Annotated in this window: 194 protein-coding genes and 4 pseudogenes (2 of these 198 only partly in view); 105 read left to right on the top strand and 93 right to left on the bottom strand. The window is 67.0% G+C overall.

Annotated features, from left to right (window positions below; translation table 11 throughout):
- The 6 genes from glnP to FPJ27_RS09515 all read left to right on the top strand — a co-directional run.
- Positions 1-419: the 3' portion of a glutamine ABC transporter permease GlnP gene (glnP, locus tag FPJ27_RS09490; RefSeq protein WP_204422711.1), read on the top strand. 238 nt of this gene lie to the left of the window's left edge; only the last 419 of its 657 coding nucleotides appear in the window; the start codon falls outside the window, past its left edge; the stop codon is at positions 417-419.
- Positions 416-1,144, top strand: coding sequence for a glutamine ABC transporter ATP-binding protein GlnQ (gene glnQ, locus FPJ27_RS09495; RefSeq protein ID WP_047903568.1), 729 nt, complete (start codon positions 416-418; stop codon positions 1,142-1,144). Before glnP ends, glnQ begins: the two co-directional genes overlap by 4 nt.
- Before the next feature lie 20 nt (positions 1,145-1,164).
- Positions 1,165-2,214 (top strand): C45 family peptidase, encoded by a 1,050-nt coding sequence (locus FPJ27_RS09500; protein WP_204422712.1) that lies wholly within the window; start codon positions 1,165-1,167, stop codon positions 2,212-2,214.
- Positions 2,215-2,229: 15 nt separating this feature from the next.
- Positions 2,230-3,564: an aspartate aminotransferase family protein gene (locus FPJ27_RS09505; protein WP_204422713.1), complete on the top strand. Its 1,335-nt coding sequence runs from the start codon at positions 2,230-2,232 to the stop codon at positions 3,562-3,564.
- Between the two features lie 35 nt (positions 3,565-3,599).
- The gene (locus FPJ27_RS09510; RefSeq protein ID WP_204422714.1) at positions 3,600-4,154 is read left to right on the top strand and encodes a carboxymuconolactone decarboxylase family protein; all 555 of its coding nucleotides are present in this window, start codon (positions 3,600-3,602) and stop codon (positions 4,152-4,154) included.
- A gap of 151 nt (positions 4,155-4,305) precedes the next feature.
- Complete coding sequence (locus FPJ27_RS09515; protein ID WP_204422715.1) at positions 4,306-5,097, top strand: extensin; 792 nt, start codon at positions 4,306-4,308, stop codon at positions 5,095-5,097.
- 84 nt (positions 5,098-5,181) lie between these two features.
- On the opposite strand, the gene FPJ27_RS09520 is transcribed toward FPJ27_RS09515, so the two are convergent.
- Positions 5,182-6,372 (bottom strand): M20 aminoacylase family protein, encoded by a 1,191-nt coding sequence (locus FPJ27_RS09520; protein ID WP_204422716.1) that lies wholly within the window; start codon positions 6,370-6,372, stop codon positions 5,182-5,184.
- Positions 6,373-6,398: 26 nt separating this feature from the next.
- The gene (locus tag FPJ27_RS09525; RefSeq protein ID WP_204422717.1) at positions 6,399-7,835 is read right to left on the bottom strand and encodes a YfcC family protein; all 1,437 of its coding nucleotides are present in this window, start codon (positions 7,833-7,835) and stop codon (positions 6,399-6,401) included.
- 169 nt (positions 7,836-8,004) lie between these two features.
- Between FPJ27_RS09525 and FPJ27_RS09530 the strand changes: the two genes are divergently transcribed.
- A complete protein-coding gene (locus tag FPJ27_RS09530) occupies positions 8,005-8,919 on the top strand; it encodes a LysR family transcriptional regulator (RefSeq protein WP_072436528.1) in 915 nt (304 codons plus the stop codon).
- A 128-nt stretch (positions 8,920-9,047) separates the two neighbouring features.
- On the opposite strand, the gene ahpF is transcribed toward FPJ27_RS09530, so the two are convergent.
- From ahpF to FPJ27_RS09550, 4 genes are all read right to left on the bottom strand, one after another.
- Positions 9,048-10,646, bottom strand: coding sequence for an alkyl hydroperoxide reductase subunit F (ahpF, locus tag FPJ27_RS09535; RefSeq protein ID WP_204422718.1), 1,599 nt, complete (start codon positions 10,644-10,646; stop codon positions 9,048-9,050).
- 119 nt (positions 10,647-10,765) lie between these two features.
- Positions 10,766-11,329 (bottom strand): alkyl hydroperoxide reductase subunit C, encoded by a 564-nt coding sequence (ahpC, locus tag FPJ27_RS09540; RefSeq protein WP_034179823.1) that lies wholly within the window; start codon positions 11,327-11,329, stop codon positions 10,766-10,768.
- A gap of 300 nt (positions 11,330-11,629) precedes the next feature.
- Positions 11,630-11,839, bottom strand: a complete 210-nt coding sequence (locus tag FPJ27_RS09545) for a ribbon-helix-helix protein, CopG family (protein WP_204422719.1) — start codon at positions 11,837-11,839, stop codon at positions 11,630-11,632.
- Positions 11,840-11,967: 128 nt separating this feature from the next.
- Positions 11,968-12,864 (bottom strand): LysR substrate-binding domain-containing protein, encoded by an 897-nt coding sequence (locus FPJ27_RS09550; protein ID WP_072436531.1) that lies wholly within the window; start codon positions 12,862-12,864, stop codon positions 11,968-11,970.
- Between the two features lie 178 nt (positions 12,865-13,042).
- On the opposite strand from FPJ27_RS09550, the gene FPJ27_RS09555 reads away from it, so the two are divergent.
- From FPJ27_RS09555 to FPJ27_RS09565, 3 genes are read left to right on the top strand one after another with little or no spacing between them, the layout of a single operon-like run.
- A complete protein-coding gene (locus FPJ27_RS09555) occupies positions 13,043-14,209 on the top strand; it encodes a branched-chain amino acid ABC transporter substrate-binding protein (protein ID WP_204422720.1) in 1,167 nt (388 codons plus the stop codon).
- Between the two features lie 21 nt (positions 14,210-14,230).
- A complete protein-coding gene (locus tag FPJ27_RS09560; RefSeq protein WP_072436533.1) occupies positions 14,231-14,755 on the top strand; it encodes an L-2-amino-thiazoline-4-carboxylic acid hydrolase in 525 nt (174 codons plus the stop codon).
- A complete protein-coding gene (locus FPJ27_RS09565) occupies positions 14,748-15,998 on the top strand; it encodes a Zn-dependent hydrolase (protein WP_204422721.1) in 1,251 nt (416 codons plus the stop codon). The genes FPJ27_RS09560 and FPJ27_RS09565 overlap by 8 nt, the downstream gene beginning before the upstream one ends.
- A gap of 81 nt (positions 15,999-16,079) precedes the next feature.
- Here the strand turns inward: FPJ27_RS09565 and FPJ27_RS09570 are convergent, their stop codons facing one another.
- The 12 genes from FPJ27_RS09570 to FPJ27_RS09625 form a co-directional block, all read right to left on the bottom strand.
- Positions 16,080-16,559 (bottom strand): GNAT family N-acetyltransferase, encoded by a 480-nt coding sequence (locus FPJ27_RS09570; RefSeq protein ID WP_072436535.1) that lies wholly within the window; start codon positions 16,557-16,559, stop codon positions 16,080-16,082.
- Positions 16,560-16,580: 21 nt separating this feature from the next.
- Positions 16,581-17,417 (bottom strand): cytochrome c, encoded by an 837-nt coding sequence (locus FPJ27_RS09575; protein ID WP_204422722.1) that lies wholly within the window; start codon positions 17,415-17,417, stop codon positions 16,581-16,583.
- Positions 17,418-17,691: 274 nt separating this feature from the next.
- A complete protein-coding gene (locus FPJ27_RS09580) occupies positions 17,692-18,975 on the bottom strand; it encodes a hypothetical protein (protein ID WP_204422723.1) in 1,284 nt (427 codons plus the stop codon).
- Positions 18,972-20,795 (bottom strand): glutamine--fructose-6-phosphate transaminase (isomerizing), encoded by a 1,824-nt coding sequence (glmS, locus tag FPJ27_RS09585; protein ID WP_204422724.1) that lies wholly within the window; start codon positions 20,793-20,795, stop codon positions 18,972-18,974. The genes FPJ27_RS09580 and glmS overlap by 4 nt, the downstream gene beginning before the upstream one ends.
- A 118-nt stretch (positions 20,796-20,913) precedes the next feature.
- Positions 20,914-21,402, bottom strand: a complete 489-nt coding sequence (locus FPJ27_RS09590) for a Biofilm PGA synthesis auxiliary protein PgaD (RefSeq protein WP_175958863.1) — start codon at positions 21,400-21,402, stop codon at positions 20,914-20,916.
- Positions 21,380-22,651 carry a poly-beta-1,6-N-acetyl-D-glucosamine synthase gene (gene pgaC, locus FPJ27_RS09595; protein WP_204422725.1) on the bottom strand — a complete coding sequence of 424 codons (1,272 nt, stop codon included), beginning with the start codon at positions 22,649-22,651 and terminating at the stop codon, positions 21,380-21,382. The genes FPJ27_RS09590 and pgaC overlap by 23 nt, the downstream gene beginning before the upstream one ends.
- Positions 22,648-24,738: a poly-beta-1,6-N-acetyl-D-glucosamine N-deacetylase PgaB gene (gene pgaB, locus FPJ27_RS09600; RefSeq protein WP_204422726.1), complete on the bottom strand. Its 2,091-nt coding sequence runs from the start codon at positions 24,736-24,738 to the stop codon at positions 22,648-22,650. The genes pgaC and pgaB overlap by 4 nt, the downstream gene beginning before the upstream one ends.
- A gap of 15 nt (positions 24,739-24,753) precedes the next feature.
- On the bottom strand, positions 24,754-27,081 hold the full coding sequence (pgaA, locus tag FPJ27_RS09605; protein WP_204422727.1) for a poly-beta-1,6 N-acetyl-D-glucosamine export porin PgaA: 2,328 nt from the start codon (positions 27,079-27,081) through the stop codon (positions 24,754-24,756).
- Positions 27,082-27,184: 103 nt separating this feature from the next.
- Entirely contained in the window at positions 27,185-27,967 is a 783-nt protein-coding gene (locus FPJ27_RS09610; protein WP_072436543.1) for a hypothetical protein, read from the bottom strand.
- Positions 27,968-28,030: 63 nt separating this feature from the next.
- Positions 28,031-28,441 carry a hypothetical protein gene (locus FPJ27_RS09615; RefSeq protein ID WP_072436544.1) on the bottom strand — a complete coding sequence of 137 codons (411 nt, stop codon included), beginning with the start codon at positions 28,439-28,441 and terminating at the stop codon, positions 28,031-28,033.
- A gap of 500 nt (positions 28,442-28,941) precedes the next feature.
- Positions 28,942-29,145, bottom strand: coding sequence for a hypothetical protein (locus FPJ27_RS09620; protein WP_143155682.1), 204 nt, complete (start codon positions 29,143-29,145; stop codon positions 28,942-28,944).
- A gap of 16 nt (positions 29,146-29,161) precedes the next feature.
- Positions 29,162-30,157, bottom strand: a complete 996-nt coding sequence (locus tag FPJ27_RS09625) for a LysR substrate-binding domain-containing protein (protein WP_072436545.1) — start codon at positions 30,155-30,157, stop codon at positions 29,162-29,164.
- 613 nt (positions 30,158-30,770) lie between these two features.
- Between FPJ27_RS09625 and FPJ27_RS09630 the strand changes: the two genes are divergently transcribed.
- From FPJ27_RS09630 to FPJ27_RS09660, 7 genes and pseudogenes are all read left to right on the top strand, one after another.
- Positions 30,771-32,186 (top strand): circularly permuted type 2 ATP-grasp protein, encoded by a 1,416-nt coding sequence (locus FPJ27_RS09630; RefSeq protein ID WP_072436546.1) that lies wholly within the window; start codon positions 30,771-30,773, stop codon positions 32,184-32,186.
- A 64-nt stretch (positions 32,187-32,250) separates the two neighbouring features.
- Positions 32,251-33,192, top strand: a complete 942-nt coding sequence (locus tag FPJ27_RS09635) for an alpha-E domain-containing protein (protein WP_204422728.1) — start codon at positions 32,251-32,253, stop codon at positions 33,190-33,192.
- Between the two features lie 8 nt (positions 33,193-33,200).
- Positions 33,201-34,190 carry a transglutaminase family protein gene (locus FPJ27_RS09640; protein ID WP_204422729.1) on the top strand — a complete coding sequence of 330 codons (990 nt, stop codon included), beginning with the start codon at positions 33,201-33,203 and terminating at the stop codon, positions 34,188-34,190.
- 93 nt (positions 34,191-34,283) lie between these two features.
- Positions 34,284-37,715, top strand: coding sequence for a transglutaminase family protein (locus tag FPJ27_RS09645; protein ID WP_204422730.1), 3,432 nt, complete (start codon positions 34,284-34,286; stop codon positions 37,713-37,715).
- Positions 37,716-37,929: 214 nt separating this feature from the next.
- Positions 37,930-40,536, top strand: a complete 2,607-nt coding sequence (locus FPJ27_RS09650; protein WP_204423140.1) for a circularly permuted type 2 ATP-grasp protein — start codon at positions 37,930-37,932, stop codon at positions 40,534-40,536.
- A complete protein-coding gene (locus tag FPJ27_RS09655) occupies positions 40,530-41,582 on the top strand; it encodes a transglutaminase family protein (protein ID WP_204422731.1) in 1,053 nt (350 codons plus the stop codon). The genes FPJ27_RS09650 and FPJ27_RS09655 overlap by 7 nt, the downstream gene beginning before the upstream one ends.
- 184 nt (positions 41,583-41,766) lie before the next feature.
- Positions 41,767-42,038 (top strand): annotated as a pseudogene (locus tag FPJ27_RS09660) (hypothetical protein).
- A gap of 64 nt (positions 42,039-42,102) precedes the next feature.
- Here the strand turns inward: FPJ27_RS09660 and pip are convergent.
- Entirely contained in the window at positions 42,103-43,035 is a 933-nt protein-coding gene (pip, locus tag FPJ27_RS09665) for a prolyl aminopeptidase (RefSeq protein ID WP_204422732.1), read from the bottom strand.
- 332 nt (positions 43,036-43,367) lie between these two features.
- On the opposite strand from pip, the gene FPJ27_RS09670 reads away from it, so the two are divergent.
- Positions 43,368-44,519, top strand: coding sequence for an acyltransferase (locus tag FPJ27_RS09670; RefSeq protein WP_204422733.1), 1,152 nt, complete (start codon positions 43,368-43,370; stop codon positions 44,517-44,519).
- A gap of 46 nt (positions 44,520-44,565) precedes the next feature.
- On the opposite strand, the gene FPJ27_RS09675 is transcribed toward FPJ27_RS09670, so the two are convergent.
- The 7 genes from FPJ27_RS09675 to FPJ27_RS09705 all read right to left on the bottom strand — a co-directional run bounded on the left by FPJ27_RS09675 (position 44,566) and on the right by FPJ27_RS09705 (position 49,983).
- Positions 44,566-45,375 (bottom strand): multidrug ABC transporter ATPase, encoded by an 810-nt coding sequence (locus tag FPJ27_RS09675; protein ID WP_204423143.1) that lies wholly within the window; start codon positions 45,373-45,375, stop codon positions 44,566-44,568.
- Between the two features lie 292 nt (positions 45,376-45,667).
- On the bottom strand, positions 45,668-46,111 hold the full coding sequence (gene aroQ / locus FPJ27_RS09680) for a type II 3-dehydroquinate dehydratase (RefSeq protein ID WP_072436556.1): 444 nt from the start codon (positions 46,109-46,111) through the stop codon (positions 45,668-45,670).
- 19 nt (positions 46,112-46,130) lie between these two features.
- Positions 46,131-46,964 (bottom strand): shikimate dehydrogenase, encoded by an 834-nt coding sequence (gene aroE, locus FPJ27_RS09685; RefSeq protein WP_204423146.1) that lies wholly within the window; start codon positions 46,962-46,964, stop codon positions 46,131-46,133.
- On the bottom strand, positions 46,964-48,184 hold the full coding sequence (locus FPJ27_RS09690) for a CoA transferase (RefSeq protein ID WP_072436557.1): 1,221 nt from the start codon (positions 48,182-48,184) through the stop codon (positions 46,964-46,966). The genes aroE and FPJ27_RS09690 overlap by 1 nt, the downstream gene beginning before the upstream one ends.
- Positions 48,184-48,642: a MaoC family dehydratase gene (locus FPJ27_RS09695; RefSeq protein ID WP_072436558.1), complete on the bottom strand. Its 459-nt coding sequence runs from the start codon at positions 48,640-48,642 to the stop codon at positions 48,184-48,186. The genes FPJ27_RS09690 and FPJ27_RS09695 overlap by 1 nt, the downstream gene beginning before the upstream one ends.
- Position 48,643: 1 nt before the next feature.
- Entirely contained in the window at positions 48,644-49,036 is a 393-nt protein-coding gene (locus tag FPJ27_RS09700; protein WP_204422734.1) for a VOC family protein, read from the bottom strand.
- Positions 49,033-49,983: a 2-dehydropantoate 2-reductase gene (locus tag FPJ27_RS09705; protein WP_204423148.1), complete on the bottom strand. Its 951-nt coding sequence runs from the start codon at positions 49,981-49,983 to the stop codon at positions 49,033-49,035. The genes FPJ27_RS09700 and FPJ27_RS09705 overlap by 4 nt, the downstream gene beginning before the upstream one ends.
- 95 nt (positions 49,984-50,078) lie before the next feature.
- On the opposite strand from FPJ27_RS09705, the gene FPJ27_RS09710 reads away from it, so the two are divergent.
- Positions 50,079-50,984 carry a LysR family transcriptional regulator gene (locus tag FPJ27_RS09710; protein ID WP_204422735.1) on the top strand — a complete coding sequence of 302 codons (906 nt, stop codon included), beginning with the start codon at positions 50,079-50,081 and terminating at the stop codon, positions 50,982-50,984.
- Between the two features lie 165 nt (positions 50,985-51,149).
- Here FPJ27_RS09710 and FPJ27_RS09715 read toward each other — a convergent pair whose 3' ends face one another.
- The 7 genes from FPJ27_RS09715 to FPJ27_RS09745 are packed head-to-tail and all read right to left on the bottom strand — an operon-like array spanning position 51,150 to position 58,365.
- Positions 51,150-52,214 (bottom strand): 2-aminoethylphosphonate aminotransferase, encoded by a 1,065-nt coding sequence (locus FPJ27_RS09715; protein ID WP_204422736.1) that lies wholly within the window; start codon positions 52,212-52,214, stop codon positions 51,150-51,152.
- Positions 52,214-53,395, bottom strand: a complete 1,182-nt coding sequence (gene aepY, locus FPJ27_RS09720; RefSeq protein WP_204422737.1) for a phosphonopyruvate decarboxylase — start codon at positions 53,393-53,395, stop codon at positions 52,214-52,216. Before aepY ends, FPJ27_RS09715 begins: the two co-directional genes overlap by 1 nt.
- A complete protein-coding gene (gene aepX / locus FPJ27_RS09725; protein ID WP_034179793.1) occupies positions 53,392-55,080 on the bottom strand; it encodes a phosphoenolpyruvate mutase in 1,689 nt (562 codons plus the stop codon). The genes aepY and aepX overlap by 4 nt, the downstream gene beginning before the upstream one ends.
- Complete coding sequence (locus FPJ27_RS09730; protein WP_204422738.1) at positions 55,077-55,844, bottom strand: phosphocholine cytidylyltransferase family protein; 768 nt, start codon at positions 55,842-55,844, stop codon at positions 55,077-55,079. The genes aepX and FPJ27_RS09730 overlap by 4 nt, the downstream gene beginning before the upstream one ends.
- Before the next feature lie 36 nt (positions 55,845-55,880).
- Complete coding sequence (locus FPJ27_RS09735) at positions 55,881-56,882, bottom strand: TIGR00374 family protein (protein WP_072436565.1); 1,002 nt, start codon at positions 56,880-56,882, stop codon at positions 55,881-55,883.
- Complete coding sequence (locus FPJ27_RS09740) at positions 56,879-57,688, bottom strand: 2OG-Fe(II) oxygenase (RefSeq protein ID WP_034179790.1); 810 nt, start codon at positions 57,686-57,688, stop codon at positions 56,879-56,881. Before FPJ27_RS09740 ends, FPJ27_RS09735 begins: the two co-directional genes overlap by 4 nt.
- Positions 57,685-58,365: a CDP-alcohol phosphatidyltransferase family protein gene (locus FPJ27_RS09745; protein ID WP_072436566.1), complete on the bottom strand. Its 681-nt coding sequence runs from the start codon at positions 58,363-58,365 to the stop codon at positions 57,685-57,687. Before FPJ27_RS09745 ends, FPJ27_RS09740 begins: the two co-directional genes overlap by 4 nt.
- Before the next feature lie 669 nt (positions 58,366-59,034).
- Between FPJ27_RS09745 and FPJ27_RS09750 the strand changes: the two genes are divergently transcribed.
- Together FPJ27_RS09750 and FPJ27_RS09755 are read left to right on the top strand one after the other, a co-directional pair.
- Complete coding sequence (locus FPJ27_RS09750) at positions 59,035-60,549, top strand: acetyl-CoA hydrolase/transferase family protein (protein ID WP_072436567.1); 1,515 nt, start codon at positions 59,035-59,037, stop codon at positions 60,547-60,549.
- Between the two features lie 118 nt (positions 60,550-60,667).
- Positions 60,668-61,093: a helix-turn-helix domain-containing protein gene (locus FPJ27_RS09755; protein WP_072436568.1), complete on the top strand. Its 426-nt coding sequence runs from the start codon at positions 60,668-60,670 to the stop codon at positions 61,091-61,093.
- A gap of 55 nt (positions 61,094-61,148) precedes the next feature.
- Here the strand turns inward: FPJ27_RS09755 and FPJ27_RS09760 are convergent, their stop codons facing one another.
- Together FPJ27_RS09760 and FPJ27_RS09765 are read right to left on the bottom strand one after the other, a co-directional pair.
- Positions 61,149-62,030, bottom strand: a complete 882-nt coding sequence (locus tag FPJ27_RS09760) for a helix-hairpin-helix domain-containing protein (RefSeq protein WP_072436569.1) — start codon at positions 62,028-62,030, stop codon at positions 61,149-61,151.
- Positions 62,031-62,204: 174 nt separating this feature from the next.
- Positions 62,205-63,740: a sigma-70 family RNA polymerase sigma factor gene (locus FPJ27_RS09765; protein WP_204422739.1), complete on the bottom strand. Its 1,536-nt coding sequence runs from the start codon at positions 63,738-63,740 to the stop codon at positions 62,205-62,207.
- A 296-nt stretch (positions 63,741-64,036) separates the two neighbouring features.
- Here FPJ27_RS09765 and FPJ27_RS09770 point away from each other — a divergent pair, with 296 nt between their 5' ends.
- Both FPJ27_RS09770 and FPJ27_RS09775 read left to right on the top strand, forming a co-directional pair.
- On the top strand, positions 64,037-64,459 hold the full coding sequence (locus FPJ27_RS09770; RefSeq protein WP_072436571.1) for a hypothetical protein: 423 nt from the start codon (positions 64,037-64,039) through the stop codon (positions 64,457-64,459).
- Positions 64,460-64,492: 33 nt separating this feature from the next.
- Positions 64,493-65,419 carry an SH3 domain-containing protein gene (locus FPJ27_RS09775; protein ID WP_204422740.1) on the top strand — a complete coding sequence of 309 codons (927 nt, stop codon included), beginning with the start codon at positions 64,493-64,495 and terminating at the stop codon, positions 65,417-65,419.
- Positions 65,420-65,576: 157 nt separating this feature from the next.
- Here FPJ27_RS09775 and ilvD read toward each other — a convergent pair whose 3' ends face one another.
- The 5 genes from ilvD to FPJ27_RS09800 form a co-directional block, all read right to left on the bottom strand.
- The gene (gene ilvD, locus FPJ27_RS09780; protein ID WP_204422741.1) at positions 65,577-67,436 is read right to left on the bottom strand and encodes a dihydroxy-acid dehydratase; all 1,860 of its coding nucleotides are present in this window, start codon (positions 67,434-67,436) and stop codon (positions 65,577-65,579) included.
- A 288-nt stretch (positions 67,437-67,724) separates the two neighbouring features.
- Positions 67,725-68,747: an Ldh family oxidoreductase gene (locus FPJ27_RS09785; RefSeq protein ID WP_204422742.1), complete on the bottom strand. Its 1,023-nt coding sequence runs from the start codon at positions 68,745-68,747 to the stop codon at positions 67,725-67,727.
- Positions 68,740-70,332 (bottom strand): aldehyde dehydrogenase (NADP(+)), encoded by a 1,593-nt coding sequence (locus tag FPJ27_RS09790; RefSeq protein ID WP_204422743.1) that lies wholly within the window; start codon positions 70,330-70,332, stop codon positions 68,740-68,742. Before FPJ27_RS09790 ends, FPJ27_RS09785 begins: the two co-directional genes overlap by 8 nt.
- Positions 70,333-70,408: 76 nt before the next feature.
- Complete coding sequence (locus FPJ27_RS09795) at positions 70,409-72,034, bottom strand: APC family permease (RefSeq protein WP_204422744.1); 1,626 nt, start codon at positions 72,032-72,034, stop codon at positions 70,409-70,411.
- Positions 72,035-72,266: 232 nt separating this feature from the next.
- A complete protein-coding gene (locus FPJ27_RS09800) occupies positions 72,267-73,187 on the bottom strand; it encodes a dihydrodipicolinate synthase family protein (RefSeq protein WP_011547925.1) in 921 nt (306 codons plus the stop codon).
- A 251-nt stretch (positions 73,188-73,438) separates the two neighbouring features.
- Here FPJ27_RS09800 and FPJ27_RS09805 point away from each other — a divergent pair, with 251 nt between their 5' ends.
- The 7 genes from FPJ27_RS09805 to FPJ27_RS09835 all read left to right on the top strand — a co-directional run bounded on the left by FPJ27_RS09805 (position 73,439) and on the right by FPJ27_RS09835 (position 78,546).
- Complete coding sequence (locus FPJ27_RS09805) at positions 73,439-74,371, top strand: 4-hydroxyproline epimerase (RefSeq protein ID WP_175959208.1); 933 nt, start codon at positions 73,439-73,441, stop codon at positions 74,369-74,371.
- Positions 74,368-75,495 (top strand): FAD-dependent oxidoreductase, encoded by a 1,128-nt coding sequence (locus FPJ27_RS09810; RefSeq protein WP_204422745.1) that lies wholly within the window; start codon positions 74,368-74,370, stop codon positions 75,493-75,495. The genes FPJ27_RS09805 and FPJ27_RS09810 overlap by 4 nt, the downstream gene beginning before the upstream one ends.
- Positions 75,492-75,725, top strand: coding sequence for a 2Fe-2S iron-sulfur cluster-binding protein (locus tag FPJ27_RS09815; RefSeq protein WP_204422746.1), 234 nt, complete (start codon positions 75,492-75,494; stop codon positions 75,723-75,725). Before FPJ27_RS09810 ends, FPJ27_RS09815 begins: the two co-directional genes overlap by 4 nt.
- Positions 75,722-76,990, top strand: coding sequence for an FAD/NAD(P)-binding oxidoreductase (locus tag FPJ27_RS09820; protein WP_204422747.1), 1,269 nt, complete (start codon positions 75,722-75,724; stop codon positions 76,988-76,990). Before FPJ27_RS09815 ends, FPJ27_RS09820 begins: the two co-directional genes overlap by 4 nt.
- Positions 76,991-77,347: 357 nt before the next feature.
- Positions 77,348-77,698, top strand: coding sequence for a metalloregulator ArsR/SmtB family transcription factor (locus FPJ27_RS09825; protein ID WP_072436580.1), 351 nt, complete (start codon positions 77,348-77,350; stop codon positions 77,696-77,698).
- Positions 77,688-78,122, top strand: coding sequence for a YeeE/YedE family protein (locus FPJ27_RS09830; RefSeq protein ID WP_204422748.1), 435 nt, complete (start codon positions 77,688-77,690; stop codon positions 78,120-78,122). Before FPJ27_RS09825 ends, FPJ27_RS09830 begins: the two co-directional genes overlap by 11 nt.
- A gap of 1 nt (position 78,123) precedes the next feature.
- Positions 78,124-78,546, top strand: coding sequence for a DUF6691 family protein (locus tag FPJ27_RS09835; protein WP_204422749.1), 423 nt, complete (start codon positions 78,124-78,126; stop codon positions 78,544-78,546).
- A gap of 160 nt (positions 78,547-78,706) precedes the next feature.
- On the opposite strand, the gene FPJ27_RS09840 is transcribed toward FPJ27_RS09835, so the two are convergent.
- A complete protein-coding gene (locus FPJ27_RS09840; protein WP_204422750.1) occupies positions 78,707-79,057 on the bottom strand; it encodes a hypothetical protein in 351 nt (116 codons plus the stop codon).
- A gap of 194 nt (positions 79,058-79,251) precedes the next feature.
- Here FPJ27_RS09840 and FPJ27_RS09845 point away from each other — a divergent pair, with 194 nt between their 5' ends.
- The gene (locus FPJ27_RS09845; protein WP_072436584.1) at positions 79,252-80,745 is read left to right on the top strand and encodes a PLP-dependent aminotransferase family protein; all 1,494 of its coding nucleotides are present in this window, start codon (positions 79,252-79,254) and stop codon (positions 80,743-80,745) included.
- A gap of 60 nt (positions 80,746-80,805) precedes the next feature.
- On the opposite strand, the gene FPJ27_RS09850 is transcribed toward FPJ27_RS09845, so the two are convergent.
- The 3 genes from FPJ27_RS09850 to FPJ27_RS09860 form a co-directional block, all read right to left on the bottom strand.
- The gene (locus FPJ27_RS09850; RefSeq protein WP_034179770.1) at positions 80,806-81,081 is read right to left on the bottom strand and encodes a hypothetical protein; all 276 of its coding nucleotides are present in this window, start codon (positions 81,079-81,081) and stop codon (positions 80,806-80,808) included.
- A gap of 97 nt (positions 81,082-81,178) precedes the next feature.
- Positions 81,179-82,579 (bottom strand): cytochrome c peroxidase, encoded by a 1,401-nt coding sequence (locus tag FPJ27_RS09855; protein ID WP_072436585.1) that lies wholly within the window; start codon positions 82,577-82,579, stop codon positions 81,179-81,181.
- Complete coding sequence (locus tag FPJ27_RS09860) at positions 82,576-84,039, bottom strand: metallophosphoesterase (protein WP_204422751.1); 1,464 nt, start codon at positions 84,037-84,039, stop codon at positions 82,576-82,578. Before FPJ27_RS09860 ends, FPJ27_RS09855 begins: the two co-directional genes overlap by 4 nt.
- A gap of 178 nt (positions 84,040-84,217) precedes the next feature.
- Between FPJ27_RS09860 and FPJ27_RS09865 the strand changes: the two genes are divergently transcribed.
- Positions 84,218-85,066 (top strand): class I SAM-dependent methyltransferase, encoded by an 849-nt coding sequence (locus FPJ27_RS09865; protein WP_204422752.1) that lies wholly within the window; start codon positions 84,218-84,220, stop codon positions 85,064-85,066.
- Between the two features lie 105 nt (positions 85,067-85,171).
- Here FPJ27_RS09865 and FPJ27_RS09870 read toward each other — a convergent pair whose 3' ends face one another.
- The 5 genes from FPJ27_RS09870 to FPJ27_RS09890 all read right to left on the bottom strand — a co-directional run bounded on the left by FPJ27_RS09870 (position 85,172) and on the right by FPJ27_RS09890 (position 92,889).
- A complete protein-coding gene (locus tag FPJ27_RS09870) occupies positions 85,172-85,483 on the bottom strand; it encodes a hypothetical protein (RefSeq protein ID WP_175958916.1) in 312 nt (103 codons plus the stop codon).
- A 61-nt stretch (positions 85,484-85,544) separates the two neighbouring features.
- Entirely contained in the window at positions 85,545-87,566 is a 2,022-nt protein-coding gene (locus FPJ27_RS09875; RefSeq protein ID WP_204422753.1) for a BCCT family transporter, read from the bottom strand.
- Positions 87,567-87,871: 305 nt separating this feature from the next.
- Positions 87,872-89,059, bottom strand: coding sequence for a porin (locus tag FPJ27_RS09880; protein WP_204422754.1), 1,188 nt, complete (start codon positions 89,057-89,059; stop codon positions 87,872-87,874).
- A 110-nt stretch (positions 89,060-89,169) separates the two neighbouring features.
- Positions 89,170-91,590, bottom strand: a complete 2,421-nt coding sequence (locus FPJ27_RS09885) for a glycoside hydrolase family 31 protein (protein ID WP_204422755.1) — start codon at positions 91,588-91,590, stop codon at positions 89,170-89,172.
- A gap of 27 nt (positions 91,591-91,617) precedes the next feature.
- The gene (locus tag FPJ27_RS09890) at positions 91,618-92,889 is read right to left on the bottom strand and encodes an MFS transporter (RefSeq protein ID WP_072436590.1); all 1,272 of its coding nucleotides are present in this window, start codon (positions 92,887-92,889) and stop codon (positions 91,618-91,620) included.
- 467 nt (positions 92,890-93,356) lie between these two features.
- On the opposite strand from FPJ27_RS09890, the gene FPJ27_RS09895 reads away from it, so the two are divergent.
- The 8 genes from FPJ27_RS09895 (at position 93,357) to FPJ27_RS09930 (ending at position 102,695) form a co-directional block, all read left to right on the top strand.
- A complete protein-coding gene (locus tag FPJ27_RS09895) occupies positions 93,357-94,301 on the top strand; it encodes a MurR/RpiR family transcriptional regulator (RefSeq protein WP_072436591.1) in 945 nt (314 codons plus the stop codon).
- A complete protein-coding gene (locus FPJ27_RS09900; RefSeq protein ID WP_204422756.1) occupies positions 94,298-95,296 on the top strand; it encodes an isoaspartyl peptidase/L-asparaginase in 999 nt (332 codons plus the stop codon). The genes FPJ27_RS09895 and FPJ27_RS09900 overlap by 4 nt, the downstream gene beginning before the upstream one ends.
- Before the next feature lie 25 nt (positions 95,297-95,321).
- Positions 95,322-97,208: a dipeptide ABC transporter ATP-binding protein gene (locus FPJ27_RS09905; protein WP_204422757.1), complete on the top strand. Its 1,887-nt coding sequence runs from the start codon at positions 95,322-95,324 to the stop codon at positions 97,206-97,208.
- A 129-nt stretch (positions 97,209-97,337) separates the two neighbouring features.
- A complete protein-coding gene (gsiB, locus tag FPJ27_RS09910) occupies positions 97,338-98,900 on the top strand; it encodes a glutathione ABC transporter substrate-binding protein GsiB (protein WP_204422758.1) in 1,563 nt (520 codons plus the stop codon).
- 67 nt (positions 98,901-98,967) lie between these two features.
- Positions 98,968-99,888, top strand: a complete 921-nt coding sequence (gene gsiC / locus FPJ27_RS09915; RefSeq protein WP_072436595.1) for a glutathione ABC transporter permease GsiC — start codon at positions 98,968-98,970, stop codon at positions 99,886-99,888.
- A 7-nt stretch (positions 99,889-99,895) separates the two neighbouring features.
- Positions 99,896-100,789, top strand: a complete 894-nt coding sequence (gene gsiD, locus FPJ27_RS09920; protein WP_072436596.1) for a glutathione ABC transporter permease GsiD — start codon at positions 99,896-99,898, stop codon at positions 100,787-100,789.
- Entirely contained in the window at positions 100,789-101,871 is a 1,083-nt protein-coding gene (locus FPJ27_RS09925) for a P1 family peptidase (RefSeq protein ID WP_204422759.1), read from the top strand. Before gsiD ends, FPJ27_RS09925 begins: the two co-directional genes overlap by 1 nt.
- Positions 101,868-102,695 (top strand): M55 family metallopeptidase, encoded by an 828-nt coding sequence (locus FPJ27_RS09930; protein WP_072436598.1) that lies wholly within the window; start codon positions 101,868-101,870, stop codon positions 102,693-102,695. The genes FPJ27_RS09925 and FPJ27_RS09930 overlap by 4 nt, the downstream gene beginning before the upstream one ends.
- A gap of 35 nt (positions 102,696-102,730) precedes the next feature.
- Here the strand turns inward: FPJ27_RS09930 and FPJ27_RS09935 are convergent, their stop codons facing one another.
- Complete coding sequence (locus tag FPJ27_RS09935) at positions 102,731-103,510, bottom strand: alpha/beta hydrolase (protein ID WP_204422760.1); 780 nt, start codon at positions 103,508-103,510, stop codon at positions 102,731-102,733.
- 142 nt (positions 103,511-103,652) lie between these two features.
- On the opposite strand from FPJ27_RS09935, the gene FPJ27_RS09940 reads away from it, so the two are divergent.
- Positions 103,653-104,432, top strand: coding sequence for a helix-turn-helix transcriptional regulator (locus FPJ27_RS09940; RefSeq protein WP_204422761.1), 780 nt, complete (start codon positions 103,653-103,655; stop codon positions 104,430-104,432).
- Positions 104,433-104,900: 468 nt separating this feature from the next.
- Here the strand turns inward: FPJ27_RS09940 and pcaG are convergent, their stop codons facing one another.
- From pcaG to FPJ27_RS09955, 3 genes are all read right to left on the bottom strand, one after another.
- Entirely contained in the window at positions 104,901-105,494 is a 594-nt protein-coding gene (gene pcaG / locus FPJ27_RS09945) for a protocatechuate 3,4-dioxygenase subunit alpha (RefSeq protein WP_204422762.1), read from the bottom strand.
- 3 nt (positions 105,495-105,497) lie between these two features.
- Positions 105,498-106,205, bottom strand: a complete 708-nt coding sequence (pcaH, locus tag FPJ27_RS09950) for a protocatechuate 3,4-dioxygenase subunit beta (RefSeq protein WP_072436602.1) — start codon at positions 106,203-106,205, stop codon at positions 105,498-105,500.
- 277 nt (positions 106,206-106,482) lie between these two features.
- A complete protein-coding gene (locus tag FPJ27_RS09955) occupies positions 106,483-107,046 on the bottom strand; it encodes a YiiX/YebB-like N1pC/P60 family cysteine hydrolase (RefSeq protein ID WP_204422763.1) in 564 nt (187 codons plus the stop codon).
- 120 nt (positions 107,047-107,166) lie between these two features.
- On the opposite strand from FPJ27_RS09955, the gene FPJ27_RS09960 reads away from it, so the two are divergent.
- The 4 genes from FPJ27_RS09960 (at position 107,167) to FPJ27_RS09975 (ending at position 109,825) form a co-directional block, all read left to right on the top strand.
- Positions 107,167-107,904, top strand: coding sequence for a helix-turn-helix transcriptional regulator (locus tag FPJ27_RS09960; protein WP_204422764.1), 738 nt, complete (start codon positions 107,167-107,169; stop codon positions 107,902-107,904).
- Positions 107,905-107,981: 77 nt separating this feature from the next.
- Positions 107,982-108,968 carry a pca operon transcription factor PcaQ gene (gene pcaQ, locus FPJ27_RS09965; RefSeq protein ID WP_072436605.1) on the top strand — a complete coding sequence of 329 codons (987 nt, stop codon included), beginning with the start codon at positions 107,982-107,984 and terminating at the stop codon, positions 108,966-108,968.
- 127 nt (positions 108,969-109,095) lie between these two features.
- Positions 109,096-109,455, top strand: a complete 360-nt coding sequence (locus tag FPJ27_RS09970; RefSeq protein WP_006751193.1) for a type II toxin-antitoxin system RelE/ParE family toxin — start codon at positions 109,096-109,098, stop codon at positions 109,453-109,455.
- A 73-nt stretch (positions 109,456-109,528) separates the two neighbouring features.
- Complete coding sequence (locus tag FPJ27_RS09975; RefSeq protein WP_072436606.1) at positions 109,529-109,825, top strand: XRE family transcriptional regulator; 297 nt, start codon at positions 109,529-109,531, stop codon at positions 109,823-109,825.
- Between the two features lie 141 nt (positions 109,826-109,966).
- Here the strand turns inward: FPJ27_RS09975 and FPJ27_RS09980 are convergent, their stop codons facing one another.
- The 3 genes from FPJ27_RS09980 to FPJ27_RS09990 form a co-directional block, all read right to left on the bottom strand.
- Positions 109,967-111,241: an amino acid permease gene (locus FPJ27_RS09980; RefSeq protein WP_072436607.1), complete on the bottom strand. Its 1,275-nt coding sequence runs from the start codon at positions 111,239-111,241 to the stop codon at positions 109,967-109,969.
- 133 nt (positions 111,242-111,374) lie between these two features.
- Complete coding sequence (locus FPJ27_RS09985; protein WP_204422765.1) at positions 111,375-115,829, bottom strand: DEAD/DEAH box helicase; 4,455 nt, start codon at positions 115,827-115,829, stop codon at positions 111,375-111,377.
- Between the two features lie 219 nt (positions 115,830-116,048).
- Positions 116,049-116,573 carry a metal-dependent hydrolase gene (locus FPJ27_RS09990; RefSeq protein ID WP_072436609.1) on the bottom strand — a complete coding sequence of 175 codons (525 nt, stop codon included), beginning with the start codon at positions 116,571-116,573 and terminating at the stop codon, positions 116,049-116,051.
- 396 nt (positions 116,574-116,969) lie between these two features.
- Here FPJ27_RS09990 and ggt point away from each other — a divergent pair, with 396 nt between their 5' ends.
- Entirely contained in the window at positions 116,970-118,691 is a 1,722-nt protein-coding gene (ggt, locus tag FPJ27_RS09995) for a gamma-glutamyltransferase (protein WP_204422766.1), read from the top strand.
- A 326-nt stretch (positions 118,692-119,017) separates the two neighbouring features.
- A complete protein-coding gene (gene ppk2 / locus FPJ27_RS10000) occupies positions 119,018-119,968 on the top strand; it encodes a polyphosphate kinase 2 (protein WP_072436611.1) in 951 nt (316 codons plus the stop codon).
- A 55-nt stretch (positions 119,969-120,023) separates the two neighbouring features.
- On the opposite strand, the gene FPJ27_RS10005 is transcribed toward ppk2, so the two are convergent.
- Both FPJ27_RS10005 and FPJ27_RS10010 read right to left on the bottom strand, forming a co-directional pair.
- Positions 120,024-120,314 carry an H-NS histone family protein gene (locus tag FPJ27_RS10005; RefSeq protein WP_204422767.1) on the bottom strand — a complete coding sequence of 97 codons (291 nt, stop codon included), beginning with the start codon at positions 120,312-120,314 and terminating at the stop codon, positions 120,024-120,026.
- A gap of 266 nt (positions 120,315-120,580) precedes the next feature.
- A complete protein-coding gene (locus FPJ27_RS10010; protein ID WP_204422768.1) occupies positions 120,581-121,168 on the bottom strand; it encodes a YigZ family protein in 588 nt (195 codons plus the stop codon).
- Positions 121,169-121,667: 499 nt separating this feature from the next.
- Between FPJ27_RS10010 and FPJ27_RS10015 the strand changes: the two genes are divergently transcribed.
- The 18 genes from FPJ27_RS10015 to FPJ27_RS10100 are packed head-to-tail and all read left to right on the top strand — an operon-like array spanning position 121,668 to position 138,569.
- Complete coding sequence (locus tag FPJ27_RS10015) at positions 121,668-122,366, top strand: beta-ketoacyl synthase chain length factor (RefSeq protein WP_175958943.1); 699 nt, start codon at positions 121,668-121,670, stop codon at positions 122,364-122,366.
- A complete protein-coding gene (locus tag FPJ27_RS10020) occupies positions 122,350-123,144 on the top strand; it encodes a lysophospholipid acyltransferase family protein (protein ID WP_204422769.1) in 795 nt (264 codons plus the stop codon). Before FPJ27_RS10015 ends, FPJ27_RS10020 begins: the two co-directional genes overlap by 17 nt.
- Positions 123,119-123,418, top strand: coding sequence for a phosphopantetheine-binding protein (locus FPJ27_RS10025; RefSeq protein WP_034179729.1), 300 nt, complete (start codon positions 123,119-123,121; stop codon positions 123,416-123,418). Before FPJ27_RS10020 ends, FPJ27_RS10025 begins: the two co-directional genes overlap by 26 nt.
- A gap of 3 nt (positions 123,419-123,421) precedes the next feature.
- On the top strand, positions 123,422-123,673 hold the full coding sequence (locus FPJ27_RS10030) for an acyl carrier protein (protein ID WP_034179728.1): 252 nt from the start codon (positions 123,422-123,424) through the stop codon (positions 123,671-123,673).
- A 14-nt stretch (positions 123,674-123,687) separates the two neighbouring features.
- Positions 123,688-124,305: a hypothetical protein gene (locus tag FPJ27_RS10035; protein ID WP_239483273.1), complete on the top strand. Its 618-nt coding sequence runs from the start codon at positions 123,688-123,690 to the stop codon at positions 124,303-124,305.
- Entirely contained in the window at positions 124,302-125,993 is a 1,692-nt protein-coding gene (locus FPJ27_RS10040) for an AMP-binding protein (protein WP_204422771.1), read from the top strand. The genes FPJ27_RS10035 and FPJ27_RS10040 overlap by 4 nt, the downstream gene beginning before the upstream one ends.
- Complete coding sequence (locus tag FPJ27_RS10045; RefSeq protein ID WP_204422772.1) at positions 125,990-127,699, top strand: glycosyltransferase family 2 protein; 1,710 nt, start codon at positions 125,990-125,992, stop codon at positions 127,697-127,699. Before FPJ27_RS10040 ends, FPJ27_RS10045 begins: the two co-directional genes overlap by 4 nt.
- Positions 127,674-129,293 carry an aromatic amino acid ammonia-lyase gene (locus FPJ27_RS10050; protein ID WP_204422773.1) on the top strand — a complete coding sequence of 540 codons (1,620 nt, stop codon included), beginning with the start codon at positions 127,674-127,676 and terminating at the stop codon, positions 129,291-129,293. Before FPJ27_RS10045 ends, FPJ27_RS10050 begins: the two co-directional genes overlap by 26 nt.
- Entirely contained in the window at positions 129,290-129,712 is a 423-nt protein-coding gene (locus FPJ27_RS10055; RefSeq protein ID WP_072436619.1) for a thioesterase family protein, read from the top strand. The genes FPJ27_RS10050 and FPJ27_RS10055 overlap by 4 nt, the downstream gene beginning before the upstream one ends.
- A complete protein-coding gene (locus FPJ27_RS10060) occupies positions 129,709-130,383 on the top strand; it encodes an outer membrane lipoprotein carrier protein LolA (protein WP_072436620.1) in 675 nt (224 codons plus the stop codon). The genes FPJ27_RS10055 and FPJ27_RS10060 overlap by 4 nt, the downstream gene beginning before the upstream one ends.
- Positions 130,383-132,788 carry an MMPL family transporter gene (locus FPJ27_RS10065; protein WP_204422774.1) on the top strand — a complete coding sequence of 802 codons (2,406 nt, stop codon included), beginning with the start codon at positions 130,383-130,385 and terminating at the stop codon, positions 132,786-132,788. Before FPJ27_RS10060 ends, FPJ27_RS10065 begins: the two co-directional genes overlap by 1 nt.
- A complete protein-coding gene (locus FPJ27_RS10070; protein ID WP_204422775.1) occupies positions 132,785-133,972 on the top strand; it encodes a beta-ketoacyl-[acyl-carrier-protein] synthase family protein in 1,188 nt (395 codons plus the stop codon). Before FPJ27_RS10065 ends, FPJ27_RS10070 begins: the two co-directional genes overlap by 4 nt.
- 1 nt (position 133,973) lies before the next feature.
- On the top strand, positions 133,974-134,477 hold the full coding sequence (locus tag FPJ27_RS10075) for a hotdog family protein (protein WP_204422776.1): 504 nt from the start codon (positions 133,974-133,976) through the stop codon (positions 134,475-134,477).
- Positions 134,474-135,199 (top strand): 3-ketoacyl-ACP reductase FabG2, encoded by a 726-nt coding sequence (locus FPJ27_RS10080; RefSeq protein ID WP_175958954.1) that lies wholly within the window; start codon positions 134,474-134,476, stop codon positions 135,197-135,199. The genes FPJ27_RS10075 and FPJ27_RS10080 overlap by 4 nt, the downstream gene beginning before the upstream one ends.
- Complete coding sequence (locus tag FPJ27_RS10085; protein WP_204422777.1) at positions 135,199-136,428, top strand: beta-ketoacyl-ACP synthase; 1,230 nt, start codon at positions 135,199-135,201, stop codon at positions 136,426-136,428. Before FPJ27_RS10080 ends, FPJ27_RS10085 begins: the two co-directional genes overlap by 1 nt.
- Positions 136,425-137,663, top strand: coding sequence for a beta-ketoacyl-[acyl-carrier-protein] synthase family protein (locus tag FPJ27_RS10090; RefSeq protein ID WP_204422778.1), 1,239 nt, complete (start codon positions 136,425-136,427; stop codon positions 137,661-137,663). Before FPJ27_RS10085 ends, FPJ27_RS10090 begins: the two co-directional genes overlap by 4 nt.
- A 32-nt stretch (positions 137,664-137,695) precedes the next feature.
- Entirely contained in the window at positions 137,696-138,121 is a 426-nt protein-coding gene (locus tag FPJ27_RS10095; RefSeq protein ID WP_204422779.1) for a signal peptidase, read from the top strand.
- A gap of 13 nt (positions 138,122-138,134) precedes the next feature.
- Positions 138,135-138,569, top strand: a complete 435-nt coding sequence (locus tag FPJ27_RS10100; protein WP_204422780.1) for an excinuclease ABC subunit A — start codon at positions 138,135-138,137, stop codon at positions 138,567-138,569.
- A 48-nt stretch (positions 138,570-138,617) separates the two neighbouring features.
- Here the strand turns inward: FPJ27_RS10100 and FPJ27_RS10105 are convergent, their stop codons facing one another.
- Complete coding sequence (locus FPJ27_RS10105) at positions 138,618-139,337, bottom strand: class I SAM-dependent methyltransferase (RefSeq protein WP_072436629.1); 720 nt, start codon at positions 139,335-139,337, stop codon at positions 138,618-138,620.
- 104 nt (positions 139,338-139,441) lie between these two features.
- On the opposite strand from FPJ27_RS10105, the gene FPJ27_RS10110 reads away from it, so the two are divergent.
- A complete protein-coding gene (locus FPJ27_RS10110; protein WP_204422781.1) occupies positions 139,442-140,701 on the top strand; it encodes an NAD(P)/FAD-dependent oxidoreductase in 1,260 nt (419 codons plus the stop codon).
- A gap of 87 nt (positions 140,702-140,788) precedes the next feature.
- Here FPJ27_RS10110 and FPJ27_RS10115 read toward each other — a convergent pair whose 3' ends face one another.
- A complete protein-coding gene (locus FPJ27_RS10115) occupies positions 140,789-142,990 on the bottom strand; it encodes a glycoside hydrolase family 3 C-terminal domain-containing protein (protein WP_204422782.1) in 2,202 nt (733 codons plus the stop codon).
- Positions 142,991-143,714: 724 nt separating this feature from the next.
- On the opposite strand from FPJ27_RS10115, the gene FPJ27_RS10120 reads away from it, so the two are divergent.
- The 7 genes and pseudogenes from FPJ27_RS10120 to FPJ27_RS36410 form a co-directional block, all read left to right on the top strand.
- Positions 143,715-146,144 carry a right-handed parallel beta-helix repeat-containing protein gene (locus tag FPJ27_RS10120; protein WP_204422783.1) on the top strand — a complete coding sequence of 810 codons (2,430 nt, stop codon included), beginning with the start codon at positions 143,715-143,717 and terminating at the stop codon, positions 146,142-146,144.
- Positions 146,145-146,357: 213 nt separating this feature from the next.
- Positions 146,358-146,576: pseudogene (locus FPJ27_RS10125) on the top strand (sugar transporter); the annotation flags it as partial.
- Positions 146,577-147,005: 429 nt separating this feature from the next.
- On the top strand, positions 147,006-148,793 hold the full coding sequence (locus FPJ27_RS10130) for an alpha/beta hydrolase (protein ID WP_204422784.1): 1,788 nt from the start codon (positions 147,006-147,008) through the stop codon (positions 148,791-148,793).
- A 329-nt stretch (positions 148,794-149,122) separates the two neighbouring features.
- Positions 149,123-150,313 (top strand): glycosyltransferase family 4 protein, encoded by a 1,191-nt coding sequence (locus FPJ27_RS10135; RefSeq protein ID WP_204422785.1) that lies wholly within the window; start codon positions 149,123-149,125, stop codon positions 150,311-150,313.
- Positions 150,314-150,351: 38 nt separating this feature from the next.
- Positions 150,352-151,605, top strand: a complete 1,254-nt coding sequence (locus tag FPJ27_RS10140; RefSeq protein ID WP_204423150.1) for an oligosaccharide flippase family protein — start codon at positions 150,352-150,354, stop codon at positions 151,603-151,605.
- Positions 151,605-151,901: a transposase gene (locus FPJ27_RS10145; protein WP_239483275.1), complete on the top strand. Its 297-nt coding sequence runs from the start codon at positions 151,605-151,607 to the stop codon at positions 151,899-151,901. The genes FPJ27_RS10140 and FPJ27_RS10145 overlap by 1 nt, the downstream gene beginning before the upstream one ends.
- Positions 151,834-152,055 (top strand): annotated as a pseudogene (locus FPJ27_RS36410) (transposase); the annotation flags it as partial. The gene FPJ27_RS10145 and the pseudogene FPJ27_RS36410, both read left to right, overlap by 68 nt.
- On the opposite strand, the gene FPJ27_RS10150 reads toward FPJ27_RS36410, so the two are convergent.
- Positions 152,045-153,226 carry a polysaccharide biosynthesis/export family protein gene (locus FPJ27_RS10150; RefSeq protein ID WP_204422786.1) on the bottom strand — a complete coding sequence of 394 codons (1,182 nt, stop codon included), beginning with the start codon at positions 153,224-153,226 and terminating at the stop codon, positions 152,045-152,047. The pseudogene FPJ27_RS36410 and the gene FPJ27_RS10150 sit on opposite strands and share 11 nt — an antisense overlap.
- A gap of 1,364 nt (positions 153,227-154,590) precedes the next feature.
- Between FPJ27_RS10150 and FPJ27_RS10155 the strand changes: the two genes are divergently transcribed.
- The 4 genes from FPJ27_RS10155 (at position 154,591) to FPJ27_RS10170 (ending at position 161,315) form a co-directional block, all read left to right on the top strand.
- Positions 154,591-156,906, top strand: a complete 2,316-nt coding sequence (locus tag FPJ27_RS10155) for a GNVR domain-containing protein (RefSeq protein WP_204422787.1) — start codon at positions 154,591-154,593, stop codon at positions 156,904-156,906.
- Between the two features lie 128 nt (positions 156,907-157,034).
- Complete coding sequence (locus FPJ27_RS10160) at positions 157,035-158,486, top strand: DUF6418 domain-containing protein (RefSeq protein ID WP_239483276.1); 1,452 nt, start codon at positions 157,035-157,037, stop codon at positions 158,484-158,486.
- A 281-nt stretch (positions 158,487-158,767) separates the two neighbouring features.
- The gene (locus FPJ27_RS10165) at positions 158,768-159,913 is read left to right on the top strand and encodes an acyltransferase (protein ID WP_204422788.1); all 1,146 of its coding nucleotides are present in this window, start codon (positions 158,768-158,770) and stop codon (positions 159,911-159,913) included.
- 118 nt (positions 159,914-160,031) lie between these two features.
- Positions 160,032-161,315: a right-handed parallel beta-helix repeat-containing protein gene (locus FPJ27_RS10170; RefSeq protein ID WP_204422789.1), complete on the top strand. Its 1,284-nt coding sequence runs from the start codon at positions 160,032-160,034 to the stop codon at positions 161,313-161,315.
- A gap of 45 nt (positions 161,316-161,360) precedes the next feature.
- Here FPJ27_RS10170 and FPJ27_RS10175 read toward each other — a convergent pair whose 3' ends face one another.
- A complete protein-coding gene (locus tag FPJ27_RS10175) occupies positions 161,361-162,941 on the bottom strand; it encodes a mannose-1-phosphate guanylyltransferase/mannose-6-phosphate isomerase (RefSeq protein ID WP_072436641.1) in 1,581 nt (526 codons plus the stop codon).
- Entirely contained in the window at positions 162,938-163,600 is a 663-nt protein-coding gene (locus FPJ27_RS10180) for a drug:proton antiporter (RefSeq protein WP_204422790.1), read from the bottom strand. Before FPJ27_RS10180 ends, FPJ27_RS10175 begins: the two co-directional genes overlap by 4 nt.
- A gap of 216 nt (positions 163,601-163,816) precedes the next feature.
- Between FPJ27_RS10180 and FPJ27_RS10185 the strand changes: the two genes are divergently transcribed.
- Together FPJ27_RS10185 and FPJ27_RS10190 are read left to right on the top strand one after the other, a co-directional pair.
- Positions 163,817-165,040, top strand: a complete 1,224-nt coding sequence (locus FPJ27_RS10185; protein ID WP_239483302.1) for a glycosyltransferase family 4 protein — start codon at positions 163,817-163,819, stop codon at positions 165,038-165,040.
- A 690-nt stretch (positions 165,041-165,730) separates the two neighbouring features.
- On the top strand, positions 165,731-167,122 hold the full coding sequence (locus FPJ27_RS10190; protein ID WP_034179702.1) for a sigma-54 dependent transcriptional regulator: 1,392 nt from the start codon (positions 165,731-165,733) through the stop codon (positions 167,120-167,122).
- 47 nt (positions 167,123-167,169) lie between these two features.
- Here the strand turns inward: FPJ27_RS10190 and FPJ27_RS10195 are convergent, their stop codons facing one another.
- The 7 genes from FPJ27_RS10195 to FPJ27_RS10225 form a co-directional block, all read right to left on the bottom strand.
- A complete protein-coding gene (locus FPJ27_RS10195; RefSeq protein WP_204422791.1) occupies positions 167,170-169,653 on the bottom strand; it encodes a glycoside hydrolase family 2 protein in 2,484 nt (827 codons plus the stop codon).
- Positions 169,650-170,714, bottom strand: a complete 1,065-nt coding sequence (locus FPJ27_RS10200) for a DUF1839 family protein (protein ID WP_204422792.1) — start codon at positions 170,712-170,714, stop codon at positions 169,650-169,652. The genes FPJ27_RS10195 and FPJ27_RS10200 overlap by 4 nt, the downstream gene beginning before the upstream one ends.
- Complete coding sequence (locus tag FPJ27_RS10205) at positions 170,711-171,685, bottom strand: amino acid--[acyl-carrier-protein] ligase (protein WP_204422793.1); 975 nt, start codon at positions 171,683-171,685, stop codon at positions 170,711-170,713. Before FPJ27_RS10205 ends, FPJ27_RS10200 begins: the two co-directional genes overlap by 4 nt.
- A complete protein-coding gene (locus FPJ27_RS10210) occupies positions 171,682-172,878 on the bottom strand; it encodes an acyl-CoA dehydrogenase family protein (RefSeq protein WP_204422794.1) in 1,197 nt (398 codons plus the stop codon). Before FPJ27_RS10210 ends, FPJ27_RS10205 begins: the two co-directional genes overlap by 4 nt.
- Positions 172,875-173,126, bottom strand: a complete 252-nt coding sequence (locus FPJ27_RS10215; protein WP_204422795.1) for an acyl carrier protein — start codon at positions 173,124-173,126, stop codon at positions 172,875-172,877. The genes FPJ27_RS10210 and FPJ27_RS10215 overlap by 4 nt, the downstream gene beginning before the upstream one ends.
- Positions 173,127-173,293: 167 nt before the next feature.
- Positions 173,294-174,076: a Crp/Fnr family transcriptional regulator gene (locus FPJ27_RS10220; protein WP_177318338.1), complete on the bottom strand. Its 783-nt coding sequence runs from the start codon at positions 174,074-174,076 to the stop codon at positions 173,294-173,296.
- 400 nt (positions 174,077-174,476) lie between these two features.
- Positions 174,477-175,433 (bottom strand): IS5 family transposase, encoded by a 957-nt coding sequence (locus FPJ27_RS10225; protein ID WP_204421564.1) that lies wholly within the window; start codon positions 175,431-175,433, stop codon positions 174,477-174,479.
- 704 nt (positions 175,434-176,137) lie between these two features.
- Here FPJ27_RS10225 and FPJ27_RS10230 point away from each other — a divergent pair.
- The 5 genes from FPJ27_RS10230 to polX all read left to right on the top strand — a co-directional run bounded on the left by FPJ27_RS10230 (position 176,138) and on the right by polX (position 182,281).
- On the top strand, positions 176,138-176,920 hold the full coding sequence (locus tag FPJ27_RS10230) for a Crp/Fnr family transcriptional regulator (RefSeq protein ID WP_204422796.1): 783 nt from the start codon (positions 176,138-176,140) through the stop codon (positions 176,918-176,920).
- A gap of 32 nt (positions 176,921-176,952) precedes the next feature.
- Positions 176,953-178,329: an undecaprenyl-phosphate glucose phosphotransferase gene (locus FPJ27_RS10235; RefSeq protein WP_204422797.1), complete on the top strand. Its 1,377-nt coding sequence runs from the start codon at positions 176,953-176,955 to the stop codon at positions 178,327-178,329.
- Positions 178,330-178,614: 285 nt separating this feature from the next.
- On the top strand, positions 178,615-179,655 hold the full coding sequence (locus tag FPJ27_RS10240) for a glycosyltransferase family 1 protein (protein ID WP_239483303.1): 1,041 nt from the start codon (positions 178,615-178,617) through the stop codon (positions 179,653-179,655).
- Positions 179,656-179,960: 305 nt separating this feature from the next.
- Positions 179,961-180,353 carry a TraR/DksA C4-type zinc finger protein gene (locus tag FPJ27_RS10245; protein WP_034179693.1) on the top strand — a complete coding sequence of 131 codons (393 nt, stop codon included), beginning with the start codon at positions 179,961-179,963 and terminating at the stop codon, positions 180,351-180,353.
- A 161-nt stretch (positions 180,354-180,514) separates the two neighbouring features.
- On the top strand, positions 180,515-182,281 hold the full coding sequence (gene polX / locus FPJ27_RS10250) for a DNA polymerase/3'-5' exonuclease PolX (RefSeq protein ID WP_204422799.1): 1,767 nt from the start codon (positions 180,515-180,517) through the stop codon (positions 182,279-182,281).
- A 39-nt stretch (positions 182,282-182,320) separates the two neighbouring features.
- Here polX and ald read toward each other — a convergent pair whose 3' ends face one another.
- Positions 182,321-183,436 (bottom strand): alanine dehydrogenase, encoded by a 1,116-nt coding sequence (gene ald, locus FPJ27_RS10255; RefSeq protein WP_204422800.1) that lies wholly within the window; start codon positions 183,434-183,436, stop codon positions 182,321-182,323.
- 322 nt (positions 183,437-183,758) lie between these two features.
- Here ald and FPJ27_RS10260 point away from each other — a divergent pair, with 322 nt between their 5' ends.
- Entirely contained in the window at positions 183,759-184,175 is a 417-nt protein-coding gene (locus tag FPJ27_RS10260) for a DUF3995 domain-containing protein (protein WP_204422801.1), read from the top strand.
- Between the two features lie 12 nt (positions 184,176-184,187).
- Here FPJ27_RS10260 and FPJ27_RS10265 read toward each other — a convergent pair whose 3' ends face one another.
- Positions 184,188-184,406: an RNA 2'-phosphotransferase gene (locus tag FPJ27_RS10265; protein WP_204422802.1), complete on the bottom strand. Its 219-nt coding sequence runs from the start codon at positions 184,404-184,406 to the stop codon at positions 184,188-184,190.
- A 595-nt stretch (positions 184,407-185,001) separates the two neighbouring features.
- Here FPJ27_RS10265 and FPJ27_RS10270 point away from each other — a divergent pair.
- The 4 genes from FPJ27_RS10270 to FPJ27_RS10285 all read left to right on the top strand — a co-directional run bounded on the left by FPJ27_RS10270 (position 185,002) and on the right by FPJ27_RS10285 (position 190,867).
- Positions 185,002-185,742: a gluconate 2-dehydrogenase subunit 3 family protein gene (locus FPJ27_RS10270; RefSeq protein ID WP_204422803.1), complete on the top strand. Its 741-nt coding sequence runs from the start codon at positions 185,002-185,004 to the stop codon at positions 185,740-185,742.
- Positions 185,742-187,520, top strand: a complete 1,779-nt coding sequence (locus FPJ27_RS10275; protein WP_072436655.1) for a GMC family oxidoreductase — start codon at positions 185,742-185,744, stop codon at positions 187,518-187,520. Before FPJ27_RS10270 ends, FPJ27_RS10275 begins: the two co-directional genes overlap by 1 nt.
- Positions 187,517-188,941, top strand: coding sequence for a cytochrome c (locus FPJ27_RS10280; protein ID WP_204422804.1), 1,425 nt, complete (start codon positions 187,517-187,519; stop codon positions 188,939-188,941). Before FPJ27_RS10275 ends, FPJ27_RS10280 begins: the two co-directional genes overlap by 4 nt.
- Before the next feature lie 207 nt (positions 188,942-189,148).
- On the top strand, positions 189,149-190,867 hold the full coding sequence (locus FPJ27_RS10285) for a cation:proton antiporter (RefSeq protein WP_034179686.1): 1,719 nt from the start codon (positions 189,149-189,151) through the stop codon (positions 190,865-190,867).
- 69 nt (positions 190,868-190,936) lie between these two features.
- On the opposite strand, the gene FPJ27_RS10290 is transcribed toward FPJ27_RS10285, so the two are convergent.
- The 4 genes from FPJ27_RS10290 to FPJ27_RS10305 form a co-directional block, all read right to left on the bottom strand.
- Positions 190,937-191,701, bottom strand: coding sequence for an SDR family oxidoreductase (locus FPJ27_RS10290; RefSeq protein WP_204422805.1), 765 nt, complete (start codon positions 191,699-191,701; stop codon positions 190,937-190,939).
- Positions 191,702-191,720: 19 nt separating this feature from the next.
- Positions 191,721-192,716 (bottom strand): arabinose ABC transporter substrate-binding protein, encoded by a 996-nt coding sequence (locus tag FPJ27_RS10295; protein ID WP_204422806.1) that lies wholly within the window; start codon positions 192,714-192,716, stop codon positions 191,721-191,723.
- Positions 192,717-192,896: 180 nt separating this feature from the next.
- Positions 192,897-194,792, bottom strand: a complete 1,896-nt coding sequence (locus FPJ27_RS10300) for a penicillin-binding protein 2 (protein ID WP_204422807.1) — start codon at positions 194,790-194,792, stop codon at positions 192,897-192,899.
- A gap of 422 nt (positions 194,793-195,214) precedes the next feature.
- Entirely contained in the window at positions 195,215-195,559 is a 345-nt protein-coding gene (locus tag FPJ27_RS10305; protein WP_072436660.1) for a DUF3564 family protein, read from the bottom strand.
- Positions 195,560-196,209: 650 nt separating this feature from the next.
- Between FPJ27_RS10305 and FPJ27_RS10310 the strand changes: the two genes are divergently transcribed.
- Positions 196,210-197,424 carry an SDR family oxidoreductase gene (locus FPJ27_RS10310; protein WP_072436661.1) on the top strand — a complete coding sequence of 405 codons (1,215 nt, stop codon included), beginning with the start codon at positions 196,210-196,212 and terminating at the stop codon, positions 197,422-197,424.
- A gap of 55 nt (positions 197,425-197,479) precedes the next feature.
- On the opposite strand, the gene hpaR is transcribed toward FPJ27_RS10310, so the two are convergent.
- Positions 197,480-197,920 (bottom strand): homoprotocatechuate degradation operon regulator HpaR, encoded by a 441-nt coding sequence (gene hpaR / locus FPJ27_RS10315; RefSeq protein WP_034179682.1) that lies wholly within the window; start codon positions 197,918-197,920, stop codon positions 197,480-197,482.
- A 152-nt stretch (positions 197,921-198,072) separates the two neighbouring features.
- Between hpaR and FPJ27_RS10320 the strand changes: the two genes are divergently transcribed.
- From FPJ27_RS10320 to hpaI, 7 genes are read left to right on the top strand one after another with little or no spacing between them, the layout of a single operon-like run.
- Positions 198,073-198,762, top strand: coding sequence for a fumarylacetoacetate hydrolase family protein (locus tag FPJ27_RS10320; RefSeq protein WP_204422808.1), 690 nt, complete (start codon positions 198,073-198,075; stop codon positions 198,760-198,762).
- Positions 198,759-199,523, top strand: coding sequence for a fumarylacetoacetate hydrolase family protein (locus tag FPJ27_RS10325; protein ID WP_204422809.1), 765 nt, complete (start codon positions 198,759-198,761; stop codon positions 199,521-199,523). The genes FPJ27_RS10320 and FPJ27_RS10325 overlap by 4 nt, the downstream gene beginning before the upstream one ends.
- 22 nt (positions 199,524-199,545) lie before the next feature.
- Positions 199,546-201,009, top strand: a complete 1,464-nt coding sequence (hpaE, locus tag FPJ27_RS10330; RefSeq protein WP_204422810.1) for a 5-carboxymethyl-2-hydroxymuconate semialdehyde dehydrogenase — start codon at positions 199,546-199,548, stop codon at positions 201,007-201,009.
- Between the two features lie 50 nt (positions 201,010-201,059).
- Complete coding sequence (gene hpaD / locus FPJ27_RS10335) at positions 201,060-201,908, top strand: 3,4-dihydroxyphenylacetate 2,3-dioxygenase (RefSeq protein ID WP_204422811.1); 849 nt, start codon at positions 201,060-201,062, stop codon at positions 201,906-201,908.
- Between the two features lie 41 nt (positions 201,909-201,949).
- On the top strand, positions 201,950-202,342 hold the full coding sequence (locus tag FPJ27_RS10340; protein ID WP_204422812.1) for a 5-carboxymethyl-2-hydroxymuconate Delta-isomerase: 393 nt from the start codon (positions 201,950-201,952) through the stop codon (positions 202,340-202,342).
- A gap of 19 nt (positions 202,343-202,361) precedes the next feature.
- Complete coding sequence (gene hpaH, locus FPJ27_RS10345) at positions 202,362-203,165, top strand: 2-oxo-hept-4-ene-1,7-dioate hydratase (protein WP_204422813.1); 804 nt, start codon at positions 202,362-202,364, stop codon at positions 203,163-203,165.
- A 7-nt stretch (positions 203,166-203,172) separates the two neighbouring features.
- On the top strand, positions 203,173-203,979 hold the full coding sequence (gene hpaI, locus FPJ27_RS10350) for a 4-hydroxy-2-oxoheptanedioate aldolase (protein WP_204422814.1): 807 nt from the start codon (positions 203,173-203,175) through the stop codon (positions 203,977-203,979).
- A gap of 246 nt (positions 203,980-204,225) precedes the next feature.
- Here the strand turns inward: hpaI and FPJ27_RS10355 are convergent, their stop codons facing one another.
- Positions 204,226-205,035, bottom strand: coding sequence for a helix-turn-helix transcriptional regulator (locus tag FPJ27_RS10355; RefSeq protein WP_204422815.1), 810 nt, complete (start codon positions 205,033-205,035; stop codon positions 204,226-204,228).
- A gap of 95 nt (positions 205,036-205,130) precedes the next feature.
- On the opposite strand from FPJ27_RS10355, the gene FPJ27_RS10360 reads away from it, so the two are divergent.
- Positions 205,131-205,382: a hypothetical protein gene (locus FPJ27_RS10360; RefSeq protein ID WP_034179673.1), complete on the top strand. Its 252-nt coding sequence runs from the start codon at positions 205,131-205,133 to the stop codon at positions 205,380-205,382.
- A gap of 47 nt (positions 205,383-205,429) precedes the next feature.
- Positions 205,430-206,392, top strand: coding sequence for a zinc-binding alcohol dehydrogenase family protein (locus FPJ27_RS10365; protein WP_204422816.1), 963 nt, complete (start codon positions 205,430-205,432; stop codon positions 206,390-206,392).
- A 118-nt stretch (positions 206,393-206,510) separates the two neighbouring features.
- On the opposite strand, the gene FPJ27_RS10370 is transcribed toward FPJ27_RS10365, so the two are convergent.
- From FPJ27_RS10370 to FPJ27_RS10390, 5 genes and pseudogenes are all read right to left on the bottom strand, one after another.
- Positions 206,511-207,602: a porin gene (locus FPJ27_RS10370; protein WP_204422817.1), complete on the bottom strand. Its 1,092-nt coding sequence runs from the start codon at positions 207,600-207,602 to the stop codon at positions 206,511-206,513.
- A 71-nt stretch (positions 207,603-207,673) separates the two neighbouring features.
- A complete protein-coding gene (locus FPJ27_RS10375; protein WP_072436672.1) occupies positions 207,674-208,741 on the bottom strand; it encodes an ABC transporter ATP-binding protein in 1,068 nt (355 codons plus the stop codon).
- On the bottom strand, positions 208,734-210,506 hold the full coding sequence (locus FPJ27_RS10380) for an iron ABC transporter permease (protein ID WP_204422818.1): 1,773 nt from the start codon (positions 210,504-210,506) through the stop codon (positions 208,734-208,736). The genes FPJ27_RS10375 and FPJ27_RS10380 overlap by 8 nt, the downstream gene beginning before the upstream one ends.
- A gap of 100 nt (positions 210,507-210,606) precedes the next feature.
- Complete coding sequence (locus tag FPJ27_RS10385; RefSeq protein WP_072436674.1) at positions 210,607-211,707, bottom strand: ABC transporter substrate-binding protein; 1,101 nt, start codon at positions 211,705-211,707, stop codon at positions 210,607-210,609.
- A 218-nt stretch (positions 211,708-211,925) separates the two neighbouring features.
- Positions 211,926-212,114 (bottom strand): annotated as a pseudogene (locus tag FPJ27_RS10390) (PLP-dependent aminotransferase family protein); the annotation flags it as partial.
- A 104-nt stretch (positions 212,115-212,218) separates the two neighbouring features.
- Here FPJ27_RS10390 and FPJ27_RS10395 point away from each other — a divergent pair.
- The 3 genes from FPJ27_RS10395 to FPJ27_RS10405 all read left to right on the top strand — a co-directional run bounded on the left by FPJ27_RS10395 (position 212,219) and on the right by FPJ27_RS10405 (position 215,074).
- Positions 212,219-212,890 (top strand): response regulator, encoded by a 672-nt coding sequence (locus tag FPJ27_RS10395; protein WP_047903423.1) that lies wholly within the window; start codon positions 212,219-212,221, stop codon positions 212,888-212,890.
- A gap of 79 nt (positions 212,891-212,969) precedes the next feature.
- Positions 212,970-214,388 (top strand): sensor histidine kinase, encoded by a 1,419-nt coding sequence (locus FPJ27_RS10400; RefSeq protein ID WP_204422819.1) that lies wholly within the window; start codon positions 212,970-212,972, stop codon positions 214,386-214,388.
- A gap of 176 nt (positions 214,389-214,564) precedes the next feature.
- The gene (locus FPJ27_RS10405; protein WP_072436677.1) at positions 214,565-215,074 is read left to right on the top strand and encodes a hypothetical protein; all 510 of its coding nucleotides are present in this window, start codon (positions 214,565-214,567) and stop codon (positions 215,072-215,074) included.
- A gap of 389 nt (positions 215,075-215,463) precedes the next feature.
- On the opposite strand, the gene FPJ27_RS10410 is transcribed toward FPJ27_RS10405, so the two are convergent.
- The 8 genes from FPJ27_RS10410 to FPJ27_RS10445 form a co-directional block, all read right to left on the bottom strand.
- Positions 215,464-216,330: an MOSC N-terminal beta barrel domain-containing protein gene (locus tag FPJ27_RS10410; RefSeq protein WP_204422820.1), complete on the bottom strand. Its 867-nt coding sequence runs from the start codon at positions 216,328-216,330 to the stop codon at positions 215,464-215,466.
- A 93-nt stretch (positions 216,331-216,423) separates the two neighbouring features.
- Positions 216,424-217,377: an ABC transporter substrate-binding protein gene (locus FPJ27_RS10415; protein WP_204422821.1), complete on the bottom strand. Its 954-nt coding sequence runs from the start codon at positions 217,375-217,377 to the stop codon at positions 216,424-216,426.
- A gap of 37 nt (positions 217,378-217,414) precedes the next feature.
- Positions 217,415-218,596 carry a cytochrome c gene (locus FPJ27_RS10420; RefSeq protein WP_204422822.1) on the bottom strand — a complete coding sequence of 394 codons (1,182 nt, stop codon included), beginning with the start codon at positions 218,594-218,596 and terminating at the stop codon, positions 217,415-217,417.
- 50 nt (positions 218,597-218,646) lie between these two features.
- Positions 218,647-219,474, bottom strand: coding sequence for an ABC transporter ATP-binding protein (locus tag FPJ27_RS10425; protein ID WP_204422823.1), 828 nt, complete (start codon positions 219,472-219,474; stop codon positions 218,647-218,649).
- Complete coding sequence (locus tag FPJ27_RS10430; RefSeq protein ID WP_072436915.1) at positions 219,468-220,565, bottom strand: ABC transporter permease subunit; 1,098 nt, start codon at positions 220,563-220,565, stop codon at positions 219,468-219,470. The genes FPJ27_RS10425 and FPJ27_RS10430 overlap by 7 nt, the downstream gene beginning before the upstream one ends.
- A gap of 4 nt (positions 220,566-220,569) precedes the next feature.
- Positions 220,570-221,604: an ABC transporter substrate-binding protein gene (locus tag FPJ27_RS10435; protein ID WP_204422824.1), complete on the bottom strand. Its 1,035-nt coding sequence runs from the start codon at positions 221,602-221,604 to the stop codon at positions 220,570-220,572.
- 33 nt (positions 221,605-221,637) lie between these two features.
- Complete coding sequence (locus FPJ27_RS10440; RefSeq protein ID WP_072436683.1) at positions 221,638-222,477, bottom strand: class II aldolase/adducin family protein; 840 nt, start codon at positions 222,475-222,477, stop codon at positions 221,638-221,640.
- Between the two features lie 20 nt (positions 222,478-222,497).
- Entirely contained in the window at positions 222,498-223,583 is a 1,086-nt protein-coding gene (locus FPJ27_RS10445; protein WP_204422825.1) for an LLM class flavin-dependent oxidoreductase, read from the bottom strand.
- A gap of 322 nt (positions 223,584-223,905) precedes the next feature.
- Here FPJ27_RS10445 and FPJ27_RS10450 point away from each other — a divergent pair, with 322 nt between their 5' ends.
- A complete protein-coding gene (locus tag FPJ27_RS10450; RefSeq protein WP_204422826.1) occupies positions 223,906-225,243 on the top strand; it encodes an acyl-CoA dehydrogenase family protein in 1,338 nt (445 codons plus the stop codon).
- A 61-nt stretch (positions 225,244-225,304) separates the two neighbouring features.
- On the opposite strand, the gene FPJ27_RS10455 is transcribed toward FPJ27_RS10450, so the two are convergent.
- On the bottom strand, positions 225,305-226,279 hold the full coding sequence (locus FPJ27_RS10455) for a LysR family transcriptional regulator (protein ID WP_177318340.1): 975 nt from the start codon (positions 226,277-226,279) through the stop codon (positions 225,305-225,307).
- A gap of 17 nt (positions 226,280-226,296) precedes the next feature.
- On the opposite strand from FPJ27_RS10455, the gene FPJ27_RS10460 reads away from it, so the two are divergent.
- Complete coding sequence (locus FPJ27_RS10460; RefSeq protein ID WP_204422827.1) at positions 226,297-226,863, top strand: cysteine dioxygenase; 567 nt, start codon at positions 226,297-226,299, stop codon at positions 226,861-226,863.
- 104 nt (positions 226,864-226,967) lie between these two features.
- Positions 226,968-228,593 (top strand): rhodanese-related sulfurtransferase, encoded by a 1,626-nt coding sequence (locus FPJ27_RS10465; RefSeq protein WP_204422828.1) that lies wholly within the window; start codon positions 226,968-226,970, stop codon positions 228,591-228,593.
- A gap of 22 nt (positions 228,594-228,615) precedes the next feature.
- Here FPJ27_RS10465 and FPJ27_RS10470 read toward each other — a convergent pair whose 3' ends face one another.
- Positions 228,616-229,113 carry the 3' portion of a glycerophosphodiester phosphodiesterase gene (locus tag FPJ27_RS10470; protein ID WP_204422829.1) on the bottom strand. The gene runs 648 nt beyond the window's last position, so 498 of the gene's 1,146 nt are visible here — the last part of the coding sequence; its start codon lies beyond the right edge, outside the window; its stop codon occupies positions 228,616-228,618.

Below are 229,113 nucleotides of genomic sequence, written 5' to 3' on the forward strand. Positions count from 1 at the left end.
TGCTCGCGCACATCCGCATCGACGGCCTGACGGCCGCGATCATCGCGATCACGGTGAATTCCGGCGCGTATCTCGCGGAAGTGGTGCGCGGCGCGCTGCTGTCGATCCCGAAGGGGCTGACGGAAGCGGGGCTCGCGATGGGCTTGTCGATGCCGCGCGTGCTGCTGAAGGTGGTCGGGCCGCTGGCGTTCCGGCGGCTGATCCCGCCGCTCGGCAACCAGTGCATCGTGAGCTTGAAGGACACGTCGCTGTTCATCGTGATCGGCGTCGGCGAACTGACGCGCAAGGGTCAGGAAATCATCGCGGGCAATTTCCAGGCGGTCGAGATCTGGAGCGCCGTCGCTGTCATCTACCTGCTGCTGACCGGCGCGATGACGCTGACGCTGCGGCTCGTCGAAAGGAGGATGAGAATTCTATGAGCATGATCGAATTCCAGAACGTGTCGAAGAGCTTCGGCCACGTGCCGGTGCTGAAGCATATCGACCTGAAGATCGACGCGGGCGAGGTGGTCGTCGTGATCGGCCCGTCGGGGTCGGGCAAATCGACGATGTTGCGCTGTATCAACGCGCTCGAGAAAATCACCGGCGGTGAACTGCTCGTCGACGGCCAGAGCGTGCGCGGCAACGCGACGACGATCCGCAACATCCGGCTCGAAGCCGGCATGGTGTTCCAGCAGTTCAACCTGTTCCCGCAAATGACCGCGCTCGAGAACGTGATGTTCGGGCCGATCCAGGTGCGCGGCGCATCGCGTGCCGAAGCGCGCGACCAGGCGATGGCGCTGCTCGACAAGGTCGGCCTCGAATCGCGCGCGAATCATTACCCGTCCGAGCTGTCGGGCGGCCAGCAGCAGCGCGTCGCGATCGCGCGCGCGCTCGCGATCCGGCCGCGGCTGATGCTGTTCGACGAGCCGACGTCGGCGCTCGATCCGGAATTGCGCCACGAAGTGCTGAAAGTGATGCAGGATCTTGCAACCGAAGGGATGACGATGATCGTCGTCACGCACGAGATCGGCTTCGCGAAGCGGGTCGGCACGCGCCTGCTGTTCATGGATCAGGGCGGGATTGCCGAGGACGGCCATCCGGTCGACCTGATCGACCGGCCGCCGACGCCGCGCCTGAAGGAGTTCCTGAAACACGTGTCCTGAACGAAACCGATACATTCGACATGCCGCTTTCCCTTTCCCCCGTCATCGCCGGCACGCCGTTCGATATCGGCGTGCGCCTCGGCGAACTCGCCCGTCCCGTGTTAGATGCGTACATGCAGCAGAGCAGCGCATGGCAGGCCGTGCGCCGCTGGCGCGGCCATCCGTTCGTCGGCGCGCTGCGGCAGGCCGCGCTGGCCGCATACCCCGATCTCGTCGCGGAACTGGACGGGATCGCGGCGGGCATCGGCTGGCCGGCCGAGGACATCTTCCTGTGGAACTGCCGCGGCGAGCTGATCCACAACGCGCCGGACGGCTGCACGACGCTCGCCGGGCGCGACGCGGACGGCACGCGCTGGATCGCGCACAACGAGGACGGCGATCCGTTCCTGCGCGAGCGCTGCCTGCTCGTCGACGTGCAGCCTGCAGGCAAGCCGGGCTTCATCAGTTTCTACTACCCCGGTTCGCTGCCGGGCCATACGTTTGCCGCGAACCGTGCGGGCATCGCGCAGGCGATCAACAACCTGCGGATTCGCACGCCGGCACCGGGCGTGCCGCGGATGATCCTCGCGCGTGCCGTGCTCGACGCGACGTCGCTCGACGCGGCGGCCGACGTGCTGCGCCTGCATGCCCGCGCGAGCGGTTTTCATCACACGCTCGGCGCGACCGGCGATGCGCGGCTGCTGAGCATCGAAGCGAGCGCCGCGCGTTGTTCGGTGATCGACGTGACGACGCTTGCCGGCCATGCGAACCATCTCGTGCATCCCGGTTGCGAAGCAGAAGCGCAGATCGTCACGCAATCGTCGGCCGACCGCCAGCGTCGCGTCGATGCGCTGACGCCCGGCATCGACGCGATCGACGAAGCCGCGCTGCTGCGCGTGCTCGGCGATCGCGCGCCGGAAGGACTGCCGATCTACCGCGACGACCCGGCCGACCCCGACGACGAGAACACGCTCGCGACCGCGGTGTTCGCGATCGGCGCGGCGGCGATCGATTTCACCATTCACCAGCACGGCACGCAGCGCTTCGCGACGCGCATCGTGCCGTCCGGGCGCGCGCACGGCGCGTCCTGATTCATGAGGCAACGCATGACGACCGTTTTTCATCGCGCCCCGCGCGCGACCTTGCCCGTCGCCGTCGCAGGCGACGGCATCGAGATCATCGACTCGACCGGCAAACGCTATATCGACGCATGCGGCGGCGCGGCCGTCTCGTGTCTCGGCCACAGCAACCAGCGCGTGATCGACGCGATCAAGCGCCAGGCGCAGCAACTGCCGTACGCGCATACGTCGTTCTTCACGACCGACGTGGCCGAGGAACTGGCCGACCGGCTCGTCGACGCCGCACCGGCCGGCCTCGAACACGTGTATTTCGTATCGGGCGGCTCCGAGGCGATCGAGGCCGCGCTGAAGCTCGCGCGCCAGTATTTCGTCGAGAAGGGCGAGCCGCAGCGCCGCCATTTCATCGCACGGCGCCAGAGCTATCACGGCAACACGCTCGGCGCGCTCGCGATCGGCGGCAACGCGTGGCGACGCGAGCCGTTCCTGCCGCTGCTGATCGAAGCGCATCACGTGAGCCCGTGTTATGCGTATCGCGACCAGCAGGCGGGAGAAACCGACGAAGCGTATGCGCAGCGCCTGGCGGACGAGCTCGAGCAGAAGATCGTCGAACTCGGCGCGGAAAACGTCGCGGCATTCGTCGCGGAAACGGTGGTGGGCGCAACGGCCGGCGCGGTGCCGCCGGTGCGCACGTACCTGAAGAAGATTCGCGCGGTGTGCGACAAGTACGGTGTACTGTTGATTCTCGACGAGATCATGTCGGGGATGGGGCGCACGGGCTACCTGTACGCATGCGATGAAGACGGCGTCGCGCCCGATCTGCTGACGATCGCGAAAGGGCTCGGCGCGGGCTACCAGCCGATCGGCGCAACGCTCGTCAGCGACCGCATCTACCGGACGATCGTCGACGGGTCGGGTTTCTTCCAGCACGGCCACACGTACCTCGGCCACGCGACCGCATGCGCGGCCGCGCTCGAAGTGCAGCGCGTGATCGCCGAAGAGAAGCTGCTCGACAACGTGAAGGCGCGCGGCGAGCAGTTGCGCGCATCTTTGCGCAAGCATTACGGCGCACATCCGAATATCGGCGACGTGCGCGGCCGCGGGCTGTTCGTCGGCGTCGAGCTCGTGCGCGACCGCGACAGCAAGGCGACGTTCGATCCCGCGCTGAAGCTGCACGCGGTAGTCAAGCGCGAAGCGATGCAGCGCGGCTTGATGGTGTATCCGATGGGCGGGACGATCGACGGCGTCCACGGCGATCACATCTTGATCGCGCCGCCGTTCATCTGCACCGCGCAGCAGATCGATACGATCGTCGAGCGGCTGTCGGGCGCGATTGCCGCGGCGCTTGCTGCGGCCGGCGCGTGACGGCATCGATGCACTGAACCCTTACCGGAATCACCATGACAGACAGACTGCCACCCTTCGACCCTGCGTCGGCCACCGACGCACAGAAAGCCGTGCTGGCCGACATTCTCAGCGGCCCGCGCGGCAACCTGAACGGGCCGTTTCTCGGCTGGATCGCGAGCCCCGAGCTGGCCCAGCACGCGCAGAAGCTCGGCGCGTTCTGCCGCTATCGCACGGGCCTGCCGCTGCGGCTGTCGGAACTCGCGATTCTCGTGACGGCCGCGCGCTGGCGCTCGCAGGCCGAGTGGCACATCCACTATCCGATCGCGCTCGACGCGGGTGTACCGGCCGCGACGGCCGATGCGATCCGGCGCGGCGTCGAACCTGCATTCGAGTCGGACGACGACGCGCTGATCCATGCGTTCGCGAGCGAGCTGTACGATACGCGGCGCGTCAGCGACGCGACGTTCGCGCGTGCGGAAGCGCGCTTCGGCCACGAAACCGTCGTGAATCTCGTTGCGCTGCTCGGCTACTACGCGCTCGTCGCGATGACGCTGAACACGTTCGGCATGCGTGCGGACGGGCAAACCGATTTGCCGTTTCCGGAGTAATGGCCGCGCATTGATCGTGCCGGAACAGCGGATCCGAAACGTCTGACGATCGCGCCGCCGGCATCAATGCAACCAAATGTATTCATGCGGGATCAACGGCCGAGGGCCGCGTATCATGACTTGTTCACGTCGATATGATCGGTGAGCAAGCATGACGAGTACCCGCAAGACCTTGATGATTGCCGGAGGGCTCCTGGTAGCCGCTGCCGGCACTGGATACGTGATGCTCCTGCGTGCGGACCACCGTGCGATCGAAGACGCCGGCATCGGCGATTCGGCCGCGCCGGTTGCCGCGGCGCCCGCGAACAACGATCACGCGGTGCAGGGCGCCATCGCGCCGCCGGCACCAGCGCCGGCTGCCGCAACGGCGGCCCACGCCGGTCCGGCGCAGAAACAGGCGGCTGTTCCGCCGCCGCCATCCGCACCAGTGACCGCGCCGGCGCCTGCACCGGCAGCACCCGCGCGCGTCAGCGCCGCGCCTGCATCTGTCCCCGCCGTTCCGGTTGTCAGCGAGAAAGCGCAGCCGGTGACGAAACCGAGCGCGCCGCCGCCGAAGGTCAACGTCGTGACGGTCGATGCGCAGGATTCGACCCCGCCGGCCGCGCAACCGGCTCAGCCGGCCGCGCCGGCGCAGGTCACGCAACGCGCACCGCGCAAGCGCGACGGCCTCGAACGCCACGCGGCCGCAGCGCCTGCCGCAACGAAATCCGCAACCAAATCCGAAACGCCGGAGACGGCCGCACTTGTCAGGGAATCGGCGAAGCTCGACCCGTCGTTGCCGCCACCACCGGTGTCGTCAATGTCGGCGAGTTCCGGTTCGACTCGGCAGGGCGGTTCGTCGTCGGGCGCGAACCCGGTGGCCGCCGCGATGACCGAGCAACTGGTCAGGCAGTCGAGCAGTCTCAATTCGCCGACCGGCAACCCGACCGCCAACGCGAAGTGATGTCGGCGGCGGTGTGGAAAGGGGGCGGGACGGTGGGACGGCGGGCCGTCGCGCGAGCGGTCCCGCGCGGCTGCCATGGATCGTTCATGCGACGGGTAGATATCGTTCCACCAGTCTGGCCCAGAAAGCGGAACCGACGACCAGGTTTTCGTCATTGAAGTCGTAGGTCGCGCTATGCAGCGTGTTCCCGCCGTCGGTCGGTCCGTTGCCGATCCGCAGGAATGCGCCGGGGCAGGCCTGTAACATGTAGGCAAAGTCCTCGCTGCCCATCAACGGAGCCATCTGTTCCGTCACGCGCGCCTCGCCAACCAGCTCTTTTGCGACTTCGATCGCAAGCTCGGTTTCGGCTTCGGCGTTCGTCACTACCGGGTAGCCTTCCACATAATCGACGACGGCACGGAGGCCGTAACTGTCGGCCTGCGCGTGCACGAGCGCGGTGATTCTTTCCTTCAGCATCCGGCGGACATCCGCGTCGAACGACCGGACGCTGATGCTCAACTCGACTTCGCCCGGAATCACGTTCGGGGCCGATCCTCCGGCGATCTTGCCGATCGTCACGACCGCGGACTGCGTCGGATCGACGTTGCGCGAAACGACGGTCTGCAATGCCATCACGATACTGCCAGCCGCGACGATCGGATCGTTGGCCAGGTGAGGGCGGGCAGCGTGCCCGCCCTTGCCGATGACCTTCACGAAGACGCGGTCGCCCGCGGCCATGAAATGCCCCTTGCGGAACATGAACGTGCCCGCCGGCGCGCCCGGATGGTTGTGCATGGCGAACACCGCGTCGCAGGGAAAGCGCGTGAAGAGCCCTTGCTCGACCATGCGCTTGGCCCCGCTGTCGAATCCGCGTTCCTCGGCCGGCTGGAAGATCAGATGCACGGTGCCGTCGAATCGTCCGCGTTGTGCGAGGTGTCGGGCCGCGCCGAGCAACATCGCGGTATGGCCGTCATGGCCGCATGCGTGCATTCGTCCCGGGTGGCGGCTCTTGTGACCGAACGCATTGCGTTCGTCGATCGGTAGCGCGTCCATGTCGGCGCGGATCCCGATACGACGTTCGCTCGAACCCCGCCGCAGCGTGCCGACCACGCCGGTGCCGGCAATCCCTGTCGCGACCGAATAGCCATATTCCTTCAAGCGACTTGCGACGATTTCTGCTGTCTGCACTTCCTCGAATGCCAGTTCGGGGCAGCAATGCAGCGTATAGCGCAGCCTGCGCATGTCGTCGGCAAGCGGCTGCAGATCGTGGATGGAACTGAGGTCGGGTAATAGCATGTGCGGTCCAGGAAAAATGCGGCTGACTAGAAGGGGCCCCAATGCATCGCGACGCCGGTCGCGATGGCGACGATGCAGATGGCGAACCAGGCAATCAGCAGCGGCATGACGAAACGTACCCACTTGAAGTACGGGATGCCGGACGTTGCGAGGACAGCCATCAGGACACCGGAAGTCGGGTTGAAGCAGTTGATGAAGCCTTCGCCGAGCAGCACCGCCTGCACCGTGACCTGTCGGGTCAGGTGCAACGTGTCGCCAAGCGGCGCGAAGATCGGGACGAGCACCGCCGATTCGCCGGACCCGGACGAGATGCCGACATGTATCAGCGCGGCGCTCAGGAACATGCAGATCGCGGCCAGTGTGGAATCGAGGGGTGCGAGCATGCCGGCGAGCGTGTTGACGATCGGGTCCATGATTCTGCCGTCGCCGAGCACGATCGAGATGGCCCGCGCCATGCCGACCACGAGCGCGCCCTTGACGAGCCCGCCGCAGCCGTGGAGGAACGTGTCCGCGATCGAGCCCGGGCGCATGCCGCTCACGATCCCGGCGGCGATCGCCATGACGAGAAACATCGCGATCATTTCGATCTCTGCCCAGTTGCGCGTGGACGAACCGTAGACGAAAACTGCCAGGCAGACGAGCACGATGCCGACGACGGCGAGTTGCCGGGCGTCGAATCGTCGCGTGGACAGGGGCGACGGGGCACCGGCCGCCCGGATCGCCGGGTCGGGAACCGTCGCGTCGTTCATTCGACAGGCACGGATGCGTGCGACGAGGAAAATGACGGTGGCCGCCAGAAACGCGACATAGATGCACACCCGGAACGTCATGCCGGAAAACATCGGCAGGCCGGCCAGGCGCTGCGACAATCCGGTCGTTACCGGGTTGAGGATGCCCGTGTTGAAGCCGGCATACGTGCCGAGATAGATCATGCCGGCGCCGGTTTCTTTCGGCAATTGCATCGACTCCGCGAGCAGGAGTCCGAGCGGGACGAACGCGACGACCGAATTCGTCACCACGCCGAGTGTGCCGAGCAGCGAGAAAATGCAGCAAACGACGACGACGGCGACGTACGATCGTGTGCGCTCCCCCGGTGCGACCAGCGCGAGTGCGCTGCGGACGGCGCCCGTCGATTCGAGTACGGCCAGTGCGCCGCCGGTGAACAGGATGAGGAAGATGATGGGCGCGGAAGTCGTCATCCCCTTGGCCAGCGCGACGAACATCTCGCCCGGCATCACGCCGTGCCGGGCAACCGGTTTCAGGCTGTTCGGAACGACGAAGCTGATACCGTTGCTGACCGTTCGCGCAAACTCGCCTGACGGCACGACCCAGGTCGCGATGGCGGCCGCCACCAGCATGACGAACAGCAGCACATAGGGGCTGATCGGCTTCTTGCCCTCGCGCGCGCGGGTGGGCTGGCGCGGTTGCCGCGTGCCGTCGATCGGCCGGCTGGCGTCGTTCATGTTGCTCCTCCGTTGATGTGCTCGAGTGGTAAGCCACCCTGTTTTCGGTCCGGCGCGGCTGTCTGCTTGCCCGGGCCGGCTCCGGGGCGGAGTATCGGCGAAATTCCGTCTGGAAAGTTGCTTCCATCGCTGCGAAAATGTTGCATTGAAGGCAACACTGGAGCCAGCATTGGATACGGTCGAACGGAGTCTTTCGGAGCGCACGCTGCAATATCTGGTCGCGATCGCAACGTACGGCGGAATGCGTCAGGCAGCGCTCGGTCTGGATGTGAACGTGTCGACGATCAGTCGGCAGGTTGCCCTTGCCGAGCGCGAGCTCAGGCTGTCGCTGGTGACCCGTCGCGGGCGAAAAATGGAGTTGACGGAAGCGGGGCAGATGGCGGTCGATTATTTCCGCGACTGCGAACGCAGCGCCCGCCGGTTTCGTGCGCAGCTCGACGAATATCGCGGCCTCAAACGGGGGCAGGTCACGATCGCCGCCGGCGAAGGGGCGGTTGCGAGCCTGGTCTCGATGGTCCTCAAGCCTTTCCTGGAAAAATATCCGGGTATCACCGTGGCGTTGCGCACCGGTTCGCTTCCGCAGCTCTTGTCGATGACCCGGGAGGATCAGGTCGATATCTGCGTATCGATCGGTGCCACGACGGATCCGACATTGAACGCGCGCCTGTTCCAGAGCGAGCCCATCTGCGCGATCTTCTCGGTAGATCATCCGATGGCGTCGCGCAAATCGGTGAAGATGGAAGCGCTCGCCAACGAGCGCCTGGTCTTCATGCCCGCCGAGTTCGGGCTGCAGGCCCATGTCGATGCGATCCTCGCCGATATCGGGCGCACGTATGTGCCTGCATTCCGCTGCGACCGGTTTTCGACGGCAGTCGCGATTGCGGCGCAGAATCTCGCCGTTGCGTTCATGACACGCGGGGCGGCCCAGGAGAGGATCGCGGCGGGCCAGGTCGCCGCGGTGCCGCTCGATCATCCGATCGCGCGCTCGTTCGATCGCTATGTGGTCACGCGTGCGGGGCGGCGACTCGGTCCGGCCGCGAACTATCTGCGGCGGGAAATCGTGAGGTTGATGTCGACCGTGTAGCGACGAAAGGGGGCTTTGACCTGCGTTCCACCGCCACTCGACGAAGATGCAAAAAAAGGACCCCGCATGCCGACCAAGGCATGCGGGGCCAAGAGAGACAAACCGTTGCGACGATGCGCTGACGTGCGTTACGCGGCGACCGCTTCTTCGGCCTGCGGCTGAGCGGCTGCCGCAGGCGTCACGTCCTGCCGGATCAGGTGGTCGAACGCGCCGAGCGATGCTTTCGCGCCTTCGCCGACCGCGATCACGATCTGCTTGAACGGCACCGTCGTCACGTCGCCGGCCGCGAACACGCCCGGCACCGACGTCGCGCCGCGCGCATCGACGACGATCTCGCCGTGCTTCGACAGTTCGACCGTGCCCTTCAGCCATTCGGTGTTCGGCACGAGACCGATCTGCACGAACACGCCTTCGAGATCGATGCGCTGCGTTTCGCCCGAGCGCAGATCCTTGTAGACGAGCCCGTTCAGCTTGCTGCCGTCGCCGGTCAGCTCGGTCGTCTGCGCCTGCGTGACGATCGTCACGTTCGGCAGGCTGCGCAGCTTGCGCTGCAGCACTTCGTCCGCGCGCAGTTGCGCGCCGTATTCGATCAGCGTGACTTCCTTCACGATGCCGGCGAGGTCGATCGCGGCCTCGACGCCCGAGTTGCCGCCGCCGACCACCGCGACGCGCTTGCCCTTGAACAGCGGGCCGTCGCAGTGCGGGCAGTACGCGACACCGCGATTGCGGTATTCGCGCTCGCCCGGCACGTTGATTTCGCGCCAGCGCGCGCCGGTGGCGAGCACGATCGTCTTCGCCTTCAGCACCGCGCCGTTCGCGAGGCGGATCTGGTGCACGTCGCCGGGGATCAGCGCGTCGGCGCGCTGCACGTCCATGATGTCGACGTCGTATTGCTTCACGTGCTGCTCGAGCGCGGTCGCGAATTTCGGCCCTTCGGTTTCCTGCACCGACACGAAGTTCTCGATCGCCATCGTGTCGAGCACCTGGCCGCCGAAACGCTCGGCGACGACGCCCGTCTCGATGCCCTTGCGCGCCGAGTAGATGGCCGCGGCCGCGCCTGCCGGGCCGCCGCCGACGATCAGCGTATCGAACACCGGCTTGTTCTCGAGCGACTTCGCGGCACGCTCGCTCGCACCCGTATCGAGTTTCGCGAGGATTTCCTTCACGCTGCTGCGGCCCTGACCGAAAGAGGCGCCGTTCAGGAACATCGTCGGTACGGCCATGATCTGGCGCGACTCGACTTCATTCTGGAACAGCGCGCCGTCGATCGCGACGTGGCGGATGCGCGGGTTGATCAGCGACATCACGTTCAGCGCCTGCACGACTTCCGGGCAGTTCTGGCACGACAGCGAGAAATACGTCTCGAACGCGTAGTCGCCGTCGAGCGCGCGGATCTGTTCGATCACGTCGTCGTCGAGCTTGATCGGGTGGCCGCCGGTCTGCAGCAGCGCAAGCACGAGCGACGTGAATTCATGGCCCATCGGGATGCCGGCGAAGCGGATGCCGGCCGGCTTGCCGGGCTCGCCGATCGAGAACGACGGCTTGCGCTCGGCGTCGTCGCGGCGTTCGGTCACGGTCACGCGATCCGTCAGCGACGCAATCTCGTTCAGCAGCGCCAGCAGTTCCTGCGATTTCGCGCTGTCATCGAGCGAGGCGACGAGTTCGATCGGGCGCGTGATCTTTTCGAGGTACGCTTTCAGTTGGTTCTTGAGATTGGCGTCGAGCATGGCGTTTCGGATTCCGTATTAATGATTATGGTCGGGCACGTCGTGCCGGAGGAGGGCGCGGGCCGCGCGATGCGGCGGCCCGCCGTCGCGCGCCTCGTGCGAGGCGCGCGGCGCGATCGTCAGATCTTGCCGATCAGGTCGAGCGACGGGGTCAGCGTTTCCGCACCCGGCGTCCACTTGGCGGGGCACACTTCACCCGGGTGCGCCGCGATGTATTGCGCGGCCTGCACCTTGCGCAGCAGCTCGCCCGCGTCGCGGCCGATGCCGTTGTCGTGGATCTCGCACAGCTTGATCTCGCCTTCCGGGTTGATCACGAACGTGCCGCGCAGCGCCATCCCTTCTTCCTCGATCAGCACGTCGAAGTTGCGCGACAGCGTGAGCGTCGGGTCGCCGATCATCGGGTACTTGATCTTGCCGATCGTGTCCGACGTGTCGTGCCATGCCTTGTGCGTGAAGTGCGTGTCGGTCGACACGCCGTAGATTTCGACACCCAGTTTCTGGAATTCCGCGTAGCGGTCGGCGAGGTCGCCCAGCTCGGTCGGGCAGACGAACGTGAAGTCGGCCGGGTAGAACACGACGACGGACCACTTGCCCTTGAAGTTCTCTTCGGAGACGGGCACGAACTCGCCGTTGTGGTATGCGGTTGCCTTGAACGGCTTGATTTGGGTGTTGATGATCGGCATGTGGTGGTTTCCTTTGCGTCAGTGGTGAGTGGAGTGTTGCCAGTATCCGGGTTCACCCTGACTTTGTGAAATTGCTTGTTTCAATCCGGGGCATCGGGAATTTCTATCTGCTTCCGGCCCTTGATTGGGTGGGGTGGGCGCGGGTCGGGTGCCCGCTCGGTGAGAACGTGGGGGAATGTGTCCTTCGGGTTGAATCGGCATGTTTGCCGCGGCGGTGCGGGCGGGAAGGCATCAAACGACGCATGCGATGGCGGATCGAGTCCGGGCCCGCAGATCGCCGATCGGACAGTCGGCGCCTCTTTACCACTCGGCGCGCAAGCTCTCTTGACTGGCGACCGGACGGCCTTTCCATAGACCGAACACGTCGTCGACAGACGTCCTCGCGTGTTGCGCGATATAGGCATCGATTGCGTCGCGAATGATCTCGGCTTGGGAACTGCCTTTGATCGCCGCGATGGTGGTCAACGCGGCATGCTGGTCATCCGACAGATCGACCGGAATTCTGCTCATTGCAACCTCCGTTACGTGGCTCGCGCATCATGACTATCCGGTCGGGCAAGCGCAAGGTTGCGGCATAGCCGATGCGCGTGCAGCCTCCCTGATCAGTCGACCGACGGCGCAGCGGCGGCCGGGCCCGCTCAAATCCCCGCCATCTTCCTCAACCACTCCGCCAGCCGCCGTGCCCCGTCCGGCATGTCCGCGTCCTCACGCGTGCACAGGTAGTAGTCGCGCCCGTCGTCGAGCGCGTGATCGAACAGCTTCACGAGTTCGCCGTTCGCCAGTTCGCGCTCGACCAGCGGCGCGCGCAGCAGCGCGGCGCCGAGATCCGCCCGCGCGGCGCTCAGCGTCAATTGGCCATCTTCGAACATCGGCCCCACCGCATGCGACACATGCCGCACGCCGGCGCCCTGCAGCCAGTTGACCCACGTGCTGCGGTCCTCGTCGTGCACGAGCGGCGCATGCGCGAGATCGGCCGGCGTGCGGAACGGCCCGTGGCGCTTCAGGAACGACGGGCTGCACATCGGCACCATCGCGCCCGGCAGCAGCCGCTCGCAGCGGTAGCCGGGCCAGTCGCCGGTGCCGAAGCGGATCGACAGGTCCGACGCATCGCTTCGGTAATTGCGGTGATGCGCGTACAGCACGGTCACGTCGACATCCGTGTTGTCGGCCAGGAACGAATGCAAGCGCGGAATGAACCAGCCGATGCCGAGCAGCGGAATCAGGCTGACGGTGATCTGCCGCAGCGACGAGCGGTCGCGCACGAAGCGCGTCGCGCTGCGCAGCACCGAGAACGCGGCGCTGATCGAGCGGTAGTAGTCGCGCCCTTCGTCGGTGAGTGCGAGCAGCCGGCCCTCGCGCACCGTCAGCGGCGTCTGGATGAACGCTTCGAGCAATTGCAGTTGATGGCTGACCGCCGACGGCGTGATGTCGAGTTCGCCCGCCGCCGCGGTGACCGACCCGAGGCGCGCAAACGCTTCGAACGCACGCACCGCGCGCAACGGCGGATCGTGCGGCAATTGTTCGATATTTTTCATGTATCGAATTTTATCGAAAAATCAGGGTAAGCGACAACAATAAAATGTCTTGTATTTACAATGTGTTGAGTTAATGTGTCGAGAACGGCATAAGCATCCAACAATTGGGTATTTGGGGTTTGGGTGCTGAATATTTAATATTTTTCATGTTTTGACCCGAGTCACCGATCCCCCGCACATGAAAATCGCCTTCCTTCACGCCAGCCTCGTTTTCTCGGTGGCCGCCCTGGTCGCTTCCGTTCCCGCGTTCGCGCAGTCCGCGCCGCAGACGGTCCTGATCGGTCTCGCCGCGCCGCTCACCGGCCCGTCCGCACGTATCGGCAAGGACTTGCAGAACGGCGCGCAACTCGCGATCGACGACGCGAATGCCAAGCATCCGACCATCGGCGGCAAGCCGGTGGTCTACAAGCTCGTCGCGGCCGACGACCAGTCCGATCCGCGCACGGCCGTCGCGGTCGCGCAGCAGCTCGTCGACCAGCACGTGATCGGCGTCGTCGGTCACTGGAACACCGGCTGCAGCGTGCCGGCGTCGCGCGTCTACCGCGACGCGGGCATTCCGCAGATCGCGCCGGCTTCCACCGGCCATCAATACACGCAGCAGGGCTACGCGACGGCCTTCCGCATCATGGGTCACGACGATGCGGGCGGCAACTTCACCGGCGCGTATGCGGTGAAAACGCTGAAGGCGAAGCGCATCGCGGTGATCGACGATCGCACGTCGTTCGGCGCGGGGCTGGCCGACCAGTTCATCAAGGGCGTGCAGGCAAACGGCGGCGCGATCGTCGATCGCCAGTACGTGAACGACAAGACGACCGACTTCAGCGGCGTGCTGACCGCGATCAAGGGCAAGCGCGCGGATCTCGTGTTCTTCGGCGGCCTCGATGCGCAGGCCGCGCCGATCGCGCGCCGGATGCGCCAGCTCGGCGTGAACGCGCCGCTGCTCGGCGCGGGCGGCTTCGTGAGCCAGACCTTCCTGTCGCTCGCGGGCAAGGACGGCGACGGCGTGACCGCGCTCGAACCGGGCCTGCCGCTCGACCGGATGCCGGGCGGCAACGCGTTCGACACGCAGTACCAGGCGCGCTTCCGCGCACCGATCGAACTGCATGCACCGTTCGCGTACGACGCGGCGGCCACGCTGATCGCGGCCGCGCAGAAGGCCGGCACGACGCAGCCGGCGAAGCTGGTCGCGGCGGTCCGCGCGATCGACCGGCCCGGCGTGACGGGCCGGATCGCGTTCGACGGCGAAGGCAACCTGAAGGACCCGGCCTTCACGATCTACCAGGTGCGTGGCGGCAAGTGGAGCGTCGTGGACGTGCTCGGCGGCTCGCGTACCGCAACGAAATAAACGACGCAAGGAGACGACCCCATGACCGACCCGACCCAGGCATCCGCCGCCGCACCCGAGGACACGCGCCTCGGAATCCTCGCGCGGCGCCGCATCGAAGCGGAAATCATCAAGCCGATCTACGAGATCATGAAGCGCGAGTTCGGCGCCGAGCGCGCGCAGGCCGTGATCGCGGAAGCCGTGCGCGGCGCGGCCGTCGACGCGGGCCGCACGTTCGCCGCGCAGGAGCCTGGCGGCACGAGCGTGAAGTCGTTCATCGCGCTGCAGGTGCTGTGGGAGAAGGACGATGCGCTCGATGTCGAGGTGCGGCGCGCGGACGACGCGCACTACGACTACGACGTGCATCGCTGCAGCTACGCGGAGATGTATCACGCGATGGGGCTCGGCGAAATCGGCCACCTGCTGAGCTGCGCGCGTGACAGCTATTTCATCCAGGGCTATGCGCCGAACATCGCGCTGACGCGCACGAGCACGATCATGCAGGGCGGCAAGCGCTGCGATTTCCGCTACGCACTGCAGAGCGCGCCGGAGAACGGCGATGCGTGACGACAACGTGAATGCGCCGCGCGTCGACAGCGATCGCCTGTGGGCGTCGCTCGAGCGGATGGCGCAGATCGGCGCGACGCCGAAGGGCGGCGTCTGCCGTCTCGCGCTGACCGATCTCGATCGCGAGTCGCGCGACCTGTTCGTGCAGTGGGCGCGCGACGCCGGCTGCACGGTGCGCGTGGACCGGATGGGCAATGTATTTGCGCGCCGCGCGGGCCGCAATCCCGATGCCGCGCCGGTGCTGACGGGCTCGCATGCCGATTCGCAGCCGACGGGCGGCCGCTACGACGGCATTTACGGCGTGCTCGGCGGGCTCGAGGTCGTGCGCGCGCTGAACGACGCGGGCATCGAAACCGAGCGCCCGATCGACATCGTGATCTGGACCAACGAGGAAGGTTCGCGCTTCGCGCCGGCGATGATCTCGGCCGGCGTGTTCGCGGGCGTCTATACGCTCGACTACGGGCTGTCGCGCACCGACAGCGCGGGCAGGACGATCGGCGAGGAACTGGAGCGGATCGGCTACGCGGGCGCCGAGCCCGTCGGCGGCTATCCGGTGCACGCCGCGTACGAGCTGCATATCGAACAGGGCGCGATTCTCGAACGGGCCGGCAAGTCGATCGGCGTCGTGACGGCCGGGCAGGGGCAGCGCTGGTACGAGGTGACGCTCACCGGTGTCGATGCGCACGCGGGCACGACGCCGATGGAATTCCGTCGCGATGCGCTGGTCGGCGCCGCGCGGATGATCTCGTTCATCGACGTGCTCGGCCGCCGTTACGCGCCGTACGCGCGCGCGACGGTCGGGATGATCGAAGCGCGGCCGAATTCGCGCAACACGGTGCCGGGCGGCTGCTTCTTCACGGTCGAGTTTCGGCACCCCGACGATGCGGTGCTCGACGAGCTGGACGCGGCGCTGCGCGCGGAACTCGCCCGCGTGGCGGACGAGACCGGCCTCGGCGCGCAGATCGAGCAGATCTTCAAGTACCCGCCGATCCCGTTCGCGCCGCGCTGCATCGACGCGGTGCGCGACGCAGCGGTAGCGCTCGGGCTGTCGCACATGGATATCGTGTCCGGTGCGGGGCATGACGCGTGCTACGTCGCGCGCGTCGCGCCGACCGGGATGATCTTCGTGCCGTGCGTGGACGGGCTGAGCCACAACGAGGCCGAAGCGATTACGCCCGAATGGGCGGCGGCGGGTGCCGACGTGTTGTTGCGCGCGGTGCTGCGGAGCGCGCAGGAAGCGTGAGCCTGACGAAGGCGGTTCGGCGGGCGGGTGTTCGCCGGGCCGCGCCGATTCTCGCCTGATGATGGAAGCGCGCGGTCCGCTTCAGGCAGGCGGCGAGTGCCGATCGATGTATCGCCGCATTACATGGAACGCGGTATCGGTGCGCCCCGGCATCGTCACCGGCGCACCGTCGGCCGCAAAGCCGAGCTTCTCGTAGAACCGGTACGCCGTTTCGCGTGCCGTACACCACACGAGTGCGGCACCACGTTCGTCCGCGTGCCGCACACAGACCTGTACCAGCACGCGCCCGAAACCCATGCCGCGAACGGCAGGGTGGACAGCCATCCCGCGAAGTCGCCACGCTGGCCGCGCATGATCGTCGTCGCGCGGTTCCTCGCAAAGCGACGCGACGGCGACGACGCCCGTGCGGTCGAGTACGCCGACGTGCAGTGTCGTCGGCGCATGATCGCCGGGCAGTTCGCACGCGTTCAGATCGCCGTTCAGCAGGACCATTGCCCTGAGCGGATGCGTCTGCGCGGCCCCGATCGATGCGATGGTGAACAGCGTGTCGCCTGACGTCATCAACGTTCCTTTGGTTGCCTGTTACTTGCCCGCCTTGCGCCGCGCCATATACGCGAGATACGCGACGATCTGGTCGAGTTCCCGATCGCTCAACTGATCGGGCGGAAACGCCGGCATGCTCCGGCCCGGCCAGTCGCGCACCGACGCCGGGTTGCGGATGTAGCGGCGCAGCGCGGCGGGCTGGAAGTAGTCGACCGGATTCATCGGTGCGTTCAGGTCGGGGCCGGCATGGCTGCTGCCCGCACCGTCGACGCGGTGGCACGCGAGGCATTGCGTGACGAACAGGTGTTGGCCCGCGCGGGCCGGATCGCTTGCTGGCAACGCAGGATCGACGGCGAGCGACGGCCAGCGCGCAACCGGCGACGATTCGATCGTGACGCGCACGATCTGGTAAGGCCACTGCTCGCCGCGCACCGACGACGCGTCCGGCCCGAGCCACACGAGATAGAACGGCCCCGCGCTGACCTGCTTGCCGGGCAGCTTCGGCCACGGATGGGCCGAATCCTCGATCGCGAGCCATGCGACGGCGCCGGCCGGCGCGCGGCGGCGCACGAGATCGAGCGGCAGTTGCGCGGCGAAGCCGTCGGCCGCGCGCGTTTCGAGCACGCCGTCGGCCGGCAGCGGCGTGTCGCCGAGCAGCGCGGCGAACGGCACGGCGCGGAACGTCATCGGCCGGCCGTACGCGATGTCGCGCGGCACATGGATCTCCGTCGCATCGGGGCGCGCGAGCAGCGTCTGCCGCGTCAGGGCGCGGGCCGTGCCGTCGGTGTCGAGTTCGAGCGTGGACTGGGCCCACGCGCGTTGTCCGATCAGGCAAACCGTCAGCAGCACAAGCGAAAACCACTGGCGCTTCAGCATTCGTTCTCCGGGAAGGGGCGTTCCGGCGGCGGCAGGACGCGCAAGCCGCGGCCGATGGAAGGAATCGGGCGACAGTCTATCCGGTACGCGCGGCGCTGGCGACTTCGGCGCGGGAAAGGTTGGGCGGCCACGGTCGGGCAGGCCCGCGACAGCGTGTCCGGCTACCAGGCGGCCTGGCGTTGTCGCAGCGCGGTTCGGGCAGGGGGAAACGAAGGGCAGGGTGGCGGACATGCGCACTGCCCGCGTTCACGACATTGCCGTTACCGGACCGCCGTCAATGATTCGCGCACGGCACCTCGTTCTTCGACAACGGCGTGTCCCGCTGCGGTTCGAAATCGGTTTCGCGCGCGCCCGACGGCGTCAGCGACACGAAATGCATCGCCGCGCCTTGCGCCGGGAAACCGGCAATGCCCGTCGTGCCCCACGGAATCGGCGAGCGCTGCGCGCCGCTCACCGAAATGTCCGCCGGCGCAAGTGCCAGCGTCAGCAGCCGCCCGTCGCGGGTCGGCACGTACGCACGCGTGCCGGAGACACCGATGCCGGATTCGCGCACCGACGCCGGCAGGCAGTCGAGCGTCGCCGTGCGGCGGCCGTTCGGGTCGATCAGCATCGCGACGCCGCGATCGTCCGCCGTCGTCGTGACGACGATGAAGCGGTCGATCGCCGGCACGTAGGCCGACGAGTACACGTAGTACCGGATCGCACCGTTCAGCGCCCCGAGCTTGTCGAGCTTCGCCGTGACCGGATCGAACATTGCGTATTCGAGCGTCGCGTCCGTGCTGCCTTCGATGAATTTCTGCCAGACGAGCAGCGCGTTGCGCGGCGAACCGGCGACCACGGGCCACCACTCGCGGCGGTGCGGCGCGACCGCGACATGGTTCAATACGCGCCCGGCCGCGTCGTAGGTTTTCAGGTAGACGCCGTTGCCGGTGCCGAGGTTGTCGACGCCGCCGCCATCGATCCAGTCGGCGGAATAGAACACGACGAAGCGATCGCCGACCGTCGCGACATGCCCCGAGTGGCCGCCCGACTCGACGTCGTTCGGGTAGGGCTTGATCGGCTTCAGGTCGCGGCGGTAGATGCCGTAGCGCTGGCTGACTTCCTGCGGCGCGTTCCAGCCGTCCTCGAACGTGACGAAGATGTCGCCGCGCGCGTTCTGCGCGATCGACACGGGCTCCTGCGCCTCGGGGCGGCTGATGAACGGTCGGACGTGCAGCAGGTGCGGCTTGCCGGGCAGCCACTCGCCGACGTATACGTCGTGCGGCCAGTTGCCGTTGCGCATCGCGCCGCGCGGCACGATGCCCGAACTGCTGAAGAACACCCAGCGTTTGCCGTTGCCCGCATCGGCCACGCCGATGCCGTGCATGAAGCGCCGCGAGTCGCCGGTCTCCTGCGGCGCTGCCGGGCCCTGCACGGTGACCGTATGCACGACGGGCGCGGCGGCCAGAGCCGACGGCAGTGTCGCGACGACGCAGCACGCGCCGCAGAGCGCAGCCGCGACGCGGCGAGCCGCGCTCGGCCGCGTGCCCGCCTGCGCCGCGCGCGTTCGCCCCGTCATTCGACGGTCACCGATTTCGCGAGATTGCGCGGCTTGTCGACGTCGGCGCCGCGCGCGCAGCCGACGTGATACGCGAGCAGCTGCAGCGGGATCACGTTGACGATCGGCGACAGCAGGTCGCCCGAATCGCGCACGCGGATCAGGTGCGTATCGCGATCCGCGTCGATCGCGAGCTGGTTGCCGGCGAGCACGTAGAGCCGCCCGCCGCGCGCGCGCACCTCGGCCATGTTGGACTTCAGCTTCTGGAACAGGCGGTCGTCCGGCGCGATCGTGACGACCGGCATCGCGCTCGTGACGAGCGCGAGCGGGCCGTGCTTCAGTTCGCCGGCCGGATAGCCTTCCGCGTGGATGTATGACACCTCCTTGAGCTTCAGCGCGCCTTCCATCGCGATCGGAAAATGGATGCCGCGCCCGAGGAACAGCGCGTTCTCGGTGCGCGCGAACTTCGCGGCCCAGCCCATGATCTGCGTTTCCAGCGCGAGCGCGTGGCCGATGCGCTCGGGCAGCGCGTGCAACTGCTTCAGGTGCATCGCGACCTGCGCGTCGTCGAGCCGGCCGCGCAATTGCGCGAGCGTCAGCGTCAGCACGAACAGCGCGACGAGCTGCGTCGTGAACGCCTTGGTCGACGCGACGCCCAGCTCGATGCCGGCCCGCGTCAGGAACCGCAGCGGCGCGTTGCGCGCGATCGTGCTGGTCGCCACGTTGCAGATCGCCATCGACAGATCCTGGCCCATCCCGCGCGCACGCTCGATCGCGCCGATCGTGTCGGCTGTCTCGCCCGACTGCGAAATGCCGACGACGAGCGTGCGCGGATCGGCCACGGTGTCGCGGTAGCGGAATTCGCTGGCGATCTCGACCTGCGCGGGCACGCCCGCGATGCTTTCGAGCCAGTACTTCGCGGTCAGGCCCGCATAGTAGCTGGTGCCGCAGCCGAGCAGCAGCACGCTCCGAACGCGCGACAGCAGCGCGCGCGTGCTTGCGCTCTCGTCGAACAGCGCCGGCGAGATCGTGTCGATGCCGTCGAGCGTGCTGGCGATCGCCTTCGGCTGCTCGAAGATCTCCTTCTGCATGAAGTGCTGGTACGGGCCGAGCGCGGCGTCGCCGTCGCGCGCCTTCACCTGGCACAGCGGGCGCTGCGCTTCGTGCCCGCCCGAGTCGACCACGGCGATGCGCTCCGGCGTGATCAGCGCGACGTCGCCGTCTTCCAGGTAGACGAAGCGGTCGGTCAGGTCGCCGAGCGCCGCGCAGTCCGACGCGAGGTAGTTCTGTTCGGCGCCGATGCCGATCACGAGCGGCGAGCCGGCGCGCGCGGCGACGAGGCGCTGCGGCTCGCGCGCGCTCAGCACCGCGATCGCGTACGCGCCGTGCAGCCGCTTGACGGCGCGCATGACGGCGTCGAACAGGTCGTCGCGATAGAGGCTGTGGATCAGGTGTGCGATCACCTCGGTGTCGGTTTCGCCGCGAAACGCGTAGCCGCGCTGCCGCAACTCGGCGCGCAGCGCGTCGTGGTTCTCGATGATGCCGTTGTGCACGACCGCGATCGTGTCGCCCGACATGATCGGATGCGCGTTCATTTCCGACGGCGCGCCGTGCGTCGCCCAGCGCGTATGCGCGATGCAGGTCTGCGCTTCGAGACCGAGCGTCAGCACGCGATCCTGCAGGTCCGTCACGCGCCGCAGCGTGCGTTCGCTGAGCAGGCGTCCGTTGCCTTGCACGGCGATGCCGCACGAATCGTAGCCGCGATACTCGAGCCGGCTCAGCGCATTGACCAGTTGCGGCACCTGATTGCCGATGCCGCTTGCTCCGACGATTCCGCACATGATTCACCTCGTCCACAAGAAGTTGCCGGCCTGCCGGCGATGCACGGCAGCGCGGCGTCAGGAGCGGCGCCGCGCTGCACGGATGCCGTCCCGTGCGTGGCGGCGCGTCTCCGCTGACCTACTCGCGGGGCGGCGGCCCCGCATGGGCTACCCATTCGATGCCGGAAATCGACCCGTTCGCGTCGTGCGACGCGACGAGAATGCGCGTCGTGCGTCGCGCGCCGCGCCGGCGGGCGCCGGCCAGCGCGGTCGGCGGCACCGCGCGCACCTTCGCGCTGGCCGAGCGCCGCAGCATCTTCGACACGCGCAGCCGGTACGCGAGCGGATGCACGACGCGCCCCGCGATCAGCCACGTGACGGTCGTGCCCGCGATGATCGCGATGCAGGTCGCGTAGAACACGATCTGTTCGATCGGCATCTCGGCCTCGTTGAACGGCAGCAGGTAGCGGTACGTGTAGATGCAGATCGATGCCCACACGGCGCCCACCAGCGCGGGTCGCACGAGGCGGAACCAGCCGACCAGCACGAGCCCGGTGATGCGGCCGCGCTCGGCGATCATTTCGCGCGGCGTGCGCAGGGAAAGGTCAATAATCGGTGCGTTCTTCATGTTGAATGCCTCGGTCGGGGCTGACCCATACGGCCCGCTTGCCGCGGCCCCGCAATAGGACGGCGGGCAGGGCGACGACGGTGGTGATCATGCTGATCAGCCAGAAGGCCACGGGATACCAGACGGTGTCCAGGAAATACATCAGGAGTTTTTCGTCGTAACGACGGTCGATCATGCTGCCGATGATCAGCTGCAGGATGCAGGTGGCGACCAGCAGCATCCCGTGCCAGTGCGGCACGACCGATACGTGCCAGTCCAGCGGCAACGGATGGAAGACATCGACGAGCGCGAGCAGCAGGATGAACGACATCGAGTAGGCCCACGCGATGCCGATCAGGTATTCGACGAACAGCGGCCACATCATCATCTGCGTCGGCCGTGCGAGCGTGCCCGCATACTTCATCAGCACCTGGATGCCGCCTTTCGCCCAGCGCAGCCGCTGCCGGTACAGCCCCTTCACCGTTTCGGGCATCAGGATCCAGCTCAGCGCGTGCGGTTCGTATACAACGCGCCAGTCGCGGCACTGCAGCTTCCAGCTGATGTCGATGTCCTCGGTCAGCATGTCCGAGCTCCAGTAGCCGACGTCGGCGAGCGCGGTCTTGCGGAACATCGTGATGACGCCCGACACCGTGAAGATGCGGCCGTACACCTGCTGCGTGCGCTTGATCAGCCCGACGATCGACGAGAATTCGCCGACCTGCATGCGGCCGAGCAGCGACGTGCGCGTGCGGATGCGCGGGTTGCCGGTCACGGCGCCGACGCCGGGGTCGGTCAGGAAGTGCTCGAGCATCCAGCCGATCGCGTCGTGCGCGAGCAGCGAATCGCCGTCGATGCACAGCAGGTATTCCGCGTTCGATACGGCCGCGGCGGTCGTGAGCCCGACCGCCTTGCCTTCGTTGCGCGCGTGATGGATCACGAGCAGCCGCGGAATCTCCACGGCAAGTTCGTTGAGGATCTCGCCGGTGCGATCCTTGCTGCCGTCGTTGACCGCGATGATGTCGTAGTTCGGGTACTGCATCGCGTTCAGGTGGCCGATCACGGCGCGCGCGTTCGCGGCTTCGTTGAAGCAGGGCACGACGATCGAGATCTTCGGGATGCCGCTCGACGCGATCGTCCGCGTCGACAGCACGCGCCCCTCTTCGAGCAGGAAGTAGTGCACGACGCCGCCGATCATCCACAGATACGACATGAAGAACGGGTAGTAGAAGACGAAATCCTGCAGGTGCTGGATGATGCCGTGGGTCGTCATGGTGTCTTCGTTCCTTGCGGACGCTGCATCTGCATCAGCGCGTTGATCGACGTCGGATCGAGACGCGACTTCAGCGACATCACGTCGCGCATCGTGTCGAGATCCGGCTGGTTGTTCAGGAACTTGTCCGGGTAGTAGCCGAAGTTCACCGCGCCCTTGCTGCGCAGCCGCCGCATCTGCGCGATCAGCGCGCTGCCGGAAATGTCCTTGCGCTCGCGCCAGTCGTACGACTGCAGTTCGAACACGGTGCGCGCGAGGCCGCGCTGTTTCGCGCGGACGGCGCCGACGAGCTGGTCCATCCAGCGCTGGGGGTCCGGTGCCTGTTCCATGTACGGCATCGCCATCAGCGCGACGAAGTCGTAGGTGGCGAGGAAATCGTCGTAGTTCTGCGCGTACCATGCTTCGGACTCGGGCTTCAGCACCGGCAGCGCGAAGATGTTGCGCGCGGTCAGCACGTCGCCCGCGTTCTGGTTCGCGAGCACGATCTGCTCGAGCTGGCGCGTCAGCTCGATCAGGTAGCGCGTCTTCTGCCGCGTCCAGCGGCTCATCAGGTCCGGCGTCGCGCGGATCTTGCCGATGTCGGCCGGCAGCCCCCACTGCGAATACGTGCTCAGCGCGTGCCGGCCCGCATCCTCGTAATCGTCGAGCACGGCGTCGTCGCTGAACAGGATGCCGTTGAACGACGCGTACTTGCCGAGATCCTCGTAGATCTGCTCGATCATCAGCCGCGCTTGCGGATCGAACGGGCTCAGCCGGTACACGCGCGAGCCGTTTTCGCGCGTAGGCGCGCCGCCGTACGCGCTGACGGCCTCGAGCCCGCGATGCTTGTCGGGCGGCGGGCGGAACGCCAGCACCGGCATCCATGCGTACACCTGCACGTTGGCGCGCGTGTTGAGCTGCCACGCGGCGCGCGAGAACAGGTCGCCACGCATCGGCAGGTGCCGGTTCGGGAAGTACAGCGATTCCGCGACGCCCGTGCCCTTCGGATCGGCGAACGCCTGCAGGTACACCGATTTCGGCTGCATCCGGTAGATGCGCTCGATGAGCTTGCCGAGATTCGTTTCCTGCCGCCCCGGATCCGGATCGTAGACCTGGTCGAGATCGACCTGCACGACGCGCTCGGGGATATCGACGTCGCCGCGGTTGGTCGCCGGCTCGCGCATCGACCGCTCGAACCCGCCGATGTCGACGTCGTACATCATCAGGATCCGCCGCAGCCGGTCGAGCGGCACGTCCGGCGTATTCGGGCCGGCGTCGAGGCTGAACTGGATGTCCATGCCGAGCGACGTCGAAATCTTGCGCACGGGCTGGTTTTCCGCGCCGTATGGCCAGACCATCGAGCGTGCGACGATGCCGGTGCGTTCGCGAATCTGCCGCACGCATGTCTGAAGGTCGTCATGCACGCGGGCTTCGAACTCCGCATCGGTTTCATAGCGCTTCTCGTTCTGGAGGTACAGGTGCGACGTGGTGGCCGGCAACTCGTTGCCCTGCGGATTCGCGACCGCGCCGTGATGGAGGTTGTGCGTGTGGCACGCGAGCTCGACGAGATTCGACTTGCCGACCTTCTGCACCTCGTCCCACGACATGAAGTAGTCGCGCGGCATCTGGATCCGGTCGCTGATGCGGATCGGCGTATCCGGCGGCGCGTCGATCCACGCGGTGACGATGCCCATCACGGCCGGATACTTGAAGCGCTCGAGCAGCGGCAGGACTTTCGTGTAGTGGCTGCGGTAGCCGTCGTCGAACGTGAGCAGCACCGCGCGCGGCGGCAGCGGCTTGCCGCCGTGCCGCGACGCCTCGATCTGCTTGACCGTGACGGTGTGATAGTTGTTGGTCTGCAGCCACGAGAAGATGGCGGTGAGCGTACCGGTATCGACCGCGTACGGATCGACCATCGTCGACGTGGCGAACGTCGACAGCAGGTTGTCGCGCACGTCGTGCAGGCAGATCACGCGGAACGTCTTGCCGTCGACGGGATCGGACGGCGGCAGCAGGTCGATCATCCGCGCATTCGTCACGCCCGGGAACAACGAACAGGCTGCAAACGTGCCGAGGCATCCGCACATGAAGAACCGTCTGGATTGCATCGTTCGAGCTCCTTTCTAAAACGGCAGGTTGAGCGACAGGAAGCCGGTTTCGGAACGCTCGCGCTGGCCGTCGTATGCGTGGCTGCTGACCTCGACGCCGTAGGTCAGCGTGATGTCGTGCTTGAACGTCCACGTGTGCGCGAGGCGGGCGCTCCACAGCGGACTGGTGCCGAAGCCGCGCTCGTTGTACACGCCGCCGGACGCCGACAGACGCTGCTGCAACGACATGTCGCCCTTCTTCCACAGCGTCAGCTGATGCATGACGGTCGCCGCGGCCGCGTAGTCGCGGCCCGGGCTGAAGTAGGGCGCGTCCCGCCGCGTGTTGCTGTCGGTGCCGAGATTCAGCGATACGTTGACGAGCTGGTTCGCGGACGTGTACACGCGCTGCGTACCCGTCGCTGAAATCTCCTGGTGCAGGTTCGAATCGCTGTAGCGGCTCACGCCGTAGCTCAGCTGGACTTCGCGGCGGTCGTTCTGGCGATACACGACCTCGATGTTCGCCGAGCGGCCCCAGATGTGCGCGAGATACGCCTTCCACGGCAGCGAGTTGTCGTTGGAATCGAGCGCGCCGCTGACCGTCCAGTAATCGTTGAGGTTGTACGTGATGGAGCCGCGGCCGCCCGTGCGCCCGTCGCTGCCGAACGAGCGCGTGACTTCGCCCAGGATCGTGAGCGGCCCGTGCCGGTAGTCGCCGCCGACACCCGTGCGCGTGCGGCTGACGCTGCCGGCGTCGGTTTGCGCATGGCCGAAGAACGTGTGGGAAAACACGCGCCAGTTGTCGCCGAACGGTTGCGAATACACATAGCTGTCCGACGAGAAGCTGTTGTCGGCCAGTGCGCTGTTGCCGTGCTCGAAGCTCAGGTCGGTCGTGAACAAGGGGCTGCGGTACGCGTTGTAGTCGCGCTTGAACGCGCGCACGGAGCCGCTGTCCGGGAACGTGTTGCCGAAGGTCTGGTCGACGCTCTTCGCGGTCGCGTAATCGTCGGCCGTCAGCGATGCGCGGCCGAGCCCAGCGAGCATTTCCACGTTGTCCGGGTGGTCGGTCAGCGACGCGCGATACATCGCGATCGCCTGGCGCGGATGCGACTGGCCCGATACGGCGTCGGCGTGCGCGGCGCGGACCTCGGCATTGAACGGCACTTCCTTCTCGAGCTTTTCCAGCGCGGCGATCCCTTCTTCAACCCGGCCCGTGTAGATCAGGTATTGCGCCTGCAGCCGGTAGTAGCGCAGGTAGTCGTCGTTTTCCGGCCCCCAGGTCCGCACCTGGTTGGCCGGCGGCAGCGATTTGCCCATGTCGTCGAGCACCCGGCTCGCGTCCGCCGCGCGTGCCTGGTCGACGTACGACCAGAACAGTCCCTCGCGCAATTCGATCGGACGCGTGCGCGCGCCGTACAGGAAGCCGCGCGTCGCACGGTCCGTCGGCGATGCGGTCGCCTGCGACAGCGCGCGCTGGTACACGGCGTTGGCCTTGCCCGGTTCGCTCAGGTACAGGTACGCGTCGCCGACGGCCGCCAGCGCGTCGATCGAGATTTCCGCATCCGGCGGAATCGTCTCGAACGTCGCGACGGCCGTCTTCATTTCGCCGCGCGCGGCGTAGGCGATCGTCCGGTCGCCGGCGAGCGCCGTCCTGACCTGCGAATACTCGGGCGTGGCCGGCATCCGCTTGTCGAGGTCGTCCGCGGCGCGCAATGCGCTGTCGAGCCCGTCGAAGCGGTCGGCGCTCGTCATCGAGCGCGACTTGTCGCGTCCGCCGCGCACCTGCTGGCGAATCGACAGTTCCTCGAGCTGCGCGAGATCGACGGCGGAGAAGACGTCGGGGCGGGCTTTCGCTTCCTCCAGCGCCATGACCGCGCCGCCGCTCGACGCGAGCCCGAACACGTCGTTGCGGACGGTGGCCGGATCGGCGGTGCGGAGGTCGGGCATCTGCGCGTTCGGGGTTTCCGCGTCGGGGATCTGGGGGCCTGGCGGTTGGGTACCCGATGGTTGGGCACCCGGCGGCTGCGCATTCGGCATCGGCGCGCCGGGTGTCTGCGGTGTCGGCGTCTGGGCAGTGGGCGTCTGGGCATTCGGCATCTGGGCACTCGCGGCCTGCGCGATCGGGGTCGGCGCATTCGGCGGTGGCGCGTCCGGCGCGAGCGCGCCCGGTGTCGGCGCGCCCGGCGGCTTCGGATCCGGCGCACCGCTGGTCCCGGCGATTTCGCCGACGCTGCCCGGTTCCGTGTCGCCTTCGGCGGAGAAGCAGGGGCCGGACGCGACGAGCAGCAACACGAGCGGCGCATGCAGGAGGATCCGCCGGCTGGACGGGGCGACGGTGGTGCATTGTTGTTTACGATTGTTGGCCACGGTATGTCCTCACTTCGAAACGATCACATCGGTTGCCCCCGACGATGCACGCCGCCGCTCGCCGTGCGGCCGGGCAGCGAGGGCCCGGCCATGCGGAACCGGCTCACAGACGGTTGCGGATCGCCTGCCCGAGCAGCGAGCGCGATTCGCTGTTGGTCGGGTCGATCGCGAGCGCCCGGCTCGCGTTTTGTTCCACACAGTTCCATTCGTCGATCTGCGCGCACCAGCGCGCCTTTGCCAGCGCGCGGGCGCCTTCCAGTTCCGCGTGCGTGACGCTTGCCGGCTGCATCCGTGCCGTGTCGGTGCTGTACGACTGCGGTTTCGGCGCGAAGTCCATGCGCTTTCTCGTGCCCGCCAGCGTCTCGGTTCGCGGTGCGCGATGCGCATCGCCGAGCCGTGCGTTGGCGCGGTCGTGGGCCGGCGCGGCATGCGTATTCGCCGCGAGTTTCACGGGCGGCGCGTGCGACGGTTGGCGGTGTTTCGCGGCGGTGCGGGACGCTGCCCGCGGCGCGGCTTCCGGTTCGGCCGCGAGCTTGACGGGCGGCGCTGCAGCAGCGGACGGCGCCGGTGGCGCGGGCGGAGTGGCCGGTGCGATCGTCGGCGCCGGCCCGGGGGCGGCCGATGTTCCGGACACGCCTGACGCACCGGTTGCGCGGGACGTCGCGGCCACGATCGCGTTGCGGTATTTCCCGACGGCGGTTGCGATCACGCCGGAGAGGTCGTGCGTCACGCTCGCATGGCCGAGCGCCGTGTCCCGCTCGGCATACGCGAAGATGCCGAAGATCGTGGCAAACGCGACGAAGCTGAGTGCGGCGTTCTTGCCGGGACCCCAGGATGGTTTCGACTGGCGGGCCGGCGGGTCGTCCGGTCGTTCTGCGCGAGCCATTCAATGCTCCTAGATTCGATACGCTGCGGTGAATGACATTGTCGGAGCGGGTTCAGGCGGCGTTCACCATCGCAATTGCGTGGTGAGTACGCCCGTTTCGACGATCGCGAACTGCGTGGCGCCCTGATAGGTCCCTTCGACCCGGTAGCTCGCCTCGGGCACGCTGAACAGGCAGCGCGATCCCGATGCGTTGAATTCGACGAGCACGCGGCCGTGTCGCCTCAGGCGCACCTGTACGTTGGCAAGCGGTTGCCCGGTCCGGGCTGACGCGAACGACACGCCGAGGTTGTACGGACGGCCGTCGGGGGGGAGCGGCGCCGTACCGTCGATTTGTGCATCGCCGCAGATATACGAAATCACATAGCGGCCTGAGCCGGAACCGGACGCGGGTGTCTGGGCCGTGGCATTCAGGCAGAGCGCGGATACGACGACGCTCAGGAAAGGGCGAGCATGTTGTCGAAACGAGGAAGACATTGCAACCTCCCGTCCGGAATCAATGGCAGCGCATTCATTCCGAGTCTCCGAGTCAAATTTGCCAGCGTTCTTTTTGCGACATGCTATTGATACACGATGGATTTTGAATCAACAACCGCGTGTGGCTTGAATGGAACGGCGCTGAAAGATATTATCTAAACAGGATTTCGACAGATTTGTATGACCTGCTTGCCACTGAAGAAAGTCGATATTGCCAGATATGAATATTGCTTTCGGTACGGATGATCGAGCACACATTGAATCAAGTCGGAGGTATCGAAATTCGTACCGAAAAATAACGACTGATAAAAGAAAGTTTTGCGCCTGTGTTCGAGGCGAATCAGTGAATTTCAGACACAGGTTACGCGATTTTAAATGGGGCGAGACGTCTTTTTTGATATTCGTTTCGTTACATGCAAATAGAAACTTTTTATTTGTTCTGTAACAGGGTATTTCTGATATTAAAATAAGAGGAGATATTCGGGATCGGTGCGATGGGCTTAAAAAATACTATTTTGAATCGCAAACGTTTGCATTTTCTTTGATATCGATTCCGGGCCTGAAAAAATGATTTCGCGAGTTGCGGCGGGATTGCCGATTGCTGCAGGAAAGGAGGCGCGTTCGATATGAAGCGGCGCGACCCACAGGCACGCGGACACCGCATTGCCCGGGATCGCACCCGCGCTCGCGCCGTTGACGCGCACGGCGCGGACGCGAATGTCAGCGGCTGCCGCCCGCGCTTCGCCGCGCGATGCGCATCGCCGGCGCGGCCGCTTGCTCGGCACCGCTCGCGCCTTCGGCCGCCGTGCGCGGCCGGTTCATGATGTAGGTCCACAGCTGCTCGGCCGCGAGCCCGCGCTTGCGCGCGGATCGATACAGGCGGATTTCGAGTTCGGTGATCCAGTCCCCGGAGCCCGCGCACACGAGCGTGCCCTCCGCGAGTTCCTTCTCGACGCAGCTTTCGGGCAGCCAGCCGATCCCGTGCCCGGCCACGACCATGCCCTTCAATGCCTCGGACATATGCGTCTCGAAGCACCGGTGCAGCACATACGGCTCGGTCGCATTCAGCAGCAGCATCTCGACGATGTTCCCGAGAAACGCACCCGACGAATACGCGAGCAGCGGCAGCGGGGCATCGGGCGTGCCCGGCAGCTGGAACACGGGCTTGCCGCGCGCGTCGGGCGTCGACACCGGCAGGATCCGCTCGACGCCGAGGCTGACGAACGGGAAGTGGTTCGGGTCGAGCACGATCGGCAACTGCGGATGGTGATAGCCGAGCAGCAGGTCGCATTCGCCTTCGACGAGCTGCTGCACGCCTTCCGGCACGTTCACCGCATTCACGCGCGCGGTCACGTGGCCGACCTCGCCGTTGAGCTGCTTGAGCCATTCGGGAAACAGCGTGAAGACCAGCGTATGCGCGACGGCAAAACGCACGACCTGGTCGCTGGCCGCGAACTGGTCGTAGCCGTTCACGAGATTGCGCGCCGCATACATGCTGCGCAGGATGTCCGCGGCGAGCCCGCGGAACATCTGTCCGGCCGGCGTCAGCGTGATCGGGTTGATGCTCCGGTCGACCAGCTTCGCGTCCATCCAGGTTTCGAGTGCGGCGATTCGTCTGCTGAATGCAGACTGCGTCAGGTGCCGGTTACGCGCGGCACGGGAAAAGCTCTTGGTATCCGCAAGGCTCAGGAAATCTTCCAGCCACTTTGCTTCCATTTCGATCTTCGCTTTTTATAGTCGGGCGCCGGGAGGGCGGCGGCGGCGCCGCTTCGCTGCAACAATTTTCTAGCGTACCGCGCCTCGCGCCGGTCGTCCCGATGTTTTTTTTCGATGGGTGTCAGTCGAAATATGCATGGGCGTTGTCGGCGGGATTACGGCTGCATAGCGTTGAGGTGCCGGACCCGGCTAACCGGTTAGTTCATCGCGTCGAACTGCCGGTGCGGCCGCAGACGGTACTTCCCCGGGGCCGGCCGCGCGGTGCGCGTGCCGGCCCGCCTTCCCGCCCCTCGGTTCAGGCGGCCGGCGATCCGGCGGCCGGCGCTTCGGCGCTCCGGGTGGCCGTCTTTTTGTGCAGTGCAGATTGCACATTCGTGACACGCGGGAGAACTATGTTCAGCAGACGCGGCGCAGCATCGGCCGTGCGCGATCGCGGCGCATCGATGCCGCCATCGGCGTCGCGCGCTGCACCGTAATGGTGCAGCAGGCCGCGCGGGCATGCCCGGCTCGGCGCAAAAGGGGGGATATCGCAAGGCACGGTCCTTGCAGAGTAGTCATTACGCCGGTCCGGCATGCGCAATGCCGGGGAAAACGATCGATGGAGAAAAGATCGATGAAGCCATTCGATGAAATGCTGCAATCCGGCGACATGGTAAGGGCGCCTTACGCGCGCCTGAAGCAATGGCTCGACACGCAGAATCCCGCGAGCCTCGCCCAGAAAGCCCACGACGCGGAGGGCGTGTTCCGCAGGACGGGCATCACGTTCGCCGTCTACGGCGACGCGGAGGCCGCCGAGCGGCTGATTCCGTTCGATATCGTCCCGCGCATCATCTCGGGTTCGGAATGGAGCCGGCTGTCGCTCGGCATCGAGCAGCGCGTGATGGCGCTCAACGCATTCCTCGACGACATCTACCACCGCCAGGAGATCGTGCGCGCGGGCATCGTGCCGAAGCACCTGATCGCGCACAACGAAGCGTTCATTCCGGAGATGATCGACTTCCGGCCGCCCGGCAACGTTTACACGCACATCATCGGCGTCGACATCGTGCGCACCGGCGAGAACGAGTTCTATGTGCTCGAGGACAACGCGCGCACGCCGTCCGGCGTGTCGTACATGCTGGAAAACCGCGAGACGATGATGCAGCTCTTCCCGGAGCTTTTCCAGCAGGTGAAGGTGCGCCCGGTCGAGACCTATCCGCAGATGCTGCGCCAGTCGCTCGCGGCCGTGTGCCCGCCGGGCGGCAACGCCGACAACCCGACCATCGCCGTGCTGACGCCCGGCATCCACAATTCCGCGTACTACGAACATTCGTTCCTCGCCGACCAGATGGGCGTGCACCTCGTCGAGGGCAGTGACCTGCAGGTGATCGACGGCCGCGTCGCGATGCGCACGACCGAAGGCTTCCAGCCGATCGACGTGCTGTACCGGCGCGTCGACGACGCGTTCCTCGATCCGCTCACGTTCCGCCCCGATTCGGTGCTCGGCGTCGCGGGGATCATGGACGTGTACCGCGCGGGCAACATCACGATCGCGAACGCGCCCGGCACCGGCATCGCCGACGACAAGGCGATCTACTCGTACATGCCGGAGATCGTCGAGTTCTACACGGGCCGCAAGGCGCTGCTGGAGAACGTGCCGACCTGGCGCTGCGGCGATGCGGACAGCCTGAAATACGTGCTCGAGCATCTGGACGAACTGGTCGTGAAGGAAGTGCACGGCTCGGGCGGCTACGGGATGCTCGTCGGGCCGTGCGCGTCGAAGGCCGAGATCGAGGCGTTTTCCGCGAAGCTGCGCGCGCGGCCCGCGAACTACATCGCGCAACCGACGCTGGCGTTGTCCACGACGCCGATCCTGACCGAAGCCGGCCTCGCGCCGCGCCACGTCGACCTGCGGCCGTTCGTGCTGGTGTCGGACCGGATCCGCATCACGCCGGGCGGGCTCACGCGCGTCGCGCTGAAGGAGGGCTCGCTCGTCGTCAACTCGAGCCAGGGCGGCGGCACCAAGGACACCTGGGTGCTGGCCGACTGAGCCGGACACGACCGCGCGCGCCGGAGCCGGCGCGCCAACCGAACGAAGACGGAGTGGACACGAGATGCTTCTGGGACGTACTGCAAGCGGTCTCTACTGGATGTACCGCTATATCGAGCGCGCGGAGAACATCGCGCGCATCGTCGATGCCGGGCTGCGGATGGCGCTCACGCGCACGTCCGACGCGCCGGCCGAATGGTCGTCGGTGCTCGTCAGCTCGGGCGCCGACAACGGCTACCGGCAGAAATACGATGCGTATGCGGCCGATACCGTGACCGACTACCTGCTGCGCGACCGCGACAACCCGTCGAGCGTGCTGTCGTGCATCGAGGCCGCGCGCTCGAACGCGCGGATGGTGCGCACGGCGCTCACGCGCGAGGCGTGGGAGAGCGTGAACGGCGCGTGGCTCGCGCTGCGCCGCGCATTCGAGCGGCCGGTGCCGGAAAGCGAGCTGCCGGCGGTGCTCGACGCGGTGAAGCGCGAAACCGCGCTGATCCTCGGCAGCTTCTACAGCACGATGCTGCGCAACGAGATCTTCGATTTCGCGCAGATCGGCGCGTTCGTCGAGCGCGCGGACAACACCGCGCGGATCATCGACGTGAAGTACCACCTGCTGCTGCCGTCGGTGTCGCATGTGGGCACGATCCTCGACAACTACCAGTGGGAAACGATCCTGCGCTGCGTGGCCGCGCACCGTTCGTACCGCTGGGTGTACGACGTGCAGTACAAGCCGATGAACATCGCCGACTACCTGATCCTGAACGGCCGCATGCCGCGTTCGCTGCGTTATTGCTACGGGCGCGTCGTGTCGAGCCTGAACCTGCTCGCGAAGGATTACGGCGTGACACATCCGTGTCACGACACGGCCGCGAAGATCCTGCAGATGCTGTCCGATACCTCGGTCGAGCGGATCTTCAAGAGCGGCCTGCACGAGTTCCTGACCGACTTCATCGGCCGCAACAACAGCCTCGGGCTCGAAATCGCCCAGGCCTACAACTTCGACTGAGGCTTGCCATGCGACTCGCCATCCGACACATTTCGCGTTATCAGTTCGACGATCAAGCCACCCATGCGCTGCAACGGCTGAGGCTGCGCCCGCAGTCCGGGCCCGGGCAGACGGTGCGCGCGTGGCAGGTCACAATCGACGGCGTCGAGCCGACGCTGTCGTACGCCGACGGGCTCGGCAACCGGATCGACCTCGTGCGTCACGACCGCGGCGCGAAGGCCGAGATCGTCGTCGTCGCGGCAGGCGTCGTCGAGACGCAGGACCGCGCGGGCATTCTCGGCAATCCAGAAGGTTATGCGCCGCCGTGGATCTTCGAGCGCGAGACCGCGCTCACGAAGGCGGGCGACACCGTGCGCGCGCTCGCGCAGGCGCTGCCGATCGAGCCGTACGGCCTCGACGCATTGCACTGGCTGATGACGGAAGTGCACGGCCGCATCGCGTACGCGCCGAACCTGGCCGCCGACGCGCCCGTCGATGCGGAAACCGCGCTGCAAAGCGGCGAGGGCACGAGCCGCGACCATGCGCACGCGTTCATCGCGGCCGCGCGCGCGCTGAAGATTCCCGCCCGCTATATCTCGGGCTACGTGCTCGCCGACAGCGCGATGCAGCGCATCGCCGACGCGAAGCAGAACGCGGGCGACGACGAAGACGAGGAAGCGCTCGCGTTGCAGAGCGGCGAGGGCATGCAGCAGGCGCTCGGCGCGTCGCATGCCGCGCAGTCGCAGTCGCAATCGCAGGGCCAGTCGCAGGCGGCGCTCGGCGCGCAGCCGCAAGCCGCCGCGCTGATGCAGCAGCCGGCCGGCCATGCATGGGCCGAGGCCTATGTCGAAGGGCTCGGCTGGGTCGGGTTCGATCCGTTCATGAACCGCTGCCCGGACGAGCGCTACGTGCGCATCGCGGTCGGCCTCGACTATCGCGACGCGCAGCCGGTGACGGGGCTCGGCGCGACGGCCGTCGGCGTCGAGATCAGCGTCGTGCAGACGCCCGAACTCGTCTGACCGGACGCGCGCTTTCGCCGCATCCGCCATGCCGGGCCGCCGCGTCGACAGCGACGCGGCGCGCGCGGCCGATCCAACCCGAATCGAGCTCCCATGTCCATCCACGTCGCGCTGCATCACACCACCCGCTACCGTTACGACCGGCTCGTCAACCTCGGCCCGCAGGTCGTGCGGCTGCGGCCCGCGCCGCACTGCCGGACGCCGATCCTCGCGTATTCGATGACGGTCGAGCCCGCGCAGCACTTCATCAACTGGCAGCAGGACCCGTTCTCGAACTATCTCGCGCGGCTCGTGTTTCCTGAGCGCACCGAGTCCTTCGAGATCACGATCGATCTCGTCGCCGAGATGTCGGTGTACAACCCGTTCGACTTCTTCCTGGAAGCGAGCGCGGAGCAATATCCGTTCAACTATGACGACGCGCTGAAGACCGAGCTCGCGCCGTATCTCGCATGCGATCCGCAAACGAGTGCGTCGCCGCTGTTCCGCGCGTATGTCGACGGCGTCGACCGCACGCCGGCCGGCACCGTGAACTTCCTCGTCGCGCTGAACCAGCAGCTTCAGCACGACATCGGCTACCTCGTGCGGATGGAGCCGGGCGTACAGACGCCCGAACAGACGCTGAAACTCGCATCCGGCTCGTGCCGCGACAGCGCGTGGCTGCTCGTGCAGCTTTGCCGGCATCTCGGCATCGCCGCGCGCTTCGTGTCGGGCTACCTGATCCAGCTCACGCCCGACGTGAAATCGCTCGACGGCCCGAGCGGCACGTCGGTCGACTTCACCGACCTGCACGCGTGGTGCGAGGTCTACCTGCCCGGTGCCGGCTGGATCGGCTTCGATCCGACGTCGGGCCTGCTTGCCGGCGAAGGGCATATCCCGCTCGCGTGCACGCCGCAGCCGACCAGCGCGGCGCCGGTCGAAGGGCTGATCGACGAATGCGAGGTGTCGTTCGAGCACGAGATGGCCGTGACGCGCGTGTACGAATCGCCGCGCGTGACGAAGCCGTATACGGAGTCGCAGTGGGATGCCGTGCGCACGCTCGGCACGCAGGTCGACGGCGCGCTGGCGGCCGGCGACGTGCGGCTCACGCAGGGCGGCGAGCCGACCTTCGTGTCGATCGACGATCGCGACGGCGCCGAATGGAACACCGATGCGCTCGGCCCGACCAAGCGCGGCTACGCGACCGAGCTCGTGCAGCGGCTGCGCGCCGAATACGGCGACGGCGGCTTCCTGCATTTCGGGCAGGGCAAGTGGTATCCGGGCGAGCAACTGCCGCGCTGGGCGCTGTCGATCTTCTGGCGCGCGGACGGCCAGCCGGTATGGCACGATCCGTCGCTGTTCGCCGACGAGCGCGAGCCGTCCGCGTATACGACCGACGACGCGAAGCGCTTCATCGACGCGCTGGCCGCGCGGCTGAACCTGACCGACGAATTCATCCGCCCCGGCTACGAGGACGTCTGGTATTACCTGTGGCGCGAACGCCGGCTGCCCGTCAACGTCGATCCGTTCGACTCGCGCCTCGACGACGAGCTCGAACGCGCGCGGCTGCGCAAGGTGTTCGAGCAGCAGCTCGACAGCGTGGTCGGCTACGTGCTGCCGGTCAAGCGTACGGACGACGAGCGGGGCCGCCATCGGCCGGGCCTCGACGGGCCGCGCTGGCAGACGGGCCCGTGGTTCTTCCGCGACGAGCGGATGTACCTCGTGCCCGGCGATTCGCCGATGGGCTATCGGCTGCCGCTCGATTCGCTGCCGTGGGCCGCCCGCGCCGACCATCCGTACCTGGTCGAGCGCGATCCGTTCGCGCCGCGCGCCGCGCTGCCGGAAGCCGCCGCCATCCGCGCGCGCTACGCGGGCCCGGCCGACGCGCCGCGCTACCTGTCCGGCGTGCATCGTGAAGCGTCCGCGCAGACCGTGATGCAATGGCGCGGCGACGACACGGCCAGCGGGCGGCATGCCGCGCATGCGCACGACCCGCAGCGCCGGCCCGAGCGCTTCGAATCGGCCGCGTGGATCACGCGCACCGCGCTGTGCGTCGAAGTGCGCAAAGGCATCCTGTACCTGTTCATGCCGCCGCTCGCCGCGCTCGAGGATTATCTCGAACTGCTCGGCGCGATCGAGCTGACCGCGCATGCGCTCGGCGTGAAGCTCGTGCTCGAAGGTTATCCGCCGCCGCGCGACGCACGGCTGAAGCTGCTGCAGGTGACGCCCGATCCCGGCGTGATCGAGGTGAACATCCATCCGGCCGCGAGCTTCGACGAGCTCGTCGATCACACCGAATTCCTGTACGACGCCGCATGGCAGTCGCGGCTCAGCAGCGAGAAGTTCATGGTCGACGGCCGTCACGTCGGCACGGGCGGCGGCAACCACTTCGTGCTCGGCGGTGCGACGCCGGCCGACAGCCCGTTCCTGCGCCGCCCGGACCTGCTTGCGAGCCTGATCTCGTACTGGCACAACCATCCGTCGCTGTCGTACCTGTTCTCCGGGCTTTTCATCGGGCCGACGAGCCAGGCGCCGCGCGTCGACGAGGCCCGCAACGACCAGCTCTACGAACTGGACATCGCGTTCGCCGAGATCCAGCGCAACAAGCTGCTTTACGGGCAGGACATGCCGCCGTGGCTCGTCGACCGCGTGCTGCGCAACCTGCTGATCGACGTCACGGGCAACACGCACCGCAGCGAGTTCTGCATCGACAAGCTGTATTCGCCCGATTCGTCGACCGGCCGCCTCGGCCTGCTCGAACTGCGTGCGTTCGAGATGCCGCCGCATGCGCGGATGAGCATCGTGCAGCAATTGCTGCTGCGCGCGCTGGTCGCGCGCTTCTGGGCCGCGCCGTACACGACGCCGCTTACGCGCTGGGGCACCGCGCTGCACGATCGCTTCATGCTGCCCGCATTCCTTCAGATGGATTTCGACGACGTGCTGGCCGAACTGCGCGACGCCGGTTTCGCGTTCGATCCGGCGTGGTTCGCGCCGCACTTCGAATTCCGCTTCCCGCTGTTCGGCCGGATCGCGGTGAACGGGATGCAGCTGTCGCTGCGCGGCGCGCTGGAGCCGTGGCACGTGATGGGCGAGGAGGGCGCGCCCGGCGGCACGGTGCGCTACGTCGATTCGTCGGTCGAACGGCTCGAAGTGCGCGTGACGGGGCTGAACGACAACCGGCACGTCGTGACGGTCAACGGCCGCGCGCTGCCGCTGCAGCCGACCGGCACCGTCGGCGAATACGTCGCGGGCGTGCGCTACAAGGCGTGGTCGCCGCCGTCGGCGCTGCACCCGACCATCGGCGTGCACGCGCCGCTCACGTTCGACATCGTCGATACGTGGCTGCAGCGCTCGCTCGGCGGCTGTCGTTATCACGTCGCGCATCCGGGCGGGCGCAACTACGCGACGTTCCCCGTCAATGCGTACGAGGCCGAGAGCCGCCGGCTCGCGCGCTTCGTCGAGATGGGGCACACGCCGGGGCGGATGAGTGTGTCGGCTGCAGCGCCGAGCCGCGAATTCCCGTTCACGCTCGACCTGCGGCGGCCGTGACCGGCCGATGACGGGGCGGACGACGATGCGCGGTTCGCGATTTTCCGGCGCGCCGGCCGATCGCGGCCGCGCCGGAATGCTAGGATGCGGGCAGATTGCGGCCGCGCGCCGCGGCCCGCCGCCCGTGCGGCGGCGTGCATGCGCGGCCGCGCCCTGACGACGAAACGACACCGTGCAGCCCATTCACTCCGACCATCTCGCCGACCCCGACGCGATGCCCACGCTATTCGATACCGGCGCGCAGCCGGACGCCGCCGAACTGGCCGCCGCGCTCGCGGCGCCGGCGGCCGCCGGCCGTTACGACGAACTGCGCGGCAGCGCGGCCGGCCTGAACGCGCCTGCGCTCGCGCCCGCATGGCGCAGTTTCTTCACATCGATCGGCAGCGACGGCGTGGCCGACCTCGATCGCCGTGCCGACGCGCTGCACCGGCGCATGCGCGAGAACGGCCTGTTCTACCAGCTGCACGAGCAGCGCGCCGGCGACGGCGCGGCCGGCCCGTGGTCGCTCGACCTGCTGCCGCTGATCGTCACGCCCGAGGACTGGGTCGCGATCGAGCGCGGCGTGCTGCAGCGCGTGCGGCTGCTCAACGCGACGATGGCCGACCTGTACGGGCCGCAGACGATCCTGCAGCGCGGGCTGCTGCCGCCCGCGCTCGTGACCGGCCATCCGGGCTACCTGCGCGCGATGCGCGGTGCGCGCGTGCCGGGCGATACATGGCTGCACGTCGTCGCGTTCGATCTTGCACGCGGCCCGGACGGGCAGTGGCGGATCGTCGCGCAGCACACGCAGGGCGCGGCCGGGCTCGGCTATCTGCTCGAAAACCGGCTGATCGTGTCGCGGCTCTTTCCGCGCGGGTTTCGCGGGCTGCGCGTGCAGCGGCTCGCGTCCGCGTACCGCGCGCTGCTGCAGAGCATGCAGGCGCTCAGCCCGGCCGCCAGGAATTCGCGGATCGTGCTGCTGACGCCGGGGCCGCACAGCGCGACGTATTTCGAGCATGCGTATCTCGCGCGCTACCTCGGCCTCACGCTCGTCGAGGGCGGCGACCTGACCGCGCGCGACAACCGCGTATTCCTGAAGACGCTGCGCGGGCTCGAACCCGTGCACGGCATCCTGCGGCGCGTCGACGACGCGTGGCTCGATCCGCTCGAACTGCGGCCCGATTCGATGCTCGGCGTGCCGGGGCTGCTGCAGGCCGTGCGCGCGGGCAACGTGCTGCTCGCGAACGCGCCGGGCTCGGGTTTCCTCGAATCGCCGGCCATGCTCGGCTTCATGCCGCGACTCGCGGAAGGCCTGCTCGGCGAAACGCTGACGCTGCCGGCCGTGCATTCGTGGTGGTGCGGCGAGGCGGCCGCGTGCGACGACGCGCTGCCGCAGCTCGCGCGCTGCATCGTGAGGGCGTCGTATCCGGCCGACGTGCAGGCGGGCGGCCCGTTCGACCCGGTGATCGGCGCGCGGCTCACGCAGGCGCAGCTTGCCGACTGGCGCGCGCGGATACTCGCGCGGCCCGAACACTACACGGTGCAGGCCGACCTGCCGCTGTCGCAGGCGCCGACCTGGCCGGGGCACGGCACGCCCGACGGCAACGGCGGCGCGCGCATCGTGCCGAAGCCGCTGCTGCTGCGCGTGTTCGCGCTCGCCGACGGCGCGCAGCGCTGGCGGCTCCTGCCGGGCGGGCTGTCGCGGGTCGGCACGCGCGACACGCTGTTCAACGCGCCGATGCCGCACGGCGGCAGCACCGTCGATACGTGGGTGATGACCGAGGGCATCGTCGATTCGACGACGCTGCTGCAAACGCATCTCGGCCCGGACGACCTCGTCGAGCGGCCGCGCGCGATCGCGAGCCGCGCGGCCGAGAACCTGTTCTGGCTCGGCCGCTACACCGAGCGCGCGACCAACCTGATGCGCCTCGCGCGCGCCGCGCTCGAACGGCTGCGCGGCGAGGACGACGTCGACAGCCCCGCGCACCTGGAACTGCTTGACACGCTGTGCCGCGACACGGGCCTGATCGCGGCCGACGCGCCGAACGCCGTCGATGCGCCGCGTGCGTTCCTGCACGCGCTCGCGACGTCGCTGACGCGCGGCGCGGATCGCACCTCGGGAATCGCATCATGCCTGTTCGGGATGCGCGGCGCCGCCGCCGCGATTCGCGAACGGCTGTCGAGCGATCAGTGGCGGTTGATCGACGACGCGACGCAACTGTTCGCGGACAGTGCCGACCATCCGGAAGCCGACGAGCAGATCGGCAACGAGGCACTGCAGCTGCTGGAGCGCCTCGGCCTGCTGCTCGGCGCGATCACGGGCGCGCAGACCGACCACATGACGCGCGACGACGGCTGGCGGCTGCTGTCGATCGGCCGGCAGATCGACCGGCTGGACTTTCTGTGCAGCGTGCTGAAGTTCGCGTTCGACGAAGGCGCCGTGTACCGGCAGGACGGCTTCGAGCTCGTGCTGGAGCTGTTCGACAGCACGATCACGTTCCGCTCGCGGTTCCAGCGCGGCTTCGACGTCGCGCCGCTGCTGTCGCTCGTCGTGCTCGATACCGACAACCCGCGCTCGCTCGGCTGGGTCGTGCAGGCGCTGCGCGGCCGGCTGGCGAAGGTCGAGCGCAGCGAAGGCTATGCGCTGTCCGAGCTGGCCGAGACGATTCCGGACGTGCCCGCATGGTCGCTGCACGAGCTGTGCGAAACCGCCGACGGCGGCCGGCACGACAAGCTGCTCGGCATGCTCGACGCGACGGCGAAGGCGGTCTGGGAGCTGTCGAACCGGATCGGCGAGCGTTATTTCAGCCACGTGCGCGAGGCGGGCAGGACGCTATGGTGACGACGAAAGGCACGACGAAAACGCCGCCGGGTTCCGTAAACGGACGACAGGCAGCGGCGCCGGCCGCGCCTGCTGCACCGGCCGCACCGGCCGCCGTTGCACCCGGCCGGTTGCTGCGCGTCACGCACGATACCGAATACCGGTACGCGGCGCGCGTCGAATCGGCGCAGCACCAGGCGCGCCTGCAACCGCTCGCGACGCCGCGCCAGCAGGTGCTGTCGTTCTCGCTCGACATCAACCCCGCGCCGGAATCGATCTGCACGGAGATCGACGCATTCGGCAACGCGCGCGCATCGTTCGCGCTGAACCAGCCGCACGACGCGCTGCTCGTGCGCAGCCGCAGCACGGTGCGCGTGACGCCGCCCGTGTGGTCGCTCGGTGCGCGCGGCGAGCCGCCGCCCGCGATCGCTCGTCCCGACGGAAAACACGCGACTGCATGGGAAGCCGTGCGCGACCGCTTGCGGTTCCGCGCGGGGCAGCCTTACGACGCGGCGAGCGAATTCGTGTTTGCTTCGCCGCACGTCGCGTGCGACGCCGAACTCGCCGCGTATGCGGCCGCGAGCTTCACGCCGCAGCGGCCGCTCGTGCAGGCCGCATGGGACCTGATGCGGCGCGTGCACGCCGACTTTGCGTACACGCCGAACAGCACCGACATCACGACGTCGGCACTCGATGCGCTGCGATTGCGCAAGGGGGTCTGCCAGGACTTCGCGCACGTGATGATCGGCGCACTGCGCTCGCTCGGGCTGGCCGCGCGTTACGTGAGCGGCTATCTGCTCACGCAGCCGCCGCCCGGGCAGCCGCGGCTGATCGGCGCCGACGCGTCGCATGCGTGGGTCGAGGTGTACGACCCGGCGTGGCCCGAGGACAACGGCTGGCTGCAGCTCGATCCGACCAACGACCGCGCGCCGGGCGACGACTACGTGATGCTGTCGATCGGCCGCGACTATGCGGACGTGACGCCGCTGCGCGGCGTGATTCGCGGCGGCGGCGCGGATCAGGAGCTGAAGGTCGGCGTGACGGTCGAGCCGCTCGACGCGCCGTGATGTCGCGCGATGCCGCCCGCCCGGGCGATTCGCCGTTTAAGTCTTCGTTAATTCTGCACGCCTAGCATGATCCTGCCGGCGAACGGATCGAGCCTCGGTCCGGCACCGGCGGTACGCGCGGGTGCGTCGACGTCACGGCGCCGCGCCGTCGCGCCTCGCCATTCCCCAGCAACGGCGGCAGATCATGATCAAGAACTTCGACTACACGCTCGGCAGCGAGACGATTGCGCTCTGCGCGAGCTTCGGCGCGGGGCCGGCGTTGCGCCGCGTGCTCGTGAGCCGCGCGGATTCGATGGAGACGCTGGTGGTGCTCGACGCGCGGGGCCTGTCGGGCCTGTTGAAGGTGGCGACCGAAGAACCGGAAGGGCTGCTCGACGACGCGATCCGCAAGGTCGGCGACGAACAGCTCGTCGAGCGGCGATCAGCGGCAGGACCATCGTCGAAACCATACTTTGATCGGGCGGCGCGGCGCGTGCCGGCAGGCATGGCCGCACGCGCCGCGTTGCGTGTGTCGTGTTGATTAATCGGCGAACCGGTCCGTTGCCGCGAGCAGCGCCTGCAGGATCCCCGGCTCGTTGTACGCGTGCCCGGCGCCGGGCACGATCTCGAACGTCGCGTCCGGCCACGCCTTCGACAGGTCCCATGCGGTGCGTGCGGGCGTCGCGATGTCGTAGCGGCCTTGTACGATCACGCCCGGGATGCCGGCGAGGCGATGCGCGTCGCGCAGCAACTGGCCTTCTTCGACGAAGCCCTTGTTGACGAAGTAGTGGTTTTCGATCCGCGCGAACGCGAGCGCGTAGTGGCCGTCCGCGAAGTGCGCGGCGAGCGCGGGATCGGGCAGCAGCGTGATCGTGCGGCCTTCCCAGCTGCTCCATGCGCGCGCGGCTTCGAGTTTCGCGGCTTCGTCGCCGCCGGTCAGCCGGCGATGGTAGGCGGCCATCAGGTCGCCGCGCTCGGTTTCCGGAATCGGTGCAAGGAACGCTTCCCACAGGTCGGGGAACAGCCACGACGCGCCTTCCTGGTAGTACCACAGCAATTCCGCGCGACGCATCGTGAAGATGCCGCGCACGATCAGCGCGCTCACGCGTTCGGGATGCGTTTCCGCGTACGCGAGCGACAGCGCGCTGCCCCACGAGCCGCCGAATACGAGCCATTGCTCGGCGCCGACCATCTCGCGCAGGCGTTCGATGTCGGCGACCAGATGCCACGTCGTGTTGTTCTCGAGGCTCGCATGCGGCGTCGAGCGCCCGCAGCCGCGCTGGTCGAACAGCAGGATGTCGTAGCGCTCCGGGTCGAACAGGCGGCGATGGTCAGGGCTGCAGCCCGCGCCGGGGCCGCCGTGCAGGAACACGGCGGGCTTGCCGGCTGGGTTGCCGCAGCGCTCCCAGTAGATGCGATGGCCGTCGCCGGTGTCGAGGTGGCCGTGGGCGTAGGGTTCGATCGGTGGGTACACAGGCAGGCTCCGGGTGAGGGTCGACAGGAGGCGGACGAGGCGCGGGCCGGTGTGCGGGCGGGGCACGGCACGGTGGATATTGCGGCGCCGCAAAAAACTCGTTGCGTGGGCATCGGACCGGCCGCCGCCGGACAAGGCTTGTCATTATGCCCATTCGCCGCCGCGGACGTCGGCTCGCCGGGGTGCGCGCCGTCGCCGGTGTCCGCCCCGGGATTTTTGAAGCAATTTCATTCCGATATTTTTCATACAAAATCCCGGCGGCATATCGGTGCCGCCGAATCGGGGCACCGGCCTATCTCCTGCTCCTTTACCGTGCCAACGGGAACCAGCCGATGAACCATCGCGTCACGCAGTTGACCGGGTTGCGCGCCGTCGCGGTGACGATGGTTGTCGTCGGCCATGCCGAGCACATGCTGCCGGGCGGCTACACGGGCTGGTACGTGCCGTTGCGGCTGATCGCCGACGGCCGGCTCGGCGTGCTGATCTTCTTCGTCCTCAGCGGCTTCCTGATCACCAACGTGCTGCGCGCCGAGTTCGCGCGCACGGGCGGCATCGCGCTGACGTCGTTCTACGTGCGCCGCGCGCTGCGGATCTGGCCGGCCTGCTATGTCTATCTCGCGGCGGTCGCGATCGTGGCCTTCGCCGGCTGGTTCGACGTCGATCGCCGGCAGTGGCTGTATGCCGCGCTGCACCTGTGGAATTACTCGGCGTGGTTCGGGCTGACCGGCGACAACGCGCTGCATCCGGACGGCGCGTGGTATCTCGGCCATTTCTGGTCGCTCGCACTCGAGGAGCAGTTCTACTGGTTCTGGCCGCTGCTGTTCGTGTACGGCGCCCGCCGCGGCGGCACGCGCTGGCTGGCCGCGCTGATCCTGATCGTGCCGCTGGTGCGCACCGTCACGTATTTCGCTGCACCGGCGCTGCGCGGGCAACTCGCGATGATGCTCCACACGGGCGTCGATTCGATCCTGATCGGCTGCTATGCGGCGCTCAACCGCGAACGGCTCGAAGCGTGGATCCGCACGTGGCGCGGCGAGACTCGGATCGTGACGGCGATTGTCTTCATCGTGCTGCTCGGCATGCCGCTCGCCGAACATCGGCTCGGCGGCTTCTGGAACGCGACGTACGGCGTGACGCTCGAAGCCGCGCTGATCGCGATCGTGATCGTCGTGCTGAATTTCCGCAGCGAGTTCTGGTGCGCGCGCTGGCTGCGCGCGAGGCCGGTCGTGTTCGTCGGCACGATCTCGTTCAGCCTTTATCTGTGGCAGCAGCCGTTCGCGAACCCGGCCCTGCCGGTCGCGCATGCGTTTCCGCTTGGCATCGTGTGGGCGCTGCTGGCCGCGACGGCCAGTCATTTTCTCGTCGAAAGGCCGTTCCTGTGGCTGAAGGATCGGTATACGGCGCGCGAGGCGCGGCGCGTGCGCGACGACGCGTTGCTCGGGCCGGTGGCGACGGACACGATCGGGCCGAAGGTGGTGGAGTAGGTCGACGGCGAGCAAGCGTGCAGGGCAGTGCGACTCGGCCGCCGCGTCACTTCATCGCCGAAGGCGGATACCAGAAGGTTCGGAACATGTCGATGCCATACGACTTGCCGTCGTAACGCACGACCGTGCGCGCCGTTCGCTTGCCCGTGTCCGAATATTCGCCGTCCTTGCGCTGCGTCTTCGTGATGCGGGCCGTGATCGACAAGTCCGCGAAGCCGTGGCTTGACGTTTTCTCGACGGCGATCGTCATGCGTGCGTCCTCGCTGCGCGCATCGCCGACGCCGGCGCCGCAGGCCGTGCCTTCGCTGCTGACCCAGCCGTAGAGGTTGGTGCCGAACACCGGGCGGATGCGGGTGCCTTCACGTACCCACAGCGTCAGTTCCTCGCTCGCGCTGGCATCGGGGCAACTCGCCCCGCGCGCGCTGCTCGTGAACACGACACCGAACGCGCGCACGTCGGGCGATAGCCGGTAGGGCGCGGTGTCGATGCGATAGCTGTTCTCGTCGATCTCCGTTGCCGCATCTTCCTGGACCACTGCCCGCTCGGCCGCCACGACCTTGCCGCCCTCGACCAGCGCGACGACCTGCAGCTTGGCGCTGTCGTCCGGGTTCTTGCTTTTCGGAAGCGAATCGAACGCGACGGCCGCGATCGTCGTGCCCGGCGCGTTCGGCATGGCCTTGCACGCCGACGCGACGACGAGCCGGTTCGTGTCGCGCGTGGCGATGCGTGCGCTGGCGATGCCGGCCCAGCGGGCGATGGCCGTGACGGTATCGTCGCCGCAAGGCTGGCTGTCGATGGCGTGAGCGGTGGGAGCGGCGGCGAGCGCCAGCAAAGGAACGAAGCGACGGATTTTCATGGTCTCGATGGGAAAACGGGTTCTTCGCAGATTTCCTGGGAGCGCGGGGTGGGGAGTCGGTTTTCGGCCAACTCCGGTCATCCGCCTGAAATCAACCGTAGACAATCGAACGGCCGCTCCGAAAGCGACCGTTCGAGCCTACCGCCGCCGTATTTATACCTCTGAGTCGAGAAAGGCAGGCCGATTCGTGGCAGGCCAGGACGCAGTCAAACAAAAGAGCGCTGGAGAAAGCCGCACCAACGCCATTTCATGCTGATCCCGACTCTGGTTCGGAGCCAGATTGCCGATTGCTTCACTTGTGTTTGCTCTGAGCAACTGCGGCTCGCAAGGCGAGCAGATAGCTCTCGACCCCAAAGCCGCAGATTTGCCCATCGACGATCTCGGCGAATACCGAGTGATGTCGGAACGGTTCCCGGGCGTGAATGTTGGACATGTGTAATTCCACAACCGGGCAGACGAGAATAGCCAGCGCATCGCGTATGCCGTAGCTGTAGTGTGTCCACGCCCCGGCGTTGATCAGCACGGCGTCACAGCGCTCCTCGAAGGCTCGGTGAATGCGCTCGCACATTGCCCCTTCACTGTTCGTCTGGAATGATTCCACCTGCACGCCAAGCTCGGCGCCGAGAGCCTGCAGCCGGGCATCGATTTCGGCCAGAGTGATCGTTCCGTACTGCACCGGGTCGCGCTTGCCAAACATATTGTGGTTGATACCGTGAAGCATCAGGACCTTTTTCATTCGCCACTCCGTTGCACGTTCAATCCAGCGGCACCGTGAGCCGGTCGATCACGGCACGGGTCTGGGGCCGCACGCCTCGCCACCAGTCGAATGCTTCCGCCGCCTGCTCCACCAGCATGCCGACACCGTCCGCGACACCCAGCACGCCCGCATTGCGCGCGAGTCTCAGGAAGGGCGTCAATCGCTTGCCATAGGCGAGTTCGTAAGCCGCGCCTGAAGGACTGAAAACGCTCGGTGGGACAGGAGGCAGATCGCCGGTAAGGCTGGCCGACGTCGCGTTGACCACCAGGTCGAACTGTCCCATCGCCTCGAGGTCGCCGTAACCGCAAGCGGCCAGCGGACCGCTCGTGGCGACTTGTTCGACCAGCGCCCGAACCTTGGCAATGTCCCGGTTGGCGACGACCAGTTCAGCCGGTCGCGCGGCAAGGAATGGCAGCAATGCACCGCGCACCGCCCCACCGGCGCCGAGGATCAGCACGCGCCTGCCGGCCATCGGCAGGTTCAGGTTGACCTCGATGTCGCGCACCAGTCCAACACCGTCAAAATTCTCGGCGACGATCCGGCCGTCGCTGAAGCTCAGCGCATTGGCGGCACCGGCCAGTGCCGCGCGTTCGCTGCGTTCGTCGGCCATCGCGAACGCATTCAGCTTGAACGGCGCGGTCACGTTCATGCCTTTGCCGCCCGCTGCGATGAACGCGCGCACGGTCGCGGCGAACGCGTCCTGCGGCTCCAACGGTCCTTCAATTGCCGTATAAGACATGTCCTGCCGTGTCTCCTGCGCGAAGAGACCGTGGATCAGCGGGGATTTCGTATGGCCGATCGGGTTGCCGATCACCGCGTACTGGTCAGTCATCATGGCCTCGCTTTTGAATACAGCACACCTTCAGTCTGCATCGCGTCGATCTCGGCAGCGCCGAAACCCAGCGATTGCGCCACTTCGACGTTGTGCTGACCGAGATCGGGAGCGACCTCGCGGATCGTCGTGTCGCAGTCGGAGAAACGGAACGGCAGGTTCGGCAGGCGCAACTTGCCGTAGCGCGGGTGCTCCTGCTCGACCACCATGCCGCGCGCCACGATCTGCGGATCGACGAGCACTTCGTCGATGCGCTGCACCTTCGCACAAGGCACATCGATGCCATCCAACAGCTCGAGCACCTGCGCGACCGGTCGGCTTGCCACCCAGGGCTTCACGACGGACAGAATGTCCAACCGGTTCGCGTTGCGTCCCGCGAGGGTGTGATAGCGCGTGTCAGTGCCGAAACCGGCCGGTCCTTCATGCGACTCGATCAGGGCGGCGAAGCGCTTCCACGCGTCGTCCACCTGGGCCGCGATTACGAGGTCGCCGTCGGCGGCACGAAACACGCCATAGAGTGTCGACGTGGGCATGTCGTGACCGGTCTGCTCGGGCACGGTGCCTTGCATCGTGTAGCACTGCACGGCGTACTCGTGCATCGACACCAGCGTGTCGTACAGCGCCATGTCGATGTGCTGGCCGCGGCCGCTCTTTACGCGACCGAGCAGCGCGGCATTGATCGCCGCCACCGCGTGAATACCGGTGTACATGTCGCCGAGCGAAATGCGCATCAGCGGGGGCGGCTCGCCGGGAGTGCCGATCATCTGCATGATGCCGCTCTTCGCTTCGGCAATCAGACCGAAACCGGCGCGATGCGCGTCAGGTCCCGTATGGCCGTAGGCCGAAATTGAGCAGTAGACCAGTTTCGGATTGCGCGCGGACAGTTCGTCATAACCAAGCCCGAGTTTGTTCAGCGCACCCGGCCGATAGTTCTCGATGAACACATCCGCCGAATCGCACAGCCGCTGCATGAACTCCTTCCCACGCGGGTCGCGCATGTTGACGCTGACACCACGCTTGCCCATGTTGAGCTGCAGAAAATAGCCGCTCTGTTCGTCGTCGAGCACCGTGGCGTGCTGACGACCCGCATCGCCGCTACCGGGACGCTCGACCTTGATGACTTCGGCGCCGAGCGCCGCGAGACAACGCCCGACATACGGACCGGCCAGAAAATGGCTGTAGTCGACGACGCGAATACCTTCGAGAGGACGTGCTTGCATCAGAATGCTCCCGGTCGGCGCGGCACCATCAGACGATGCTCGCCATGCTGGACGACGTGGCCGTCCTGATTGATCAGCTCCGACGGCAGCACGACGATGCCCCAGTCGGGACGGCTCTTGCTCGCACGCATCGTGCCGACGCGGAACCTGACGTGCAGCACGTCGTTGACCTTGATGGGCAAGTTGAAGTCCCACGTCCAGCCGAGCGACATACCCGGCAGGAAGCGATAGTCGCTCTGGGTCTTGAGCCCATCGGCGATAGACAGGCCAAACAGACCGTGTGCAACGATCGAACCGAAGTGGCTCGCGTTCGCGTATTCCTCGTCCACATGAACCGGTGTGTGATCGCCTGTCAGGTCTGCATAGGCCAGAATGCGTTCCTTCGTTACCGTGTAGTTCGGGCTCACGCACTCGTCGCCCTCGCGGGCATCGTCCCAATATTTGTCGACGATCGTCATCTCAAACCTCCGAGCGTGGATTGATGTCCAGTGCCCGCGCCACGCACGATGCGGGCTTTGCCTGGATCAGTTCGACGGCGAGGCCGTCCGGGAGGCGCAACCAGTTGCGTCCCTGCGGCATTTCGCTGACGTCATACTTTTGCGCGGCAGCCAGCGCGGCCTCCAGGTCTTCACACATCACGCCCAGGTGCCCGAGGCGACCTTCAGGCGCGTCATGCTGGGGGTTATGGATGAACTGCAAACCGCCGAGCGTCCAGTACTGTCGCGGTTCATCGACGGTGCCGTCGACCTCGCGCATCGTCATGCCGAGAACGTCTTCGAAAAAGCGGATGTGCCAGTGGATGTCCTTCACCCAGATGGCGACATGCTCCAGATAAGCCTTGCTGCCGTTCATGCGGTTGTCTCCCTGTGTTGTCGGTCGGCCATGGCGCGCTCGATGCCCTTGATGCACGCGACCAGTGTCGCGTTGACGGGCGTCGGCACGCCGTGCCGTTGTCCCCAGCGCACGATCGCGCCGTTGATAAAGTCGATTTCGGTGATGGAGCCTTTTTCGAGGCTTTGCAGCATCGAGGTCTTGAAGGCTGACGAAAGTCCTTCGCCTGCCAGGTTCCACGGGCGTTCAGGATCGGTTGTCGAGAGCGTTACACCAGCGGCGTGGGCGACCGCGATCGCTTCGGCGACCGCCGCGAGCGCGGCCGCTTTCAGAAGCGGTTCGTCGTAAAGCTGGCCGTAGGTCAGGCCCGTGGTGCCCGTCAGCGCGCCGGTTGCGACATTGACCAGCAGCTTGTCCCACATCGTGCCGACGATGTTGTCGCTGACGGTGGTGGCCAGTCCGGCGGCATTGAAGGTTTCAGCGATCGCCGTCACGCGGGAGGTTATCCGGCCATCGAGTTCGCCGATATAGGTCGTCTTGCCAGCGACGCCTGACTCGATGTGCCCGGGATTGCGCATCACGCCGCCGACGTACGTCTTGCCGGCCAGTACGCGCTCGCGCCCGACGATGTCGGCGAGCACATCTTCGTGCCCAAGGCCATTCTGCAGCGACAGGACCAGCGTGTCGGGTCCGATCAGGTCCAGCGCGCCGCGCATCGCTGCGTCGGTATGAAATGACTTGACCAGCACGACCACCAGATCGGCGGCGCCGGCTTCGTCGGCACGCGTCGTCGCGTTTACCTTCACACGACGCGAGCCATTCGCGTCGTCCACGCACAGACCATCGCGCCGCATGGCCTCCACATGTGCCACCGAGCGGTTCAGCAACCAGACTTCGTTACCGCTTTCGGTCAGCGCCGCGCCGATGGCACAGCCCAGAGCACCCGCACCTAAAATCGCAATCTTCACTGCCGTCTCCTTGATCTGGAGACCAAGATACGATTCGGCAATCATGTCCGCAATGCAATGGATACAATGACGTCATTGCACCAGGCAATATTGCTATGAACCCGGCAGAACTCCCCGATCTGAAGCTGCTGCAGCTCTTCGATCTTCTCTACGATGTCCGCAGCGTCACGCGCGTCGCGGAGCAGCTCGGACAGAGTCAGCCGACGGTCAGCATCTGGCTCGGGCGTTTGCGGGAGCATCTGCAAGACCCGCTGTTCATACGTACGCCTGGCGGCATGGCGCCGACGCCGCAAGCCGATGCGCTGATCGGTCCGTGCCGGGAGATTCTCGAATCACTGCGGCGCTTCGCTGCGTGGGAGATCGCATTCGATCCCACCACCGCAAAGCGGCGGTTCCGCATCTGCATGACCGACGCGAGCCACATCACGCTTCTTCCGCGCATGCTGGCGCACGTGCGCGCGCAGGCGCCGGGGATCCGTCTCGAAGTGGCCGGAATCGACGGCAATACCGAGCGCGCGCTGGAATCGGGTGAGGCAGACCTTGCGATCGGTCACGTGCCCTGGCTCGGCGGCGGCATTTACCAGCAGCAGTTGTACACCCAGGACTGGGTATGTCTGATGAATAAGCATCATCCGCGCGGGCACGGAAAGCTCGGGCTCAAGCAGTACCGCGCGGAAGGCCACGTCGCCATCTCGGCAGGGACCGGGGCGCAACTGCTGGAGCAGGCGCTTGTGCGCGAACACGTTGAGCGGGACGTCGTACTCGAGCTACCGGGTTTTCTCGGGCTCGGGGCCATCATCAAGAGCACCGACCTGATTGCCACGCTGCCGCGGCATATCGGCGAGACGCTGGCGAAGGTGAATGACCTGTCGGTGCATCCGTGTCCGATACCGGTGGCGGGATTTGCGGTGCGGCAGCACTGGCACGCCCGCTATCACCACGAAGCGGGAAATCGCTGGCTGCGCGATCTGGTCGCTCAGCTTTTCAGCAGTCTGCGCTGACGTTTCACGCGACGTCGACCATCGGATCGTCAGTTCTATCCCCGGGAACAGCCGTTCAGTTGACGCAGCATCGAATGGCCGCGGAGGGTGGCTCAGCGACATCCACGGAAATCCGCGAACAAAAAAAGGCCCTCACGGGCCTCTCGTCGACGAAGCGGCAGCCGCTTACCGCGTCAACTCGGTAAAACCATCCAGCAACCGGTCGACATCGGCCGCTTCGATCGCGCCCATCGTCGAGATGCGGAACAGCTCCTTCGACAGCCCGCCTTGCCCCGCATAAATCACGAAGCCGCGAGCCTTCAGGCCGTCGTGCAGCGTCTCGTACGTGACGCCCTGCGGCAGCCGGTACGCGCGCAACACGACCGACGACGCACCTTCCGGCAGCACCAGCGGCATCCCGCGCGCGGCGAGGCCGGCCTGTGCCCGGTCGGCGAGCGCCTTGTAACGCGCATGGCGCGCGCGCCAGCCGCCGGCTTCGTCGAACTCGCGCAGCGCCTCGACGAGCGCGTAATACGCGTGCACGGACGGCGTGAACGGCGTGTTGCGCTGGTCCTGCAGCTTCGCGAGACGGCCGAGGTCGAGGTAGTACGTGCGGCTCGCCGCCTTCGCGAGCGCGCTGCGGCGCACGATCACGAACGCCGCGCCCGGCACGCCGTGCAGGCACTTGTTCGCGGTCGCGGCAACCGCGTCGATGTCGCCGCCGGCGAAGTCGATCGCTTCCGCGCCGAAGCTGCTGACGCCGTCGACGAGCAGCCTCACGCCGCGCGAACGGCAGACTTCGGCGATCGCGCCGAGGTCGTTCAGGCGGCCCGTCGTCGTTTCGTGATGGATCACCGCGACGTGCGAGTAGCCGCCCGCGTCGAGGCGCGCGGCGATCTGCGCGAGATCGGGCGCCTGCATCCATTCATGCTTCAGCACGTCGTGCGCGATCCCATACTGCGTCGCGATCTGCGCGATCCGCTCGCCGTACACGCCGTTCTCGATCACGAGCAGCTTGCCGTCCTGCGGCACGAGCGCCGCGATCATGCTCTCGACGGCGGCGGTGCCCGAGCCCGTCATCAGCACGGCCGCCCATTCGGCCGGATCGAGTTCGTAGGCGGCGACGAGGCGCGCGCGCGCTTCGTCCTGCAGATCGAAGAATTCGCTTTCGCGGTGGCACAGGTCGGGTTGCAGCAGGCTGCGGCGCACGCGATCGGTCAGCGTTACCGGGCCGGGGTTCAGCAGCAGCATCAAAGGGCTCCTTCAGCGTGGGCTTCGGTCTGCGCGGCGCCGATGTGCCGCATCAGACGGGTCTTGACCTCGACCGGCGTGACGGTCGGGCGGGGCAGGCCGTCGGGCACGCCGGTGCGGATCGCAACGCGCACGAACTGTGCTCCGTCGCCCGGCGCAGCCAGCGTCGCATCGAGCACGTCGAGCGTGTCGCCTTCGACCGCCGACGCATAGCCGCATGCGGCCGCGACGCCCGCGAACGATACATGCCGCGACACGGTCGCCTGGCCGCCCGTCGATTCGTGCGCGCCGTTGTCGAGCAGCACGTGCGTGAGGTTGGACGGGCCGTAGGTGCCGAGCGTCGCGAACACGCCCATCCTCATCAGCGCGGCGCCGTCGCCGTCGACGGCCACCACGCGCAGGTCGGGGCGCGCGAGCGCGAGGCCGAGCGCGAGCGGCGTCACGCAGCCCATCGAGCCGACCATGTACAGCTGGTTCGGGCGATCGTCGATCGCGTAGAGTTCGCGGCCGCAGAAACCGGTCGACGCGAGCACGACGGTCGAATCGACCGGCGTGTGCGCGATCACGCGCTGCAGCGCGTCGTGACGGGTCGGCCATGCATCGGCCGACGCGGCGCGCGATGACGACTGCGCGGCGACATTCGCGCGCGGCTTCGCCGCCGGGTTCGCCTTCAGTTCATACGGCGCGACGCTGCCTTTCTGCATCACGAGCGCGTACGGGCGGCCGGTCGCGTCCATGTGCGCGATCGCGCGGTCGAGCGCCGGGCCGACCTGTTCGGGGTCGGTCGGGAACGTCTCCCACGGGATCTCCATCGTGTCGAGCATCGCGGGCGTGATCGGGCCCATCAGCGCGTGCTGCGGCTCGTCGGCGACGCCCGGCTGGCCGCGCCACGTGACGATCAGCAGTTGCGGCAGGCGGAACGTCCAGGTCAGCGACGTCAGCGGGCTCACCGCGTTGCCGAGCCCCGAGTTCTGCATCATCGAGATTCCGCGCTTGCCGCCGAGCGTCGCGCCCGCGATCAGCGCGACCGCGTCGCCTTCGTTCGCGGCCGACACGTAGTGCAGCGTCGGGTCCTGCAGCACGTAGTTGATGAACGGCGTCAGGTACGAGCAGGGCACGCCCGCGTACCAGTCGAAGCCGCGTTCGCGCGCGGCCTCGACGAACTGGGCCGCTTCGATCATTGCGCGCCCCCGTTGCCGGCGCCCGGTTCGGACAGCGGCGTCTGGCCGTGCGCGAAGTCGCCCGCGCGGCGGAAGTCTTCGAGATCGTTGACGCCGCGCCAGTGGCCGTGCACGTACTGCACCTCGATCTTCTCGCCGGCGGCGATCAGTTCGTTGAGCAGCATCGGGATGTCGAGCGTGTCGAAATCGTCGCGCGCCTGCAGCGTCGCGAGCATCGCCTTCAGGCGATCGACGCCGGCGCCGCGCACGTTCAGCAGGCCGATCCAGCGGCCGTGCGGCGTGCCTGCGGCGACGTCGCTCGATACACGTTGCAGATACGTCTTCTGGCCGAACAGGCCGCGATCGTCCGCAGCCGAGCAGAGCGCGAAGTCGCGCACGCTCTGGTTGGTCGGCTCCGTCAGCGACGAATCGACGACGACGCTGAATTCGGCCTCGCTCTCCGCGAGGTCGCGCAGGATGTAGCTGCGGAACAGCAGGTCGCCGTACGAGATCACGGTGTCGCCCGTCAGGCGTTCCGCCGCGCATGCGAGCGACGCGAGTTCGCCCGTCTGCGCATGGCGCTCGTTGACGACGAGCTTGATGCCCGACGTGTCGATCGCGTCGGCGCGATAGCCGCCGACCACGGTGATGTCGTTCACGCCTTGCTTCTTGAAGCCGTCGACGAGCCAGCGCAGCAGCGGCTTGCCGGCGACCGGCAGCATGACCTTGGGTTTGTCTTCGGTGACGGCTTCGAGCCCCTTGCCGCGGCTCGCGGCGAGCACGACCGCCGCATTCGACGCGCGCGACGACGACGACAGGTAGATGCGCTCGGCCGCCGAATATTCGTCGGCGTCCTGCAGGCGGAAGATCTCGTTGACCGACGCGACGCGATCCTCGACGTTGATCAGCGTTTCGTTCTCATGGATCTCGCGCGCGACGGCCTGCATCGCGGAAGCCGATGCGCGGATCAGGTGGTTCGCCCAGATCACGGTGCTGATGCCGGCCTGGCGGAACACGTCGGTCGGCGTGCTGTAGTACTTGGTCGGCACGATCACGAGCGGCGCCTTGCCGCTCCATTCGCGTGCGAACTGCAGGATCTCGTCCGGGCGCGACAGCTTGCTGTGGATCAGGATCGCGTCGGCGCCGGCTTCCGCATACGCGTTCGCGCGGCGCAGTGCCTCGTCCATCCCCCAGCCCGCGATCAGCGCCTCGACGCGCGCGACGATCGAGAAGTCCGGATCGGTCTGCGAATCCTTGCCGGCCTTGATCTTGCCGCAGAACTCATCGATCTCGGCGAGCGGCTGGCGCTCGCCGTCGATGAAGCTGTTCGTTTTCGGGAACTGCTTGTCCTCGATGCAGACGCCGGCGATGCCGCGCTGTTCGAGCTTTCTCACGAGGCGGCGCACGTTGTTGAAGTTGCCGTAGCCGGTATCGCCGTCGAGCAGGATCGGCAGGTCGCTCGCGTCGGCCATGAATTCGAGCACGTCGACGACCTGCGTCCAGCTGGCCTCGTTGTTGTCGCGCACGCCGAACTGCGCGGAGATCGCGAGGCCCGATGCCCAGATCCCCTTGAAGCCGGCCTCGCGGACGATCCGCGCGGACAGGCCGTTGTGCGCTTCCATCAGGAATTCGAGGTCGCTGCTGACGAGCATGCGGCGCAGGCGCGCGCTGCGCGATTCGGTGAAGTTGGGTTCGCGTGCGTTCATCGTGCGGCTCCTGCGGTGGTGCGTTGAATCAGGGGAAGGATTTCTTGGGTGGCGCGTGCGACGTCGTTCGGGAAGTCGATCTCGATCCACGGCGAGCCGGTGACGTCGGCGACGTCGAACGAATGGCCGCCTTCGAGCAGCAGGTCGCGCACGGCTTCCTCGTGCGGCATGTTCGAGCGGCCGCTGTCGACGTAACCCGCGACGATCGTCGCGAGGCGGCGCGCGGTGCCTTCGGTGAAGCGGAAGAAGCCGACCGATTCGCCGATCGTGTCGTAGTCGAGGTCGACCGCGAGCTGCTTGCGCAGCTCGACCGGCACGCCGTTCTTCACGCACAGCTTGACGGGTTCGTCGCCGGCCTCGAAGTCGCGATCGATCAGCAGGCGATCGACCGCCTTGTCGGGATCGGCCACCAGCGCGTGCAGGATGTTCTCGTCATACAGCACGTCGGCGTCCATCAGCAGCACGTCGCCGCCGCGCGTCATCGCATCGGCGACGGTATGCACGGTCAGCACGCTGCCGAGGTCGTAGCGCTCGTTCAGCACGATCTCGGCCTGGCGGCCGAGGCGCTTCAATTCCTGCTCGACCTTCCCGGCCTGGAAGCCGAGCCCGAGCACGATCTCGTCGATGCCCGCGGCATCGAGCACGCGCAGATGGCGCTCGAGCAGCGAAACGTCGTCGAAGCGCAGCAGGCACTTCGGGAACTGCGCCTCGGGCGGTTGTTGCAGGCGCAAGCCGAGGCCTGCCGCAAGAATGATGGCTCGCATGGGTTCTCCAACCAAAAAGCCGGCGGATCTGAACGATCAGTCGGCGAGCGGCTGCGGCGCACGGCGCCGCTGCCAGTTTCTTTCACTGAAATGCAGATAGAGCAGGCCGGGTAGGCCGAGCGCGAGTTCGCGCGCGCGCTTCGCGAGCGACAGCGCGAGCGCCGCGTCGGGCGGCAGTCCGACCAGCGGCGCGAGCAGCAGGTAACCGCCTTCCTGCGCGCCGAGCGAGCCCGGGATCGCGAAGGCCGCGCCGCGGATCGCCTGGCCGACGCTTTCGAGCAGCAGCGCGTCGAGCCAGCTCACCGGGTGCCCGAGGAAGTGCAGCGCGAGCCACACTTCCGCGGTGCCGGCGATCCAGCCGACGAGGCTCAATGCGAAGGTTTTCGCGACCCTCGCACGATCGCGGTACAGCGCACCGACCGCGTCGTCGATCGCGTCGGCGCGGGTCGCGAGCGACGACCAGTCGCGCGGGCCCAGCAGCTTCGACGCGAGGCGCAGGCCGCGGCCGAACAGCCCGCGCCGCTGCGCCACGTAGAACAGCGCGGCGAGCGCGCCGAGCACGCCGGTGGCGATCAGCGCGGGCGTGCGCAGGTGCGCGACCGACTCGTGCGTCGCATACAGGCTGAACGCGGCGATGCCGATCAGCGCGAACGCCATCTGCGCGAGCGCCTGCATCGTCGTGCCGACGGTGACGGCGGCCGCCGCGTCGGCCATCCGCGTGCCGCGCTGCGCGAGGTGGCGCACCATCAGCACGGGGCCGCCGATCTGCCCGGCGGGCAGCAGGCTGTTGACCGATTCGCCGACCCAGCGCGCGCGCAGCGCGTTGCCGAGCTCGGCGCCCGGCTGGCCGCGGCGGAACATCACGGAGATCGCGATCGCGTCGATCACGAGCGGCACGACGTGGAACGCCGCGACGAGCGCGAGGCCCCAGCCGGCCGCGAGGAACGTCGACGCGACCGCGCCGACGCCCTGCCATGCAAGGAGTGCGACGAAGAGTGCGGTCCCGAGGGACAGCAGGATCAGGCCGGCGCGTGTCATGACCCGGCCGTGCGCCGCGTGGCCAGTTGCTTGAACACCTGGCGGAAACCGAAATACGCGATCGCGTCCTTCATGTTCGAGATGAAGCGCTTCCACGGCCGCATGCCGGGGTTCGTCACGTATTCGAAAGTCAGCGACACGCGCATCTCGTTCTGGCCGAGCGGCGTGATGCGGTGGCGCAGCTTGTCGCCGTCGAACAGCACGATGCCGCCGTCGGCGATCTGCACGGAGCCCGGTTCGTCGGGCACGTCCGGGTTGCGCGTGTGCAGTTCGTAGTCGAGCCGGCACGACGATTCGTCGATCACGCCGATCAGCAGCGTGTAGCGGCGGCCGTCGTAATACGACGTGTCGTAGTGCCAGCCGATGTGGTCGCCGGGCTTCGTGTAGTAATACAGCGCGTATGCGTGCGGATCGTCGTCCGGCGACAGCATCAGCTTGTCGCCCGTGAGCTTCTCGAGGAAGCCGATCAGCGCCTTCGAACGATATAGCTCGGCGATGTACGGCGCCTGCTCGTCGATCGTGTGGCGGCTCACGCTGCCGCCCTGCTTGTGGCCGGGCAGGTAATTGCGGTTCAGGCCGGCCTGCATCGCGCGGGCGGCGGCCGCGAGCTTCGCGTGCGCGTCGGCCGGCAGGAAGGCGTCGAGGTACAGGAACGAACCCTGGCGCGTGTAGTCGCCGCGCAGGCGGTCGAGGTCGAGACGGCCGACGCAGTCGGCCACGGTGCGATCGGGGTCGGACGCGGCCGCGCGCGCAGGCGCGGGGCGTGCCGGGCTCAGCACGGAGTCGTCGCGCGTGCTCGGAGTCATTTGGAAGCCTGGATTTCGGTTGAATTCTGCGGGAGGTTGCCGCGCCGGACGATGCGCCACCAGTCGATCACGACCCATGCGGCAAACAGCGGGGCGCCGATCGACGCCGCGAGCAGGAACGGCTCGACGCCGTCGACGAGCGTCACGATCGGCAGCAGGTACAGCACGTCTTCGGTTTCGAAGCCGCCGGCGAATGCCTGTTTGGTGCCGGCCTTGCCGGCGATCGATTCGATCCGCATGCGCAGGAAGAAGATCAGCGCGACGGCCGCGCCGGCCACCGCGCCGAGCAGCACCGGCGGCGCGGCCATCTGGCCGCCCTGGGCGACGATGCCGAGGCCCATGCTGACGAACAGCGCGATCGTCACGAGCGCATCGGCCGCGAGGTCGTAAAAGTGACCGATCTTGCTGGACTTGCCGCTGATGCGCGCGAGCTCGCCGTCGGTGTGGTCGACGAAGTTCGACAGCACGATCAGGAACGCGCCTGCGTTGCTCCAGCCGAAGCCGCCGTGCGCGAGGCACCAGGCGCCGGCGAGGCCGATCAGCAGACGAAGGGTGGTGAGGTGATTCGGGGTGACCGGCGTATCGACAAGCGGTCGGACGAGCGAGCGCGCGAGCCGCGCATCCCAGGTGCGTGGCAGGGGGGGCTCGGATCGTGTGGCGGTTTTTCTTTGGTCCATCGGCGAAATATATACGGAATTGTAATTTGTTGCTTTTTATTCGATCAATGTCCTGACATACGCGAGTGTTACCGCGTCTTGCGGGGCGCGGTCGGTCGAAAACCGGGCGTGCGAAAGGGGTGTGCAAACGGCGCGCAAACACGGCGGCCGGGCCCGTATTCCAGTGTGGTTCGCATCGCGCGGCTGTCAAGGACGGACGGGCCTCGAAGGCCGTTGCGGCGGCGCTTTTCGCGCATGCCGGCGGACGGCGCGCGGAGCGTGCGACCTTGACATGCGTCAGGCTCGGAAAAGGTGCATCGGGCGACAATTGGCCGCGCCGCCGCATACGTATCGACAATTGCCGATCGACGGGCGGCAAATTGCAATGGAAATCCGCCGATTGATTCGCAAAGGTTGGGCGATCGGCGACCGGTCATTCGTCCCGATGCTTTCGTGCACCTTTCGCGTGCATCCGGTTCATTGGGGGCGCCTGTCACAGAACGGTCGTTCGATACCCGGCAAATCCGGCAAGGATCTTTTGCATCCGGCGGACATTTCGCGGCGGTCGCCTCTGCGATACTCCGACCGTGCCTGTGGTGCCGGCCGCTCCTTGCGGCCCCAAGGGCTTCATGTCGCTCAGGAGACACCCCCCGCGACGTCAACGACAGACCAAAGCGTCAGAAACCAGCCATGTCTTCATCACGCATCCTCGCTCCCGCCCTGCGTTCGCTCGTCCGCACCGCCGACGAAGCCGCCGCGCTGATCCGTCCCGGCATGACCGTCGCCATGAGCGGCTTCACCGGGTCGGGCTATCCGAAGGCCGTGCCGGCCGCGCTTGCCGCCCACATCGACGCGGCGCACGCGCGCGGCGAGGACTTCCGGATCAATGTGCTGACGGGCGCATCCACCGCGCCGGAACTCGACGGCGCGCTCGCCCGCACCAACGGCATCTCGATGCGGCTGCCGTACCAGTCCGACCCGACGCTGCGCGACAAGATCAACAGCGGCGAAGTCGACTACCAGGACGTCCACCTGAGTCACGTCGCGCAATACGCATGGTTCGGGCTGTACGGCGATCTCGACGTCGCGATCGTCGAAGTCGCGGGCATCCGCGAGGATGGGCTGCTGATTCCGTCCGCATCGATCGGCAACAACAAGACGTGGCTCGAACGCGCGAAGCACGTGATCCTCGAGGTCAACTCGCGCCAGCCGCTCGGCCTCGACGGGATGCACGACATCTATTACGGCACTGCGCTGCCGCCGCATCGCAAGCCGATTCCGCTGACGAAGAGCGACGACCGGATCGGCGAGCCGTACCTGCGCTGCCCGGCCGACAAGATCGTCGCGATCGTCGAGACCGACGCGCCCGATCGCAGCAACGCGTTCTCCGCGCCGGACGAGACGTCGAAGCAGATCGCGCTGCAGCTGATCGACTTCCTGCGCCACGAAGTCAAGCGCGGCCGCCTGCCGGAGAACCTGCTGCCGCTGCAGTCGGGCGTCGGCAACATCACGAACGCGGTGCTCGCGGAACTCAGCTCGGCCGGCTTCTCGAACCTGACCGCGTACACCGAAGTGATTCAGGACGCCATGCTCGACCTGCTCGACGACGGCACGCTGGGCTTCGCGTCGGCTACCGCGCTGTCGCTGAGCCCGGCCGCCGTGCAGCGCTTCGCAGACGAGATCGCGACGTTCCGCGAGAAGATCGTGCTGCGCCCGCAGGAGATCAGCAACCATCCGGAACTCGTGCGCCGCCTCGGCTGCATCGCGATGAACGGGATGATCGAGGCCGACATCTACGGCAACGTGAACTCGACGCACGTGATGGGCACGAAGATCCAGAACGGCATCGGCGGCTCGGGCGACTTCGCGCGCAACGGCTACCTGTCGTGCTTCATGTCGGCGAGTACCGCGAAGGGCGGCGCGATCTCGCGGATCGTGCCGATGGCGAGCCACGTCGACCATACCGAGCACGACGTCGCGGTGGTCGTCACCGAGCAGGGCCTCGCGGACCTGCGCGGCCTGTCGCCGAAGCAGCGCGCGCGCAAGATCATCGCGACCTGCGCCCACCCCGATTACCGGCCGATGCTCGAGGACTACTTCGAGCGTGCGTCGCGCGAAAGCTTCGGCAAGCACACGCCGCACCTGCTCGCCGAAGCGCTGTCGTGGCACGAGCGCTACGTGCGGACCGGGACGATGAAGGCCTGACGCGGCGCGAAGCCGAGCGCCGCGACGAGCGCCTCGATGCGGATTTCAAGGCGGTCCGCGCTTGTCTTTACGGAGTCGGACGACTATCTTGCAGCTTCAAGTTCACTTGAGGTCAGGCATGAGCCGTCTGGACATTGCGGACGTCGCGCGGCGCACGGGGTTGCCCGCGTCGACGCTGCGCTACTACGAGGAAAAGGGGCTGATCGTCCCGACCGGCCGGCACGGGCTGCGGCGGCAATACGACGAGTCGGTGCTGGAGCGCCTGGCGCTGATCGCGCTCGGCCGCGAGGCCGGTTTTTCGCTCGACGACATCCTCGCGATGGTTGGCGCGGACGGCCGGCCCGCGATCGATCGCGCGAAGCTCGACGGCAAGGCCGACGAACTCGATCGCACGATTCGCCGTCTCGGCGCCGTGCGCGATGCGTTGCGGCATGCGGCCGTGTGTCCGGCGCAGAACCATCTCGAATGCCCGTCGTTCCGGAAGCTGCTGCGCATCGCCGCGCATCGTCATCCGGCGCGCCGCACGAAGGCGGAACGCGCGTAAGCGGTCGGCCTGCGCGATGCGGCATTCGACGTCAGCGAAGCTGCCGACGCATGACTCATCCCGCGTAATACACGCGGCACTCCATCTCGCGCCCGCGCACGATGCGCTTGCCGACGAGCGAGCCGAACGTTTCGGTGAAGACGGTGCGCTGGTGTTCGCGCTGCACGGCATCGTAGAAGTAGAGCGAAACCCAGTCCATCGTGTGGCCGGATTCCGGCGTGCGCGCGGCGGCGTGCTGGCACAGCGCCGTGAAATGCCAACCGCCTTTCGTCATGTGCATCACGGGCGGCGGCACATAGTCGTCCGCGTTCAGGCGTCGGTGCACGAGCATCGGCAACACGCCGGCGGCGGCTTTGTGGCGGTACTGGCGATCGATGTAGAGCAGCAGCTCGACGGGCGGCTCCGTGCCGGGGCCGGCGTCCTGGACGTGCCCCTGCCAGCGCCGGCGGCGGCTCAGCACGTCGTCGAGCGCGGTGCGGATGCCGACCGCGCGCCGTGGGCCGACGCCCGCGATCGTTTCGAGCTGGCCGTTGCGGGCCGCGCGTTCGAGCTCCTCTAGCGTGTCGATGTGCAGCGCGTCGTGAATGCGCAGCGCGAGCGCGTGGCCGATGCCCGGCACGGCCTCGAATGCGGATATCCGCTCGGTATCGCCGCGCAGCCGGTCGAGCTGGCGCCAGTGTCCCGTCACCAGCAGTTCGGCGATCGCCTGCGCGACGCCCGTGCCGATGTCGGGCAGCGCGCCCAGCGCGTCGACGCCACCGGCTTCGAACAAGGTGCGGATGTCGCGGTCGAGCGCATCGATCGTAGCGGCCGACGCGCGGTACGCAGCGACCCGGTACGGGTTCGCGCCCTGATCGGCGAGCCACTGCGCGGCCTCGCGCAGGCATGCCGCGATGTGCCGGTTTTCCTCGTACGTTTGGCTGGCGGTCGACTGCATGGCGAGGGACCCGGGGAAGCGCAAACGGAATGGACGCGGCGAGCGATGCGCCGGTCGGCTCTTGACCATTGTCGCGACGCGCGACGAACAACACTTGACGCACGTCAATGGCAAACGTAGCACAGGCGCGAAGCGCACGGTCGTGCCGCATGTGGGCACGACCGTGCGTCGCGCTTACGCGTCGAGAAACGACTGCGCGTTCTCGGCCTCGGCGGCCGTGCGCAGCGCGGCGAGCGCACGTTTCTCGATCTGCCGCACGCGTTCGCGCGACATGCCGGCGTCCTGCGCGATCGCGTCGTACGTATCGGGCTCGGTGCCGCCGAGGCCGAACCGCCGGCGCAGCACGTCGGCCTCGGCCGGCGTGACCGACCGCAGCAGCGCCGTCACGCATTCGCGCATGCGCGTGTCGGCCAGTTGCTCGAACGGGCTGGCCGACGCCTGGTCCTCGATCAGGTCCACGAGGCCGGTGTCCGCGTCGGGCAGCGGCGTGTCGAGCGAGACGGGCTCGGCGGGCAGCGCGAGCACCGCGCGCACCTTGTCCTCGTCGAACCCGGTTTCGGCCGCGAGCTCGGCAGGCGTTGCCTGGCGGCCCGTGCGCTGGCGAAAGCGCAGCGCATGCCGTCGTACACGCTGGTACTGGTCGCCGACGTGCACCGGCACGCGGATCGTACGCGAGCGATCCGCGACCGCGCGCGCGATCGCCTGACGGATCCACCAGGTCGCATACGTCGAGAACTTGAACCCGCGCCGGTATTCGAATTTCTCGATCGCGCGCATCAGGCCGAGGCAGCCGTCCTGCACGAGATCGGACAGGTCAATGCCGCGGTTCATATATTTGCGCGCGATCGACAGCACGAGCCGCAGGTTCGCCTCGAGCATCGCGCGGGTCGCGTCGTGCACTTTCTGCTGGCCGTCGGTCAGCGCCGCCGCGAGGGCACGCCGGGCGACCGCGTCGAAGCGGGCGGCTTCGCCCGCTGCGGCGTCGTGCGGGGCTGACGCGAGCGCGCGCACGACGCGGCTTGCGTCGTCGACGGCCGGCGCGACCCACGCGATCGTGCCGAGCAGCGCGGCCACGCGGTTGCGCGCGTCGCGGTATTCGGCCGAACGGCAGCCATGCGCAAGCAATGCGCCGCGCAGCGCCGACACGGCTTCCTGCAGCGCGTCGTAGCTGGCGGGCATGGGCGTGTCGCCGTCGTCGTCATCGGGCGATCCGGCCGCGCCGGCGGCACCCGATGCACGGTGACGCGCAAGCAGTGCGTCGACCGCCGCCGGACAGCCGGCGAGCGCGTGCAGCACCTGGTGGCGGCCCGTCTCGATTTCGCGGGCGAGCACGATTTCGCCTTCGCGCGTCAGCAGCGGTACCGCCTGCATGCGCCGCATGTAGAGCGCGAGCGGATCGGTCGATGCGCTCGTGCCGCGTGCGAGGTCGCCGAGCACGGCCCGGCCTTCGTCGAGCGTGTCGCGATCGACTTCGACAGGCGCCGTGCCGGCGAACGGCGCAGGCGCGGCCGGTTCGTCGAGCACGGCGATGCCGATGTCGGCGAGCGCGGCGCGCACGACGTCCAGCGCGTCGGGGCTGTCGCTTTCGGGCGGCAGCGCGTCGACGAGGTCGGCGTGCGTCAGATAACCCTGTTCGCCGGCGAGCGCCAGCAACTGGATGATCGGATCGAGCGGCGTGTCCGCCCGGGGAGTGGGGCGTGGCGTAGTCATGTCGATGGCGGCGTGAGCCGTGCTCCTGTCGGGGCGGGCCGAAGTCCGCCGGTTCTCGGCTGCCGGATGTCCGCGAACGCCCGTCCGCGCCGGTCAGCCTGACATCGTTCAAGTTGAGGGCATTTGCGCCAACTTCAACGCGGGCGCGGCAGACGGGCAGCATGCGGCATGCCCGCACGACCGGCCGGCGCAGGAAACAAAAAGTAACCGATCATACCCGCGGAAATCTGCAGGGGACGTAAGCTAGAGTCAGGCGCGCGCCCGGCGGCGGCGCGCGGATTATGCCGGAGCACGAGATGAACCCGATTCCCGCCGCGAGGCCCGCCGTCATCGCGCTGGCCGCGCTGACGCTCGGCGGCTGCTACTACACGAGCCCGTACGGGTATGCGCCTTATTACGCGCCGGCGCCCGCCACGGTAACACAGCGCGAGATCCCGGTTGCACCTGCCGCGCCCGGCGCGGCCCTTTCGCCGGCCCCCGACACGCCGGCCGACGTCGTTGCGCCGGTGCCGGTGTATGTCGCGCCGGCCTATGTGCCGCCGCCGTATCCGTACTACTACCCCGCGTACTATCCGGGCTGGTACGGGCCGCCCGTCACGATCGGCTTCTGGGGCCGTTGGGGCGGCGGATACTGGGGCGGGCGCGGCGGGTACTGGCATCGTCCGTGGGGCGGCGGGCATTGGGGCGGCGGCCACTGGGGCGGCGGCCATCGGCACTGACGGGCGCGCGGCGGGGCCGCGCGGGAGAGCATCATGAGCAACACGATTGTCCGAAGTCTGTGCGTCGTCCTGCTTGGCCTCGCGGCCGCGCCGGGCGTCGCCGATGCGCAGAGCAGCGCCTACACGAACTCGCCGGCCGAGCTGTACGCCGGGCCGGCGCCCGATTATCCGGTGGTCGCGCAGATCCCGCCCGACACGGCGCTGGACGTATTCGGCTGCCTGAGCGACTACTCGTGGTGCGACGTCGCGCTGCCGGGCGTGCGCGGCTGGATCGATGCGCAGTTGCTCGAGTATCCGTACCAGGGCAACTACGTGCCGTTGCTCGAATACGGCGCGATCATCGGGGTCCCGGTGACCGGATTCGCGATCGGCGCGTACTGGGATCGTTACTATCGGCACCGCCCGTGGTACCACGACCGCGATCGCTGGGCGCATCGCGCGGAACCGCGGCTCGGCCCCGGCGGATTCCCGCCGGGGCAGGGCCGTCCGCGGCCGGGTGGGCCGATACAGGCCGAGCCGGGCGGCCCGCCGCCGGGGCCGCATGATGCGCGGCCGTCGGCCACGCGCGGCGGCTGGAATGGAGCGAACCGCATGCCGGCGCCGGCGGCACCTGCACCTGCGCCGATGCAGGCCGCGCCGGGCGGCCCGGCGCCGGGGCTGCATGATGCGCAGCCGTCGGCCACGCGCGGCGGCTGGAACGGAGCGAACCGCACGCCGGCGCCGGCGGCACCTGCGCCTGCGCCGATGCAGGCCGCGCCGGGCAATGCCCGGCCGGCGGGCCCGCCGCCGGCCGTATTGCGCCCGCCTCCCGCGCCGGGCGGTGAAGCCCGTCCGATGCCGCCCGTGCATCAGGGAGGCGGCGGCGGTGGCGGTGGTTACGCGCGGCCGCAAGGCGGCGGAAACGGCGGCGGTAACCGCGGTGGTGGCGGAGGCGGCGGTACCGACGAATACCGTCATTGACCGCACCGGCCCCGCGATTTCTCCGTGCGCAGGACGAAAAAAAGCCGCTCCGGAGAGCGGCTTCTGGATCAGGCGAGCGGGCGCCGGGCGGTTGTGTGGCGCCGCAGCCCGAGCGGACTGTCCGTCGCCGGTTACCCGTCGTCGGTAGGCCGCCCCGTCAGTCGTCGAGCAGCGACACGTCGCGCACCGCGCCCTTGTCGGCCGACATGACCAGCTTCGCGTACGCCTTCAGCGCCGCGGACACCTTGCGCGGACGCGGCTGCGCCGGCTTCCAGCCCTTCGCGTTCTGCTCTTCGCGGCGGCGCGCCAGTTCCTCGTCCGACACCAGTACGTCGATCGTGCGGTTCGGGATGTCGATGCGGATCCTGTCGCCGTCGCGCACGAGGCCGATCGCGCCGCCCGCTGCCGCTTCCGGCGAGCAGTGACCGATCGACAGGCCCGACGTGCCGCCCGAGAAGCGGCCGTCCGTCAGCAGCGCGCATGCCTTGCCGAGCCCCTTCGACTTGATGTAGCTGGTCGGGTAGAGCATTTCCTGCATGCCGGGGCCGCCCTTCGGGCCTTCGTAGCGCACGATCACCACGTCGCCCGCCTTGACCTTGTCGTTCAGGATGTTCTCGACCGCTTCGTCCTGCGATTCGGTGACGTGAGCCGAGCCTTCGAACACGAGGATGCTTTCGTCGACGCCGGCCGTCTTCACCACGCAGCCGTCGAGCGCGATGTTGCCCGTCAGCACGGCGAGGCCGCCTTCCTTCGAGAACGCATGCTCGTACGAGCGGATGCAGCCTTCGGCGCGGTCGAGGTCGAGGCTCGGCCAGCGCGTGTCCTGGCTGAAAGCGACCTGCGTCGGGATGCCGGCCGGACCGGCCAGGTAGAACGTGCGGACCGCGTCGTCCTGCGTGCGCACGATGTCCCACTGGTCCAGCGCATCCTTCAGCGTCGGTGCGTGGATGGTCGGCACGTCGGTGTGCAGCTTGCCGGCGCGCTCGAGCTCGCCGAGGATCGCCATGATGCCGCCCGCGCGGTGCACGTCCTCGATGTGGTACTTGTTCGTGTTCGGCGCGACCTTGCACAGCTGCGGCACGGTGCGCGACAGGCGGTCGATGTCCTTCATCGTGAAGTCGATGCCGGCTTCCTGCGCGATCGCCAGCAGGTGCAGGATCGTGTTGGTCGAGCCGCCCATCGCGATGTCGAGCGTCATCGCGTTCTCGAACGCCTTGAAGCCGACCGAGCGCGGCAGCACGCGTTCGTCGTCCTGCTCGTAGTGCTGGCGCGTCAGTTCGACGATGCGGCGGCCGGCGCGCTTGAACAGCTGCTCGCGATCGGCGTGCGTGGCGACCACCGTGCCGTTGCCGGGCAGCGACAGGCCGAGCGCTTCGGTCAGGCAGTTCATCGAGTTCGCGGTGAACATGCCCGAGCACGAGCCGCAGGTCGGGCAGGCCGAGCGTTCGACTTCGGCGACGTCGGCGTCCGAATACGACTGGTCGGCCGCGATCACCATCGCGTCGACGAGGTCGAGCTTCTTCAGTTCGACGGTCTTGGTGATCGGGTTCGCGAGGCGCGTCTTGCCGGCTTCCATCGGGCCGCCCGACACGAAGATCACCGGAATGTTGAGGCGCATCGCGGCCATCAGCATCCCCGGCGTGATCTTGTCGCAGTTCGAGATGCACACCATCGCGTCCGCGCAGTGCGCGTTCACCATGTATTCGACCGAGTCGGCGATGATGTCGCGGCTCGGCAGCGAATAGAGCATGCCGTCGTGGCCCATCGCGATGCCGTCGTCGACCGCGATCGTGTTGAATTCCTTCGCGACGCCGCCGGCAGCCTCGATCTCGCGCGCGACGAGCTGGCCGAGATCCTTCAGGTGCACGTGCCCGGGCACGAACTGGGTGAACGAATTGACCACCGCGATGATCGGCTTCGAGAAATCGTCGTCTTTCATGCCGGTGGCGCGCCACAGCGAGCGCGCACCTGCCATGTTGCGGCCGGCGGTGGAGGTTTTGGAACGGTAAGTGGGCATTGTGGTTGCTGAAGAAATATCGCGGAAAAGGGTGGAGGCACGGGAATAAAGGCCTCTCTCGCGCCCGTGCGAACAACCTCTTGAGCTGCGCCCTGGGCAAACCGGGCGATTATCCCACAGCCGCCGGGGGCGTGGCGCCCGCGGGCCGGCGGCCGGCGCGTCCGGCGGGCGCAGCGCGGCGCGGAACGCGCGGGCGGTTGCGGGACGCCCGCGCGGCGGGTCCGGGAGGCGGCCGGATCGCACATTTATCGACGACGCATGTGCACCGCCTCCGCACGCCGGCGTCAGTCAGTCGAGCAGCGTCAGGATCTCGTCGTAAAGCGCCTGCGGAATCCGCACGCCGTTCGCGATGCTGCGCGCGCGGGCGTCGAAGCGCCGTTGCGACGGCAGCCGCGCGCCCTGCGCGACGATCGACCCGAACATCCGCTCGCCGCGCGCGAGCCCCGCGTCGAGATCGTCGCCGAGGAACACCTTCGGATCGAACGCGATCACGAGCTCGCCGTGGCACGGCGTCGCGCCGACGCCTTCGTCGAAGTCCATCGATTCCCGGCTCGTCATGTCGCCGATCAGCGCGCCGCCGAGCAATTCGACCATCGCTGCGAGCGCCGAGCCCTTGTGGCCGCCGAACGTGCGCATCGCACCCTGCAGCGCGGCCTTCGGATCGGTGGTCGGCTGGCCGTCGGCGTCGATCGCCCAGTGCGGCGGAATCGCCTTGCCTTGCTTCGCGTGCAGTTCGATGTCGCCGCGCGCGATCGCGCTCGTCGCGAAATCGAACACGAACGGCTCGCCGCCCGGGCGCGGCCATGCGAACGCGATCGGGTTCGTGCCGAACACCGGTTCGCGGCCGCCTTCCGGCGCGACCCAGCTGTGGCTCGGATTCATCGCGATGCCGACCAGCCCCTCGGCCGCGATCGCCTCGACCTCGGGCCACAGCGCGGAGAAGTGGTAGCAGTGGTTGATCGCCATCGCGGCGATCCCGTGCTGCTTCGCCATCTCGACGAGCACGGGCAGCCCGGTTTCGAAGCTCAGCAGCGAGAAGCCGCGATGCGCGTCGACCGCGACGATCGACGACGACAGCCGGCGCAGCGTCGGCACGGCTTGCGGATCGACCTTGCCCTTCTTCAGCGAACGCACGCAGACGAGCAGCCGGTACACGCCGTGCGAATGGCATTCGTCGCGCTGGCCCTGCGTGATGACCTTGGCGATCGCCCGCGCATGCGCATCGGACATCCCGTTGTGCGTCAGCACGCGCAGCGCGAGCGCATGGACTTCGTCGAGCGACAGGACGACTTCGGCGGTTTGCTCAGACATGGTTCACCTCGCGCGGCGCGGGCACGCCGTCGATACGCTGCGGCACGTTCAGCGGATTGCCGTTGCGGATCGCTTCCGGCAACAGCGCGTCCGGCAGGTCCTGGTACGACACGGGGCGCAGGAAGCGCTCGATCGCGCGTGCGCCGACCGACGTCGTGCGCGTGTCGGACGTCGCCGGGAACGGGCCGCCGTGCACCATCGCGTGGCCGACCTCGACGCCGGTGCCGAAGCCGTTGACGAGAATGCGGCCGGCCTTGCGCTCGAGCGTCGGGCGCAGCGCGGCGAACAGCGCTGCGTCGCCGTCGGCGAGATGCGCGGCGATCGTCAACTGGCCTTCGAGCGACTTCAGCACGCGATGCAGGGTGTCGGCGTCCGGGCAGCGCACGATCAGCGAAGCGGGGCCGAACACTTCCTCGCGCAGTTCGGGGCGCGCGATGAACGCGTCGGCCGACGTTGCGAACAGCGCCGCGCGGGCCTGATGGCGGCCGCCTTCGGCGCCTTCCGCCAGCAGCTCGACCGCATCGTGCCCGCGCAGCGCCGCGACGCCTTGCGCGTAGCTTGCGTGGATGTGCGGCGTCAGCATCGTCTGCGCGGCCGCCGCCCGCACGGCATCGGCCGCCGCGGCTTCGAACGCGCGCAGCGCGGGGCCGTCGACGGCGAGCACGAGGCCCGGGTTCGTGCAGAACTGGCCGGCGCCGAGCGTGAGCGACGCGACGAACTGCGGCGCGATGGTGTCGTGACACGCGTCGAGCGCGGCGGGAAGCAGCAGCACCGGATTGATCGAGCTCATTTCCGCATAGACGGGAATCGGTTCGGGGCGCGCGGCCGCGATATGCATCAGCGCGACGCCGCCGCGGCGCGAGCCGGTGAAGCCGACGGCCTTGATGCGCGGATCGGCGACGAGCGCCTGGCCGATCTCGCGCGACGCGTCGAACAGCAGCGAGAACACGCCGGCCGGCATTCCGCATTCGCGCGCGGCCTGCCGGATCGCGCGGCCGACGAGTTCCGACGTGCCCGGATGCGCGGAATGCGCCTTGACGATCACCGGGCAGCCGGCCGCGAGTGCCGACGCCGTATCGCCGCCGGCGACCGAGAACGCGAGCGGGAAATTCGACGCGCCGAACACGGCGACGGGCCCGACCGCGACGTTGCGCAGGCGCAGGTCGACGCGCGGCAGCGGCTTGCGCTCGGGGCGCGCCGGATCGATCCGCGCATCCAGAAAACCGCCGTCGCGCACGAGCGACGCGAACAGCGCGAGCTGGCCGACCGTGCGGCCGCGTTCGCCTTCGACGCGTGCGCGCGGCAGGCCCGTTTCGGCGACGCAGCGCTCGATCAGGTCGTCGCCGAGCGCCATGATGTGGCGGCCGATCGCGTCGAGAAACGCGGCGCGCGCGTCGAGCGTCGTTTCGCGATACGTGTCGAACGCGTCGTCGGCGAGCGCGCAGGCCGTCTCCAGGTCGTGCAGGCTCGCGCCGCCGAAAGCGGGTTCGAGTGGCTCGCCGGTCGCGGCGGCGATCGCGTGGAGGGTGCCGTTCTTTCCGGCGACGGCGGACTGGCCGATCAGGAGCTGACCTGTGAGTTGCATGGTTTTCCTCGGAAAAGACAGGAGCCGGGCATAGCGCGCCCGGCCGGAGTGATGGGGCGAAGAGGGAACGGGTGCGTCAATCCTCGTCGTCGTCGAGCTGCAGCTTGTCGGAACGGACGCCGGAATTCGCGCCCCAGTAGTAGATGACGAGCGCGACAGCCGCGACGACGACCGTGTCGTACGGATGCGCGAGCCGGCCCGTGCCGCCGAAACCGCCGAGATACGACAGCACGATCATCGCCGCATAAAATGCGATCAGCCACGCGGACGAGCGCACCTGTTCGGCGAGGCTCAGGTGCGCGGTCGGCACCCAGCGGCGGCACGCGAGATAGATGACGAACATCGCGATCTGCAGGCCGAGCAGCCAGGACACCGTGCTCCAGCCCGACCAGTAGACGATCAGCGCGGCGATCACGAACGACGCGGGGCCGGTGATGCCGAACGCGCTCGCGCGGAACGGCCGCGGCAGGTCGGGCGCGGTGCGGCGCAGCGCGGCGACCGATACCGGCGCGACCGCATAGCTCAGCACCAGCGCGGCCGACACGATGTTGATCAGCGCTTCCCACGACGGGAACGGCATCGTCCAGAAGATCGCGAGGCCGAACGTGAGCCACAGGCCCGCGCGCGGGATGCCCGACGCTTCGTCGACGCGCGTGAACACCTTGAAGAAGGTGCCCGTCTTCGCCCAGCCGTAGACCACGCGCGGCGTCGCGTTCATGTAGATGTTGCCGCAGCCGCTCGGCGAGATCATCGCGTCGGCGACGACCATCACCGCGAGCCAGCCGACGCCGAGCGCGAGCGCGATGTCGCGGTACGGCAGCGTGAACGCCTTGCTGATGTCGTGCCAGCCGCCGGCGAGCATGGCAGTCGGGATGCTGCCGATGAACGCGAGCTGCAGCAGCACGTAGATCAGCGTCGACAGCAGGATCGACAGGATCAGCGCGATCGGGATCGTGCGCTGCGGATTGCGTACCTCGCTCGCGACCGACACGATCGGCGTGAGCCCGAGGTACGCGAAGATGATGCCGCCCGCGGACACGGCCATTTCGATGCCCGGCATGCCGAACGGCGCGAAGCCGTGCACGGTCAGGTTCGCGGGCTTGAAGAACGTGAACAGCACGCCGATCACCGCGAGCGGCACGATGAACTTGAAGATGCTGATGATGTTGTTCGCCTTCGCGAACGTCTTCACGCTCGAATAGTTCAGGTAAAAGAAGAAGCAGAGCAGCGCGGCCTGCACGAGCCAGCCGATCGTCGTCGGGTCGCTCGATCCTTCTACGGTCAGGCCAGGAAACCACGCGGCCGCGTACTGGCGCGCGGCGACGACTTCGATCGCGATCAGGCTCGAGAACGCGATCAGCGTGATGAAGCCCATCAGGTAGCCGAGCAGCGGGCCGTGCGAGAACACCGGGTAGCGGACCACGCCGCCCGCGCGCGGCAGCGCGGCGCCGAGTTCGCAGTAGACGATGCCGAGCAGCAGCACCGCGAAGCCGCCGAGCAGCCACGAGAAGATGCCGGCCGGGCCCGCGATCGTCGACACGTGACTCGCGGCGAACAGCCACCCCGAACCGAAAATGGCGCCGAGACCGATGAACGTGAGATCGGTCAGCGACAACTGTTTCTTGAACTTGCCGTGACCCGCGTCGGGGTGCACGGCACGGGAAAGCGGGACGGACGGGTGAGCGTTGCCTTGGCCTGGCATGGGCTTGTCTCCTGGGGGAATGGCGGTGCAGGCGTCGAGTGCGCCGCGCTCCGACGGAGCCGCGCGCACGCCTGCCGGCCGGCGTCGCCCGGTTCGAACGACCGGGGCGGGCCGCGGGCCGTTCACGAGCGGCGCACGCTGGCGCCGGGGCGAACGGGCCCGCAGGCCACGCCGGACCGGAGACGGCGGCGCGCAGGGCGGAAGGCCCGCGCGCCGCCGCAGGGGAAGTCGATCAGAGACCGACGTCGGGCAGCGCCGGGCGCGTTTCGAGCGCCTTCGCGACGATTGCCTTCACTTCCGCGAGCGTGTCGCCCTGCAGCGCGAGGCGCGGCGGACGCGTGATCGCGCTGCCGCGGCCGACCAGCTCTTCGCACAGCTTGATGCACTGCACGAGGTCGGGGCGCGCGTCGAGGTGCAGCAGCGGCATGAACCAGCGGTACAGCGCGAGGGCTTCGTCGAAGCGTTTCTGCTTCGCGAGGCGGAACAGCGTCTCGCCTTCCTTCGGGAACGCATTCGACATGCCCGACACCCAGCCTTCGGCGCCGACCGCGATGCTCTCGACCACGACGTCGTCGAGGCCCGCGAACAGCACGAAGCGATCGCCGACCGCGTTGCGCAGGTCGATGAAGCGGCGCGTGTCGCCCGACGAATCCTTGAAGCAGACGATGTTCTCGCAGTCCTGCAGCGCGATCAGCACGTCGGGCGTCACGTCGTTCTTGTAGATCGGCGGGTTGTTGTAGACCATCACCGGCAGGTCGGTGCTCGTCGCGACCGCGCGGAAGTGCGCGGCGGTTTCATGCGGCTTCGCCGAGTAGACCAGCGCGGGCATCACCATCACGCCGTCGACGCCGACGCGCTGCGCTTCGCGCACCGTGTTGCGCGCGAATTCGGTCGTGAATTCGGCGATGCCGGCGATCACCGGAATCTTGCCGCCGGCTGCGTCACGCGCGGCCTCGATCACCTGCAGCTTCTCGCTCGTCGACAGCGACGTGTTTTCGCCGACCGTGCCGCAGACCACGAGGCCCGACACGCCGTCGTTCACCAGGTTCTTCACCACGCGGTGCGTGGCGTCGATGTCGAGGGAAAAGTCCGGCTTGAACTGGGTGCTGACGGCCGGGAAAACCCCGGTCCACTGAATGGCTTTGCGGCTCACTGAAATCTCCTACGTTCGTATCGGTCGGCCGACAGGTGTGTCGGTGTGGCAACCAGTATCGCCGCGCAAATGCCCATCACGCTTGAGTCGTATCGCGGAGCAAAATGACGAAATCGGCACAGCGGCCGGCAGGGGCGCGAAGGGCGCCTCGCACTATGCCGATTTCGTCGTCGTCCTCATCGAAAAGCCACAAGCGGACGGACGCGCGACAGAGGAAGCTATGCTCCTTTCCCCACTTCGGACGGCTCATGATGAAGCGCATCCAGATCATCGATTCGCACACGGGCGGCGAACCCACTCGGCTCGTCGTGTCCGGTTTTCCGTCGCTCGGCAACGGCACGATGGCCGAGCGACGCGACGTGCTCGCGCGCGAGCACGACCGTTACCGCACCGCGTGCATCCTCGAGCCGCGCGGCAGCGACGTGCTGGTCGGCGCGCTGCTGTGCGAACCCGTATCGCCCGACGCGGCGGCCGGCGTGATCTTCTTCAACAATAGCGGCTATCTCGGGATGTGCGGGCACGGCACGATCGGCGTCGTGCGCACGCTGCATCACATGGGGCGCATCCGGCCCGGCGTGCATCGGATCGAAACGCCTGTCGGCACCGTCGAGGCGACGCTGCACGACGACCTGTCGGTCAGCGTGCGCAACGTGCCCGCGTATCGCCACGCGAAGGGCGTCGCGGTCGATGTGCCGGGTTACGGCCTCGTGAACGGCGACATCGCGTGGGGCGGCAACTGGTTCTTCCTGATCAGCGACCACGGGCAGCGCGTCGCCGGCGACAACGTCGCGGCGCTCACCGCGTATGCGTCGGCGGTGCGCGAAGGGCTCGAACGCGCGGGCATCGCCGGTGCGAACGGCGGCGAGATCGACCATATCGAGCTGTTCGCCGACGATTCCGAGCACGACAGCCGCAGCTTCGTGCTGTGCCCGGGCCTCGCATACGATCGTTCGCCGTGCGGCACCGGCACGAGCGCGAAGCTCGCGTGCCTCGCGGCCGACGGCAAGCTCGCGCCGGGCGCCGTGTGGCGGCAGGCGAGCGTGATCGGCAGCGTGTTCCAGGCCAGCTACGAGCAGGCCGACGGCGGCATCGTGCCGACGATTCGCGGCAGCGCGCACCTGAGCGCGGAAGCGACGCTGCTGATCGAGGAAGACGATCCGTTCGGCTGGGGCATCGTGTCGTGAGCAACGCAAGTACCGACGTCGTCGTGATCGGCGCCGGCATCGTCGGCGCGGCGTGCGCGCACGAACTCGCGCAGCGCGGGCTGCGCGTGCTCGTCGTCGACGACGCGAGCGGCGGCGCGACCGGTGCGGGGATGGGCCACCTCGTCGCGATGGACGACAACGCGGCCGAGCTCGCGCTGAGCCATTACTCGATCGAACTGTGGCGCGCGTTGAGCGGCGAGATGCCGGAAGGCTGCGCGTACCGCAACTGCGGCACGCTGTGGCTCGCGGCCGACGCGCACGAAATGGATCTCGCGCGCGCGAAGCAGGCGACGCTTGCCGCGCACGGCGTGGCCGGCGAACTGATCGACGCGGCGACGCTCGCGCAACTGGAGCCGATGCTGCGCGCGGGCCTGGGCGGCGCGCTTAAGATTCCCGGCGACGCGATCCTCTACGCGCCCGTCACCGCGAACTGGCTGCTGCAGCGTGCCCCGCGCATCACGTTGCGCCGCGACCGGGCCGTTGCGGTCGACGGCGCGAGCGTGACGCTCGCGAGCGGCGACACATTGCGCGTGGAACGCGTGGTCGTCGCGAACGGTGTCGCGGCCCGCACGCTGCTGCCCGAGCTGCCGCTGCGCCCGAAAAAGGGCCATCTGCTGATCACCGACCGCTATCCGGGCCGCGTGTCGCACCAGCTCGTCGAGCTTGGTTATGCGGCGAGCGCACATGCGAGCGACGGCACGTCGGTCGCGTTCAACGTGCAGCCGCGGCCGACCGGCCAGCTGCTGATCGGCTCGTCGCGCCAGTTCGACACCGAGGACGCGCGCGTCGAGCCGCCGGTGCTCGCGCGGATGCTGCGCCGCGCGGTCGGCTACCTGCCGGATCTGGCCGACCTGAACGGGATCCGCTCATGGACAGGGTTCCGTTCCGCGAGCCCCGACGGCCTGCCGCTGCTCGGCGAGCACCCGGCGCGGCCGGGCGTGTGGCTCGCGGTCGGGCATGAAGGGCTCGGCGTGACGACCGCGCCGGGCAGCGCGCGGCTCGTCGCCGCGCAGATGGCCGGCGAGCGGCCGCCCATCGATATCGAACCGTATTTGCCGGGACGCTTCCTGACCGCGTCCCCCGTAGCCGGAGCGCTGACATGATCATTCATCTGGACGGCCGCGCGCTGATGGTGGCCGACGGCGCGACCGTCGCGGCCGCCGTCGCGGCGAGCGGCGACGACACGACGCGCGTGTCGTGTACGGGTGCGGCGCGTGCGCCGTTTTGCGGAATGGGCATTTGCCAGGAGTGCCGGATGACGATCGACGGCCGCCGCCGGCTGGCTTGCCAGACGTTGTGCCGCGACGGGATGCAGGTGGAGCGCGTCAGATGAAACAGGAACGACTGAGTGTCGACGTCGCGATCGTCGGGGCGGGCCCGGCCGGGCTGTCGGCCGCGCGGGCCGCCGCGCAAAGCGGTGCAACGGTTGCGATCGTCGACGACAACCCACGCGCGGGCGGGCAGATCTGGCGGCAAGGCGCAGCGGCCACGCCGGTTTCGGCCGCCGCCGAACGCCTCGCCGCACTGCGGCAGCCGAACGTCACGCACCTCGCAGCGACGCGCATCGTCGCCGAAACGCAGCCGGGCACGCTGCTGCTCGAGGACGACGAGCGCGGGCTGCTGCTCGATTTCCGGACGCTGATTCTGTGCTGCGGCGCACGCGAGCTGCTGCTGCCGTTCCCGGGCTGGACGCTGCCGGGCGTAACGGGTGCGGGCGGCTTGCAGGCGCTGATCAAGTACGGCCTCGACGTGCGCGGGCAGCGCACGGTGATCGCGGGCAGCGGGCCGCTGCTGCTGGCGAGCGCGGCGACGGCACGTCAGGCCGGCGCGCGGGTGTCGCACGTGCTGGAACAGGCCGCGTGGGGCGACGTGGCAGGCTTCGGTGCGGGACTGTGGCGCTGGCCGTCGAAGCTTGCGCAGGCCGCGAAGCTCGTCACGGCCGCCTATCGGCCGGACGCGCACGTTGTCGAAGCGTTCGGCGACAAGCGACTCGAACGCGTGCGGATTCGCCACGGCGATCGCGAGTTCGACGTCGACTGCGACCGGCTCGCGTGCGGCTTCGGCCTCGTGCCGAACACCGTGCTGCCGAGCCATCTCGGCTGCCGGATAGAGAACGGCGCGGTGGCGGTCGACACGCACCAGCGTACGAGCCGCGACGGGTACTTCGCGGCCGGCGAGTGTACGGGCGTCGGCGGCAGCGAGCTGGCGATGGTCGAAGGCGAAATCGCCGGTTATGCGGCGACCGGGCAGACGGCGCCATTGGCCGCGCTCGTCGCGCGGCGCGCGCACTGGCAGGCTTTCGCAGATGCCGTACGCGAGCGTTTCGCGATCCGCGAGCCGATCCGCCGGCTTGCGCGGCCCGATACGCTGCTGTGCCGCTGCGAGGATGTGCGCTTCGATGCGGTTGCGCAGGAGCCGGGCTGGACGGCTGCGAAGCTGCAGTCGCGTTGCGGGATGGGCGCATGCCAGGGCCGTGTTTGCGGCGCGGCCGCACAGGTGCTGTTCGGCTGGACGCCGCCGGTGCCGCGCACACCGCTCGTGCCCGCGCGGGTCGGCACGCTGATGCTCGACGGCACGGCGTCCTGCGACGGCGCGTGACGCGCTACGGCGAAGCGGCCCGGTTGGCGCCGGGCCGCGTCATTCACTCCACCTTCACTTTCTCCCATCCCTCCACCTGAGGCGCCGCACAGGCACTCGATCGTCGCGGCCACGGCCGCGTGATTCGCGTTGTCGAGGTGCCAGTACATCGAAACCGCGCTCTGGCTCTCGAGTTCCATCGGCACGAGGCCGGCGCGCGGCATGGTTCGCGCCGATGTGATGCGTGCGTCGGCCGTGAGTGTGATCGCGGGCGAGCAAGCCTGAGCGAAGGGCGCAAGGTCGCCGATGGGTAAATAGCAGAAAGCGACATTATATGAATTGATATACTATTTATTCTTTAATTGTCTTCCCGCCTCGATGAACAACGATCTTCCCGCCGGGCTGCCCGAGCCCGACCAGATGCGTGCAGCCGCCGAATCGGCCTGCGCGCTCCTCAAGGTGCTGTCGAATCCCGACCGGCTGCTGCTGCTATGCGAACTGTCGCAGGGCGAGCGCTGCGTGAGCGATCTCGAGACGACGCTGGACATCCGCCAGCCGACGCTGTCGCAGCAACTCGGCGTATTGCGGGACAACGCGCTGGTCCGCACGCGCCGCGAAGGCAAGAACATCCACTATTCGCTCGACAGTCCGGCCGCGATCGCGGTAATGGGCGTGCTGTACGAACAGTTCTGCGGTCCGGCCGCGAAGGGGACACGCGATGCAGCTTGATGCGCTTCATTTCACGCCGTGGCTGTCACTGGCCGGCGGCGTGCTGATCGGGCTCGCGGCCGCATGGCTCGTCGCGTTCAACGGCCGGATTGCCGGCATCAGCGGCATCGTCGGCGGCCTGTTCACGGCGGGTTCCGGAGAGCGCGACTGGCGCGTCGCATTCGTCGCCGGGCTGATCGCCGCACCGCTCGCGACGCGCGTTGCCGGAGCCGGCCTGACGCCGCAGATCGACGCAAGCTGGCCCGAGTTGGTGGCGGCCGGCCTGCTGGTCGGGATCGGCACGCGATATGCGGGCGGCTGCACGAGCGGCCACGGCGTGTGCGGGATGTCGCGCGGCGCGCTGCGTTCGGTGGTCGCGACCGCGACCTTCATGATCGCGGGCTTCGTGACCGTATTCGTGCGGCGGCACGTGCTGGGAGGCTGACATGCAGGCAGGATTCGCGTTTCTGGCGGGGCTGCTGTTCGGCGTCGGCCTCATCGTGTCGGGCATGGCCAATCCGCAGAAAGTGCTCGGCTTTCTTGATCTGGCGGGCCGCTGGGATCCGTCGCTCGCGTTCGTGATGGCCGGTGCGACGGGCGTTGCCGTGTTCGCGTTCGCATGGGCGAAGCGCCGGACGCGGTCGTGGCTCGGCTTGCCGATGCAGTTGCCGGCCTTGCGGGCGATCACCGTGCGCCTGGTCGCCGGAAGCGCCGTGTTCGGCATCGGCTGGGGGATAGCCGGGTTCTGCCCGGGGCCCGCGATCGTGTCGATCGGCTTCGGGTCGGCCAAGGGGATCGGGTTCGTCGTCGCGATGCTGGCCGGGATGGCGATATTCGAGTGGGTCGAGCGTCGCAGGAACTTGCGGTGATTCGATGGCCGTCGCGTGCCGGGCAGGCTGCGGCGGACGACGCGGTTTCTTCGGATGAGGATGGCTGGAGCGCAGTGCGTTCGCTCGTTGCCGCGATGATGCGGTGGCTGCGTGGCCGTCTCCGCGAGTGGGTGAATCGGCAAGTCGGCAAGTTGCGACGTCAGGAATGCTCTCGCACATGATGGCCGCCGCGCACCCGCCCGGACAGCCGGCGCAGGATCGCGCGCCACGCCGCGAGCATGCCTCGGCGGCCGGCAGGCTCCACGACCGCCGTGCTGACCGTACCGGCTCCGCCGGCCGACAACGCCACGTGACCGGCCGTCTCGAGCATCAGGCATTCGCCTTCGTCGAGCACGCGGCGAATGTACTGCAGCGCGTCGGGCAGCCAGTCGAGCCCGCCGTGACGCAGCGTGACCGCGAGCGCACCATCCAGCACGATCACCTGGCTGCCCTTGTCGAACCACGCAAAGTGGCTTTGCCCGGCGTCGAGCCGGATATGTTGCGTCCGCATGGCGATCCCTTTTCCCGGTTGCGCGGCCTCGCGATGGCGAGGCGACAGTGTGCAGTCAGGTTAGGGAAACAGGCGTGGGCACGACAGATTCAGGGGACGGGAATCTGTTGCGGTGCAGGCGCCGATTTTGCGTCGCTGTATCGGTGGTTTTTCCCGGAATCTGTATCTGGCGTGCACCCGGACGCGCGGGCACGATGGCCCGCATGACGCCTTTCGCCGACGCATCCCGCACGCCTTTGCCGATGGACGGCGAGCCACTTTACGAACGGCTCGCCGAACATTACCGCCGCATCATCGCGGCCGGCACGCTGTCGCCCGGCGACCGGATGCCGTCGGTGCGCGCATTCATGGCGCAGCACGGCGTCAGCCTGTCGACCGCGATCCAGGCATTCCGGCGGCTCGAGGATACGGGCTGGTGCGAGGCGAAGCCGCGCTCGGGCTACTTCGTGCGGCGCCGCGCGTCGGCCGTGCTCGAAACGCTGCCGGAAAGCGACGGGCCGCCGCTAAGCGTCGAGCCGCCGTTCGCGGGCCTGCACGAACGTGTGTCGCGCGTGATCGACCGCGCGAATACGGCAACCGATGCGTTGAATCTCGGCGGCGCGTCCGCGCTGGCCGCGCTGTATCCGACCGAGCGCCTGCAGGCGCTTGCGATCCGGCTGCTGCGGCGCAAGCCGACGCTGCTGACCGACGCGGGGCCCGTCGGCGGTTCGCCCGAATTCCGGCAGACGATGGCCAAACGCGCGCTGTCGTACGGCGTGACCGTGTCGCCGGACGACGTGATGTCGACCAGCGGCGGCGTCGATGCGGTGAATCTCGCGCTGCGTGCGGTGGCGCGCCCAGGCGACACGATCGCGATCGAATCGCCGGCCTTCTTCGGCTTGATCCAGTTGCTCGAAAGTCTCGGTTTGCGCGCGCTCGAAATCCCGGCCAGCCCGACGACCGGCCTGTCGATCGAGGCGCTCGAAGTGGCGCTGACCGCGTATCCGGACATTCGGGCCGTGGTCGTCGTACCGAACCTGCAGAACCCGCTCGGCTGCGTGATGCCCGACGAACGCAAGGCCGCGCTCGTCGCGCTGTGCTCGCGCCACGGCGTGGCCGTGATCGAGGACGAGCCGTATCGCGAGCTCGTCGAGGCGCCGCAGGCGGTCAAGCCGGCCAAGGCATGGGACCGCGACGGCACGGTGATCTACTGCCCGTCGTTCAACAAGGTGCTGGCCCCCGGGATGCGGCTCGGCTGGATGAGTGCGGGGCGCTGGCATGCGCGCGTGAAGATGCTGAAGTTCGCGCACAGCCGGCACAATGCCGCGTTGCTGCAGGCCGTTGCCGCCGAATTCGTCGGCTCGGGTGCGTTCGATCGCCATCTGCGCCGGTTTCGCGAACAGTTGCGCGTGCAGCGCGATGCGACGATCGACGCGATTGCACGGCATTTTCCGGCCGGAACCCGGATGAACCAGCCGCCGGGCGGGATGCTGCTGTGGATCGCGTTGCCGGAAGGCGTGCGTTCCGACGCGCTGTTCGATGCCGCGCTGGCGCATGGAGTAAAGATCGCGCCCGGTTCGATCTTCTCGAATTCCGACCGCTTCGACGCTTATATCCGGCTTGCGTGCACGCGCGTGTTCGATGCGGCGCACGAGGCGGCTTTTGAAACGCTCGGCCGCCTGATACGCGATGCCGCGGCGGCCGCATAAGCACGGCGGCTGCCGGCCGTGCTCGCGCACGCGGGATCGCTCCGGCAGGCCGCTGCCGTGTCAGCGGCCTGCCGAATGCGAAGCGAGGTGCTGGCGGATCAACGACAGGTAACGATCGCCGACCGAGAAATCGCGTGCGACGCGCGGCCGTTCGGCCTGGCGCAGCGTGGCCGGCGCGCTCATGCCCAGATACCGGCAGACGGCCGACGGAAACGGCTTGCGCGTATGCCCGAGCTGGCGCGCCGCGCGCTCGACGCGGGCGTCGCCGACCTGGGCACGAAGCCACGCCAGCACTTGGCGATCGGTGTCGTTGACGATACGGACCAGATGTTCCATCGCGCACCTCACTGTTCATAAATACAGTACTGTAAATATAACCAGTGTTTGCGGCGGCCGCAAGCGGGCGCGCTTGCGGCTGGCCGTTCGGCCAGGGTCAGCGCGCCGGCGGGGTGGTTCGGCGGTCCGGCGATCCGGCAATCCGGGCGGCAGGGGGAGCAGCCGCGGCGATGCCCGTATAGCGCGCGTCGGTCAGCGTGCCGAGGAACGCGACGATGTCGTCGATTTCCGCGTCGGTCAGCGCGGGCGGCGTGCCGGGCCGGCGGTTCATCGGCGTCGAGTTGACGTTGATGTTGCCGCGATAGGCGGCCGGCACGTCGTCGAACGTCCCGGCGCCGTGATACCAGAAGCCGGGGTCGGTCGAGCGCGTGTTGTAGAACGCGACCGCGTCGCGCAGCGTCGTGAACACGCCGTTGTGCATGAAGGTCTGCTTGACCGCGACGTTGCGCAGCCCCGGCGTGCGCAGGTAGCCGCACCATTGCGTCGGCTCGGGCCAGCGCAGCCGCCGTGCGGTGTCGCACAGCCCGTTGTCGAAATGGCGCGGATCGCGGTTCGCAGGCAGCGCGCGGTTGCGCGGCACGGCGATCGCGTCATAACCGAAATCGGTGAACAGCGAGCGCTCCGGGCGGCTCGACGTGTCCGACAGCGTATGGCAGGTCATGCAGTTGCCCTTGTCCGGATTCCGGAACAGCGCGAGGCCGCGCATCTCGGCCGGTGCGAGCGGTTTGCGGGTGCGCAGGAACGCGTCGAAGCGCGACGTGAACGGCGCCATCTCGTCGCTCTGCAGATAGGCTTCGACGGCCGAACCCAGCGCGCGCACGAGTTGCTCGGGATCGCGTCGCACCGGCGCGCCGAAGCGCGCGGCGAGATCGGGCGCGAGTTCGGTCGCATTGACCTTGCGCAGCAGCGCGGCCGGCGATCGGTTGTTCATCTCGTTCGGATCGAACAGCGGCCCGCGGATCTGCTCGGCGAGCGTATCCGCGCGGCCATCGCTGAACAGTCCGCCGAACGGCGACGGCGCGGGCGCATCGTCGTCCTGGTAGAAGTGGCGGCGCGGCACGTAGCGAACATAAAGCAGCGACGGCGCATTGCGCCGGCTGAAGCGCCCGGGCCGGCTGCCTTCCGGCACGCCGGGCCCCGCGAGCGAAGCCGCCGACAGCGTCGGTGCGAACGCACGGCCCGGATCGTGGCAGCCCGCGCACGACATGCCGCGCGGCTCGGACAGCCGCGGGTCGAAGAAGATCCGGCGGCCGAGCGCGACGAGCGACGGATCGGGCGCGAAGCGTGCGGTGGCCGCGTCGATCTTGCCCGTCACCTGCGGCGTGCCGTTGCCGATCGTGTCGACGACGCGCGACGGCGGCGCGCCGGGGAGCAGGACCGTTTCGGACGGAGCGGCGTGCGCCGCCAGCGCCAGGCCGGCGAGCACGGCCGCGGCAAGCGTGTGCAGCGTTTGCCGGCCGCGCGCAACGCGGCCGGCATCTCGAACCTCTTCACTCACGGCGCAATGAACCCCGTCTTGTCGCAGGCGAGCGTCGTGCCCGACTGGTTGCACGACGCGAGCAGCTTGCCTGCCGCCGAATACGCACGGAACACCCAGCCCGTCGCGGGTGCCGCACGGCGTTCCATGATCAGGAAGCCGAAGCTGTTGTTGTGCGACAGCCGCTCGATCACGGCGCCCGGTGCCGGCGTCAGGCCGGCCGGGAACGGGTCGGGCAGTGCGACGTCGAGATTGTCGCCGCCGTTGCCGGACACGATCGTCGCCGGGTGCCCGGACGAAAAGTTGATCGCCTGGAAGTCGTGCACGTGACCGTGCAGCGCGACGTGTACGCCCGGCGGGTAGTACGCCTGCGCGTTGAGACTCGCCATCACCGACTGCAGCGCGAGGTTGCCCGGCGCGGGCGTGCTGCCGGCGATCGGCGCGAATGCGAGGATCGGATGATGGTTCGTGAAGATCGTCGTCGTCATGCCGGCCTTCGACGCGAGCGCGGCCACCGTCTGGAACTGCTTCTGGTAGATGCCGAATTGCGCGTCGGTCGTCTTGAGCGGCGTGCGGCCGACCTTCGCGGTGTCGAACACGATCACCTGCGAGCCACCGCCGAGCGACACCGCATAGGGTTCCGAATAGTTCGCGTTGGTGTCGTTGGCCGGATCGTCGCACGAACGGGCGGCCGAATACGGGCGCGGATCGAGGAAGCGGTACCAGCCCTGGCCTGCGCGCGCGCATTCCTCGTGGTTGCCGCGCACGACGACCCACGGCGCCTTCGCGAGCAGCGGCGCGGCCGGGCGGAACAGGTCGGCCTGCCACGTATCCCAGCCATAGCCCCACGGGCTGTCCTTGCAGCCGGCGATGTCCGGCGGGCATGCGTTCTCGCGATAGTGGTAGTCGCCGACGTGCAGCACCAGGTCGGGCGACAGCTTCGCGACGCTGGCCGCGATTGTGTCGAACGGCCAGACCGTCGCGTCGTTGCACGCCTGCCATGCGTTGTCGGCCTTCTTCATTCGGCAGCCGGTGTCGGCGATGATCGCGATGCGCTGCGGCTGTGCCTTCGGCAGCGGCAGCGTGCGGCCCGCGACGCTCGCCGCCTGTGCATCGGCCGGCAACGTCGTTTCGCAGACGGAGACAGGGAAGCTCGACGGCTTCGAATCGGCCGGGTCGCTGGCGGTCGGCCGCTGGGCCGGGGTCGCGGCGCCGGCGCGCAGCGTCATGCGCGACAGCTTGCCGTCGACGGTCAGTTGCGGACACAGCGGATCGCCGGCCGACGCGGGGGTGTAGTTCGTGATGACGCGCGCGATTGCCTGATTCGCGTCGCCGATCTCGACCCATGCGGCCTGGACGTTGACCGACGCACTGGCCGGATCGGCCGGCGAATCGATGTGATTCGAGCACGCGGACAGCGCGGCGAGGGCAACAAGGGGGGCGCAGCGCGCGAGCAGTGCGCGCGGGAGGAGTCGTCGCATGGGAGGCACCGTAGGAAAGTCGTCAACGATACGCAGCACGAATGTAAGAAATGTGAAAAACGGGGCGCGGCGGGGTGCTCGTCTACGCGCCGGGTTTCGCGGCCGGGGCCTTGACCTCAAGCCGGCTTGAAGCAGCACAGTGTGCTTTATGACCAATGAACCAGAAAGGGAATCGACGATGGAAACCAACCGGCCCAACGACGAGCAATCCGCGCTGTGGAATGGCCCGTCGGGGCGTGCATGGGTCGATGCGCAGGCGCCGATCGACCGGATGTTCGAGCCGTTCGAGGCGCTGCTTGCCGATGCGGCGGCCGCGTCGTCGGCGCGCAGCGTGCTCGACGTCGGCTGCGGCACGGGCGCGGTCACGCTTGCGATCGCGCGCCGGCTCGGCACGGACGCGCAATGCATGGGTATCGACATCTCGGCCCGGATGATCGATGCCGCGCAGGCGCGCGCCGAACGCAGCGGCATTCATGCCCGCTTCGTGTGCGCGGACGTGCAGACGCATGCGTTCGAGCCCGCGAGCGTCGACCTGATCGTGTCGCGCCTGGGTGTGATGTTCTTCGACGATCCGGTGCGGGCCTTCGCGAATCTGCGGCTCGCGGCGCGGCCGGATGCACAAATGCGGTTCGTCGCATGGCGCAGCGCGGCCGACAACCCGTTCATGACGACGGCCGAGCAGGCCGCCGCGCCGTTGCTGCCGAACCTGCCCGCGCGCCGGCCCGGCGCGCCGGGGCAGTTCGCGTTCGGCGACCGGCAGCGGATCGCGTCGGTGCTGTCGGACAGCGGCTGGGCCGACATTGCGATCGAGCCGGTCGACAGGGCGTGCGTGCTGCCCGAGCCCGCGCTGGACGACTACATCGCGCGGCTGGGCCCGGTCGGGCTCGCGCTGCTGGAGACGGACGACGCGACGCGGCGGCGCGTGGTCGAGAAGGTGCGTGTCGCGTTCGAGCGTTACGTGCACGGCACGGAGGTGCGTTTCGACGCGGCCTGCTGGCTCGTGACGGCGCGCGCGCTGTCCGCGTAACGCGTTGCGATAAAGCGGATCAGGGCAGGCACGTCGCCGCCTGCTGGCCCCGCGTGTCGCCGTTCGCGCCTGACTGACGAAGCCGCGCCGCGCGACATGCACGCGTCAGCGTTTCCGCGCGCGCAGCATCAGCCACGCGCAACCTCCGGCAACCAGCGCGAGGCCGAGCAGGACGGCTTCGACGCCGAGCGCGAAGCCGGGCGGCATTTCACCGCTGTTCGGCACGGGCGACAGGTTACCGCCCATCGCGATGGCGCCGCCGGCCAGCAGCGCCATGCAGACGATCCAGTAGGCCTTGCCGCGCGGCGCCGCGGCCCGGATCCGCCACAGCGCGATGCCGGCTCCGCCGAGATAAAGCACGGCGAGCGTGCCGAGCGCGACGAGGTCGGCGGCGCGGCTTTGCAGGAGCCCGCTCATCGTGCGGCTCCGCCGCACGCGCCCGGCCGGCGGGGCGCAGCGAGGGCTGCGGCGTACGTGCTCATTCGGCCTCCGTCGCGTGTCCCGGCGCGCGGCTCAGCAGATGCGTACGCTTGTCGGCCGCGAGCGACACGTAGCGTTCGTACTGGCGCAGCACGTCGGCGATCACTTCGTCGCCGCGCAGGTATTCGACGTCGTAGCCGAGCCGCCCGTCCTCGAAGAACGTGACGATCCCGTACACGTGCGCACGGGCCGCTTCCGGCTCGGCCGCCTCGCGCACCAGGTACGCGGCCGCGGATTTCACCGTCACGCGCACGCCGTACACGAAATCGCGGTGCTCGGCGGTCGGCACGGTGAGCCGCACGGCGTCGTCGCTGTCGCGCTGCACGTGCGCATCGACGCCGCTCGCGCGCAGTTCGTCGGCGACCTTGCGCAGCGCGGGCTCGACCATCTCGGCGACGAACTGGCGCGCCTCGGCCTCGGTCGTCTGCCGCAGGATGTGCGTCAGGCGGTGGCGCCAGTGCTGGCCGGTCCAGTAGCTCGCCGCGGGTGCGATGTCCTGCGAATAGTGCGCGCGGTCGGCCGCGAGCCCGCGCCACAGCCCGTAGCAGAGCGCGAGCATGATGATGGCGACCGGCAGCGCGGCGATCAGCGTCATTGCCTGCAATGCGCCGAGCCCGCCGGCGACCAGCAGCACCGCGGCCGTCACGCCGAGCAGCGCGGCCCAGAACAGCCGTTGCCAGACGGGCGAATGCGCGGCGCCCCGCGTCGCGATCTGGTCGATCACGAACGCGCCGGAATCGGCGGACGTGACGAAGAACACCGCGATCAGCACGATCGCGGCGATCGACAGCAATTGCGACAGCGGTAGGAAATCGAAGAAGCGGAACAGCAGCGCATCGACGTTGGTGGCCGTCTGCGCGAGTGCGCCGGCCGCGCCGTGCGTGTCGAGCCAGATCGCGCTGTTGCCGAACACGGTCATCCACACGAGGTTGAACGCGGTCGGCACGAGCAGCACGCCGATCACGAACTGGCGGATCGTGCGGCCGCGCGAGATGCGCGCGATGAACATGCCGACGAACGGCGACCACGAGATCCACCACGCCCAGTAGAGGATCGTCCAGCCGCCGAACCAGCCTTCCTCGCGCGGCGACGCATACGCATAGGTGCGAAACGACAGGTCGACGAGATTCGACAGGTACTGGCCGATGTTGTCGCCGAGCGCGCGGAACAGGAATGCCGTCGGGCCCGCGACGACCACGAACGCGAGCAGCAGGAACGCGAGCAGCAGGTTCAGCTCGGACAGCCGGCGCACGCCCTTGTCGAGACCGCTGGCGGCCGACAGGCCCGCGAGCAGCACCACGATCGCGACGAGCCCGATGCGAAACAGATTGCTGCCGGTGTCCCAGCCGACGACCGTATGCAGGCCCGCGCTCATCTGCATCACGCCATAGCCGAGCGTGGTCGCGATGCCGGCGACCGTGCCGACCAGCGCGAATGCATCCACGGTATGGCCGATCCAGCCGTTCACGCGTTCGCGCAGCACCGGATACAGGCCCGAGCGCAGCGTCAGCGGCAAGTTGTAGCGGAACCCGAAATATGCGAGCACGAGCCCCATCAGCCCGTAGATCGCCCACGCATGGAAGCCCCAGTGGAAGAAGGTCATCAGCATCGCCTCGCGCGCGGCGGCGGGCGTGCCGGGGTCGACGGTCGGCGGCTTCAGGAAGTGCTGCATCGGCTCGCCGACGCCGAAATACATGAGGCCGATGCCCATGCCGGCCGCGAACAGCATGGCCGTCCACGACACGAAGCTGAACTCGGGTTCGGCGTCGTCGGGGCCGAGCCGGATGTTGCCGAAATCGCTCGCGGCGATCAGCACGAGAAACACGAGGAACGTGGTGACGGCCAGGACGTAGAACCAGTCGAAGCGCATGACGACCCATTGCTGGCCGGCGGAGAACAGCATGCCGGCTTCGCTCGGGAGCAGCGCACAGACGGCCAGCAGTGCACCGATGACCGCGAGCGCGGGCAGGACGACCTGCGGCTTGAATGTCGTGCGCGGGGAGGGACGGGAATCTGGCATGTCGGGCATCCAGTTGTGGGCGCAACGAGGCGCGACGCCGTCCGGCGCGCACGTTGCGCGGCGGACCCTGTTACGGCGTGCGTCGAGTGTACCGTGGTGTCAGGACTGCAAGAAGGGGTATGCAGAAGGGAAAAGACTGACGAATTGTAAGGTATTGCGGCGATCGAGAACATCCGCGCGATTTGCGCGCCGGTCGAACGGGACGTGGAAAGCCGGTGGGCGCCGGGCCTCGGGCGCCCGGACGGCGCGTGCAATGTGCATCGTCCGGGGTGCGGGCAGCGCGCTGAAGGCGCTGCGGTGCGGGTTCAGAACGTGACGGCGATCCCGGCCATGCCGACGAACTGGCCGTGCGTCGTCGACGGCGTGAGCTGCTGCGAATCGCCGACGATCGGCGCCGCATCGATGACGTGGCCGGCACCTTGCGCGCCGAGCGTTTGCCCGCTCGAATGCGTGTACGCCTGCAGCGCATAGAGTGTCGTGCGCTTCGACAGGCTGTACGACTCTTTCAGCGAATACTGCTGGTAGCGGGCCGCGCTCGCGACGCCGTTCGCCTTCGATGCCAACGTGTACGCGAACGCTCCGGCCACCGAGAACGCCGGCGTGAAGCGGTACGCGGCAAGCGCGCCGTAGGTGTTGAACACGGCCGTGTCGGTGAACGCGGAACCGTTGCCGGGCAGGTACTTCACGTTCGAATAGTTGATGCCCATCGTCAGGTCGCCGAGCGTGTAGTTGCCTGCCGCCGCGACCTGCTCGACGGCCTTCGCGGTCAGGTAGCCCTGGTTCAGCACGGACACGGCGAAGCTGCCCGACGACGCGGTGGCCGGGTTCAGGAAGCCCGCCGACGAGCCCGAACTGTTGATGCGCAGGTAGCCGGCCGCGATCCCGATCGGCCCGTTCGCATAGCGCAGCGCGGCACTGAACGTGTTGCCCTTGCCGGTCGCACCGGCAATGCCGCCGAATGCGTACATCGCGCTCGCGCTCAGCCCGGCGAAGGTCGGCGACGTATAGGTAACCGAATTGTTCACGCGGATCGTCGTATCGAGGCCGTCGATGTCACCCGGATGCGCACCCGTCGCGCCGGTCAGCCAACTGCTCGACGCGTACGGGCCGACGAACAGGAAGTAGGGCGTGTACTGGCGGCCGGCCGTCAGCGTGCCGTAGCGAGCGTTGCGCAGGCCGACGAACGCCTGGCGATTGAATATCGTGCCGGCGGCGGCCTGCGCGCCGTTGTTCAGGTTGAAGCCGGACTGCAGGTCGAAGATCGCGTGCGTGCCGCCGCCGAGATCCTCGTCGCCGCGCAGCCCGAACTTCGACGCATAAAGGTTGCCGTCGCGCATGTAGATGTTCGAGTGGCCCTGCTGGTTGTTCACGTACGCGATCGAATCGTCGACGACGCCGTACAGCGTCACGCTGCTCTGCGCGCGGGCGGCGGTCGTGCCGAGCGATGCGGCCGATAAAATAAGGATTGCATATCGATTGGCGGGTGCTTTCATCGTTGATCTCCAGACTCTTTCTTCAAAGGGGGCGGGAGGTTCGGAGACCTCCTCTGTGGCGGGGGGGCGGGCCGCGCGAACGGCCCGCCCGATCGGTGCGGCGTGCGCGGTCAGTGATCGAACGCGACGACGATGCGGCGCCATGCGCCGTCCTGCGCGTCCCGCTCGACGCGCGCGCCGCGGACGGCGAGCGGGCCTTGCAGCGATGCAGGCAGCAGGATCTCGACGCGGTCGGCCGGGCGGGCCGGGCGGCCGTCCCAGCGGACCGATACGCCGAGCGAGCCCGACGCCTCGCGGCCGGTCTCGATTTGCCACAGTCCGTATTCGCCGTCGCGCCACGCTTCCGTCTCGCCGTCGTCCTCGACGCATTCGCCGTACGCGACGCCGTCCTCGATGCGCGGCGCGACGAGGAAGCCGCGCGTGTCGGCGCGCGCGCCGAAATGCTGGTCCGCGACGTTCAGCGGCAGCACGCGGCCTTCACGCAGCAGCATCACCGGCGTATCGAGCGGCGCGGGCAGCGTCACGTTCGCGCCGCCGTCGAACGACTGCGCGCTCGCGCAGCACATCCAGCGCGCACCCGACGGCAGGTAGACCGTGCGTTCCGTGCGGCCGGGATCGACGACCGGCGCGACCAGCAGCCCATCGCCGAGCATCATGTCGTCGCACTCGTCGTAGCAGCGCGCATCGCCGGGGAAATCGGCGAAGGTCGGCCGCAGCACGGGCTCATAGCGCGTCGTCGACAGCCACAGCAGGTGATAGAGGTACGGCAGCAGCCGGTAGCGCTGCTTGATCAGCGACGCGACCTGCGCGGCGATCTCCGGATACATCCACGGTTCGTTGACGGTGCCGTCGTCGTTCCACGAATGGATGCTGAAGCGCGGCATGAAGATGCCGAACTGCACCCAGCGCAGCAGGAGTTCGGGCGACGGCGCCGGCCCGGAGAAGCCGCCGATATCGTGACCGATGTTCGACACGCCCGACAGCGCGAGCCCGAGGCCCATCTTCAGGTTGTAGCGCAGCGTTTCCCACGATGTGGTGTTGTCGCCGGACCAGGTCTGCACATAGCGCTGCATGCCGGCGCCGCCGGAGCGCGACACGAGGAACGGCCGCTGCGCCGGCGCATGCGCGCGCTGCGCGTCGCGCGACGCGCGCATCATCAGCATCGTCTGCAGCACCTTCGCCTCGCGCGCGGGGAACGGCTGGCCGAAGCCGTGCGCGATCGCATCGGGCGACCAGATCTCGTATTCGTTGTTGTCGTTCCAGGTCGACTCGATCCCGTATTCGAGCAGCGCCGACGTGACCTGCTCGCGCCACCAGCGGTACGCGTCCGGCTGCGTGAAGTCGAGATACGCGCCGACCTCGTCCCAGAACTGCACCCACGCAGGCTCGCCGGACGCCGAGCGGATCAGCAGCCCGCGTTTTGCGGCTTCGTCGAACGCCGGATGGTCGCGCAGCAGGCACGGCTTGATGTTCGCGCACAGGCGGATGCCGTGGTCGCGGTAGTGCTTCACGAAACCCTTCGCGTCGGGAAACTTGTCGCGGTTCCAGTTGAACACGTAACGCTTCGCGCCGATCGACGTATAGCCCGACGACAGGTGGAAGGAATCGCACAGGATGTCGTGCGCGTCGCACTGCTCGACGAACTGGTTCATTTGCTGCTGTGCGTCCGGCGCATCGGTGTAGCTCATCGTCGAGCCCGAATAGCCGAGGCCCCATTTCGGCGTGCGCGCGGGGCGCCCGGTGAGCCACGTGAAGCGCCGCGCGGCCGCGAGCGGCGTATCGGGCGATGCGATGAAGTAGTAGTCGAGGTCGCCGTGCTCGGCGACGAAATAGCGGTACGGGCCGTGATAATTGTCGAGCTCGCGGCCCATGTCGAACGAGCAATCCGACAGCGTGTCGTAGAACAGCCCGAACCCCTGGCATGCAGCGGGCGACCACGTGATGTAGAACGGGATGTGCTTGTACAGCGGGTCGGTATGCTTCGCGCTGTAGCCCATCGCGTCGATGTTGCGCATCTCGAAGCGCGTGCCCGTGCGGTCGAGGTCGCCCGCGCGTTCGCCGAGGCCGAACACCTTGTCGCCGCGCTCGCGGGCGACGTAGTGATACGCGCGCTCGTCCCACCAGCCGAAGTTGTACGCCTGCGTCGCGCGGTCGGCGAGCGCGACGCGCCATGCGCCGTCCGCGCCGCGCATCGACCACGTGCAATGGCCGCCTTGCCAGCGCACCGCGAGCCGGATCTGCGCGGTTTCGATGCGCAGGCCGTCGTCGTCTTCGGCGAGGCTCCAGGCAGGCAGCGCGAAGCCGTCAAGGTCAAGGCGGTCGCGCCCGTCGAGCGGTACGTCGTCGAGGCCCGGCGCGATCGACCAGGTGCGCGGCGTGCGTGCCGTTGCGTCGGGCAGCACGCGCACGCGCACGATGTCGTCCTCGAGCACGAAGATCTCGAGGGTCGCGCCCGCGTCGGACGCGAGCAGCAGGCGGTTCGCGTGCCGGGCGGCGATCCGGAACACGGGCGGATGAAGAAGCGAAGTCATGAATGCGATTCCTGGTGAGAGCGAATGTCAGGCGTGCCGTGCGAGCAGGCGTTCCTGCTTCGACTGCCCGCGGATCAGCACCGCGAGCAGCGTGACGCCGATGAGGTCGAACAGGCCGAGGCACGCGAACAGCGGCGCATAGCCGATCTTGTCGGCGAGCGCGCCGACCAGCAGCGAGAAGCCGAGCCCGCCGATCCACGCGGCCATCCCGGCGAAGCCGCTCGCGGTGCCGACTTCCTCGGAATCGAACACGTCGGCCGACAGCGTGTTGACGAGCGCGGAGATCATCTGGTGCGCGAAGCCGCCGACGCAGAACAGCGCGATGGCCGTATACGGCGACGATACAAGACCGATCATCGCGGGCCCGAGCATCAGCACCGCGCCGAGCGCGACGCCGGCGACGCGCGACCACACGAGCGGCAGCTTGAAGCGGTTGGCGAGATACGGCGACAGATAGCCGCCCGCGATGCCGCCGGCGTCGGCCGCGAGAAACGGCATCCACGCGAAGATCGCGATCTGCGTGAGCGGCATGTGGCGCTCGGTCGCGAGGTACAGCGGAATCCAGAAGCTGAAGGTCTGCCACGCGGGTTCGGCGAAGAAGCGCGGCAGCGCGATGGCCCAGAAGCGCCGCGCGGTGACGACGTCGCGGATGCGGCGCTTCGACACCGGCGGCATCGTGGCCTGGCCGTCGCGGATCAGCGCGCGCTCCTGCGGCGTGATGCGCGGATGATCGGCGGGCGACCGGTACTGCGTGTACCAGAGCGCGGCCCACACGAAGCCGAGCGCGCCGGTGACCATGAACGCCGATTGCCAGCCGAACCGCATCGAGATGAACACGACGAGCGGCGGCGCGATCGCGGCGCCGAGCGACGTGCCCGCATTGAAGTAGCCGACCGCGACGGATTTCTCGCGATCGGGAAACCATTCGGCGACGGCCTTCATCCCCGACGGAATCGCGGCGGCCTCGAACAGCCCGAGAAAGCCGCGCAGGATGCCGAGCGACAGCCAGCCCGACGCGAAGCCGTGCGCGACGCCGACCACCGACCACAGCATCGCGAACAGCGCGAACCCGAGCCGCAGCCCGATCAGGTCGACGATGAACCCGCACACGGGCTGCATGATCGTGTAGCCGATCTGGAACGCGCCGACGATGTACGAATACTGCTGCGTCGAGATCGCGAATACCTGCTTCAGCTCGGGGGCGAGCACCGCGAGGGAGTTCCGTGCGAGGTAGTTGAGGATCGTGCCGAGACACACGAGCACGATGATCCACCAGCGCAACGCCTTGACTGTTTTCACTGCTGTCTCCTGTTGGGCAGGGCGGGCATGCGGCACCTGCCTGATCCATGCAAGCCGTCCGGTCGGGAAGGCTTTTTCAGCTTATTTGTACGATGTCCGATCTTGATGGGCGCCGATTTTGCCGGTTTTCATCGAAATGGCGCTGTTCGAGCGAACATTTTGTCGTCGCTGGACACGGATGTTATCTGACGACTGATCATTTTCGAACATCCTATGTTCGAATGCGAATCCGGTCAACGTGAATTTGCATTCGAATGAACTTGCTCGGGGTTTTCCCGATGAGAGGGGGTGCGGCGTGAGAGGGAGCACATGGCGGTTGCGTGCCAAAGCCCGTGCGGCGGGGCTGTGCGATGGTCTGGCGATCGGCGGGCGCAGGACGGGGCGTGACAACCCTGATGAAAATTTATTTTTTTCTCGGCTGCGGATTGTGTAAATTGATTTTCACCTTCCTTGCAACAACCATTCGCATGACGCCTCTCGTTTCGCACGACGCCAGTCACGACGAACCCGCGATCGCCGAGCGGATCGCGTCGGCGATGCCGTTGATGACACCGATCCACCGGCGCATGGGCGAATTCGTGCTCGCGAATCCGTTTCGCGCGGCGACGATGCGGATCGACGAACTCGCACAGGCCGTGAATGCGTCGATCGCGACCGCGAACCGCTTCGCGAAGGCGCTCGGCTTCGACGGCTATCCGGCGATGCGCGCGGCCCTCGTGCGCGGCTTCGAAGCGACGCTCGGGCCGGTCGAGCGGTTGCGCTCGGCGCAGGAGCAGGAATCCGGCGTGCGCGGCGCGGCATGGATTGACGCGGTGTTCGACCAGGCCGTCGCGAACATCGAGAACACGCGCGCGCAACTGGACGCGGCCGATGTCGAGGCTGCGGTCGAGGCGATCGTCGGCGCGCGGCGCGTGCTGATCCTCGGCGCGGGGTCGAGCGCGTTTCTCACCGGGCTGATGGAGCACGGGCTGTCCGTGTGTCACGACAGCGTGCAGTCGCTCGCGCTGCTTGGCGGCCCGTCGCACGCGGCGCGGCGACTGTATACGGTCGACTCGCGCGATCTCGTGATCGCGCTCGCGTTTCCGCGCTACGTGAAGGACACGATCGAGCTGGCGCGCCGCGCGGCGGCACGCGGCGCGCGCGTGCTCGGCATCTCCGACGGCCCGCAATCGCCGCTCGCGCCGATCGCGTCGCTGAACCTGTACGTCAAGGCCGAACGGCGCTTCGCGGCCACGTCGGAAGCGGCCGTGCTCACGATGATCGAGGCGCTGATCGACGCGGTCGCGCTGCGCACGCACCGGTCCGCGAAGTCCGCGGCCGAGATGACCGAATTCCTGCTGCCGTGGCTCGTGCAGCCGCAAGCGGCGCTGTCGGCCGCCAACCCTTCTTCCCCCCGTCCGAAAAAATCATGACTTCTCCCGCGATCGTCGCGATTCACGGTGGCGCAGGCACGATCCTGCGCGATGCGATGGATACCGAAACCGAACGCCGGTACCGTGCCGAACTGACCGCGATCCTGCAGGCCGCGCAGCAGGTGCTGGCCGACGGCGGCAGCGCGCTCGACGCCGTCACCGTCGCGGTGCGGATGCTCGAGGACTGCCCGCTGTTCAACGCCGGGCGCGGCGCCGTGTATACGGCCGAAGGCAAGCACGAGCTCGACGCGGCGGTCATGGACGGCGCGACGCTCGGCGCCGGCGCGATCTGCTGCGCGACGCGCGTGCGCAATCCCGTGCTGGCCGCGCGGCGCGTGATGGAGGCGAGCGAGCACGTGCTGTTCGCCGGCGCGGGCGCCGATGCGTTCGCGGCCGCGCAGGGGCTCGAACTCGCGGAACCCGGCTATTTCGACACCGAAGCGCGGCACGCGCAGTGGCTCAAGGCGCGCGCGGCGGCCGGCATGATGCTCGATCACGACGCGGCGACGTTCGCGTTCGGCAAATCGCAATCGCAGCCGCAGCCGGCCGAACCGCTCGATCCGGACCGCAAGCACGGCACGGTCGGCGCGGTCGCGTGCGACCTGCACGGCCACATCGCGGCGGCGACGTCGACGGGCGGCATCACGAACAAGCAGCCGGGGCGTGTCGGCGATTCGCCGATCATCGGCGCGGGCTGTTATGCGGACGATGCAACCTGCGCGGTGTCGTCGACGGGCACCGGCGAGACGTTCATCCGGCTCGCGACCGCGCACGACGTTGCCGCGCAGATCGCGTATCGCGGCGCGTCGCTGGCCGACGCCGCGCACGACGTCGTGATGAACAAGCTGCCGCGCCTGGCGGGCCGCGGCGGGATCATCGCGGTCGACGCGCACGGCAACGTCGCGATGCCGTTCAACACCGAAGGGATGTATCGCGGCTACGCGCGCGTCGGCGAAGCGCCTGTCGTCGGCATCTACCGCGACGACGCAGCCTGATTCCGGATCGCACGAGGAGAGACGCATGACTTCGAGCCGTAACCCGTCCGGCCTGGTGCTGCCCGAGCAGCGCGTGGTTGCCGTGGACGACCTGTCGGTCACGTTCCGCCGCGAAAGCGCGACGTTCGACGCGGTGCGCAACGTGTCGTTTCACGTCGATCGCGGCGAGACGCTCGCGATCGTCGGCGAATCGGGTTCCGGCAAGTCGGTCACGTCGCTCGCGCTGATGCGGCTTGTCGAGCACGGCGGCGGCGAGATCACGAGCGGGTGCATCGCGTTCCGGCGCCGCGGCGGCGCGCTGGTCGATCTGGCGCAGGCGAGCGCCGCGACGATGCGCGGCATCCGCGGCTCGGACATCGCGATGATCTTCCAGGAGCCGATGACGTCGCTGAACCCGGTGTTTACGGTCGGCGACCAGATCAGCGAGGCGATCGCGCTGCACCAGTCGAAAAGCGCGGCCGAAGCGCGCGCGGAAGCGCTGCGGCTGCTCGATCTCGTGCGCATCCCGGAAGCGCGCCGGGTGTTCGTGCGTTATCCGCACCAGTTGTCGGGCGGGATGCGGCAGCGCGTGATGATCGCGATGGCGCTGTCGTGCCGGCCGGCGCTGTTGATCGCCGACGAGCCGACGACCGCGCTCGACGTGACGATCCAGGCGCAGATCCTGCAATTGATCCGCGGGCTGCAGGACGAGATGAACATGGGCGTGATCTTCATCACGCACGACATGGGCGTGGTGGCCGAAGTGGCCGACCGCGTGCTCGTGATGTATCGCGGCGAGAAGGTCGAGGAGGGCGAATCGGAGCGCATCTTCGCGACGCCCGCGCATCGCTACACGCGTGCGCTGCTCGCGGCCGTGCCGCGGCTCGGCTCGATGCAGGGCACCGACATACCCGAGAAATTCCCGCTGCTGAAGGTGGACGGCACAAGCGCCGCGCCTGCGGCGAACGACGATGTGCAGCCGCCCGTCGACCCGGCTTCGACGCCGATCCTGCGCGTACGCGATCTCGTCACGCGCTTTCCGGTGAAGAGCGGCGTGTTCGGCCGCGTGTCGCAGTACGTGCATGCGGTCGAGCGCGTGAGCTTCGAGCTGCGCGCGGGCGAGACGCTCGCGCTGGTCGGCGAGTCGGGCTGCGGCAAGTCGACCACCGGCCGCTCGCTGCTGCGCCTCGTCGAATCGCAAAGCGGCTCGATCGAATTCGACGGCCGCGACATCAGCGCGCTGAAGGGCCCGGACCTGCAGGCGCTGCGCCGGAACATCCAGTTCATCTTCCAGGATCCGTTCGCGTCGCTGAATCCGCGCCTCACGGTCGGTTTCTCGATCATGGAGCCGCTGCTCGTGCACGGCGTCGCGAGCGGCCGCGAAGCGCAGGCGCGCGTCGACTGGCTGCTCGACAAGGTCGGCCTGCCGCCCGAGGCCGCACGCCGTTATCCGCACGAGTTCTCGGGCGGCCAGCGCCAGCGGATCGCGATCGCGCGTGCGCTCGCGCTGAACCCGAAGGTCGTGATCGCCGACGAATCGGTGTCGGCGCTCGACGTGTCGGTGCAGGCGCAGATCGTCAACCTGATGCTCGACCTGCAGCGCGAGCTCGGCGTCGCATACCTGTTCATCTCGCACGACATGGCTGTCGTCGAGCGCGTCAGCCATCGCGTCGCGGTGATGTATCTCGGCCAGATCGTCGAGATCGGCCCGCGCCGCGCGGTGTTCGAAGCGCCGCAGCATCCGTACACGAAGAAGCTGATGAGTGCGGTGCCCGTGGCCGACCCCGCGCGCCGGCATGCGCCGCGCCAGCTCGCGGCGGACGAAATTCCGAGCCCGATCCGCGCGGCCGGCGACGAGCCGGTGGTTGCGCCGCTCGTCGCGGTCGGTCCCGATCATTACGTCGCGACGCATCGCGTCGGCGGCGCGTACTGAACGCGCGGCAGGCTGCATATGGACCGCAGCTGCGCACGAGCAAGGCAACGGCGTCTTTTTCCCGAGCGGGTGCAGTCACGCCGCGATTTCCACCACGCGTTACCGAATCATCCACAGGAGCCAAACAAGATGAACAAGCCGCATTCGTTCCCGATGTTCCGTCCGCGCGCGCTGATCGTCGCGGGCGCCAGCGCGTTCGCGCTGTCGGCCGCGCTGCCCGCATTCGCGCAGCAAACCGCGGTGATCGCGGTCGGCGAGACGTTCACGACGATGGATCCGTACGATTCGAACGACACGGTGTCGCAGGCCGCCGCGAAGTCGTTCTACGAGGGATTGTTCGGCTTCGACAAGGACATGAAGCTCGTCAACGTGCTCGCGACGAGTTATACGGCGTCGCCGGACGCGAAGGTCTATACCGTCAAGCTGCGCCAGGGCGTGAAGTTCCAGGACGGCACCGATTTCAACGCGGAGGCCGTGAAGGTGGTGTTCGACCGCGTGACCGATCCGGCGAACAAGCTCAAGCGCTACAACCTGTTCCGCGTGATCGAGAAGACCGAGGTCGTCGGTCCCTATACGGTGCGGTTCACGCTGCGCGAGCCGTTCTCGGCGTTCGTCAACACGCTCGCGCATCCGTCCGCGGTGATGATCTCGCCGACGGCGCTGAAGAAATGGGGCCGCGAGATCGGCCTGCATCCGGTCGGCACCGGGCCCTTCGAGTTCGTCGAGTGGAAGCAGACCGACGACATGAAAGTGAAGAAATACGCCGGCTACTGGAAGAAGGGCTATCCGAAGATCGACATGATCGACTGGAAGCCCGTGATCGACAACAACACGCGCGCGGCGCTGATGAAGGCCGGCCAGGCGGACCTCGCGTTCCGGATTCCGTATGAGCAGGTCGCGGACCTGAGGACCAATCCGAAGCTCGACGTGGTCGAGCGGCCGTCGATCGTCGTGCGCTACATCTCGCTGAACACGCTGCAGAAGCCGTTCGACAATCCGAAGGTGCGCCAGGCGCTCAACTACGCGATCAACAAGGATGCGCTCGCGAAGGTCGCGTTCTCGGGCTTCGCGACGCCGTCGCCCGGCGTCGTGCCGCCGGGCGTCGAGTATGCGACGAAGACCGGCCCCTGGCCGTACGACCCGGCGAAGGCGCGCACGCTGCTGAAGGAGGCCGGCTATCCGAACGGCTTCGAATCGACGCTCTGGTCCGGCTACAACAACACGACGTCGCAGAAGGTGATCCAGTTCGTCCAGCAGCAGCTCGCGCAGGTCGGCGTGAAGGTGCAGGTGCAGGCGCTCGAATCGGGCGAGCGCGTCGCGAAGGTCGAGAGCGCGCAGGACCCGGCGAGCGCACCGGTGCGGATGTTCTACATCGGCTGGTCGTCGTCGACCGGCGAGGCGAACTGGGCGCTGACGCCGCTGCTCGCGTCGGCGTCGAAGCCGCCGAAGCTGTTCAATACCGCGTACTACCAGAACGGCATCTTCGACGACGCGCTGGAGAAGGCGCTGGCAACCACCGACCGCGCGAAGAAGGCCGAGTACTACGCCACCGCGCAGAAGCAGATCTGGGCCGATGCGCCGTGGATCTTCCTCGTGCAGGAGAAGATCGTCTACGCGCGCAGCAAGCGCCTGCAGGGCATGTACGTGATGCCGGACGGTTCGTTCAACTTCGACGAAATCTCGCTGAAATGAGCGCGTTCGCGCGCGTCACGGCGCGCCGGCTCCGCGATGCCGGCGCGCCGCACTGGTTCGGTGCCCTATGCTGAATTTCATCATCAAACGCCTGTTCGGCCTGCTGCCCACGCTCGCGATCGTCGCGGTGCTGGTGTTCCTGTTCGTGCACCTGCTGCCGGGCGATCCCGCGCGGCTCGCGGCCGGCGCCGAAGCCGACGACGCGACGGTCGCGCTCGTGCGCGCCGATCTCGGGCTCGACAAGCCGATGCCCACCCAGTTCGCGAACTTCTTCGTGAAGATCGCGCACGGCGACTTCGGTGTGTCGACGCGCAGCAAGCGGCCGGTATCGACCGAGATCGGCGAGCGCTTCATGCCGACGCTGCTGCTGACGCTCGTCAGCATGGCGTGGGCGACGCTGTTCGGCATGGCGATCGGGATCGCGTCGGCGGTGTGGCGTAATCGCTGGCCCGACCGCATCGGCATGACGATCGCGGTGTCGGGCATCTCGTTTCCCGCGTTCGCGCTCGGCATGCTGCTGATGGAGATCTTCTCGGTGAAGCTCGGCTGGCTGCCGGTCGTGCCGGACGGCACGTGGAAGAGCTACGTGCTGCCGTCGCTGACGCTCGGCGCCGCGGTCGCGGCCGTGATGGCGCGCTTCACGCGCGCGTCGTTCGTCGAGGTGCTCAACGAGGATTTCGTGCGCACCGCGCGCGCGAAGGGCGTGCACGAGCCGATGGTCGTGCTCAAGCACTGCCTGCGCAACGCGATGATCCCGGTCGTCACGATGATGGGGCTGCAGTTCGGCTTCCTGCTCGGCGGCTCGATCGTCGTCGAGGCCGTGTTCAACTGGCCGGGGCTCGGGCGCCTGCTCGTCGATTCGGTGACGATGCGCGACTACCCGGTGATCCAGGCGATCGTGCTGCTGTTCTCGCTCGAATTCATCCTGATCAACCTGACCGTCGACGTGCTGTACGCGGTCATCAACCCGACCATCCGGTTCAAGTGAGGCGCACATGAACGCGACTGTCCAGACCGCGGCGCCGGCCGCATCGACCGCGATTCGCACGCCGTGGCGCGAATTCTGGCGCAAGTTCCGCAAGCAGACCGTCGCGCTCGTCGCGGGCGGCTTCGTGCTGGCGCTCGTCGTGCTGGCATTCGTCGGCCCGCATATCGTGCCGTTCGATCCGGAGAACTATTTCGACTACGATGCGCTGAACGCGGGGCCGTCGGCCGTGCACTGGTTCGGCGTCGATTCGCTCGGCCGCGACATCTTCAGCCGGATCGTCACCGGCACGCGCATCTCGCTCGCGGCCGGCTTCTTCTCGGTCGCGCTCGGCGCGCTGATCGGCACGGTCTTCGGGCTGCTCGCCGGTTACTACGAAGGCTGGTGGGATCGCATCACGATGCGCATCGCCGACGTGCTGTTCGCGTTCCCGGGCATCCTGCTCGCGATCGGCGTGGTCGCGATCCTCGGCAACGGGATGATCAACGTGATCTGCGCGGTCGCGATCTTCAGCATTCCGGCGTTCGCGCGGCTCGTGCGCGGCAACACGCTGATGCTCAAGCACATGACCTACGTCGAAGCCGCGCGCAGCATCGGCGCGTCGGACTGGACGATCATCATGCGGCACATCCTGCCGGGCACCGTGTCGTCGGTCGTTGTCTACTTCACGATGCGGATCGGCACGTCGATCATCACGGCCGCGAGCCTGTCGTTCCTCGGGCTCGGCGCGCAGCCGCCGACGCCGGAGTGGGGCGCGATGCTCAACGAGGCGCGCGCGGACATGGTGACGGCGCCGCACGTCGCGATCTTCCCCAGCCTCGCGATCTTCCTGACCGTGCTCGCGTTCAACCTGCTCGGCGACGGGCTGCGCGACGCGCTCGATCCGAAGCTGGAGCGCCGCTGATGCGTGCTGCACCGATGTGGGCCGCGACGCTGCCGGCCGGGCCGCGCGGCACGATCGCCGACGTGCCGGGCGTGACGGTCGGCCATTGCACGCTCGATGCCGGCAACGTGCAGACCGGCGTGACCGTCGTGAAGCCGCATCCGGGCGACGTGTACCGCAGCAAGGTGCCGGCCGGCGCGGCCATGATCAACGGTTTCGGCAAGAGCGTCGGGCTCGTGCAGGTCGACGAGCTCGGCACGCTCGATACGCCGATCGCGTTGACCAACACGTTCGGCGTCGGCGCGGTCGCGCAGGCGCAGATCCGCGCGGCGATCGCCGCGAATCCGCAGATCGGCCGCGACTGGCCGACCGTCAATCCGCTCGTGTTCGAGTGCAATGACGGTTATCTGAACGATATCCAGGCGTTCGCGGTCACGGCCGCGCATTACGACGACGCATGCCGCGCCGCGTCGCGCGACGTCGCACGCGGCGCGGTGGGCGCCGGGCGCGGGATGTCGTGTTTCGACCTGAAGGGCGGGATCGGTTCGGCGTCGCGCGTCGCCGTCGCGGCCGGCCGGCCCTATACGGTCGGCGCGCTCGTGCTCGCGAATTTTGGCAGGCTGCCGATGCTGACGCTCGGCGGCGTGCCGCTCGGGCGCATCGTCGCGCAACGGCGTGCGGCCGGGGCCGCGCACGCGGCGCCGCCCGAACAGGGCTCGATCATCCTGTTGCTCGCGACCGATGCGCCGCTCGACGCGCGGCAACTGTCGCGGCTTGCACGCCGCGCGGCCGCGGGGCTGGCCCGCACGGGTTCCGTCTACGGGCATGGCAGCGGCGACATCGCGCTCGCATTCTCGACCGCGTACACGATCGCGCACGACGCGTCGACCATCGCACTGCCGGCCCTCGTGGCCGATGCGGCGCTCGACCCGCTGTTCATGGCCGCGGCCGAAAGCGTCGAGCATGCGATCGCCGATGCATTGCTGCAGGCCGTGACGGTCGCCGGGCGCGACGGCCACGTGCGGCAATCGCTGCGCGATGCGGTGCCCGATCTCGATCATCTGTTCAACGAACGCAACGAAGGGCGTCTTACCCAGTCATGAAGATCCTGATCTCGACCGACATCGAGGGCGTCGCCGGCGTATTCGCCACCGAGCAGACGCGCGCCGGCAATCCGGAATACGAACGCGCGCGCCGCTGGATGACCGCCGAGGCGAACGCCGCGATCGAAGGCGCGTTCGCGGGCGGCGCGCAGGCCGTCTGGGTCAACGATTCGCATGGCGGCTTTCGCAACCTGCTGCCCGACGGGCTCGATGCGCGCTCACGCGTCGTGCTCGGCAAGCCGCGCACGCTCGGGATGATGGCGGGCCTCGAACAGCGGCCGGACCTCGTATTCATGATCGGCTATCACGCGAAATCGCAGACGCGCGGCGTGCTCGCGCACACGATCAACGGTTTCGCGTTCACTCAGGTGTGGCTGAACGGCGTCGAGCTCGGCGAAGCCGGGCTGTACGGCGCGCTGGCGCGCGAATATGGCGCGCACGTCGCACTGGCAACCGGCGACGACGTGTTCGCAGAGGAAACGCAGCCGCTGTTTCCGGACGCACGTTTCGAGACGGTCAAGACGGCCGGCGGCGCATCGAGCGGCGACACGCTCACGCCTGCCGCGTCGTGTGCGCGAATCGCGACCGCCGCGCGCGAAACGGTCGCGCACGCGCTGTCGGCGGGCTTGCGCGCCGGCGCCCATCGGCCCGCACCGGCCGCTTGCACGCTGCGCGTGCAGACGGCCGCGCTTGCCGACCTGTTCTGCGTGCTGCCGTCGCTCGAGCGCGTCGATGCGGTGACGCTGCGCTTCGACGGGCCGTCGGTCGAGCACGTGGTGCGCACGCTGAACAGCCTGTCGGCGATGTCGTTCATGCTGCGGTGATGCGCGCCGCAACGATGCCGCTTGCGTGCGGCGGGTCAGTCGATGGCGGCGGGGCGTGCCGTCGCGGCCAGCAGGAACGCTTCCATCGCCGCGACCAGTGCGAGCGGCGTCTCGTTCATCGGATAGTGGCCCGCGTTGCGCAGCACGTCGACGGTGGCGCGCGGATAGCGCCGCAGGTAGGTGCGCGCCATCAGCGCCGCGTCGAACGCCGGATCGTGCTCGCCGATCAGCACTTTCACCGGATGCACGCCCGCGATCCCGTCGCTGAAATCCGTATCGGCCCACGCACGGAAGTACGCGCCGAACGCGTGCGGCGACGAACAGGCTGCCGAATACGCGGCTTTCCACTCGACCCAGGCGGCGGGTAGCCGGCCGCCGGTGCTGCGATCGATGATGGTCCTGCGATCGGCAAGATTGTCGGCGGCGCGCTCGAATAGCGCGCGCCGCTCGGCGTCGAACGGCAGGCCGCCGCACGGCACGGGCGCGATCGGCACCAGCGCGCGCACGCGGTCGGGCGCGACGGCGGCGATCTTCTCGATCGCCATGCCGCCCATCGAATGGCCGACGAGGCTGAAGGTCGGGAAGCCGAGCGCGTCGGCGAGCGCGAGGGCATCGGCGGCAATCTCGTCGATCGTGTAGTCGCCGCGTGCGGCGCGCATGCGGCCGTAGCCGCGGTAGTCCATGAACACATAGCTGAAGTGCTCGCGCGACAGCCACGCTTCGACGGGTTCGAACGCGCGGGCGTCGCCGAACCAGCCGTGCAGCACGAGAACAGGGTGGGGGCCGTCCCCCACGCGATGAAACGTATTCGGCATGTCCGCTCCGATGAGGTTGCAATCCGGCCGATCAGGCCGACGGGTCTTGCGGCCGTCAGGTCGCGCAAGCGTGGAGCGGATCGTAGATGGATCGAAGGAGACCCGCCTTCGATATCGGGTCATTGATGATGGAATTCGGGCCGTGAGAAATACGCTGCTAGATCCCTACGAACACATTCCCCGGAGCGTGGTCGTGACCGCCAACGACTATGCGGCGGGCACGACGTTTCCGGAACACGCGCACGGGCGCGGGCAATTCGCGTTCGCGTCGCGCGGCACGATCAGCGTGTCGACACCGCACGGCCGCTGGCTGGTGCCGCCGCAGCGCGCGTGCTGGGTGCCGGCCGGCGTGCGGCACGAAATGACGATGACCGGGCCGGTCACGATGCTCAACACGTTCGTGTCCGGCGACGCCGCGCAGGAGGCGGGCCTGCCCGGGCAGTGCGGCGTGTATGGCGTGTCCGCGCTGCTGCGGCAGCTGATCGACGATGCGATCGACCTGCCGGCCATGTACGACGTAGATGGCCGTGCGGGCAAGCTGATGGCGCTGCTGATCGCGGAAATCGCGACGATGCCGCGCCTGTCGCTGCATGCGCCGCTGCCGGCCGACGCACGGCTCGCGAAGGTGTGCCGGCACCTGTTCGCGTCGCCGTCGATCGCGGCCGATCTCGACCGGGTGGCCGCCGACGCGGGCGTGAGCCGGCGCACGTTCACGCGGCAGTTCCGCGCGCAGACGGGCGTGAGTTTTGCGGCATGGCGTCAGCAGGTGTGCATGCTCGCGGCGATTTCCCGCCTGAGCGATGGGCAGCCGGTGACGCGCGTCGCGCTCGATCTCGGGTATGCGAGCGCGAGCGCGTTCACGTCGGCGTTTCGCCGCATTCTGGGCGACACGCCGAGCCGGTATCTGGAGATTCGGCGCTAGGGGAAAGGAAGCGGCGACCGACGCGCGCCACGCCCCTACGCGGGTCGCAGCCGCAAAAAAATACGCGCCTGCCCGATTCGGTCAGACGCGTTTAAAGGCACTCGGTCAGAAAAAAACGCGCACGGCCAGCAGGGCGGTGTCGCGCATTGCTTGCGGGATTATTTCCATTTTGGATTTAATCCTGCTGGCTAGTTGTGGATACCAAAGAATACGCCGCATAACGCGCAAACGATATCCTGTTGGCCCGACGATTCATGTGCTGTCGCAGCATGCGTTTCAATCGCGCGTTTGATGTGGGGGCAGAAGCCTCGACCAATGGACATCGGGAACCGCGGCCCGGCGCGTTGCGGCGCAGCATCGAAAGATTGCGACGAAACACGAAAATCGCCGCGTGGCGCGATCCCTGTCGGTATCGTGCCACGCGGCGATGCGTCTGCATCCGAAAACCGGCCGGCGCCGGCGCGTGCGTCAAACGTCGAAAAACACCGTCTCGTCCGGCCCCTGCATGCGGATATCGAAGCGGTAGACGATCGGGCGGCCCGGCTGCGCGTCGCGTTTCGCGACGAGCGTTGCGCGGCGTTCGGCCGGCACCGCGTTCAGCACGGGGTCGGCCGCGTTCGCCGCGGCTTCGTCGTCGAAGTACATGCGCGTGAACGCATGGCTGAGGATCCCGCGCATCATCACGGTCACGTTGATGTGCGGCGCGTCATCGGCGGCGGTGCGGCCCGGCTTCACCGTCTCGACGACGAAGCGGTGCTGCGCATCGGTGCCCGTGCCGACTCGCGCGAAACCGGTGAAGCCGGATTTCGCGATGTCGTCGCGCGATGCGGGGTAGCGGCCCGCGCTGTCCACTTGCGTGAATTCGAGCACCGCGTCGCTGACGACGTTGCCGTCGCCGTCGAACACCTGGCCGACCAGCAGCACGTGCTCGCCGTCGGCGTGCGTCGCGGCGATCGTCGGCGTGAACAGGCTCTTCAGGTCGTAGTCGTATTGCTGCGGGCACAGGCCGTACGCGAAGTACGGGCCGACCGTCTGCGAAGGGGTTTGCTTCAGCGTCGTCATGGTTCAGCGCTCCATCGGGGTAGCGTCGCGGCCGCGCAGCACGATGTCGAATTCGTAGCCGAGCGCGTAGCCTTCTTCGGTGATGTCCATCGAGAAGCGCGAGATCAGGCGATCGCGCGCGGCCTCGGGTGTGCCCTGGAAGATCGGGTCGTACGCGAGCAGCGGGTCGCCGGGGAAGTACATCTGCGTGACGAGACGCGAGCCGAAGTAATCGCCGAACAGCGAGAAGTGGATGTGATTCGGGCGCCATGCGTTCGGATGGTTGCCCCACGGATACGCGCCGGGCTTGATCGTCAGGAAGCGGTAGCGGCCTTCGTTGTCGGTCAGGCAGCGGCCCGCGCCGAGAAAGTTCGGGTCGAGCGGCGCGTCGTGCTGGTCGACCTTGTGCACGTAGCGGCCGGCCGCGTTTGCCTGCCACACCTCGACGAGCGTGTTGCGCACGGGCTTGCCGCCTTCGTCGAGCACGCGGCCCGTGACGACCATGCGCTCGCCGAGCGGCTCGCCGTTCTTCACGGCGTTCTTCGTCAGGTCGTGGTCGAGTGCACCGAGATCTTCGGCGCCGTAGACGGGCGCGTACTGGTCGCGCAGCTTGTCCTTCAGCGGGATCAGCGGGCGGGTCGGGCCGCGCTTCACCGACGAGCGGTATTCGGGGTGGACATAGGCCGGATGCGACGGCCAGTCGCGCGGCGTGAGGATCGTGGGGGAATCCATCGGGCGTCTCCTGATAGGTATTTCGCGAAGTGGATGGCAGGACTTTAGCCAATCCGGGAAGTTATGCAAAATGACCTTTTTTCGCGAGAAGCATAACCGTTCGTTATGTTCGATGCGCCAATGAAAAATCCGCCGGACAGGACGCCTGTCCGGCGGATGAAAGCGATCGGGCTTCGCGTCGTCGGTGACGACCCCGTGCACGGCCCTCCAGCCAGCCCGTCGCTATTTTTTGTCTTTTGTTCTTGTTGTTATCCGGCCTCCCCGAGCCTGCCCGTCGTTATTGGCGGCCGGGATCGAACACGATCCCGTCGAATTCGAGCGACAGCGTGCCGCTGCGCAGCAGTGCGGCCGGCGTTGCGGTCCGGTCGGCGCCGAGCACATCGCTCACGTACTGCGCGCAGAACCCGCGCCGCACCCGCAGGTTGAAGCGGTTGCCGAGCAATGCGTCGATCCGCTGTTCGGCCGTCGCGTGCAACCGGCGCTGCTCGTCGGCGGTCGATGCCGCGACGCGGCGCGCCAGCGCGATGCGTCCGCCGTCGGCATGGGCGACGAAGCGCGACAGCGGTGTGAGCTTCGTCCACGCAAACGCGGGCTCGGCGATCACGGGTTCGTCGCCCGACGTATCGACGACGATGCCGAAACGATTGGCCCATGCGCCCGTCGTGCCTGCCGCGTTGCGCGGCGAGCCGGCCGGCACACGGATGAACACGAGATCGCCGACATGCGCGCCGGCGGCCAGCGTGCGGACGGTGGCGAGCGGCATCGTGCGATCCGTGTCGCGTGCATCGCGCGGTGCGGTGTGCTGCGGTTCGTAAGCGGCGGTTTCGGTTCGGGTGGCCATTTCGGCTCCGTCGTTGAGTGACAGGACGGAGCGGATTATGCAGACAAGTATCCAAAAGTGTTCGTCTGCATGCGCAGGTAGCCTAATATCCGACCTTGAGCATCGTTTTTCGATACCAAAATGACCGAAACCGCCCAACTTATCGAAACGCTGAAGCGCCAGTTGAAGGCGCAGGGAATGACCTATCGCGACGTCGCGCGTGCGCTCGACGTTTCCGAGACGAGCGTGAAGCGGCTGTTCGCGAGCGGCCGCTTCACGCTGGAGCGCGTCGCGGAGATCGCGCAGTTGCTCGGCTATACGCTGGCCGAGCTCGTGCAGGAGGCCTCGGCGTCGGCGCCGAGGCTGCACGTGCTGACCGAACAGCAGGAGGCGCTGCTCGTGTCGGACGAGAAGCTGCTGCTCGTCGCCGTCTGCGCGATCAACTACTGGACCGTGCAGGACATCGTGACGGCCTATCGCGTGACGAAGGCCGAGTGCGTGAAATACCTGTTGATGCTCGACCGGATGAACGTCGTCGCGCTGCTGCCGGGCGACCGGATTCGCGTGCGCGTCGCGCGCGATTTCGACTGGCTGGCGGGCGGGCCGATCCGCCGGTATTTCCATGCGCACGCGCTCGGCGATTTCCTCGACAGCCGTTTCGACGGCGCGGGCGAGACAATGACGTTCTCGCAAGGGATGCTGACGGAAGCGGCCGCCGCGGAACTCGAACTGGAGTTGCGCCGGCTGCGCAGCAAGGCGGCCGCGCTGCATGCGGAATCGTCGTCCGCACCGCTCGGGCAGAAGCACGGGACGGGCTTGCTGATCGCGAAGCGGGTCTGGGAGCCGACCGGTTTCCACGCACTGCGGCGTAGCGCGTGACGTTTCACCGAATGCTTGGGCTTATCCGGAAAGTTATGCAAAATGGCATTTCATCGTCATTCGCATAACCACTCGTTATGAATAACCGTATCGCCGACGGCCGCGTCAAGTTTCGGCACCTGCAGTGCTTTCTCGCGGTCGCGCAACTGGGCGGCGTGCAGAAGGCGGCCGAAAGCCTGTCGATCACGCAGCCGGCAGTGTCGAAGACGATTGCCGAACTTGAGGCGATCCTCGGCGTGAAGCTGTTCGAGCGCGGCCGGCAGGGCGCGCAGCCGACCCGCGAAGCGCAGTTGTTCATGCCGCACGCGAACGCGTGCATGCTGGCGCTGCGGCAGGGCGTCGGGCTGCTCGCGCGCGAGGGCGGGGCCGCCGCCGCGACGCTGGAAATCGGCATGCTGCCGACTGTCGCGGCATCGCTCGCGCCTGCGTTGATGAAGGCGCTGGCCGAGCGCTGGCCGCGCGTCGTCGTGCGGATCGCGACGGCCGCGAACGCCGATCTGCTCGAGCGCCTGAAGTCCGGTGCGATCGAATGCGCGATCGGGCGACTGTCGGAGCCGGAGCGGATGATCGGGCTCGCGTTCGAGCAGTTGTACAACGAGCCGCTCGTCGCGGTCGTGCGCGCAGGGCACCCGCTGCTGTCGAGCACGGCGCCTGCCACCGAGCTCGCGCGCTATCCGGTCGTGCTGCCGCCGTACGGCACGCTGATCCGGCAGTCTGCCGAGCAACTGCTCGGCGCATGCGGCGCGCCGCCGCTGGATTCGTTCATCGAGGTGCTGTCGGTATCGGTCGCGCGCGCGCTGGCGCTCGAGAACGACGCGGTGTGGTTCGTGCCGCTCTATGCGGCCGAATACGATCTGTCGGCCGGTGCGCTGGCGCGCCTGCCGCTGCCGTCCGCGGGTACCGACGAGCCGGTCGGGCTCATTCTGCGCACCGATGCGCAGCCGTCGCCGGTCGCACGGACGCTGATCGATGCCGTGCGCGACATCGCGCGGTCGCGGTTCGGCGACAAGCGCCCGCACCGGACGCCGCGCGCCGCACGCAAGCCGGTTCGCGGCGATCGCTGATCCTTCGGGCCGCGCGACAAGCCCGGCTCAATCCCTTTCCCCGCTTCCGGATCGGCCATCCGGCCAGTAGCCGCCCTCGTGGTGCTTGGCATATCGTATCGTTTTTGGTACGATCGGTGACAAGACGATGGCGAGACAGCAAATCCAGGTCACGCTCGGCGTGCGGTTCTTTCGCACGGCCCGGGGCAACGAGCCGGTGCGCGAATGGCTCAAGGCGCTCGGGCAAGTGGAGCGAAGGGTGATCGGCGAAGAGATCAAAACCGTTCAATTCGGCTGGCCGCTCGGCATGCCGCTGGTTCGGAAGATGGCAAAGGATCTCTGGGAGATCAGGATCGTGCTGCCCACGCGCAGCGCTCGCATCCTGTTCACGGTCGTCGGCGACACGATGGTCCTGCTGCACGGGTTCATCAAGAAGTCGCCGGCTACGCCGCCCGACGATCTCGACGTTACCGTCGCGCGCCTGAAAGCGCTGACGCACGCCATCTGAATTTCCCGGTTGCGCCGGAACGCACCGTCGTCGACGGTCGGGCAGCCGGCAACGCCATGCACTGGAGTACGACATGACGACCACGAACAACCCGCATATCGGCAGCGACTTCGATACCTTCCTCGAAGAGGACGGCCATCTCGAAGCGGCCACCGCCACCGCGATCAAGCGCGTGATCGCGTGGCAGATCGGGCAGGAAATGAAGGCGCAGCACATCACGAAAACCGCGATGGCCGCGCGGATGAAAACCAGCCGTGCCGCGCTCAACCGGCTGCTCGACGAAACCGACACGAGCCTCACGCTGGCGACGCTCGCGAGCGCGGCCGCCGCACTCGGCAAACGGCTCAGTTTCGAGCTGGTGCCGGCCTGACCGGCGTGACGAAACGGCGCGCGGTCGGTTTGCGGCGGCTGTTCGCGTGATGTGCGCAGCGAATTGGCCGGTGATCCGGCCTGCGATTCACCGGCGCGTCGCTGTGAGCGGGCAGGCGTCAGCCCATGCGCATACGGCGGGTCATTTGCGCGGCCCGGTCACCTGCAGATAAAGCAGCGCGCCGCCCGCGAGCAGCAGCGGGCACAGCAAATACCAGCCCGTCGTCAGGAACAGCCCGGCGACCGCAACCAGCGAAATCCACGCACAGCGGTAAGCGATGCCGCCGCGCGGCAGCAACTTCAGCGCGGCGGCCGCACCGAGCCCATACACCATCACGAAACACCCGGACGTCACGAGCACGAGCGGTTTCGGCCCGACGTCCGAGATCGTCGTCGCGGCCAGCGCGACGGCCGCGAGCACGGCGATCACGCCGAGGCTGCGGCGCGGCACGCCGCCGACCTGGCTGCCTTGCGCGAGCCACGCGGGCAATGCGCCGTCGCGCCCGAGCGCCGCGCCGAGCTTGGCCGCGCCCGCGAAATACGCGTTCATCGTGCCGAGCGTGAGCAGCAGCGCGGCCGCGGCCGCGAGCACCTGTGCGTGACCGCCGATGCCGCCCGCGATCAGTTCGGCGAGCGGTGCACCCGATGCGCCTGCAGACGGCCCGAGCACCGTCACGCTCGCGGCGGCGACCGACAGATACAGGAACCCGACGACCACGACCGCGATGCCGGCCGAGCGCGGCATGTCGTGCGCGGGCCGGCGGAATTCGGCCGCGAGATGCGTGATCGCTTCCCAGCCGGCGAAGCTCCACACGAGCAGCGCGGCAGCCTGGCCGACCGCGAGCCAGCCGTGCGGCGCGAACGGCTGCAGGTTCGCGGTACGCGCATGCGGCGCGGACGCCAGCACCGCGGCGAGCAGCAGCGCGACGAGCAGCGCCGACAGCACGAGCTGCATGCGGCCCGATACGGTGACGCCGAATGCATTCGCGGCCGACACGGCTGCGATCAGCGCGGCAGCCGTGACGATGACCGTCGTGTGCCCGCCGCCCGTGACGGCCGCGACGTACGCGCCGCCGAACATCGCGGCGGCCGGTGCGCCGGCCGGCACCGCAAAGTAGAAGCACCAGCCGACGATCGCCGCCGCCTTCGGCCCGAATGCGCGCCGTGCGTAGGTCGACACGCCTCCTGCGTCGGGATAGCGTGCGCCGAGTGCGGCGAAGGTGGCCGCGAGCGGCCCGGAGAGCACGACGAGCGCAGCCCACGCAAGCAGCGACGCCGGGCCGGCGACCTCGGCGGCCAGCGCAGGCAACGCGATCACGCCGGTGCCGAGCACCGCGCCGATATACAGCGCGGCACCCTGGAAAATGGTCAGCGAGCCCGCGTGATGAGCGGCGGGCGAGTCGGCATGCGCAGGCATGAGCGGCAGTCTCCTGAAGTCTTGTTGTGTGGGCGCGGGAGCCCGCGCGGTCAATCGCACGATGCTACTCGAACGATGGCGGTAGCGCGGCCCGGCGATCAGTAGTTGGTGCTGCGCCGTCTGTCAGCCGATGTCAGCAGTGGTGCGCGAGCCGCAGGCGCGCATCCTCGCGCGCAGCGGGCGACAGTTCGGGCGCGTAGTGGAATGAACCCGACACGAGCGATGCGACGGGCACGCCGTCGCGGAACAGCACGCGATTGCCGGCCAGCGCCGGCACCTTGTCGCCGGGCAGCAGCGTGCCTGCGAGATTCAACGGGTCAGCGCCCGTCACGCATATGTACTGCCCGTCACCGGGTTGCCGCCGCAGTTCGCGCAGAATCGGAATCGCCTCGGGCAGCGCGAACTGCTCGCCCGCGAGCCCGGCGACGAAACGTCCGCCGCGAACCTCGCCGCGTGCTTCGAGGCGCTGCAGCACGCGCACGAGTTCGCGCCAGCTCGGCAGCCAATCGGCCTCGCGTTCGAGCAGCCGCCAGAACACGACGCCGTAGCGGCGCAGCAGCGTCCACGCGATGTGTTCGAGCGCGTCGGGATCGGTCGCGGTCGGGCCGCGTTTCGGCGCCGGTGTATCGTCCGGTGGCGCGTGACGCTGCACGAGCGCCCAGCGGCCCGCATCGTCCATCCCGCCTATCAGCGCACCGCCGCGCCGCGTGCGCGGCGCATAGGTCGCGCTGCGCTTGACGGCCGGCTTCAGCAGCGCGCGCAGGCCCGCGTAGCTGTCCGCATTCACGAGGCCGGCCGACACGAGCTCGCCGAGTGCCTGTTCGAGTTCGACGGGCAGCATGTGCAGGTCGTCGAGCAGCGCGTCGAAGAACATCGCGCCGTGTGCGGCGAGCGCGTCGCGTACGTGCGTGGCCCGCGCGGACAGCGCCGGTTGCGCGTCGGGGTCGCGCAGTGCCTGCCATGCGGCGAGGTGGCGGCGCGGCAGCAGCACGATCGGCGTCGTCTTCACGGGCGTGCCGGCCGTGCGCGCCGGTGCGCCGATGCGGGTCCACACGAGCTTGCCCGAGCGGCACAGCTCGTCGAGGCCACCCGCCATGTAGTCGGTGAGCCGCGCGGGCAGCAGTGCGTCTTCCCACGCGCTTGCCGCGGCTTCGTAGCCTTCGAGTTGTTCGACCACGGCCGCGAGTGCGTCGCGGCCAGTGCCGCGCGTGTCCGGCGTCAGGTGTTGCCAATGGAACAGGAAGCGCATGAAGTCGGCGCGCTCGACCGGTTCGATCTCGCGGCGCAGCCGCTTCACCGTATAGCGATGAATGCGCGCGAGCAGGTGGCGTTCGCACCATTCGTCCGTCGTCGCGCCCGGCGTGAACCGGCCGCGCATCACATAGCCTTCGCGCTCCAGCGCCGCGAGCGCCGTCGCGATCGACGCCGGCGGCAGGCCGAGCGGTGTCGCGATCGCGTCGAGCGCAAGCGGCCCGAAGCCGGTGAGCCGTGCACGGATCACGTCGACGAGTGCGGCATCGGCTTCCCACGGTTGCGCGCAGGCGGCCGGCACCTTGAGCGCCGGTGTCATGCGTGCATCGGGATGCAGTGCGCGCAGGCATATGAGCCGTTCGACCGGCACCCACAGCGCGGCACCGCCCGGCGCGACGAGTTTGGTTGCACGGCGGCGCTCCGCGAGTTCCGCGAGCCGGTCGGCCCAGCCTTCGTGTGCCTGTGCTTCGCTGTCGGCGATGCATGCGAGCGTGAGCAGCGCATCGTGCATTTCGTCGGCGTCGCGCACGAGCGGCCATGCTTCGTCGCGTACCGCATCGATCGCGTCGGCGTCGAGTGCGCCGAGATCGTCGGCCGATTCGGGATCGCTCCAGCGGCGCGACTGCACGGCCTGCGTGCGGCGCTCCTCGAGCGGCGCATCGTCGAGGAACGCGTAGGGTTTCGCGTTCAGGATCTCGGCCGCGAGCGGCGACGGCGCGGGCAGGTCGCGCGCGACGAGCTCGATCGCGCCGCTTTCGATCCGGCGCAGCAGCGCGAGCCAGCCGTCGGTGTCCATCGCGTCGTGCAGGCAATCGTCGAGCGTCTGGTCGACGAGCGGGTGATGCGGTATCTCGCGTTCGCCGACGATGTTCTCGAGGCACGCGACCTGATCCGGGAACACGGTCGCGAGCAGATCCTCGCTCTTCATCCGCTGCAGTTGCGGCGCGGTGCGCCGGCCGCCCGTGAAGCGCGGCAGCGCGAGCGCGGTCGTCGCGTTCCAGCGCCAGCGCACGCCGAACATCGGCGCGTCGAGCAGCGCCTGGACCAGCACGTGCTCGGCGCTGGCCGAACGCAGGTAGCGCCACACCTCGTCGAGCGCGAAGCTGTGCGCGAGCGACAGCGACAGGATGATCGCGTCGTCGGTCGCGGCGGCCTGCAGCTCGAAGTTGAAACTGCGGCAGAAGCGCTTGCGCAGCGCGAGCCCCCACGCGCGGTTGATGCGGCTGCCGAACGGCGAATGGATCACGAGCTGCGTGCCGCCCGATTCGTCGAAGAAACGCTCCATCACGAGCGTGTCCTGCGTCGGCAGCGCGCCGAGCGCGGCGCGCGTGCGGGCGAGGTAGTCGGCGATCTGGTGCGCGGCGTCGGGCGACAGGTGGAGGTCGTCGACGAGCCAGCGCAACGCCGGCGCGAGGCGGCTTTCGGCGGGGGCGATCACGGTGCCTGTTGCGGTTTCCGAGTTGGCTTTCGCGTCGCTCGCGGCTTTACCACCCGCGCGTTTGCGCTCGCCGGCGTCCGCTTGCCGGTCGCCGTCGGCGAACAGCCCGTCGAGCCGCGCGCGCAGCCGGCCGACCGCCGCCGACAGCTCGTCGCTGCGCCCCGGCGCCTCGCCGAGCCAGAACGGAATGTTCGGCGACTGGCCCTGTGCGTCCTCGACGCGCACGCGGCCCGTTTCCACGCGAATGATCCGGTACGACTGGTTGCCCAGCTGGAACACGTCGCCGGCCAGGCTCTCGATCGCGAAATCCTCGTTGACGGTGCCGACCTGGATGCCCTGCGGTTCGAGCAGCACCGCGTAGTCGGCCATGTCGGGGATCGTGCCGCCCGACGTGGTCGCGGTCATCATCGCGTTGCGGCGCCCGCGCACCGTGCCGCCGACCACGTCGCGATGCAGGTATGCGCCGCGCACGCCGCGGCGGCTCGTGAAGCCTTCGGCGAGCATCTTCATCACTTCGTCGAAGCGTTCGCGCGTCAGCCGCGCATACGGCGCCGCGCGCGTGAAGCTCGCATACAGCGCGTCCTCCTGCCATTCCGCGCACGCGACTTCGGCGACGATCTGCTGCGCGAGCACGTCGAGCGGCGCTTCGGGAATTCGCAATGCGTCGAGTTCGCCGCGCTGCACGCAATCGAGCAGCGCCGCGCATTCGACGAGTTCGTCGCGCGACAGCGGGAACAGCCGGCCCTTCGGCACGCCGCCGACGTGGTGCCCCGAGCGGCCGACGCGCTGCAGGAACGGCGCGATGCCGCGCGGCGAGCCGACCTGGCAGACGAGATCGACATCGCCGATGTCGATGCCGAGTTCGAGCGATGCGGTGGCGACGAGCAGTTTCAGTTCGCCGCGCTTCAGGCGCTGCTCGGCATCGAAGCGGTGCTCCTTCGCGAGACTGCCGTGATGCGCGGCGATCGCTTCCTTGCCGAGCCGGTCGGCGAGATGGCGCGCCATGCGCTCGGCGGTGCGCCGCGTGTTGACGAACACCAGCGTCGTGCGATGCGCGGCCGCGAGCCCCGCGATCCGGTCGTATACCTGTTCCCACACGTCGGTCGCCATCACGGGTTCGAGCGGCACGTTCGGCAGTTCGAGCGCGAGGTCGCGCTCGCGCGTGTGGCCCGTGTCGACGATCGTGCAGTCGCGCGGCGCATCGGCCGGGCCGCCGACCAGGAAGCGCGCGACCGCGTCGATCGGCTTTTGCGTCGCCGACAGCCCGATGCGCGGCAGCGCATGGCCGGCCAGCGCATCGAGACGTTCGAGCGACAGCGCGAGATGGCTGCCGCGCTTGGACGATGCGAGCGCATGGATTTCGTCGACGATGACCGAGCGCACGTTCGACAGCATCTGCCGCCCCGACGTGGACGACAGCAGTACGTACAGCGACTCGGGCGTCGTGACGAGAATGTGCGGCGCGCGCTTGCGCAGCGCGGCGCGTTCGGCCTGCGTCGTGTCGCCGGTGCGCACGGCGGTGCGGATCGCCGGCACCGGCAGGCCGAGTTGCGCGAGCGATTCCGCGATGCCGGCGAGCGGCGCGTCGAGGTTCACGTGGATGTCGTTCGACAGCGCCTTCAGCGGCGACACGTAGACGACGAGTGTCGCATCGGGAAGCGTGCCGTCGTGCGACAGCGCATCGCGCACCAGATCGTCGAGCGCGCACAGGAACGCGGTGAGCGTCTTGCCGGAGCCGGTCGGCGCGGCGACGAGCGTCGAGCGGCCGGCCTTGATGTGCGGCCATGCGAGCGCCTGCGCGCCGGTCGGCGCGGCGAACGTGCGCCGGAACCACGCGGCGACGGCCGGGTGGAACACGTCGAGCGCACTGGCGGCAGGGCGGGTAGCGGTGACGTCCATCGGAGCGTTGAAATGGGGTGCGAGCGCGCGGACGGATCGCGCGCGAATCGAATCGTCAGTGTGCCAGACGTCGCGCGTGCGTGCCGGGCCTCGCGTGCCGTTCGGGCTAGCGTGCCGACGATTCAGATCGAGATGGGGGCCTGCGCCGCACTTTCAATGGGCGTAAAGTTGCGTGTGTGCCGGCACGCCGATATCGCGCCGAAGCGACACTTCAAGCGACTACACGCGATGCAGCCAGCCGAGCCAGTGTTCGAGCAGCGGTGCGCGCGTCCACAGCGATTGCGCGAGCCACAGCGTGCCGCCCCATGCGGCGGCCACCACGATCAGGTCGCAATGTCCGCTGTTCCACAGGTTGAGCGAATGGCGCCGCCAGATCCACGGCACGCCGAGCGGGTTCGGCCAGTCGGCGAGCAGGTGCATCACGCCGCCGCACGCGAAGCCGAACAGCGGCGCGGCCCACAGCGGATGCGGATGATGGGTGAGCCCGTGCCACCCGAGCGCGAGCAGCGCGATCCAGCCGATGCCCCAGTGCGTGACGGTGCGGTGCGTGATCCACAGCCGCCGCTTGCGGGTCCACCATGCAACTTCGAGCCAGTCAGGCGCGGTGCCGCCCGCGACGCCCATGGCGAACGCGGCGAGCATGCCCGCGTGCCACGGGCCCGTTGTGCCGGTCTGCGCGACGAGGACGGCGGCGGCGACGCCGGCCGCGAAGCCGGATGCATGATGCGCATTGTGTGATGCCATAGGGAATGAGACGAAGAAACGTGAAGCGGCGCGTGAACGAAAGAAAATGATGCGACGAAAGCGGGGCGCTATCTTCTCAGATCGGGCTGGGCAACGGGCGGCTCGTCCGCGGATTTTTTTGTATGCATGTGTTGCATGCAGCGCAGTTCGCAACTTTCCGTTTTGTGCATTGCGTGATGACGCGTGCCGCATGCAATTCCGACCGGTGCGTATGCATGCTGCTGCTCTGCTGCGTGACAGGACGCACCCGATCGATGGGCTTTCGCGCCGCGTCGCGCGTTCGACCCTTTTTGTCCCCCTATACTACGAAACCGGCATATGGCCGTCGGCGCGCCAGCGGCTATAAACGGACAGGTGCTTTTCCTGCCTGAAGGAGATCCACATGGGGGACATGCAATGACTACGCTGAATCGCTTCAAATCATCCGCGGTCGTGCTCGCGACGGTGGCCGGCATCGGTTTCCTGCCGAACGCGCCCGTCTATGCGAAAGGTCCGCAACCGGCGGTGCTGACGAGCTCGGCGGTCGCGGTGGCCGACAAGTACAGCGCGGATGCCGCGGAGCGGATCTTCAAGGAAGGCGGCAACGCGATCGACGCGGCCGTCGCGATCGCATTCACGCTCGCCGTCACGTACCCCGAGGCCGGCAACATCGGCGGCGGCGGCTTCATGACGATCTACAAGGACGGCAAGCCGTACTTCATCGACTACCGCGAGCGCGCGCCGCTCGCCGCGACGAAGGACATGTACCTCGACAAGGACGGCAACGTCGTCAAGGGCATGAGCCTGTACGGCCCGCGCGCGGTCGGCGTGCCGGGCACGGTCGCGGGCATGTGGGAAGCGCAGAAGCGCTTCGGCAAGCTGAAGTGGAAGCAGGTGCTCGCGCCGGCGATCCACTATGCGCGCGACGGCTTCGTCGTCGACGAGCAGCTCGCGCAGCGCGGCGTCGACGCGTCGAAGGAGTTCGGCGGCAAGACCAACTTCGACAAGTACTTCTCCGGGTTGAAGGCCGGCGTGAACTTCAAGCAGCCCGACCTCGCCGACGTGCTTACGCGAATCTCGAACGACGGCGCGGAAGGTTTCTACAAGGGCAAGACGGCCGAGCTGATCGCGGCTTCGATGAAGACCGGCGACGGCAACGGGCTGATCACCACCGAGGATCTCGCGCAATACCGCGCGGTGTGGCGCCAGCCGGTGCAGGCGAAGTGGAACGGCTATGACGTGATCACCGCGCCGCCCCCGAGTTCGGGCGGCATCGGCCTCGTGCAGTTGCTGAAGATGAAGGCCGACCGCAAGCAGGATTTCGAGGGCGTGAAGCTCAACTCGCCGCAGTACATCCACCTCGTCGCGGAAATCGAGAAGCGCGTGTTCGCCGATCGCGCGCAGTATCTCGGCGATCCCGACTTCTACAAGGTACCGATCGCGCAACTGACCGACGACGCGTACATCGCGAAGCGCGCGGGCGAGGTCAACCCGAAGGAGCCGTCGGACACGAAGAGCGTGCAGCCGGGCCTCGGCACGACGATGCCGGAGAAGGCCGAAACGACGCACTTCTCGGTCGTCGACAAGTGGGGCAACGCGGTGTCGAACACGTATACGATCAACGGCTATTTCGGCTCGGGCGTGATCGCCGACGGCACGGGCATCGTGCTGAACGACGAGATGGACGACTTCTCCGCGAAGCCGGGCGTCGCGAACATGTTCGGCGTGGTCGGCAGCGACGCGAACGCGATCGAACCGAAGAAGCGCCCGCTGTCGTCGATGTCGCCGACGATCATGACCAGGAACGGCAAGGTGTCGCTCGTGATCGGCACGCCGGGTGGCTCGCGTATCTTCACGTCGATCTTCCAGGTGATCAACAACATCTACGACTTCAAGATGCCGTTGAAGGAAGCCGTCGGCGCGATGCGCTTCCATCACCAATTGCTGCCGCCGAACACGATCTTCTGGGAGCCGTACCACCCGATCGAAGGCGAACTCGCGAAGCAGATCGAGGCGCGCGGCTACACGCTGAAGGGGCAGGACTTCAGCGGCGACATCCAGGTGATCAAGATCGACGGCAAGACGCCGGAGGCGATGGCCGACCCGCGCGGGCGTGGGGTGACGCGGGTGATTCACTGACGTGATGCGATGCGTGCGCGTTCGCGACAGCGGGTGCGCACGCCGTTGCGCGGCCGGGTGTCGGGCCCGGTCGCGCAACGCACTCAGCCGGTGGTCCGGATGAATCCGGAGATTTGCGCCGCGATGGCTGCGGGCGCATCCTCGAAACAGGATCCGGTCGGGGGATACGGTCGTGCCGCCGTCGCCCGGCTGACGCGCGGTGATCGCGCCTGCGTTACCGCATCGCGCCAGATCCGACGGGCACGGCCGGCGTTTTTTCATCAAATTGACGCGCGACACTGAGATAATGGCCGAGTTAGGCTGCGTCAATGATGGAAGGAGGCCCCATGGGCGATAACGATACCCGCACCGAGACCGACAACCTCACCGATATGGAATCGATCGAGACGCGTCGGCGCCGCTTCGAGGAAGACCTCGTCGATGCTTACGACGAAGAGCTCGAGATGGAGCTCGACGACCGCCGCTTCGACAACGGCGAGGACCTGCTGTTCTCGCTGGAGCGTCGCGAGGCGCGCAAGGAGTATTTCCGCGAGCTGTTCCGGCTGCAGGGCGAACTCGTGAAGCTGCAGGACTGGGTCATGACCACCGGGCACCGGCTCATCGTCATTTTCGAAGGGCGCGATGCGGCGGGCAAGGGCGGCGTGATCAAGCGCATCACGCAGCGCCTGAACCCGCGCGTCTGCCGGGTCGCCGCGTTGCCCGCGCCGAACAACCGCGAGCGCACGCAATGGTACTTCCAGCGCTACGTCGCGCATCTGCCGGCCGGCGGCGAGATCGTGCTGTTCGACCGCAGCTGGTACAACCGGGCGGGCGTCGAACGCGTGATGAATTTCTGTACCGACGACGAGTATGAGGAGTTTTTCCGGTCGGTGCCCGAGTTCGAGAAGATGCTCGTGCGCAGCGGGATCCAGATCGTCAAGTACTGGTTCTCGATCACGGATCACGAGCAGGAGGTGCGCTTCCAGGCCCGGATCCAGGATCCGCTGAAGCAGTGGAAGCTGAGCCCGATGGACCTCGAAAGCCGCCGCCGCTGGGAGGCCTATACGGCTGCGAAGGAAGAGATGCTGCAGCGCACGCATATTCCCGAGGCGCCGTGGTGGGTCGTGCAGGCCGTCGACAAGAAGCGCGCGCGGCTGAACTGCATCCACCACCTGCTGGGCCAGGTGCCGTATCACGACGTGCCGCGCCCGACGATCGACCTGCCGCAGCGCGAGCATCACGAGGATTACATCCGCCGGCCGGTGCCGGACAACATGATCGTGCCGGATATTTACTGAGCGGCTGGGCGGGTTTGGGCGGCGGCGAGGGGCGAGCCGCGCAAGGCGGCGCGCGTTACTCCCGGATCAGGAAGGCGGCCCGGTCGCGCCCGGCAATCCATGCGGGTGCGCGGCCGCGCCCGCTCCACGTTGCGCCCGTCACCGGGTCGCGATACTTCATGCCGACGGTGAACAGCTTCGCACGGCCGCTGTAACCGTGACCGAAGATTTCACGTGCGGTCAGCGCGTAGCTCGTGACGAGTTCGCGCACCTGCTCCAGCACCGCATTGCGTTCGCGGCACCGTGCCGCCTTGATGCGCTGATCGAGTTCCGCAAGCTGGGCTTGCAGTTTTTGGATTTGCTGCATGCGTCCGTTATCCCGTGGCTGATTTGATTATTGGCGACGCGTGATGAACTGCATGGCAGCACGCCCGGCCATGGCGTGCTGCCTTGGCCGGAGGCGCATCTCACGCAGCGTGCTCCGGCCTGCCGGCAGCGCATTTGCGGAGCGTGTCGCCGGGAACCCGGTGAGATTAGGACTCGGCGCGCCGTTTTTCTATCGGACGTATCTGAATTTTCGGCTGAATTTGCATGAGGCCGTGATGGCGAGGCGGGAGGAGGCGCGTCAGTTCGTTACAGATCCGGAAACCCCGACCGCCCCTGCGTCAGGTCGAACAACTCGGTTCTCGCATCGGCCTCGGCGGTCTCCGGCAGCTTGATCACGAGCTTCACCGTCATCCCGTACGCGCTGTCCACCAGTTCATACCCGGCCTGTTCGATCCAGCGGCGCACACGCGCTTCCTCGGGATAGCCGATCTCGATCGCGAGTCGCGTCTGGCGGATGCGTTCGACGCGCTCGGCATCGAGCAGCGCCGATGCGATCGCATCCGTGTACGCGCGCACCAGACCGCCCGCGCCGAGCTTCACGCCGCCGTAGTAGCGCACGACCGCGCCGAGCACGCCGTCGAGATCGTGATGGCGAAGGACTTCGAGGATCGGCCGGCCCGCGGTGCCCGACGGCTCGCCGTCATCCGACATGCCCGACTGGCCACCCGCCAGCAACGCCCAGCAAACGTGGGTGGCGGTCGGATGCTCGTTGCGCAGGCGCTGCAGCACCTGCATCGCGGCGTCGCGGTCGTCGACGGGAATCGCGTGCGCGATGAAGCGGCTCTTGCGGATCTCGAGTTCCCGGGTAGTGGCAGTGGCGAGCGTATAACTCATCGAAGGGAGGGCGTGCGATTCTGCATCGGGTTCACAGCAGTCAATTTTGATGTGCGGCTGAAATGGCGGGCGTCGGCGGACCGTCAAACGGCCGGCGGATATTCGGTGTGCCCCGCATTTTATCTCACCGTGCAATTTGCTTTCCGGCCTATGCCCGGCCCAACCGGCGCGTGGTGCGCGTTGCGGATCACGAACAATATTGGGTGAGGCGAAATTTTGGCCGATTGACAAATCATTTTAAATGTCCCGGACTCGCTGCCGTCCGATGTTGATTTTTTGTAACCCGTCTGTTACAGTTCGCCCCCACCGGAATGCCGGTGATTAAGTAATGCTGATTGATAATCCGGCTGCTGCGTCGTCCGGCGATTTTCCTTTGTTTTCCCGATGGGCATGCTGCGCTGTCTGCGCGTTTCGGCGAAAATAGCAATCGGCCGTCGGACACCCGATGACGCGGAATACGAAAAAACCCCAAAGAAAACAAGTCTAATCGAGAATAATAATGGCTGATTTGCATTGGACCATGCCGATCGCCAGATGGACGTCGATTTCGACCGCGGGGGTGCCGGGCGTCGAAGCCCTCGATCCGATGGTGCGTCGTCGATTGAGCCGATTGTCGCGGCTCGCGCTGCAGGCCGCTTGCGACTGTGCGGACGTGACGGGTGCATTGCGCGTGGTATTTGCGTCACGCCACGGCGAACTGGCGCGCACGACAACCATTCTCGATGCTATTCAGGCCGGCGAGCCCGTTTCCCCGACGGCCTTCAGCCTGTCGGTACTCAACGCGGTCACGGGCATCTTCGGTATCGCCCGTCGCGACCGATCGCCTGCGACGGCAGTCGCCGCCGGGCACGAAACCCTCGGCTATGCGCTGCTCGAGGCATTTTGCCAATACGAAACCTCTTCCGTGTCGCCGGTGCTGCTCGTTCATGCGCATGAGCCGGCCGACACTGTCTACGGCGATGTCGGGGACGATCCGCAAAGCGGGGGAATCGCGATCCTGGTCGACGCGACTGCGCCGGCCGGCTACTTGACCTGCGACGTCGCGATCGACTGCGCAAACGATTCGCCGGCGGCTGGCAGTGTGGAGGCCGATACGCAGAGCGCGGCGGTCCGGCATTGCCTGGCCGAACGTGTCGCCACGACATGGCGCGGCGGCGACGCGTACTGGCGCTGGAGCTGGCATGATCGCGCGGCTTGATTTCGGCTGGCGGCTCTTCGCGACCGGCGCCAGCCTGGCCTTCTTCGTGCTGTGCGGATCGGTTTTCTCGCTGCTCGCCGCCGCTGCCGGGGCGCTGTGGCCGCATCGACGCTCGCGTCAGCGAGTCGTAACGCTTGTCATCCACTACTTCTTTCGCCTGCTGGTCGCATTGCTGCAACGCATCGGCGTGATGCGGCTGGAGGTGTCCGGCGTATCGCGCCTTGGCGAAGGTGGTCCGGCAATCGTCGTCGCCAATCATCCGACCTGGCTCGACGTGATGGTGCTGTTGTCGTTGACGCCGAAAGCATGCTGCGTGGTCAAGCGCGGGCACTGGGGCAATCCATGCTTCTGGGGTATCGTCCGGGCGGCCGAATACGTGAGCAACGCCGATGCCGTCGAATTGGTCGAGTCCGGCGCGCGGCAACTGGCGGCCGGCTACACGATGATCATCTTTCCCGAGGGCACGCGCAGCCCCGGCGGCGACCGTCTGCACGCGTTTTCGCGTGGCTTCGCGCACATGGCGCTGCAGTCGCGCGCCCGGATCCTGCCGGTCCTGATCGATTGCGATCCACCGGTATTCACCAAGACGCTGCGCTGGTATCACGTGCCGTCGCGCGCGTTCCGCATGCGGATCGACGTGCTCGATCCGATGGATACGGATGGGTTGACTGGCGGCGCAGTGTCGCCGTCGATCGCAGCCCGCACTATCGCGCACGAAGTGGAAACGCACATTACCCAACACCTGTTTCGGCATGGATACTTTAAAACTGCAAATTAAGCAGCTTCTGATCGAGATGCTCGATCTCAACGACATGACCATCGACGATATCGGCGACGACGTGCCGCTTTTCTCGACCGACGGAATCGGACTGGATTCGGTCGACGCGCTGGAAGTCGGGATCATGCTGCGCAAAAAATTTCAACTGTCGATCGCGGCGAACGATGAGCACGCGAAGGCGCATTTTCGTTCGATCAATACGCTGGCCGCGTTCATCGTGAGTCAGCAGGCGCATCACGCGCCGCAGGAAGCCGTGCCGGCAAAAGGGGTGTGACACGTGACCGACGCAGAAATCCTTGAGCGCATCCGCGCCATCTTTCATGAGAACTTCGCGATCGAACCGGAGCGCGTGACTGCCGATACGCATCTGTTCGACGAACTCGATCTCGACAGCATCGATGCAGTCGATCTCGCCATCAAGCTTCAGGAAATGACGGGCCAGCGCATCAAGCCGGAAGAGTTCAAGTCGGTGCGAACCGTCGGCGACGTGATTGCCGCGGTTCACGCGTTGCTTGCACGCGCCGGATGACATCGGTTGCGCATATGCGAGTGACCGGCACTGTCCGGCCGCGTTGGGTCGGTGTTGCAGCGCGAGCGGCACTGGCGCTCGCGTATCCGCTCGTCATCCTGTTCGCATGGCAGATGCTGACGCCGCGCTATGTCGGCTGCCTGCTGTTCGTGCTGCTGTGGGTGCAGCGCACGATCGGGAAAGGGGCGTTCGCGATGGCGCTCAAACGGCTCACTGCGCACGACTGGTGCGTGGCAGGTGCATTGACCGTCCTGTCGCTCGCGATCGCCGTGACGGACAGCGAGCGCCTTCTCCGTTTCTATCCGGCGTGCGTGAGCGCCGGCCTGCTGGTTGCATTCGGCGCGACGCTGCAGCGCGGCCCGACGATGATCGAGAAATTCGCGCGGCTGAGGTATCTCGAGCCGAGCCAGACGATCGTTTGCTATACGCGGCGTGTCACGCAGATCTGGTGTGCGTTCTTCATCGTGAATGGCGGGTTTTCCATCTATACGGCGCTGTACTGGAGTCGGTCTGCGTGGGCGCTCTATAACGGCGCGATCGTCTACGTGCTGATCGGTGCGTTGCTCGCCGGCGAATGGCTCTGGCGCCGCGTGTTCATAACGGCGCGCTCCGGCGGGGGGGACGTCGCATGATGGCGTTGCCCGACCTTCTGCGCGCCGACGCGGACGCGGCCACGATCGTCTGCCGCGACGGTGACGCATATTTCACGCTGGCCGACTTGCGCGCCCGTACGGAAGCGATCGCGCGAACGATCGAAGCCGCCGGTGCGCGTCGCGTCGCGGTCTGTGTCGACGATCCATACGATTTCGCGTGCGCGTTCTTCGCCACGATGGCGGCGGCGAACGAAACGGTGATTCCGGCCAGTGCGGCTCCCGGTTACTTGCACGAACTCGCGCACGCGTACGATCTGCTGCTCGACGCGGCAGCGCTGGCGGAATGCGCGCGCGAGTGCGTGGGGGGCATCGAGGCCGCTGGGCGCGCGATCGCACCGGATGCGGCGATCACGCTCTACACATCGGGCAGCAGCGGCGCCGCGAAACCGGTGCGCAAGTCGCTGGCCCAGTTCGATGCCGAGGTGCGGACGCTGCAACGCGAATGGGGCGGGCAGGTCGGCGCGGCGGTCGCGCTGTCGAGCGTTCCGCATCACCATATCTACGGACTGCTTTTCAGAATCCTGTGGCCGTTGGCGGTCGGACGCGCGTTCGACCGCGCGTCGGTGCTCGAACCGCAGCAACTGCAGCAGCGGCTTGCGGCATACGGCGACGCCATCGTCATATCGACCCCGTCGCAATTGATGCGCTGGCCGGCATTGCCGGGTTTTCCGATGCAGGATCCCGCGCCGCGCCTGTTCTTCTCGTCGGGCGGCCCGTTGCCTGAGGAAACGGCGTTGGTGTATTCGGCGGCCTTCGGCGCCGCGCCGTTCGAGATATTCGGCAGCACCGAGACGGGCGGCATCGCGTGGCGCCGTCAGGATCTGACGAGCGCGTGGCAGCCGATGGCGGGAATCGATGTGCGTCGCGACGACGACGGCGCGCTGATCGTGCGCTCCGCGCATCTCGGTCACGACGACTGGCATCGCACCGACGATACCGCACGCTTCGATCGGCAGGGACGTTTCGAATTGACGGGGCGTCGCGATCGCGTGGTGAAGCTCGATGGCAAGCGCGTGTCGCTGCCCGAACTCGAAACGCGGATTCTCCAGCATCCGTATATCGGACAGGCCGCGGCGACGGTCGTCGAAGGCACATCGCGCGCGCACATCGGCGTGGTCGCGGTATTGACCGACACCGGCCGCCAGATATTGAAGACCGACGGCCGCGTGGCACTCGCCGCGGCGTTGCGGCACGACCTCGGCGAGTATTTCGACGCAGCCGCGTTGCCGCGCTACTGGCGGTTCCGCCGCACGATGCCGTTCGATGCGCGCGGCAAGCTGCCGGCGTCGGCGCTCGCGGCCGCGTTCGCACCGACGGCGGAGGGTTTTGAACTGCTGGCCGAGTGGCGCGACGCCGACAGCCTGCATTACGAACTGCGCGTGCCGGCCGCGCTCGCGCATTTCGACGGGCATTTCCCCGGCATGCCGATTCTCCCCGGCGTCGTGCAGATCGACTGGGCCGCCCGGCTTGCCGGCCGCGCGTTCGATACGGCGCTCGCGGTCCGCTCGATCGATCATCTGAAGTTCAAGGCGCCGGTTCCGCCGGGCGCCGTGCTCGCATTGCGCCTCGCGCACGATCCGGCGCGCGGATGCGTGCGCTTTGCGTTCCGGCGCGGCGCGCGCGAATGCACGTCGGGTACGCTCGTTTATGGCGAGGCGATGCAATGACCGGCGTCTGTATCGTCATCCCGATCTACAACCATCGCGACGCGATCGGCGATACGCTCGCGCGGCTTGCCGTGCACGGGCTGCCGATCATCGTGGTCGACGATGGCAGCGACGGGCCGACGCAGCAGACACTGGCCGGGCTGGCCGTGCGGTATGCGGACTGCATGACCTTGCTGCGGCTGTCGGTGAATGGCGGCAAGGGGGCGGCGGTGATGGCCGGATTGCGCGCGGCGCGCGAGCGCGGTTACCGGCATGCGATCCAGATCGACGCCGACGGGCAGCATGACGCGGCCGATGTGCCGAAGTTCGTCGCGGCCGCGCAAGCGGAACCGGACGCGGTCGTGCTCGGCCGTCCATGTTTCGATGCAAGCGTGCCGAAAGCGCGCCTGTACGGCCGCTATCTGACGCACGTGTGGGTCTGGATCGAGACGCTGTCGCTGGATATTCCCGACGCGATGTGCGGATTCCGCCTCTATCCGGTCGATGCGGTCTGCACATTGATCGACGCGGTGCCGATGCCGAAGCGGATGGCGTTCGACAGCGAGGTGCTGGTACGGCTTCACTGGCGCGGCATGACGTTCCGGACGATTCCGACGCGTGTCGTTTATCCGGAAGACGGCGTGTCGCATTTCGATGTTTTGCGCGACAACGTGCGCATCAGCGCGAGCCATACACGACTGGCGCTGGGCATGCTGGCACGCGCACCATGGTTGATCGCGCGTCGGCTGTGCCGGCGACGCGGCGCGCCGGGCGCGGGCCGGGCGCAGTCGTGGTGGCGCATGCCGGAACGCGGCAGCCGCGTCGGGATGGCGCTGCTGGCGTTGAGCTGCCGCTGGGTCGGCGCGCGCATCACGTCGATGTGGCTGTATCCGATCGTCGGCTACTTCGTGCTGACCAACCGCGCCGCGCGCGTCGCTTCGAACGCCTATTTCACGCGCCTGCGCGGGGCGGGCGGCGTGGGCGCGGCACCGCGTCCGGGCTGGCGCACCGCGTATCGGCACATGCTCGCGTTCGCGCAATCGGGCTTCGACAAGTTCGTCGCGTGGTCCGGCCGGCTCGATGAATTCGACGTGTGCTTCGACGACGCGTCGGCGTTCGATGCACTGGCCGCCAGCGGGCGCGGCGCGCTCGTGATCGGCGCGCATCTCGGCAATCTGGAGATGACGCGGGCACTTGCATTGCGCGACGCGCATACGAAAGTGACAGCGGTGGTCTATACGGAGCACGCGCAGCGCTTCAACGAGATATTGGCGAAGACGAGCCGGGATTTCGGCAAGCAACTCGTCCAGGTGACGGATTTCGGGCCGGACACGGCGCTCATGATGCAGTCGCGCATCGATGCGGGCGAACTGCTCGTGATCGTCGGCGATCGCGTGCCGCCGCACGATGCGGGCAAGACGGTCGATGCGTGCTTTCTCGACGCCGCCGCGCCGTTTGCACAGGGGCCGTACATCCTGGCGCACGCGCTCGAATGCCCGGTTTACCTGTTCTTCTGTCTGAAAGAGGGGCGAGGTTACCGGCTCTACTTCGAACCGTTCGCCGATCGCATCGAGCTGCCGCGCCGCGACCGCTCGGGACATGTGGCCGCATGGGCGCAGCGCTATGCCGAACGGCTCGAGCATTACTGCCGCAAGGCTCCCTACCAATGGTTCAATTTCTTCGATTTCTGGGCGCGGCCCGATGGAGGTCCGCGTGGCCGAACATAACGTGACCGACGAATTGCACGCACCCGCCGCGGCGCGGTCCGAAACGGCCCATGCGCCGGTCGTGATCGGCGCACGGCATCTGACCATCGAGGATGTCGTCGCGATCGCCCGCGGCGGCGCACCGGTGAAGCTGAACGCGGATATCGGCTGGCGCGAGCGCATCGAGCGCGGCGCGGCGCGGCTGCGCGATTACCTCGCCGGCGGCGGGATCCTGTATGGCGTGACCACCGGATACGGCGACGCGTGTGTTGTCGACGTGCCGCCGGCGCTCGTCGAGGCGCTGCCGCTGCAGTTGACGCGTTATCACGGATGCGGGATGGGCGACTGGTTCGATGCGCAGCAGACGCTGGCGATCGTCGCCGCGCGGCTCAATTCGCTCGCGTTCGGCTATTCGGGAGTGCGATTCATGCTGCTCGAACGGCTGGCCGACCTCGTGAATCATCGGATCCTGCCGCGGATTCCGTCCGAAGGTTCCGTCGGCGCGAGCGGCGACCTGACGCCGTTGTCCTATGTCGCGGCCGCGCTGGCCGGCGAGCGCACCGTCCTGTTCGACGGCGCCGAATGCGAGGCGCGCGATGTCTGGAGCACGATCGGCCACGCGCCGCTGCAACTGGCGCCGAAGGAGGGCCTCGCGCTGATGAACGGCACGGCGGTGATGACGGGGCTCGCTTGCCTCGCGTTCGCGCGCGCCGACCACCTGACGCGCATCGCCGCACGTCTGACCGCGCTGACGACCATCGCGCTAGACGGCCGCGCCGCGCACTTCGACGCGCGGCTGTTCGACGCGAAGCCGCATGCCGGGCAGGCCGACGCGGCGGCCTGGATACGCGCGGACCTGGCCGGTCGCGACGACACGCCGGGGCACCGTCTGCAGGATCGCTATTCGGTGCGCTGCGCGCCGCATGTGATTGGCGTGACGCGCGACGCGCTGACGTGGGTGCGTCGCGATGTCGAGAACGAGTTGAACAGCGCCAACGACAATCCGTTGATCGATCCTGACGACGGCAGCGTGTTGCACGGGGGAAATTTCTACGGCGGTCACATCGCGTTCGCGATGGACGCGCTGAAAACGGCGGTGGCCAATCTCGCGGACCTGATGGACCGCCAGCTCGCGCTGCTCGTCGACGACAAGTTCAGCAACGGCTTGCCGCGCAACCTGACGGGCGCGACGGGCGATCGCGCGGCCATCAATCATGGCTTCAAGGCGGTGCAGATCTCCGCATCGGCATGGACGGCGGAAGCGCTGAAGCACACGATGCCGGCGAGCGTGTTCTCGCGCTCCACGGAGTCGCACAACCAGGACAAGGTGAGCATGGGCACGATCGCGGCGCGCGATTGCCTGCGCGTGCTCGCGCTGACGGAGCAGGTTGCAGCGGCGCATGTGCTCGCGACCGTGCAGGCCGTGCGGCTGCGCCAGCGGGATGCCGCCGGCACGCACCTGTCGCCCGCGCTGCGCGCGTTCGTCGACGACGTGGGCAGCCGTTCGCCGCTGGTGGTGGAGGACCGGCCGCTGGAAGCCGAGCTGCGCGCGTTGACTGCCCGGCTCGCCGCCTGCGACCCGATCGGTGCATCGTCTTGCAGGGAGGCCGCATGAATGCGCCGGGAGCGCCGCTGACGGCGACGGCCCGTGTCGAAGTCCCGTTTCACGACGTCGACGCGATGAACGTCTGCTGGCACGGCCACTATCTGAAGTATTTCGAAAGCGGGCGCGCGGCGTTGCTGCGGATGATCGACTACGACTATCCGGCAATGCTGGCGTCGGGTTACATGTGGCCGGTTGTCGAAGCGCACCTGAAGTACGTGCGGCCGGCGACCTACGGCCAGCAGCTCGATGTGCGCACAACGCTGCTCGAATTCGAGAACCGGCTGAGGATCGGCTACGAAATCGTCGATGCCGGGTCGGGCGAGCGCCTGACGAAAGGGTACACGGTCCAGCTGGCCATCGACGCCGCGACGCGGGAGTTGCAGTTCGTTTCGCCGGCAGCGTTGATCGAACGGGTGCAGGCGCGATGACGACGAACAGTGGCTACCGGGGATTTCTCGCGGCGCTCGGCGTATGCGCGACGTTCGTTGCGGGTATTGCGCACGCGGCTCCGGCCGCGTCGACAGCGCCGGCTGCGGCGCGGCCCGAGAACACCGCGCTCGTGTCCGACATCGCGGCGAGGCTGGCGCGAGTCGGCGCAATCCGCGCCGATTTTCGGCAGACCCAGACGCTCGCGGCGATGAAGCAGCCGCTCGTCAGCACGGGCTCGATGCTGTTCGATCGAGCGTCGGGTGTCGTGTGGCGGATCCAGACGCCGTACCAGGCGACCTACGTGATTACCGATGGCGGCGTGCGCGAAGTCGGGGCCGATGGCCGGCTTGTCGCGCCGAGCGGCAACGGCCGCGGCGTCGCGCAGGTGTCGCGGATGATGCGAGACATGCTCGGCGGCGATCTGTCGGCGCTGTACGCGCAATTCGACGTCGAAGCGAGCGGCACGCGCGAACGCTGGCGGATGCTCCTTCGACCTAACCAGCCGCAGCTCGCGCAGGCAGTCCGCACGATCGAGATGGGCGGCGGCACGTATCTCGGCCGGCTCGACATGACGTTCGCGAACGGTAACGTAACCACGCTCGAATTCACGCGGGCGACGCCGGTGGACGGTCCCGCGCCGGCCGAGCGCGCGTGGCTGGGGACGCGCTGATGAGCGAAACGCGCGACGCGATCGACGTCCCGGCCAGGCTTGCCCGGCGCCGGCTGCGCTGCGCCGCGTGGGCCCTGGTCGCACTCGTCGTCGTGCTTTACTGCATCTGGCGTTTCATGGGGCCGTCGCCGTTGCAGACGAACCTGCTGGCGCTGCTGCCCGCGACCGAAGCGAATCCGGTGGCCGAGAAGGCGGTCGAGACGATCGGCAACATGCTCGGCGGCCGCACCGTCTATCTGGTGACCGACCGCGACGCTGCGCGCGCGAAAGCCGCCGCAAAGCAGTTCGGTGCCCGGCTCGCGCACAGCGGCGCGTTTCGCTCGGTGACGGTCGAGGTGCCCCCGTTCGACGTGTCGCAGATCGCGGCGACCTATCTGCCGGCCCGCTTCGGATTGCTGACCGAGGCCGATCGCGCGTCGCTCGAACGAGGCGACGCAGCGCTTGCCGACCGGCTGGCCCGGCGACTTTACGGGCCGCCGGCCGACGGCCTGCCGACCGCCGTCGCGGACGATCCGTTCGGCTGGCTCCAGCACTGGCTCGCGGGCCTGCCGCTGGCAACGTCGAATCTCGCGCTCGAGGACGGGATGCTCGTGTCGCACCGCGACGGTGTCACGGGGGTGCTCGTGATGACGTCGCTTGCCGGTTCGGCATACGAATCGAAAGTCCAGCGGGCGGTGCGTGACGCGACCGCCGATGCGGAGCGCTCGGTCGGCACGGATTATCCGGGCGCGCGAATCGATCGTGCCGGCGCGGTGTTTTACGCGGAAGCCGCGCGCGCGAGCGCGGAGCGCGACGTGCACGTGATCGGCGCAGTGTCGCTCATCGGAATCGCATTGCTGCTGACGAGCGTGTTCCGCACGCCGCGCCTGCTGGTGCTGGCGTTTGCATCCACGGCGTTCGGCATCGCCTGCGCACTCGCGGCGACGCTGCTCGTGTTCGGCAAGCTGCATCTCCTGACACTCGTGTTCGGCGTGAGCCTGATCGGCGAAGCGGTCGATTATTCGATCCAGTATTTCGTCGTTCATCTATCCGCCGGAAAGCAGTGGGACGCGCGACGGGGTGCGGCTGCCGTGCGACCTGCGCTCGCGGTCGCGCTCGCGACGAGCCTGCTCGGCTACGCGATCCTGATGTGGGTGCCGTTTCCGGCACTGAAGCAGATCGCCTGCTTCGCGATGGTCGGCATTGCGGCCGCGTTCGCGGCCGTAACGGGGTTTCTGCCGCTGATGCTCACCCAGGCGCCGAAGCGAACGCCTGCACGCGTGTTTGCGTGTGCCGCGCGCGTGCTGGCAGGTTGGCGATCCGTGCTGGGCGGGCGGCGTGCGATCGCGGCCGCGGCGCTGCTCGCTCTCGTCGCGGTGCCGGGCTGGATCGCGCTGCGTAGCGACGACGACATCCAGTTGCTGATCCAGCGCGATCCGGACCTGGTGCGCCAGGAGGGCGAAATTCGCGCGGCGGTCGGCCTCGAGAACACGGCCAGATTCTTCGTGGTCCAAGGCGCGACACCCGACGACGTGCTTGAACGATCGGCATCGCTCGTCGCATCGCTGGCGCCGCTGCATGTCGGCCGGGTCCAGTCGATCGCGGCATTCGTGCCGTCGGCGCGGCAGCAGGCGCGCAATCGCGCGGTGTTGGCCGAACGCGTGTTCGCGGATCCGGCTGCGTTGCGCGCGACGCTCGAACAGGCGGGATTCCGCGACGATGTCGCGCATGCGTGGATTGACGCGTTCGCTCGCGACGCGCGGGCATCGCTGTCCGTCGATACGTGGCTGGCCGCGCAATGGTCGGCGCCGTTCCGCCATCTGTGGCTCGGCAAGGTTGGCGAGCGCGATCCCGTGTACGCGGCGATTGCGATTCCCGAACGGGCCGACGCGACGGACGTCGCGTCGTTCGAAGCGATCGCGCGCGGCCTGCCGGGCGTGACGTGGGTCGACAAGGCCGCGAGCGTGTCGAGGCTGTTCGGTGCGTACCGCGTCGACAGCGGCTTGTGGCTCGCCGGCGCGCTCGTCGTGGTCGCCGGTCTGCTGGCGTGGCGTCATGGCGTGCGCGGCGGTCTTGCGACGACGCTGCCGGTCGTGCTGGCGATCGGCCTGACGCTGGCTGTGTTCGGCTATGCGAACGTGCCGCTTACGCTGTTCAACTGGCTTGCGCTGATGCTGGTGCTTGGCGTGGGCGCGAATTATGCAGTATTCCTGCGCGAAGGGTGTATGCGGGACGCGGCCGATCTCGGCGCCGTCTGGACCGGCGTGCTGCTGTCCGCCGCGACGACGCTGCTGTCGTTCGGCATGCTGGGCGTGAGTGCGATGCCGGCATTGCGCAGCTTCGGTACGACGCTCGCGTTGGGCATCGTGTTTTCGGTACTGTTCGCGCCGCTCGCGACACCGTCCCATACGGAGAATCGCGCATGAACCTGACACAGGCGCCCGTCTATCTGTCGGCACTCGGCATGGTCAATGCGCTCGGCGGGTCCGTCGACGAGATCGCCGATGCACTTCGCACCGGCATGTCGCCAGGCATGGGCCCGCACGCGGCAGAACCCTCCCGTGGCTGGGTCGGGCAGGTGTGCTCGCCGCTCGATATCGCGCCGCCCGCACAGCTGGCGCATTTCGACTGCCGCAACAATCGCCTGCTGCTGGCAGCGCTCGCGCAGATCGCTCCTGCCGTCGATGCGGTGGTGGCGCGTCACGGGCCGCGCCGGATCGGCGTCGTGATCGGCACCAGCACGTCCGGCATTCGCGCGGCCGAGGACGCGTTCGCGCAGCGAGCGGCGACCGGCGCGATGCCGCCCGGATTCGATTACCGGCAGATGGAAATCGGGACCGCCGCACCGTTCGTACGGGCGGCGCTGGGCCTGGCGGGGCCGGCCTATACGGTGTCGACTGCCTGCACGTCGAGCGCGAAGGCGTTCGCGGCGGCGCGTCGCCTGCTGCGCCTGAACCTGTGCGATGCGGTGATCGTCGGCGGCGCGGATACGCTGTGCGAGATGACGTTGCAGGGCTTTGCGTCGCTCGAATCGGTCAGCCCGACGCGGACCAATCCGATGAGCTGTAACCGATGCGGGATCAATATCGGCGAAGGCGCGGCCGTGTTCGTGATGAGCCGCGACGAAGCCGCGGTGCGGCTTGCCGGTGTCGGTGAATCGAGCGACGCGCATCACATCTCGGCACCGGACCCGGCCGGACTCGGCGCCGAGGACGCGCTGCGCGCGGCGCTCGCCGACGCGGGCGTGACACCGTCTGCGATCGGCTACGTGAACCTGCATGCGACGGCAACGCGCCTGAACGACGAGATGGAAGCGCGCGTGACCGCGCGGGTGTTTCCCGCCGGCGTACCCGCGAGCGGAACGAAGCCGCTCACGGGGCATCTGCTCGGCGCGGCGGGCGCGACCGAACTCGCATTCGGCTGGTTGACGCTCGCCCGCGGGTTGTCGCTGCCGGTGCACGTTTGGGATGGCGAGGCCGATCCGGCGTTGCCGGCGCTGGATTTCGTACAAACGGAACGCCGGCTGGCCGGCGATGCATCGGGACAGTATGTGATGAGCAATTCGTTCGCTTTCGGCGGCAGCAATGCCAGCCTGATCCTGGGGAACTGACATGCAGACCGGTTCGCTGACCGAAACGTTGCACGACGGTGCGGAGATCGCCGTTTGCGACGTGCTCGACGTGCTGCCGCATCGCGGCACGATGTTGCTGCTCGACGCGATCGAACGCTGTTCGGAAACGGCGATCGAGGTGGCCGCGAGCGTGCGCGACGATGCCTGGTATGCCGGCGACGACGGTGCGATGCCGGCGTGGATCGGTATCGAGCTGATGGCGCAGGCGATTGCCGCGCACGTCGGGTTGCTCGCACGGCATGCGGGCGGGCGAGCGAAACCGGGCGTGCTGCTCGGTGCGAACCGTTACACCGCTCACCGGGCCGCGTTCGACGCCGGCACGGCATTGCGGATCACCGCGCGCGAATTGCTGCGTGGCGACGAAGGGCACGGCGCCTACGAATGCGAGATCCATGCAGGCGATCGGTGCTGCGCGGAGGCGATCGTCAAGGTGTACCAGCCGGACGATTTTCAGTCTTTTATCGAAGGGAGTTTCAATTCATGACTCGGCGAGTACTCGTGACCGGCGCGAGCCGCGGTATCGGCCGGGCCGTTGCCATGCGCCTCGCGTCGGACGGCTTCTCCGTGACGGTTCACTGCCGCAGCGGTCGCGACCAGGCGGAAGCCGTCGCGGCCGCGATCCGCGAGCAGGGCGGCACGGCGGGCGTGCTGCAGTTCGACGTGCGCGACCGCACGGCCTGTCGGCAGCAGCTCGAGACTGACGTGGAAGCGAACGGCGCGTACTACGGCATCGTGTGCAGCGCCGGCGTCACGCGCGATGGCGCGTTTCCCGCGCTGACGGACGAGGACTGGGACGTCGTGATCGAGACCGGGCTGGACGGGTTCTACAACGTCGTCCATCCACTGACGATGCCGATGGTGCGGTTGCGCGCCGGGGGACGCATCGTGACGATCGCGTCGGTATCGGGCGTCATCGGCAATCGCGGACAAGTCAACTACAGCGCGGCGAAGGCCGGGTTGATCGGCGCGACCAAGGCGCTCGCGGTCGAACTGGCGTCGCGACGCATCACGGTCAATTGCGTTGCCCCCGGCCTCGTCGACACCGGCATGCTCGATGACGTACCGCTCGAGCACGCGCTGCAGACCGTGCCGATGGGACGTGTCGGACAGCCCGACGAAGTGGCGGCGGTGGTTGGATTCCTGATGTCCGATGCGGCGACCTATGTGACGCGGCAAGTGATCGGCGTCAACGGCGGGATGGTGTGATGAAGCGAGTCGTCGTGACGGGAATGGGCGGCGTGACCGCTTTCGGCGAAACGTGGCCGGAAATCGAGGCGCGCCTGCGCGGCGCGCGCAACGCGGTGCGGCGCATGCAGGAGTGGGACTGCTACGAGTCGCTGCATACGCGGCTCGCGTGTCCGCTGCCGGGCTTCGCGGCGCCGGCATGGTACCCGCGCAAGAAGACCCGGTCGATGGGGCCGGTGTCGCTGTATGCGGTGCGGGCGAGCGAACTCGCGCTTGCCGATGCCGGGCTCGCTGACGATCCGTCGATCAAGGACGGCCGGATGGGCGTCGCTTACGGCTCGTCGTCGGGTTCGGTCGAGCCGATCCGCGCGTTCGGCACGATGCTCGAGACCGGCTCGATGCGCGACGTGACGTCGAACAGCTACGTGCAGATGATGCCGCATACGACGGCCGTCAACGTCAGCCTGTTCTGGGATATGAAGGGCCGCATCGTGCCGGCGTCGTCGGCGTGCGCGTCCGGCAGCCAGGCGATCGGTTACGCATACGAGGCGATCGCGGCCGGCAAGCAGGCATTGATGCTCGCCGGCGGGGCCGAAGAGTTGTCGGGGCCGGCCGTCGCGGTGTTCGACACGCTGTATGCCACCAGTACGCGCAACGATGCCGCCGCACTGACGCCGCGGCCGTTCGACGTCGGCCGCGACGGTCTGGTCGTCGGGGAAGGGGCCGCGACGCTGGTGCTCGAGGAATACGAACATGCGCTCGCGCGTGGCGCGACGATCCATGCCGAGATCGTCGGCTTCGGCTGCAATTCGGACGGCGGACACATTACGCAGCCGACCGCCGAAACGATGGCGATCGCGATGCGGCTGGCGCTGCGCGACGCGTCGCTCGATCCGGCGGCGATTGCGTACGTGAATGCACACGGCACGTCGACCGATCGCGGCGATGTCGCCGAGAGTCATGCGACGGCATCGGTGTTCGGCGAAAACATGCCGATCAGTTCGCTGAAGAGCTATGTCGGTCATACGCTCGGCGCGTGCGGCGCGCTCGAGGCGTGGTGGACGATCGAGATGATGAAGCGCAACTGGTACGTGCCGACGCTCAACCTCGATAACGTCGATCCGGCTTGTGCTTCGCTCGACTACATCGTCGACGGCGCGCGCGCGATCGACGCGGAGTTCGCGATGAGCAACAACTTCGCCTTCGGTGGGATCAACACGTCGTTGATCTTCCGCAGGGGCGTCGCGTGAGCGCAACCGGTTACGCGCCGGCGCGCGTCGTCGTCACGGGGCTCGGCATCGTGTCGTGTCTGGGCAATTCGCTCGACGACGTGTCGGCCGCGCTGCGTGCCGGCCGCTCCGCTATTCGTCGCATCGACGGCTGGCGCACGCGTGGTTTCCGCAGCCAGGTCGCGGGCGTCGCCAGTGTCGATGCGGCTGCGCCGTTCGCGCGCAAGCACGAGCGCTTCATGGGCGATACCGCTCGCTTCGGCGCGCATGCCGCCGCCGCGGCACTCCGCGATGCCGGACTCGATCCCGCGACGCTGCGCTCGCCGCGCGCCGGCGCGATCATCGGCTCGGGCATCGGCTCGATGGCCGACTATGACGACGCGATGGCGATCGCGGTGCAGCGCGGGATCGACAAGACGCCGCCCTATATCGTCCCGCGTGCGATGAGCAGCACGGCGTCGGCGTGCGTCGCGCAGTTGTTCGGCATCGAGGGCGTGTCCTATTCGCCGTCTTCCGCGTGCACGAGCGGTGCGCTGGCGATCGGGCATGCGATGCAGTTGATCCGTTCGGGCTGCCAGGACATCGTGCTCGCGGGCGGCAGCGAGGCGCTCCACGACAACATGACGCTGATGTTCGACGCGATGGGCGCGTTGTCGGCCGGTTATAACGACACGCCGACGCAGGCGTCCCGTCCGTACGCGTGCGGCCGTGACGGCTTCGTGATCGCTTCGGGGGCGGGCATCCTCGTGCTCGAGTCGCTCGACCATGCACGCTCGCGCGGCGCGCGAATCTACGCGGAACTGACCGGGTTCGGCCAGGGCACGGATGGCGCGGGCATGGCAACGCCGCACGCAGCGGGGATCGCGCGTGCGATCCGCATGGCGATCGAAGGCGGCGGACGACTGCCCGATTACGTGAACACGCATGCGCCGTCGACAGCGCTTGGCGATGTCGAGGAGTTGAAGGCGCTTGCCGACGTGTTCGGCGGCAACGTGCCGCCGTTTTCGTCGACGAAAGGAATGACCGGCCATCCGCTCGGCGCGAGCGGGGCGCACGAGGCGATCTACACGATTTTGATGATGCGTGACGGTTTCGTTGCCGGCACGGCGGTCGAGGGCGAGCCCGATCCTGCGCTCGGCCGGATGCCGCTGGTGCGCGAAGCGAGGGCCGAGCGGATCGGGCGGGCGCTATCGATCTCGTTCGGGTTCGGCGGGAGCTGCGCAAGTGTGTTGTTGGATGCCTGGAAAGGCGATTGAAGTGAACCTACTGAGCTGAGAGGACAAGAACAATGAAGCAGAAAGCACATCTGGCCGGCATGCTGATCGCGGCGACGTTGTTGACGGGCTGCGGCACCGTGGTTCGTTCGCTGCCGCTGCCCGCGTCGGCGACGGCGCAGGATGCGTCGGGTGTCAGCCTGTATTTCGGGACGCAAGCTCATCCGGCAGTGAAGACGAACATCGGCCCGCGTTCGGAGTCGGTGCGCGTGCGGCGTGCGACCGACGCGGAACAGCCGACGTGCGAACAGGCGTTGAGCACGGCGCTGGAACGTCTGCGCGAATATGCGAAGAATCATGGCGGGAACGCGGTCATCAACGTGACGACGCGCTTTCACGACAAGCGTTCCGATTCGACGACCGAGTACACCTGCGGCGTGAGTGGCAGCGCCGGCGCGATCGCTGTGTCCGGCGACGTCGTGTTGCTCGACAAGCAATGACACGGAGGACGGCATGAAATACCGGATTGTATTCTCGCTGCTCGTCGCCACGTTGGCGATGTCGCAGGCTCATGCGCGCGATTCTGTCGGCAACTATCCGATCGAGAGCGCGATGACGAGCGAGGGCGACACGCTCGGCGACGATGTCGCGCTCTATTTCGGCGATCAGTCGCACCCGAAGATCGTCAAGTCGTACGGCACCTTCGCGACCAACAAGAAAACCAACGCGTTCGGCAAGAGCGACGAGGCCGCGTGCCAGCACGTGTTCCTGTCGGCGGCGCTCGAGCTTCAGGCGCGAGCGCGGAAGGAGGGCGGCAACGCTGTCGTCGGGATCAAGAGCAACTACCGGAACGTGTTGCGCAGCAGTACGACCGACTTTACCTGCGGTGCGGGCGCATTCGTGGCTGGCGTGGCGCTGACGGGCGAGGTCGTGACGCTGAAGCACTGACGCGCGGCGGGCGAGCCTGAACGAGGGCCGCCCGATGGCGGGCCCCGTTCAGGCTGGCTTGCGTGCGGCGACGTTGACGAGCGTCTCGCGACGCTTGCCGGGCTTCGGGCTGTGCAGGCCGATGCGTTCGAGCAGGCCGAAGTCATTCGCGCGGCTCCACCACAGATACGGAAACGACACGTTTCGGGCGTCGAACGCGAAGCCGGTTTCACGCAGCATCGCGAGATAGCCGTCCGCGCTTTTCTGGACCTGCATAGGATGTCGAAACAACAGCCGGATGACCCACGACTTGATATAGGCGTCGGTCGACTCGGCGAACAGCAGTACGCCGCCCGGCTTCAGCACCCGATGGAACTCGGCCAGCGCACGTTCCTGTTCGACGAGATGGTGGAAGGTCTGGTGGCAGAAAACGACGTCGACGCTTGCGTCGGCGAGCGGAATGCTTGCGCAATCGGCATGCCGCAATTCGACGAGGGTGCCGCAGTGCCGGGCTGCTTCCGACGCATGCGCAAGCGATTCGTCGTGGCAGTCGATCCCGACGATCTTGCCGGGAGCGAACGCGTCGTTCAGCAAGCGAAACGACTTGCCTTGTCCGCAGCCGGCATCGAGGATGACGGGCGACTTCGGCAACGGCGCCGCGACGAGCCGCTTCAGATCGTTGATGGCCACGCGAAGCACATGATGTTCCCAGGTGTGCGTGCGAAGAAACCAGATGCCGAATGCGGTTTCGGGAACGTAAGTGGACGTGCGCGTGCGATAAGCTGTCATGTGCTTCTCGTTGGTATCTTTTGTTGAACGGTTATTGTAGTTTGCATCGCCGAATTGCGGCGCAAAGAATCAACCTGCCCGATGAACCGGGATGGAAGGCGAGCATGAATGAAATGAAATCGGAATCGGTCGACGTAGCGATCATCGGCGCAGGACCTGCCGGCGCGGTTGCAGCGGGGCTGTTGCGCAAGGCCGGACGGTCGGTGCTGGTGCTCGAGCGCCAGCATTTTCCGCGCTTCTCGATCGGCGAAAGCCTGCTGCCGCAGAGCATGGATTATCTCGACGAGGCCGGCATGCTGCAGGCGGTCGTCGAGGCAGGGTTCCAGTTCAAGAACGGCGCGTACTTCGTGCATCGCGACCGGATGTCGTCGTTCGATTTTCGCGAGAAGTTTACGGAAGGATGGGGGACGGCGTATCAGGTCGAGCGCGCCACGTTCGACGACGTGCTGATTCGCTGCGCGGCTCGGCAAGGTGCCGACGTCCGATTCGGTCACACGGTGCGCGCGTTTGTGCCGGGCGATCGCCCGACGCTCGATGTCGTGGACGAAGCCGGGAGCGATTACCGCGTGCACGCGTCGTTCGTGCTCGATGCAAGCGGATTCGGCAGGGTGCTGCCGCGCCTGCTCGACCTCGAGGCGCCGACGCGGCTGCCAATGCGCGCGGCGATCTTCTCGCACGTCGAGGATCGCTTGCCCGCGGGATCGACCGATCGCGACAAGATCTGCATCGCGGTGCACCCCGAGCGGCGCGACGTGTGGTTCTGGATGATTCCGCTAACGAACGGACGCTCGTCGGTCGGGTGCGTGGCGGAGGCCGCTTTCCTCGACGTGCCGGACACGCGCCGCGAAGAACTGCTGCGCGAGTTGCTGCAGACCGAACCCACGCTGGCGCGCCTCGTCGGCAGCAAGCCGTTCGTGATGCCGGTGCGGCACATTGGCGGCTACGCGTCGAACGTCGAGCGCCTTCACGGCCCCGGTTACGCGTTGCTCGGCAATGCGGGCGAGTTTCTGGACCCGATCTTCTCGTCGGGCGTGACGATCGCGCTGCGGTCGTCCCATCTGGCGGTCGCAACGCTCGAGCGCCACCTGTGCGGCGAGACGGTCGACTGGCAGCGCGACTACGGCATGCCGCTGCGCAAGGGAATCGATACGTTCCGCGCATTCGTCGAACGCTGGTATTCCGGCGATCTGCAGGACATCGTCTTCCATGACGACAAGGCTCCGGAAGTCAAGCGGATGATCTGCTCGATCCTGGCCGGCTATGCATGGGACGAGTCGAATCCGTTCGTGCGCGAGCCGGCGCGTGGTCTCGATGTGCTTGCCGAAATCTGTCGCTCGGCCCGGCCGGAGCAGAGCGCCGGTTGAGTGGTTCTGGTGAAGATCATCAGCAGATGAGCAAATGCGGGGGCGCCGCGCACGTCATGTGCGGCGCCCCCGTCGATTCATCGCCGCTCAGTTGCCCTGCAGCCGGATATCGCGCGACGACGCGCCGACATACACCGTCCCGCCCGGCACGACGCGCCAGCCGTTGCGCGACGTATCCCACACGCTCTGCATCCGCGGCGACACGGTGACGCGAACATGCCGCGCCTCGCCCGGATTCAGCCGGATCTTCTCCCAGCCGACCAGCCGCTTCGGCGGTTCGTCCTTGTACGGCACGCCGAGATAGACCTGCGGCGTTTCCGCACCGGCGACGCGCCCGTCGTTGCGCACGGTGAACGCGACGCTCAGCGAGCCGTCCCATTGCCGCGACACCGACAGCCCCGAATACGCGAAGTGCGTATACGACAGCCCGTAGCCGAACTCGAACATCGGCTTGATGTTGCGCGCGTCATACCAGCGATAGCCCATGTTCAGCTTCTCCGCGTAGACGGGATCGTTCTCGAACGCGCCGTTTTGCCCCCACGTCGGCGAATCCTGGTCGCGCGCCGGGAATGTGACGGGCAGCTTGCCGGACGGATTGACGGCGCCGAACAGCACGTTCGCGATCGCCTTGCCGCCGGCTTCGCCCGGATACCACGCCTCGACGATCGCGGACACCCGGTCCTTCCACGGCATCAGCACCGGGTTGCCGCTCTGGACGACGACGATCGTATGCGGATTCGCGCGCGCGACGGCTTCGACGAGCGCATCCTGGTTCGACGGGTTCGCGAGACTCAGACTTTGCAGTTCGCCGAAATCCTCGCCGGCCGGCTGCGCGACCACGACGATCGCGACGTCCGAGCGGCCGGCGAGCGCGGCGGCCTGGTCGATCTCCTGCTGCGTGTACGCGCGGAACGGCGACTGCTGGTCGCTGTTGCCCGCATACGTGACCTGCGCGGCCGGCGCGAGCGCGCGGATCGCCGCGACGATCGGTACGTCGACCTTCAGCCACGGATTGCGCCACCAGCTGCATCCCGTCGACGATCCGAACGTCAGGCCGCCGCAACCCGCGAACGAACCCGTCACCGGGTCGCGCGTGTTGCCCGAGCCGCCGCCCGACAGCACGGCCGCATCGGCATGGCCGCCGATCACGGCGATATGCGACAGCGCAGACGCGGCAAGCGGCAACTGGTTGCCGTCGTTCTTCAGCAGTACGATCGACTGCTCGGAGGCGGCTTGCGCGAACCGGTTCGCGGCCGCGAAATCGATCGTGCCGCCGCCCTTGGCCGGATCGTCCATCACGCCGACGCGGATCATCACGGCGAGCTTGCGGCGCACCATGTCGTCGAGGCGCGCGGTCGACACCGAGCCGTTCGCAATCGCCTGCTTGACTGCCGCCGGTGTCAGGAACACGCTCGGCCCGACGTCTTCTTCCTCGTCGAGCCCGGCGTTGATCGCGGCGGCGGTGCTGTGCGTCGCGCCCCAGTCGGACTGCACCTGGCCCTGGAAGCCCCATTCGTTCTTCAGCACGTCGTTCAGCAGGTGATTGTTCTCGCACGCATACGTGCCGTTCAGGCGGTTGTAGCTGCACATCACGCTGCCTGGCCGCCCGCGCTTCGCGGCGATCTCGAACGGCAGCAGGTACAGCTCGCGCAGCGTGCGCTCGTCGATCTGCGTGTTGCCGCCCATCCGGCCGTGCTCCTGTTCGTTGCCGGCGTAGTGCTTGATGGTCGCGATGACTTTCTGCCGCTGCGTCGCGAGCGTGCGTTCGGCGAGCAGGTCGCCGGCGAGCAGCGGATCCTCGCCGAGATACTCGAACAGGCGGCCGCCGCGCGGTTCGCGCGCGAGATTGGTGCCGCCGGCGAGGCCCATGCCGAACCCTTGCGCGCGCAACTGGATCGCGACCTGCTTGCCGAAGTCGTACGACAGGCGGCGATCCCAGCTCGCGGCGACGGCGATCGTCGCGGGGAACGTCGTGCTGGCCTGCGACGTGCTGCCGGAACCGGTCGCCGAGTCGACCATGTTGAGATCGGGAATGCCGAGCCGCGGCACGCCCTGGATGTAGCCGGCGCCGCCGCCCGGCACCTTGGACATTTCGTATTGCGAATGAATGAACTGAATTTTTTCGTCGAGCGTCATCTTGCGCACGAGCAGGTCGGCGCGCCGTTGCGCGGCGGACGACGCGAACGCGTCGGTGGCGTCGCCCTGCGAGTTGAAATCGGCGTTGCCCGCGTAGGCGGTGGTGCAGAGGGTCGCTGCCAGCACGACGGCCGGCCAGAGTTTGTCCCGCATGTTGCTCTCCATGATCGAATTGCCGGTTGTTCGAATGATGTCTGGAGCTGCGCACATCCGGTGGGTTCGCACCGGACGCATTCGGCTGGCGATGCAGTGTGGTTGTGCGTCGGCATGCCAGGCCAGGCGGGGAATCGTTACGGCCGGTTGGGCTCGACCGGTCAACGCGGGCGGCGACGCACAGGCCGCTCGACGTTGTCGAATCGGATGTAGCGACTCTCAGCAGCGACTAATGGTATGAATGTAGTCCGACTACAGCATCGGTGTTTCTACCGATACGTACGATCTTTATTTGGCACGGTCGCGCGACGTGGCAAAAAGACGGTCATCGTTCCCGATTGCGGCTGTGCGGCGGGGTAAGAAGTACTCGTCCGAGGAAAAATCGTCGTCCATCGTGATGTCGTTGAACTGCCGTTCCTTCGTGTCGGATCGATACGCAGCCAGTGCGTGGAGCAGCGCCGGAATCCCTGTCGCGTTTCTGCCGTATCGGGAGCGCGAGGATTTTTCGGAACCGCCTGCCTACTTCGGTTATTCCGCGCACCTTTCGTTGAGAAATCTGCCCCTATTCTGAGACTGTTCGTGCGTTCAGATGCGAGTACGCGCGCATCGAGGTGGTCGACAAGGTCGCGAAACGATGTATGCGAAATTGGGTGATCGCCGAGAATCCCGCAATTTAACGTCAATTTTTTGCGTCGCAATGGATTGCGATCGCAGGAGTGCTCAAATGACAGCAGAGTTTCCGGCTACATATATCGTTGGTACGGCGACGGGCCTGACCGCAAGAACGCTTCTCCAGGAATTGGTCGATTTGCCGATGAGTGTGAGGCGGTTCGGAGTGGTGGGTGACGGCGTGACCGATGATACGGCGGCACTCCAGGTAGCGCTCAATGCCGGGATCCCGTTGTATTTTCCGCCGGGAACTTACCTGTACAGCAATACGCTGACTGCAACGGCCTCGATCATCGGGGCCGGGTGGGACTCGATCCTGCAGTGCACGACGCCGCAAGGCCAGAATTCGGTGATTTACTGGAGGAATGTCAGCAATTTCAAGGTGCGGAATCTGCAATTCTTTTCGAAGAATTCGACTGCGTATTATCCGGACGAGAACGCTGGTTCACTCAACATGCTGGGCTGCAGCCAGTTTGAAATTTCGGGGTGCAAGTTCAATAACTCGGCCGGTGGCGGCGCGATAATGCGCAGTTGCGTCAACGGCAAGGTGTTCGGCAATACCCTGCTCAATATCTGGCATGACGGCATTCACGTCACCAAGGCAAGCTCGGACATCACCGTCACGAACAATGAAGTGATCAACGGCGGCGATGACGCGTTTGCCGTGGTTGGCTATTTCAACGAGGGCGTCCGTCCCCAACGCATTACGATTGCAAATAACCGGGTTGTCGGAACCAAATATGCACGCGGCATAGCGATTGTAGGTGCTCAAGACATCACGGTGACCGACAACCAGATCTACAATCCGATGGGTGCCGGTGTTTATGTCGCGTCAGAGTTGACGAGCGTTTACCAGTCGTACGGTAACGATAATGTGACGGTCGCCAATAATGTTCTGGATACGTGCGGGGTTCAATCCAACATCGGTGCAATAGTCAATTCGCCAAATGGCCCGATCGGCTATGCGGCATTGGCCGTGACCGCGACGGCCGGATTCAATAATTCGAATATCACGATCGTCAACAACACGATCAAGAACGCGGCGGGAACGCCGATCGGACTGTGGCAGCCGGCCGGAAGCAACATCCACGTCAATATTTCGCAGAACACGATCAGCAATGCATGGGATCCGAACAACAAGAACGGATTCCCGTTGACGACGATCAGTGCGACGTCGGCGTCTCGGACGCTGAACTTTGCCAATACCCCTGGCGTTGCCGTCGGCATGACGGCCTGGTATTTCAACGGGTCGACAAGCGTATCGATCGGCACGGTCGTATCGGCCGGTGTATCGACGGTAACGCTGAACCAGAATGCGACCGTACCGAGTGGCGGGACCGTGATTTTTTCCGGCGTTGGCCTGTTCGGGGCGACGATTGCGACGGCGGCTTCGGCCGCGAGCGGCGCCACGTCGCTGACGTTCGCCACGACGACAGGCGTGACCTACACCGATACCTACGGCTTCGGCTCGCCGGGTAACGAAACGACAGGCGTGTCGATCGGGCAGAGCGTCAGCGGTACCAACATCGCGGCCGGAACCTTCGTGACCGGCCTGACGGCGAATTCGGTGACGCTCAGCAAGGCGACGACCGGCACCGTGGCGAGCGGTGCTTCCATCGTCTTTACCCCGATGGTCTGCATGACGTCTCAAACGATCGCGACCTCGGCCGCATCGGCGGCGGGAACCAACACGCTGACGTTTACGCCGTATCCGTCGGCACGCGGCTGTGCGGTGGGGCAAGGCGTATCCGGAACGAACATTCCGGTCGGCACTTATGTGACGTCGGTTTCCGGTAACGGAAAGGGCCCGACCGTCACGCTGTCCAATAATTTCACGGGCAGCGGAATTGCCAGTGGCGCGTCGATTACGTTCACCGGGACCGGCGGACTGAGCGCCGTTTCCGGAATCGCCCTGTACAACACCCGAGGGTGCATCGTCTCGAAGAATCAGTTGTCCGGCATCTCGAAGGACGGGATCTACGTGGACGGATCGTGCGCGTCGTTCACGGAGATCAGCGGCAATGCCGGGGAAAATATCGGCTGCTGCAACGGGTTCGCTCGCTTCATCACGGTCGGGACGCTCACGGCCGGGGCATCGCTCAAACTGCGGGGAAACTATCTGGCCCAGCCGGCCAACTATCCTCGCGCAATCGACTCGCTGATCTCATCGAACTCATGGGCCTACACGTCGTGGAGCGAAGACAATATCGCTCAAAACGGCTTTGTCGGCTTCGGTGTGCAACTGACGCCGGTTGCACAAACGGTGAGTGCTTCGCCGTGGACGTTCGCGAACAGCTATCCGAGTGCGGTCAGCATGTCGATCGCCGGCGGTACGGTGTCGTCAATCAGCGTGTCGAGAAACGGGCAGCAGGCGTATGCAACCGGGTTGACGAACGGGATGGTCGATCTCAAGCCGGGCGACGCGATGACCGTCACCTATAGTGCCGCGCCCACCGTCACGATGATTCCGAGACTGGGACAGTAGTGCGGGAATCGAACGCGGCGTGCAGGGCGGGTCGGCGCGACCACATGTTTGTGTGAAGATAGGTTTTTGGTGGGGTTGCTCACATACACGCCGCCCCGGAGGGTGTCCAATCAGGTATTCCCGCATGAGCGGCTTCGTCGGAGCATGATCGGCGCGGTGATGCTGGTGCGGGCTGTCCAGTGTTGTAACGGGTGTCGTTCGAGACGACGATGCAAAGTGTTCGTGCTCGACGAGGTGTCACGCCCGGCGACGCTGACGTTGACCGACGGGCGCATGAACCGGTGCGAAGCGCTCGCCGAGCAGATCGTGCTCGATCGTCACGACGTCGTATTCGTCGATGCGTCATCGCTTGTGCGCTGGAGCCGCGTCGTGAACCTGCCGATTCCGTCTGCGGCGCTGGGTACGCTGACTGCCCGTGCCGTTACTCCGTGAAACCCGCCTTCGAATGTCGTATTCGCGGCTCTTTCCGCGCTTGTCGAACCAGGGCAGCACGAATTCATCATCCCTGCCTGACCGGTGCGATGCAAGATGTGCTGCATTGGAAATGTAATGTGACGTACGGATTACGTCAGCATTGAATGGTCTACTTTCTGTATGCATCGGGGGCGGGGGCGTCTGCCCGGTGCATCGAGGTCATCCGATGTGCAAGACCGTGAGATTGGGAATGCGAACAAGAGCATTCTCGAAACCGCTCTCCATCTCGAAGGACCCGCGGATCGGGGTGGTCTGCGGCGGATGCTCGCGTGTCGTACGTCCACCTCACTTTATTCATCTGGGCAATGATCGACCGCTTGTCCCTTGGACCGAGGCAAGCATGCATGGAAATCCGGCCCGTCAGACACTTAAAACAAGGACCAAACCATGACACCCATCCAGTTCGATGGATGCGTTGGGTGGCTTCACGAGGGGAATCGACCACATGGCGTTGTCATCTGCGAACCGCTCGGCCATGAGGCGCTTTGGCTTCACAAACTTGTGCGTTCAATTGCCGAGCATCTTGCCGACCGCGGCTTCCCGGTGCTGCGCTTTCACTATCCGGCGAGCGGCGATTCGCTTGGAGACGAACGGGATTCCGAACGGTTCGACCACATGCTCGAGAGCGTCCGGCATGCTGTTCGGACGCTGTACGAAAACGCCGAGGTGGACAGCCTGACACTCGTCGGCGTGCGCGCTGGTGCGGCATTGGCATTTCTCGCCACCGATGGCATACCCGGACTCACAAGTTTCATCGCACTTGCACCCGTTGTGCGTGGTCGCAGTTATGTGCGAGAGCTTTCGCTCGTGGCGCAACGCTGGCTCGACAACGCGCCACCGACTGTGCGGGATGCGGTTCGCAACGATAGGTCGTTCAACGTACTTGGCCATGCGTATCCCGACGATCTCGTCGGCGCGCTCCGGCGCATCGACCTGTGCGAAGCTGCCGGCCACATGCGTACGTTGCCTGCGCGCGCGTTGCTCGTCGATGTATCGTATGGCGACAGTCCTGCGTTATTGGACGCACTGCAGGTGCGCGGTGTCGCGGCGAGCATCCAGGCGTGTTCGGACTGGGCGGCCGCCATGCGCGAACCGCACTGGTCGAGGCTGCCCGATGCGCTGCTCGATACGATCGCGAACTGGCTCGACGACCGTTCTGAAGCAACCGTTTGCGCCTCGGCACGGCGCCCCGTGTCCGGCTTCGAGTTGGCTGGAAACGGCAGCGTCGAACGGATGATTTGCGTGGGACCGCAGCAACTGGTTGGCGTGCTGTGCGAACCGGCCGGCGACTCGATCCGCGCCGCGGCACCCACGCTGCTGATGGCCAATACTGCCGCTAATCCGCGTACCGCCGACGGACGCCTTGCAGTTCGCCTGGCCCGATCGCTTGCGGCGGTCGGTATCCGCAGCCTGCGCATTGATTCGAGCGGCATTGGAGACAGCAGCCGTCGCGCACGCGACGACCAGTCCGACATTCCGTATTCGGACCAGACGATTGCCGATTTGGTATCGGCCGCGCATTGGCTGAAAGAGGCCGGTCACCACAAGGTCGTTACATTCGGGATCTGTTCCGGGGCATACGCATCGCTGCATGCGGCCGCACGTGGATCGCTCGCCGGTGTGATTACGGTCAATCTCCCGGTTTTTATCTGGCCGCGTGGCGAGACGCTCTCGAATGTAGTCAATAACCAGACCAATTCGATGCGCGGCTATATCGCATCGTTGCGCAGCGTCGACAAGTGGTGCCGTCTGCTGCTCGAAGGTCGCGATCTGCGTCCGGTAGTGCGCGCATTTGCCCGCTTCGTCACGGATTGCATGACCGTGCCGGTCATGCGCCTCATGGAGCGTGTCGGCCAGGTGGCGGGCAAGGACACACCACGGGGGTTACTGCGCGACATGTCCGCGCGCGGCATTCAGGCTCACTTCATTTACGGTACGTTCGATCCCGGCATCGATGTCGTAGTCCGGCATTTCGGCCCCGTGTCAGGTGCGTTCTCACATTTGCAGAATGTATCGATCGACACGCAGGACGCACTCGATCATTCACTGCACGGCAATGTCGCCGCGCAATACGTCATCGACCGCTGCGTTGAGTTGCTTTCCGGCTGGCATGCGCCGGCCGAGCCTGCCGCGACCCGGAAAGCGAACGCAGGAGCGAAACGTGTGACCCCGTAGCCTTCCCGCAAGCGCAGAACCGGAACGAACGCGGCGTGGGCCGACGTGTCGGGGACGGCTGAATGACGGGCAGGTTGCCGGAAAGCGGGGCGCAACAAGCCCCGGTTTGCCGGGCGGCCTGTCATCGACCGTCCAAAAGTAATCGTGCGAACAGAACCTCGATTCGCGACACGATATCGTGGCGGCATCCAATTCTCGCGTCGCCCGTTTTCGATGGTGTCGGCGCCATGAGGCCGTTCAGGAATGTTGATGCTACGAAATTGCCATGGATGTCGAAGAATGAGCAAACACTATGCGCTGCAGGCAACGCGCCATAACGGTTCATTGTGATGCGTGTGCTCGTCATCAACGACTTCGTTCGCAAGGGTGGTGCCGAGGAGGTGTACCGGGTATCCGTCGACGTGCTTCGCGCCCGCAACGACGTTGTAGTCGAAACTTTCGATGAGCACACACTGCCCGATTCCGAAGGCGGTCGGCGCGCACGAGCGTGGTCACCTGCCGCTGCACGTGCGCTCGTCACACTGCTCGATCGGTTTCGTCCGGAACGGATCCTCGTACACAATTACCACAACCTGCTGTCGAGTGCGATTCTGCCCGTGCTCGTCCGCTACAAGCGGCACTCGGGATGTGGTTTATACATGACCGCGCACGATTACCATCTGTTGTTTTACAACCCGAGCCTGCTGGTCTATTCCCGCGGGCGCGCGCAACCGTTGTCACTCGACCAACTGCATCGCGGAACGCGTTTCGCTCTCAACGCCAGCCCGCGCGGCTTTCTTCACGACGTCGCGAAAAAGTTGCATTGGCATGCTGTCAATGCGATTTTCGACCCGCTTGGCTTGTTTGACGAGATTCTCTGTCCGAGTCCGTTCATGCGTGACCTCATTGCACGGTGTGGTCGAACGCCCGCCACACTTCTGCCGAACCCGATTGACTCGACGCTGGTTCCCTGTCCGCCCAAACCTGCCCGAGGCGATCGACTCGATCTCGCTTTCGTCGGTCGTGTGGAAGCGGACAAGGGCCTCGCTCAGTTTCTCGCGCTCATGAACGAATCTGCCGGCGATGCGATTGCGTCGCTTACGGTCTACGGCGACGGATCGGAGCGGAGCGACCTGGAGAAACATTACACGACGCTCGTCGAGTCGGGGAGGCTGCGTTTCGCCGGGCGCCTCGATCATGCAACGTTATTCGCCGCGCTTCCAACGCACGATGCCCTCGTGTTGCCGTCGATCTGGGTGGAAAATGCCCCTCTCGTGATCGTCGAGGCGGCGATGCTCGGCCTGCCGGCGCTTGTGCACGACATCGGAAGCCTTTCGACCTTTGGCGACGAGATCGGCAACAAGATTCGCTACCGGAGTACGTCCGAAGGCTTCGCGCGCGCACTTACCGAACTGCGCGCGCACCTCGACAGCGAAAATCGTCACTACGACTGGTCGCGTTACTCGGTCGAATGCTACGCGTCGTCGCTGTATGCCGTACTCGGCATTGGCACGGATGTACCGCGCACGTGGGCACATTGACAGTCGGCACACTGTTCACACTCAGCCCAGAAGGCATGATGACCGCCGTTCGAAAAAACCTGGTCTTGTTGTTTGCACTGCAAATCTCGACGTACGTCGTGCCGCTCGTTACGTTGCCTCTCCTGACGCGCGTGCTCGGCCCCCAACAGTACGGACGGTTGTCGTTCGTGCTTGCGGTTACAACGTATTTCATCAATCTGGCGAATTACAGCTTTGACCTGACTGCAACACCGCGTGTCGCACTCGCGAACGGCAGGGAGGAGCGATCCCGCATTTTCTGGGCAACGGTTTGCGCCCAATGGGCGATCACTGTCGCCGGCTTTGCCGTACTTGTCGCTCTGACCATGCTCATCCCGCATTTCACGGCGGAACGCGCGGCCCTGCTGATCGGGTTCGGGATGGCGATCGGTGCCGCGCTTACGCCGGGCTGGTACTTTCAGGGGATCCAGAAGTTGAGCGTCTACAGTGTCACGGTGGTTGTGTACCGTGCACTCAGTGTCGTCGCCTTCTTCATGTGGGTGCGCACGCCGGACGATCTCCTGAACGCGGTTGCCATCAACGCGGCGGTTCCATTGCTTTGCGGGGTGACGTTGCTTGCGTACCTGATCTTTCGTCGTGAGATCGAAAGCGTCCGCATACGGTTTGCCGACATCGCCGCCGCCCTGAAAGGCGGCTCGCAGGTATTCCTCGCATCGACGTCAATCTCGTTCTACGCATCGACCAATACCGTCCTGCTGAGTATCGTCTCGGGCAGTGTCGCCGCCGGCTATTTTGCCGCGGGTGACAAGTTGATCCGGGCCGCAGTCGGTCTGCTGCAACCGCTGAGGGCTGCAACCTATCCGCACGTCACCTATCTGATGCATCACGCGCGTGACGACGCGTTTGCGTTCTTGAGAAAGCTGATCGTGGTGCAGGGCGCGTTGGTGCTGGCAATGTCGGCAACGATCTACGCATGCGCGCCGATGGTCGTTCGGATCCTGTACGGCAGCTCGTTTGCGCCGACGATCGGCGTGCTGCGTTGCCTGGCGCTGGTGCCGTTCATGGCATGTATGACGGATCTGTTCGGTGTTCAAACTATGCTGGTGATTGGCATGAAGCGCGCCTTCAGCATCATCCTGATCTCATCCGGTGTGTTGAACGTGACATTGCTGCCGCCGCTTGCCATGCTGTTCGCGGAGCGCGGCGCGGCTGTCGCGGTGTTGATCGCCGAAACGGCAGTAGCTGTCGCGCTCGCCTATGTACTCTGTCGTGAACGTGTCGGTCTGATCAAGCTGTCGGCGCGTTCGGGTTGATGCGATTCGCACGCTGTCTGCGCGAGGCCGAGAACCGGGACGAACCGGTGAGGGATCTCCGAAAGCGCCACAACATCGCAAAACAGACGTTCTATCGCTGGCGCAACAAGTTCGACGGCATGGATGTGGCCGACGCTCGCCGGCTCAAGAATCTCGAGTCGGAGAACGAGCGGCTCGAGCGCCTGATTGCCGAGCAGATGCTGGCTGCGAGACACCGCAATTGGTCCGGTCTTCATCGCGCCTGGCAGTCCGTGGCAAAACGGGTTCGTCGAGAGCCCTACTGGCAAGCTGCGTGACGAATTGCTGAACCTGGAATGGTTCCGAAGCCGTGCTGAGGCCAAGGTGCTCATCGAACGTTGGCGGCGGTTCCACAGCGAGCGCCGCCCCCAATGGCGCACATCGTTATCGACCTCCCGCCGTGGTCCGTCCCATATGCCGATTACTTGGTGACGAGCGCGCCGGTCAACCCCGCGCTGATCGCCGGCAGCAGCAGGTTCAGCACGCGGCTCGCGCGGACCAGCCCGGTGTTATCGACATAGACGATGTCCTTCGACGCGAGCGGGAACTGATTCGCGAGCAGCATCGAAACAGGCGACTCCAAATCGAGGTGATAGATGACGGGTTCGCTGTCGGCGGCCTTGCGCAGCACGAACACCTGTTTGGCATTCGACGTCTGCTGGTTGAGCTGGCCGGCCTCCGAAAGCGCTTCACTCAGCGTGAGCGAGCCGTCGCGGAGCGGTGGCACGGCCTGCGGCTTGTTTACTTCGCCCATTACGTAGACGGGATTTTCGTCGCGAGCGCCTACGTGCAGCAGGTCGCCCGACTGCAGCATGATAGCGGCGGGGCTCTTGCCCGTTTTCATCATCTGCGCGACATTCACCGGATAGATCGTTCCATTGCGCGTGATGGTCACGCGGCTCTGATCCGCGGTCGGTGCAAAGCCACCGGCGCGATTGACCGCTTCGACCAGTGTCATCGGAATGTCGTTGACCGCCTGCGAACCGGGCGCGCGCACTTCGCCGTCTATATATACCTGCCCGGCGCGGAAAGATGCCACGCGAACGGTCACTTGCGGTTTGACAAACACCTTTTTGAGTTCGGCATCGAGTTCCCGCTGGACTTGTGCCGCAGTCTTCCCGGCGGCGTGGATCGGTCGAGTCACGTATGGAAACTGCACGTTACCGTCGCTATCGATAACGAAGCCAGGCGCCGCGTCGGACGACTTCGTGTTCTGCGTGGGCTGGCCGACAGCGGCAGCGAACTCCGGGTGATCCCATACCGTGATTTGCAATACGTCGCCCGGACCAAGCTTGTAGCCATTCGGTTTGCCGAGCAGATTGCTCGGGATCGGCAACGCGGTTCGGCCTTTCTGCTCCGCGCGAATCTGGTTGATCAGAGTCAGATCGATCTGCTTGAGCGGAACCTTCATGTCACTGGTCACGTCGCCGTTGTCGGCGGTCGTGACCGGTAATGCAGCGGGTTCTGCCATGTGCTGGCCGGGCGCAAATGCGCACGCGGAAAGCAAAGTGGAAATCGCCAGGGAGACCGCAGCGCATACTCGACGCACTGCATGTTTGTTCTTGCTCGGCACCAACGTGTCGAATAGCTGGTGGTTGTTCATGTCGTCATTCAGCATAGTTAAACAGGAAATATTTACGCGAAGTACCTTGACGTTCGCCATTGACCGGACCACCGCGGAGCGACATCACAAACGTTCGTTCGTGTTCGTGACATGATTGATTCCCTCCCGACGATCTTGCCGATTGCTCTCGTGCAACATCGGAATGCACTCCAGAATCAACGAAAACAACGATGCCGCGTGGAATGCTCGCCTGCGATCCATGTCTGGCTGTCATCGGTTCGGCTTGCCGTTTCGATCACCCGACCATCAAACGTCTTGACGTCATCGGATGCTGCCTGGAATTCCGGCCGACCCATGATCCGGGGGGAGGCGGAAAACCGGACAACCGTCGTGTGAAGCAACCCGATCGCATGCGAGACGTGTGCAAGGCCGAGACTCGTTCCTGCATGGCTCACGTTGTACGACCCAGGGAAGGGGCGTGCGCGTTAATGGACGGTTTCATAAAGACCGGAAGGGACTGTTAGCCTTGTCGGCGAGCTGTTAACGTTGATGTTCCGAGCGATGCGAGTCGAGGGGACGGGTCAAACAGTCATCGACGACGAATTGTGGACACGGATCGAACCGTTACTGCCGATGCGGTGTCCTTTGGACTGCGGCATGAACATACCGATCCATATCCAATGCAGGATCGGTGGCCGATCTGTCACAAGGCTGTCCTGTTCTATCTGCCGGCCTGCAGCCCGAAGCTCAACAAGATCGAGATAGCGTCGAGGCGATTCCAATATCGATGGCGAGGTTTCATCACCTGGACCACGGAAACCACCGATGTGGGTCCCGCCGACGCGCCGACCTGCCGACCAGGCCGGCATCGAATTTAAAACCAATTTCTTGTGAATATTTGCCGTGCCTTTGCGTACCGGAGCGTTTCATCTTTATATCCTCGCATCAATGATCCCGTGCCGTCTTGCTTGAAAAGAATTGTCAAAACGGCGGCGCAACACTGGATGAGCGATATGACATGGCGCGTCCACGTCATGTGTCTGACTTCGTCATCACGCCGCCGTATTGCCATAATCCACTCGCTAGCGAAACGGCACTCTTAACATAGCACGAGACGGGTTGGCAACCCAGTGATTCGATCCACCAGTGGCTCTTAATGTAAGCCATCGCACGTAGCACGCCGTGCGTTTATCGCATAGTGGTTCCGGTAACCAGAATCATTTGTTCGCAGGCTCACAGGGCAAGGGTTCGGTGGTGCGTTTTTGGGCGTGCCGCGGTTGTATACAGAGCAGGTGCCAGGGTGATGTGTCCCGGCACGAATAGTGCGGCATGCGTGACCAAAGTGACCAAACGCACGCACTGCGACAAGAAGCCTGTCAGGGCGGAAATTTTGGAGCTTGTGCATGGCATTGGATAGGCCTTCATCGAATGGGTATCGCGACGGAGCAGGAAGTGCTTCTCGCGATACATTTAGGCTTACGCTGGCCGAATTTCTGGAAAATGTGTTTGATCATCGATACGTCTTTCTTGCTGTTTTCCTGGGGTGTCTGCTGTTGGCGTTTATATATGCCATCGCAGCAACGCCGATGTATTCCGTTGACACGTTGATACGGGTTCAGGAAAACAAGCATAGTGCGCTGGGTTCGCTTTCGGAGATTTCAAATGCACTGGACATCGAAAACTCGGCGGTAGTCGGCGAAATCGATATCGCTCGCTCGCGCACGGTTGTCACCCAGGCGATCGAGGCGACCGTCGCGCAGGCTGATATTTCGGTCAGCAACCGGATTCCGCTTGTCGGCGCCTTGCTTGCTTCGATTTTGTCAAGAGACGCGGATGGTCTCGTCGTCCCGTTGTTCGATACGCCGTTCTGGGCATGGGGCGGTGAAAGAATCGAATTCAGGAAATTCGACGTTCCGGATGCTCAGATCGGCAAGAAGCTGGAGTTTGATTATCTCGAAGGCAACCGGTTCGTGTTGAAGGACAGTAACGGCCAGGAGGTGTTGACGGGGGTAATCGGCAAACCAAGCGCGGGTAACGGCTATCTGGTGGATGTATCGAGGATCGTGGCGCGCGTCGGTACGGAGTTTCGCGTGCGGCGTGTCCCCACGCCCGTGCGGCTTGACGCGATCCTGGAGAAATTGAGCGGGGCGGAAACGAAACGCCAGTCGGGCATCATGCAGTTGAGTCTCGAGGACCCCGATCCCGTGTTTGCCGCACGACTACTCAACGCCATCGCTGCGGCCTATCTGGACGCCAATGCAAGACGACGCTCCGAGGACGCCGAGCACAGTCTGGCGTTTCTCGAGACGCAATTACCGGCGGTGAAGGCGCGGCTGGAGCAGGCGGAGCAAGCGCTGAACGCGTTTCGTAACGCGCAAGGATCGATCGATTCGCAAGGCGATGTGAAACTGCTGATCGATCAGCTGGCGCTTGTCGAAAAGTCGCGGCTCGAAGCCAAGCTCGAATATCAGGACTTGTCGTCCAAGTATGTTGCCGGACAACCTCAGATCGCCGCCGTAGCCAACAAGCTGAAGACGCTCGATCAGCAGTCGGCCGAATTGAAAAGCAAAGTTGCGCACTTGCCGTCGCAGCAGCAGACCTATTTGCGCTTGGCGCGCGAAGTCGAGGTCAACAATCAGCTATATGTCGGTTTGCTGAACAACACGCAGCAGTTGCAGATTGCGAAAGCGGGCACGGTTGGCAATGCGTCCATCATCGACAAGGCTGACGTCAGCAACAAGCCGATTCGGCCGAAGCGTATGCTCGTGATCGTGCTCGGTGCGGCGATCGGACTGATACTGGGCGTTGCTGCGGCACAAGGCAGGGCGTTGCTTTTTCAGTACATTCGCGATCCGAAGCATCTGGAAGCGATGGCCGGCGTTCCGCTGCTTTGCGTTGTTCCGGCCTCGCCGCATCAGATCGAGGCTGACATGAGCAACAGGTCAGCGTTCGTCGCCGTGAGGGAGCACCCTGATACGCCGCTGGCCGAAGCGCTGGAAAATCTGACCTTGTTGTTGCGTTACAGGATGACCGCGGAGCGCGGCAAATCAAGGACCGTTCTGGTCACGTCTCCCGAGCCGGGGCAGGGCAAGTCGATGGTCTCCGCCAATCTTGCTCACCTGTTCTCGGAAAGTGGCTTCAAGACCTTGCTTGTGCGTGCCGATGTGAGCGAATCGAGCATTGAGCGATGCTTGTCGGTGAAATACGAGAAGGGTTTGTCGGATGTGTTGAACGGCTCACTCGATCTCAAGAGGGCGATTTGTCGCATCCGTGAAAATTTTGACGTACTGCCTGCCGGAAAACATGTCAAGCCGGCGCGGAATCTGTACGGAACCGAAAGACTGGAGGCGCTGATCACCTCACTGCGAGGCGAATACGACATGATTGTCGTGGATGCGCCATTGGCACGTCCGGTAGCAAGCGTCGCTATGTTGTCGAGGTTCGCTGACGTCACGTTGATGGTGGCCCGGCAAGGTTCGGTCAGCTACGCCGGCGTGGTGGAAGCGATCGAGAACTTGAACAAGGTTGGAGTGGATGTGGATGGCCTTGTTTTCAATGGATTTAAGCCTTCACCGTTTCGTTACGGCTATTACTCGAACGCGAGTCGACATGCGAAAGAAACCCGGAAGCAGGCAGATCCGGACGATGTTGTATCCGATACGTTTTTGTTTAGGGCATGGGAGCGAGTAAGAAAGGAGCTGCTCAGAAACGTCGTGTGATATTGATTGGCGCGGAGCGTTACGGATGAGAAATTTGGCTGTAGTGGAAAGCAAACGTCAAGTCGATAGCGCGACGAATCTTATCGCGCGCGGTCAGCTCGCAGGTGCATGGTGCAGGTGCATGACGGATGGAACGAATTTCGGGTTGCGGCATGATCGATAGGACGACGCGAGTGATCGGGTCCAACGGAGGTTCCATATCAGCAACCGGCGTGATGGTATCGACGCTATTCACACTTGCGTTGCTGTTCAATGCGGTGATGCCGGCGCTCGGAATGAAGGAATCGAGCGCCTTGTGCACATTGCTATTGGCGACCTTGGGACTCGTCGGTCTGGTCAAATCTCGTCCCGTGTTTGCAGTGTCGATGCTCTACGTGCTGGCGATCGGAATGACCGCATTCCTTGCAGGTGTGGGGTTGGAGGCCGGCGGGTATCTTACGGAAGTCGACGTATCCGGTGAAGCGACCGGCGCGTTTAGCCGGCTCCTTTCGTTCTATCTGATCTTTGTCGTCTGTGCGCTCGTTGCCTTTGGGAGGTTTTTGGACGAACGCCCGGCGCATGAGTCGATCAGGGCGCGGATAACGTTGCAACCGATAAGCATCGTGACGGGGTTCGGGCTCGCAGCAACGATTATCGCTATTGGGGTGATCGCGGGTCTGACGTCAGGATTCTCGTTATTTTCCGGCATCAATAGGTACGCGCTGCGTAATGATGCCTCGAACGGGATGATGTTCAACCTGTTCCTGAACAACCAGGCCTTCATGGGTTTTTTGCTGGGCACCATCGCCACCAGTTCCGATAAACGCATCCGGGGAGCAGCGATCTTAACGATGGCTGTCGACCTGGCGCTTAATGTGATGCATGGCGAACAGTTCATGGCGGTGCTACACATCGGACTGTGCTCGCTGGCTCCGTTTATTGCGATTCATGCGATAAACGGCAAGCCGGTTGTTCGTTATCTGGGTATCGGTGCGGGATTGGCGCTATTGCTTGGTGCCGTTTCCATTGTCTACTCCTACAGGGGGCAGGGGCTTGAAGTAGCCGATATGCTCTCTTCGCGCTTCCTGCTACAGGCTCAACCGTGGTACGTGGTGGACAGCGATGCACATCTGTTCACGGCGCCGGCGCTGGGTGGCGAGGGCGCATTTTGGCGTTTCGTGAACTCTCTCGGTTCCTGGACAATGCCAACCTTTTTCGACGGTACCGAACCGAGTGGCTTGCGCGACTTGATGAAGTCGTATACCGAGCCCAACGTGCTCAGGGCCTACATGTTCGACGACGTAACCTTCACGATGGGAAACATGGCAGTGCCCGTGTATTGGTTTGGTTATGCCGGGGGGGCGCTCTTTGTTGCGATGACCGGCGTGGTGTACGGTGCGCTGGGTGCGCTGCAGATTCTGGTTGCGATGCGTGGCGGGGTCGTGATGCTATGGCTGATGGCGAAGGTGTTTTCATATGCAACCTTCGCCGTTCAGCAAGGTGAGTATTGGATGATGTTCGGTTCGCGGACAGAATTTTATGCATTGCTCGCGCTCGCTTGGTGGTATTGGGTCGATGCGAAAAACTCAAACCTGAATTGAAGCCGGTGAGGCAATATTGAATTATCTCGTCGAGCTTGTGTTTTCGTCGTTGGCAGGTGTGGGCTATGAAATAAATTATCGAAACACGCACGATCATCGCGAGCGATCACTTGTTTGAGAACGCGAGAAGCGCTCCTCTGTTCCGTAAATTTGCGCTTGCGGGGTGATGTGGTTTGGTTGGTTTTATTGAAATCGCGATGTGATTGTGAGAAGGGTGATTGTCATGGTTGCATTTTTGATCGAATATTTTTGATTGGCCTTGGGTTTCAAACATTTCAGTCATGTCGAAGGCAAAGAGTTCGGAGCGGTTTCACCATATCGATGCCATGCGCGCCGTTGCGGTGATACTCGTCATATGGACGCACTATGCTGAACGGTTCGTTCCCCTTGCAGGCTCCCAGTATGTGCTTGACACACTGCAACGCTCCGTGAATTTCGGGAGAATCGGTGTGGTAATTTTCTTCGCAATTAGCGGCATGCTGATTCCTACCAGTCTGCACGGTGAGATTGGTGCGGGGACAAAGCGGTTCCTCATTCGGAGATTCCTTCGACTATATCCTGCATATTGGTTGGCTCTTCCTGCTGGATATTTTGTTCATTGGTACTTGTTCGATAAAAAAATGGACATTCATGGCTTTCTGGCAAATGTGACCATGATTCCGGTTGCATTTGGTGAAAGCCTGATCTTGCCGCATGGCTGGACGCTGGAGACGGAGCTGTACTTTTACGGATTGTGTCTGATTTTGTTCTGGTGCGGTGCACTTCATCGGATGTTACATTTGTGTCTTGTCACTATCGGGTTATGCGGACTGTTTGTGATAACTCTCGAATTGAAACTCTTTCCGGCCGATCTTCTTAGCCAGTACAAGACCATGCCGTATCATCTTGGAATCATGTTCTGGGGTGCATGCTTTCGCCAGGCGTACGAGACTCCTTCTCAATTGCTACGTATTGGATGGGCAAGAAGTGGTGCACTGTCCAATATATCTATAACTTACAGATCTGCGCTAGCCTATGTGACGATACCGGTTGTCGGTGTTGCGCTTGTTGGGGCCGTCAGTGATTGGCGACATCACAACACGTTTCACCTGCCGATTTCGCTCGCTTACATGATTGGTATTGCGACATTCGCGATACTGGCAACCTTGCTGAAGCTTCGTATCCGCATGCTTTCATGGCTTGGCAAGATCAGTTACTCGGTCTACCTGTTGCACAGTCTTCCGCTTTTCGTGGCATTCTGGTTGTGTCGGCGCTTCCATATCGTTGGATGGCCTCTCGGTCTTTACATGATCGTACCTATCGTGCCTTTGATTCCATTGTCATGGGCCGGCTATCGATTGTGTGAAGCTCCATTTGTGAAGCTTGCGCGTACGCTCACTTCGCGTCGGGCGAGTGGTGTGTTGGCGTCTGGTGATGCGAATGGTTGATCCGTTTGCCGGAGTTCCCGGGATTTCGTGGAGAGGGGCAATGTCGCTCCCCGAGCATGCGGCGGTTCGAGCGCGTGTATTGCGCGTGCGCCGGGTTGTTCCAGGGAAATGATTCGATATGCTGAGATCACGGTATCCGTCTCGCGTATGCACCGTGATCGCCGGCATGATCATGGCTGTCGGGTTATCGTGGCCGGGGTTCGCCGTGGCTGTTGCCGGGGCACCCGCACCGGGTGCGCTTCATGCGTACGTACCGGATGCGTTCGTTCATCCCGCCTCGGACGCAGCCGATCAGGCGGATGAGCTGCAACGCGCGCTGGACGCGCTGCAGTCGGGCCAGCGACTGGTGTTCGCGCCAGGGCGGTATGTCGTCGGCCGTTCGCTGGTCGTGCGGCGGCCGCATGTCGTGCTGTCGGGTTTCGGCGCGACGCTGATTGCGACCGTCCCCGACGACCAGACGATCGAGATGCGGGGCGACGGTACGGCGCTCGTTGGATTTCAGATCATGGGGACCGGCACGACGCGTCTCGCGACACCGGAGTCGACCAAGGTCGAGGTGACGGGGCACGACGTGCAAGTGCTCGACAACGTCATCGACGGCGGCGCCAGCGCGGGCATTTTCGTGTTCGGCGGAGCGGATGTCGCGATTGTCGGCAACAAGGTGCTGTCGACCCTCGCGGACGGCATCCACATCACGCACGGCGCGCGCAACGTGCTCGTGCAGGGTAACGTCGTGCGCGGCACTGGCGACGACATGATTGCGGTGGTGAGCTACCAGGGCGACGGCATGCTCAGCCGCAACGTGCTGATTACCGGCAACTCGCTCGAGGGCAATGCGTGGGGGCGCGGCATCACGGTGGTCGGCGGCGCGGACGTGACGATCGCGAACAACATCGTGCGCAACGTGCAGGTGAGCGCGGGCATTCTCGTCGCGCAGGAGGACAGCTTCCGGACCTACGGCGCGTCCGGCGTGCTGGTCGAGAACAACGAGATCTCGGATATCCAGACCGCGACCGCGCGCACCGATCCGCGCCCGCTGACGCAGCAGGCCGCGATCGACGTCAGTACGTGGTCGGGCTCGGTGACGCGCGTGGTCGTGGTCGGCAACCGCGTGTCGCGCGCGCGGTTCGCCGGCATTCGCGTATGGGGAAACGTGTCGCAATACCGGATCGCGGATAACCGGTTGTCCGCGATCGGCGGGATGCCGGTACAGGTGGGCGGTGACGGAGGACGCTGCCACGCGGGCCACCCGGATGCAGGAGGATCGAAGGTGGGGCAGTGCGGGGCGGCGGTCGTACAGCCGCTCGCGACAGGCGTGACGGTGGGCGCGGACACGTCGCAGTTGCCGCGCGTGCGCGAATCGCTGAGGCAGGCACGCTGGTCGCAGCGCGGCATCGATTGACGACACGATGCGCGCGCCGGCGTGCACGGCCTGCGCTTACCGCGCTTACCGCACGACGTCTCCTTCGACGGCCCGCTCATGCGGTTCCCGCGAAGCGGGCGGCACCGCACGCGTTTCCGGCAACGCGTCGACGACCGCGCGTCCGTACTGGTCGTCGAAGCGCACGATATCGTCTTCGCCGAGATAGTTTCCCGATTGCACCTCGATGATCTCGAGCGGAATCCGGCCGGGATTCTCGAGGCGATGCACCTCGCCGACGGCGATGTACGTCGATTCGTTCTCGCTGAGCAGGAACGTCTCGGTGCCGCGTGTCACCTTCGCGGTGCCGCGTACGACGATCCAGTGTTCGGCGCGGTGATAGTGCATCTGCAGCGACAGCCGCTTACCCGGTTCGACGACGATCCGCTTCACCTGGAACCGTTCGCCGAGATCGATCGAATCGTAATGCCCCCACGGACGCTGCACCTTGCGGTGCTCGCTCGCCTGCGGGCGCCGGTCGCTCTTCAGGCGCGCGACGATGTTCTTCACGCGCTGCACGTCGTGCTTGTTCGCGACCAGCACCGCATCGGGCGTTTCGATCACGACGACGTCCTTCATCCCGACGCATGCGATGAGCCGCCCCTCCGAACGCACGAAGCTGTCCTGCGTGTCCTCGAACACGATCGGGCCGCGCGCGACGTTGCCGTGATCGTCCTTCGGCATGATTTCCCAGATCGCATCCCATGTGCCGACGTCCGACCAGCCGGCCGCGAGCGGCACCACGATCCCTTCGATGCCGAGCTCGCTGCTTTCGGCGAGGCGCTCCATGACCGCGTAGTCGATCGAGTCGGACGGGCAGGCGTCGAACGCCGCCGCGTCGATCCTGAAGAACGGATCCTCGGCGACGCCCGCGCGCCACGCCGCTTCGCAGGCTGCATGAATCGCGGGCGCCAGTGTGCGGATCGCCTTTAGCCAGACCGACGCGCGCGTGACGAAAATCCCGCTGTTCCACCAGTAGTCGCCCGACTGCAGGTAGCGTTCGGCGAGCGTCGCGTCGGGTTTCTCGACGAAGCGCCCGATGGAATAGCCGCCTTGTCCGCCGTGGCGGCCGGTGCGCGGCTCGCCGACCTGGATATAGCCGTAGCCCGTTTCCGCGCGGCGCGGCAGCACGCCGAGCGTGACGATCGCGCCTTCCTGCGCGTAACGCGCCGCGCGCGCGATGGTGTCCTGGAATGCGCCGACATCGGCGATCACGTGATCGGCCGGCATCACCGCGAGCACGGGATCGTCCGCGAGCGCGCTCGCGTCGAGCGCGGCGAGCGTGAGCGCCGGTGCCGTGTTGCGAGCGGCCGGCTCGAGCAGGATGCGCGCCGGCGCCGCACGGTCGACCACTTGCGCGGCACTCATGATGCGGTGCTGTTCGCCGCACACCAGCAGCAGCGTGTCGCCGAGCGACGCGTTCGCGATGCCGTTCAGGCGGCGCGCCGTCGCCGACAGCGGCGATTCGTTCGAGGTCAGCTCGATCAGTTGCTTCGGATACTGCTCGCGCGACAGCGGCCAGAGGCGCGTGCCCGAGCCGCCGGCAAGGATGACCGGCAGGATGCGCGGAAGGTCGGGTTCGGGAACCGGGTGAAGGGTGCGGGTCATCGATTGGCTCCGGTATCGGCGGGCAGCCGGTTGCGCGCGCGACCGTCGACGAGCACGTCTTCGTTTCGGGGCCGGGGCGTCGAAACGGCCCGGGACAGCAGTTGACGCAGCGCACCGGCGGCGCGATCGGCCGGCCGGATCATGCCGACGAACGGCGCGCCCTGTTCGAGATACGGGCCGTACGCCTTGCGGAATCCGAAGCGTTTGTAGAAGGCCTGGCGCGGCGCGGGAACGTGCGTGCGGAGCGCGGCGTCCGGCCACGCGGCCAGCGCGGCGGTCAGCGCGCGTTCGATCAGGCGTTCGAGCGTATCGCCGTCGCGACACGCCTCGCTTGTCAGTACCTTGTCGATCACGACATCCGGATCGATGTCGTCGCCGGGCAGGATGCGCGCGTAGGCCGCGACTTCCGCCGTGTCGCCGTTGCGCACGCTTGCATACACGTGCAGCGCGCCGGCGTCCTTGCCGTCGATGTCGAGATGCGTGTGTGCGTCCTCGACCACCAGCACGGCGTTGCGCGCGCGCAGGATTGCATAGAGATCGACGGCGCTCAGATGTTCGAATTCACAACAATGCCATTCCATGATGCGGTCCTCGCGTGAAGCCTTCAGCACGCTGTACCCCACGGACGCGTTCGTTCCGTGCGGTGCGGCAATGGTCATGATGCGGATGCCGCGCGCGCCGGTCTGTTCGAAAGCGCACTCACGCCGCGGTTTCGCGCGGCCGGCGTGCTGCACGGCAATGCGCGCGCCGACAGCGGCGCAATGTGCGGTAGCACACATCGGCCGTGCCGGGGCTTTCCGATAATTGGCACGTCACGGCGGCCGCACTGCGCGGTCTGCCGACATCGAACGTGAATGAAGAACCGGGGGCAGTACTTGAAGATTGCGATCGTTCACGACTGGCTGGTCGTGCCTGGCGGCGCCGAACGCGTGCTGGCGCACATGATCGACTGCTTTCCGCAGGCCGATATCTACAGCCTCGTCGATTTCCTCGAGGATCGGGACTGCCTGCGCGGCCGCGCGGTGCGGACGTCCTTCATCCAGAAGCTGCCGTTCGCGCGCAAGCGCTACCGTAGTTATCTGCCGTTGTTTCCGCTCGCGATCGAGCAGTTCGACCTGTCGGAATACGACATCGTGCTGTCGAGTTCGTACGCGGTCGCGAAGGGCGTGCTGAGCGGCCCGGACCAGTTCCACGCCAGCTACGTGCATTCGCCGGTGCGCTACGCGTGGGATCTGCAGCACCAGTACCTGAACGAGGCGGGGCTCGCGCGCGGGCCGAAATCGGCGATCGCACGGGCGCTGCTGCATTACATCCGCAACTGGGATGCGCGCTCGGCGAACGGCGTCGATCGCGTGGCCGCGAATTCGCACTTCATCGCGCGCCGCATCCGCAAGACCTACCGGCGCGAGGCGACGGTGATCTATCCGCCGGTCGACGTCGACCATCTGTCGATGCGCACGGACAAGGACGCGTTCTACCTGACCGCGTCGCGGCTCGTGCCGTACAAGCGGATCGACCTGATCGTCGACGCGTTTTCGCGTACGCCGGAGCGCCGTCTCGTCGTGATCGGCGACGGGCCTGAAATGGCGAAGATCCGCGCGCTTGCCGGGCCGAACGTCACGCTGCTCGGCTACCAGCCGTTCGATGTGCTGCACGACCACCTGCAGCGCGCACGCGCGTTCGTGTTCGCGGCGGAAGAGGATTTCGGCATTTCGCCGGTCGAGGCGCAGGCGTGCGGCACGCCCGTGATCGCTTACGGGAAGGGCGGCGTGCGCGAGTCGGTGCGCGCGTGGCCGTGCGCCGGTGCAACGGGCCTGTTCTACCGCGCGCAGACGGTCGACGCGCTGGTCGACGCGCTAGCCCGCTTCGAAGCACTGCCGCGCGGTTCGTTCGATCCGCACGCGTGCCGTGCAAATGCCGAATGCTTCGGCTCGGCGCGTTTCCGGGGCGAGCTCACGCGCTTCGTGATGGATGGTTATGCTGCATTGCAGGAGGAGATGGCCGGCACCGCCGGTTTCACGCCGGGCGACGGCGTTTCGGCCCGTGGCAACCTGCACGATCGGCAGGCCCGGCAACGCGAGGCGGCACTGCGGACCTGACCGGCGGCGCTGGCGTTTGGTTACGACGCTGTAACGAACGACCCGGGCGCGTGCGTTCTCCGCGCGGTGCCGGCGGGGCATGCGCGCGGCGATTATCGACTCGCAGAGCGGGACGTCCGGATTTATTCCGGGATTTCGGAGAAAATCGCGGGCAATGGACGCAGCGATCTTGCCGAAAAGTGGGATTTGCCACTGATTGACGGGAATAGTCATAGATAATCAAATTTCAGTGGTCAAAGGTGTGTTGTGCGGGCCGACCGGTGGCGTAATGGGCTGAATCATGTTTATCTTTTGGTAACACGGCCATCTCGAAACGGGGTGTAGATTCACGAACGGATGAAATGCGGCGGTCATTCCGGGAGCGGGTTGGCGGCCATCCGGTTCGGCATCGGGCGCGACTGTCGTGTACGACGCAACGCACCTGCGGACGGATTTCCCGTTTGCCGACGTGCTCCGCCTGACGGCGCGTCGCATCAAAGCCGGAACGTCGTGGCTCCCGCGGCCGCGCGTTCCCTTCGAGTTCGATGACAACGAGGCCGGATGACATCCGGCTCGACCTCCGGGGGCTCTCGCCGTGTGCAGTTTCGATCTTCGCCAAAGCTGCGGAAACGCAGCGCGGACAGGCAGCCATGTGCCGCCGGCCGCAGCGCACGCGAACGGTTCGCGGAGTGGAGAAAGTGATGGTTCGTTATGAATATGCCAATAACGCGCGATAAGAGCGCCGGCGGGGGAAGCGGTAACGGGCAGCGTCCGCTGATTTACTGGACGCAGTCGCCGTCCGTCATGCTGCGAAAGGAACTGGCCCGACGCGACTGGAAGGTGTCGATCGTCGAGCATGCGAACGAGCTGCGCAATACGCCCGGCGAAATCACCTGCGGCATTCTCGACCTGAGCGGCGGCCATGCCGATGCGATCGGCAGCATCGCGTCGACCTGTGCGTCGATGCGCGACGTCGTGTGGGTCGCGCTCGTCGACGTCGGCCAGACCGCTTCCCCGAACGTGCGCGCGCTGTTGCGCGACTATTGCTTCGACTACGTCACGTTGCCCGCGTCGCACCAGCGGATCGCCGATACGGTCGGCCATGCATACGGCATGGAATGCCTGTTCGCGCGCGACCGCGAACAGCTCGAATCGGACGAGAAAGGCATCGTCGGCACCTGCAGCGCGATGCTGCGGCTGTTCGACACGGTGCGGCGCTTCGCACGCACCGACGCACCGGTGTTCGTGTTCGGCGAAACGGGTACCGGCAAGGAGCTGACGGCCGTCGCGATCCATCGTCATTCGGAGCGGCGCAACGGCCCGTTCGTCGCGGTCAACTGCGGCGCGATTCCGCCGCATCTGCTGCAATCGGAGCTGTTCGGTTATGAGCGCGGCGCGTTTACCGGCGCGAACGCGCGCAAGATCGGCTATGTCGAGGCCGCGAACGGCGGCACGCTGCTGCTCGACGAGATCGGCGACCTGCCGCACGAGAGCCAGGCGAGCCTGCTGCGTTTTCTGCAGGAGCGCTCGATCCATCGCCTCGGCGGCAGCGATCCGGTGCCGGTCGATGTCAGGATCGTATCGGCGACGCACGTCGACCTGCGCGGCGCGATGGAGGAAGGGCGTTTTCGCGCGGACCTGTTCCACCGACTGTGCGTGATGCGCATCGACCAGCCGCCGCTGCGCGCGCGCGGCAAGGACATCGAACTGCTCGCGCACCACATGCTCGAACGCTTCCGCGGCGATGCGCGTCATCGCGTGCGCGGCTTCTCGACGGACGCAATCACCGCACTCTACAAGCACGACTGGCCCGGCAATGTCCGCGAACTGATCAACCGGGTGCGCCGCGCGGTCGTGATGACCGAAGGGCGCCTGATCACCGCGCGGGATCTCGAGCTCGAATACTGTCTCGATGCGGCGTCGCCGTCCGTTGCCGACATCCGCAAGTCGATCGAGCGCGAGGCGATCGAAACCGCGTTGCTGCGCACGCGCGGGCGCGTCGCGGCTTCGGCGCGCGAGCTTGGCGTGTCGCGCGCGACGCTGTATCGCTGGATGGAAGCGTACGGGATCGAGCGGCCGCGCGGCACGGGTTCGTCCGACTGACGTTCGAATTGCGACGCTCGCGGCGCATGGCGCCTGCGAGCGTCGCGTCAACCGGCCTGCGTGGCGCGTACCGTTCGCGCGGCGTTTACCGCGCGAATTTCCACGGCAGGCGGCCCGCCGTCCGCGTCCCGAATCTTCCCGGCGGTTTCCAGCGGAACGAGCGCGACGCGCGCCGGCGTGCCGGGCGCGAGATGAAACCAGTCGTCGCGCGGCATGAAACCCGGCGCGTCGATCTGCACGTGGCGCGCGACGTGCCGCGTGTCGATGTCGACGTGCCACGTATCGCCGGTGCGCGACACGCACGCTTCGATCCCGAGTTCGCGGCGCGCCAGCACGGCCGGATGCGTGCGGGACGGGAAATGGAACGCCTGCGACAGCAGCGTGCCGTCGTCGGTGCGTAGCGTCGCGACGACGGTGTCGTGTTCGCAGGGCCCGAAACGGTACGCATAGGTCCAGTCGAAGAACCGGCCGAGCAGCTCGGCCGATCCGATCCGTATCGTGTCGTGCGCGGCGATCCGTACCGGGCAGCCGGCCCGCGCGACCGGCGTGCGGCCGTCGCGCAGCGCGACCAGTTCGACGGCCGCCGACAGCGGCGCCGGGCGCTCGTTGACCACATGCACGTCGAGCCCGTTCAAGCCTTCGTCGACGAGCAGCACCTGCACGGGCTGCAGCACCTGGCGCAGCGCATACCACGCCGATTTCGGCCGGTGCGTGGCGTCGATCACACCCCATCCGGCACCCGGCATCACGTCCTGGAACTGCCATACGAGCGCGCCGGCGCAGCGCGAACCGGTGCGCCGCCATTCGGAGAACGTCTCGCGCATCACGTCCGCGATCGCGGCCCTCGACAGTTCGAAGTAGCGTGCCGGATCCTCGCGGCGCAGCCGGTCGGGCGCGACGTCGTACAGCGTCTGCAGATAGTGGTCGCGAATGTCCTCGAAATCCCACGACGTGCCGGGGTCGCGCGGCACGGCCGCCTTCCAGCGCGGCTCGTGCACGCCGGGCCAGCCGAGGCTGACGAGCGTCGCATCGCACGGCACGTTCGCGAACGCGAGGCATTCGCTCGCGAAGCGCACGTCCGCGCGGCGCGCATCGTCGAGCGGGCGCAGGTACGCGCCGACGCCGTAGTAGTGCGATACGCGCTCGCGCGGCGCGAACGGCAGCACGCCGCCGTCGGGCGAATCGGGCACATACGGGACGTCGGGCCGGCGCGCGGCTGCATGGCCGGCCAGGCGCTCGGCGGTCAGCTCGAGGAAGCGCTGCTTCGGCCCGAGCCCCGACATCGCCGCCTGTTGCGCGATCTCGCTGCCGCCGCACAGCACCGCGAGCGACGGCGACGCGCCGTGGCGCGCGAGGAATTGATCGGCTTCACGGTCGACGTTGTCCGCGAACGCGGGATCGTCGAGCGCATGATCGAAGTTCGCGAACATGAAGTCCTGCCAGACCAGCAGCCCGAGCCGGTCGCACCACGCGTGGAATGCGTCGGCCTCGTAGGTCATCGTGCCGCCGACGCGGATCATGTTGAAGCCGGCGTCGCGTGCGAGCCCGAGCAGGCGGCCGTAGGTGGCGTCGTCCGCGTGCAGCGCAAGCGGTGCGGCGCTGCTCCAGCATGCGCCGCGCGCGAACACGGGCACGCCGTTGATGCGCAGCCCGAATCCCTTGCAGTCGGCGCCGGCATCGATCTCGATCGTGCGGAAGCCGGTCGAGCCGAGCGGCCGCCGTTCGTCGCCGATATGCAGCGCGATTTCGTAGAGTGTCGGCTCGCCATGCGTATGCGGCCACCAGCGGCGCACGTTGGGCACCGCGACGCTCGCGCGTAGCCGGTCGGTGCCGGCGCGTTCGAGCGTGCCATGATGTTCGCCGCACGACAGTCTTGCCGCGAGCGCGTCGGGCAACGGCGCGGCAAATGTCAGTTCGGCATCGAGCCAGCCCGTGTCGCCTTCGACGCGCGCACGCAGGTCGCAGTCGACCGGAACGAAGCCGTCGGCCGGATCGAGTACGTCGACGGGGCGCCACGGGCCGGTCGGCACGTATGGCGGAAACCAGCCGGGCATGTGTCCGAACAGCGACGTGCGGACCGTGCGCAGCGCCGCCGGCTCGGCGAGCCGTGTGCGCCAGCGCGCACGGCGCGGCGCGCGCGCGTTGCGCAGGTGCGGCGCGAGCGCGCCGAAGCAGAGCGTCAGCCGGTGCGTGCCGTCGAGCGATACGGGAACGTCGTGCGTGACGAACATGCTGTCGGAGCGGAGGATCGGCGTGTCGTCGAGCCACGCCTGCGTGAGCGTCGCGAGGCCGTGAAAGCGCAGCACGCGCGGCCCGCGCCCGCGCAGTTCGATCCGGTACCAGTGATCGCGTTCGTCGAGCGACGCCGCTTCGTCGAGCCGGCCGGCCAGCGCGAGCGCCTGCGCGACCGTGCCGGGCACCGGCGCCGCGATCCAGCCGTCGCCGTCGGCCGGAAGATCGCGCGGTTCCCGCGCGGCGCCTGCGGCCGTCGCCAGCATCGACCACGCGGGCAGGGCACGCGCGCGCGTCACCGCATGGCCGGCATGGGCGCCGCGTCGCTGCGCGCAGGCGTCGCGGGCGCCACATGCCGCGACGGCGAGCCGATCTGCCGCGCGCAGGCGACGAGATCGACGTAGGCGGCCTCGATCGCCTCGAGCGTCGAATCGCCGCGTTCTTCCTTGCCGCGTGCGCAGGCGCGCGCGAGCCGGAACTCCAGCACCATCGCTTCGGACGCGATGCGGTCGCATGCGGCGCGGATCTCGGCGAACGGCCCGACGCAGCCGCTGGCCTGCAGCCAGCGCGCGTAATGGCCGAACAGTTCGAAATTCGCGCCGAGCTGCCGCACCGAATTGAACGAGTACGCATGGAAGTGTTCGAGCGGCGCATCGGCGAGCGTCTTCGCATCGGTTTGCAACTGTCGCCGGAATGCCGCGATCGGATCGACGACCGGCAGGCGCCGCAGGTGGCGCTGCAGCGCGGCGAGCGACGCTTCGCATAGCGCGCGCTCGTCGAGCGGCGCAAAGCGCCGCTTCGCGATTTCGACGTACGGCGGCAGCGTCATCGGCGAACTGCCGCCGACGAGCCCGTTGTAGTCGAAATCCTCGGCCACGTAATAGCCGCTGTTGTGGAAATAGCCGATCTGGCGCTTCGCGCGGTCGATCGCGTCGATGCCGATCGTCGTCTTCGTGTGCTGCGTGCGATAGCTGCTGCCGCGCGTGTCGGGCAGGAACCACGCGTCGACCTCGACGATCATCAGGTGCCCGCGCGCGACCTGCGTTTCGATGTGCCGGTCGAGCGGCTCGTAGATCGAGTGCTCCTGCACGACGATGCCGTAGAGCCGCTCCAGTTCGTCGTGCGGAAACTTGAAGAACGTGAACTGGTCGCCCTCGAAATCGAGCGCGATCGTAAACGGCAGCGCCGCGTACGGATTGAAGCCCCACCACCGGAGCACTTCGAGCCACATGTCGACGTAGCAGTTGGTCTGCTTCCAGACCATCTCCTGACTGTGCAGCGGGTGCGGCCGGTAGTGGCGCGCACGGTGGCGCACGTCGTCGAACGACGCGTCTTCGCCGTCGCGGGAAACGAACCTCATCGCGTGCCCCACAGTACGTCGCGGACCTCGCGCGGCCACGCGTCGATGTCGAAGCCGTGGTGGCGGAACAGCGCGAGCGTGAGCCGTTCGAGGCCGAAGCCGACGCAGCCCGTATGCGCGACGTCGCCCGTCTCGGTGCGGATGTCCCACAGCAGCCCGAAATGGTCCATGTGGTAGTTGAAGCTCAGGCATGCGGTCTGGCGGTCGTCGTGCTCGATCGGGATCAGCAGCTCGAACTTCAGGTTCTGCTCGCGCTGGCTGTTCGCGACGATCTTGCCGCCGCGCCCGAAGAACGGGTCGTTCGCGAGATCGATCGCGTTCGGCAGGCGCAGCGCGTCGATCATCCGCGTGCCGCGCTCGATCCACGTCTCGCGGAACGCGACGATCTGTTCGGGCGTGCCGATCCGCACGTATTCGCGCATCCGGAACAACTGCATGCGGGTCGGATCGAGCGATGGCTCGTGGCGGAAGCAGTACGAGAACACGTCGACGATCCGGCCGTCGCCGGGCAACGCGCCCGCGCGTGCGACGACCGGATAGACCGGGTAGCATGCGGCCGGCGTCATCACGACGTAGGTCGGCTTCTGATTCTCCGTCCAGTCGTCGCCGCGATCGAGGCACTGCAACAGGCGCTGGTGCTGCTGCTCGTCGCCGCAGAACGCATGCACGCTGCCCGCGAGCTGCGGGAAGCTCTTCATGTATTCGCTGCGCTCGAATTCGGTGCGGCTCATCGCCGGCGGGAAGCGCAGCACCTCGGCCTGTTGATCCGCGCCGAGGCGCGTGACGAACGCGTCGAGCGCTTCGACGACGCGCTCGAACCGCTCGCTGCGGCCGAACAGGCCCTGGATGCCGGTCGAGACCAGCAGGCCCGCGTCGATCAGCGCATCGCGCAGCGGGTTGACGCCCGCGCGGTCGAGCGGCGCGTCGGCGGGAGAGGAGGGGGCGGAGGGCACGGCGAGGCGATCGTTCACGAATGTTTCTCCAGCGTCGCGGGACGCAGCGCGAGCAGCAGGCTCGAGGTATTGGCGGCAATGCGGTCGTTGCTGATCATCAGCGGCGCCGCGTGCAGGTCGCGAATGTGGCGGCCGATGCTGAACGGCGCGCCTTGCTTGTAGCCGGCCATCCCGCAGATCATCATCGCCTGTTGCGCAACTTCCAGCGCGCTCGACGACACGTAGGTCTTCAGCGTGTTGATCTCGGCGGCCCAGGCCATGCCGGCCGACCACGAGCGGGCCGACGTATCCGCATGGAGCCGCAGCACGTTGTCGACGCGGGCCTGCATCGCCTGCATCAGCTCGAGCGATTCGGCGATGCGTCGCGACGCGGGCGACGGCGCGCCGTCGGTCTGGCGTGCCTGCGCGCGGAAGAACTGGTGTGCGCGCTGGAACGCATCGCCGGCCACGCCGATCCAGACCGCGGCCCACAGAATGTGCGAGACCGGCACCATCGTTTCCTCGGCGATCTTCGCGAACGGCACCGGCAGGCATTGAACGGCGGCGCCCCGTGCGTCGAGCACGAAGCCGTTGCTGCAGGTGCCGCGCATCCCGAGCGTGTCCCATTCGCCGCGGTGCGTGAGCGTATAGCCGTCGCGCAGCAGCGTGACGAGCACCTGTTCGGAAGCCGGCGCGTCCGCGTCGCGTCGCGCGGTCGCGAGGATACCGTCCGCATAGTCGCCGTACGAGATCGTCGGCGCGGATTTGCGCAGCCGGAATTCGCTGCCGTCGGTTTCGAGCGCGCACTGGCTCGCGCGCAGGTTGCCGCCGACGCCGTCTTCCGACGTGGCGGACGCGAGCAGCCACTGGTGGCGCACGAGCTGCTGCAGGAACAGCTTGTGCCAGCCCTGGTCGAGGGCGTGGTCGACGATGCAGGCAACCTGGATCTGGTGCATCGCGAACACCATCGCCGACGATGCGCAGGCCTGGCCGAGGATCGAGCAGGCCGAAGCGATGTCTTGCAGCGACGCGCCAGCGCCGCCGAGATGGGTCGGTACCATCGCGCCCAGCAGCCGGCGCGCGCGCATCGCCTCGATCGCCTCGACGGGGCAGCGCGCGTCCCGGTCGACGGCATCCGCGTGCTGCGCGGCGATCTGCGCGACGGCGTGCGCGGCCTCGTCGAGCCGATGCGATTCGCTGTCGGCCGCGAGTTCGGGAAGCAGCGCGCTCATGCGGAATGCTCGGCGCGTTGCAGCGTGGCGATCGTGTCCGCGAGCGCGTCGATGCTGCGGAACAGGTTGCGGCTCAGCATCTCGTCGGGAATCTCGATGTTGAACTGCTTCTCGATCGCAAGCATCAACTGGATCGTGTCGAGCGAGGAGAGGCCCGCTTCGTAGAGGTCGTCCCCGTCGCCGATCGAATCGATCGCGGCTTCGAGGTGGGCGACGTGCTTGAGGATGGTTCTGATTTCGTTTTTCACGTGCTGCTCCGGCGTGCGTGGTGTCGTCCGCTCGGGCAGACGCGCGCATCGCGCTGACATCCCCCGGCAGTCCGGCATCAGTAGACCATTCGCACGCACGGCGTTCTGTTCGCCACCCTACAAACCGCTAACCCCGCATGCTGGCGCCGCACGAATCGGCGCGGCAATCAGGCACGCGATGCGGCCGGCACGCCCGAATCGGCCGACAGGATGCGTTTCATCTCGTCGCGCACGATCGCGCGGCAGCCGCACGACATCTTCTCGAGGCCGTCGAGGTCGGCCAGCTCGATCGAGCTCCGGTATTGCCGGATCAGGCCGAGCTTCTGGATTTCGCCGGCGGCATCGGTGACCGTTTCCCGCCGCACGCCGAGCATCTGCGCCAGCATGCTGTGCGTCACCTGGATCTCGATGCTGCGCGTACGGTCGTACGCCAGCAGGAACCATCTGCATAACTGATGTTTGAGCACATGATGACGGCTGCAGAACGTGATCTGCGATACCTGCGCCATCAAGAGCCGCACGCAGACGAACACGAGATGGCGGATCACCGGCGATGCGTCGAACGCGGCCGCGAACACGCGGCGGTCGAGCCGGTAGACGAAGCCGTCGCGGCAGGCGACGGCGCGGCACGGCATCCGGCCGCTGCCGCCGATCACGTCGTCGCAGACCACGCTTTCGCTGCCGATTTCCGCGACTTCCAGCGTCATGCCGCCGGACGACACGTACTGCAGCGAAATCGCCGTCGTGACGGGCAGGTAGACCGCGGCGAGCATTGCGCCGGGTTCGCACAGCACCTGCCCCGATTCCAGGTGAACGAGTTGAAGGTGGGGGACCAGCGTGGCGAGCTCGTCGCGGTCGATGGCCGCGAGAAACCGGTTCGCATCGAAACTGTGGGAAAACTCGATCATGCCGTTCGCGTGCGCGACGACGTCGGGGGCCTGGTGAGTCACGGCGCATCCTCGTAGGGTGGCGGTCGCGCGCTGTCGCGGCGAGACTCCCGAAAAGGGAATTTCGCACGCTCGTGCGGACTTGTGTTCATCTAAATTCGAATGACGATGCTGCGGAAAGGCTAGCATGCAATTGAATTCAACCAATCGCACATTACGTCATTTCACAAAGTTTGACGATTTTGATTGGGCGCAAACGTTATCCGGATTTAATGATTCGTTTGTCATGAAATTAATCATCCGAGAATGGAATGACAGACCGGTCGACCATTCAATATCGATCGTGAAGCAATCGGCCGACGCCGCGCATCGTACGGGGAAATTGCCGAGCGAGCATTGAACATTATTTGGGCGTTGTTGCATAAATCGAGCGTGATGACGAGGTAAGGCCTATGTTCATGTTTCAGGCAATGCGAACGGATTGCGGGCGTGCGAGGTCCGCCATGCGATTCAGCACGCCCACGCGGATAGCGACCTCGGTGGCCTGCGTATCGGTGCGTCGTGCCCACAAGTGGTTACCCGTGAGCATCTTGAAGCGATACATCGCGTTCTCCACGAGCGAGCGCCGATGGTAGCCGCTGCCCTTCTTCCATTCGTCGCGGCCGAGGCGGGCGGTCGTATCGACGGCGTCATTGCGCCACTTCGCGCCGGACGTGTTCGCGGGCCAATGAGCGGCGCCTTCGCGCGGCGGAATCGAGGGCGTTGCGCCGCGTGCGGCGATCGCGGCATGACAGGGTTTGGTGTCGTAGGCCCCGTCACCGCCGATGACATCGAGCAACTCGTCGTCCGGGATCTGGTTGAGCAGTTCGGCCAGGACGTCACCGTCGGCGACGTCCTGATGCGTCATCAGCGCGGCACGTACCTGACCGGTGTTCGCGTCGAGCCCGAGATGCACTTTGCGCCATGTGCGACGCTTCGAATAGCCATGCTGGCGCACCTTCCATTCGCCTTCGCCGTAGACCTTCATGCCGGTGCTGTCGACCACCAGATGGATCGGCTCGCCGTCGCCAATGACCGGCAGTTGGACCTCATGCGTCTGCGCTCGGCGACTCAGTGTCGTGTAGTTCGGCACGGGTAAGGTGGCGAAAGCCAGCTCGCGCAGGCTTTGCGCGAAGCCTTGCAGCGCGCGCAGCGGCAGACGGAACACGGTCTTGATGCCCAGCAGCGCCTGGATCAGCGCGTCGCTGTACAAACGCGGACGGCCGCGCGTCGGCCCGGCCTCCAGCGTGCTCGCCAGGGCGGCTTCATCGATCCACATCGTGACGTTACCTCGGTTGATCAGGCCGGCGTTGTAGGCTGGCCAGTTCTTGACTCGGTAGCGCGCCTTCCGCTCGCTCGTCTTGCCCTTGTCCCTGCGCATCTTCTCGAAGCCAAAAATCGAGAATCTACGCAGGAACCCGAATCGTTAACAGGGGTGCCGGACCGGCCGTTGTGTGTAAACGTCAGTCGACCGCGGGCGTGCCAGATTTATGCAACAACGCCCATTATTTGACAATTAAACTTGGGTTGCGCGACTTTCTCTAAGAATCAATGGCTTGCATGCGATGTGTGCGATACCGGACATAGTCTGGAATTAGTGTGCAGATTCAAATTTGAGACAGTTTAAAACGACCGTGTGAAGCGTGGTGGCGCTGGCGCGTGCTGTCCGGCACATCACGGAAACAATTGAAAATCGGCTGTAAGTATATGACCGGTAAGCCTCGCGGCACCGCTGCGGCGGCTCCGATCCGGTGCGCAAATTGATCAGTCGAATGCGGAACGGTGTCCGTCGCGCGGAAGAGTGTCCGGAAATGAGACGCTTTTTTTGGTTTTAGATGGGTTATTCGGTCGATCTAAATCGGATGTGATTCATATATTAAGGACGGACGGGTATTGGCACGTAAATCGCTTATTCGGGCTGGCGTGTCGAAAACGGAACGATCGACTCAATCCGGAAGTGACAAGCCGATGGGCAGCCGGATTCAGGGTTGTGGCCGCAACCGCTGTGAACGTCCGGGCACGCATCGCGATAACGAGTTCCGTGCATGCGGCTGCACGCGGCGCGGACATAAAAGGGATACATACATGCTTCATCTTCACTCGAGCTACTCGGCGAATGCCATCCTCGATGCCCTCCCGGAGGACAGCATCCGCAACATCGCACCGCACCTCGAACTGGTCCGGATCAAGGCCGGCATGCTCGACCGGGTTGGCGAGCCGATGCGCCATCTGCATTTCCCGGCGACCGCAATGATGTCGGTGCAGCACCTGATGGAGGACGGTGCGATGGTCGAGGTGGCGGTGGTCGGCCGCGAGGGCGTGGTCGGGCTTGGCACGCTGGTCGGGGGTGTCGCCGCGTCGAACCGGGTCGAGGTGCGCATCGGCGGCATGGCCTATCGCGTACCGACCTGCGTGATGCGCGCCGAATTCGAGCGGTCGCCCGAGACTTACCGGCTGCTGCTCAACTACTGCCAGGCGACGATGGCGCAGATCTCGCGCAGCGCGCTGTGCAACCGGCATCACTCGGTCAGCGAGCAGCTCAGCCGCTGGCTGCTGCTGGCGCACGACCGGATCGACGGCGACGAACTGGCCGTCACGCAGCAAACGATCGCGAACATGCTCGGCGTGCGGCGCGAAGGCGTGACGGAAGCGGCCGGCAACCTGCAGGAAGCCGGGCTGATCCGGCAGCGCCGCGGCCGCATCACGGTGCTCGACCGCGACGGCCTCGAACATCACGCGTGCGAATGCTACGACCTGATTCGTGCCGACTATCGCCGCTTGCTCGGCACGCGCGGAAATGCGCGGTCGACGCCGGTGCGTCCCCGCATCCAGGAGGTCCGTTGCGGATTCCCGGCACACGGTGCGTGACGATGCAGTCGAGGTCCGGTGGAACGAATACGATGCGGCGTGCCGCGATCGCGGCGGCCGATGTCGTGCTCCTGCTGGCGGGGGCGCTCGCTGCGCAGGCGGCGTCGGGCCTTGCGTGGCGCGAGCTGTCCGATGCGCAGCGCGGTGCGATCGCGCTGCTGTGCGTGTTGACCGTGGCGCTGCTGCCGCGCCACCTGCGCGGCGGCGTGGCGCCGCATGGCGGCACACACGTGCCGACGCAGACGATGGTGGCCGTCGTTTGCGCGAGCGTGCTGACGGTGGCGGCCACGATGTGGATCATGAACCGCGGCGGCACGGTCACGACACGCTGGATCGTGCGCACGGTGCTGTCCGGCGACACGGCGCTGCTGCTCGGCCGCGCCGCGCTGCTGGCGCTCGCGCTGACTCGTGACGACCGGCGCGCGCGGCAGCGCCGCGTCGCCGTCGTCGGCGCAACCGCATACGGGCGCGTCGCGATCGAGCGGATGCAGCTTGCATCGAATGGCCCGTTCGTCGCGGCCTGCGTATTCGACGACGATGCGCCGGCCGCCGCGGGCGGCATCGGCGGCGTGCCGGTGATCGACGACTGGAATGCGTTGCGCGACATGATTCGCGGCGGCGCGATCGACGAGGTGTGGCTCACGCTGCCGATGTCGCACGAGTGGCGGATCCAGCGCATCGTGCGCGAGCTGCGCGACGAATTCGTCGAGCTGCGGCTGTTGCCCGACGTGCGGCAGATGGCCGTCGTCGATCGCTCGGCGACCGACGTGCTCGGCATGCCGGCGATCAATCTCGCGACCACGCCGCGCTCCGCGCCGGAGCTGTGGGCGAAGTTCGCGTTCGATCGGCTGTTCGCGTTCGGCGTGCTGATTCCGTTGCTGCCGCTGCTGTCGATGCTGGCGATCGCGGTCAAGCTGTCTTCGCCGGGGCCCGTGCTGTTCAGGCAGCGCCGCAAGGGTGTCGACGGTCGCGAGTTCGACATCCTGAAGTTCAGGACGATGCGCGTGCATCGCGTACAGCCGGGCGTACTGCGGCAGGCGTCGCGTAACGATTCGCGCATCACGCGCGTCGGCGCATTCCTGCGACGCACGTCGCTCGACGAGCTGCCGCAGTTCTTCAACGTGCTGTTCGGGCAGATGTCGGTCGTCGGGCCGCGTCCGCATGCGATCGAGCACGACGACTTCTATCGGCAGCTGATCGACTGCTACATGTACCGCTACCGCGTGCGGCCCGGCATCACCGGATGGGCACAGGTGAACGGCTATCGCGGCGAGACGCGCAAGGTCGAGGCGATGGCCGCGCGCGTGAAGTTCGATCTGTTCTACATGCAGAACTGGAGCTTCTGGTTCGACATGAAGATCATCCTGTTGACGGTCGTGCGCGGCTTCATCGGGCGCAACGCTTTCTGAGTATTGCGAATCGTCCGGAAAGCGGGGCGTTGTGCGGTCGAACGTACCGACCGGATCGCAGGCAGCGGACACACTGACGGCACAGCAGCATCCCGCGCAACGGGGTGTCCGGCGGCGCGCAATCGCGCCGCAGCCATCGGAACAGTCACGATCATGTCAACGTCGATTCGGGAGCGAGGCGCACCTGTATTGCAGGAAGCGCGCGTGAAACGGGGCGTCGGCGCAGCCGCGCACACCGCGCGGTTGCGCGGCCTCGCAATCAACGGAAAATTCACTGCGCAGCGCATGACGGGCGTTCAGCGGGTGGCATACGAACTGACGGCCGAACTCGCGCGCATCGCGAACGCCGACGATGCGCCGGCGCTGGTCGTGCCGTCCGATCACGATCCGGCGGCATTGCCGGCCGGTGCGCGGTCGCAGACCTCCGGTCGCCGCCACGGCGCGCTCTGGGAACAATGGACGCTGCCGCGCACGACGCGCGGCCGGACCTTGCTGAGCCTGTGCAACATCGGGCCGCTGGCGAAGCGCGATCAACTGCTGATGATTCACGATGCGGCGATTTTCGATCTGCCGGCCGGTTATTCGCTCGCGTTCCGTCTGTGGTATCGCTTTGCGTTCTCGATCCTGAAGCGGCGCGCGCGCCATATCGTGACGGTCTCGCATTTTTCGCGGGCGCGGCTGGCCGCGCGGCTTGGCGTGCCGCCCGCACGCCTGTCGGTCGTGCCGGGCGCAGTCGATCATATCGACCGGATCGACGCCGACCCCGGCGTGCTGTCGCGGCTGAATCTGCAGACGGACCGCTATGTGCTGTTCGTCGGGTCGCTCGCGCCCGGCAAGAATCTCGGGCGCGCGCTTGCCGCGATCGCGCTGATGCGCGAGTCGCATCCGACGCTGCGCTTCGTGATCGCGGGCGGCGCCAATGCGAAGATCTTCGGCGCACGGGCAGCCGGCTTGCGCGAAGACGATCCGTACATCACGTGGGCCGGCTACGTGACCGACGGCGAACTGAAGGCGCTGTACGAGCATGCCGGCTGCTTCGTCTTTCCATCGTTGTACGAAGGGTTCGGGCTGCCGCCGCTCGAGGCGATGCGGTGTGGCTGCCCCGTCGTCGTGTCGCACGAGGGCGCACTCCCGGAAGTCTGCAGCGGAGCGGCATTGTTCTGCGATGCGTATTCGCCGCCGGATATCGCGGCGTCGATCGCGCGCGTGATGGACGATCCCGAACTGCGTGCGCGGCTGCGCACGATGGGCCGCGAGCATGCGCAGCGTTACAGCTGGCAGCGCTCGGCGCGCGCATTGCTCGACATCGTTCGTGCCGATGCCTGACGCGCGATGACGTCATGTTGCGCTGCGGATCGAGCGATCCTTCGCGGCGTTTGCATCAGACGAATCCGGCGATGGCGCGTTTTTGCGTCCGTCCCCAGTTTCCGCGAGCATGCGGCGAGCGCCGCGCTGATTCCGGTCAACACACGCGTGTTCAATGGGTTTATCCTGCGTCGAATGCATCCGGCGCTGCATGCGTCCGGGCGCATATCCGGGCGCGGCGGCGCCGGTCGTGTCTATCCGCCGCGCACCGGCGCGACACCGCGCGCCACACTTTCCGCGCGGAACCCGGAACAGGAGAGACGGCCATGGCGCTCGACCAACAACAACGGCAGATGCTGCAACAGCGGCTGAAGGAGAGCGAGCAGACGCTGCGTGCGGAGATCCGCACGAGCGAAGACCAGCGCGCGTCGGAATCCTATGCAGATCTTGCCGGTGCGTCGCCGGACGAGGGCGACGAGGCGAACGCGGATCTGTTCGTCGACGTCGATCATGCGTTGATCGGCATGAAGCTGACCGAACTGCGTGCGATCGGACGCGCACAACTGCGAATGCGCGACGGCAGCTACGGCGAATGCATCGATTGCGATGCGCCGGTCGACTATGAGCGCCTGCTCGCGCGCCCGACCGCCGAGCGCTGCACGCATTGCCAGTCGGTCTACGAGCGACGCTACGCGACGACACCGCGCGCATCGCTCTGACTGACGTCGCGCTCGCGATCCCGCTTTCGCGCTGCACGCGATGCGCGGTCGGCGTAGGATGACGAACGGGCGCCCGGCGGCGTCGACATGCGGCGCCGGGCGGGCAGACGCCGTCGCGCACGCGTGCGGCGCCATCCACGTGGAAGGGAGCCACGCCGATCATGCCGATCCACAATGCCGAGTGCGCGGCCGTGTTCGCCGAGATCGCGGACATGCTCGAAATCCAGGGCGCCAATCCGTTCCGCGTGCGTGCCTACCGCAACGCCGCGCGTACGATCGCCGACTACGGGCGCGACATCCCGACGATGATCGCGAGCGGCGACGATCTCGGAAAGATTCCGTCGATCGGGGCCGATCTCGCGTCGAAGCTGCGCGAGATCGCCGCGACCGGCACCTGCGAACTGCAGCAATCGCTGCGCCACGCGCTGCCGGGCGCGATCGTCGAGCTGCTCGACGTGCCGGGGCTCGGCGCGAAACGCGTGAAGGCGCTGCATGACGCACTGCACGTCGATTCGCTCGAACAGCTTCGCGTCGAAGCGAAGAGCGGGCACGTGCGCGAGTTGCCGGGCTTCGGCGCGAAAACCGAAGCGCATCTGCTCGAAGCGATCGACGATCGCCTGCAGCGCGAACCGCAGCGTTTCCTGCTGCCGGCTGCCGAGCAAGCGCTGACGCCGTTGCTCGAATGCCTGCGCGCGGTGGCCGGCGTCGGCAAGGTCGTGCCGGCCGGCAGTTTTCGCCGCCGCCGCGAGACGGTCGGCGATCTCGACATTCTGGCCACTGCACGCGATCCGGTGGCCGTCGCCGACGCGTTCGTCGGTTACGACAAGGTGGCGCGCGTGCTCGCGCACGGCAAGACGAAGTCGAGCGTCGTGCTCGACGGCGGGTTGCAGGTCGACCTGCGCGTCGTCGACGCCGATGCGTTCGGCGCGGCGCTCGTCTACTTCACCGGATCGAAGGCGCACAACATCGCGCTGCGCAGGATCGCGCAGGCCGGCGGGCTGAAGATCAACGAATATGGCGTGTTTCGCGGCGACGAGCGGATTGCCGGCACGACGGAGGCGTCGGTCTACGATGCAATCGGGCTGCACGTCGTGCCGCCCGAACTGCGCGAGAATCGCGGCGAGATCGACGCGTCGCGCGCGGGCACGCTGCCGGCGCTGGTCGAGCGCAAGCATATCCACGGCGACCTGCATGCGCATACGAACGCATCGGCCGGCCGCGACGGCCTGCGTGTGATGGCCGACGCGGCGCGCGCACGCGGGCTCGCGTACCTGGCCGTCACCGACCGGGCACCGCCTGCCGACGGCGGCCGCAACAGCTTCGAATGGCTCGCGCGGCAGCTCGACGAGATCGATCGCGTCAATGCGTCGTTCGACGATTTCGTGCTGCTCAAGGGCGTGGAAGCCGGCATTCTCGAAGACGGCAGTCTCGACATACCCGACGCGATGCTCGGCCGGCTCGATCTCGTCGTCGGCGCGGTACGCGACGGCTTCGACCTGTCGCGCGCCGCGCAGACCGACCGCATGCTGCGCGCGATGGACCATCCGTATTTCACGATACTCGCGCACCCGACCGGCCGCATGCTCGGCGAGCGCGACGCAGGCGAGCTCGACGTGCCGCGCGTGATCGCGCAGGCCGCGGCGCGCGGCTGCTTCGTCGAACTCGATGCGCAGCCGCGGCGGTTCGACCTGCCGGACATCTGGTGCCGCGAGGCCGCGAAGGCTGGCGTGCCGGTCGCGATCGGCTCGGATGCGTGCAGTGCGGACGAACTCGACAACCTCGCGTACGGCGTCGATCAGGCGCGACGCGGCTGGCTCACGCGGCCGGACGTGCTCAACACGCGCACGCTCGCGCAACTGCGGCCGCTGCTCGCGCGCACGATGGGTGGGGGCGGCGGGTCGAAGCGGAGCCGGTCGAAGGGGGCGTGAAGACGGCCGGCAACGCGTGCTGCCAGCCGTGCGTTCATGTCATGCCAGCACGCCGGCGGCCGGCACATAAGGCAGGCCGAGCGCCAGCGCGACCGCTTCGTACGTGATGTGCCCGTCGCAGACGTTCAGGCCTGCGCGCAGGTGCGGATCGTCGGTCATCGCCTGCTTCCAGCCCTTGTCGGCGAGCGCGAGCGCATGCCCGAGCGTCGCGTTGTTCAGCGCGAAGGTCGACGTGCGCGCGACCGCGCCGGGCATGTTCGCGACGCAGTAGTGCACGACGCCGTCGACGACGAAGGTCGGGTCCGCATGCGTTGTCGCACGCGAGGTCTCGAAGCATCCGCCCTGGTCGATCGCGACATCGACGACGACCGCACCCGTGCGCATCGTCGCGATCATGTCGCGCGTGACGAGCCGCGGCGCCGATGCGCCGGGCACGAGCACCGCGCCGATCACGACGTCGGCTTCGCGCACGGCTTCGTCGATCGTATGCGCATTCGAGCAGACGGTCGTGATCCGGTTGGCGAAGACGAGGTCGAGCTGACGCAAGCGGTTCACGTTGTTGTCGAGCACGGTGACGCGCGCGCCGAGGCCGACCGCCATCTGCAGCGCGCCGGTACCCACCACACCCGCGCCGAGCACAACCACGTGCGCGGCCGGCACGCCGGGCACGCCGGCCATCAGCACGCCGCGGCCGCCGCGCGGGCTTTCGAGGTGGGTCGCCGCGACCTGGATCGACATGCGTCCCGCCACCTCGCTCATCGGCGCGAGCAGCGGCAGGCCGCCGCCGGGCGCCGTCACGGTTTCATACGCGATGCAGACGGCGCCGGACTTCACGAGCGCGGCCGCCTGTTCGGGATCGGGCGCGAGATGCAGGTAGGTATAGAGAATCTGGCCGCGCCGCAGCATCGCGCATTCGGCCGGCTGCGGCTCCTTGACCTTGATGATCATGTCGGCGCGCGCGAAGATTTCGTCGGCGCCGTCGCACAGCGATGCGCCCGCGGCCGTGTAGTCGTTGTCGAGCAGGCCGATCGCCGTGCCCGCGCCGCGCTGGACGAGCACGGTATGGCCGTGCCGCGTGAGTTCGCGCGCGCCGGCCGGCGTGAGGCCGACGCGGTATTCGTGGTTCTTGATCTCCTTCGGCACACCGATCAGCATGAGTCGCCTCCATGGCCTTCGTTATCGTTGTCGTGCATGTGCGCCGCGCGGCGAACGATGCGCGTGCGGCCGGTTGCGCAGGGGCATGCCGACCGCAGTACTGGAATACCAGCGTAGTAGTGCGTTGAGGGAAGTCAAGCGGACGGCCGGCACGACGATGTCTGCGCATTGCACCGCAGCACGCACTGCGGCGGGTTGCGACCGGACGCCGCAATGCACGCGATGCCGGGTTTCGGTATCGTCTTGCGTGTCGCGGGCCGGGGCCGCGTGCCGGAATCTTCCGGCAAAACGACGAGACAACGAGACGAGGACATTTACCGACATGACCGGCGCGTATTTCAGCGTGCCGACGCTTTGCGCGATCGCGCTCGTTCACGTCTACTGGGCGTTTGGCGGGCGGCTCGGCAAGCGTGCGGCCATTCCGGAACAGGACGGCATGCCGCTGCTGCGGCCGACCGCCGTCGGCACGTTTGCCGTCGCGGCGGCGCTGCTGGCCGGCGCATGCGTGGTCGCCGCGCGTGCCGGCTGGTTGGGGCGGAACGCGTATCCCGGCACGATCGCATTCGCGGTCGTTGCGCTCGCATTGATCTTCGCGGTGCGGGCCGTCGGCGATTTCCGCTATGTCGGCTTCTTCAAGCGGGTTCGCGGGTCGCGTTTCGCGCGGATGGACACGCTGTATTACTCCCCGCTTTGCGCGGCGCTTGCGCTGTCGCTTGCGTCGATGTTCTGGCCGCGGTGAGCGGCGTGCGGCTCACCGCGCCGGCGTGTCGATCTGCGTGAGGTATTCGGCCGGCACGGCGTCGGTCAGCCATACGCCGTTTTCGGCGACGAAGAACGTGCGGCCTTGCCGGTGCATGCGCTGCGCATCGACTTCGAGAATCGCGGGCACGCCGTAGCGTGTGCCGACGGCCAATGCAGTCCGGATGTCCGGCGACAGATGCACCGGCGGTTTGTTCTTCCGTATATTCATGAGGCGCGGAGGCTACCAGAGCACCGTGCAAACCGGCACCGACGCGTTGCGCCGCGTGGCTGGAAAGAGACAGCCGTCGGTTCCGCCCGACGCAGGCCGATCGCCTGCCCGGCGCGCGGCTCGGCCGGCGAGCGCGCCATCCTTGCGCATTCCCGCTACCGGATTTTTCAATTGTTGCAATTTTCGATGCATTGAATTGCATCGAACCGTCTAGCAATGGAACCGGTTCCATATATAATTCGCGGCACTCGTCGCCGGACCCGAAAAAGGGCCGTGCGCGTCGCGCCTGCTGTGGCAAACGCGGCGTCCAGGTTGAACACGGTCATGGCGGTGGCGGGCAGATCCAGGCCGACAGGCCGGTATTTGTCCGACGATAAGACCCGCGAAGAGGTCGATCCGCGCCGCCGGAACCGGCACGCACGCGGCTGCATGACGGCGCCGCCGCGCATCGCGCGGCCGGTGTCTGCATCGAGGTTGTTCGCAACACACGAATGAACAGGACGGCCAGCCGCATGCGGCATGGCTGCCGTGCCGGACCCGCTGCATACGGAATGCGCGCGTCCGGCCCCCGATCCCCAACGATCAACATCCGACAATGTCCACGCCACCTGACAAACCCAACTCGCGCCGCCGTTTTCTGCGCACGTCGGTCGCGCTCGTGCCGATCGCGTCGATCGCCGGCTGCGACCTGCGCGCGTCGTCGCCATCCGCGACGACGGCCGGCAACGCGCCCGCCGCCTCGGCCAGCGCCGAACGCGCCCCGTACAAGCCGACCTTCTTCGATGCGAAGGAGTGGGCGTTCGTCCAGGCTGCCGTCGACCGGCTGATTCCGGCCGACGCCGAAGGCCCTGGCGCGCTCGAATCGGGCGTGCCCGAATTCATCGACCGCCAGATGGAGACGCCGTACGCGCACGGCGCGACGTGGTACATGCAGGGGCCGTTCCAGCAGGGCGTGCCCGAGCTCGGTTACCAGTTGAAGCTCGTACCGCGCGACATCTACCGGCTCGGCATCGCGGCCGTCAACCGCTATTGCGAAAAGGCCCACGGCAACGCGTTCGCGGATCTCGACGCGCCGACGCGCGACACCGTGCTCGGCGCGCTGGAGAAGGGCGGCGCGCAGATCGACGACGTGCCGCCCGGCGTGTTCTTCGGCCAGTTGTTGCAGAACACGCGCGAAGGCTACTTCTGCGATCCGGTGCACGGCGGCAATCACGACATGGCCGCGTGGAAGATGATCGGCTTTCCGGGCGCGCGCGCGGATTTCATGGATTTCGTCAACCAGAACGGCAAGCCCTATCCGTACGGCCCCGTCTCGATCAACGGGGAGCGCACCTGATGGCCGCAGAGAAAAAGCCGCATGTCGATGCGGTCATCGTCGGCTTCGGCTGGACCGGCGCGATTCTCGCCAAGGAACTGACCGAAGCGGGCTTGAAGGTCGTCGCGCTCGAGCGCGGCGAGTATCGCGACACCTATCCGGACGGCGCGTATCCGAACACGATCGACGAGCTGACCTACAACGTCCGCAAGAAGCTGTTCGTCGACCTGTCGAAGACGACCGTCTCGATCCGCCACGGCGTGCAGGACACCGCGCTGCCGTACCGGCAGCTCGCCGCGTTCCTGCCGGGCGAGGGCGTCGGCGGCGCGGGGCTGCACTGGTCGGGCGTGCACTTCCGGATCACGCCGGAAGAGCTGCGCCTGCGCAGCCACTATGAAGAGCGGTACGGCAAGAAGTTCATCCCCGCCGGGATGACGATTCAGGACACCGGCGTCAGCTACGACGAGCTCGAGCCGCATTTCGATTTCGCCGAGAAGGTGTTCGGCACGTCGGGGCAGGCGTACAAGGTCGGCGGCAAGGTGGTCGGCGACGGCAACGTGTTCGAAGCGAACCGCAGCAACGACTTCCCGTTGCCCGCGCAGCTCAATACCTATTCGGCGCAGCGCTTCTTCGATGCGGCGCAGTCGCTCGGCCTGCATCCGTACCGGCTGCCGTCGGCGAACACGTCGGGCCCGTACACGAACCCGTACGGCGTGCAGATGGGCCCGTGCAACTTCTGCGGCTACTGCAGCGGCTACGCGTGCTACATGTACTCGAAGGCGTCGCCGAACCTGAACATCCTGCCCGCGCTGAAGCAGGCGCCGAACTTCGAGCTGCGCTCGAAGTGCCACGTGCTGCGTGTCGACCTCGACGACACGAAGAAACGCGCGACGGGCGTCACCTACGTCGACCCGGCCGGGCGCGAAGTGCACCAGCCGGCCGATCTCGTGATCGTCGCCGCGTTCCAGTACCACAACGTGCACCTGCTGCTGCTGTCGGGCATCGGCAAGCCGTACGACCCGATCTCGGGCGAAGGCGTCGTGGGCCGCAATTTCGCGTACCAGAACCTGTCGACGATCAAGGCGTTCTTCGACAAGGACACCTACACGAACCCGTTCATCGGCGCGGGCGGCAACGGCGTCGCGGTGGACGACTTCAATGCGGACAACTTCGACCACGGCCCGCTCGGCTTCGTCGGCGGCTCGCCGCTGTGGGTGAACCAGGCCGGCGCGAAGCCGATCAGCGGCATCGCGACGCCGCCCGGCACGCCGCAGTGGGGCTCGGCGTGGAAGAAGTCCGTGAAGGACTACTACGCGCACACGATCTCGATGGACGCGCATGGCACGAACATGTCGTACCGCGACGTGTATCTCGACCTCGATCCGACCTATCGCGATTCGTACGGCCAGCCGCTCTTGCGGATGACCTTCGACTGGAAGGACAACGACATCAGGATGGCGCAGTACGTGACCGGGCAGATGAAGAAGATCGCGGAGGCGATGGGGCCGAAGGCGATCGGCGTGTCGACGCGCGAGTTCGGCAAGCACTTCGATTCGCGCGCGTACCAGACGACCCACCTCGTCGGCGGCGCGATCATGGGCACCGACCCGAAGACGAGCGTGCTGAATCGCTACCTGCAGTGCTGGGACGTGCACAACGTGTTCGTGATGGGCGCGTCGGCGCTGCCGCAGGGCATCGGCTACAACCCGACCGGGATCATCGCGGCGCTGGCCTACTGGTCGGCACGCGCGATCCGCGAGCAATACCTGAAGAATCCCGCCCCGCTGGTGACCGCATGAAGAGGACGATGAACCACAACGCCGCGCGCCGCCTTTCCCCGGTGCGGCGCGCGCTGGCGGCCGGCGCGGCCTGGGCCGCGTTCGGCCTCGCGGGCACCGCGGCTTTCGCGCAACCGGCGGTTGCGCCCGCGGCGGCTTCGGGCCCCGCGGCCGCGCCCGCGGCTCGCTCCGCCGACGCGAACCTCGTCAAGCGCGGCGAATACCTGGCCCGCGCGGGCGACTGCATCGCATGCCACACGGCGAGCGGCGGCAAGCCGTTCGCGGGCGGGCTGAAGTTCGACACGCCGATCGGCGGAATCTATTCGACGAACATCACGCCGGACCCGAAAACGGGCCTGGGCGGCTGGACGTTCGACGACTTCACCCGCGCGGTGCGCGAGGGCGTGCGCAAGAACGGCGACACGATGTATCCGGCCATGCCGTTCCCGTCCTATGCGCGCCTCACCGACGACGACATGAAGGCGCTGTACGCGTACTTCATGCACGGCGTCGCGCCCGTCGAGCACGAGAACCGCGCGGTCGACATCGTGTGGCCGCTGTCGATGCGCTGGCCGCTCGGGATCTGGCGCAAGATGTTCGCGCCGTCGCCGAAGCCGTTCGACGCGGCGCCGTACACCGACCCGGCGGTCGCGCGCGGCGCGTATCTCGTGCAGGGTCTCGGCCACTGCGGCGCGTGCCACACACCGCGCGCGCCGACGATGCAGGAGCGCGGGCTGACCGACGCGGACGGCCCGGACTTCCTGGCCGGCGGCGCGGCGATCGACGGCTGGGTGCCGACCAGCCTGCGCGGCGAGCCGCGCACCGGGCTCGGCACGTGGACGGAAACCGAGATCGTGCAGTTCCTGAAGACCGGCCGCACGCTGCGCACGGCCGCGTTCGGCGGGATGACGGACGTGGTCGGCCACAGCATGCAGCACATGACCGACGACGACCTGAATGCGATCGCGCGCTACCTGAAGACGTTGTCGCCGCGCGTGCAGGGCGAGCAGCCGCACGTGTACGACGCGGCCGCCGCGAAGGCCTTGCAGACCGGCGACGCGAGCAAGCCGGGCGCGGCCGTCTATCGCGACAACTGCATGGCGTGCCACCGCAGCGACGGCCACGGCTACGCGCGCGTGTTCCCGGCGCTCGCCGGCAACCCGGTCGTGCAGGGCGGCGATCCGACGTCGCTGATCCACGTCGTGCTGGAGGGCAGCGCGCTGCAGGGCACGCACACCGCGCCGTCGACCTTCACGATGCCGCCGTTCGGCTGGCGCCTGTCGGACCAGGAAGTCGCGGACGTGTCGAACTTCGTGCGCACGAGCTGGGGCAACACGGGCGCGCCGGTGACGGCCGCGCAGGTCGCGAAGGTGCGCAAGAGCGTGCCGTCGACCCGACCGGAACCGCCGCCGGGCGCGCGGTTCCCGCAAGCGTCGCGCTGACGGGGCGGCGGGGCGCCAGCCCCGTCTGTCCGAGCCGCTTCAAGGCGCCGCCGAGCCCGCGCGGCGCCTGCCGTTCCACCGGGGTTGCACCCCGCAAAGGCGCGCCACCGCGTGAAATTTTCACGGCGGCGCGCCATTGTTCCGCCTCATCCCTTATCCTTCCACTCTTGAACCTTACTAAATAGTTACAAGAACTCGGGAGGGGGGATGCCCCATGACGTCAGCCTGATTGCGTTGCTCGCGGCCGGTTTCGGTCTCGCGATGATCTTCGGTTACCTCGCGTCGCTGCTGAAAATGCCGCCGCTCGTCGGCTATCTGCTCGCCGGGATCGTGATCGGCCCCGGCACGCCCGGTTTCGTCGGCGACCTGTCGCTCGCGCAGCAGCTCGCCGAAGTGGGCGTGATGCTGCTGATGTTCGGCGTCGGCCTGCATTTCTCGCTCGGCGACCTGCTCGCGGTGCGCAAGATCGCGCTGCCGGGCGCCGTCGTGCAGATTACCGTCGCGACGCTGCTCGGCGGCGGGCTCGCGCTCACGTGGGGCTGGAGCCTCGGCGCGGCGCTCGTGTTCGGGCTTGCGCTGTCGGTCGCGAGTACCGTCGTGCTGCTGCGCGCGCTCGAGGGGCGCGGGCTCGTCGAGACGGTCAACGGGCGCATCGCGGTCGGCTGGCTCGTCGTCGAGGATCTCGTGATGGTGCTGGTGCTCGTGCTGCTGCCGCCCGTCGCGGGGCTGCTCGGCGGCACGCCGCCCGGCGATGTGCAGGCGGCCGGCGGCAGCGTGTGGGGCACGCTCGGCGTGACGATGCTGAAGGTCGCGGCGTTCATCGCGCTGATGCTCGTGGTCGGCAAGCGCGTATTCCCGCGCATTTTGTGGCTCGTCGCGCGCACGGGCTCGCGCGAGCTGTTCACGCTGTGCATGATCGCGGCCGCGGTCGGCATCGCGTTCGGCGCGGCGAAGCTGTTCGACGTGTCGTTCGCGCTCGGCGCGTTCTTCGCCGGGATGATGATGCGCGAGTCGGAATTCAGCCGGCGCGCGGCCGACGAGACGTTGCCGCTGCGCGACGCGTTCTCGGTGCTGTTCTTCATCTCGGTCGGGATGCTGTTCGACCCGAAGGTGCTGATCGAAGAGCCGCTGCACGTGATCGAGGTCGCGGCGATCGTGCTGGTCGGCAAGACGCTCGCGGCGGTCGCGCTCGTGATCGCGTTCCGCTATCCGTTGAATACCGCGCTGACGGTCGGCGCGGGCCTCGCGCAGATCGGCGAATTCTCGTTCATCCTCGCGGGGCTCGGCCGTGCGCTCGGGCTGCTGTCGGCCGAGGGGCAGAGCCTGATTCTGGCGGTCGCGCTGATCTCGATCGCGATGAACACGCTGCTGTTCGCGATGATCGATCCGGCGCTCGCGTGGATCCGCAAGCATTCGGCGTTCGCGCGCAAGCTCGAGGCGCGCGACGATCCGCTCGCCGCGCTGCCGATGTCGACGCCGCAGACGCACCTGACCGGGCAGGTCGTGATCGTCGGCTACGGCAAGGTCGGCACGCGGATCGCGCATGCGCTGGACGAGCGCGGGATCGCGTATGTCGTCGTCGAGCAGAATCGCGAGCTCGTCGAGAAGCTGCGTGCGGACGGCATCGCGGCCGTGTCCGGCGACGCGATCGAGCCGATCGTGCTCGTGCAGGCGCATATCGCGCGTGCGGGGATGCTGGTCGTCACGCTGCCCGATGTGTTCGACGTGCGGCAGATCGTCGAGATCTCGCGCACGCTCAACCCGACGCTCGAGGTCGTGCTGTGCACGAACAGCGGCGACGAGGCCGCGCTGCTGTCGAGCGAAGGCATCGGCACCGTGTTCATGGGCGAGACCGAACTCGCGCGCGGGATGACCGAGCACGTGCTCGGCAGGATGGTGAAGCCGGTCGCAGCGGCGGCGCATTGACGGCGCGCGGCATCGCGCCGCGTACCGGGCAGGGTGCGGCGGCCCGGGCGGCCGCCGGCCCCGCGTTCTTCAGTAGAACGTCTCGAGCGTCAGTTCCTGCGCCATCACGCGGTTGCCGGCCAGCAGGCCGCCATCGACCGGCAACGCGACGCCGGTGATGATCCGCGCGGCCGGCGAGCACAGGAACAGCGCGGCCTGCGCGACGTCGTCGGGCGTCGCGAAATCGTCGAGCGGATACCACTTCCTCAATTGCTCGAACACGTGTGGGTTGCGCTGCACGCGCGCTTCCCATGCGGGTGTCTTCACCGTGCCAGGCAGCACGATGTTCGCGCGCACGCCATCGCGGCCGTATTCGATCGCGAGCGATTTCGTGTAGCTGATCAGGCCGGCCTTCGCCGCGCTGTACACCGGATGCCCGAGCGCGTGCACGCCGTTTACCGAACCGACGATCGCGATCGCGCCGCGCCCGCGTGCGCGCATGCCGGGCAGCACGGCTTCGACACTCACGTAGGTGGCCGTCAGGTTCGAATCGAGATCGGTGCGCCAGCTGGCCGGCGTCGTGTCGCGCAACGTGGTCGACGCGGCCGTGCCCGCGTTCGCGACGAGCACGTCGACTTGCGGATGCGGTTCGAGCACCGCGCGCAGCCGCTCCGCGTCGGTGAGATCGTCGACGACCGGTGCCGCGCGTGCGTCGGCGAGCGTATCGATGAAGCGGTCGAGAGCCGCGCGGTCGCGATCGAGCGCGAGCACGCGGTCGCCGGCCGCGAGGAAGGTACGGCACAGCGCCTGGCCGATGCCGCCGGCCGCGCCCGTCACGAGGGTGGTGCGTGTCATGTCGGCTCCTTGCGCATGCTCACAGACCGAGCGCGGCGCGCGCCTGCTTCTCGTTGTCGCGCGTGATCAGCGTGCCGGACGTCAGCACGAGCGGCGGCGGCGCCTGATTTTTCGTGATCCAGTCGACCATGTTGATGCTCGTCTGGTAGCCGTGCTGGCGCGGATTCAGCAGGATCGATCCGTAGAAACCCGTCGGCTTCGGCTTCGCGAACTCGTTGAGCGCAATCTGGCTGCCGTTGATGCCGACCGCGACCATCGCGTCCGCGCCGATGCCGCGGCCCTCGGCGGCACGCACCGCGCCCACCGTCGTGTCGTCGTTCGAGCCGAACGCGACCCAGCGCTTGAAGTTCGCATGCTTGGTGAGCGCGATGTTCGCCGCGTTGAACGCGCCTTCGGTATCGGCCGTCATCTCGGGCGCGTCGATCACGTTCGCGGCCGGGAAGCCGGCTGCCTTGAGCGCATCGACGGCGCCGGTCGTGCGCTCGCGCGCGGTCGGCAACTGGTCGTACGCGAGCCGGATGATGCCGACCTCGGCCGGATTCCAGCCGCGCCGCTTCGTCTCGTCGGCGATGGCCTGGCCGACCTGCTGGCCGATCTTGTACGCGGAGATGCCCATGTGCGGCACGCCCTGGAGCGGTGCGCCGTGGCCGTCGACGAGTTGGTCGTCCACCGACATCAGCTTGATCCCCGCGCGCTTCGCCTTCGCGGCGATGCCGGGGCCGAGCTTCACGTCGGGCGCGCAGATGATCACGCCCTGCGCCTTCTGCGCGGCGAGACTGTCGAGCGCGGTCGACACCTTTTCGCCGCTCGGGGCCGCGATCTTGATCAGCGTGAAATGCCTTTCCTTCGCCGCCTGGTCGGCGAAGCGCCATTCGTCCTGGAACCACGGATCGTCCGGCTGTTTGACGAGGAAGCCGATCTTCACGTCGGTGACATCGGCAGCCCGGGCCGGGGCGCCGCCCAGCAGCGTGACGCTCGCGGTGGTCAGCACGAGCGTTTTCCAGTGGAATCGCATGCGTCTCTCTCCATTGTTGTAGTCGGGCGCCACGGGCAAGGCCGCCCGCCGCGCGAAAAAATTGTAGGCGGACGCAGTGGGAACGCTCAAATAATGCAGAGCGTTCCTGAAAAGTGGGATGAAAGCGAGGGGACGGAGATGGCGGGCGGTGCGGTACGCCGCATCGGCCGCCCGGCGGCTTCAGCTTGCCGCTGCCTTCGCCGGCACGCTCGTGCCGGATTGCGCGGCCGTCTTCGTCGGAGTGGGGGCCTTCTGCGCCGCAGCCGTTTTCGGTTGAGCCGCCGCCTTCGGCGCCTCGACCGTCTTCTGCGGTGCAACCGCCTTGGCCGGCTGCGGCTTCTCCGGTTCGACCGGCGCATCGGGCGGCATGCCGAGCAACTGCAGCGAGCCGCTCGTGACCGACGCGAACACCGGGCCGGCCACCGTGCCGCCGTAGTAGCCCTTGCCGCGCGGCTCGTCGATCATCACCGCGACGATCAGGCGCGGGTTGCTCATCGGCGCCATCCCCGCGAACAGCGCGCGGTACTTGCCCTTCGCATAGGTCGCGCCGACCTGCTTGCGTGCGGTACCCGTCTTGCCGCCGATCCGGTAGCCGTCGACGCGCGCGCGGCGCCCCGTGCCGCCTTCGCCGACCGCCATCTCGAGCATCGAGCGGATCGACGCGGCCGTTTGCGGCGACGTCACGCGGTGGCCGCGATGCGCGTCGATCGTCTGCTGGTCGGTGCCGTTCTTCAGCAGCGACACCGGGTGCAGCGTGCCGTCGCCCGCATAGGCCGTATACGTCTGCGCGATCTGCAGCAGCGACATCGACAGCCCGTAGCCGTATGCCATCGTCGCCTGCTCGATCGGCCGCCAGCGCTTGTAGCCGCGCAGCCGGCCCGACGCGACGCCCGGGAACGTCAGCTCCGGCGCGCGGCCGATCCCGTATTCCTGATACTTGTTCCAGATCGTTTCGGCGGGCAGGTTCAGCGCGAGCTTCGCGAGCGCGACGTTGCTCGATTTCTGCAGTGCCTGCGAGACCGTCAGCGACCCGTGGTTCGACGTGTCGTGGATCACGGCCGGGCCGATCTTGTAGGTGCCCGGCGATGTGTTGATGATCGTGTTCGGCGTGACCTTGCGCTCGTCGATCGATAGCGCGACGACGAGCGGCTTGATCGTCGAGCCGGGTTCGAACGTGTCGATCACCGCGCGATTGCGCAACTGCTGGCCCGTGAGGCGCGCGCGGTCGTTCGGGTCGAAGGTCGGGTAGTTCGCGAGCGCGAGGATTTCGCCGTTCTGTGCATCGAGCACGACGACGCTGCCGGCGATCGCGTTGTTCTCGATCACGGCCGCCTTGAGCTGGCTGAACGCGAGCTGCTGGATCCGGCGGTCGATCGTCAGCTCGATCGTCGCGCCGTGCTGCGCGGGAACGAGCGGGCGCGTGTCCGACACGATGCGGCCGAGCCGGTCGCGGATCACCTCGCGCTGCCCGGACGTGCCCGACAGGCGCGCATTCGCCGCGAGTTCGACGCCTTCCTGGCCCTTGTCTTCGACGTTCGTGAAGCCGACCACGTGCGCGGCGGATTCGCCTTCCGGGTAGAAGCGCTTCGAATCGGCGATCTGCGTGATGCCGTCGATCGCGAGCTTGTCGAGCCGGCCCGCGGTGTCCGCGTCGACCTGCCGCTTGAGCAGCACGAACGTCTTGTCGTTGCCGAGGCGCCGCTTGACCTCGCCGAGCGGCAGGTCGAGCAGCTTCGCGATCTGCGGATAGTCGGTATCGGCGACCTGTTTCGGGTTCGCCCAGATTTCATAGGTCGACAGGCTGACCGCGAGCATCGCGCCGTTGCGATCGACGATGCGCCCGCGCATCGCGTCGAGCTCGATCGTGCGCTGGTAGCGCTTCTGGCCCTGGCCGACGTAGAAATCCTGGTTCGCGACCTGCACCCAGAAGGCGCGCGCGAGCAGCGCGGCGAACGCGAGGAACACGACGATCACGACCAGCTTCGAGCGCCACATCGGCAGGCGCGACACGAGCATCGGATTCTTCGTCGCGGCCGAGTACGGATCGGCGGGGTGGGTCTTCTTTTTCACGCTCATGCAATGGCCGGGTCGGGCCGCCGGACGGCGGCAGGTCAGTCTGAATAATGCGATTGTAATAAATGAGTAAACGCCGTGTGGGGAAAGTATGTTCCGGCCCCGTGAAAAGGCGGGCGGTGTCATCCGGCAAGCGCTGAAAGGTGATGCCGGAAAGGTGGGGCGCGAGCGGATTTCCGCCGCCGCAGCAGACGATGATCGACGGGCGCTCGGCGGTGTCTCGATCCGGGCGTGCGGTGTCCGCTGGCGGTCGATCGCGGCCGTCGCCGGTATGCGATCAATTGCCCGGCCCTCGGTTATTTCTTTAATAGCGGAAAATAAAAAACGCCCCAGAATGAGGCGCTGTTAATACTGAATATCGAAATGACTATCTCTGAAAACTGGAATAAACCCGAAAACCGCAGACGTTTTCCGTAAAAAATTTTCTATCGGGCGACGGAAATGAATTCCCGGTATTCCGGCTGGGTCGTGCAGCGATCGACGGCCTGCAGCCGCCACGCGCCGGGGTGATTGCCGGCGAGCACGGCGGGGCCCTGTTCGCGCTGCGTCGCACCGAACGACAGCCCCTTCAACTGGCATACGGCTTTTCCGCCGTCGGCCGCGCAGAGCGCCATTGCGCCCTCGACGTCGCGGACCTTGCCCCAGGTCGGAAGATCGATGCCCTGATGTGCCTCACGCGACCACAGTCCCTCGTCGGTATCCACCCACAGTACCGCGAAGGATTGCCTGGTTGCCGATTCGCTGCCATTAATTCGAATGGTGAGGCGCATTGGATCGTCTCCTGAAAGAAAGGACGAATTTGACCGTTTGGACTTGAACAGTCTAGATAGACTGGTGTGAAACGCAAGTGATAATCCGCAATAAACCCATATCGAGTCCATTGCGGTTTCAGATGAAACGACGTCTGACGATTCACGGACATTTCGGCTGCGCGAGCAAACGTACGCGGCATCGGCGATTGCGGTGTCGACGCGCGCATCGGTGACGTTCGAGACATGGGATGACATGGCCGGGGGGCGCGTCGATCTGTCGCGCGCGGACCGCCGCCGAAACCGGGCCGATCGACGCAATCCGGCACTGCCGGAATGCGGTCCGCCCCGATGTTTCAGCGTTTTGACGGCACGGCCGGAACGACACACTCCAACAATCGCGCACAAATCGGCACACTTTCACGAAACTTTCGGGACAGACTTGCACGCGATCGGGCCCCACACTGGGAGCTTCCCGATCCTGTGCCGCGGACGCCCGTCCTCGGCGGCTGCCGCCGCCTCGTGCCAGAGGTGCGATCGACGCGATCGCGGGCCGCACGCCCGATCGGGACTGCCGGGGCGCGCGTCGGCCCCGGCCCGGCCGGTGAGCCGTGCGCAGCCCGCAACCGCAGGCGCTGCGCCGCCCGGCCGACTCTTCGAAGGAGACTATCGTGCTGATCTGGAAAACCGCGTTGTCGCTGAACTGGCGGACGAGCCTCGTGTCGCCGGCCAGCGCACCGGTCGCGGCGGCGAACGTCGGGCGGCTGGTGTTGACCGGCGCGACCGGCTTCATCGGCAGTACCGTGCTGACGGCGCTCGTCAACGCAGGGCTGCTCGAACGCATCGTGTGCGTCGTGCGCGCGCAGGACCGCGGCCACGCCGTCGCGCGGCTGCGCGAAGCGGCGCTGCGCGCGGGGCTCGCGCCGTACTGGGCATCGCGCCTGACCGACGCGAACGTAATCGTCGGCGCGCTCGGCAACGTGTGGCAGGGCGCCGACGCGCCTCGCCTCGCCGGCGCGACGCACGTGATCCACTGCGCCGGCCATGCGTCGCCGGCCGACGGCGCGCACCTGCAGGCGGACATCGCCGATTCGGTGCGCTTCGCCGAACGCTTCGCACGGGCGCCGCGTCTGCAGCGCTTCGTCTACGTCGGCACGGCCTATGCGCATGCGGGGCGCGGCGGCATCGTGCACGAAGCAGTCGTGGCGGACGACGCGGCGAACGATGTCGCGCAACACGGCGAAGGCCTGCCGGGCGCGGTGCTCGCGGCGGACTACCTGCATGCGAAGGCGGAAACGGAGCAGCGCCTGCGCGCGCTCGGGCTGCCGCTCGTCGTCGTGCGGCCGTCGCACGTCGTCGGCCATACGGTGCTCGGCACGCGGCCCGCGCCGAATTCGTTCTGGATGTTCCGGCTTGCGCATGCCGCGCGCCGCTTCACCGCGCGGCCGATGACGCGCATCGACATCGTGTCGGTGGACGACGTGGCGCGCGCGACGATGCTGCTGGCCGTCAAGCCGACGCTCGCGCACGATCTCTATCACGTGTCGGCCGGCGACGAGGCGCCGCAGGTCGCGCAGATCGTGCGCGCGATGGACGAGGCGGCGGGGATGACGGGGGCGCCGCGCTACGCGGCGTGCGCGCCGGCCGAGCTGCCGCTGGTGGTGCGTGAGGTGCTCGGGCGGCCCGATCCGGCACTCGAGCGCGTGATCGGCCGGGCGCTGCAGCGCTGCGCGGAATTCGCGACGGTCGATCGCGTGTTCGACAACAGCCGCGTGCGCGACGAAATCGATTTCGAGCCGTTGCCGTTCATCGATTACGTCGAGGAATGCATGCGCACGTCGCGCGGCGTCGCCGTGACCGAGCTGATGCGCGGCGCGCTGCACTGACCGCCCGCGCTGCACCGGCGCCCGTTCCCGCGGCTGGCGGGAGCGGGCACCATCATCACGCGTTGCCGCCGAGTTCGATGAGCCGGTCGAGCGCGCGGTAGATGTCTTCCAGGCCGTCCTGGCCGAAGCGCGACTCGAGCTGCCGGTATTGCTCGTCGATGCGCGGACCGATTTCCGTGACGAGTTTCCTGCTTTGCGGTGTCAAGCTGACCAGCAGCCGGCGCTGATCCTCCTGCGCGCGCGTGCGCGTGATCAGCCCGTCGCGCTCCATCCGTTCCAGCACGCCCGTGAGGCTCGGGCTCAGGATGCAGCAGCGCCGCGCGATCTGTCCCGCTTCGAGTGCATGCGCCGGTTCGCCGTCGAGCACGCGGATGATCCGCCATTGCTGTTCGGTCAGCGCGAATTCCTTGAGAATGGGGCGGAACAGGCCCATCAGCGTTTCGCGGGCTTCGAGCAGCAGCATGGCCAGGTTGCGATGGTCGAGCGTACGGTTCATCGGGGTGGACAGTGGACGGGGACGCATCAATCTTAACAGCCGAAGGTGGTGAATTTCGCGTATCAGGGTAATCGAGGTTGCCAGCACCCGATTGTTTACTTAAGATGTTAAGTATTGACGATGCGCCGCGACGCGCGGCAGGGGAATGACGCATGGAGCTGTCTTGCACGACCGCCGCGGCGCCGCCGTTGCCGGTCGCCATCGGTACCGTCTACGGTGCGCTGCTGAATGAGCGCACGGCGCTCGACGCGCTCGGCGACGCGGTGAACGCACCGCCTTACGGTCGCCCTCCGCAGGCGCCGATCCTTTACATCAAGCCGGCCAACACGCATGCGGCCGACGGCGCGGCCGTCGTCGTGCCGGCCGGTGTCGACATGCTGGAGATCGGCGCGTCGGTGGCCGTCGTGTTCGCCCGGCGCGCCACGCGTGTGCCGGCCGCACAGGCGCTCGACTACGTGCACGGCTTCACGCTCGCGAGCGACGTGTCGGTGCCGCATCCCGATTACTACCGTCCGGCCGTGCGCTTCAAGTGTCGCGACGGTTTCTGCCCGCTGGGCCCGGCGATCGTGCCGGCCGCCGCGCTGGCCGAGGTCGACGCGCTCGCACTGACCGTGCGGATCGACGGCGAGGTGGCCGCATCGGCGTCGACCGCGACGCTGATTCGCCCGGTGCGCGAACTGATCGCCGACGTGACGGCGTTCATGTCGTTCGACGCCGGCGATGTGCTGCTGCTCGGCGTCGCCGGCGGCGCGCCGCGCGCCCGCGCGGGCAGCACGATCGAGATCGCCGCGGCCGGCATCGGCACGCTGCGGCATACGCTGATTGCGGAGGAGACACGATGAAGACGGCGCGCGTGATCTACAACGGCGCATTGCATGCGGCCGAACCGGCCGGCGACGGCGCGATCCGCCTCGACACGGGGCGCGTGGTTGCCGAGGAGACGGTCGCATGGTTGCCGCCCGTCGCGCCGCGCACGACGTTCGCGCTCGGCCTCAACTACGCCGACCACGCGAAGGAACTCGCGTTCAACGCGCCGAGCGAGCCGCTGATCTTCCTGAAGGGGCCGAACACGTTCATCGGCCACCGGTCGCGCACCGTGCGCCCGGCGGATGCCACCCACATGCACTACGAGTGCGAGCTGGCCGTCGTGATCGGCCGGCCCGCGCGCAACGTGAGCCGCGCGCAGGCGATCGACTATGTGGCCGGCTATACGGTCGCGAACGACTACGCGATCCGCGATTATCTCGAGAACTACTACCGCCCGAACCTGCGCGTGAAGAACCGCGACACCTGCACGCCGCTCGGGCCGTGGTTCGTCAGCCGCGACGAGATCGGCGACGCGGGCGACCTGAACCTGCGCACGACCGTGAACGGCCGGGAGACGCAGCGCGGCAGCACGCGCGACATGATCTTCGACGTGCCGGCGCTGATCGAGCACATCAGCAGCTTCATGACGCTCTCGCCGGGCGACCTGATCCTGACCGGCACGCCCGAGGGGTTGGCGGACACGCGGCCGGGCGACGAGGTCGTGACCGAAATCGAAGGGATCGGCAGGCTCGTGAACACGATCGTCGCCGAAGCGGACTACTATCGCGCCGGCTGAGCCCGTCGCCCAAGGAGAACCCATGACCATCAAGCACTGGATCGACGGCCGCGAAGTCGAGAGCCGCGAGACCTTCACGACGCTGAACCCCGCGACTGGCGACGTGATCACCGACGTCGCGTCGGCCGGCGAGGCCGAAGTCGACGCGGCCGTGCGCGCGGCGAAGGAAGCATTCCCGAAATGGGCGAACACGCCCGCGAAGGAGCGCGCGAAGCTGATGCGCAAGCTCGGCGAGCTGATCGAGAAGAACGTGCCGATGCTCGCGGCGCTCGAGACGCAGGACACCGGCCTGCCGATCGCGCAGACGAGCAAGCAGCTGATTCCGCGCGCGTCCGAGAACTTCAATTTCTTCGCGGAAGTCTGCGTGCAGATGAACGGCCGCACCTATCCGGTCGACGACCAGATGCTGAACTACACGCTGTACCAGCCGGTCGGCGTGTGCGCGCTGGTGTCGCCGTGGAACGTGCCGTTCATGACGGCCACGTGGAAGACGGCGCCGTGCCTCGCGCTCGGCAACACGGCCGTGCTGAAGATGTCGGAGCTGTCGCCGCTGACGGCCGACCAGCTCGGCCGGCTCGCGCTCGAAGCCGGTATTCCGCCCGGCGTGCTGAACGTCGTGCAGGGCTATGGCGCGACCGCCGGCGACGCGCTCGTGCGGCATCCGGACGTGCGTGCGGTGTCGTTTACCGGCGGCACGGTCACGGGCAAGCGGATCATGGAGCGCGCGGGCCTCAAGAAGTATTCGATGGAGCTCGGCGGCAAGTCGCCGGTGCTGATTTTCGACGACGCGGATTTCGATCGTGCACTCGATGCGTCGCTGTTCACGATCTTCTCGATCAACGGCGAACGCTGCACCGCGGGCTCGCGGATCTTCGTGCAGCGCACGATCTACGACCGCTTCGTGCAGGAATTTTCGCGCCGCGCGAACAACCTGGTGGTCGGCGATCCGTCCGATCCGGCCACGCAGCTCGGCGCGATGATCACGCGCCAGCACTGGGAGAAGGTGACGGGCTACATCCGCATCGGCGAGCAGGAAGGCGCGCGCGTGGTCGCGGGCGGCGCGGACAAGCCGGCGGGCCTGCCCGAGCATCTGCGCAACGGCAACTTCGTGCGGCCGACCGTGTTTGCCGACGTCGACAACCGGATGCGTATCGCGCAGGAAGAGATCTTCGGGCCGGTCGCGTGCCTGATTCCGTTCGAGGACGAGGAAGAAGGGCTGCGGCTCGCGAACGACACGTCGTACGGCCTCGCGTCGTACATCTGGACGCAGGACGTCGGCAAGGTGCATCGCCTCGCGCGCGGCATCGAGGCCGGGATGGTGTTCGTGAACAGCCAGAACGTGCGCGACCTGCGCCAGCCGTTCGGCGGCGTGAAGGAGTCGGGCACCGGGCGCGAGGGCGGCGAGTACAGCTTCGAGGTGTTCGCGGAGATCAAGAACGTGTGCATCTCGATGGGTTCGCATCACATTCCGCGCTGGGGCGTGTGACGGGCGCGGGTCGTTTCGCCGGAAGCACGAACGATATGGAGACTTGAACGATGGGCAAATTGTCCCTCGCCGCGAAGATCACGCATGTGCCGTCGATGTACCTGTCGGAAATGCCCGGCAGGCATCACGGCTGCCGCGAAGCGGCGATCCGCGGCCATCAGCTGATCGGCGAGCGCTGCCGCGCGCTCGGCGTCGACACGATCGTCGTGTCGGACGTGCACTGGCTCGTCAACGCGGGTTATCACGTGAACTGCAATGCGCGGTTCGCCGGCACGTACACGAGCAACGAGCTGCCGCATTTCATCCGCGACATGCAGTACGCGTATCCGGGCAATCCGGCGCTCGGCCGGCTGATCGCCGAGACGGCCAGCGCAGCCGGGATCGCGACGCGCGCACACGAGATCGACAGCCTCGAACTCGAATACGGCACGCTCGTGCCGATGCGCTACATGAACGGCGACCAGCACTTCAAGGTCGTGTCGATCGCCGGCTGGTGCATGTGGCACACGCTCGACGAAAGCCGGCGCTTCGGCGAGGCGTTGCTCGAAGCGATCGGGAAAAGCGATTCGAACGTCGCGTTCCTCGCGAGCGGTTCGCTGTCGCATCGCTTCAACGATAACGGCAGCCCCGAGGAATCGATCCACCAGATCAGCCGCGAATTCTTCCGGCAGGTCGACCTGCGCGTGGTCGAGCTGTGGAAGCAGGGCGATTTCAAGACGTTCTGCGCGATGCTGCCCGAGTACAACACGCATTGCCACGGCGAAGGCGGCATGCACGACACGGCGATGCTGCTCGGCCTGCTCGGCTGGGATCGTTACGACAAGCCGGTCGAGATCGTCACCGACTATTTCGCGAGTTCGGGCACCGGGCAGATCAACGCGATCTTCCCGCTGCCCTGAACGCCGCGGCCCCGCATCGAACATCCGACCGGAGACTTGCCATGCCTCACATCGTCGTCGAATACACCTCGAACATCCGTGACGACGCGCGCATTCCCGCGCTGCTGCGCACGATCAATGCAACACTGATCGCGCAGGGCGGCGTGTTCCCGACCGGCGGCATCCGGTCGCGCGCGATCGAGCTGCAGGACTATTGCGTCGCCGACGGCACGGAGGACGACGCGTTCGTCCACGTGACGATGAAGATCGGCTCGGGCCGCAGCGACGACACGAAGAAAGCCGCGTGCGATGCGCTGTTCGACGCGATCAAGGCCCATTTCGCCGAGCTGTACGCGAAACGCTATCTCGCGCTGTCGATGGAACTGACCGAGTTCAGCGAAAGCGGCTCGTACAAGCACAACAACATCCACGCCCGCTACAAGCGAGCCGGCTGACCCCATTCCCGATCCGACCATGCTCGAACCCGCCATCATCGACCAGCTCGCGCAACGTCTGCACGACGCCGAGCGCGAGCGCAAGCAGATCCGCCAGATCTCGCTCGACCATCCCGACATCACGATCGACGACGCATACGCGATCCAGCGCGCGTGGGTGACCCTCAAGCTCGCGGAAGGCCGCATGCTGAAGGGGCACAAGATCGGCCTCACGTCGAAGGCGATGCAGAACACGTCGCAGATCGACGAACCCGACTACGGCGCGCTGCTCGACGACATGTTCTTCGCGGACGGCGGCACGATCCCGACCGGTCGTTTCATCGTGCCGCGCGTCGAGGTCGAACTCGCGTTCGTGCTCGGCAAGCGGCTCACGGGCCCGAACTGCACGATCTTCGACGTGTACGACGCGGTCGATTACGTCGTGCCCGCGCTCGAGATCATCGACGCGCGCAGCCAGTCGATCGACCCCGATACGAAACGGCCGCGCAAGGTGTTCGACACGATCGCCGACAACGCGGCGAACGCGGGCGTCGTGATCGGCGGGCGGCCGGTGCGGCCGCAGGACGTCGACCTGCGCTGGGTCGCGGCGATCATGTCGCGCAACGGCGTGGTCGAGGAAACGGGCGTCGCGGCCGGCGTGCTGAACCATCCGGCGAACGGCGTCGCGTGGCTCGCGAATCGTCTGTCGCGCTTCGACGTCGCGCTGGAACCCGGGCAGATCGTGCTCGGCGGCTCGTTCACGCGGCCGTGCGCGGCGCGGCCGGGCGACACGTTCAGCGTCGACTACGGCCCGCTCGGGACGATCCAGTGCTACTTCGAGTGAGCGAGCGATGCGGATTCCTTCGAATATCTTCAAGGCCGCGCTCGCGCGCGGCGACGCGCAGGTCGGGCTGTGGCTCGGCCTCGCGAACCCGTACAGCGCCGAAGTTGTCGCGGGCGCCGGTTTCGACTGGCTGCTGATCGACGGCGAGCATGCGCCGAACACGGTGCCGACGATCCTCGCGCAACTGCAGGCGATCGCACCGTATCCGTCGCATCCGGTCGTGCGCGTGCCGTGGAACGATCCGGTGATCGTCAAGCAGGTGCTCGACCTCGGCGCGCAGACGCTGCTGGTGCCGATGGTGCAGAGCGCCGACGAAGCGCGCGCGGCCGTTGCCGCGACGCGTTATCCGCCGCACGGGATGCGCGGGGTCGGCAGCGCGCTGGCGCGTGCGTCGCGGTGGAATCGCGTCGGTGACTACCTGCACCGCGCGAACGACGAGATGGCCGTGCTCGTGCAGGTCGAGACGCGTGCGGGGCTCGATGCGATCGACGCGATTGCGCGGGTCGAAGGTGTCGACGGCGTGTTCATCGGTCCGGCCGATCTTGCGGCCGATCTCGGGCATCTCGGCAATCCGAGGCACCCGGACGTGCAGGCCGCGATCGACGGCGCGATCCGGACGATCAAGGCGACGGGCAAGGCGCCCGGTATTCTGAGTGCGGATGAAGCGGCGGCACGACGGTATCTCGAAGCGGGTGCGCTGTTCGTCGCGGTCGGGGTCGATACGACGCTGCTGGCGAGGAGTGCGGAGCGGCTCGCGGCGCAGTTCAGGGGTGAATCTCGACCGACGGAAAAGAACGGTGACACGACGTATTGAGCGAGAGGCAGTGGCAGATATGCCAAGCAACGCAGACGCACTCCCTGACGAATCGGGGAATTGGCACAAGGTTTCGCAAAGGGACCGGATGACATCGCTTGAATCGAATGCGATCCCATATCGCGGTGCGGCGGCTCGTCGATGTGTCCGCGCCGTCGCCCTGACGCGTTGCGGGGCAGAATGCGATCAAGCGATCGTGGATGCGATGGCGGAATTGAGCGCGCAGGCGCAAGCCCTGGGGATGGGTTACGACTGACTTCCCATTGTTCCGACTGCTGATCTTGCTACGTCCATATACCGCCCCGGCGTCGTCCCCAGTGCCCGCCGGAACATGTCGATGAACGCGCTCACATTGTCGTACCCGAGATCGAGCGCGATCGTCGTCACCGGCACGCCGTCGGCGATTCTCTCCAGCGCCCGCAGCAGCCTTGCCTGCTGACGCCACTGCGCGAACGTCAGCCCCGTCTCGGCGACGAAGCGGCGGCTCATCGTTCGTGCGCTGATGCCTGCCCAATCGGCCCATTCCTCCAGCCGCCGGTTGTCCGCGAGGTTCGTGGCGAGCGCGTCGGTGATGCGCACGAGCCGCGCGTCGCGCGGCCGCGCGAGGCTTAGCGACTCGACTTCCGAAGCAGCGATTTCATCGAGGATCACGTCTGCGATACGCGTTTGCGCGTCATTCAGTTCCGAACCATCCCAGCTCGCGGCGCGCTGTACCGCTTCGCGCAGCAGCGGCGACGCACGGATCGCGCGCGGCGTATCAGGCAGTGCCGCGCAGCGCGCTTCGGCGATGAACGCCGACCAGCCGGAAATCGGTCCGAACGAACGCAGCGAATGCCGGCAATGCGGCGGAATCCAGATCGCATGGACCGCCGGCACAACCCAGTCGCGGTCGTCGAGGCCGATCGACACCAGCCCGCTCAGCGCGCCGACGAGCTGGCCGCGCGCATGCGCGTGAGGCGCGGTCACGCGCGGGTCGCGCTGCGACAGGACGGCGGCGACGACGAACGGGCCGTCGTCGGACGTGATGAATCGGGCGGGCAGGAGCGGATCGGACATGGCCGGATAGCGGTATCGAATGACTGTTATACCGGAGATCGGCCGGCTTCGCACGCCTACACTGCGTTCTTCGATGACAACCGGAGTACGACGCGATGCGAGCCGAACAGATGCTTCCCGACCATGCCGACCGGATTGATGCCGGCGGAACGACGATCCGCAAGGGCACCGTCGGCGCGTTCCTGGTCAACGCGCGCGTGCTGACCGATCCCGGCGCCACGCCCGCCGACCGGGCACGCGCGGAAGCCGACGCGATCGATGCGTTGCCCGCGCTGCGCGCGCTCGGCCTGTTCGACGTGATGGAAGTGCGCGATCCGGCGCTGCGCGCGTGGCTCGACGCACGCTGACGTCCGCCGCAACCGTCGATCGAGATCCCCCGAATCAAGGAGCCACCATGAAAGCCGCAGTCGTTAAGGGCGCCGGCGAGCGTCCCGTCCATATGGAATTCGAACCGCCGCGCGCGATGCCGGGCCACCGTCTGATCGACGTGGCGGCGTCCGCGCTGAGCCGGATCGCGCAGGGGCGCGCGTCCGGCGCGCATTACTCGTCGGATGGACGTTATCCGTTCGTCGTCGGCGTCGACGGCGTGGGCCGTCGCGACGACGGGCAGCGCGTCTATTTCTTCGGTGCCCCCACGCCGTTCGGCGCGATGGCTGAACGCACGATCGTGCCGGACACGCAGTGCGTGCCGCTGCCGGACGGGCTCGACGACGTCACGGCCGCGGCGATCGCGATTCCCGGGATGTCGTCGTGGGCCGCGCTGACCGAACGCGCGCGGCTGGTGGCAGGCGAGACGGTGCTCGTCAACGGCGCGACGGGCGCGTCGGGCCGGCTGGCGGTGCGGATCGCGAAGCATCTCGGCGCCGCGAAGGTGATCGCGACAGGCCGCAACGCGGCCGCGCTGGACGCTTTGCTGAACGCCGGCGCGGACGCCGTCGTGTCGCTGCAGCAGGACGATACGCATCTGGCGCGCGCGCTCGAACCGCATTTCCGCGAGGGCGTGGATGTCGTGCTCGACTATCTGTGGGGTGCCAGCGCGCAGACGCTGCTGGTTGCCGCGGCGAAGGCGGCGCCCGATGGCCGCCGGCTGCGTTTCGTGCAGATCGGCTCGATGGGCGGCGCGGACGTGCTGCTGCCGGGCGCGGTGCTGCGCGCAACCGCAATCGAACTGATGGGCAGCGGCCTCGGCAGCGTGCCGCTGCCGCGTTTGCTGGACTCCGTGCGCGGCGTGTTCGACGCGGCCGGCCCGGCGCGGCTGACGATCGAGACGCGTATCGTGCCGCTGTCGGCTGTCGGCGAACACTGGGGCGATGCAAACAGTCTCGTGCGTCCGGTGTTCATGATGCACGGCGCGTGAGCGGCGACCGAACCGCAGCGGGCCGGACGCAGCGCGATGAACGAGCCGCGCGGCGACGACCGGCTATCCGTCGTGATGCCGCCGCGCGTGGGGGGAAAGCAGGGTGGCCGCGTCGGGCTCAGAACCGCTGCTGAATCCCCGCCGTCACGCCGACCTGCGTCGTGCCGTATCCCGCGAAATCGCGCGACACGCCGACCTTCTGGTCGTGCTTCGCAATCGCGAACGCGCCGGCCGCGTACAGCACCGTGCGCTTCGACAGCGCGTAGTTCGCGCGCAGCGACACGAGCGTCGGATCGGCGTCGGTGCCGCCCTTGATGTTCTGGTGATAGACGGCCGCGATCAGCGAGAACGTCGGCGTGAACTGGTACGACCCGCCGACCCAGACCATGTCGCTCAACTGGTTCGCCGCCGTCGTGCGGAACGTGCGTTTGTAATTGCGATAACCGGCCATCGTCTTCAGGTTGCCGAAGTCGTAGCTCAGGCCCGCGTGGATGCCCTGGATGTAGTTGACCGTATCGGCCGGCGTGACGCTGTCGGCCGCGCCGTTCTGCCGGTCGAACGTGACCACCGCCGCGAACGGACCGGTCTCGTAGCCGAGCGCGAAATCGTATTTCGAGCTGGTCTTCACGCTGCCCGGCACGTTGCCGAAGCCGTACAGCGCGCCGAACTTGAAGCCGCTGAATTCGCCGTCGTAGCGCACCGCATTCGACGAGCGCGTGAACAGGCCGTCCTTGCGGCCGCCCGTCGCCATCGACGAGGTCGCCCACGAGTAGTTCTGCGCGTAACCCATCGGGTCGAACGGCAGCATGTAGTCGTATGTGACGGTGAAGTTGCGGCCGAGCGACAGTTCGCCCCATTTGCCTTTCAGGCCGACCGTCGCGCGGCGCGCGAAGATCGAGTCGGGGCCGTCGTCGAAGGCGCCGTTCGCGAGATCGATCCCGCTTTCGAGGCGGAAGATCGCCTTCAGCCCGCCGCCGAGATCCTCGACGCCGCGCAGGCCCCAGCGCGACGTGTTCTTGTTGCCGGACTTCAGCTTGAACGAGTTGCCGCCCTGCGGCGCCGCGTGGTTCGTGTATTCGATGCCGGCATCCATGATCCCGTACATCGTGACGGACGACTGCGCGTGCGCGGCGGGCGCGGCGATGCAGGCCGCGGCGGCCGAGCTCGTGAGGACTACTGTGCGAATCGAACGTTCTGCGCGTGACTTCATTGACGGTGTCTCCTTGGTTCTTGTGGGTTGGGTGAAACGGGCGCGGCGGCGCGCGGGCCGCCGCGATCGGGTCAGCCCGCTTTCGCGAACGCCCAGCAGTCGTTGGTCGGGAATTCGAGCCAGTGCTTGCCGGCCGCGCGCGGCACGTGGCCGAACGCGCGCAGGCGCATGTCGCCGCAATGGAACAGGTATTCCCAGCGGTCGCCGAGATACATCGACGTGACGAGGTCGGCCTGCAGCCGGTTCGCGCCCGGACCGTCGGCGACCTGCACGCGCTCGAGGCGGATCACGGCCTGCGCGTCCTGGCCCGGCGCGAACGTGTCGCGCGCCATCGCGCGGATTTCCCAGCCGTCGCCGGCAAGCGTCACGCATTCGCCGTCGATCGCGGCGACACGCGCGTCGATCCGGTTGTTGCTGCCCATGAACTCGGCCGTGTACAGCGAGCGCGGCGCGCCGTACAGCTCGGCCGGCGTGCCTTCCTGCTCGATGCGGCCGTTGCGCAGCAGCAGGATGCGGTCGGACATCGCCATCGCCTCGGTCTGGTCGTGCGTCACGCACAGTGCCGACAGCCCGAGCGACACGATCAGCTCACGCAGCCACGCACGCGCTTCCTCGCGCAGCTTCGCGTCGAGGTTCGACAGCGGCTCGTCGAGCAGGATCACCGGCGGGTTGTAGACGAGCGCGCGCGCGATCGCGACGCGCTGCTGCTGGCCGCCCGACAACTGATGCGGAAAGCGTTCCGCGAGATGGCCGAGGCCGAGCTGGTCGAGCGCGCTCTGCACGCGGCGCTTCTGTTCGGCGGGTGCGACGCGGCGCAGCTTCAGCCCGTAGCCGACGTTCTCGGCGACGGTGCGGTGCGGCCACAGCGCGTACGACTGGAACACGAGGCCGAGCGAGCGCTGCTCGACGGGCAGGTCGACGCGCTTCGCGCCGTCGAAGAACACGCGGTCGTCGAGCTGGATGCGGCCGTCGGACGGCTGTTCGAGGCCGGCCACCGCACGCAGCAGCGTGGTCTTGCCGCTGCCCGATGCGCCGAGCAGGCACACGACTTCGCCGGCCTTCAGTTCGAACGACACACCCTTGAGGATCGGATTGGCGCCGTAGCTGAGATGCAGATCGTCGACGATGAGCTTATCCATGAAGTTTCACTCCGAAACGCAGGGCCACGCCGAGACCGGCGCCGACCATCGCGATGTTGATGACAGAAAGCGCGGCGACCTGATCGACGGCGCCGGTCGCCCACAGCGACACGAGCAGCGCGCCGATCACTTCGGTGCCGGGCGACAGCAGGTAGACGGCCGTCGAGTATTCGCGCTCGAAGATCATGAAGATCAGCAGCCACGCGGCGAGCAGGCCGAAGCGCACGAGCGGCAGCGTCACGTCGAGCGACACGCGGCTGCGCGTCGCGCCGACGCTGCGGCCGGCTTCCTCGAGCTCGGGGCCGACCTGCAGCAGCGCGCTCTGGATGAGCCGCATCCCGTATGCGAGCCACACGACCGTGTACGCGATCCAGATGCTCCACATCGAGTTCTTCAGCTCGCGCAGGCCGGGGACGAACAGGAAGATCCACAGGAACGCGAGACCGGCGAGCAGGCCGGGCACCGCGCGCGGCAGCAGCACCAGATAGTCGAGCAGCTTGGTCGCCCAGTCGGGGCGGCGATGGCCGGCGAACGCGACGAGCGAGTAGAAGCCGACCGCGAGCGCGCCGCCGATCACGCCGATGCCGAGCGTGTTGACGATCGCGCGCACCAGGTTGTCCTGCTCGAACAGCTCGATGAAGTTCGACAGCGTCAGCACTTCGGCGAGCGCGACGCCTTCGCCCCAGTTGGTCACGAACGCGCGCAGCACGATGCCCGAGAGCGGCACGATCACGGTCAGCATCAGCCACAGCGCGACGATCGCGAGCGCGACCCAGCGCCACACGCCGAGCGGCAGCACTGTCGCGCGGCCGGCCTTGCCCTTCACCGTGACGAAGCGGTTCGCCGTTTTCAGCAGGCGGCGCTGCAGCAGCACGAGCGGGAACGTGATCGCGACGATGCACACCGCGACCGCGGCCATCAGGTGATACGACGGCACGCCGAGCTTGTTGGTCAGCTTGTACAGGTAGGTCGCGAGCACGAGGTGGCCTTCCGGATCGCCGAGCACGAGCGGCAGCCCGAACACCTCGAAGCCGAGGAAGAACACCAGCACGCCGGCGAACAGCAGCGCGGGCATCGTCATCGGCAGGCTCACGTCGAGCGCGACGCGGAACGGACGGGCGCCCGTCACGCGCGCGGCTTCCTCGACGTCCGAGCCGAGGTTGCGCAGCGCGGCCGACGAATACAGATACACGTGCGGCACGTGCGTGAGGCCGACGATCACGGTGATCGCGAATATCGAATAGACGTTCCAGGGCACGCTTTGCACCCCGAACAATTCCTTGAACCACACCGAGTAGAAACCGACCGGGCCGGCCGCGACCACGTAGCCGAACGCGAGCACCATCGGCGACACGAACACGGGCGTGAGCAGCAGCGGTTCGAGCCAGCGGCGGCCGGGCAGGTCGGTGCGCACCATCAGGAACGCGAGGATGCCGCCGAGCGGGATCGAGATGAACAGCATCCCGCCGGCGATGATGAACGAGTTCTTCACGGCCGACCAGAAATCGGGATCGCTGAAGATGAAGCGGAAACCTTCGATGCCGAGCGTCTTGTTCGCGTCGAAGAACGGCGCGGACAACAGGCTCTGGAACAGGATGAAGCCGAGCGGCAGCGCGACGGCGACGGTCAGTACCGCGACGACGATCCAGCGCAGCATGCCGGCGAGCGGCTGCAGGCGGTTGACCGGCAGCGGGGGAATCGCGCCGCGCTGGCCGGTGGTGGGCGCAACGGCCGGCGCCGTTGAGCGTGTGCTGGTTGAAAGCATGAGTTCGCCCCTGCGGCCATTCGGATGGCCGCCTCTAGGAAGTCGGTAAGGGGAAGGGGCCGCCCGCGCGATGCGCGGCGGGCGGCCGGCAGTCAGCGGATCAGCGCTTGATCGCCTGCTGCCATTGCTTCAGGAAGGCAAGGCGCTTCGACTGGTCGAGATAGACGAGCAGGCCGGTGCCGATCTGGATCGGCTTCAGCGAATCGCCGAGCTCCTTCGTCAGGCTCGCGGCCGACGTTTCGCCCGTGACGTCCGTGCGGATCGCATACAGGTTCGCCTGGTCCGCGATCAACGTCTGGCCGCGCTTCGACAGCAGGTAGTCGACCCACAGCTTCGCGGCGTTCGGGTTCTTGGACTTCTTCGAGATCGTCGCGAGGCGGCTTACGATCTGCGTGTAGTCCTTCGGAAACACGTAGCCGATCGACTTGTCCTTCTTCGCTTTCGCGTACGCGTACGAACCGATGATGTTGTAGCCGACCAGGTTTTCGCCCGACGAGATCCGCTCCATCATCGCGCCCGTGCTCGACTGCAGCTTCGGGCCGGTCGCGCCGATCGCCTTCACGAGCTCCCACGTGACCTTCTCGTTCAGGTGCGCGTCCTGCGTCAGCGCGTTGAAGCCGACGCCCGATTTCTCGACGTCGTAGGTCGTGACCTTGCCCTTGAACTTGTCGGGTTGCGACGTGAGCAGCTTGATCAGGTCGGCGCGCGTTTTCGGCACTTCGTTTTCGGGAATCAGGCGCTTGTTGTAGACGATCGCGAGCGGCTCGAACGTCGTGCCGTAAGCCTGTTTCTGGTATTGCGCCCACTGCGGCACGTTCGCGCTTTCGGGCGAATCGTAGGACGCCATCAGGCCGTCGTTGACGAGCTTGACCTGCAGGTCCATCGCCGAACTCCAGAGCACGTCGGCGCTGGTACTGCTCGCCGCGTTCTCGCTGATGTAGCGGTTGTACAGCTCGGTGCTGTTCATGTCGTTGTACTCGACCTTCACGCCGTACAGGCTTTCGAAGTCCTTGATCAGCGGACGCACGAGGCCCGTGTCGGTCGTCGAGTAGACGATCAGCTTGCCTTCCTTCTTCGCGGCGTCGATCACGCCCTGGTAGTTACCCTGATACCCGGCCGGAACCTGCGCGACGGCGCTGCCGGCGGCAGTGCCCAGGACGATCGCCAGCGCGGCGGCGAGGTGCTTCGGTGCAAACGGCATGTCTTCCTCCAGTTACCCATAGATGTTGTTCGAGTGACGCGGATGTTAATTGCGGGGCACTTTCAGCCTGCTTTCATTCCGGTTCACAATCGCGTCGTTTGTGTCATGGATTTCCCGAGGTCGAAACGACGGAGGCCGCGGTTTTCGCGGCGCGCGGGGTGGTTTGAAAAGGGAAGGCAGCGGGGTGCCGCCGGACGCGGCAACGATGGCAAAGGCGGCTATGCGGGTTGCGCCAGCAGCTTTGCGAGGATCCGGCCGCCATGCCGCGCGTGCGCGGCCGTCAGTGCCGAATACCCGACGACGACGCCCGCTTCGCACTCGGCGCTTCGGCAGAAACCGCGGATCGTCTGCAACGCGATGCCGGCCGCGTGGGCCTGCGCGACGTACGATGCGTGGTCCATCCCAGGCGCTGCGGGTTCGCAGGGGCGGCGCAACAGGTGTTTCCGCGAGGCGTCGACATGGAAAGGATCATGTAATGTAGCGGCCTGTCGCTGACCTTACCGGAATCCCCATGCGTGTGCTGCTCGTCGAAGACAATCCGAACCTGGCCCAGTCGCTGAACGACGCGCTGAGCGCCGCGCGCTTCGCGGTCGATCACATGGCGGATGGGGAGGCTGCGGACCACGTGCTGCGCACGCAGGATTACGCGCTGGTGATCCTCGATCTGGGGCTGCCGAAGCTCGACGGGCTGGAGGTGCTGCGGCGGTTGCGTGCGCGGCGCAATCCGGTGCCGGTGCTGATTCTCACCGCGCACGGATCGGTCGAGGACCGCGTGAAGGGGCTCGATCTCGGCGCCGACGACTATCTCGCGAAGCCGTTCGAGCTGACCGAACTGGAGGCGCGCGCCCGCGCGCTGATCCGGCGCAGCCTCGGCCACGAGCACTCGCGCGTCGAATGCGGGCCGCTTTCGTATGACAGTATCGACCGCAGCTTCCACCTCGCGGGCGAACCGCTGTCGCTCACGCCGCGCGAGCGCTCGGTGCTCGAGGTGCTGATCCTGCGCAACGGCCGCGCGATCAACAAGGAAACGCTGTCGGAGAAGATCTTCGGGCTCGACGAGTCGGTCAACGCCGACGCGATCGAGATCTACGTGTACCGGCTGCGGAAGAAGCTCGAGAACACGGGCGTCGCGATCGTCACGCTGCGCGGATTGGGTTACCTGCTCGAAGCGAAGGCCGTATGAGCGACTGCCCCCACGCTCACGTTTGTTCGCCGCCCTCCAAGGGGGTGCACGGCTTCCTTGGGGCGGCCCGGCGGGAGCCATGGTGACCCGCCCGAACCTGCGCACGCAGGTTGCGCTGTGGCTGCTGCTGCCGCTGCTCGGCCTGCTCGCGCTCGACTCGTGGCTCACGTACCAGCGCGCGATGAGCGCCGCGCACGTCGCGTTCGACCGCACGCTGTCGTCGTCGCTGAAGTCGATCCGCGAAGGCGTGCGGCTCAACGACGGCGAGATCGAGGTCGACCTGCCGTATCTCGCGCTCGAAATGCTCGAATCGAGCGACGGCGGCAAGATCTACTACCTGATCCGCGAGGACAACGGCCGCACGATCACCGGCTACCCGGACCTGCCGCTGCCGCAGGGGCGCGACGCGGGCGACGGCGCGCTGTTCGTCACGCGCTACTACGACGTCGTCTATCGCGGCGAGCAGTTGCGGATGGCGGCGCTGCGCATACCGGTGCACGACGTGCCGACCGCGCAGTCGCGCATCGTGTGGGTGATGGTCGGCGAAACGATCGAGGCGCGCCAGGCGCTCGCCCGCGAGATCCTGGTGGGCTCGCTGCTGCAGGAAGGGCTGCTCGTCGTGCTCGCGCTCGGGATCGTGTGGCTCGGCGTCGGGCGCGGGCTGCGGCCGCTGAACCGGCTGTCGGCGACGGTCGCCGCGCGCAGCGAGGACGACCCGACGCCGCTCGACACCGGCGCGATGCCGAGCGAGCTTGCGCCGCTCGTCGAGTCGATCAACCAGTACATCGGCCGCACGCAGCGGATGCAAGTCGCGCGGCGCCGCTTCTTCGCGGACGCGGCCCATCAACTGAAGACACCGCTCGCGGCCGTGCAGGCTGGCGTCGAGCTCGCGCTGCGGCCCGACGAGCAGCCGCGTGTGACCGGGCACCTGCGGCGCGCGAACGGCGCGGTGCGGCAGGCCGCGAAGATCGTGCAGCAACTGCTGTCGCTGTCGCGGCTCGATTCGGACAGCGGCCATGCGGTCGCGCACAAGCCGGTCGCGCTGCACCGGCTCGCCCGCAGCGTGACGCTCGACTGGTCGCCCGTCGCACGCTCGCGTGACATCGATCTCGGCTTCGAGCACGAGGCCGATATCGACGTGCACGGGCAGTTCGACCTGCTTGGCGAGATGATCGGCAACCTGATCGACAACGCGATCCGTTACGCGGGCGACCGCGCGGTGATTACGGTGCGCGTATCGCGCGATGACGAGCACGCGCGGCTCGACGTCATCGACAACGGGCCGGGTATTCCGGCGGACGAGCGCGACGCGGTATTCGAGCGCTTCCATCGCGGCAGCAAGACGCAGACGGTCGAAGGGACGGGGCTCGGGCTGTCGATCGTGCGCGAGATCGCGCGTGTGCATCAGGGCAGGGTGGCGCTGGGCGATGCGCCCGGGGGCGGGTTGGTCGTGACGGTGTGGCTGCCGGTGGCGCTCGATGCAGAGCTGCAGAAATAGGAATAATTAAATCGACAATTCCGATTATTTTAATGTCGTCGTAACACGCTGCTATTTTTGACAGCTACAAAAGCGGAATCTTTATACCTACGATAAATTGGCCGTCTAATGCGCGGCCTCGTCTTGATGATTTAGGGGTGAATCGAAATTTCAGATTATTGAAAGGGAGCCACATCATGGCTACAGCACTCGATGAAGATGTCCTGCCGGAAATTGTTGTCGTGAAATTCAAGGTAAGCGGAGGGCAGGTCACGTCCGGGAACGGAAAGGCACCGCTCATCACCTTCGCCGCTGCTTTCAATACAGAAGGCGTGCAAGCCTCACTGCCGGAGGGCAGCGGCTCCGTGCAAGGTCCGGGTTTGGTGGTCTGGAGCCAACGGCCAGCACCGACAAAAATCGCGATTCGCGGGAATTACTGGAATTTTCCGTCAAAGGAAGGCGGGGGGCACAGCAATCTGGTGCGGACCTTCTGGATGCACTTGCACGGTTACATTGGATTGGTTTCCGTCGCCAACTGGCATGGCATTCCGCCGGCGCCATTCCCGTTGCTGGATTTGAGCTCGGTTACACCGCGGAATTCGAAAACCGGAACGGCGAACTATACGATCTATCTCGATCCGAAAATTCCGGATGAAACGATCACGGTGAGCGATGCAGTACTCACCGAATTGGAGATTCAAAAATAAATGATCGATATTATTTATGAATAAAGCATCAACTGAATTTCAGGGTTGAATCATTTCGTCCCGGTGACGCATTGCGGAAAATTACCGCGTGCGTCACATTTTAAATCGATGGCTGGCCCCGCCATACTGCGGCACAGGGGGCAGCACACCGATGCCGCGGGCCCGTCGACGACGATCGCGCCCCGGCCCGCCACGCACCGGAACGTACCGGCAGAGGGTTCCCGACGGGCGCGGCACGTCGAGCGATCCCCAAAAGGTCTTTGGCCCCGAGCCGTCGTAGACGACGTGCACGCTTTCGCCCTTGGTCAGGCACTTTGTCGATGGCGAGCGGTAGGCTCGATCTGCCGGCGCGTGTGCACGCAGGCCCGGTAGTCTGCATGGCAGGTCTATCAGTCGCCGAAGCCGATTTCCGCGTCGAGTGCCTGCCCGATTTCCAGGAAACTGCCCGCGCCGCGCACGACGATCGCATTGATGCCGAACGTCAACTCGCCGTTGAAGTTCGGGTTCGCGCGATAGGTCTGCATCGTGTCGGTCGGTTCGTGCGGCCATGCGGGATCGGGCGCGCCGGTGACCTGGTCGATCGTCGGCATCGGGCAGCGCGTGCACGGCTTCACGAGGCGCAGCCGCACCGGCGTCGCGCCGTCGGTGTCGAGGTGTTCGACGAAATCCTCTTCGTATGCATCGAGATCCGACACGACGATGTTCGGGCGGAAGCGGTTCATCGGGATCGCCGGCGCGCCTTTCGCGGCGAGCCGCGCGTTCAGGTCGTCGAGCGACGACTGGCCGATCACGAGCAGCGGATAACCGTCCGCGAACTGCGTGTGCGTATCGATCTCGCCGGTCCATTTGCGGTTGCAGCCGCGGCGTGCGTCAGGCCCGAAGCGCGCGAGCTTCGTGGGCGTGCCGAGGAATTCGGTGAGCCATGCGGCCGTTTCGGCGCCCGTGTCGATCGCATCGACCGTGTCGCGCCAGACGGTCGCGGCCATTTTCGGCGTGGCGGGCGTCACGTCGCCGTCGAGCGGCGTGCGGATCTCGCGCATGCCCGGTGCGTTCAGCACGAGTGCATCGCTGTCGAGTGCGGTGCGGATCAGCGCGAGGCGCGGGTGCGTGCGCTGCGTGATCATCTGCCCGTCGGGATCGGTGATCAGCCAGTGGCGATCGTATGCGAGGCCCGTTTCGAGCAGTTGCGCACGCGGCAGCGCGATGCCGGCGCAGGATTTGATCGGGTAGACGAAAAGTTCGCTGATGGCTGGCATGGCGCTGGCTTCGAATGACGTGGAGGATCAAAGCGCGATTGTGCCAGATCGTGCCGACGCCGTTCGGGCGGTTGCGTACCGCCGGGCGGCCGGTCATGCGAGCGGGAAACCCGCGTCGAAGGTCGTGCGCACGTCGAGCGGCTGGCGCAGCAGCCCGGCCTTCAGATAGAAGTCGGCCGTGCGCTGCTGTTCGGCGATCACCGTCGCATCGATCGGCAGCCAGCGCGTGTTGCGGCGCTCGAACTGCAGCTTCGCGGCTGCCGGTGGAATGCCGATGATGCGTGCGAGCGCCGCGGAATACGCGTCGACATGCCGGTACGACCATGCCTGGGCGCGCACGACACGCCGCAGGAAATCGTGCAGCACGTCGCGCTTCGACGCGATCGCGGCGTCGGTCGCCGCAAGATAGCTGAGGCCCGACCACAGCCCGCGGCCGTTGACGAGCACGCGCGCTCGGCCGCTCGTTTCGGCGAGCGCCGTGTAAGGTTCCCACGTCGCCCATGCGTCGATCGATCCGGTTGCGAGCGCAAGCATCGTGTCGGCCGGCGGCAGGAAGCGGAACGACACGGCATCGGGCGGCAGGCCGGCCGCGTCGAGCGCCTTCAACGTGACGAAATGGCCGATCGAGCCGCGTGTGGTGCCGATGCGCTTGCCCTTCAGGTCGGCCGCGCCTTTCAGCGCCACGTCGGGCCGCACGAGCACGGCCGTGCCGTATGGATCGGAGCGGTTCGCGCCGATCACCTTGATGCGTGCGCCCGACGCGAGCGCGAAGATCACCGGCGCATCGCCGATCGGCCCGCAATCGACGGCGGCCGCGTTCAGTGCTTCGGCGAGCGGCGCGGCGGCCGGGAACTCGGTCCATGCGATGTCGTACGCGAGGCCGTTCAGTTCGCCGGCCGCTTCGAGCAGCGCGCGCAGCCCGCCTTTCTGGTCGCCGGCGCGCAGCAGCGGCCGTGCGCCCGATTGCGCGCGCAGCGCGGCTGGGGCCGCGGCGATCGTGGCGAGGGCGCTCGTCTGGGCGAGGAAATGGCGTCGGGTCGGATTCATCGTGAAGTTCGGTCGATCGAAAGAGAGGTTCGGGAAATCAGTGCGGGAGCCCGGCCTGCACGTCGCGTACGGGTTCCGCGTCGACGCGCAGCAGCAGCGCGGTCAGCGGGTCGCCGTTCGCGGCGGCCGCGGCCGGCCGCGCAGCGGCATCGGAACGACACAGCAGGTCGGCATCCGACCAGCCGGCGCTGCCCGGCAGCGCGCGTGCCCGCAGCCAGCCGCGCCGGTCGGCAAGCAGTTGCGTGCCGCCGAGCGCGTCGGGTGCGACGCCGGCAATCGTCGCGAACGCGAGCCATGCATCGGGCGTCGCCGCAACGCAGTTCGCACGTGTGCCAGATGCCGGCGGCACGGCCGCGCCGAGTGCGGTGACGAGCAAGGTTTGCCAGCGCGCGTCTTCCGGCGGCGGCACGACGCCCGGCGCGAGCGCGACGATCCGCACGCGCTGGCCGTCGCGCCAGCGATCGAGCGATTGGGGCGCGGCGCTGCCGCAACGCACGTCGAGCGCCGGCAGCGGGACGGGCACGGGCCACGCGCCTTCGGCCTGCGCGCCGCTGCCTGCAGAGAGCGCTTTCAGGTAGTCGAGCACGGCCCACGTGTCCTGCGGGCCGAGCGTCGCGGCGAAGCCGGGCATCGTCGGTGCGCCGTGTTCGTCGTGCGTGCCGTGGCGCACGCGCCAGAACAGTTCGCCGTCGAGGCGACGGGCGAGCAGCGAGCCGGCAAAGGTCGGCGGCCAGTGCGCGAGCGTGGCCGCGAGCGGGCCTTCGCCACGGCCGTCCGCGCCGTGGCAGGCCGCGCAGTGTTGCGCATACAGATGCGCGCCGCGCATCACGTTCGTCACCGAAAACGGCGCGGGATCGCGCTGGAAACTCGTCGGCACGGCGGGCGCGAGCCACAGCGACGACGGCGGCCACGGTGCGAACCATGCAACGGCGAGCGCGGCGATCGCGGATGCGAAGCGCCGTTTGCGCGAAGCGAGCGCGACGCAGGCGAGCACGACGGCCAGCGCCGTCGCCGTACAGGCGAACGCGAGTTGTCGCGTGAGTCCCGCGTCGATGCGCAGCGTCTCGAGCGCGATCCGGTGTGTCCACGGCCATGCGGCCTGACCGTCGGCGTCGCCGGTCAGGCCGAGTGCGTGCAGCACGCGCGCCAACGCGACTTGCGCGCGATACAGCAGTTGCAGGAATGCGAGCGCCCAGTCGGAGAACGGCGGCGTGTTCATCCGCCGCGTTCCCGCCGCGCGGCGGCCAAGCGTCGAACGGCACCCTGCATCTACCAGCTCGCATCCAGCCCGAGATGCCGCAGCGCATCGTGGCGCAGTTCGGCGAGGCGCGGGTCGCCGCGATGGCGCGGGTAGGGCAGGTCGACGTGTAATTCGGCGACGATCCGTGCCGGACGCGGCCCGAACACGATCACGCGCTGCGCGAGAAACAGCGCTTCCTCGACATCGTGCGTGACGAGCAGCGCGGAGAACCCGTCACGTTGCCACAGCGCGGTCAGCTCGGCCTGCATCGTGAGCCGCGTCAGCGAATCGAGCTTGCCGAGCGGCTCGTCGAGAATCAGCAGGCGCGGATCGTTGACGAGCGCACGGGCGAGCGCGACGCGTTGCGCCATCCCGCCGGACAGTTGATGCGGAAATACGTTCGAGAATTCCTGCAGCTCGACGCGTGCGAGCGCATCGTCGACGCGATGCTGCGCGACACGCGCCACGCCGCGCGCTTCGAGGCCGAGCGCGACGTTCGCACGCACGCGTCGCCACGGGTACAGCGTCGGGTCCTGGAACACGACGATGCGTGACGGATCGGGGCGCTCGATCGGTACGCCGTCCTGCGCGATCGTGCCTTGCCGTGCGGCGTCGAGGCCCGCGACGAGGCGCAGCAGCGTCGATTTCCCGCAGCCGCTCGGGCCGAGCAGCGCGACGAATTCGCCGGCCGCGACCGACAGCGTGACGTCGTCGAGCACCGGCAGCGGGCCGCCGGGGCCGTCGAACGCATGGCTCACGCGGCGGATGTCGATGCGCGCGCCGCGCGGCGCCGTGATGGTCGACGAAGCGGCGGGAGAAGCGGAAACGGACGGTTCGAGTACGGCGGCGCTTACCATTTGACGGTTCCTTTCTGCCACGCGAGCATGCGGTCGCGCACCGCGAACAGCAGCGCGATCAGCCCGGAAAACAGCAGCGCCATCACGATCAGCGCCGCATACATGTTCACGTACGATGCCCAGCCCTGTGCCCAGCTCAGGTACCAGCCGAGCCCCGACTTGACGCCCATCATCTCGGCGACGACCAGCACCGTGAACGACGCGCTCAGCCCCATGAAGATGCCGACGAACACGTGCGGCAGCGCGGCCGGAATCGCGACGCGCAGCACCAGGAAGCGCGCGTTCGCGCCGAGCGTGCGCGCGACGTCGTAATACTGCTTGTTGACGCTCGCGACGCCCGACCACGTCAGCACGGCGACCGGGAAGCCGGTCGACAGCGCGATCAGGAACGCGGCGGCCGAATAGCTCGACGGGAAGAAGTAGAACGTGAGCGGCAGCAGCGCGGTGGCCGGCACGGGGCCGAGCACGCGCAGCACCGGATGCACCCAGTAGCCGATCCGGCGCGACCAGCCGATCGATACGCCGACGGCAAAGCCGACCGCGACGCCGTACGCAAACCCGAGCGCGAGCAGCTTCAGCGTGTTGCCGGCGCTGCCGAGCAGGCGCGGCCAGTCGTCGACATACACCTCGATCAGCGCCTGCGGCGGCGCGAAGAACGGTGTCGGCAGCCAGCCGGTTTTCGCGGTGACGATTTCCCATGCGGCGAGCACGAGCGGCAGCGCGACGAGCCATGGTCCGGCCGGACGCACGCGCGCGAGCCGCGTGCGCGTCGCGGGAACGAAATGGCCGAGCGTCGCGACGACGAGCAGCAACGCGGCGATCGTCCATGCCGCCGTGCCGAACGTGTCCGTGTATGCCCAGTCGGTGAAGCCGACGACGCGGTTCGGCCACAGTTGCGTGAGCGCGCCGAGCGCGGCCCACGCGAACGCGGCGACGATGCCGGTCGGCCAGGTGCGTGCGCGGCGGGCGGCGGCCGCCAGCGTGGCTTCGCAGGCCGGGCAGGCGATGCGGGCGGACGCAGTGGAGGCAGCGGCGCCGCCGGCCGGTACCGATGCAGCGCGCGCGGCGGAAGCGGGTTCGATCGTCGACATCGCGTCACCCCAGCACGTTCGCATAGACCTGCTGCGCGAAGCGCTGCGGGTCCGTGCTTTTCTTCAGCACGCTGATGCGGCGGAAATCGTCCGCATAGAACGCGATTTCCTGCTGCAGGTCGACGTTGGTCGGGTGATGCGTGTAGGTGAGCGTCGCGTACAGCTTGCGCAGGTCGTCGGGGCTGATCTTCGGCGAATACTTCGCGAACACCTTCGCCGCTTCGTTCGGGTTGTCGTGCGTGTATTCGGTCGCCTGCACGATCGAACGCGCGAGCGCGGCCGCGGCCGGCCGGTCGTTGCGCACGAGATCGCCGCGCGCGCCGATCACGCAGCACACCTTGCGCGCGTATTCGCCGGACAGGTTGGTCGCGAGTTCCGTATACGCGCCGTTGCTGCGCTTCTCGAGCAGGAAGAGATTCGGGTCGCCGTCGGCGATCGCGTGGATCTCGCCCTTGTCGACCGCGACGCCGAGCAGGTCGGCCGGATACTGCCGCCACGTGATGTCGCGTTCGGGATCGATGCCGTTCTTCGCGAGCAGGATCGAGAAGAAATGCTTGCCGGGCGCGGCGAGATCGCTGACGCCGACCGTCTTGCCCTTCAGCGCCTGCAGCGTCGTGACGCCGGCCGCCTTCGCGCCGACCAGCCGCACGCAGCCGCCGTGCGAGCTGCCGATGATCTTCACGTCGAAGCCGGCTTCGAGCGGTTTAAGCCAGCGATGGATCATCCCGACCGCCGCGTCGGCCTTGCCGGTCGCGATCGATTCGAGCAACTGGTCGGTCGACCCGCTGTAGTTGATCAGGTCGACCTTCAGGCCGTTCTTCTCGAAGAAACCGCGCTCCTGCGCGACGACGATCGGCGTCAGGCAGAACGCGTTCTGGTTCCACGCGAACGTGAGCTTCTTCAGCGGCGGCGCGGACCAGGCCTTGCGGCCGAGCGTGATCGCCGGCGCGGCGAGCGCGGCGGCGCCGGCCGCGCGCAGCAGCCGGCGGCGTTTGTCGTCGTGCGCGATGGCCGGCGCGGGTGCGGTGGATCGGGTCATGGTGGTCTGGTCTCCGGTCTTGCGGAAAGGCGCTCAGTCGAGCAGGTCGGGTTCGTCGGCGACGACGCGCGCGAACAGGCTGTCGAACGCATGCAGTGCGCCTTCGGGGCCGCCGATCTGGCTATGCGTGTGGCGCGCGGTCGCGTGATCGATCGGCTGCGGCGTGCCGGCCGCTTCGGCCAGCAACTGCGTGTGCGCGGCGTTGTCGAGCGCGATGTACCACCACGCGGCGGCCTCGACCGTTGGGCCGGCCGTCAGTATTCCGTGGTTCTTCAGGATCACGCCCTTGTGCGTGCTGCCGTCCGGTTTTGAAAGCGCGTGCGCGATCCGCGCGCCTTCGCTCGTGTCGACGACCATCCCCGTGAAGTCGTCGAACAGCGCGTGATCCTCGTAGAACACGCACGCGTCCTGCGTCAGCGGATCGAGCGGGCGGCCGAGCGTCGACCACGCCTTGCCGTAGGTCGAATGCGTGTGCGCGGCGGCGACGACGTGCGGATGGGCTTCGTGGATCGCCGCATGGATCGCGAACGCGGCCTTGTTCAGCGGCCGCGTGCCGATCGCGGTTTCGCCCTGCGCGTTGACGAGCAGCAGGTCGGACACCTTGATCTGCGAGAAATGCACGCCGAGCGGATTCACCCAGAAATGGTCGGGCAACTCCGGATCGCGCGCGGTGATGTGGCCGGCGAGCCCCGACGCGAAACCGTAGCGCGCAAACAGGCGGAATGCGGCCGCGAGCCGTTCCTGCCGGTGGCGGCGTTCGGCGGCGACGTCGATGCGCGGTGCGGGCGGGTCGAACCAGAAATGCTGGCGCGGCGCTTCGGCGAGCACGAGTCCCGAGGCGGTACGGACGGGCGTGGCGAGGACGGCTGACATGGCGTGCGGCTCCGTTGGCGTCATGCGGCGCGGCGCGCCGCGTCGCGTTCCGCGACAGCGCTGCGCACGCGCGGAATCAGTTCGCGGCCGTAGTCGATCGCGTCTTCGAGCGGATCGAAGCCGCGGATCAGGAACGTCGTCACGCCGAGGTCGTAGTAGTCGAGCAGTGCATCGGCGACCTGTTCGGGCGTGCCGACGAGCGCCGTCGAATTCGAGCGCGCGCCGGTGAGCTTCGCGATCTCGGTCCACAGCCGCTTGTCGACGCGCGAGCCGCGTTCGGCCGCGGCGAGCAGGCGGCGCGCGCCTTCGCTCTGCTGCGGGCCGCCGGCGCCGAGGCCGGCCGCTTCGCGTAGCCGCCGCGTTTCGTCGAGGATGCGATGCGCGCGCGCCCACGCTTCGTCCTCGGTCGCGGCGAGGATCGGGCGGAACGATACGGAGAAACGTACCTGCCGGCCGTGCCGAGCGGCTTCGGCGCGCACGCGCGCTGTCAGGTCGCGCACCTGGTCGAGCGATTCGCCCCACAGCGCGTAGACGTCCGCGTGCTTGCCGGCCACCGCGAGCGCGGCTTCCGATGCGCCGCCGAAGTAGATCGGTACGTGCGGCTGCTGGAACGGCTTCACTTCCGAAAAACCCTGCTTGAACCGATAGTGCGCGCCGTCGTGATCGAACGGCTGTGCCTCGGTCCAGATCCGCCGCAGGATGCCGAGGTATTCGTCGGTACGCGCATAACGCGCGTCGTGGTCGAGGAAATCGCCGTCGCGCTGCTGCTCGCTGTCCGAGCCGCCGGAGATGAAGTGCACGGCGAGCCGGCCGCGGCTGAACTGGTCGAGCGTCGCGATCTGCCGCGCGGCAAGCGTCGGCGCGGTGAAGCCCGGGCGATGCGCGAGCATGAAGTGGATGCGCTCGGTCGCGGCTGCCGCGAACGCGATCGTCAGCGTCGCCGACGGGCCGGTCGAGTGATGCGGCACGAGGATCCGGTCGAAGCCGGCCGTTTCATGGGCGCGCGCAAAGTCGCGCACATAGTCGGGATCGACCACGGGGCCGGACGGCGGGTGGATTTCCGACTGCTTCTGGCTCTGGATCATGCCGATGAATTCGACGCTCATCTGGGTCTCCGGTGCAGGGATGGCCCGGCGCACGGCCGGGCAGGAATGGAGCGCAGGTTAACGCCGCGATCATGCGGAATGGAAATAATCAATCCCGATTTGAATATCAGATTTGCATGGTTTGGGTGGCTGAGCGTTGCGCATACGCTGTGGGCTCACGAACGATCGGGCGGGTGCGCGTTCAACACCGTTCAACGTCGCCGACTTCACGCGGAACCGAGCCGCGTGACGATCGATCACCGCTATTGCGGCTTTTGTCGCGGTGGCCGCCTTTGTGTCGCCTCTGCGTCGCCTTTGCGTATTACCCAGGGAATCTGTCTCGATGTCCGCCAGCCTTGCCGCTTCCTCACCGACGCCGCAGCCGCCTTCGCTGCGCCTTCTGCCGGCCGACGACGCCGACGATGCAGATGACGCGCGCGTCGCCGCGCTGCTCGACCGCCTCGCCCCCGAACTCGCCGCCGACGCCACGCGCAACGACGTCGACGGCCGCTTTCCGCACGAGAACTTCGCACGGCTGCATCGCGCGGGGCTGATCGCGCAGGTCGTGCCGCGCGAACACGGCGGCGCGGGCGCGACGCTCGCGCAGGCGAGCCGGATCGTGGCCGCCATCGCGCGCGCCGATCCGGCGACCGCGCTGGTGCTGACGATGACGTATCTGCAGCATCGCGCGCTCGGCCGTGCCGACAGCCGCTGGCCTGCCCAGGTGCGGCGCGCGGTGTTCGACAGTGCGGTCGCGCAAGGCGCGCTGATCAACGCGCTGCGCGTCGAGCCGGCGCTCGGTTCGCCGTCGCGCGGCGGCCTGCCGGAGACGGTCGCGCGCCGCGACGGCGACGGCTGGCGGTTGTCCGGCCACAAGCTGTACAGCACCGGGATTCCCGCGCTGCGCTGGCTGGCCGTGTGGGCGCGCACCGACGAACCGGAGCCGCGGGTCGGCGTGTTTCTCGTGCCGCGCGACCGTGATGCCGACGGCGACCGCATCCGCGTGATCGAAAGCTGGAATCACCTCGGCCTGCGCGCATCGGGCAGTCACGAGGTGGTATTCGACGATGTGCGGCTGCCGGCCGACCACGCGGTCGACGTGCGCGCGCCGCACGCGTGGGCCGTATCGGCCGGGACTCATGCGGATGCCGACGCGCACGCCGACCAGCACGCGTGGATGGTCGCGCTGCTCGGCAGTCTGTACGACGCGGTGGCGCGCGCGTCGCGCGACTGGCTGCTCGGATTCGCGACGACGCGTGCACCGAGCGGGCTCGGTGCGCCGCTCGCGACGCTGCCGCGCGTGCAGGAAGCGGTCGGCGAAATCGAGGGCTGGCTGTACACGAACCGCGTGCTGCTCGACGATCACATCTCACGCGCCGACGCCGGCAACGCGCCGTCGGTCACGACGAGCGGCCTCGTCAAGCGGACCGTGACCGAGCACGCGATCCGCGCGGTCGAGCAGGCGCTGAAGCTGTCGGGCAATCACGGGCTGAGCCGCGGCAATCCGCTCGAACGCCACTATCGCGACGTGCTGTGCAGTCGCGTGCATACGCCGCAGGACGACGCGATCGCGGTGACGGCGGGGCGTGAGGTGCTCGAGGCGGCGAGTCGGGGTGACACGAAAGCGGACGCGCGCGGGGCGTCGCGCAACGAGGTCGAACGCAGCCGAAACGATGCGTGAGCGGTGCAGCGCTGCGGGGGAAACGAACAGGGCGGCGCGAAGCAGACGCCGCCCCGTCTGGTCACGCAGCCTTGCCGTGCGTCTGCTCGGGCAACGCGAACGCCGCGCGCGCATGCGCGGCGACGGCCGCGAGCGGTGCGTCGAAGCGCGCGGCATCGTGCCGGCGCAGCAGCCACAGATCGATCTGCGGCTTGAAATCGGCGAGCGGCACGATCTCGAGCGCGTCGCGCAGCGGGCTGCCTTCGACGAGCGGCTGCGGCATCAGCCCGATGCCGAAGCCGTTCGCGACGCTCTGCAGTTGCAGGTCGCGGCCGTAGGCGTCGAGCGTGACCGGCATCGGCAGGCCCTGCGCGTCGAGCGCGCGCCGCAGGCCCGCGCGAAAGCCGCAACCGTCGGGATTGAGCACCCAGCCGCGCGCGTGGCAATCGGCGAGCCGGTAGCTGCGGCGCGGCCAGTCGCCCTTGCGGCCGACCGCGACGAGCCGCGTGGCCAGCAGCCGTTCGCCTTCGACGTACGGCGGCAGCACCATCTCGCGCGCAAGGAATACGAGCGCCGCATCGAGCTCGCGGCGTGCGACGCGCTCGACGAGCATGCCGCCCCACGCGGTCGTGACCTGCGTCGCGAGCGCGGGCCACTGCGCGGCGAGTTCGGCGATGAGCGCGGGCAGCATCAGTTCGCCGAGCCCCTGCGTGAGCCCGATCCGGAATTCGCCGGCGGGCGGCTGCTGGCCGGCCGTCAGTTCGCGCAGCGCATCGACTTCGCGCAGGATCGCGCGACACTGCTCGAATACCTGCCGGCCGATGTCGGTCGGGCGCGGCGGCTTCGTGTTGCGATCGAGCAGGATCACGCCGAGCGCTTCCTCGAGATTCTGGACGCGCCGCGTGATCGCGGGCTGCGTCATCCCGAGCTCGGTAGCGGCCTGGCTCAGGGTCTGGCAGCGGACGACCGCTGCAAAAGCGTCGATATCGCTAATTTTCATGTTTGTTCTGCATGGTCTTTCGGGTGCATCATGACGATCCATCATATTCGGCATCATATTCGAGGAGGCAGCCGATGAGTACGCTTTCGTTGCATCGGACGCGGCTGCGTCCGTTCGTCGACGGTCTGGGCGCGCTGCTCGCGTCCGGCGCGAACGAGGCGCGCATCCTCGACGAGGGCGGTGCGCTGCTGGCCGCGCTCGTCGAACACGACGACTGGCTGCCCGACGCATTCGCGCAGCCCGATCCCGCGCGTTATCGGCAGTACCTGCTGTATCTCGACCCGGACGAGCGGTTCTCGGTCGTCAGCTTCGTGTGGGGGCCCGGCCAGACGACGCCGATCCACAACCATACGGTGTGGGGGCTGATCGGGATGCTGCGCGGCGGCGAGTTCTCGCAGCCGTACCGGTTCGACGAAGCGGGCAAACCCGTGCCGGCGGGCGAAGCCGTGCGGCTGCAGCCGGGCGAGATCGAGGCCGTGTCGCCGCGCATCGGCGACGTCCATCGCGTGACCAACGCGTTCGACGACCAGGTTTCGATCAGCATCCACGTGTACGGCGCGAACATCGGCAAGGTCGAGCGCGCGGTGTACCTGGACGACGGCACCGTGAAGCCGTTCGTGTCGGGCTATTCGAACGCCTGATGCAGCGCCCGCCGGCGCGGCCCGTTGCGAGCGTGCACCGGCGGGCCCGAGATTCATCCGTTTCGCCTTCTTCACCGACTTCAACAGAATCAGACAGAGACATCGTGACGCAATCCGCCGATTCCACCTTCCGCTTTCCCGTCGCGTCGTACCAGGACGTGCGCGCGCGCCTGCTTGCCCGCGACGAGCTCGCGCTGATCGACGTACGCGAGGAAGATCCGTACGCGCAGGGTCACCCGCTGTGGGCCGCCAACTTTCCGCTGTCGAAACTCGAACTCGACGCGTGGACGCGGATTCCGCGCCGCGACACGCCGATCGTCGTGTTCGGCGAAGCGGGCGGCGAGGATCTCGCGCCGCGCGCGGCCGCGAAGCTCGCGCAGCTCGGCTATACCGACGTGCGGCTGCTCGACGGCGGCCTCGCGGGCTGGCTGGCCGCGGGCGGCGAACTGTTCATCGACGTGAACGTGCCGAGCAAGTCGTTCGGCGAATGGGTCGAGGCCGAGCGGCATACGCCGTCGCTGTCCGCGCAGGAAGTGCAGGCGCTGATCGACGCGAAGGCCGATGTCGTGATCGTCGACGCGCGCCGTTTCGACGAATACCAGACGATGAACATCCCGACCTCGACGAGCGTGCCGGGCGCGGAACTCGTGCTGCGCGTGCGCGCGCTCGCGCCGAATCCGCACACGCAGGTGGTCGTCAACTGCGCGGGCCGCACGCGCAGCATCATCGGCACGCAGTCGCTGGTCAACGCGGGGCTGCCGAACCCGGTCGCGGCACTGCGCAACGGCACGATCGGCTGGACGCTCGCCGGCCAGACGCTCGAGCGCGGCGCGGCGCGCCGCTTTCCGGACGAGATCGACGCGACGCAGCGCGCCGACGCGCGCCAGGCCGCGCGCGCGGTGGCCGAACGCGCCGGCGTGCCGCGCATCGCGCTCGCGGACGTCGCCGCGCTCGACGAGCCGGGCCGCACGCTGTACCGCTTCGACGTGCGCACGCCGGAGGAATACGAAGCCGGCCACCTGCCGGGCTTCCTGGGCACGCCGGGCGGCCAGCTCGTGCAGGAGACCGACCATCACGCGGCCGTGCGCGGCGCGCGGATCGTGCTCGCCGACGACGACGGCGTGCGCGCGGACATGACCGCGTCGTGGCTCGCACAGATGGGCTGGGACGTGCGCGTGGTCGAACCGGCCGGCGCGGCGGCGTTCGGCGAGCGCGGCCAGCCGCCGCGCGACGTGCCGGCGCCGCCGCCCGCGACCGACGTGTCACCGGCGACGCTCGCGGGCTGGCTGAAGGAAGCGGCGCCCGGCGAACTGGCGATCGTCGACGTGACGGCCAGCGCGAACTACGTGAAGCGCCATATTCCGGGCGCCTGGTTCGTCGTGCGCGCGCAGTTGCACGACGCGCTCGCGGCGATTCCGCCCGCGAAGCGCTACGTATTCACGTGCGGATCGAGCCTGCTCGCGCGGTTCGCGGCGGACGACGCGCGCGCGCTGCTGCCGGCATCGGCCGACATCTTGGTGCTGACCGGCGGCACGGCCGCCTGGATCGATGCCGGATTGCCGCTCGAAAGCGGCGAGACGCGGCTCGCGTCGCCGCGCATCGACCGCTACCGGCGCCCGTACGAGGGCACCGACAATGCGGCTGCCGCGATGCAGGCGTATCTCGACTGGGAATACGGGCTGGTCGACCAGTTGAAGCGCGACGGCACGCACCACTTCAGCGTGATCTGACCGCTGCGGCGGAACCGGGCATTCAGCGCTTGAACGTATCGATGGCCGTGCGGCCGACCGCCGGATCGTCGGTGAAGAAGCCGTCGATGCCCGCGCGCAGGTAGGCCTGGATCTCGCGCACCGAGCCGGCCGTGTTGCGCGTGGCCGGCGTGCCGCCGTCCTTCAGCGACGCGGGCAGGAAGTTGTTTTCCGGGCGGAACGTGTACGGATGCACGACGAGGCCGGCCTCATGTGCATAGCGCACGTACGGCGTCGGCTGCTGCAGCGTGCCGTCCGCTGCGACCGCGATGATCGACGTCTTGTACGGGCCGACGCCGTTCGCATAGGTCGCGATTTCGCGCATGCCGTCGCGCGTCGACAGGTCGCCGTAGGTGCGCTTGTCGTTCGCCTTCACGAAGTCGTACGGGCGCTGGCCGGCTTCGTCCATCAACTGCACGAGCTTCCAGTTGGGCTGGCTCGACTTGATCCGGTTGCGGATCGTCTTCAGGTTCGCGACCTCGAACGACTGGATGTAGACGGT

Source organism: Burkholderia sp. MS455 (genome assembly GCF_016899445.1).
Classification (GTDB): Bacteria; Pseudomonadota; Gammaproteobacteria; order Burkholderiales; family Burkholderiaceae; genus Burkholderia; species Burkholderia pyrrocinia_C.

What these genes read in the sequence shown, in the direction of transcription:
- hpaH (WP_204422813.1), top strand. Translation starts at nt 202,362, where the DNA reads ATGCTCGAACCCGCCATCATCGACCAGCTCGCGCAACGTCTGCACGAC.
- FPJ27_RS10105 (WP_072436629.1), bottom strand. Translation starts at nt 139,337, where the DNA reads ATGACAGCTTATCGCACGCGCACGTCCACTTACGTTCCCGAAACCGCA.
- FPJ27_RS10270 (WP_204422803.1), top strand. Translation starts at nt 185,002, where the DNA reads ATGTCCACGCCACCTGACAAACCCAACTCGCGCCGCCGTTTTCTGCGC.
- FPJ27_RS09820 (WP_204422747.1), top strand. Translation starts at nt 75,722, where the DNA reads ATGAAACAGGAACGACTGAGTGTCGACGTCGCGATCGTCGGGGCGGGC.
- FPJ27_RS09565 (WP_204422721.1), top strand. Translation starts at nt 14,748, where the DNA reads ATGCGTGACGACAACGTGAATGCGCCGCGCGTCGACAGCGATCGCCTG.
- FPJ27_RS10425 (WP_204422823.1), bottom strand. Translation starts at nt 219,474, where the DNA reads ATGGTAAGCGCCGCCGTACTCGAACCGTCCGTTTCCGCTTCTCCCGCC.
- FPJ27_RS09610 (WP_072436543.1), bottom strand. Translation starts at nt 27,967, where the DNA reads ATGGCTCGCGCAGAACGACCGGACGACCCGCCGGCCCGCCAGTCGAAA.
- FPJ27_RS09975 (WP_072436606.1), top strand. Translation starts at nt 109,529, where the DNA reads ATGACGACCACGAACAACCCGCATATCGGCAGCGACTTCGATACCTTC.
- FPJ27_RS09500 (WP_204422712.1), top strand. Translation starts at nt 1,165, where the DNA reads ATGCCGCTTTCCCTTTCCCCCGTCATCGCCGGCACGCCGTTCGATATC.
- aepX (WP_034179793.1), bottom strand. Translation starts at nt 55,080, where the DNA reads ATGAACGCACGCGAACCCAACTTCACCGAATCGCGCAGCGCGCGCCTG.
- FPJ27_RS10210 (WP_204422794.1), bottom strand. Translation starts at nt 172,878, where the DNA reads ATGAGCGCGCTGCTTCCCGAACTCGCGGCCGACAGCGAATCGCATCGG.
- FPJ27_RS09700 (WP_204422734.1), bottom strand. Translation starts at nt 49,036, where the DNA reads ATGAACGGCAGCAAGGCTTATCTGGAGCATGTCGCCATCTGGGTGAAG.
- FPJ27_RS09630 (WP_072436546.1), top strand. Translation starts at nt 30,771, where the DNA reads ATGAAGCCATTCGATGAAATGCTGCAATCCGGCGACATGGTAAGGGCG.
- FPJ27_RS09870 (WP_175958916.1), bottom strand. Translation starts at nt 85,483, where the DNA reads ATGAGCGGGCTCCTGCAAAGCCGCGCCGCCGACCTCGTCGCGCTCGGC.
- FPJ27_RS09670 (WP_204422733.1), top strand. Translation starts at nt 43,368, where the DNA reads ATGAACCATCGCGTCACGCAGTTGACCGGGTTGCGCGCCGTCGCGGTG.
- FPJ27_RS09895 (WP_072436591.1), top strand. Translation starts at nt 93,357, where the DNA reads ATGACGCCTCTCGTTTCGCACGACGCCAGTCACGACGAACCCGCGATC.
- FPJ27_RS10150 (WP_204422786.1), bottom strand. Translation starts at nt 153,226, where the DNA reads ATGAACAACCACCAGCTATTCGACACGTTGGTGCCGAGCAAGAACAAA.
- FPJ27_RS10460 (WP_204422827.1), top strand. Translation starts at nt 226,297, where the DNA reads ATGAGTACGCTTTCGTTGCATCGGACGCGGCTGCGTCCGTTCGTCGAC.
- FPJ27_RS10245 (WP_034179693.1), top strand. Translation starts at nt 179,961, where the DNA reads ATGGCGCTCGACCAACAACAACGGCAGATGCTGCAACAGCGGCTGAAG.
- FPJ27_RS10040 (WP_204422771.1), top strand. Translation starts at nt 124,302, where the DNA reads ATGATGGCGTTGCCCGACCTTCTGCGCGCCGACGCGGACGCGGCCACG.
- FPJ27_RS10385 (WP_072436674.1), bottom strand. Translation starts at nt 211,707, where the DNA reads ATGCCGTTTGCACCGAAGCACCTCGCCGCCGCGCTGGCGATCGTCCTG.
- FPJ27_RS10365 (WP_204422816.1), top strand. Translation starts at nt 205,430, where the DNA reads ATGAAAGCCGCAGTCGTTAAGGGCGCCGGCGAGCGTCCCGTCCATATG.
- FPJ27_RS10025 (WP_034179729.1), top strand. Translation starts at nt 123,119, where the DNA reads ATGGATACTTTAAAACTGCAAATTAAGCAGCTTCTGATCGAGATGCTC.
- FPJ27_RS10305 (WP_072436660.1), bottom strand. Translation starts at nt 195,559, where the DNA reads ATGCGCCTCACCATTCGAATTAATGGCAGCGAATCGGCAACCAGGCAA.
- FPJ27_RS09580 (WP_204422723.1), bottom strand. Translation starts at nt 18,975, where the DNA reads ATGACGGGGCGAACGCGCGCGGCGCAGGCGGGCACGCGGCCGAGCGCG.
- FPJ27_RS10155 (WP_204422787.1), top strand. Translation starts at nt 154,591, where the DNA reads ATGGCATTGGATAGGCCTTCATCGAATGGGTATCGCGACGGAGCAGGA.
- glnQ (WP_047903568.1), top strand. Translation starts at nt 416, where the DNA reads ATGAGCATGATCGAATTCCAGAACGTGTCGAAGAGCTTCGGCCACGTG.
- FPJ27_RS09575 (WP_204422722.1), bottom strand. Translation starts at nt 17,417, where the DNA reads ATGCTGAAGCGCCAGTGGTTTTCGCTTGTGCTGCTGACGGTTTGCCTG.
- FPJ27_RS10130 (WP_204422784.1), top strand. Translation starts at nt 147,006, where the DNA reads ATGACACCCATCCAGTTCGATGGATGCGTTGGGTGGCTTCACGAGGGG.
- FPJ27_RS09765 (WP_204422739.1), bottom strand. Translation starts at nt 63,740, where the DNA reads ATGACTACGCCACGCCCCACTCCCCGGGCGGACACGCCGCTCGATCCG.
- FPJ27_RS10355 (WP_204422815.1), bottom strand. Translation starts at nt 205,035, where the DNA reads ATGTCCGATCCGCTCCTGCCCGCCCGATTCATCACGTCCGACGACGGC.
- FPJ27_RS10300 (WP_204422807.1), bottom strand. Translation starts at nt 194,792, where the DNA reads ATGAGCGTGAAAAAGAAGACCCACCCCGCCGATCCGTACTCGGCCGCG.
- FPJ27_RS10240 (WP_239483303.1), top strand. Translation starts at nt 178,615, where the DNA reads ATGACGGGCGTTCAGCGGGTGGCATACGAACTGACGGCCGAACTCGCG.
- FPJ27_RS10115 (WP_204422782.1), bottom strand. Translation starts at nt 142,990, where the DNA reads ATGCGGGACAAACTCTGGCCGGCCGTCGTGCTGGCAGCGACCCTCTGC.
- FPJ27_RS09850 (WP_034179770.1), bottom strand. Translation starts at nt 81,081, where the DNA reads ATGGAACATCTGGTCCGTATCGTCAACGACACCGATCGCCAAGTGCTG.
- FPJ27_RS10375 (WP_072436672.1), bottom strand. Translation starts at nt 208,741, where the DNA reads ATGGATAAGCTCATCGTCGACGATCTGCATCTCAGCTACGGCGCCAAT.
- FPJ27_RS10380 (WP_204422818.1), bottom strand. Translation starts at nt 210,506, where the DNA reads ATGCTTTCAACCAGCACACGCTCAACGGCGCCGGCCGTTGCGCCCACC.
- FPJ27_RS10260 (WP_204422801.1), top strand. Translation starts at nt 183,759, where the DNA reads ATGACCGGCGCGTATTTCAGCGTGCCGACGCTTTGCGCGATCGCGCTC.
- pcaG (WP_204422762.1), bottom strand. Translation starts at nt 105,494, where the DNA reads ATGACGACGCTGAAGCAAACCCCTTCGCAGACGGTCGGCCCGTACTTC.
- FPJ27_RS10005 (WP_204422767.1), bottom strand. Translation starts at nt 120,314, where the DNA reads ATGCAGCAAATCCAAAAACTGCAAGCCCAGCTTGCGGAACTCGATCAG.
- FPJ27_RS09790 (WP_204422743.1), bottom strand. Translation starts at nt 70,332, where the DNA reads ATGCAACTCACAGGTCAGCTCCTGATCGGCCAGTCCGCCGTCGCCGGA.
- aroE (WP_204423146.1), bottom strand. Translation starts at nt 46,964, where the DNA reads ATGACTGACCAGTACGCGGTGATCGGCAACCCGATCGGCCATACGAAA.
- FPJ27_RS09985 (WP_204422765.1), bottom strand. Translation starts at nt 115,829, where the DNA reads ATGGACGTCACCGCTACCCGCCCTGCCGCCAGTGCGCTCGACGTGTTC.
- FPJ27_RS10295 (WP_204422806.1), bottom strand. Translation starts at nt 192,716, where the DNA reads ATGCGATTCCACTGGAAAACGCTCGTGCTGACCACCGCGAGCGTCACG.
- FPJ27_RS09825 (WP_072436580.1), top strand. Translation starts at nt 77,348, where the DNA reads ATGAACAACGATCTTCCCGCCGGGCTGCCCGAGCCCGACCAGATGCGT.
- FPJ27_RS10235 (WP_204422797.1), top strand. Translation starts at nt 176,953, where the DNA reads ATGCGGCGTGCCGCGATCGCGGCGGCCGATGTCGTGCTCCTGCTGGCG.
- FPJ27_RS10120 (WP_204422783.1), top strand. Translation starts at nt 143,715, where the DNA reads ATGACAGCAGAGTTTCCGGCTACATATATCGTTGGTACGGCGACGGGC.
- FPJ27_RS10135 (WP_204422785.1), top strand. Translation starts at nt 149,123, where the DNA reads ATGCGTGTGCTCGTCATCAACGACTTCGTTCGCAAGGGTGGTGCCGAG.
- FPJ27_RS10225 (WP_204421564.1), bottom strand. Translation starts at nt 175,433, where the DNA reads ATGCGCAGGGACAAGGGCAAGACGAGCGAGCGGAAGGCGCGCTACCGA.
- FPJ27_RS10080 (WP_175958954.1), top strand. Translation starts at nt 134,474, where the DNA reads ATGACTCGGCGAGTACTCGTGACCGGCGCGAGCCGCGGTATCGGCCGG.
- FPJ27_RS10050 (WP_204422773.1), top strand. Translation starts at nt 127,674, where the DNA reads ATGGAGGTCCGCGTGGCCGAACATAACGTGACCGACGAATTGCACGCA.
- FPJ27_RS10435 (WP_204422824.1), bottom strand. Translation starts at nt 221,604, where the DNA reads ATGACCCGATCCACCGCACCCGCGCCGGCCATCGCGCACGACGACAAA.
- hpaI (WP_204422814.1), top strand. Translation starts at nt 203,173, where the DNA reads ATGCGGATTCCTTCGAATATCTTCAAGGCCGCGCTCGCGCGCGGCGAC.
- pgaC (WP_204422725.1), bottom strand. Translation starts at nt 22,651, where the DNA reads ATGACGACCCACGGCATCATCCAGCACCTGCAGGATTTCGTCTTCTAC.
- ald (WP_204422800.1), bottom strand. Translation starts at nt 183,436, where the DNA reads ATGCTGATCGGTGTGCCGAAGGAGATCAAGAACCACGAATACCGCGTC.
- FPJ27_RS09980 (WP_072436607.1), bottom strand. Translation starts at nt 111,241, where the DNA reads ATGCCTGCGCATGCCGACTCGCCCGCCGCTCATCACGCGGGCTCGCTG.
- FPJ27_RS09840 (WP_204422750.1), bottom strand. Translation starts at nt 79,057, where the DNA reads ATGCGGACGCAACATATCCGGCTCGACGCCGGGCAAAGCCACTTTGCG.
- FPJ27_RS09545 (WP_204422719.1), bottom strand. Translation starts at nt 11,839, where the DNA reads ATGAGCAGAATTCCGGTCGATCTGTCGGATGACCAGCATGCCGCGTTG.
- ppk2 (WP_072436611.1), top strand. Translation starts at nt 119,018, where the DNA reads ATGGGCGATAACGATACCCGCACCGAGACCGACAACCTCACCGATATG.
- FPJ27_RS10020 (WP_204422769.1), top strand. Translation starts at nt 122,350, where the DNA reads ATGATCGCGCGGCTTGATTTCGGCTGGCGGCTCTTCGCGACCGGCGCC.
- FPJ27_RS09590 (WP_175958863.1), bottom strand. Translation starts at nt 21,402, where the DNA reads ATGAAGAACGCACCGATTATTGACCTTTCCCTGCGCACGCCGCGCGAA.
- FPJ27_RS09715 (WP_204422736.1), bottom strand. Translation starts at nt 52,214, where the DNA reads ATGCTGCTGCTGAACCCCGGCCCGGTAACGCTGACCGATCGCGTGCGC.
- FPJ27_RS10400 (WP_204422819.1), top strand. Translation starts at nt 212,970, where the DNA reads ATGGTGACCCGCCCGAACCTGCGCACGCAGGTTGCGCTGTGGCTGCTG.
- ahpF (WP_204422718.1), bottom strand. Translation starts at nt 10,646, where the DNA reads ATGCTCGACGCCAATCTCAAGAACCAACTGAAAGCGTACCTCGAAAAG.
- FPJ27_RS10265 (WP_204422802.1), bottom strand. Translation starts at nt 184,406, where the DNA reads ATGAATATACGGAAGAACAAACCGCCGGTGCATCTGTCGCCGGACATC.
- FPJ27_RS10035 (WP_239483273.1), top strand. Translation starts at nt 123,688, where the DNA reads ATGCGAGTGACCGGCACTGTCCGGCCGCGTTGGGTCGGTGTTGCAGCG.
- FPJ27_RS09875 (WP_204422753.1), bottom strand. Translation starts at nt 87,566, where the DNA reads ATGCCAGATTCCCGTCCCTCCCCGCGCACGACATTCAAGCCGCAGGTC.
- FPJ27_RS09525 (WP_204422717.1), bottom strand. Translation starts at nt 7,835, where the DNA reads ATGAACGACGCCAGCCGGCCGATCGACGGCACGCGGCAACCGCGCCAG.
- gsiD (WP_072436596.1), top strand. Translation starts at nt 99,896, where the DNA reads ATGAACGCGACTGTCCAGACCGCGGCGCCGGCCGCATCGACCGCGATT.
- FPJ27_RS09815 (WP_204422746.1), top strand. Translation starts at nt 75,492, where the DNA reads ATGATCATTCATCTGGACGGCCGCGCGCTGATGGTGGCCGACGGCGCG.
- FPJ27_RS09745 (WP_072436566.1), bottom strand. Translation starts at nt 58,365, where the DNA reads ATGGACCAAAGAAAAACCGCCACACGATCCGAGCCCCCCCTGCCACGC.
- FPJ27_RS09970 (WP_006751193.1), top strand. Translation starts at nt 109,096, where the DNA reads ATGGCGAGACAGCAAATCCAGGTCACGCTCGGCGTGCGGTTCTTTCGC.
- FPJ27_RS10160 (WP_239483276.1), top strand. Translation starts at nt 157,035, where the DNA reads ATGGAACGAATTTCGGGTTGCGGCATGATCGATAGGACGACGCGAGTG.
- FPJ27_RS09775 (WP_204422740.1), top strand. Translation starts at nt 64,493, where the DNA reads ATGAGCAACACGATTGTCCGAAGTCTGTGCGTCGTCCTGCTTGGCCTC.
- FPJ27_RS10405 (WP_072436677.1), top strand. Translation starts at nt 214,565, where the DNA reads ATGGCTACAGCACTCGATGAAGATGTCCTGCCGGAAATTGTTGTCGTG.
- FPJ27_RS09900 (WP_204422756.1), top strand. Translation starts at nt 94,298, where the DNA reads ATGACTTCTCCCGCGATCGTCGCGATTCACGGTGGCGCAGGCACGATC.
- FPJ27_RS09560 (WP_072436533.1), top strand. Translation starts at nt 14,231, where the DNA reads ATGACCGACCCGACCCAGGCATCCGCCGCCGCACCCGAGGACACGCGC.
- FPJ27_RS10450 (WP_204422826.1), top strand. Translation starts at nt 223,906, where the DNA reads ATGTCCGCCAGCCTTGCCGCTTCCTCACCGACGCCGCAGCCGCCTTCG.
- FPJ27_RS10275 (WP_072436655.1), top strand. Translation starts at nt 185,742, where the DNA reads ATGGCCGCAGAGAAAAAGCCGCATGTCGATGCGGTCATCGTCGGCTTC.
- FPJ27_RS10340 (WP_204422812.1), top strand. Translation starts at nt 201,950, where the DNA reads ATGCCTCACATCGTCGTCGAATACACCTCGAACATCCGTGACGACGCG.
- FPJ27_RS09510 (WP_204422714.1), top strand. Translation starts at nt 3,600, where the DNA reads ATGACAGACAGACTGCCACCCTTCGACCCTGCGTCGGCCACCGACGCA.
- ilvD (WP_204422741.1), bottom strand. Translation starts at nt 67,436, where the DNA reads ATGCCCACTTACCGTTCCAAAACCTCCACCGCCGGCCGCAACATGGCA.
- FPJ27_RS10320 (WP_204422808.1), top strand. Translation starts at nt 198,073, where the DNA reads ATGGAGCTGTCTTGCACGACCGCCGCGGCGCCGCCGTTGCCGGTCGCC.
- FPJ27_RS10010 (WP_204422768.1), bottom strand. Translation starts at nt 121,168, where the DNA reads ATGAGTTATACGCTCGCCACTGCCACTACCCGGGAACTCGAGATCCGC.
- FPJ27_RS10430 (WP_072436915.1), bottom strand. Translation starts at nt 220,565, where the DNA reads ATGTCGACGATCGAACCCGCTTCCGCCGCGCGCGCTGCATCGGTACCG.
- FPJ27_RS09770 (WP_072436571.1), top strand. Translation starts at nt 64,037, where the DNA reads ATGAACCCGATTCCCGCCGCGAGGCCCGCCGTCATCGCGCTGGCCGCG.
- FPJ27_RS10190 (WP_034179702.1), top strand. Translation starts at nt 165,731, where the DNA reads ATGAATATGCCAATAACGCGCGATAAGAGCGCCGGCGGGGGAAGCGGT.
- FPJ27_RS10170 (WP_204422789.1), top strand. Translation starts at nt 160,032, where the DNA reads ATGCTGAGATCACGGTATCCGTCTCGCGTATGCACCGTGATCGCCGGC.
- FPJ27_RS09625 (WP_072436545.1), bottom strand. Translation starts at nt 30,157, where the DNA reads ATGGAAGCAAAGTGGCTGGAAGATTTCCTGAGCCTTGCGGATACCAAG.
- FPJ27_RS10360 (WP_034179673.1), top strand. Translation starts at nt 205,131, where the DNA reads ATGCGAGCCGAACAGATGCTTCCCGACCATGCCGACCGGATTGATGCC.
- FPJ27_RS09955 (WP_204422763.1), bottom strand. Translation starts at nt 107,046, where the DNA reads ATGGCCACCCGAACCGAAACCGCCGCTTACGAACCGCAGCACACCGCA.
- FPJ27_RS09640 (WP_204422729.1), top strand. Translation starts at nt 33,201, where the DNA reads ATGCGACTCGCCATCCGACACATTTCGCGTTATCAGTTCGACGATCAA.
- FPJ27_RS10060 (WP_072436620.1), top strand. Translation starts at nt 129,709, where the DNA reads ATGACGACGAACAGTGGCTACCGGGGATTTCTCGCGGCGCTCGGCGTA.
- FPJ27_RS10065 (WP_204422774.1), top strand. Translation starts at nt 130,383, where the DNA reads ATGAGCGAAACGCGCGACGCGATCGACGTCCCGGCCAGGCTTGCCCGG.
- gsiB (WP_204422758.1), top strand. Translation starts at nt 97,338, where the DNA reads ATGAACAAGCCGCATTCGTTCCCGATGTTCCGTCCGCGCGCGCTGATC.
- FPJ27_RS09570 (WP_072436535.1), bottom strand. Translation starts at nt 16,559, where the DNA reads ATGACGTCAGGCGACACGCTGTTCACCATCGCATCGATCGGGGCCGCG.
- glmS (WP_204422724.1), bottom strand. Translation starts at nt 20,795, where the DNA reads ATGTGCGGAATCGTCGGAGCAAGCGGCATCGGCAATCAGGTGCCGCAA.
- FPJ27_RS10395 (WP_047903423.1), top strand. Translation starts at nt 212,219, where the DNA reads ATGCGTGTGCTGCTCGTCGAAGACAATCCGAACCTGGCCCAGTCGCTG.
- FPJ27_RS10440 (WP_072436683.1), bottom strand. Translation starts at nt 222,477, where the DNA reads ATGTCAGCCGTCCTCGCCACGCCCGTCCGTACCGCCTCGGGACTCGTG.
- hpaR (WP_034179682.1), bottom strand. Translation starts at nt 197,920, where the DNA reads ATGAACCGTACGCTCGACCATCGCAACCTGGCCATGCTGCTGCTCGAA.
- FPJ27_RS09990 (WP_072436609.1), bottom strand. Translation starts at nt 116,573, where the DNA reads ATGGCATCACACAATGCGCATCATGCATCCGGCTTCGCGGCCGGCGTC.
- FPJ27_RS09505 (WP_204422713.1), top strand. Translation starts at nt 2,230, where the DNA reads ATGACGACCGTTTTTCATCGCGCCCCGCGCGCGACCTTGCCCGTCGCC.
- FPJ27_RS09845 (WP_072436584.1), top strand. Translation starts at nt 79,252, where the DNA reads ATGGCCCGCATGACGCCTTTCGCCGACGCATCCCGCACGCCTTTGCCG.
- FPJ27_RS09650 (WP_204423140.1), top strand. Translation starts at nt 37,930, where the DNA reads ATGCCCACGCTATTCGATACCGGCGCGCAGCCGGACGCCGCCGAACTG.
- FPJ27_RS10165 (WP_204422788.1), top strand. Translation starts at nt 158,768, where the DNA reads ATGTCGAAGGCAAAGAGTTCGGAGCGGTTTCACCATATCGATGCCATG.
- FPJ27_RS10100 (WP_204422780.1), top strand. Translation starts at nt 138,135, where the DNA reads ATGAAATACCGGATTGTATTCTCGCTGCTCGTCGCCACGTTGGCGATG.
- polX (WP_204422799.1), top strand. Translation starts at nt 180,515, where the DNA reads ATGCCGATCCACAATGCCGAGTGCGCGGCCGTGTTCGCCGAGATCGCG.
- FPJ27_RS10420 (WP_204422822.1), bottom strand. Translation starts at nt 218,596, where the DNA reads ATGAACACGCCGCCGTTCTCCGACTGGGCGCTCGCATTCCTGCAACTG.
- pgaB (WP_204422726.1), bottom strand. Translation starts at nt 24,738, where the DNA reads ATGCAATCCAGACGGTTCTTCATGTGCGGATGCCTCGGCACGTTTGCA.
- FPJ27_RS09690 (WP_072436557.1), bottom strand. Translation starts at nt 48,184, where the DNA reads ATGCAAGCACGTCCTCTCGAAGGTATTCGCGTCGTCGACTACAGCCAT.
- FPJ27_RS09880 (WP_204422754.1), bottom strand. Translation starts at nt 89,059, where the DNA reads ATGAAAGCACCCGCCAATCGATATGCAATCCTTATTTTATCGGCCGCA.
- FPJ27_RS10055 (WP_072436619.1), top strand. Translation starts at nt 129,290, where the DNA reads ATGAATGCGCCGGGAGCGCCGCTGACGGCGACGGCCCGTGTCGAAGTC.
- gsiC (WP_072436595.1), top strand. Translation starts at nt 98,968, where the DNA reads ATGCTGAATTTCATCATCAAACGCCTGTTCGGCCTGCTGCCCACGCTC.
- FPJ27_RS09515 (WP_204422715.1), top strand. Translation starts at nt 4,306, where the DNA reads ATGACGAGTACCCGCAAGACCTTGATGATTGCCGGAGGGCTCCTGGTA.
- FPJ27_RS09905 (WP_204422757.1), top strand. Translation starts at nt 95,322, where the DNA reads ATGACTTCGAGCCGTAACCCGTCCGGCCTGGTGCTGCCCGAGCAGCGC.
- FPJ27_RS09805 (WP_175959208.1), top strand. Translation starts at nt 73,439, where the DNA reads ATGAAGCGCATCCAGATCATCGATTCGCACACGGGCGGCGAACCCACT.
- FPJ27_RS09735 (WP_072436565.1), bottom strand. Translation starts at nt 56,882, where the DNA reads ATGACACGCGCCGGCCTGATCCTGCTGTCCCTCGGGACCGCACTCTTC.
- FPJ27_RS10325 (WP_204422809.1), top strand. Translation starts at nt 198,759, where the DNA reads ATGAAGACGGCGCGCGTGATCTACAACGGCGCATTGCATGCGGCCGAA.
- FPJ27_RS09755 (WP_072436568.1), top strand. Translation starts at nt 60,668, where the DNA reads ATGAGCCGTCTGGACATTGCGGACGTCGCGCGGCGCACGGGGTTGCCC.
- FPJ27_RS09730 (WP_204422738.1), bottom strand. Translation starts at nt 55,844, where the DNA reads ATGCGAGCCATCATTCTTGCGGCAGGCCTCGGCTTGCGCCTGCAACAA.
- FPJ27_RS09885 (WP_204422755.1), bottom strand. Translation starts at nt 91,590, where the DNA reads ATGACTTCGCTTCTTCATCCGCCCGTGTTCCGGATCGCCGCCCGGCAC.
- aroQ (WP_072436556.1), bottom strand. Translation starts at nt 46,111, where the DNA reads ATGAAAAAGGTCCTGATGCTTCACGGTATCAACCACAATATGTTTGGC.
- FPJ27_RS10070 (WP_204422775.1), top strand. Translation starts at nt 132,785, where the DNA reads ATGAACCTGACACAGGCGCCCGTCTATCTGTCGGCACTCGGCATGGTC.
- FPJ27_RS09655 (WP_204422731.1), top strand. Translation starts at nt 40,530, where the DNA reads ATGGTGACGACGAAAGGCACGACGAAAACGCCGCCGGGTTCCGTAAAC.
- hpaE (WP_204422810.1), top strand. Translation starts at nt 199,546, where the DNA reads ATGACCATCAAGCACTGGATCGACGGCCGCGAAGTCGAGAGCCGCGAG.
- FPJ27_RS10285 (WP_034179686.1), top strand. Translation starts at nt 189,149, where the DNA reads ATGCCCCATGACGTCAGCCTGATTGCGTTGCTCGCGGCCGGTTTCGGT.
- FPJ27_RS10280 (WP_204422804.1), top strand. Translation starts at nt 187,517, where the DNA reads ATGAAGAGGACGATGAACCACAACGCCGCGCGCCGCCTTTCCCCGGTG.
- FPJ27_RS10015 (WP_175958943.1), top strand. Translation starts at nt 121,668, where the DNA reads ATGGCTGATTTGCATTGGACCATGCCGATCGCCAGATGGACGTCGATT.
- FPJ27_RS10095 (WP_204422779.1), top strand. Translation starts at nt 137,696, where the DNA reads ATGAAGCAGAAAGCACATCTGGCCGGCATGCTGATCGCGGCGACGTTG.
- FPJ27_RS09960 (WP_204422764.1), top strand. Translation starts at nt 107,167, where the DNA reads ATGACCGAAACCGCCCAACTTATCGAAACGCTGAAGCGCCAGTTGAAG.
- FPJ27_RS09645 (WP_204422730.1), top strand. Translation starts at nt 34,284, where the DNA reads ATGTCCATCCACGTCGCGCTGCATCACACCACCCGCTACCGTTACGAC.
- ggt (WP_204422766.1), top strand. Translation starts at nt 116,970, where the DNA reads ATGACTACGCTGAATCGCTTCAAATCATCCGCGGTCGTGCTCGCGACG.
- FPJ27_RS09695 (WP_072436558.1), bottom strand. Translation starts at nt 48,642, where the DNA reads ATGACGATCGTCGACAAATATTGGGACGATGCCCGCGAGGGCGACGAG.
- FPJ27_RS09760 (WP_072436569.1), bottom strand. Translation starts at nt 62,030, where the DNA reads ATGCAGTCGACCGCCAGCCAAACGTACGAGGAAAACCGGCACATCGCG.
- FPJ27_RS09860 (WP_204422751.1), bottom strand. Translation starts at nt 84,039, where the DNA reads ATGCGACGACTCCTCCCGCGCGCACTGCTCGCGCGCTGCGCCCCCCTT.
- FPJ27_RS09865 (WP_204422752.1), top strand. Translation starts at nt 84,218, where the DNA reads ATGGAAACCAACCGGCCCAACGACGAGCAATCCGCGCTGTGGAATGGC.
- ahpC (WP_034179823.1), bottom strand. Translation starts at nt 11,329, where the DNA reads ATGCCGATCATCAACACCCAAATCAAGCCGTTCAAGGCAACCGCATAC.
- FPJ27_RS10085 (WP_204422777.1), top strand. Translation starts at nt 135,199, where the DNA reads ATGAAGCGAGTCGTCGTGACGGGAATGGGCGGCGTGACCGCTTTCGGC.
- FPJ27_RS10140 (WP_204423150.1), top strand. Translation starts at nt 150,352, where the DNA reads ATGACCGCCGTTCGAAAAAACCTGGTCTTGTTGTTTGCACTGCAAATC.
- pcaH (WP_072436602.1), bottom strand. Translation starts at nt 106,205, where the DNA reads ATGGATTCCCCCACGATCCTCACGCCGCGCGACTGGCCGTCGCATCCG.
- pcaQ (WP_072436605.1), top strand. Translation starts at nt 107,982, where the DNA reads ATGAATAACCGTATCGCCGACGGCCGCGTCAAGTTTCGGCACCTGCAG.
- FPJ27_RS10200 (WP_204422792.1), bottom strand. Translation starts at nt 170,714, where the DNA reads ATGAGGTTCGTTTCCCGCGACGGCGAAGACGCGTCGTTCGACGACGTG.
- FPJ27_RS10045 (WP_204422772.1), top strand. Translation starts at nt 125,990, where the DNA reads ATGACCGGCGTCTGTATCGTCATCCCGATCTACAACCATCGCGACGCG.
- FPJ27_RS10455 (WP_177318340.1), bottom strand. Translation starts at nt 226,279, where the DNA reads ATGATGCCGAATATGATGGATCGTCATGATGCACCCGAAAGACCATGC.
- FPJ27_RS09555 (WP_204422720.1), top strand. Translation starts at nt 13,043, where the DNA reads ATGAAAATCGCCTTCCTTCACGCCAGCCTCGTTTTCTCGGTGGCCGCC.
- FPJ27_RS09785 (WP_204422742.1), bottom strand. Translation starts at nt 68,747, where the DNA reads ATGTCTGAGCAAACCGCCGAAGTCGTCCTGTCGCTCGACGAAGTCCAT.
- FPJ27_RS09675 (WP_204423143.1), bottom strand. Translation starts at nt 45,375, where the DNA reads ATGAAAATCCGTCGCTTCGTTCCTTTGCTGGCGCTCGCCGCCGCTCCC.
- FPJ27_RS09550 (WP_072436531.1), bottom strand. Translation starts at nt 12,864, where the DNA reads ATGAAAAATATCGAACAATTGCCGCACGATCCGCCGTTGCGCGCGGTG.
- FPJ27_RS10145 (WP_239483275.1), top strand. Translation starts at nt 151,605, where the DNA reads ATGCGATTCGCACGCTGTCTGCGCGAGGCCGAGAACCGGGACGAACCG.
- FPJ27_RS10175 (WP_072436641.1), bottom strand. Translation starts at nt 162,941, where the DNA reads ATGACCCGCACCCTTCACCCGGTTCCCGAACCCGACCTTCCGCGCATC.
- FPJ27_RS10110 (WP_204422781.1), top strand. Translation starts at nt 139,442, where the DNA reads ATGAATGAAATGAAATCGGAATCGGTCGACGTAGCGATCATCGGCGCA.
- FPJ27_RS09925 (WP_204422759.1), top strand. Translation starts at nt 100,789, where the DNA reads ATGCGTGCTGCACCGATGTGGGCCGCGACGCTGCCGGCCGGGCCGCGC.
- FPJ27_RS09740 (WP_034179790.1), bottom strand. Translation starts at nt 57,688, where the DNA reads ATGACTCCGAGCACGCGCGACGACTCCGTGCTGAGCCCGGCACGCCCC.
- FPJ27_RS09520 (WP_204422716.1), bottom strand. Translation starts at nt 6,372, where the DNA reads ATGCTATTACCCGACCTCAGTTCCATCCACGATCTGCAGCCGCTTGCC.
- FPJ27_RS10370 (WP_204422817.1), bottom strand. Translation starts at nt 207,602, where the DNA reads ATGAAGTCACGCGCAGAACGTTCGATTCGCACAGTAGTCCTCACGAGC.
- FPJ27_RS09635 (WP_204422728.1), top strand. Translation starts at nt 32,251, where the DNA reads ATGCTTCTGGGACGTACTGCAAGCGGTCTCTACTGGATGTACCGCTAT.
- FPJ27_RS09935 (WP_204422760.1), bottom strand. Translation starts at nt 103,510, where the DNA reads ATGCCGAATACGTTTCATCGCGTGGGGGACGGCCCCCACCCTGTTCTC.
- FPJ27_RS09795 (WP_204422744.1), bottom strand. Translation starts at nt 72,034, where the DNA reads ATGCCAGGCCAAGGCAACGCTCACCCGTCCGTCCCGCTTTCCCGTGCC.
- FPJ27_RS10445 (WP_204422825.1), bottom strand. Translation starts at nt 223,583, where the DNA reads ATGAGCGTCGAATTCATCGGCATGATCCAGAGCCAGAAGCAGTCGGAA.
- FPJ27_RS10075 (WP_204422776.1), top strand. Translation starts at nt 133,974, where the DNA reads ATGCAGACCGGTTCGCTGACCGAAACGTTGCACGACGGTGCGGAGATC.
- FPJ27_RS10230 (WP_204422796.1), top strand. Translation starts at nt 176,138, where the DNA reads ATGCTTCATCTTCACTCGAGCTACTCGGCGAATGCCATCCTCGATGCC.
- aepY (WP_204422737.1), bottom strand. Translation starts at nt 53,395, where the DNA reads ATGATCGAAGCGGCCCAGTTCGTCGAGGCCGCGCGCGAACGCGGCTTC.
- FPJ27_RS10415 (WP_204422821.1), bottom strand. Translation starts at nt 217,377, where the DNA reads ATGAATCCGACCCGACGCCATTTCCTCGCCCAGACGAGCGCCCTCGCC.
- FPJ27_RS10410 (WP_204422820.1), bottom strand. Translation starts at nt 216,330, where the DNA reads ATGCCAGCCATCAGCGAACTTTTCGTCTACCCGATCAAATCCTGCGCC.
- FPJ27_RS09835 (WP_204422749.1), top strand. Translation starts at nt 78,124, where the DNA reads ATGCAGGCAGGATTCGCGTTTCTGGCGGGGCTGCTGTTCGGCGTCGGC.
- FPJ27_RS09750 (WP_072436567.1), top strand. Translation starts at nt 59,035, where the DNA reads ATGTCTTCATCACGCATCCTCGCTCCCGCCCTGCGTTCGCTCGTCCGC.
- FPJ27_RS09930 (WP_072436598.1), top strand. Translation starts at nt 101,868, where the DNA reads ATGAAGATCCTGATCTCGACCGACATCGAGGGCGTCGCCGGCGTATTC.
- FPJ27_RS10290 (WP_204422805.1), bottom strand. Translation starts at nt 191,701, where the DNA reads ATGACACGCACCACCCTCGTGACGGGCGCGGCCGGCGGCATCGGCCAG.
- FPJ27_RS09830 (WP_204422748.1), top strand. Translation starts at nt 77,688, where the DNA reads ATGCAGCTTGATGCGCTTCATTTCACGCCGTGGCTGTCACTGGCCGGC.
- FPJ27_RS10180 (WP_204422790.1), bottom strand. Translation starts at nt 163,600, where the DNA reads ATGACCATTGCCGCACCGCACGGAACGAACGCGTCCGTGGGGTACAGC.
- FPJ27_RS09615 (WP_072436544.1), bottom strand. Translation starts at nt 28,441, where the DNA reads ATGTCTTCCTCGTTTCGACAACATGCTCGCCCTTTCCTGAGCGTCGTC.
- hpaD (WP_204422811.1), top strand. Translation starts at nt 201,060, where the DNA reads ATGGGCAAATTGTCCCTCGCCGCGAAGATCACGCATGTGCCGTCGATG.
- FPJ27_RS09710 (WP_204422735.1), top strand. Translation starts at nt 50,079, where the DNA reads ATGAACCCGGCAGAACTCCCCGATCTGAAGCTGCTGCAGCTCTTCGAT.